The organism is Amycolatopsis japonica (genome assembly GCF_000732925.1).
Classification (GTDB): Bacteria; Actinomycetota; Actinomycetes; order Mycobacteriales; family Pseudonocardiaceae; genus Amycolatopsis; species Amycolatopsis japonica.
In genome coordinates this window covers 902,779-1,128,663 of sequence record NZ_CP008953.1, presented here as the reverse complement: position 1 = coordinate 1,128,663, position 225,885 = coordinate 902,779, and the positions used below count along the sequence as shown (strand labels likewise).

The 225,885-nt window shown below is 68.8% G+C and carries 214 protein-coding genes and 1 pseudogene (2 of these 215 cut by a window edge); 95 read left to right on the top strand and 120 right to left on the bottom strand.

Going from position 1 to position 225,885, the window contains the following annotated elements; all coding sequences use genetic code 11:
• The 4 genes in view from pqqC to pqqB are tightly spaced (at most 2 nt apart) and all read left to right on the top strand, a layout consistent with a single transcriptional unit that may run on beyond the window.
• Positions 1-471, top strand: partial view of a pyrroloquinoline-quinone synthase PqqC gene (gene pqqC, locus AJAP_RS05590; RefSeq protein WP_038508790.1) — the 3' portion only. Its footprint begins 219 nt before the window's first position; only the last 471 of its 690 coding nucleotides appear in the window; its start codon lies beyond the left edge, outside the window; the stop codon is at positions 469-471.
• A 2-nt stretch (positions 472-473) separates the two neighbouring features.
• On the top strand, positions 474-746 hold the full coding sequence (pqqD, locus tag AJAP_RS05585; RefSeq protein ID WP_038508788.1) for a pyrroloquinoline quinone biosynthesis peptide chaperone PqqD: 273 nt from the start codon (positions 474-476) through the stop codon (positions 744-746).
• Positions 737-1,816 carry a pyrroloquinoline quinone biosynthesis protein PqqE gene (pqqE, locus tag AJAP_RS05580; protein WP_174491997.1) on the top strand — a complete coding sequence of 360 codons (1,080 nt, stop codon included), beginning with the start codon at positions 737-739 and terminating at the stop codon, positions 1,814-1,816. The genes pqqD and pqqE overlap by 10 nt, the downstream gene beginning before the upstream one ends.
• Positions 1,813-2,676 (top strand): pyrroloquinoline quinone biosynthesis protein PqqB, encoded by an 864-nt coding sequence (gene pqqB, locus AJAP_RS05575; RefSeq protein WP_038508786.1) that lies wholly within the window; start codon positions 1,813-1,815, stop codon positions 2,674-2,676. The genes pqqE and pqqB overlap by 4 nt, the downstream gene beginning before the upstream one ends.
• Here the strand turns inward: pqqB and AJAP_RS05570 are convergent.
• Positions 2,673-3,647, bottom strand: coding sequence for an aldo/keto reductase (locus tag AJAP_RS05570; RefSeq protein WP_051972350.1), 975 nt, complete (start codon positions 3,645-3,647; stop codon positions 2,673-2,675). The genes pqqB and AJAP_RS05570 overlap by 4 nt on opposite strands.
• A 107-nt stretch (positions 3,648-3,754) precedes the next feature.
• Here AJAP_RS05570 and AJAP_RS05565 point away from each other — a divergent pair, with 107 nt between their 5' ends.
• Positions 3,755-4,273 (top strand): winged helix-turn-helix domain-containing protein, encoded by a 519-nt coding sequence (locus tag AJAP_RS05565; RefSeq protein ID WP_038508782.1) that lies wholly within the window; start codon positions 3,755-3,757, stop codon positions 4,271-4,273.
• Entirely contained in the window at positions 4,270-5,490 is a 1,221-nt protein-coding gene (locus tag AJAP_RS05560) for an MFS transporter (RefSeq protein WP_038508781.1), read from the top strand. The genes AJAP_RS05565 and AJAP_RS05560 overlap by 4 nt, the downstream gene beginning before the upstream one ends.
• Before the next feature lie 52 nt (positions 5,491-5,542).
• On the opposite strand, the gene AJAP_RS05555 is transcribed toward AJAP_RS05560, so the two are convergent.
• Both AJAP_RS05555 and AJAP_RS05550 read right to left on the bottom strand, forming a co-directional pair.
• Entirely contained in the window at positions 5,543-6,919 is a 1,377-nt protein-coding gene (locus AJAP_RS05555; RefSeq protein ID WP_038508779.1) for an amidase, read from the bottom strand.
• Positions 6,920-6,927: 8 nt separating this feature from the next.
• Positions 6,928-7,917: a D-2-hydroxyacid dehydrogenase gene (locus AJAP_RS05550; protein ID WP_038508777.1), complete on the bottom strand. Its 990-nt coding sequence runs from the start codon at positions 7,915-7,917 to the stop codon at positions 6,928-6,930.
• Positions 7,918-8,017: 100 nt separating this feature from the next.
• Between AJAP_RS05550 and AJAP_RS05545 the strand changes: the two genes are divergently transcribed.
• Genes AJAP_RS05545 through AJAP_RS05535 form a run of 3 tightly spaced genes read left to right on the top strand, consistent with a single transcriptional unit; the run spans position 8,018 to position 10,269 of the window.
• On the top strand, positions 8,018-8,758 hold the full coding sequence (locus AJAP_RS05545) for a maleate cis-trans isomerase family protein (RefSeq protein ID WP_016336992.1): 741 nt from the start codon (positions 8,018-8,020) through the stop codon (positions 8,756-8,758).
• Positions 8,759-8,802: 44 nt separating this feature from the next.
• A complete protein-coding gene (locus tag AJAP_RS05540; protein WP_051972349.1) occupies positions 8,803-9,573 on the top strand; it encodes a maleate cis-trans isomerase family protein in 771 nt (256 codons plus the stop codon).
• Between the two features lie 3 nt (positions 9,574-9,576).
• On the top strand, positions 9,577-10,269 hold the full coding sequence (locus AJAP_RS05535; RefSeq protein WP_038508774.1) for a GntR family transcriptional regulator: 693 nt from the start codon (positions 9,577-9,579) through the stop codon (positions 10,267-10,269).
• Positions 10,270-10,273: 4 nt separating this feature from the next.
• Here the strand turns inward: AJAP_RS05535 and AJAP_RS05530 are convergent, their stop codons facing one another.
• The 3 genes from AJAP_RS05530 to AJAP_RS05520 form a co-directional block, all read right to left on the bottom strand.
• A complete protein-coding gene (locus tag AJAP_RS05530; protein ID WP_038508772.1) occupies positions 10,274-10,750 on the bottom strand; it encodes a DUF4262 domain-containing protein in 477 nt (158 codons plus the stop codon).
• 378 nt (positions 10,751-11,128) lie between these two features.
• On the bottom strand, positions 11,129-12,190 hold the full coding sequence (locus AJAP_RS05525; protein ID WP_038508770.1) for a tartrate dehydrogenase: 1,062 nt from the start codon (positions 12,188-12,190) through the stop codon (positions 11,129-11,131).
• Positions 12,187-13,650, bottom strand: a complete 1,464-nt coding sequence (locus tag AJAP_RS05520; protein ID WP_038508768.1) for an NAD-dependent succinate-semialdehyde dehydrogenase — start codon at positions 13,648-13,650, stop codon at positions 12,187-12,189. The genes AJAP_RS05525 and AJAP_RS05520 overlap by 4 nt, the downstream gene beginning before the upstream one ends.
• Positions 13,651-13,738: 88 nt before the next feature.
• On the opposite strand from AJAP_RS05520, the gene AJAP_RS05515 reads away from it, so the two are divergent.
• Together AJAP_RS05515 and AJAP_RS05510 are read left to right on the top strand one after the other, a co-directional pair.
• Positions 13,739-14,989, top strand: coding sequence for an aspartate aminotransferase family protein (locus AJAP_RS05515; protein ID WP_038508766.1), 1,251 nt, complete (start codon positions 13,739-13,741; stop codon positions 14,987-14,989).
• Complete coding sequence (locus tag AJAP_RS05510) at positions 14,989-15,486, top strand: DUF3830 family protein (protein WP_038508763.1); 498 nt, start codon at positions 14,989-14,991, stop codon at positions 15,484-15,486. Before AJAP_RS05515 ends, AJAP_RS05510 begins: the two co-directional genes overlap by 1 nt.
• A gap of 60 nt (positions 15,487-15,546) precedes the next feature.
• Here the strand turns inward: AJAP_RS05510 and AJAP_RS05505 are convergent, their stop codons facing one another.
• Positions 15,547-16,530 carry a hypothetical protein gene (locus AJAP_RS05505; RefSeq protein ID WP_038508761.1) on the bottom strand — a complete coding sequence of 328 codons (984 nt, stop codon included), beginning with the start codon at positions 16,528-16,530 and terminating at the stop codon, positions 15,547-15,549.
• 149 nt (positions 16,531-16,679) lie between these two features.
• Between AJAP_RS05505 and AJAP_RS05500 the strand changes: the two genes are divergently transcribed.
• Positions 16,680-19,667 carry an AfsR/SARP family transcriptional regulator gene (locus AJAP_RS05500; protein ID WP_228694863.1) on the top strand — a complete coding sequence of 996 codons (2,988 nt, stop codon included), beginning with the start codon at positions 16,680-16,682 and terminating at the stop codon, positions 19,665-19,667.
• Here AJAP_RS05500 and AJAP_RS05495 read toward each other — a convergent pair.
• Positions 19,651-20,442 (bottom strand): Calx-beta domain-containing protein, encoded by a 792-nt coding sequence (locus tag AJAP_RS05495; protein WP_038508757.1) that lies wholly within the window; start codon positions 20,440-20,442, stop codon positions 19,651-19,653. The genes AJAP_RS05500 and AJAP_RS05495 overlap by 17 nt on opposite strands.
• Positions 20,443-20,630: 188 nt before the next feature.
• Here AJAP_RS05495 and AJAP_RS05490 point away from each other — a divergent pair, with 188 nt between their 5' ends.
• The gene (locus AJAP_RS05490) at positions 20,631-22,013 is read left to right on the top strand and encodes an FAD-binding oxidoreductase (RefSeq protein WP_038508755.1); all 1,383 of its coding nucleotides are present in this window, start codon (positions 20,631-20,633) and stop codon (positions 22,011-22,013) included.
• Positions 22,014-22,025: 12 nt separating this feature from the next.
• Positions 22,026-23,579, top strand: coding sequence for an acetolactate synthase large subunit (locus tag AJAP_RS05485; RefSeq protein WP_038508753.1), 1,554 nt, complete (start codon positions 22,026-22,028; stop codon positions 23,577-23,579).
• A gap of 52 nt (positions 23,580-23,631) precedes the next feature.
• Here the strand turns inward: AJAP_RS05485 and AJAP_RS05480 are convergent, their stop codons facing one another.
• From AJAP_RS05480 to AJAP_RS05460, 5 genes are all read right to left on the bottom strand, one after another.
• The gene (locus AJAP_RS05480) at positions 23,632-25,059 is read right to left on the bottom strand and encodes an MFS transporter (protein WP_038508752.1); all 1,428 of its coding nucleotides are present in this window, start codon (positions 25,057-25,059) and stop codon (positions 23,632-23,634) included.
• Positions 25,060-25,116: 57 nt separating this feature from the next.
• Positions 25,117-25,593: a DUF3761 domain-containing protein gene (locus tag AJAP_RS05475; protein WP_228694862.1), complete on the bottom strand. Its 477-nt coding sequence runs from the start codon at positions 25,591-25,593 to the stop codon at positions 25,117-25,119.
• 72 nt (positions 25,594-25,665) lie between these two features.
• Positions 25,666-26,418 (bottom strand): SDR family NAD(P)-dependent oxidoreductase, encoded by a 753-nt coding sequence (locus AJAP_RS05470; RefSeq protein ID WP_038508748.1) that lies wholly within the window; start codon positions 26,416-26,418, stop codon positions 25,666-25,668.
• Positions 26,419-26,427: 9 nt separating this feature from the next.
• The gene (locus tag AJAP_RS05465; protein ID WP_148311451.1) at positions 26,428-27,321 is read right to left on the bottom strand and encodes an SRPBCC family protein; all 894 of its coding nucleotides are present in this window, start codon (positions 27,319-27,321) and stop codon (positions 26,428-26,430) included.
• Positions 27,308-27,865 carry an ArsR/SmtB family transcription factor gene (locus tag AJAP_RS05460; protein WP_037341182.1) on the bottom strand — a complete coding sequence of 186 codons (558 nt, stop codon included), beginning with the start codon at positions 27,863-27,865 and terminating at the stop codon, positions 27,308-27,310. Before AJAP_RS05460 ends, AJAP_RS05465 begins: the two co-directional genes overlap by 14 nt.
• A gap of 84 nt (positions 27,866-27,949) precedes the next feature.
• Here AJAP_RS05460 and AJAP_RS05455 point away from each other — a divergent pair, with 84 nt between their 5' ends.
• The 3 genes from AJAP_RS05455 to AJAP_RS05445 all read left to right on the top strand — a co-directional run bounded on the left by AJAP_RS05455 (position 27,950) and on the right by AJAP_RS05445 (position 31,900).
• Entirely contained in the window at positions 27,950-29,026 is a 1,077-nt protein-coding gene (locus AJAP_RS05455) for a sensor histidine kinase (RefSeq protein WP_038508746.1), read from the top strand.
• Positions 29,023-29,691 carry a response regulator gene (locus AJAP_RS05450; protein ID WP_038508744.1) on the top strand — a complete coding sequence of 223 codons (669 nt, stop codon included), beginning with the start codon at positions 29,023-29,025 and terminating at the stop codon, positions 29,689-29,691. The genes AJAP_RS05455 and AJAP_RS05450 overlap by 4 nt, the downstream gene beginning before the upstream one ends.
• 109 nt (positions 29,692-29,800) lie before the next feature.
• Positions 29,801-31,900, top strand: coding sequence for an MMPL family transporter (locus AJAP_RS05445; protein WP_038522421.1), 2,100 nt, complete (start codon positions 29,801-29,803; stop codon positions 31,898-31,900).
• Positions 31,901-31,985: 85 nt separating this feature from the next.
• On the opposite strand, the gene AJAP_RS05440 is transcribed toward AJAP_RS05445, so the two are convergent.
• Positions 31,986-34,157: a 3-hydroxyacyl-CoA dehydrogenase NAD-binding domain-containing protein gene (locus AJAP_RS05440; protein WP_038508742.1), complete on the bottom strand. Its 2,172-nt coding sequence runs from the start codon at positions 34,155-34,157 to the stop codon at positions 31,986-31,988.
• Positions 34,158-34,167: 10 nt separating this feature from the next.
• Positions 34,168-35,379 carry an acetyl-CoA C-acetyltransferase gene (locus AJAP_RS05435; protein ID WP_038508740.1) on the bottom strand — a complete coding sequence of 404 codons (1,212 nt, stop codon included), beginning with the start codon at positions 35,377-35,379 and terminating at the stop codon, positions 34,168-34,170.
• Positions 35,380-35,524: 145 nt separating this feature from the next.
• Between AJAP_RS05435 and AJAP_RS05430 the strand changes: the two genes are divergently transcribed.
• The 5 genes from AJAP_RS05430 (at position 35,525) to AJAP_RS05410 (ending at position 41,969) form a co-directional block, all read left to right on the top strand.
• Entirely contained in the window at positions 35,525-36,712 is a 1,188-nt protein-coding gene (locus tag AJAP_RS05430) for a TetR/AcrR family transcriptional regulator (RefSeq protein WP_038508738.1), read from the top strand.
• A 45-nt stretch (positions 36,713-36,757) separates the two neighbouring features.
• Positions 36,758-37,975: a low temperature requirement protein A gene (locus tag AJAP_RS05425; protein WP_038508736.1), complete on the top strand. Its 1,218-nt coding sequence runs from the start codon at positions 36,758-36,760 to the stop codon at positions 37,973-37,975.
• A 110-nt stretch (positions 37,976-38,085) separates the two neighbouring features.
• A complete protein-coding gene (locus AJAP_RS05420; RefSeq protein WP_038508734.1) occupies positions 38,086-39,381 on the top strand; it encodes an acyl-CoA dehydrogenase family protein in 1,296 nt (431 codons plus the stop codon).
• Positions 39,382-39,398: 17 nt separating this feature from the next.
• A complete protein-coding gene (locus tag AJAP_RS05415; protein WP_007033833.1) occupies positions 39,399-40,607 on the top strand; it encodes an acyl-CoA dehydrogenase family protein in 1,209 nt (402 codons plus the stop codon).
• A gap of 354 nt (positions 40,608-40,961) precedes the next feature.
• A complete protein-coding gene (locus AJAP_RS05410; RefSeq protein WP_038522418.1) occupies positions 40,962-41,969 on the top strand; it encodes an MASE1 domain-containing protein in 1,008 nt (335 codons plus the stop codon).
• Here AJAP_RS05410 and AJAP_RS05405 read toward each other — a convergent pair.
• The 8 genes from AJAP_RS05405 to AJAP_RS05370 all read right to left on the bottom strand — a co-directional run bounded on the left by AJAP_RS05405 (position 41,933) and on the right by AJAP_RS05370 (position 51,091).
• Entirely contained in the window at positions 41,933-42,988 is a 1,056-nt protein-coding gene (locus tag AJAP_RS05405; protein WP_038508731.1) for an alpha/beta fold hydrolase, read from the bottom strand. The genes AJAP_RS05410 and AJAP_RS05405 overlap by 37 nt on opposite strands.
• A 117-nt stretch (positions 42,989-43,105) precedes the next feature.
• Entirely contained in the window at positions 43,106-43,969 is an 864-nt protein-coding gene (locus AJAP_RS05400) for an SDR family oxidoreductase (protein WP_038508730.1), read from the bottom strand.
• Between the two features lie 86 nt (positions 43,970-44,055).
• Positions 44,056-44,562, bottom strand: coding sequence for a GNAT family N-acetyltransferase (locus AJAP_RS05395; protein ID WP_038508728.1), 507 nt, complete (start codon positions 44,560-44,562; stop codon positions 44,056-44,058).
• 9 nt (positions 44,563-44,571) lie between these two features.
• The gene (gene map, locus AJAP_RS05390) at positions 44,572-45,339 is read right to left on the bottom strand and encodes a type I methionyl aminopeptidase (protein ID WP_038508726.1); all 768 of its coding nucleotides are present in this window, start codon (positions 45,337-45,339) and stop codon (positions 44,572-44,574) included.
• A gap of 43 nt (positions 45,340-45,382) precedes the next feature.
• Positions 45,383-46,537, bottom strand: coding sequence for an acyl-CoA dehydrogenase family protein (locus AJAP_RS05385; RefSeq protein WP_037306689.1), 1,155 nt, complete (start codon positions 46,535-46,537; stop codon positions 45,383-45,385).
• The gene (locus tag AJAP_RS05380; RefSeq protein WP_038508724.1) at positions 46,534-48,519 is read right to left on the bottom strand and encodes an acetyl/propionyl/methylcrotonyl-CoA carboxylase subunit alpha; all 1,986 of its coding nucleotides are present in this window, start codon (positions 48,517-48,519) and stop codon (positions 46,534-46,536) included. Before AJAP_RS05380 ends, AJAP_RS05385 begins: the two co-directional genes overlap by 4 nt.
• Before the next feature lie 2 nt (positions 48,520-48,521).
• Entirely contained in the window at positions 48,522-50,135 is a 1,614-nt protein-coding gene (locus AJAP_RS05375; RefSeq protein ID WP_038508722.1) for a carboxyl transferase domain-containing protein, read from the bottom strand.
• 146 nt (positions 50,136-50,281) lie between these two features.
• Positions 50,282-51,091: an SGNH/GDSL hydrolase family protein gene (locus AJAP_RS05370; protein ID WP_051972348.1), complete on the bottom strand. Its 810-nt coding sequence runs from the start codon at positions 51,089-51,091 to the stop codon at positions 50,282-50,284.
• 151 nt (positions 51,092-51,242) lie between these two features.
• On the opposite strand from AJAP_RS05370, the gene AJAP_RS05365 reads away from it, so the two are divergent.
• On the top strand, positions 51,243-51,833 hold the full coding sequence (locus AJAP_RS05365; RefSeq protein WP_016337026.1) for an SACE_7040 family transcriptional regulator: 591 nt from the start codon (positions 51,243-51,245) through the stop codon (positions 51,831-51,833).
• A gap of 57 nt (positions 51,834-51,890) precedes the next feature.
• Positions 51,891-52,388: a hypothetical protein gene (locus AJAP_RS05360; RefSeq protein ID WP_016337027.1), complete on the top strand. Its 498-nt coding sequence runs from the start codon at positions 51,891-51,893 to the stop codon at positions 52,386-52,388.
• Between the two features lie 137 nt (positions 52,389-52,525).
• On the opposite strand, the gene metX is transcribed toward AJAP_RS05360, so the two are convergent.
• The 3 genes from metX to AJAP_RS05345 all read right to left on the bottom strand — a co-directional run bounded on the left by metX (position 52,526) and on the right by AJAP_RS05345 (position 55,396).
• A complete protein-coding gene (gene metX / locus AJAP_RS05355) occupies positions 52,526-53,620 on the bottom strand; it encodes a homoserine O-acetyltransferase MetX (RefSeq protein WP_038508719.1) in 1,095 nt (364 codons plus the stop codon).
• Positions 53,617-54,918 carry a bifunctional o-acetylhomoserine/o-acetylserine sulfhydrylase gene (locus tag AJAP_RS05350; protein WP_037341140.1) on the bottom strand — a complete coding sequence of 434 codons (1,302 nt, stop codon included), beginning with the start codon at positions 54,916-54,918 and terminating at the stop codon, positions 53,617-53,619. Before AJAP_RS05350 ends, metX begins: the two co-directional genes overlap by 4 nt.
• Before the next feature lie 79 nt (positions 54,919-54,997).
• Positions 54,998-55,396 carry a VOC family protein gene (locus AJAP_RS05345; RefSeq protein WP_038508717.1) on the bottom strand — a complete coding sequence of 133 codons (399 nt, stop codon included), beginning with the start codon at positions 55,394-55,396 and terminating at the stop codon, positions 54,998-55,000.
• A gap of 57 nt (positions 55,397-55,453) precedes the next feature.
• On the opposite strand from AJAP_RS05345, the gene AJAP_RS05340 reads away from it, so the two are divergent.
• Positions 55,454-55,804, top strand: coding sequence for a PadR family transcriptional regulator (locus AJAP_RS05340; RefSeq protein ID WP_038508714.1), 351 nt, complete (start codon positions 55,454-55,456; stop codon positions 55,802-55,804).
• Positions 55,805-56,013: 209 nt separating this feature from the next.
• On the top strand, positions 56,014-57,567 hold the full coding sequence (locus AJAP_RS05335) for a PucR family transcriptional regulator (protein WP_038508713.1): 1,554 nt from the start codon (positions 56,014-56,016) through the stop codon (positions 57,565-57,567).
• Between the two features lie 121 nt (positions 57,568-57,688).
• Here the strand turns inward: AJAP_RS05335 and AJAP_RS05330 are convergent, their stop codons facing one another.
• From AJAP_RS05330 to AJAP_RS05320, 3 genes are all read right to left on the bottom strand, one after another.
• A complete protein-coding gene (locus AJAP_RS05330; RefSeq protein WP_007033850.1) occupies positions 57,689-57,916 on the bottom strand; it encodes a hypothetical protein in 228 nt (75 codons plus the stop codon).
• Between the two features lie 117 nt (positions 57,917-58,033).
• Entirely contained in the window at positions 58,034-58,453 is a 420-nt protein-coding gene (locus AJAP_RS05325; RefSeq protein ID WP_038508711.1) for a pyridoxamine 5'-phosphate oxidase family protein, read from the bottom strand.
• A complete protein-coding gene (locus AJAP_RS05320; RefSeq protein ID WP_038508709.1) occupies positions 58,453-59,394 on the bottom strand; it encodes a zinc-binding dehydrogenase in 942 nt (313 codons plus the stop codon). Before AJAP_RS05320 ends, AJAP_RS05325 begins: the two co-directional genes overlap by 1 nt.
• Positions 59,395-59,559: 165 nt before the next feature.
• Between AJAP_RS05320 and ald the strand changes: the two genes are divergently transcribed.
• Both ald and AJAP_RS05310 read left to right on the top strand, forming a co-directional pair.
• Complete coding sequence (gene ald / locus AJAP_RS05315; RefSeq protein WP_016337037.1) at positions 59,560-60,675, top strand: alanine dehydrogenase; 1,116 nt, start codon at positions 59,560-59,562, stop codon at positions 60,673-60,675.
• Positions 60,676-60,799: 124 nt separating this feature from the next.
• Positions 60,800-63,523: an AfsR/SARP family transcriptional regulator gene (locus tag AJAP_RS05310; protein WP_051972347.1), complete on the top strand. Its 2,724-nt coding sequence runs from the start codon at positions 60,800-60,802 to the stop codon at positions 63,521-63,523.
• A gap of 35 nt (positions 63,524-63,558) precedes the next feature.
• On the opposite strand, the gene AJAP_RS05305 is transcribed toward AJAP_RS05310, so the two are convergent.
• The 4 genes from AJAP_RS05305 to AJAP_RS05290 are packed head-to-tail and all read right to left on the bottom strand — an operon-like array spanning position 63,559 to position 65,192.
• Positions 63,559-64,302 carry a WXG100 family type VII secretion target gene (locus AJAP_RS05305; RefSeq protein WP_148311450.1) on the bottom strand — a complete coding sequence of 248 codons (744 nt, stop codon included), beginning with the start codon at positions 64,300-64,302 and terminating at the stop codon, positions 63,559-63,561.
• On the bottom strand, positions 64,295-64,624 hold the full coding sequence (locus AJAP_RS05300; RefSeq protein ID WP_038508704.1) for a hypothetical protein: 330 nt from the start codon (positions 64,622-64,624) through the stop codon (positions 64,295-64,297). Before AJAP_RS05300 ends, AJAP_RS05305 begins: the two co-directional genes overlap by 8 nt.
• Complete coding sequence (locus AJAP_RS05295; RefSeq protein ID WP_038508702.1) at positions 64,624-64,893, bottom strand: hypothetical protein; 270 nt, start codon at positions 64,891-64,893, stop codon at positions 64,624-64,626. Before AJAP_RS05295 ends, AJAP_RS05300 begins: the two co-directional genes overlap by 1 nt.
• Positions 64,890-65,192 carry a YbaB/EbfC family nucleoid-associated protein gene (locus tag AJAP_RS05290; RefSeq protein ID WP_038508700.1) on the bottom strand — a complete coding sequence of 101 codons (303 nt, stop codon included), beginning with the start codon at positions 65,190-65,192 and terminating at the stop codon, positions 64,890-64,892. The genes AJAP_RS05295 and AJAP_RS05290 overlap by 4 nt, the downstream gene beginning before the upstream one ends.
• Before the next feature lie 582 nt (positions 65,193-65,774).
• On the opposite strand from AJAP_RS05290, the gene AJAP_RS05285 reads away from it, so the two are divergent.
• The 3 genes from AJAP_RS05285 (at position 65,775) to AJAP_RS05275 (ending at position 71,670) form a co-directional block, all read left to right on the top strand.
• Entirely contained in the window at positions 65,775-66,938 is a 1,164-nt protein-coding gene (locus tag AJAP_RS05285; protein ID WP_038508698.1) for an ABC transporter ATP-binding protein, read from the top strand.
• Complete coding sequence (locus AJAP_RS05280) at positions 66,938-67,822, top strand: ABC-2 transporter permease (protein ID WP_005150670.1); 885 nt, start codon at positions 66,938-66,940, stop codon at positions 67,820-67,822. Before AJAP_RS05285 ends, AJAP_RS05280 begins: the two co-directional genes overlap by 1 nt.
• A 125-nt stretch (positions 67,823-67,947) precedes the next feature.
• Positions 67,948-71,670, top strand: a complete 3,723-nt coding sequence (locus AJAP_RS05275) for an ABC transporter ATP-binding protein (RefSeq protein ID WP_407639397.1) — start codon at positions 67,948-67,950, stop codon at positions 71,668-71,670.
• A gap of 127 nt (positions 71,671-71,797) precedes the next feature.
• Here AJAP_RS05275 and AJAP_RS05270 read toward each other — a convergent pair whose 3' ends face one another.
• Positions 71,798-72,109 (bottom strand): hypothetical protein, encoded by a 312-nt coding sequence (locus AJAP_RS05270; RefSeq protein WP_038508694.1) that lies wholly within the window; start codon positions 72,107-72,109, stop codon positions 71,798-71,800.
• 74 nt (positions 72,110-72,183) lie between these two features.
• Here AJAP_RS05270 and AJAP_RS05265 point away from each other — a divergent pair, with 74 nt between their 5' ends.
• Positions 72,184-72,753 (top strand): DUF4291 domain-containing protein, encoded by a 570-nt coding sequence (locus tag AJAP_RS05265; RefSeq protein ID WP_038508692.1) that lies wholly within the window; start codon positions 72,184-72,186, stop codon positions 72,751-72,753.
• Here the strand turns inward: AJAP_RS05265 and AJAP_RS05260 are convergent.
• On the bottom strand, positions 72,750-73,016 hold the full coding sequence (locus AJAP_RS05260) for a hypothetical protein (protein ID WP_037341106.1): 267 nt from the start codon (positions 73,014-73,016) through the stop codon (positions 72,750-72,752). The genes AJAP_RS05265 and AJAP_RS05260 overlap by 4 nt on opposite strands.
• Before the next feature lie 372 nt (positions 73,017-73,388).
• On the opposite strand from AJAP_RS05260, the gene AJAP_RS05255 reads away from it, so the two are divergent.
• Positions 73,389-77,111: a multifunctional oxoglutarate decarboxylase/oxoglutarate dehydrogenase thiamine pyrophosphate-binding subunit/dihydrolipoyllysine-residue succinyltransferase subunit gene (locus tag AJAP_RS05255; protein ID WP_084098032.1), complete on the top strand. Its 3,723-nt coding sequence runs from the start codon at positions 73,389-73,391 to the stop codon at positions 77,109-77,111.
• Positions 77,112-77,237: 126 nt separating this feature from the next.
• Positions 77,238-78,026: an SMP-30/gluconolactonase/LRE family protein gene (locus AJAP_RS05250; protein WP_038508688.1), complete on the top strand. Its 789-nt coding sequence runs from the start codon at positions 77,238-77,240 to the stop codon at positions 78,024-78,026.
• Here the strand turns inward: AJAP_RS05250 and AJAP_RS05245 are convergent.
• Both AJAP_RS05245 and AJAP_RS05240 read right to left on the bottom strand, forming a co-directional pair.
• Complete coding sequence (locus tag AJAP_RS05245) at positions 78,023-78,739, bottom strand: hypothetical protein (RefSeq protein WP_038508686.1); 717 nt, start codon at positions 78,737-78,739, stop codon at positions 78,023-78,025. The genes AJAP_RS05250 and AJAP_RS05245 overlap by 4 nt on opposite strands.
• 132 nt (positions 78,740-78,871) lie before the next feature.
• Positions 78,872-80,437: a S8 family peptidase gene (locus tag AJAP_RS05240; RefSeq protein WP_051972346.1), complete on the bottom strand. Its 1,566-nt coding sequence runs from the start codon at positions 80,435-80,437 to the stop codon at positions 78,872-78,874.
• 393 nt (positions 80,438-80,830) lie between these two features.
• Between AJAP_RS05240 and AJAP_RS05235 the strand changes: the two genes are divergently transcribed.
• The gene (locus AJAP_RS05235) at positions 80,831-81,346 is read left to right on the top strand and encodes a GNAT family N-acetyltransferase (RefSeq protein WP_038508684.1); all 516 of its coding nucleotides are present in this window, start codon (positions 80,831-80,833) and stop codon (positions 81,344-81,346) included.
• Between the two features lie 76 nt (positions 81,347-81,422).
• Here the strand turns inward: AJAP_RS05235 and AJAP_RS05230 are convergent, their stop codons facing one another.
• Genes AJAP_RS05230 through AJAP_RS05215 form a run of 4 tightly spaced genes read right to left on the bottom strand, consistent with a single transcriptional unit; the run spans position 81,423 to position 84,776 of the window.
• Positions 81,423-82,322, bottom strand: coding sequence for an ABC transporter substrate-binding protein (locus tag AJAP_RS05230; protein ID WP_038508682.1), 900 nt, complete (start codon positions 82,320-82,322; stop codon positions 81,423-81,425).
• On the bottom strand, positions 82,319-83,008 hold the full coding sequence (locus tag AJAP_RS05225) for an ABC transporter permease (protein WP_038508680.1): 690 nt from the start codon (positions 83,006-83,008) through the stop codon (positions 82,319-82,321). The genes AJAP_RS05230 and AJAP_RS05225 overlap by 4 nt, the downstream gene beginning before the upstream one ends.
• Complete coding sequence (locus AJAP_RS05220; RefSeq protein ID WP_038508677.1) at positions 83,005-83,688, bottom strand: ABC transporter permease; 684 nt, start codon at positions 83,686-83,688, stop codon at positions 83,005-83,007. Before AJAP_RS05220 ends, AJAP_RS05225 begins: the two co-directional genes overlap by 4 nt.
• On the bottom strand, positions 83,688-84,776 hold the full coding sequence (locus AJAP_RS05215) for an ABC transporter ATP-binding protein (RefSeq protein WP_038508676.1): 1,089 nt from the start codon (positions 84,774-84,776) through the stop codon (positions 83,688-83,690). Before AJAP_RS05215 ends, AJAP_RS05220 begins: the two co-directional genes overlap by 1 nt.
• Before the next feature lie 91 nt (positions 84,777-84,867).
• On the opposite strand from AJAP_RS05215, the gene AJAP_RS05210 reads away from it, so the two are divergent.
• Positions 84,868-86,271: a bis-aminopropyl spermidine synthase family protein gene (locus AJAP_RS05210; protein ID WP_038508674.1), complete on the top strand. Its 1,404-nt coding sequence runs from the start codon at positions 84,868-84,870 to the stop codon at positions 86,269-86,271.
• Between the two features lie 96 nt (positions 86,272-86,367).
• Here AJAP_RS05210 and AJAP_RS05205 read toward each other — a convergent pair whose 3' ends face one another.
• Complete coding sequence (locus AJAP_RS05205) at positions 86,368-87,528, bottom strand: NAD(P)-dependent malic enzyme (RefSeq protein WP_228694861.1); 1,161 nt, start codon at positions 87,526-87,528, stop codon at positions 86,368-86,370.
• Positions 87,529-87,921: 393 nt separating this feature from the next.
• Between AJAP_RS05205 and AJAP_RS05200 the strand changes: the two genes are divergently transcribed.
• Positions 87,922-88,527, top strand: a complete 606-nt coding sequence (locus tag AJAP_RS05200) for a dTDP-4-dehydrorhamnose 3,5-epimerase family protein (RefSeq protein ID WP_038508670.1) — start codon at positions 87,922-87,924, stop codon at positions 88,525-88,527.
• A 1-nt stretch (position 88,528) separates the two neighbouring features.
• Here the strand turns inward: AJAP_RS05200 and AJAP_RS05195 are convergent, their stop codons facing one another.
• A complete protein-coding gene (locus AJAP_RS05195) occupies positions 88,529-90,136 on the bottom strand; it encodes a GMC oxidoreductase (RefSeq protein WP_038508668.1) in 1,608 nt (535 codons plus the stop codon).
• 167 nt (positions 90,137-90,303) lie between these two features.
• Between AJAP_RS05195 and AJAP_RS05190 the strand changes: the two genes are divergently transcribed.
• Positions 90,304-90,975 carry a hypothetical protein gene (locus AJAP_RS05190; protein ID WP_038508666.1) on the top strand — a complete coding sequence of 224 codons (672 nt, stop codon included), beginning with the start codon at positions 90,304-90,306 and terminating at the stop codon, positions 90,973-90,975.
• A 75-nt stretch (positions 90,976-91,050) separates the two neighbouring features.
• Here AJAP_RS05190 and AJAP_RS05185 read toward each other — a convergent pair whose 3' ends face one another.
• The gene (locus tag AJAP_RS05185; protein ID WP_037341070.1) at positions 91,051-91,521 is read right to left on the bottom strand and encodes a hotdog fold domain-containing protein; all 471 of its coding nucleotides are present in this window, start codon (positions 91,519-91,521) and stop codon (positions 91,051-91,053) included.
• Between the two features lie 62 nt (positions 91,522-91,583).
• Here AJAP_RS05185 and AJAP_RS05180 point away from each other — a divergent pair, with 62 nt between their 5' ends.
• Positions 91,584-92,177, top strand: coding sequence for an acid phosphatase (locus AJAP_RS05180; RefSeq protein ID WP_038508664.1), 594 nt, complete (start codon positions 91,584-91,586; stop codon positions 92,175-92,177).
• 1 nt (position 92,178) lies between these two features.
• The gene (locus tag AJAP_RS05175) at positions 92,179-92,658 is read left to right on the top strand and encodes a GNAT family N-acetyltransferase (protein ID WP_037341065.1); all 480 of its coding nucleotides are present in this window, start codon (positions 92,179-92,181) and stop codon (positions 92,656-92,658) included.
• A gap of 130 nt (positions 92,659-92,788) precedes the next feature.
• Here the strand turns inward: AJAP_RS05175 and AJAP_RS05170 are convergent, their stop codons facing one another.
• Positions 92,789-93,328 (bottom strand): hypothetical protein, encoded by a 540-nt coding sequence (locus AJAP_RS05170; protein ID WP_038508662.1) that lies wholly within the window; start codon positions 93,326-93,328, stop codon positions 92,789-92,791.
• A gap of 244 nt (positions 93,329-93,572) precedes the next feature.
• Here AJAP_RS05170 and AJAP_RS05165 point away from each other — a divergent pair, with 244 nt between their 5' ends.
• Positions 93,573-94,499, top strand: coding sequence for a diacylglycerol/lipid kinase family protein (locus AJAP_RS05165; protein ID WP_038508660.1), 927 nt, complete (start codon positions 93,573-93,575; stop codon positions 94,497-94,499).
• Between the two features lie 273 nt (positions 94,500-94,772).
• Entirely contained in the window at positions 94,773-95,027 is a 255-nt protein-coding gene (locus AJAP_RS05160) for a WhiB family transcriptional regulator (RefSeq protein ID WP_007028999.1), read from the top strand.
• 294 nt (positions 95,028-95,321) lie between these two features.
• Here the strand turns inward: AJAP_RS05160 and AJAP_RS05155 are convergent, their stop codons facing one another.
• Positions 95,322-96,845, bottom strand: coding sequence for a sensor histidine kinase (locus tag AJAP_RS05155; protein WP_038508658.1), 1,524 nt, complete (start codon positions 96,843-96,845; stop codon positions 95,322-95,324).
• Between the two features lie 106 nt (positions 96,846-96,951).
• On the opposite strand from AJAP_RS05155, the gene AJAP_RS45305 reads away from it, so the two are divergent.
• Complete coding sequence (locus AJAP_RS45305) at positions 96,952-97,026, top strand: 50S ribosomal protein bL37 (protein WP_369299112.1); 75 nt, start codon at positions 96,952-96,954, stop codon at positions 97,024-97,026.
• Between the two features lie 69 nt (positions 97,027-97,095).
• Here AJAP_RS45305 and rsrA read toward each other — a convergent pair whose 3' ends face one another.
• Both rsrA and AJAP_RS05145 read right to left on the bottom strand, forming a co-directional pair.
• Positions 97,096-97,419 carry a mycothiol system anti-sigma-R factor gene (gene rsrA, locus AJAP_RS05150; RefSeq protein WP_037341057.1) on the bottom strand — a complete coding sequence of 108 codons (324 nt, stop codon included), beginning with the start codon at positions 97,417-97,419 and terminating at the stop codon, positions 97,096-97,098.
• The gene (locus AJAP_RS05145; RefSeq protein ID WP_026466946.1) at positions 97,416-98,054 is read right to left on the bottom strand and encodes a sigma-70 family RNA polymerase sigma factor; all 639 of its coding nucleotides are present in this window, start codon (positions 98,052-98,054) and stop codon (positions 97,416-97,418) included. The genes rsrA and AJAP_RS05145 overlap by 4 nt, the downstream gene beginning before the upstream one ends.
• 190 nt (positions 98,055-98,244) lie before the next feature.
• Here AJAP_RS05145 and ybaK point away from each other — a divergent pair, with 190 nt between their 5' ends.
• Positions 98,245-98,721, top strand: coding sequence for a Cys-tRNA(Pro) deacylase (gene ybaK / locus AJAP_RS05140; RefSeq protein WP_038508656.1), 477 nt, complete (start codon positions 98,245-98,247; stop codon positions 98,719-98,721).
• Positions 98,722-98,906: 185 nt separating this feature from the next.
• Positions 98,907-99,470, top strand: coding sequence for a hypothetical protein (locus AJAP_RS05135; RefSeq protein WP_038522409.1), 564 nt, complete (start codon positions 98,907-98,909; stop codon positions 99,468-99,470).
• Here the strand turns inward: AJAP_RS05135 and AJAP_RS05130 are convergent.
• Together AJAP_RS05130 and AJAP_RS05125 are read right to left on the bottom strand one after the other, a co-directional pair.
• Entirely contained in the window at positions 99,420-100,028 is a 609-nt protein-coding gene (locus AJAP_RS05130) for an alpha/beta hydrolase family protein (protein WP_038508654.1), read from the bottom strand. The genes AJAP_RS05135 and AJAP_RS05130 overlap by 51 nt on opposite strands.
• Positions 100,025-100,783 (bottom strand): SOS response-associated peptidase, encoded by a 759-nt coding sequence (locus tag AJAP_RS05125; protein WP_038508650.1) that lies wholly within the window; start codon positions 100,781-100,783, stop codon positions 100,025-100,027. Before AJAP_RS05125 ends, AJAP_RS05130 begins: the two co-directional genes overlap by 4 nt.
• Before the next feature lie 101 nt (positions 100,784-100,884).
• Between AJAP_RS05125 and rsgA the strand changes: the two genes are divergently transcribed.
• The 6 genes from rsgA to AJAP_RS05095 all read left to right on the top strand — a co-directional run bounded on the left by rsgA (position 100,885) and on the right by AJAP_RS05095 (position 106,370).
• Positions 100,885-101,895 (top strand): ribosome small subunit-dependent GTPase A, encoded by a 1,011-nt coding sequence (gene rsgA / locus AJAP_RS05120; RefSeq protein WP_038508649.1) that lies wholly within the window; start codon positions 100,885-100,887, stop codon positions 101,893-101,895.
• Between the two features lie 60 nt (positions 101,896-101,955).
• The gene (locus AJAP_RS05115; RefSeq protein ID WP_051972345.1) at positions 101,956-102,858 is read left to right on the top strand and encodes a type 2 periplasmic-binding domain-containing protein; all 903 of its coding nucleotides are present in this window, start codon (positions 101,956-101,958) and stop codon (positions 102,856-102,858) included.
• Entirely contained in the window at positions 102,859-103,734 is an 876-nt protein-coding gene (locus tag AJAP_RS05110) for a hypothetical protein (RefSeq protein ID WP_038508643.1), read from the top strand.
• 142 nt (positions 103,735-103,876) lie between these two features.
• Positions 103,877-104,557 carry a hypothetical protein gene (locus AJAP_RS05105; protein WP_038508640.1) on the top strand — a complete coding sequence of 227 codons (681 nt, stop codon included), beginning with the start codon at positions 103,877-103,879 and terminating at the stop codon, positions 104,555-104,557.
• 72 nt (positions 104,558-104,629) lie between these two features.
• Entirely contained in the window at positions 104,630-105,424 is a 795-nt protein-coding gene (locus AJAP_RS05100) for a hypothetical protein (RefSeq protein WP_038508637.1), read from the top strand.
• Between the two features lie 61 nt (positions 105,425-105,485).
• Positions 105,486-106,370 carry an NAD-dependent epimerase/dehydratase family protein gene (locus tag AJAP_RS05095; protein ID WP_038508635.1) on the top strand — a complete coding sequence of 295 codons (885 nt, stop codon included), beginning with the start codon at positions 105,486-105,488 and terminating at the stop codon, positions 106,368-106,370.
• Between the two features lie 71 nt (positions 106,371-106,441).
• On the opposite strand, the gene AJAP_RS05090 is transcribed toward AJAP_RS05095, so the two are convergent.
• Both AJAP_RS05090 and AJAP_RS05085 read right to left on the bottom strand, forming a co-directional pair.
• On the bottom strand, positions 106,442-106,933 hold the full coding sequence (locus tag AJAP_RS05090) for a DUF6912 family protein (RefSeq protein ID WP_125733624.1): 492 nt from the start codon (positions 106,931-106,933) through the stop codon (positions 106,442-106,444).
• On the bottom strand, positions 106,930-108,336 hold the full coding sequence (locus AJAP_RS05085) for a WS/DGAT/MGAT family O-acyltransferase (protein WP_038508632.1): 1,407 nt from the start codon (positions 108,334-108,336) through the stop codon (positions 106,930-106,932). The genes AJAP_RS05090 and AJAP_RS05085 overlap by 4 nt, the downstream gene beginning before the upstream one ends.
• 34 nt (positions 108,337-108,370) lie before the next feature.
• On the opposite strand from AJAP_RS05085, the gene AJAP_RS05080 reads away from it, so the two are divergent.
• The gene (locus AJAP_RS05080) at positions 108,371-109,156 is read left to right on the top strand and encodes a TrmH family RNA methyltransferase (protein ID WP_038508629.1); all 786 of its coding nucleotides are present in this window, start codon (positions 108,371-108,373) and stop codon (positions 109,154-109,156) included.
• Here AJAP_RS05080 and AJAP_RS05075 read toward each other — a convergent pair.
• Complete coding sequence (locus AJAP_RS05075; protein ID WP_038508626.1) at positions 109,131-109,535, bottom strand: HAD-IA family hydrolase; 405 nt, start codon at positions 109,533-109,535, stop codon at positions 109,131-109,133. The two genes, AJAP_RS05080 and AJAP_RS05075, sit on opposite strands and share 26 nt — an antisense overlap.
• A 112-nt stretch (positions 109,536-109,647) precedes the next feature.
• On the opposite strand from AJAP_RS05075, the gene AJAP_RS05070 reads away from it, so the two are divergent.
• Positions 109,648-110,151: an Rv3235 family protein gene (locus AJAP_RS05070; protein ID WP_038508623.1), complete on the top strand. Its 504-nt coding sequence runs from the start codon at positions 109,648-109,650 to the stop codon at positions 110,149-110,151.
• Positions 110,152-110,216: 65 nt separating this feature from the next.
• Here the strand turns inward: AJAP_RS05070 and secA are convergent, their stop codons facing one another.
• The 8 genes from secA to AJAP_RS05030 form a co-directional block, all read right to left on the bottom strand.
• Entirely contained in the window at positions 110,217-113,048 is a 2,832-nt protein-coding gene (gene secA / locus AJAP_RS05065) for a preprotein translocase subunit SecA (RefSeq protein ID WP_038508620.1), read from the bottom strand.
• A 235-nt stretch (positions 113,049-113,283) separates the two neighbouring features.
• Positions 113,284-113,973 (bottom strand): ribosome hibernation-promoting factor, HPF/YfiA family, encoded by a 690-nt coding sequence (gene hpf / locus AJAP_RS05060; RefSeq protein WP_007028981.1) that lies wholly within the window; start codon positions 113,971-113,973, stop codon positions 113,284-113,286.
• Positions 113,974-114,525: 552 nt separating this feature from the next.
• Positions 114,526-115,164: a ComF family protein gene (locus AJAP_RS05055; RefSeq protein WP_038508616.1), complete on the bottom strand. Its 639-nt coding sequence runs from the start codon at positions 115,162-115,164 to the stop codon at positions 114,526-114,528.
• A gap of 365 nt (positions 115,165-115,529) precedes the next feature.
• Entirely contained in the window at positions 115,530-117,260 is a 1,731-nt protein-coding gene (locus AJAP_RS05050) for an LpqB family beta-propeller domain-containing protein (protein WP_038508613.1), read from the bottom strand.
• Positions 117,257-118,936: an MtrAB system histidine kinase MtrB gene (gene mtrB, locus AJAP_RS05045; protein WP_435826540.1), complete on the bottom strand. Its 1,680-nt coding sequence runs from the start codon at positions 118,934-118,936 to the stop codon at positions 117,257-117,259. The genes AJAP_RS05050 and mtrB overlap by 4 nt, the downstream gene beginning before the upstream one ends.
• 43 nt (positions 118,937-118,979) lie before the next feature.
• Positions 118,980-119,657, bottom strand: a complete 678-nt coding sequence (mtrA, locus tag AJAP_RS05040) for an MtrAB system response regulator MtrA (protein ID WP_005150760.1) — start codon at positions 119,655-119,657, stop codon at positions 118,980-118,982.
• 111 nt (positions 119,658-119,768) lie between these two features.
• On the bottom strand, positions 119,769-120,905 hold the full coding sequence (locus tag AJAP_RS05035; protein ID WP_038508607.1) for an NAD(P)/FAD-dependent oxidoreductase: 1,137 nt from the start codon (positions 120,903-120,905) through the stop codon (positions 119,769-119,771).
• The gene (locus tag AJAP_RS05030; RefSeq protein ID WP_037341010.1) at positions 120,902-121,219 is read right to left on the bottom strand and encodes a bifunctional 3-phenylpropionate/cinnamic acid dioxygenase ferredoxin subunit; all 318 of its coding nucleotides are present in this window, start codon (positions 121,217-121,219) and stop codon (positions 120,902-120,904) included. Before AJAP_RS05030 ends, AJAP_RS05035 begins: the two co-directional genes overlap by 4 nt.
• A 152-nt stretch (positions 121,220-121,371) precedes the next feature.
• On the opposite strand from AJAP_RS05030, the gene AJAP_RS05025 reads away from it, so the two are divergent.
• The 4 genes from AJAP_RS05025 to AJAP_RS05010 all read left to right on the top strand — a co-directional run bounded on the left by AJAP_RS05025 (position 121,372) and on the right by AJAP_RS05010 (position 126,992).
• Positions 121,372-122,157, top strand: a complete 786-nt coding sequence (locus AJAP_RS05025; protein ID WP_038508605.1) for an IclR family transcriptional regulator — start codon at positions 121,372-121,374, stop codon at positions 122,155-122,157.
• Positions 122,158-122,314: 157 nt separating this feature from the next.
• Positions 122,315-124,753 carry a GcvT family protein gene (locus AJAP_RS05020; protein ID WP_038508602.1) on the top strand — a complete coding sequence of 813 codons (2,439 nt, stop codon included), beginning with the start codon at positions 122,315-122,317 and terminating at the stop codon, positions 124,751-124,753.
• A complete protein-coding gene (gene solA, locus AJAP_RS05015) occupies positions 124,750-125,895 on the top strand; it encodes an N-methyl-L-tryptophan oxidase (RefSeq protein WP_038508599.1) in 1,146 nt (381 codons plus the stop codon). Before AJAP_RS05020 ends, solA begins: the two co-directional genes overlap by 4 nt.
• Positions 125,892-126,992, top strand: a complete 1,101-nt coding sequence (locus AJAP_RS05010) for an aromatic ring-hydroxylating oxygenase subunit alpha (protein ID WP_038508597.1) — start codon at positions 125,892-125,894, stop codon at positions 126,990-126,992. The genes solA and AJAP_RS05010 overlap by 4 nt, the downstream gene beginning before the upstream one ends.
• A 3-nt stretch (positions 126,993-126,995) precedes the next feature.
• Here the strand turns inward: AJAP_RS05010 and AJAP_RS43520 are convergent, their stop codons facing one another.
• A complete protein-coding gene (locus AJAP_RS43520; RefSeq protein ID WP_148311449.1) occupies positions 126,996-128,192 on the bottom strand; it encodes a nucleoside triphosphate pyrophosphohydrolase family protein in 1,197 nt (398 codons plus the stop codon).
• Between the two features lie 190 nt (positions 128,193-128,382).
• On the opposite strand from AJAP_RS43520, the gene AJAP_RS43515 reads away from it, so the two are divergent.
• A complete protein-coding gene (locus tag AJAP_RS43515) occupies positions 128,383-128,964 on the top strand; it encodes a hypothetical protein (RefSeq protein WP_148311448.1) in 582 nt (193 codons plus the stop codon).
• Here AJAP_RS43515 and AJAP_RS05000 read toward each other — a convergent pair.
• The 3 genes from AJAP_RS05000 to AJAP_RS04990 all read right to left on the bottom strand — a co-directional run bounded on the left by AJAP_RS05000 (position 128,961) and on the right by AJAP_RS04990 (position 131,051).
• Positions 128,961-129,611, bottom strand: coding sequence for a dTMP kinase (locus tag AJAP_RS05000; protein WP_038508591.1), 651 nt, complete (start codon positions 129,609-129,611; stop codon positions 128,961-128,963). The genes AJAP_RS43515 and AJAP_RS05000 overlap by 4 nt on opposite strands.
• Before the next feature lie 106 nt (positions 129,612-129,717).
• Positions 129,718-130,485, bottom strand: a complete 768-nt coding sequence (locus AJAP_RS04995) for a hypothetical protein (RefSeq protein ID WP_038508588.1) — start codon at positions 130,483-130,485, stop codon at positions 129,718-129,720.
• Complete coding sequence (locus tag AJAP_RS04990) at positions 130,482-131,051, bottom strand: papain-like cysteine protease family protein (RefSeq protein ID WP_038508585.1); 570 nt, start codon at positions 131,049-131,051, stop codon at positions 130,482-130,484. The genes AJAP_RS04995 and AJAP_RS04990 overlap by 4 nt, the downstream gene beginning before the upstream one ends.
• A gap of 250 nt (positions 131,052-131,301) precedes the next feature.
• Here AJAP_RS04990 and AJAP_RS04985 point away from each other — a divergent pair, with 250 nt between their 5' ends.
• Positions 131,302-132,297, top strand: a complete 996-nt coding sequence (locus AJAP_RS04985) for a hypothetical protein (protein ID WP_038508582.1) — start codon at positions 131,302-131,304, stop codon at positions 132,295-132,297.
• Between the two features lie 67 nt (positions 132,298-132,364).
• Here AJAP_RS04985 and ahcY read toward each other — a convergent pair whose 3' ends face one another.
• The gene (gene ahcY / locus AJAP_RS04980; RefSeq protein WP_038508580.1) at positions 132,365-133,837 is read right to left on the bottom strand and encodes an adenosylhomocysteinase; all 1,473 of its coding nucleotides are present in this window, start codon (positions 133,835-133,837) and stop codon (positions 132,365-132,367) included.
• Positions 133,838-133,928: 91 nt separating this feature from the next.
• On the opposite strand from ahcY, the gene AJAP_RS04975 reads away from it, so the two are divergent.
• Positions 133,929-136,223, top strand: a complete 2,295-nt coding sequence (locus AJAP_RS04975) for a hypothetical protein (protein WP_051972767.1) — start codon at positions 133,929-133,931, stop codon at positions 136,221-136,223.
• A gap of 44 nt (positions 136,224-136,267) precedes the next feature.
• Here the strand turns inward: AJAP_RS04975 and AJAP_RS04970 are convergent, their stop codons facing one another.
• From AJAP_RS04970 to AJAP_RS04960, 3 genes are all read right to left on the bottom strand, one after another.
• Positions 136,268-136,972: an LPXTG cell wall anchor domain-containing protein gene (locus AJAP_RS04970; protein ID WP_051972344.1), complete on the bottom strand. Its 705-nt coding sequence runs from the start codon at positions 136,970-136,972 to the stop codon at positions 136,268-136,270.
• Positions 136,973-137,195: 223 nt separating this feature from the next.
• Positions 137,196-138,716 carry an amino acid permease gene (locus AJAP_RS04965; protein WP_038508575.1) on the bottom strand — a complete coding sequence of 507 codons (1,521 nt, stop codon included), beginning with the start codon at positions 138,714-138,716 and terminating at the stop codon, positions 137,196-137,198.
• Positions 138,717-138,947: 231 nt separating this feature from the next.
• The gene (locus tag AJAP_RS04960; RefSeq protein ID WP_038508572.1) at positions 138,948-139,862 is read right to left on the bottom strand and encodes a cation diffusion facilitator family transporter; all 915 of its coding nucleotides are present in this window, start codon (positions 139,860-139,862) and stop codon (positions 138,948-138,950) included.
• Positions 139,863-140,006: 144 nt separating this feature from the next.
• Here AJAP_RS04960 and AJAP_RS04955 point away from each other — a divergent pair, with 144 nt between their 5' ends.
• Positions 140,007-143,006, top strand: coding sequence for an AfsR/SARP family transcriptional regulator (locus AJAP_RS04955; protein ID WP_038508569.1), 3,000 nt, complete (start codon positions 140,007-140,009; stop codon positions 143,004-143,006).
• Between the two features lie 52 nt (positions 143,007-143,058).
• On the opposite strand, the gene AJAP_RS04950 is transcribed toward AJAP_RS04955, so the two are convergent.
• The 6 genes from AJAP_RS04950 to AJAP_RS04925 form a co-directional block, all read right to left on the bottom strand.
• A complete protein-coding gene (locus tag AJAP_RS04950; RefSeq protein WP_038508566.1) occupies positions 143,059-143,568 on the bottom strand; it encodes a hypothetical protein in 510 nt (169 codons plus the stop codon).
• A gap of 189 nt (positions 143,569-143,757) precedes the next feature.
• On the bottom strand, positions 143,758-144,981 hold the full coding sequence (gene manA / locus AJAP_RS04945) for a mannose-6-phosphate isomerase, class I (RefSeq protein WP_038508563.1): 1,224 nt from the start codon (positions 144,979-144,981) through the stop codon (positions 143,758-143,760).
• Between the two features lie 66 nt (positions 144,982-145,047).
• A complete protein-coding gene (locus AJAP_RS04940) occupies positions 145,048-146,139 on the bottom strand; it encodes a hypothetical protein (protein ID WP_038508560.1) in 1,092 nt (363 codons plus the stop codon).
• On the bottom strand, positions 146,123-146,344 hold the full coding sequence (locus AJAP_RS04935; RefSeq protein ID WP_038508557.1) for a Trm112 family protein: 222 nt from the start codon (positions 146,342-146,344) through the stop codon (positions 146,123-146,125). Before AJAP_RS04935 ends, AJAP_RS04940 begins: the two co-directional genes overlap by 17 nt.
• A 52-nt stretch (positions 146,345-146,396) precedes the next feature.
• Positions 146,397-147,752 carry a phosphomannomutase/phosphoglucomutase gene (locus AJAP_RS04930; RefSeq protein ID WP_038508554.1) on the bottom strand — a complete coding sequence of 452 codons (1,356 nt, stop codon included), beginning with the start codon at positions 147,750-147,752 and terminating at the stop codon, positions 146,397-146,399.
• 72 nt (positions 147,753-147,824) lie between these two features.
• Positions 147,825-148,178 carry a DUF3499 domain-containing protein gene (locus tag AJAP_RS04925; RefSeq protein WP_073848429.1) on the bottom strand — a complete coding sequence of 118 codons (354 nt, stop codon included), beginning with the start codon at positions 148,176-148,178 and terminating at the stop codon, positions 147,825-147,827.
• A gap of 116 nt (positions 148,179-148,294) precedes the next feature.
• Between AJAP_RS04925 and AJAP_RS04920 the strand changes: the two genes are divergently transcribed.
• Together AJAP_RS04920 and AJAP_RS04915 are read left to right on the top strand one after the other, a co-directional pair.
• Entirely contained in the window at positions 148,295-148,726 is a 432-nt protein-coding gene (locus AJAP_RS04920; protein ID WP_005150818.1) for a metallopeptidase family protein, read from the top strand.
• 516 nt (positions 148,727-149,242) lie between these two features.
• Positions 149,243-150,316 (top strand): IS110 family RNA-guided transposase, encoded by a 1,074-nt coding sequence (locus AJAP_RS04915; protein WP_038508549.1) that lies wholly within the window; start codon positions 149,243-149,245, stop codon positions 150,314-150,316.
• 266 nt (positions 150,317-150,582) lie between these two features.
• Here AJAP_RS04915 and AJAP_RS04910 read toward each other — a convergent pair whose 3' ends face one another.
• Complete coding sequence (locus AJAP_RS04910; RefSeq protein ID WP_038508547.1) at positions 150,583-153,849, bottom strand: glycosyltransferase family 2 protein; 3,267 nt, start codon at positions 153,847-153,849, stop codon at positions 150,583-150,585.
• A gap of 132 nt (positions 153,850-153,981) precedes the next feature.
• Positions 153,982-154,365 carry a WhiB family transcriptional regulator gene (locus AJAP_RS04905; RefSeq protein ID WP_007028952.1) on the bottom strand — a complete coding sequence of 128 codons (384 nt, stop codon included), beginning with the start codon at positions 154,363-154,365 and terminating at the stop codon, positions 153,982-153,984.
• Positions 154,366-154,536: 171 nt separating this feature from the next.
• On the opposite strand from AJAP_RS04905, the gene AJAP_RS04900 reads away from it, so the two are divergent.
• Positions 154,537-155,298 (top strand): site-2 protease family protein, encoded by a 762-nt coding sequence (locus AJAP_RS04900; protein WP_038508544.1) that lies wholly within the window; start codon positions 154,537-154,539, stop codon positions 155,296-155,298.
• Here AJAP_RS04900 and AJAP_RS04895 read toward each other — a convergent pair.
• The 3 genes from AJAP_RS04895 to mshB are packed head-to-tail and all read right to left on the bottom strand — an operon-like array spanning position 155,282 to position 157,336.
• Entirely contained in the window at positions 155,282-156,088 is an 807-nt protein-coding gene (locus AJAP_RS04895) for a hypothetical protein (protein ID WP_038508541.1), read from the bottom strand. The genes AJAP_RS04900 and AJAP_RS04895 overlap by 17 nt on opposite strands.
• Positions 156,081-156,497, bottom strand: coding sequence for a hypothetical protein (locus AJAP_RS04890; RefSeq protein ID WP_038508539.1), 417 nt, complete (start codon positions 156,495-156,497; stop codon positions 156,081-156,083). Before AJAP_RS04890 ends, AJAP_RS04895 begins: the two co-directional genes overlap by 8 nt.
• Positions 156,494-157,336, bottom strand: a complete 843-nt coding sequence (gene mshB / locus AJAP_RS04885; RefSeq protein ID WP_038508536.1) for an N-acetyl-1-D-myo-inositol-2-amino-2-deoxy-alpha-D-glucopyranoside deacetylase — start codon at positions 157,334-157,336, stop codon at positions 156,494-156,496. Before mshB ends, AJAP_RS04890 begins: the two co-directional genes overlap by 4 nt.
• A gap of 158 nt (positions 157,337-157,494) precedes the next feature.
• On the opposite strand from mshB, the gene AJAP_RS04880 reads away from it, so the two are divergent.
• Complete coding sequence (locus AJAP_RS04880) at positions 157,495-159,276, top strand: ABC transporter ATP-binding protein (protein ID WP_051972342.1); 1,782 nt, start codon at positions 157,495-157,497, stop codon at positions 159,274-159,276.
• A 263-nt stretch (positions 159,277-159,539) separates the two neighbouring features.
• Here AJAP_RS04880 and AJAP_RS04875 read toward each other — a convergent pair whose 3' ends face one another.
• From AJAP_RS04875 to typA, 5 genes are all read right to left on the bottom strand, one after another.
• Positions 159,540-160,472, bottom strand: a complete 933-nt coding sequence (locus AJAP_RS04875; RefSeq protein WP_143202720.1) for an ABC transporter permease — start codon at positions 160,470-160,472, stop codon at positions 159,540-159,542.
• Positions 160,465-161,481, bottom strand: a complete 1,017-nt coding sequence (locus AJAP_RS04870) for an ABC transporter permease (RefSeq protein ID WP_037342474.1) — start codon at positions 161,479-161,481, stop codon at positions 160,465-160,467. Before AJAP_RS04870 ends, AJAP_RS04875 begins: the two co-directional genes overlap by 8 nt.
• Before the next feature lie 183 nt (positions 161,482-161,664).
• Positions 161,665-163,470: an ABC transporter family substrate-binding protein gene (locus tag AJAP_RS04865; protein ID WP_038508528.1), complete on the bottom strand. Its 1,806-nt coding sequence runs from the start codon at positions 163,468-163,470 to the stop codon at positions 161,665-161,667.
• A 287-nt stretch (positions 163,471-163,757) separates the two neighbouring features.
• Entirely contained in the window at positions 163,758-165,467 is a 1,710-nt protein-coding gene (locus AJAP_RS04860) for an ABC transporter family substrate-binding protein (RefSeq protein ID WP_038508525.1), read from the bottom strand.
• 1,031 nt (positions 165,468-166,498) lie between these two features.
• Positions 166,499-168,421 carry a translational GTPase TypA gene (typA, locus tag AJAP_RS04855; RefSeq protein WP_038508522.1) on the bottom strand — a complete coding sequence of 641 codons (1,923 nt, stop codon included), beginning with the start codon at positions 168,419-168,421 and terminating at the stop codon, positions 166,499-166,501.
• 195 nt (positions 168,422-168,616) lie between these two features.
• Here typA and AJAP_RS44330 point away from each other — a divergent pair, with 195 nt between their 5' ends.
• A complete protein-coding gene (locus AJAP_RS44330; protein ID WP_007028942.1) occupies positions 168,617-168,775 on the top strand; it encodes a hypothetical protein in 159 nt (52 codons plus the stop codon).
• 7 nt (positions 168,776-168,782) lie between these two features.
• Here AJAP_RS44330 and AJAP_RS04850 read toward each other — a convergent pair whose 3' ends face one another.
• The gene (locus AJAP_RS04850) at positions 168,783-169,082 is read right to left on the bottom strand and encodes a YciI family protein (protein WP_037340953.1); all 300 of its coding nucleotides are present in this window, start codon (positions 169,080-169,082) and stop codon (positions 168,783-168,785) included.
• Positions 169,083-169,360: 278 nt separating this feature from the next.
• On the opposite strand from AJAP_RS04850, the gene trpS reads away from it, so the two are divergent.
• Positions 169,361-170,326, top strand: coding sequence for a tryptophan--tRNA ligase (gene trpS, locus AJAP_RS04845; protein WP_038508518.1), 966 nt, complete (start codon positions 169,361-169,363; stop codon positions 170,324-170,326).
• Between the two features lie 49 nt (positions 170,327-170,375).
• Here the strand turns inward: trpS and AJAP_RS04840 are convergent, their stop codons facing one another.
• The 3 genes from AJAP_RS04840 to AJAP_RS04830 are packed head-to-tail and all read right to left on the bottom strand — an operon-like array spanning position 170,376 to position 172,829.
• Positions 170,376-170,765 carry a (deoxy)nucleoside triphosphate pyrophosphohydrolase gene (locus tag AJAP_RS04840; RefSeq protein WP_038508515.1) on the bottom strand — a complete coding sequence of 130 codons (390 nt, stop codon included), beginning with the start codon at positions 170,763-170,765 and terminating at the stop codon, positions 170,376-170,378.
• 10 nt (positions 170,766-170,775) lie between these two features.
• Positions 170,776-172,104, bottom strand: a complete 1,329-nt coding sequence (locus tag AJAP_RS04835) for an ATP-binding protein (RefSeq protein ID WP_038508514.1) — start codon at positions 172,102-172,104, stop codon at positions 170,776-170,778.
• Positions 172,101-172,829, bottom strand: coding sequence for a response regulator transcription factor (locus AJAP_RS04830; RefSeq protein WP_037340943.1), 729 nt, complete (start codon positions 172,827-172,829; stop codon positions 172,101-172,103). The genes AJAP_RS04835 and AJAP_RS04830 overlap by 4 nt, the downstream gene beginning before the upstream one ends.
• Before the next feature lie 144 nt (positions 172,830-172,973).
• Here AJAP_RS04830 and AJAP_RS04825 point away from each other — a divergent pair, with 144 nt between their 5' ends.
• Genes AJAP_RS04825 through AJAP_RS04815 form a run of 3 tightly spaced genes read left to right on the top strand, consistent with a single transcriptional unit; the run spans position 172,974 to position 175,917 of the window.
• On the top strand, positions 172,974-174,059 hold the full coding sequence (locus tag AJAP_RS04825; protein WP_038508511.1) for a LolA family protein: 1,086 nt from the start codon (positions 172,974-172,976) through the stop codon (positions 174,057-174,059).
• The gene (locus tag AJAP_RS04820) at positions 174,056-175,051 is read left to right on the top strand and encodes an ABC transporter ATP-binding protein (RefSeq protein WP_037340939.1); all 996 of its coding nucleotides are present in this window, start codon (positions 174,056-174,058) and stop codon (positions 175,049-175,051) included. The genes AJAP_RS04825 and AJAP_RS04820 overlap by 4 nt, the downstream gene beginning before the upstream one ends.
• A complete protein-coding gene (locus tag AJAP_RS04815) occupies positions 175,048-175,917 on the top strand; it encodes an ABC transporter permease (protein WP_038508509.1) in 870 nt (289 codons plus the stop codon). Before AJAP_RS04820 ends, AJAP_RS04815 begins: the two co-directional genes overlap by 4 nt.
• Positions 175,918-175,981: 64 nt before the next feature.
• Here AJAP_RS04815 and AJAP_RS04810 read toward each other — a convergent pair whose 3' ends face one another.
• From AJAP_RS04810 to AJAP_RS04790, 5 genes are all read right to left on the bottom strand, one after another.
• Positions 175,982-177,085: a serine hydrolase domain-containing protein gene (locus tag AJAP_RS04810; protein ID WP_038522400.1), complete on the bottom strand. Its 1,104-nt coding sequence runs from the start codon at positions 177,083-177,085 to the stop codon at positions 175,982-175,984.
• 134 nt (positions 177,086-177,219) lie between these two features.
• Positions 177,220-177,576, bottom strand: a complete 357-nt coding sequence (locus tag AJAP_RS42400) for a hypothetical protein (RefSeq protein WP_051972341.1) — start codon at positions 177,574-177,576, stop codon at positions 177,220-177,222.
• 225 nt (positions 177,577-177,801) lie between these two features.
• Positions 177,802-178,818, bottom strand: a complete 1,017-nt coding sequence (locus tag AJAP_RS04800; protein ID WP_038508507.1) for an ABC transporter ATP-binding protein — start codon at positions 178,816-178,818, stop codon at positions 177,802-177,804.
• Positions 178,818-180,464, bottom strand: a complete 1,647-nt coding sequence (locus AJAP_RS04795; protein WP_407639396.1) for an ABC transporter permease — start codon at positions 180,462-180,464, stop codon at positions 178,818-178,820. Before AJAP_RS04795 ends, AJAP_RS04800 begins: the two co-directional genes overlap by 1 nt.
• Entirely contained in the window at positions 180,440-181,492 is a 1,053-nt protein-coding gene (locus AJAP_RS04790) for a thiamine ABC transporter substrate-binding protein (protein WP_038508501.1), read from the bottom strand. Before AJAP_RS04790 ends, AJAP_RS04795 begins: the two co-directional genes overlap by 25 nt.
• A 75-nt stretch (positions 181,493-181,567) precedes the next feature.
• Here AJAP_RS04790 and AJAP_RS04785 point away from each other — a divergent pair, with 75 nt between their 5' ends.
• The gene (locus AJAP_RS04785; protein ID WP_038508499.1) at positions 181,568-181,858 is read left to right on the top strand and encodes a 4a-hydroxytetrahydrobiopterin dehydratase; all 291 of its coding nucleotides are present in this window, start codon (positions 181,568-181,570) and stop codon (positions 181,856-181,858) included.
• Between the two features lie 377 nt (positions 181,859-182,235).
• Here the strand turns inward: AJAP_RS04785 and AJAP_RS04780 are convergent, their stop codons facing one another.
• Positions 182,236-182,574, bottom strand: coding sequence for a winged helix-turn-helix transcriptional regulator (locus AJAP_RS04780; RefSeq protein ID WP_038522394.1), 339 nt, complete (start codon positions 182,572-182,574; stop codon positions 182,236-182,238).
• 17 nt (positions 182,575-182,591) lie between these two features.
• A complete protein-coding gene (locus AJAP_RS04775; protein ID WP_038508497.1) occupies positions 182,592-182,783 on the bottom strand; it encodes a hypothetical protein in 192 nt (63 codons plus the stop codon).
• A gap of 215 nt (positions 182,784-182,998) precedes the next feature.
• On the opposite strand from AJAP_RS04775, the gene AJAP_RS04770 reads away from it, so the two are divergent.
• Both AJAP_RS04770 and AJAP_RS04765 read left to right on the top strand, forming a co-directional pair.
• On the top strand, positions 182,999-183,373 hold the full coding sequence (locus tag AJAP_RS04770; protein ID WP_038508495.1) for a hypothetical protein: 375 nt from the start codon (positions 182,999-183,001) through the stop codon (positions 183,371-183,373).
• A 91-nt stretch (positions 183,374-183,464) separates the two neighbouring features.
• Positions 183,465-184,826 carry a M20/M25/M40 family metallo-hydrolase gene (locus AJAP_RS04765; protein ID WP_037340924.1) on the top strand — a complete coding sequence of 454 codons (1,362 nt, stop codon included), beginning with the start codon at positions 183,465-183,467 and terminating at the stop codon, positions 184,824-184,826.
• A 39-nt stretch (positions 184,827-184,865) separates the two neighbouring features.
• On the opposite strand, the gene AJAP_RS04760 is transcribed toward AJAP_RS04765, so the two are convergent.
• Complete coding sequence (locus tag AJAP_RS04760) at positions 184,866-185,927, bottom strand: ankyrin repeat domain-containing protein (RefSeq protein WP_038508492.1); 1,062 nt, start codon at positions 185,925-185,927, stop codon at positions 184,866-184,868.
• A gap of 12 nt (positions 185,928-185,939) precedes the next feature.
• Positions 185,940-186,314, bottom strand: coding sequence for a hypothetical protein (locus AJAP_RS04755; RefSeq protein ID WP_038508489.1), 375 nt, complete (start codon positions 186,312-186,314; stop codon positions 185,940-185,942).
• 54 nt (positions 186,315-186,368) lie between these two features.
• Between AJAP_RS04755 and AJAP_RS04750 the strand changes: the two genes are divergently transcribed.
• Entirely contained in the window at positions 186,369-186,845 is a 477-nt protein-coding gene (locus tag AJAP_RS04750) for a hypothetical protein (RefSeq protein ID WP_038508486.1), read from the top strand.
• A gap of 5 nt (positions 186,846-186,850) precedes the next feature.
• Here the strand turns inward: AJAP_RS04750 and AJAP_RS04745 are convergent, their stop codons facing one another.
• Genes AJAP_RS04745 through AJAP_RS04735 form a run of 3 tightly spaced genes read right to left on the bottom strand, consistent with a single transcriptional unit; the run spans position 186,851 to position 188,897 of the window.
• Entirely contained in the window at positions 186,851-188,026 is a 1,176-nt protein-coding gene (locus AJAP_RS04745) for a DUF6357 family protein (protein WP_038508484.1), read from the bottom strand.
• A complete protein-coding gene (locus AJAP_RS04740; RefSeq protein ID WP_038522391.1) occupies positions 188,023-188,490 on the bottom strand; it encodes a DUF6357 family protein in 468 nt (155 codons plus the stop codon). The genes AJAP_RS04745 and AJAP_RS04740 overlap by 4 nt, the downstream gene beginning before the upstream one ends.
• Positions 188,487-188,897: a hypothetical protein gene (locus tag AJAP_RS04735; protein WP_038508481.1), complete on the bottom strand. Its 411-nt coding sequence runs from the start codon at positions 188,895-188,897 to the stop codon at positions 188,487-188,489. The genes AJAP_RS04740 and AJAP_RS04735 overlap by 4 nt, the downstream gene beginning before the upstream one ends.
• Before the next feature lie 42 nt (positions 188,898-188,939).
• Here AJAP_RS04735 and AJAP_RS04730 point away from each other — a divergent pair, with 42 nt between their 5' ends.
• Positions 188,940-189,308: a hypothetical protein gene (locus tag AJAP_RS04730; RefSeq protein WP_038508477.1), complete on the top strand. Its 369-nt coding sequence runs from the start codon at positions 188,940-188,942 to the stop codon at positions 189,306-189,308.
• Between the two features lies 1 nt (position 189,309).
• On the opposite strand, the gene AJAP_RS04725 is transcribed toward AJAP_RS04730, so the two are convergent.
• From AJAP_RS04725 to ychF, 4 genes are all read right to left on the bottom strand, one after another.
• Entirely contained in the window at positions 189,310-189,636 is a 327-nt protein-coding gene (locus AJAP_RS04725; protein ID WP_038508474.1) for a hypothetical protein, read from the bottom strand.
• A 96-nt stretch (positions 189,637-189,732) separates the two neighbouring features.
• A complete protein-coding gene (locus AJAP_RS04720; protein WP_063777839.1) occupies positions 189,733-190,443 on the bottom strand; it encodes a hypothetical protein in 711 nt (236 codons plus the stop codon).
• A 31-nt stretch (positions 190,444-190,474) separates the two neighbouring features.
• Positions 190,475-191,518 carry a transcriptional regulator gene (locus AJAP_RS44030; RefSeq protein ID WP_158509783.1) on the bottom strand — a complete coding sequence of 348 codons (1,044 nt, stop codon included), beginning with the start codon at positions 191,516-191,518 and terminating at the stop codon, positions 190,475-190,477.
• A 226-nt stretch (positions 191,519-191,744) separates the two neighbouring features.
• Positions 191,745-192,827, bottom strand: a complete 1,083-nt coding sequence (ychF, locus tag AJAP_RS04710) for a redox-regulated ATPase YchF (protein WP_038508468.1) — start codon at positions 192,825-192,827, stop codon at positions 191,745-191,747.
• A 105-nt stretch (positions 192,828-192,932) separates the two neighbouring features.
• Between ychF and AJAP_RS04705 the strand changes: the two genes are divergently transcribed.
• Both AJAP_RS04705 and AJAP_RS04700 read left to right on the top strand, forming a co-directional pair.
• Positions 192,933-194,378, top strand: a complete 1,446-nt coding sequence (locus AJAP_RS04705) for a DNA-3-methyladenine glycosylase 2 family protein (RefSeq protein ID WP_038522385.1) — start codon at positions 192,933-192,935, stop codon at positions 194,376-194,378.
• A gap of 10 nt (positions 194,379-194,388) precedes the next feature.
• Positions 194,389-194,889: a methylated-DNA--[protein]-cysteine S-methyltransferase gene (locus tag AJAP_RS04700; RefSeq protein WP_038508466.1), complete on the top strand. Its 501-nt coding sequence runs from the start codon at positions 194,389-194,391 to the stop codon at positions 194,887-194,889.
• A gap of 84 nt (positions 194,890-194,973) precedes the next feature.
• On the opposite strand, the gene AJAP_RS04695 is transcribed toward AJAP_RS04700, so the two are convergent.
• Positions 194,974-197,925 carry an AAA family ATPase gene (locus AJAP_RS04695; protein ID WP_038508463.1) on the bottom strand — a complete coding sequence of 984 codons (2,952 nt, stop codon included), beginning with the start codon at positions 197,923-197,925 and terminating at the stop codon, positions 194,974-194,976.
• Entirely contained in the window at positions 197,922-199,073 is a 1,152-nt protein-coding gene (locus AJAP_RS04690; protein WP_038508460.1) for an exonuclease SbcCD subunit D, read from the bottom strand. Before AJAP_RS04690 ends, AJAP_RS04695 begins: the two co-directional genes overlap by 4 nt.
• A gap of 179 nt (positions 199,074-199,252) precedes the next feature.
• On the opposite strand from AJAP_RS04690, the gene rmuC reads away from it, so the two are divergent.
• Both rmuC and AJAP_RS04680 read left to right on the top strand, forming a co-directional pair.
• Complete coding sequence (rmuC, locus tag AJAP_RS04685) at positions 199,253-200,167, top strand: DNA recombination protein RmuC (protein ID WP_016337155.1); 915 nt, start codon at positions 199,253-199,255, stop codon at positions 200,165-200,167.
• A 538-nt stretch (positions 200,168-200,705) separates the two neighbouring features.
• Positions 200,706-201,593, top strand: coding sequence for a DUF6542 domain-containing protein (locus AJAP_RS04680; RefSeq protein WP_016337156.1), 888 nt, complete (start codon positions 200,706-200,708; stop codon positions 201,591-201,593).
• A 90-nt stretch (positions 201,594-201,683) separates the two neighbouring features.
• On the opposite strand, the gene AJAP_RS04675 is transcribed toward AJAP_RS04680, so the two are convergent.
• Positions 201,684-202,697 (bottom strand): 4-hydroxy-3-methylbut-2-enyl diphosphate reductase, encoded by a 1,014-nt coding sequence (locus tag AJAP_RS04675; RefSeq protein ID WP_037340897.1) that lies wholly within the window; start codon positions 202,695-202,697, stop codon positions 201,684-201,686.
• A 151-nt stretch (positions 202,698-202,848) separates the two neighbouring features.
• On the opposite strand from AJAP_RS04675, the gene AJAP_RS04670 reads away from it, so the two are divergent.
• The 6 genes from AJAP_RS04670 to AJAP_RS04645 all read left to right on the top strand — a co-directional run bounded on the left by AJAP_RS04670 (position 202,849) and on the right by AJAP_RS04645 (position 207,324).
• Positions 202,849-203,505, top strand: coding sequence for a lipid droplet-associated protein (locus AJAP_RS04670; RefSeq protein WP_038508455.1), 657 nt, complete (start codon positions 202,849-202,851; stop codon positions 203,503-203,505).
• Positions 203,502-204,764, top strand: a complete 1,263-nt coding sequence (gene xseA / locus AJAP_RS04665; RefSeq protein ID WP_038508452.1) for an exodeoxyribonuclease VII large subunit — start codon at positions 203,502-203,504, stop codon at positions 204,762-204,764. The genes AJAP_RS04670 and xseA overlap by 4 nt, the downstream gene beginning before the upstream one ends.
• Positions 204,761-205,162: a hypothetical protein gene (locus tag AJAP_RS04660; protein ID WP_038508451.1), complete on the top strand. Its 402-nt coding sequence runs from the start codon at positions 204,761-204,763 to the stop codon at positions 205,160-205,162. Before xseA ends, AJAP_RS04660 begins: the two co-directional genes overlap by 4 nt.
• On the top strand, positions 205,159-205,380 hold the full coding sequence (locus tag AJAP_RS04655) for an exodeoxyribonuclease VII small subunit (protein ID WP_037340891.1): 222 nt from the start codon (positions 205,159-205,161) through the stop codon (positions 205,378-205,380). The genes AJAP_RS04660 and AJAP_RS04655 overlap by 4 nt, the downstream gene beginning before the upstream one ends.
• 84 nt (positions 205,381-205,464) lie before the next feature.
• Positions 205,465-206,535 carry a class II fructose-bisphosphatase gene (gene glpX, locus AJAP_RS04650; RefSeq protein ID WP_037340889.1) on the top strand — a complete coding sequence of 357 codons (1,071 nt, stop codon included), beginning with the start codon at positions 205,465-205,467 and terminating at the stop codon, positions 206,533-206,535.
• A gap of 9 nt (positions 206,536-206,544) precedes the next feature.
• Positions 206,545-207,324 (top strand): S1 family peptidase, encoded by a 780-nt coding sequence (locus tag AJAP_RS04645; protein ID WP_038508449.1) that lies wholly within the window; start codon positions 206,545-206,547, stop codon positions 207,322-207,324.
• Positions 207,325-207,385: 61 nt separating this feature from the next.
• On the opposite strand, the gene AJAP_RS04640 is transcribed toward AJAP_RS04645, so the two are convergent.
• Positions 207,386-208,375 (bottom strand): NAD(P)/FAD-dependent oxidoreductase, encoded by a 990-nt coding sequence (locus AJAP_RS04640; protein WP_038508447.1) that lies wholly within the window; start codon positions 208,373-208,375, stop codon positions 207,386-207,388.
• 114 nt (positions 208,376-208,489) lie between these two features.
• On the opposite strand from AJAP_RS04640, the gene AJAP_RS04635 reads away from it, so the two are divergent.
• Positions 208,490-209,887, top strand: a complete 1,398-nt coding sequence (locus AJAP_RS04635; protein ID WP_038508444.1) for a class II fumarate hydratase — start codon at positions 208,490-208,492, stop codon at positions 209,885-209,887.
• Here the strand turns inward: AJAP_RS04635 and AJAP_RS04630 are convergent.
• The gene (locus AJAP_RS04630; protein WP_038508441.1) at positions 209,884-210,465 is read right to left on the bottom strand and encodes a TetR/AcrR family transcriptional regulator; all 582 of its coding nucleotides are present in this window, start codon (positions 210,463-210,465) and stop codon (positions 209,884-209,886) included. The two genes, AJAP_RS04635 and AJAP_RS04630, sit on opposite strands and share 4 nt — an antisense overlap.
• Here AJAP_RS04630 and AJAP_RS45300 point away from each other — a divergent pair.
• Positions 210,464-210,964 carry an SRPBCC family protein gene (locus tag AJAP_RS45300; protein WP_407639395.1) on the top strand — a complete coding sequence of 167 codons (501 nt, stop codon included), beginning with the start codon at positions 210,464-210,466 and terminating at the stop codon, positions 210,962-210,964. The two genes, AJAP_RS04630 and AJAP_RS45300, sit on opposite strands and share 2 nt — an antisense overlap.
• On the opposite strand, the pseudogene AJAP_RS04625 reads toward AJAP_RS45300, so the two are convergent.
• Positions 210,962-211,792: pseudogene (locus tag AJAP_RS04625) on the bottom strand (DMT family transporter); the annotation flags it as partial. The gene AJAP_RS45300 and the pseudogene AJAP_RS04625 sit on opposite strands and share 3 nt — an antisense overlap.
• Positions 211,793-211,926: 134 nt before the next feature.
• Here AJAP_RS04625 and AJAP_RS04620 point away from each other — a divergent pair.
• Entirely contained in the window at positions 211,927-212,769 is an 843-nt protein-coding gene (locus AJAP_RS04620) for a helix-turn-helix domain-containing protein (RefSeq protein ID WP_038508438.1), read from the top strand.
• A 37-nt stretch (positions 212,770-212,806) separates the two neighbouring features.
• Positions 212,807-214,318: an ATP-dependent DNA ligase gene (locus AJAP_RS04615; RefSeq protein WP_038508435.1), complete on the top strand. Its 1,512-nt coding sequence runs from the start codon at positions 212,807-212,809 to the stop codon at positions 214,316-214,318.
• A 65-nt stretch (positions 214,319-214,383) separates the two neighbouring features.
• Here the strand turns inward: AJAP_RS04615 and AJAP_RS04610 are convergent, their stop codons facing one another.
• From AJAP_RS04610 to AJAP_RS04600, 3 genes are all read right to left on the bottom strand, one after another.
• Positions 214,384-214,761 (bottom strand): hypothetical protein, encoded by a 378-nt coding sequence (locus AJAP_RS04610; RefSeq protein ID WP_038508432.1) that lies wholly within the window; start codon positions 214,759-214,761, stop codon positions 214,384-214,386.
• The gene (locus AJAP_RS04605; RefSeq protein WP_038508430.1) at positions 214,758-215,099 is read right to left on the bottom strand and encodes a hypothetical protein; all 342 of its coding nucleotides are present in this window, start codon (positions 215,097-215,099) and stop codon (positions 214,758-214,760) included. The genes AJAP_RS04610 and AJAP_RS04605 overlap by 4 nt, the downstream gene beginning before the upstream one ends.
• Positions 215,100-215,279: 180 nt before the next feature.
• Positions 215,280-216,107: an NBR1-Ig-like domain-containing protein gene (locus AJAP_RS04600; protein WP_038508427.1), complete on the bottom strand. Its 828-nt coding sequence runs from the start codon at positions 216,105-216,107 to the stop codon at positions 215,280-215,282.
• 117 nt (positions 216,108-216,224) lie between these two features.
• On the opposite strand from AJAP_RS04600, the gene AJAP_RS04595 reads away from it, so the two are divergent.
• The gene (locus tag AJAP_RS04595) at positions 216,225-216,926 is read left to right on the top strand and encodes a Pr6Pr family membrane protein (RefSeq protein ID WP_038508425.1); all 702 of its coding nucleotides are present in this window, start codon (positions 216,225-216,227) and stop codon (positions 216,924-216,926) included.
• Here AJAP_RS04595 and AJAP_RS04590 read toward each other — a convergent pair.
• Positions 216,870-218,099 carry an NADH:flavin oxidoreductase/NADH oxidase family protein gene (locus tag AJAP_RS04590; protein WP_038508421.1) on the bottom strand — a complete coding sequence of 410 codons (1,230 nt, stop codon included), beginning with the start codon at positions 218,097-218,099 and terminating at the stop codon, positions 216,870-216,872. The two genes, AJAP_RS04595 and AJAP_RS04590, sit on opposite strands and share 57 nt — an antisense overlap.
• Positions 218,100-218,434: 335 nt before the next feature.
• Between AJAP_RS04590 and AJAP_RS04585 the strand changes: the two genes are divergently transcribed.
• Positions 218,435-218,620, top strand: a complete 186-nt coding sequence (locus tag AJAP_RS04585) for a winged helix-turn-helix transcriptional regulator (RefSeq protein ID WP_228694860.1) — start codon at positions 218,435-218,437, stop codon at positions 218,618-218,620.
• Here the strand turns inward: AJAP_RS04585 and AJAP_RS04580 are convergent.
• Positions 218,606-219,076 (bottom strand): DUF309 domain-containing protein, encoded by a 471-nt coding sequence (locus tag AJAP_RS04580; RefSeq protein ID WP_038508415.1) that lies wholly within the window; start codon positions 219,074-219,076, stop codon positions 218,606-218,608. The two genes, AJAP_RS04585 and AJAP_RS04580, sit on opposite strands and share 15 nt — an antisense overlap.
• A gap of 35 nt (positions 219,077-219,111) precedes the next feature.
• Here AJAP_RS04580 and guaB1 point away from each other — a divergent pair, with 35 nt between their 5' ends.
• Positions 219,112-220,551, top strand: a complete 1,440-nt coding sequence (gene guaB1, locus AJAP_RS04575; protein WP_038508412.1) for a GMP reductase — start codon at positions 219,112-219,114, stop codon at positions 220,549-220,551.
• A 52-nt stretch (positions 220,552-220,603) separates the two neighbouring features.
• Here guaB1 and AJAP_RS04570 read toward each other — a convergent pair whose 3' ends face one another.
• Positions 220,604-221,890 carry a PhoH family protein gene (locus AJAP_RS04570; RefSeq protein ID WP_148311662.1) on the bottom strand — a complete coding sequence of 429 codons (1,287 nt, stop codon included), beginning with the start codon at positions 221,888-221,890 and terminating at the stop codon, positions 220,604-220,606.
• A gap of 730 nt (positions 221,891-222,620) precedes the next feature.
• Here AJAP_RS04570 and AJAP_RS04565 point away from each other — a divergent pair.
• A complete protein-coding gene (locus tag AJAP_RS04565; protein ID WP_038508407.1) occupies positions 222,621-222,869 on the top strand; it encodes a hypothetical protein in 249 nt (82 codons plus the stop codon).
• 60 nt (positions 222,870-222,929) lie between these two features.
• Here the strand turns inward: AJAP_RS04565 and AJAP_RS04560 are convergent, their stop codons facing one another.
• Positions 222,930-223,706: an isoprenyl transferase gene (locus AJAP_RS04560; protein ID WP_037306485.1), complete on the bottom strand. Its 777-nt coding sequence runs from the start codon at positions 223,704-223,706 to the stop codon at positions 222,930-222,932.
• 131 nt (positions 223,707-223,837) lie between these two features.
• Between AJAP_RS04560 and trhA the strand changes: the two genes are divergently transcribed.
• Positions 223,838-224,479: a PAQR family membrane homeostasis protein TrhA gene (trhA, locus tag AJAP_RS04555; RefSeq protein WP_037342457.1), complete on the top strand. Its 642-nt coding sequence runs from the start codon at positions 223,838-223,840 to the stop codon at positions 224,477-224,479.
• A 7-nt stretch (positions 224,480-224,486) separates the two neighbouring features.
• On the opposite strand, the gene AJAP_RS04550 is transcribed toward trhA, so the two are convergent.
• Both AJAP_RS04550 and AJAP_RS04545 read right to left on the bottom strand, forming a co-directional pair.
• Complete coding sequence (locus AJAP_RS04550; protein WP_038508404.1) at positions 224,487-224,912, bottom strand: hypothetical protein; 426 nt, start codon at positions 224,910-224,912, stop codon at positions 224,487-224,489.
• On the bottom strand, positions 224,909-225,325 hold the full coding sequence (locus AJAP_RS04545; RefSeq protein ID WP_038508402.1) for a prevent-host-death protein: 417 nt from the start codon (positions 225,323-225,325) through the stop codon (positions 224,909-224,911). Before AJAP_RS04545 ends, AJAP_RS04550 begins: the two co-directional genes overlap by 4 nt.
• 164 nt (positions 225,326-225,489) lie before the next feature.
• Here AJAP_RS04545 and AJAP_RS04540 point away from each other — a divergent pair, with 164 nt between their 5' ends.
• Positions 225,490-225,885, top strand: partial view of a pyridoxamine 5'-phosphate oxidase family protein gene (locus AJAP_RS04540; protein WP_038508399.1) — the 5' portion only. Its footprint extends 54 nt past the window's final position; 396 of the gene's 450 nt are visible here — the first part of the coding sequence; its start codon is at positions 225,490-225,492; its stop codon lies beyond the right edge, outside the window.

Genomic DNA, 225,885 nt, shown 5'->3' with positions numbered 1-225,885 from the left:
TGGCTCGACCGCATCGTCTACCACGACGGGGCGCGGGCCGGGGACGGCGGAATCGAGCGATGGCTCCGTTTGTGCACCGCGGTCGGGCTCGACCGCGAAGAGGTTCTCGATCAGCGGCACGTCGCGCCCGGCGTACGGTTCGCCGTCGACGCCTACGTGACTTTCGCCCGCACGAAACCTTGGCTCGAAGCGGTCGCTTCGGGGCTGACCGAAATGTTCGCCGGCCATCTCATGCAGCGGCGGGTCGCCGACATGCTGGCGAACTATTCGTGGATCGCCCCGGAAGACCTCGCCTACTTCACCAATCGCATCGACAAGGTCTCCGGCGAGGGCAAGGGAACGCTCGACATCGTGGTGCGGCACGCCGTCACCCGTGAGCAGCAGGAGAAGGCGATCGCCGCGCTGTCGTTCAAGACCGACGTGCTGTGGTCGATGCTCGACGCCATCGAGCGCGCGGCGGCCAAGGAGTAGCCATGACCATCCTCGAAAGGGGCTCCGTGCCGCGGCTGCGGCGCGGGGTCCGGCTGAGCTACGACCAGACCAGGGAAACGCACGTCCTCCTGTTCCCCGAAGGCGTGCTCGTCCCGAATGCCACGGCGGCGGCCGTACTTTCCCTCTGCGACGGCGTCGAGGACGTCGCGGGGATCGCATCGGCGTTGAGCAAGCGCTACGCCGGTGTCCGCGAGGAAGAAATCCTGGACGTCCTGTCCCGGCTCGGAGATCGGCGGATCGTCGAATGGACCTGAACACCGCGGCACCGCTGGGCATGCTGGCCGAGCTGACCCATCGCTGCCCGCTGCATTGCCCCTATTGCTCGAATCCGGTGGAGCTGATCGCCCGTGACGGCGAACTGTCCACAGAGGAATGGCTTTCCGTACTCTCGCAGGCGCGGGAACTCGGCGTGCTCCAGGTGCACATGTCCGGCGGCGAGCCGCTCGCCAGGCCGGATCTGCCCATCCTGGTCGAGCACGCCACGAAACTGGGCTGCTATGTCAATCTGGTGACGTCCGGGCTGGGCCTGACGGAGTCCAGATTGGACGATCTCGTCGAACGCGGCATCGCGCATATCCAGCTCTCCGTCCAGGGCGCGACCGCCGACCGCGCGGACCGGCTCGCCGGCGCTCGGGCCCATGACCGGAAACTGGTCGCCGCCGAACTGATCAAGAAGGCGGGGCTGCCGCTTTCGGTCAACGTCGTGCTGCACCGGCAGAACCACGACCAGCTCGCCGGGATCATCGACCTCGCCGAGGAAATGGGCGCGGACCGGCTCGAACTGGCCAATACGCAGTACTACGGCTGGGCCCTGCGCAACCGCGACGCCCTGATGCCGACCCGGCGGCAACTCGACGAGGCCGAACCGATCGTGCGCGCGGCCACCGAACGGCTGCGCGGCCGGATGGAGATCATCTACGTCGTCGCCGACTACTACGAGCAGTACCCGAAGCCGTGCATGTACGGCTGGGGGGCGCGGCAATTGACGGTGGCGCCCGACGGCAACGTGCTGCCGTGTCCCGCGTCGACGGCGATCGAGACCCTGGAATTCGACAACGTGCGGGACAAGCCGCTGGCCTGGATCTGGTACGAATCCGCTTCCTTCAACGCTTATCGCGGCGAGGACTGGATGCCGGACACCTGCGGCACCTGCGATCGGCGCGCGATCGACTTCGGCGGCTGCCGGTGCCAGGCGTTCCAGCTCACCGGTGACGCCGCGGCGACGGACCCGGTGTGCTCGCGCTCGCCGCATCGCGGCGTCGTCGACCTCATTCTCGCCACGCCGCCGAAAACGGACGAACTCGTGATGCGGGCGCCGCGATGAGGGTGATCCTGCTCGGCACCGCGGCGGGCGGCGGTTTCCCGCAATGGAACTGCGCCTGCGCGCTGTGCGTCTCGGACGCGCCGCCGCGGACCCAGGACTGTGTCGCGGTGAGCGCGGACGGCGAGGGCTGGTACCTGCTCAACGTGTCACCGGACATCCGCGCGCAGATCCTCGCCACGCCGCCCTTGCGCGCTGGGCCGGGGCCGCGGGAAATCCCGCTGCGCGGGGTGTTGCTGACCGACGCCGAACTCGACCATTCCCTCGGCCTGCTCCTGTTGCGGGAAGCGGGCGGCCTTCCCGTGTGGGCACCGGACGCCGTTCTGGGTGCCTTGTCCGAACAGTTTCCCGCGCGGTCGATCATCGACGGTTACGGTGGCTGGCAGTGGCTGCCGTCGTCGGATGTCTCCATCGACGGTCTCCGCGTGAGCATGCTTCCCGTGAGCGACAAGCGACCGAAGTACGCCCGTTCGTCCACTGAGGACGGACCGTGGGTGGTGGCGTACCGGATCGAAGACGTCCAGACCGGCGGCGTCTTCGTATACGCACCATGCCTGAAGAGCTGGCCGGACGGGTTCGACGACTTCACCCGCGACGCCGGTCTGGTGCTGCTGGACGGAACCTTCTACGCGCCGGACGAGATGTCGGGCGCCACCGCGGCAGAGGTCGGCGACGGCGCCCAGCTGGCGATGGGGCATCTGCCGATCACCGGCAGTCTCGCGAAGCTGCGGCCCGGCCCGCGGTGGGCGTACACGCATCTGAACAACACGAACCCGGTGATCGACCCGGCCTCGCCGGAGCACGCCGCCGTACTGGCCGGCGGCGCCTCCCTTCCCTTGGACGGTAAGGAATTCAAGCTCTAGGCGACACCTTCGGGGCTAGCGCCCGAAACGGGAACGGCGTCGGCGGTGAGACGATCGATCTCCGCGAGCTCGTCCGCGGACAGGTCGATGTCGGCGGCGGCGAGGCTGGCCTCGATGTTGGCCGCCTTGCGCGCGCCCACGATCGCGACGTGTACGCCCGGTTGGGCGAGCGTCCACGCGATCGCGAGCTGGCTGACCGAGATCCCCTTGCCCGCGGCGAATTCCTTGAGCCTGTCGACCACGGCGAGGTTGCGCTGGAAGGTCTCCCCGGTGAACGCCGACGACCGGGACCGCCAGTCGGTCTTCTCGAACGTCGTCTCGGGGGTGAAGGCTCCGGTCAGCAGGCCGCTGCCGAGCGGGCTGTACACGAGCACACCGATGTCGTTCTCCCGAGCGTACGGCAGAGGATCGGTCTCGATGTCGCGGCGGAACAGGTGATACGGCGGCTGCAGGGTTTCCACCGGCCGGGTCTTGTCGAAGGCGGCCAGCCCGGCGGCGTCGTAGTTCGAGACGCCGACATGCCGGATCTTCCCGGCGTCGACGAACTCCTGCAGGATTCCCGCCGTCTCCTCGGCCGGGGCGTCGGAGTCGGGCCAGTGGATCTGGTAGAGGTCGATGTGGTCGACGTCGAGGAAGCGAAGACTGTCCTCGATGCCTTGCGTCAGCCACTCGCGCCGGGAGTCGCGTGGCCGTTCGGAGCGCGGTTTGATGCCGCCTTTCGTCGCGATGACGAGGTTGTCGCGGTCGCGCTTGAGTTCCTCGCGCAGCGCCTTCCCCAGCATGGCTTCGGATTTCCCGAAACCGTAGGCCTGCGCGGTGTCGAAGAGGTTGACGCCGAGTTCGCGGGCGTGGCGGATCGCGGCGATCGCCGTGTCCTCGTCGAACGAACCCCAGTCCCCACCGAGCTGCCAGGTGCCGAAGGCGATCCTCGACACCTCGAGACCGCTCCTGCCCAATGTCGTCGTACGCATGACTCCAGCAGAGCACAGACATCGGATCACCGCACCGGTTCTCCCGGCCAACGAAACCCCCAAATAACTGTTTGACGGTTGACGTCCCAGCAGTCGATACTCGTGGCATGTCCGACTCCCCCAGCCTCGATGGGCTTCGCGTCCTCGCCCATCCCGTGCGGCTGCGCATTCTGTCGCTTTTGACCGGTGTCGCGATGAGCGCGGCCGAAGCCGCGCGCGAACTCGGTGAGACACAAGCGAATGTCAGCTATCACCTGCGGCGACTGCACGAGGCCGGGCTGCTCGACGTCGCCGAGGAGGTCCGGATCCGGGGCGGGCTGGCGAAACGCTACCGCCACGATCCGGAGTCCGGGATGCGGTTCACCTCGAAGAACCCGGACGAAGAACAGCTGCTCATCGCGGCGATGGTCGAAGAACTCAAGCGCCGCAGCGAATTCCGCCTTCCGGACGAACGCGGGTCGATCAGCGACGCGGAAATGTGGGTCGACCGCGAGACCTGGGAGAAGGCGCTCGAACACGCCCGCGAACTGAGCGATCTGCTGCACTCGGCCGCGAAACCGCCCCGCACCCGGGGCACGATCCCGGTCAGCGCGACGGTCGCGATGTTCGAGATGAGGCGTCCGTGACGTCCCTGCGCGAACCTCTGCGCCAGCACAACTTCCGCTGGCTGATCGGTGGCCGCACGTTCGGGGAGTTCGGCAACGCCGTCGCCCCGCTCGCGCTCGCGTTCGCCGTGATCGACCTGACCGGTTCCGCCGTCGACATCGGCATCGTCGTCGGCGCCCGCTCGGTGGCGAGCGTGGTTCTGCTGCTGTTCGGCGGCGTGCTCGCGGACCGGCTGCCGCGCTCGGTGATCCTGCAAGGTACCGAGGTCGCCGCCACCCTGACCCAGGCCGCCATCGCCGCGAGTGTCCTTTGTGGATTCGCGTCGATCCCGCTCTTGGTCGGTCTGAGCGTGGTCAACGGCGCGGTGGCCGCGATCTCGGCACCCGCTTCGGCGTCGCTCACCCCGCTGACGGTGCCCGCCACGCAGCTCGCGCAGGCGAACGCGCTGGCCAGGCTGCTGTCGAACTCCGGCCGGATCGCCGGTGCCGGACTCGGCGGCATCCTGGTCACCGCGGTCGGCCCCGGCTGGGCGCTCGGCGGCAACGCGCTCCTGTTCCTGGGCTCCGCCCTGTCCTACCGGCGCATCCGCCTCGACCGCCGGGAACGGGTCCCCGGCAGCCGCCCGCTGGCGGAACTCGCCGAAGGCTGGCGCGAATTCCGGTCACGGACGTGGGTGTGGGTCGTGGTCGTGCAGTTCATGGTGGTGAACGCCGTCATCGCCGGCGGGATCGCGGTGCTCGGTCCCGTCGTCGCCGACAGCAGCTTCGGGCGCTCCGGCTGGGGTTTCGCCCTCGCCGCGCAGACGATCGGCTCGCTCGTCGGCGGGATCCTCGTGGCCCGATGGCAGCCGCGGCGCGCGCTGTTCGTCGGGGTCGCGGTGATCCTCTTCGAAGCGCCGCCGCTGATCCTCCTGGGCCAGGCGCCCTTGCTCCCGTTGCTGCTCGCGGCCATGTTCGTCTCCGGACTGGCGATCGAGCAGTTCGTGGTCGCGTGGGACGTCTCGCTGCAGGAGAACGTGCCCGAGGACAAGCTCGCGCGCGTCTACTCCTACGACATGCTCGGTTCCTTCATCGCCCTGCCGCTCGGCCAGATGGCGGCCGGACCGGCCGCACAGCACTTCGGGGTCAGCACGACCCTGCTCGCGTGCGCCGCCCTGGTCGTGGCCGCCACCTGTCTCGCCCTGTGCAGCGGTCAGGTGCGCGGACTGGTCCGGAAGACCTACGCCGCCCAGCCCTGACCGCCCGCCCCGCGAAAGTGGTAGCAAAGGTCCCTTGCTCCCTTTCCGCAGGTCACGGCCAGGGGCGGACCTCCTCGAGGAGCTTCGCGACCGCGAGCACCAGGTCGTCGGAGTGCCGCGGGCCGACGATCTGCAGACCGACCGGGAGGCCGCTGGAGGTGCGGCCGGCCGGCACACTGATGGCGGGCTGCTGGGTCATGTTGAACGGGTAGGTGAACGGCGTCCAGTCCGGCCAGCCGCTCAGCCCGCTGCCCGGCGGCACCTCGTGCCCGGCTTCGAAGGCGGGGATCGGCAGGGTCGGCGTGATCAGCACGTCGTAGCGCGTGTGGAACTCGCCCATCAGGATGCCCAGCGCGGCCCGCTCGGCGTTGGCGCCGAGGTAGTCGCTCGCCGAGAAGGTCTTGCCGAATTCCCAGACTTTCCGCAGCCCGGGATCGACCTTGTTCTCCGAACCGGCGGGGAAGGTGTCCAGCCACTTGGCCGCCCCCGTCGACCACAGGATGTCGAAGGCGGGCTTGGGATCCGTGAAACCGGGATCGGCCTCTTCGATGTGCAGGCCCGCGTCCCCGAGCGACTGGACCGCCGATTTGACGATCTCCGCGACCTCCGGATCGACGTCGACATAGCCGAGCGTCGGCGAGTACGCGGCGATCAGCCCGCGCACGTCCCGGCGGACGGCCTCGCGGTAGGTCGAGACGGGCGGGGCGAGCGCGGCCGGGTCGCGGTAATCGGGCATCGCGAGAACGTCGAGGAGCAGCGCCGTGTCGTCCACCGACCGCGCCATCGGGCCGGCGTGTGAGAGCGGCCCGAACGGGCTCGCCGGGAACAGCGGGATCCGGCCGTGTGTCGGTTTGAGACCGACGATTCCGCAGAACGAAGCCGGAATCCGGATCGAGCCGCCACCGTCGGTGCCGACGGAAAGCTCGCCCATCCCCGCCGCGACGGCCGCGGCACTGCCCCCGCTGGAGCCGCCCGCCGTCGTCGACGGGTCGACCGGGTTGCGGGTGATCCCGGTCAGCGTGTTGTCGGTGACGCCCTTCCACGCCAGTTCCGGCGTCGTGGTCTTTCCCAGCAGTACCAAGCCGTTCTCGCGCAGTCGCGCGGTGACCGGGCTGTCGACGTCCCACGGCTGATCTGGGTCGATGCACCGCGAACCGCGCAGCGTCGGCCAGCCCTGCGTCAGGAACATGTCCTTGATCGACGCCGGGACACCGTCGAGCCAGCCGATCGGGTTACCGTCCCGCCACCGAATCTCGGACGCTTTCGCCTGTTCGAGCGCGCCGTCGGCGTCGACCAGACAGAAGGCGTTGGTCTCACCGTCGCGTTCCTCGATGACACGCAACGCGTTCTGGGTGGCCTCGACCGGCGACAGCTCTCCGGTGGCATACGCGGCGACGAGCTCGCTCGCGGTCAACTTGGTGTCGTTCAATCCGGCCCCTAACCTTGGCGAAGCGTCTCCGACGGCACGTATCCGAGCTGCTTGTCCACGACGTTGCGCAGCGGCTCCCCCGCGCGCCAGCGACGGAAGTTGTCCGCGAACACCTCTACCAGAGTATTACGCCAGCCGACGAAGTCGCCCGACATATGCGGCGAGATCAGCACGTTCTCCATAGTCCACAAAGGACTTTCAGCGGGCAGTGGCTCGGTGTCGAAGACGTCGAGCGCCGCACCGGCGAGCGACCCGTCCCGCAGCGCGCCGATCAGATCCGAGGTGACGACCAGTTCACCGCGGCCCACGTTGACGAACCGGGAGCCGGGTTTCATCGCGGCGAAGGCCTCCGCGTCGAACATGCCCTTGGTCTGCTCGGTCAACGGCGCGACCGCGACGACGTAGTCCGCTCCGGGAAGATGACGAGACAGCTCCGAAGACGCGTACACGTCGCCGAAGTCGGGATCGCCCTCACGAGCACGGCGTCCGACACCCGCCACCGACATCCCGGCCGCCCGCAGCATCCGAGCGATCGACCGGCCGATCGGTCCGGTGCCGACCACCAGTACCCGGCGGCCGGAGATCCGTTCACTCTCCCGGTGCTTCCACCGCCGCTGCTTCTGCAGGTCCCACGACCGGGCGAAATCCTTGGCGAACGCGAGGACGACCCCGAGCACGTACTCGGCTATCGCCCCGTCGAACACCCCCCGCGAATTGGTGAGTACGACGTCGCTCTCCTGCAGCCCCGGGAAGAGCACCGGGTCGACGCCCGCGCTGGCGATGTGCAGCCAGCGCAGCCGGTCGGCCGCGTGCCAGGCGCCCGGGACGGCGGTGGACAGGAAGTCGTAGACGAAGAACGCGTCGGCGCCGGATAACGCATCGGCCAACCCGGCCGCGTCGGTGTAACGAACCACCGCTTCGGCTTCGATAGCGCGCATGTCCGGTGGGCGCGTGTCTCCGCAGAGCACCGCCAGCACAGGGGTCTCCGAGGCGATCACGTTGACACCGTAAAAGTGGCTCGTATGATTGTCAACAATCCGAGGAACGACCCCCGGAGCACCGGACCTGTGGCAGCAGAAGCTTTCCGGAGGCTGAGACTTGGATTTCGACTTACTGGAGTTCGAAGGCCCGTTGGCGCAGCGCGGTATCGGCGTGATCGCCCCCTTCGACCTCGCCCTGGAACGCGAGCTGTGGCGCTGGGTTCCCATGGAGGTCTCCCTCCATCTGGCGCGCACACCGTACGAGCCGGTGCCCGTCAGCATGGAGATGGCCCAGCTCGTCAGCGACAGCAGGCATCTCGCCGCCGCCACGAGGGACGTGCTCCACGTGGAGCCCGAAGTCGTCGCCTATCTGTGCACCTCCGGCAGTTTCGTCAACGGTGTGGACTACGAACGTTCTCTGACCAAGGCGATCTGCGATGCGGGCGCGACGGACGCCGTCACCACGTCCGGAGCACTGGCGGAGGTCCTGCATCAGCTCGACCTCCACCGGGTCTCGGTGCTGACGCCCTACGACGGCGACCTGACCGGGAAGCTGCACGACTTCCTGGCCGAACTCGGCGTCCGCACCGTTTCGAGCGACCATCTCGGCCTGGGCGGCGGCATCTGGAAGGTCAGCTACCGGACCATCGCCGAACGCATCCTCGCCGCCGACCACGCCGACGCCGAAGCCATTTTCGTCAGTTGCACCAACCTCCCCACCTACGATCTGATCGAGCCACTCGAAAGCGCGCTCGGCAAACCCGTCCTCACCGCGAATCAGCTCACGATGTGGGCCTGCCTCCGGCGGATGAACCTGCCGATCGTCGGGCCCGGCAAGTGGCTCCGGGAGGTCGACTGACCTCTTCCCTTACGATTGTCGACAATCTGCCCTCCGGAGGTTCCGTGCCCATCACGCCGTTCGCCCCACCCGAGCCGCCGTCCGAGACGACCACCATCGGGTTCATCTACCCCGATCACGCGGCCGAAGACGACTACCCGCTCGCGGAACAGCTCCTCGGCGGGGACATGGCCGGGATCAAACTGCCGGTCGAGCACATCTACGGGACCGACCTGCACGCCGTGCCCGAGCTCCTGGACCTCGGCAGCGAAAGCCGGCTCGCCGACGGCGCCGCACTGCTGGCCAAACACGAACCGGACGCGGTGGTCTGGGCGTGCACCAGCGGCAGTTTCGTCTACGGCTGGGAAGGTGCCCGCGATCAGGCCGACCGGCTGGCCGCCGTCGCCGGCGTCCCGGCGTCGAGCACCTCCTTCGCCTTCGTCAACGCCGCACAGGCCCTCGGCGTCCGGCGGGTCGCGGTCGCCGCCAGCTACCCCGACGACGTCGCCCGCCTGTTCGTCGAATTCCTCGGCGCGGGCGGGATCGAAGTGGTCTCGATGGGCAGCGCGGACATCGACACCGCCGCCGAGGTCGGCGAACTCGCCCCGGAAGCCGTCGTCGAACTCGCGGTGAGCCGCGACCACCCGGCCGCCGACGCCCTGCTCGTCCCCGACACCGCCATGCGGACGCTCGGCGAGATCAACACGCTCGAAACCAGGCTCCGCAAGCCGGTGCTGACCGCCAACCAGGTCACCGTCTGGGAGGGCCTGCGGCTCACCGGCAAGGCCCCGCTCGTCCGCACCTTAGGCGCCCTGTTCGGACTGAGGAGCAGCTGAACCATGTCCTTGCCGGAAATCGAGCCGGTCAGCCGGGAGTCGACCGCCGGGATCATCGCGCGCCAGCTGCGGGACGCGATCATGACCGGCGCCCTCCCTCCCGGCACCCAGCTCGGTGAAACGGACCTGGCCTCCCGGTTCCAGGTTTCGCGGGGACCGCTGCGCGAGGCGATGCAGCACCTCGTCTCCGAAGGGCTCCTGCGCAGTGAACGCCACCGCGGGCTGTTCGTGATCGACCTCGAACCCGGCGACGTCTACGACATCTACTCGGCGCGCTCGGCCATCGAACGCGCCGCGATGCTGCGCGCCTTGCGCGGGGACCGGGAACGGGTCGCCACCGAACTCGAAGAGGCCGTGCGCGCCATGGCCGCCGCCGCGGACGACGACGACCCGACCGCGCTCTCCTGGGCGGATCTCCGGTTCCACGAGGCGCTGATCGCCGCCTCCGGTAGCAAACGGCTCGTGCGCATGGCACGGACGCTGCTGATCGAGACGCGGATGTGCCTCACCGCTCTGCAGGGCACCTACCAGCAGGTCGAAGAACGGGTCACCGAGCACACCAGGATCATCGAGGCCCTGCGGGCGGGCGACGAAGAGACCGCGCTTTCGCTGCTGGAAGCCCATATGGAGGACGCCGTCCAGCGACTGGCACCGGGAACCAGCCTGCGGGAGGGCGAAGCTCCCGCGGTGCCCTAGGGATTCAGCCACGGCCCCGCGCCCCCAGCACCGGCTGCCCACCGGTCCCGCCACGGAACTCCCTGTCCCACGGCCAATTTCCGTGCTCGTCCTCGTAGACCAGTTGCAGGGCGCGGAAGTTCTCGCCGTACAGCAGGACGGCGGTGAGCAGATGCGCCGACGGCGAACTGAGCGGGACGACCTCCAATGACGGCCATCCCACCTCCGCGGGCAGCACCTCGCCCGGCTCCGGCGGCCCCGACCGGACCACCTGCTGGGCGAAATAGTTCAGCAGCTGACCGGATCTTCGTTCTCTCAGGCCGGTGACGACCAGTTCCGGAAGCCCGGCGTCGGTGAGCCCGACCGTGTACGCGAAACCTGGTTGCACGATTCCGCGCTCGACCGTCTGCACCATCCAGCCGTACTTCCGGATCAGCGGACGGACCTCCTCGGTGAGGTAGTCGGCGCGGGTCTTCCCGGGGTTGTCGCAATGCCAGCACATCGGCACTCCTCCAGTCGTCGAATCCGATGATCGACACTGTGCACCGGGGCACCGACAAAAACTCGCGCCCCGGATCGGCGCACGTGCGACGAACGGACTTTCATACCGGACTTCGCGCCGAGATTCCCTTTCGTGGCAACGTTTTTTCGTCGTGAGAAAATCTGCAGGTTTGCCGAGAAGGAAGGTGACGTGTTGCGAAAGCCACTTTCGCAACGCTGAAGGTTGGGAAAGTGGCTTTCGCAACCTCCCGCGCGAACCGGACCGTGAAGGCCCCCTTCATTGCGCCTAACGCAGTGAAGGGGGCCTTCACGTACTACCTGAAACCATGAATGGACCATTCATGACATCCAGGACTTGACACGTCACCGGGCGGATGGTTCAAGATAGAGCGGCGACCACCGCGGATCCGAGTTCGGCGGTGGTGGACTTCCCGCCGAGGTCGGGCGTCTGCACGGTCCCCTCCTCGAGAACCTTTTCCACCGCGGCGCGTACATCTTGTGCCGCAACGGTTTCCCCGAGATGTTCGAGCAGCATCGCCCCCGCCAGGATCTGCGCCACCGGATTCGCGATGCCCTGTCCGGCGATGTCGGGAGCGCTGCCGTGTACCGCCTCGAACATGGAAGGGAGCTCACCGGTCGGATTGATATTGCCCGAAGGCGCCATCCCGAGCCCGCCCGTCACGGCCGCCGCCAGGTCGCTCAGGATGTCGCCGAACAGATTGGAAGCGACCACGACGTCGAGCCGGTCCGGCGCCTGCACCATCCGCGCGGCGAGCGCGTCGACATGACATTGTTCGGCGTGCACGTCCGGATACTCCGAAGAGATCTCGGCGAAGATCTCGTCCCAGAACGGCATCGAGTGAATGAGCCCGTTGGACTTGGTCGCCGAGCAGACCCGGCCCGTCCGCGTCTTCGCCAACTCGAAGGCGTAGCGGATGATCCGCTCCACCCCCACCCGCGTGAACACGGATTCCTGTAAGACGAACTCGTTGCCGAGACCGCGGTTGTGCCTGCCCCCGATCTCCGAGTACTCGCCCTCGGAGTTCTCCCGGACGATCACCATCTCCAGTTCGTCGGCGCTCCGGCCGGCCAGTGCCGACGTCGTCCCCGGCAGCAGCCGGACCGGCCGGAGATTGACGTACTGACCGAACGCGCGCCGAACCGGAATGAGGAGGCCCCACAGGGAAACATGATCCGGGACGCCGGGAAAGCCGACGGCACCGAGAAAGATCCCGTCGAACCGGGAGAGTCGCTCGATACCGTCGTCCGGCATCATCGAGCCGGTCTTGGTGTACCGCTCACAACTCCAGTCGAACTCCTGCCACGACAAGGAGAAACCGTGCGACGCCGCCGCGCGGTCGAGGACCTTGCGGGCCTCGACCGTCACGTCGACACCGATCCCGTCGCCGGGGATGCTCGCGATCCGATACGAAGAAGTCACAGAGCCACCGCGATGTACTTGGTCTCGAGGAACTCGTCGATGCCGACGGTGCCGCCCTCGCGGCCGAGGCCGGATTGCTTGATCCCGCCGAACGGCGCCGCCGGATTCGAAACCAGCCCTTGGTTGAGGCCGATCATGCCGGCCTCCAGCCGTTCCGAAACCCGCAATGCCCGCTTGAGATCGGAGGTGTACACATAGGACACGAGACCGAATTCGGTGTCGTTCGCCGCCGCGATGGCCTCGTCCTCGCTGTCGAACGGGGTGATCGGGGCGACCGGCCCGAAGATCTCTTCCGACGCGAGCCTGGCGTCCTTGGGCACGTCGGTGAGCACCGTGGCCTGATAGAAGTTGCCCGGACCGTCCACAGTGGATCCACCGGTGAGGACGCGCGCGCCTCGCTCGGTGGCGTCGGCGACCAGGCCGCTGACCTTCTCGACGGCGGCTTCGTCGATGAGGGGGCCGACCACGACACCCTCCTCGGTGCCGCGCCCCATGGGCAAGGCCTCCATGCGCTCGGTGAGGCGCCGGGAGAACTCGTCGACGATGCCCCGCTGGACGTAGAAGCGGTTCGCGGCCGTGCAGGCTTCACCGATGTTGCGCATCTTCGCGGTCATCGCACCTTCGACCGCCGCGTCGAGGTCGGCGTCTTCGAAGACGAGGAAGGGGGCGTTGCCGCCGAGTTCCATCGAGGTGCGGAGCACCTTGTCCGCGCACTGTTCCAGCAGCTTCCGGCCGACGCCGGTCGAGCCGGTGAAGGACAGCTTGCGGGCGCGACCGTCCCGGATCAACGGCTCCATCACGCCGCCGGAGTCCGACGTCGTCAGCACGTTCAGCACGCCTTCCGGCAATCCCGCTTCGGCGAGGATGGCCGCGAGGGCCAACATCGAAAGGGGGGTCTGAGCAGCGGGTTTGATGACCATCGTGCAGCCTGCCGCCACCGCGGGCCCGATCTTGCGGGTGCCCATCGCCATGGGGAAGTTCCACGGCGTGATCAGCAGACACGGGCCGACCGGCTGTTTGGTCACGAGGAACCGGCCTGTCCCGTTGGGAGCGACGGCGTAGCCACCGTCGATCCGGACGGCTTCCTCCGCGAACCAGCGGAAGAACTCGGCCGCGTAGGTGATCTCGCCCTTCGACTCCGCGAGCGGCTTGCCCATCTCGAGGGTCATCAGCAGCGCGAGTTCGTCGGCGCGCTTGATCAGCAGTTCGTAGGCGCGGCGCAGGATCTCACCGCGTTCACGCGGGGCGACGTTCGCCCAGTCGGCCTGCGCGGCCACGGCCGCGTCGAGTGCGCTGACACCGTCCGCCGGTGACGCGTCGGCCACCTCGCACAGGGCTTCGCCTGTCGAGGGGTCGAGAACGGGGAAGGTCTTCCCGTCGGCGGCGGGCACCCACTTGCCGCCGATGAACAGTTCCTTGTCGACCGACGTGACCACGCCGGCCTCACTGATCGAGCTCATCCCAACGCTCCTCCATGTTGTCCCGAACGCCATGCTATGGATATTGTCAACAATCGACAACAGCTCAGCCGACCTAGGAGCGCAGCCCATGGCCCAGCTATCACCGCTGCTCAAGCAGGCAACGCCGGTCGTGGTCGACCACGGTGAAGGGGTTTACCTCTACGACACCGATGGCAAACGTCACCTGGATTTCACCGCCGGTATCGGCGTGACCAGCACCGGCCACTGCCACCCGCACGTGGTGAGCGCGGCGCAGGAGCAGATCGGCAAACTCATCCACGGGCAGTACACGACGGTCATGCACAAGCCGATGCTGGAGCTGACCGAGAAGCTGGGCGGCGTCCTGCCGGAGGGCCTGGATTCACTCTTCTACGCGAACTCGGGCAGCGAGGCGGTCGAAGCGGCGCTCCGGCTGTCGCGGCAGGCGACCAAGCGGCCCAACGTCATCGTCTTCCAGGGCGGGTTCCACGGCCGGACGGTCGCGGCGGCGACGATGACGACGTCGGGTACCCGGTTCAGCGCCGGGATCTCGCCGCTCATGTCCGGGGTGCACGTCGCACCCTTCCCGTACGCCTTCCACTACGGCTGGGACGAGGAGACGGCGACGAAGTTCGCCCTGCGCGAGCTCGACTACCTGTTCGCGACGGTCTGCGCGCCGAACGAAACGGCCGCGTTCTTCATCGAGCCGGTGCTCGGCGAGGGCGGGTACGTCCCGGCGAACCCCGCGTTCCTCGCCGGACTACGGGAGCGCGCCGACAAGCACGGGATCCTGCTGGTGATGGACGAGATCCAGACCGGTTTCGGCCGGACGGGCCGGTTCTGGGGACACGAGCACTTCGGGGTACGCCCGGACATCGTGCTCATCGCGAAGGGGCTCGCGAGCGGCTTCCCGATCTCGGGCATCGCCGCGTCGGAGGAGCTGATGGCGAAGGCGCTCCCCGGTTCCCAGGGCGGCACTTACGGCGGTAACGCGGTGGCCTGCGCCGCGGCGATCGCCACGCTCGAAGTGATCCAGCGCGAAGGTCTGGTCGAGAACGCCGCCGAACGAGGACGCCAGCTCCTGGAAGGTGTGCGGGTGATCGCGGACAAGTCGCCGTCGATCGGTGACGTGCGCGGGCTGGGGCTGCTGGTCGGTTCCGAATTCACCACACCGGACGGCGAGCCGGACACGGCGAAGGCTCAGGCGGCCCAGAAGGCAGCGTCCTCCAACGGGTTGCTCCTGCTGACCTGCGGGGCGTACATGAACGTCGTGCGGATGGTGCCGCCGCTGATCGTCGACTCGGAACAGGTCGACGAGGCGCTGCGGATCTGGGGCGACGTTGTGGCGGGGGTCGAGTGATGGCCCGCTACATCACGATCACCCTGGACAAGCGCGGGGTTTCCTGCCGCGCCCGGCTGCTCGACGCCGAAGCCCCGCGGACCTGCCGCGCGGTGTGGGACGCGTTGCCGCAGAGCGGTTCGGCCTACCACGCGAAGTACGCGCGCAACGAGGTCTACACCCTCGTGCCGCCCTTCGCCGAACCGAAGCCGGGCCGCGAAAACCCCACGGTGACCCCGATTCCGGGGGATGTCGTGTACTTCGGGTTCGAGGCTTGGGAGATCGGCAACCCGGCGTACGGCTACGACGAGGACAGTGAGGCGCACAGCGATCAGGGTGCGACGGATCTCGCGATCTTCTACGGCCGCAACAACCTGCTGATCAACGGCGACGCGGGCTGGGTGCCCGGCAACGTGTTCGCGACGATCGAAGAGGGTCTGGCCGAGATGGCGGAAGCCGCGCAGGATCTGTGGCTGCGCGGTGTCGAGGGCGAGACGCTTTCGTTCGCCCGCGCGTGAAACCCGTGGGCGGTGCGGGTTTCCACCCTCACCGCCCACGGGCCGGCACCCCACCCTGGCTTACTGCTTCAATTCGGAGAGCCGGTACTCGACGCCACCGACCTCTTCGCCGCGCTGGTCGACCTGAGTCACGTTGACGGTGTATTGCCCGCCGGCCGCTTCGGCTCCCGCGGTGAAACTCAGTCTGGCGCCCACCTGCTCCCCCGACTTGAACGTCAGGCCACTGATCCGGGCTCGCTGCGGATCGACGATGGCCAGCTCGGTCTCGCCGATCCGTTCGACACCCTCACCCTTCGCGCCGGCTGCCCGCCAGCGTGCGGCGAGGTCGGGTCCGAGGTCGATGGTGATCCGTCCCGGGCCGGTGAACGGCCTACCCGGCTGCGTGAAGACGATGTCGCCGACCGCGGTGGGATCGGGGCCGTCCCAGCCGAACACGATCGGCCGGTACTCGGGGATCTTGATCTTGAACGGCAGGACGTTCACGTTGTGCCAGCCGATGTTGTTGTTCTTGCGTGCGTTGGTGGACGTGCTCAAACCTTCGGTCGGCAGATCGGTCGGCGAAAGCCACCGAGCCAGCAGGCAGAAGTGCGAGCCGAACGGGACCGTCCACGGGATGACGACCGTCTTGGTGCCATACGGTACGGACACGCCGGTCTTCGAACCGATGTAGGTCCACTGGCTCGCCCATTGGGCCACGGTGCCCTGTTTCGTGTAGTAGACCTGCAGCGTTCCCTTCTCGAGCCCGTCCCCGTACGGGCCGGGATTGTTCAACGTGACATGGATGTAGACCTGTTCCCCCTGGTGGACCGGCTGGTCGGTGAGGCAGGGGGTTATTCCCTTGCACACCCGGATGTCGGGGCTGGAGTAGAGCGAACCGGTCGAGGGTTCGAACCCGACATCGGACGTGTTGTCGCGGATGAAGACGTCGCTCCGGTCCCCCGGTGCGGCCTGCACCGCCGGCGCGACCCCCGCGAACAGCGTCGCGGCGGCCAAGATGGCCGAAGCGAGCAGTGCTCGCCTGCGCCGCGGATTCCTGCTGATCATGTTCCCCTCCTAGGGCGAAACGTTCGACCCGTTGACCGTCGGTCAGACCGGTTGTGGCGGGGTTGTCGAGATCGTGTGCCCTAATTGGCCGATTTCGGTGAGTCTTCGCCCGGATACGCTCACCGAGGTCACATGCCGGAGGGAGCAGGGTGCCCGGGCCAGGGGAACTACGGGTGCTGGGCCCGGTCGAAGCGATCGGCCCCACCGGGCGGGCGGAGTTGCACGGCGCCCGCCAGCGAGCCGTGCTCGGCGTTCTCGCCCTGCACGCGGGTTCGGTCGTCCCGATCCCCCGGTTGGTCGACGTGCTCTGGGGCGAAGATCCGCCGCGCACCGCGGTGAAAACCCTGCACAGCCATGTCGCACGGATCCGGCAGGCACTGGAGGACTGCGGGTTCCCGCTGGTCCTGCAGACGCGCAAACCCGGGTACGTCCTGACGGTCGCACCGTCCTCTGTCGACGCTCTTCGCTTCGAAGAAGAACTTCGTGCCGCCAAGCGGAGTAATCCCGGTCAGGCGGTGACGGCGTTGCGCGAGGCGTTGCGGCTCTGGCGCGGTGAGGCTTTCGCGGACGCCGAACTCGACGGCTGGGGCCTGCGCGAGGTCGAACGGCTCCAGGAACTACGGCTGTCCGCCTGGGAAGAACTTTGGGACGCCGAGCTCAGGCTCGGCGAACACGAAGAGGTCCTCCGGGAACTTCCACGGCTCCGCGCCGAACACCCGTACCGCGAACGGCTCGCCGCGCTGCACATGCTCGCCCTGCATCGCTGCGGCAGACATGCCGAGGCGTTGGAGACGTTCCAGGCCGTGCGCAGAGGGCTGGCGGACGAGTTCGGTGTCGATCCCGGACCGGAACTCGTCGAACTGCACACGTCGATCCTGCGCCGCGCGCCCGAACTCGACGCACCCGCACGGGGTACCGCGCCCGCCCAACTCCCCGCCCGTGTCGGACATTTCACCGGGCGGCAGCAGGAGCTCGCTTCACTCGACGAACTGCTCGACGAAGCCGAGCCGCCGGTCGTGGTGATCTCCGGGGCGGCGGGAATGGGGAAGTCCGCGCTCGCCGTGCAGTGGGCGCATCGCATCGCGGATCGCTTCCCCGATGGCCAGCTCTTCCTCGATCTCGCGGGGCACGACCCGAACGAGGCGCTGTCGCCGGGCGACGCGCTCGCGCATCTGTCGCGGGGTCTCGGCCTCCCCGACGACCGGCTGCCCGACGCGACGGCCGAACGCGCGGCGCTCTACCGCTCGCTGCTGCACGGCAGGCGTTGCGTGATCGTCGCCGACAACGCGGGCGGCGTCGACCAGATCCTTCCCCTCGTCCCCGGTACGGCGAAGGCGATGCTGATCGTCACCAGCAGGCAGACACTGGCGGCGCTCGGCAGCAGGCACGCCGTCCGGGTGTTCGCGCTCGACGCGCTGGCCGATCCGGAATCGATGACGCTGCTCACCCGGGTGCTGGGCGCGGACCGGGTCGCCCGCGAGCCCGCGCAGGCCGCGCGGCTGGCCAGGCTGTGTGACGGGATGCCGTTGGCGTTGCGGATCGCCGCCGCGCGCCTGACCGGTGAGCCGAGCCGTCCGATCGCGGAACTCACCCATGAGCTGACCGGTGTCGGACGATTGGAAACCCTTGCGGTGCAAGGGGATTCCCGGACGGTCAAAACCGTCCTCGCGAGTGCGTACCTGCCGCTGGAGCATGCTCCGGCCCGCCTGTTCCGGCTGTCCGGGCTGATCCCGGGGACGTCTTTCAGCGCTGCACTCGGCGGCGCGCTGTGCGGGGTGCCCGCCGAAGCGGGCCGGGCCGCGGCCGCCGAACTCTCCGCAGCGCACCTGATCACCCCGGCGGGCCCGGATCGCTATCGCCTCCACGACCTGATCCGTGAGTTCGCCGTCGCGTGCGTCCGCACCGACGAAACGACGTCGAGCCGCGCCGAGGCCGCGGATCGGCTGATCGACTGGTATCTGCACGTCGCCGCCGAGGCGAACCGGATCATCGACCCGAACCGCGATCTGGTCGTCCCGGCCTTGCGACACCCGGCACCCGGAAGGCCGTTTCCGGCGGAAAGACGTGCGGCGCTGGCGTTCCTGGGGGCCGAGCGCCCGAACCTGCTGCCTGTGGTGCGGTTCGCACGCGAACACGGCCGCAACACCGCCGCTTGGCAGCTCACCTACCTGCTCACCAGTTTCTACGACACCACGGGCGGCTGGAACGAGCGGATCGGGCTCTGCCGCGAGGGAGCCGCGGCGGCCGCCGAGCTCGACGATCCGTTGGCGGAAGCGGAAATGCTGCGTGCGCTCGGCGCTGCCTACTTCATGACCCGCAGGCTGACGGACGCGCTCGAAACCAACGCCCGCGCGTTGAAGGCCGCCCGTGCGGCCGGCGATCTCGAAGGCGAAGGACACATCTACAACAACACCGCGAACGCCTACGCCGCGCTTCGCCGGTTCGACGAGGCGATCACCGCGTACCGGCTCGCGGTCGAGCGGTGCACCTCGGCGGGCAACCGGCTCGGCCGCGCCCTGTCCCAGCGCAACCTCGGCCACGCCTACATTCGCCGCGGCCAGCCGATGGACGGTCTCAGCCCGCTGACGGCCGCGCTGGAGACGTTCCGCGAACTCGGCAACGCCCGGCTGGAAGCGGCCACCCTGGACACCCTCGGCGAGGCCTACGAAGAACTCGGCGATCACGATGTCGCGCTCGACCACCTCGGCAAGGCGCTGGCCGCGTCCAGGGCGATCGGCGACCGCTGGCAGGAGTGGGAGTCGCTGCTGCACGCCGGCCAGGTCCACCTCGCCCGCAAGGATTTCCGGGCCGCCCGGGACGACTTCGACCAGGCGCTGCTGATCAGCCGGGACGTCGGGAACCGGCACAGCGAGGCAGCCGCCCTCGACCGGCTCGGCCGCGCCCACCTGGGGCTCGGCGATCTGGCGTCGGCGAGGGAAAGCCTCGAGCGCGGAGTCGCGGTCCGGGCGGGTGTCCCGGATCCGTACGAGGAGGCTCACCTGCACCGCGACCTCGGCGACCTGGAGACACGGTGCGGCGACACGGCCGCCGCGGCCGCCCACTGGGCTCGAGCGATCGAGCTGTACCGGCGGGCGAACGCGACGGCCGACGCCGACCTCGTCACCCGGCGGGGCTGATCACCACGGTGGAGGTCGCGTACACGAGCCTGCCCTGCGACGGCTCGAAGAACTCGACCCGCGCCTTCCCCGTTTGCCCGGGCAGGACCGTGAGTTCGGCGTATCCCCTGGTCTCACCGCGCTCGAAGGTGACGACACCGTCCTTCACCGGCTCGTGAGCGGAGCCTTCGGTGCGGTAGCGGATCGTGAGCGGTCCCGCGAGCCACGGCCGGGAGAGCACGAGCGGCACCTTGCAGCTGGTGGCCTGCGCGAAGTTCGGCGGGAGCGACCAGCAGATCTCGCCTTCCTGCGTGGTGGCCAGCGGCACGGTCTTGGCCTTGTCGTCGTCGGCCACCCAAGCCACGCCGACGCTGTGCCCGATCCGCACGCCTTTCTCGCCGTACAGGCGCAGTGAGAACAACTCGTCGTTCTCGACGAAGGAATCGGCGCGGACCTTGACCGCGACCGTCTGCGTGTCCGCCCGCCCGGCCCAGGTCAGCGTGCCCGCACGCGGCAGATAATCGACGCTCTCCTTCGCGACGAACGCCGGGTCGACCGGCGAACCGTTGCCCTCGATCGTCCGGTATTCGACCGAGCCCTGCGGTGCGCAACCGCCGTCGGCGAGTGAAACGGTGAAGAGAAGGGTGGTGTACCCGGCGCTTGTCCCCTCGGCCTGGCTGACGCCGCTGACGTTCACCACGGGCGTGGTGCAGCCCGTTCCCGCGCCTTCGGCCGCCGGTACCGCGAGCCCGAACGCGATCGCGAACGACGCCCCCAGCGCCGCGATCCGCCTCATCCTTGATCCCATCGAGCGTCCACCCCTTCCGGCGGGCCGCCGCGGCCCGCTGCGACATGGGTATCCGAGTGAGGTTGTCGTGAGGTTGTGACCGGCGGAAGCAAACATGAAAATGATTCATGGCCATCCCCGCCCACGACGTACTACGCTTCGGTAACCAGGCAAAGAAGCGTGAGGAAGGGCAGTCGATGGGCGATGTTGCGGCACGGTTCGCCGAGATCGTCGGGGACGCGAACTTGCTGTCAGGCGAGGCGATCCCCGAGGACTACGCACACGACGAGGCTTTGACCACCTCGGCGCAGAGGCCCGCCCACCTGGCGAAACCGGGAAGCGCCGAAGAGGTCGCGGAGCTGCTGAAGGCGGCCAGTGAACACGGCGTGCCGGTCACCGCGCGCGGGTCGGGCACCGGCCTGTCGGGTGGTGCGCGGCCTCGCGAGGACGGCCTGGTGATCTCCTTCGAACGCATGAACGCCGTGTTGGAGATCGACACCGAAAACCACGTCGCCGTCGTCCAGCCCGGCGTCACACTGTCCGATTTGGACGAAAAGACCACGGAGGCCGGACTCGGCTACACCGTCTATCCCGGGGAACTGAGCGCGAGTGTCGGTGGCAACGTCGGCACGAACGCGGGCGGCATGCGCGCGGTCAAATACGGCGTCACCCGCCACAACGTCGTGGGCCTACAGGCCGTGCTGCCGACCGGCGAGATCATCCGGACCGGCGGCAAGACCTCGAAGGTGTCGACGGGTTACGACCTGACCCAGCTGATCATCGGCTCCGAAGGCACCCTCGCGATCGCCACCGAGGTCATCGTGAAGCTGTACCCGCGCCTGCCGCACGGTGCCACGGTGTTCGCCCCGTTCGAGACCTTCGACGAGGTGATGACCGTCGTCCCGAAGATCATCTCCAGCGGGCTCGCGCCGCACATCCTCGAGTACATCGACAATCTGACGCTCGCCGCGATCAGCTACAACGAGAAACTCAGCCTCGGCGTGCCCGACTCCATCCGGGACACCGCGCAGGCCTATCTGGTGGTGGCGCTGGAAAACCGCGACAGCGACCGGCTGCACTCGGACGTCGAGGAGCTCGGCGGGCTGCTGGGAGACCTCGGCGCGATGGACGTGTACGTGCTCGAAGGCCCTTCGGCACGCAAGCTCATCGAGGCACGCGAAAAGGCGTTCTGGACGGCCAAGGCGGCCGGTGCCGACGACGTCATCGACGTGGTGGTCCCGAGGTCCGCCATGCCCGAATTCCTGCGCAAGGCGAGGGAAATGGCGATGTCGCGCGAGGCGGGCGCGCTCGGCTGCGGACACGCCGGCGACGGCAACGTCCACCTCGCCATCTTCTGCAAAGACACGGACAAGCGGAAGCAGCTGCTGACCGACATCTTCGCGCTGGGCATGGAACTCGGCGGCGCGATCTCCGGCGAACACGGCCTCGGGAGGGCCAAGGCCGGCTACTTCCTCGACCTGGAGGACCCGGCGAAGATCGCGCTGATGCGCCGGATCAAGGAAAGCTTCGACCCGGCCGGGATCCTCAACCCCGGCGTTCTTTTCGCTGAGAGGGCATGAAAAGTGAGTGAGATGAACGGCGCCCAGTCCCTGATCCGCACCCTCGTCGACGCGGGCGTCGACGTGTGCTTCTCGAATCCGGGCACCTCGGAGATGCACTTCGTGGCCGCGCTCGACTCCGTGCCCGAGATGCGCGGCGTGCTCGGCCTGTTCGAAGGCGTCGTCACCGGCGCCGCTGACGGGTACGCGCGCATCGCCGACAAGCCGGCCGCGACGCTGCTGCACCTCGGCCCCGGACTCGGGAACGGGCTGGCGAACCTGCACAACGCGCGTCGGGCCCACACCCCGATCGTCAACGTGATCGGCGATCACGCGACCTACCACAAGCAGTACGACGCCCCGCTCGAATCGGATATCGAGGCCGTCGCCGGTTCGCTCGACGGCTGGGTCCGCCGTTCGGAGCACACGAAGGACGTCGGTGCCGACGCCGCGGCGGCGGTCGCGGCGTCGCAGGACGCCCCCGGGCAGGTGGCGACGCTGATCCTCCCCGCCGACGCGTCCTGGGGCGAGGGCGGCGAAGCGTGCGCGCCCATCCCGCCTCGGATTCCGCAGGTCGTCGACGCGACGACGGTGAAGAACATCGCCGAAGTGCTGACCAGTGGCGAACCGGTCGCCCTGCTCGTCGGCGGCAGCGGCTGCCGCGAGGCCGGGCTGCGCGCGACCAGCCGGATCGCGGCCGCGACCGGCGTCAAGACGTTCGTCGAGACCTTCCCCGCCCGGCTCGAACGCGGCGAGGGCCTGCCGACGATCGAGCGGCTGGGCTACCTCGCCGAGCAGGTCGCGTACCAGCTCGACGGGATCAAACACGTGATCGTCGCCGGCACGAAGGCTCCTGTCTCGTTCTTCGCCTATCCCGGCAAGGCGAGCAACCTGGTGCCCGAAGGCGCGCAGGTCCACGTGCTGGCCGAAGTAGCGCAGGACGTGCCGCGAGCTCTGGCCGACGTGGCGGAACTGGTCGCGGCCGAGACCGAGCCGGTACTGCAGGAGGCCGCCCGGCCCGCGTTGCCGTCCGGGCCGCTGACCCCGCAGAACTGGGTCGAGGTGATCGGCGCGCTGCTGCCGGAACGCGCGATCATCGCCGACGAAGCGAACACGTCCGGGCTGTTGCTGCCCGCCGCGACCGCGGGTGCGCCCCGGCACGATGTGCTGACCTTGACCGGCGGCGCGATCGGCTACGGCATGCCCGTCGCGACCGGGGCCGCCGTCGCCGCACCGGACCGGCCGGTGATCAACCTGCAGTCCGACGGCAGCGCGCTGTACACGATTTCGGCGCTGTGGACGCAAGCACGAGAGAACCTCAACGTCACCACGGTCCTGCTGAACAACCGCGCGTACGCGATCCTGCGGCTGGAGCTGCAGCGTGTCGGCGCGGACGCCAACGGCCCCAAGGCGAACGAACTGCTCGACCTTTCCCGGCCGGACATGGACTTCGTCAAGATCGCCGAAGGCATGGGTGTCCCGGCGACCAGGGCGACGACCGCCGAGGAGCTGGCCGAGCAGTTCCAGCGCGCGCTCGCCGAGCCGGGCCCGCACCTGATCGACGCGATCGTCCCGACGCTGTTCTGAGCGGAGTGCCCTTGCGTTGCGGTGAAGGGACTTCATCGCAACGCAAGGCGCGCTAGTGGACCGAAGCGACCAGCGGCTCGGGCTGACGTTGCTTCGGGACGAAAGCGGTCAAGACGAGCCCCAGGAGCGCCGCACCGGCGGCGACCACGAAGCTCAGCCGGAATCCGGCCGCGGACGGGACGGAGACCCCGCCGACGGTGATCGCCAGCGACGCGAGCATGGACGCCATCACCGCGCTGGACGTCGATGTGCCGACGGAGCGCATCAGCGAGTTCAGCCCGTTCGCGGACGCGGTTTCGGTGACCGGCACCGAGCCCATGATCAGCGCGGGCATGGCCGCGTAAGCGATGCCCACACCACCGCCGATGATGATCGACGCCGTGATCAGCTCGACGGCGTTGTCCATCAACACGGTCGCGAAGACATACCCGGTCGCGATGGTGGTGGCACCGACCATCAGTGTCGTACGCGGTCCGTAGCGCTCGATGAGCCGGGCCGAAACCGGCGACAGCATGAACATGACCAGGCCGTTCGGCGCGAGGCAGAGACCGGCCTGCACCATCGTCAGGCCGAGGCCGTAGCCGGTCGACGCGGGCGCCTGCAGCAGCTGCGGGAACGACAACGCCATCGAGTACAGGGCGAAACCGATCATGATCGACGCGAGGTTGGTGAACAACACCGGACGCCGCGCGGAGACCCGCAGATCCACGAGCGGATCCCGGCGTCGCAGCTGGTAGGCACCCCAGACCAGCAGGATCACCAGCGCGCTCCCGCCGAAGGCCAGCGTGCGGCCACTTCCCCAGCCCCATTCGCTGCCCTTGACGATCGGCAACAACAGGCAGACCAGGCCGACCGTCAGCCCCAAGGCACCGAGGTAGTCGAACGGCGCCGGTGTCTTCACCGGCGATTCCGGCACCACGAAGAGGATCAGCAGGCCGCAAATGAGCCCAAGCCCCGCCGACGCCCAGAAGAGGACGTGCCAGTCGGCGTTCTGCGCGACCAGCGCCGACACCGGGAGCCCGATGGCACCGCCGACACCGAGTGTCGAACTCATCACCGAGATCGCGGCACCGACCCGTTCCGGTGCGAGCTCGTCGCGCATGATGCTGATGCCCAGCGGGATCGCGCCCATCGCGCAGCCTTGGAGCCCCCTGCCGACGACCATCAGCGCGAGCGAACTCGTCAGCGCCGACACCACCGAACCGGCGACCAGGAACCCCAGGCTGATCAGCAGCAACCGGCGTTTGCCGTAGAGGTCGCCGAGCCTGCCGCTCACCGGCATCACCACGGCTCCGGCGATCAGGGTCGCCGTCACCACCCACGACGCGTCCGACGGAGTCGTGTCGAGCAGCCGCGGAAATGCCGGGATGAGCGGGACGACCAGCGTCTGCATGAACGAGGCCACCAGCCCGCAAGTGGCGAGCACGACCACGAAGATCCGGGGCGAAGGTGCCCGTCCGACCGGTTTCACCATGCGCATCCCATGATCCGACCTTACACAGCACCACCCTTCCCAGTGAATGAACAACGGACGGGATCACAGCCAGGTGCGGACCCCGCCGTGCCCGGAGCAGGTGCCGCGGCGATTCTGGCTGTAGCTGTACGAACCGTCCTTGCAGAGGGCGGTCGCACCGTCGGCCGCGCCGGGGCCGCTCGCCGGCCGATGGACGCACACGCCGTCGGTGTTGCGGTAGTAGTCACTTCCGCATTCCGCCGGATTCGGTGCCTTCGGCGTCGCCTGCGTGGTCTTCGGACGCGCCTTCGTCGGCTTCGGCTCGACCTGTTTCGGCACCTCGACCGCGCTCGTGGCCGGTGGAACGAACTGCTGAGGTGTCGGCGTAGGCGTCGCCGTGCTCGTGGTCGTCGGCGGCGTCCACGCGGTGGTCGTCGGCGTCGACATCTGACTGCTCGCCGGCGTGACCCGCCCCGTGGGCACGGTCTCCACTCCGCAGGCTCCGGCGACCAGAAGTCCGATCGCCAGTGCCATGCCCAGCTTCGTTGCGCTCTTCGGCATAACAACCTCCCCAGCACCTGGTAGTGCCGCGTAGTCGGGAGATCGTTCGCCGGTGTTAACGGCGGCTGTGGGTCAGTCGACCATCGTGCCGCAACTGATATTCAGCGCCGTCGCCGTCATGCTGCGCGCGTGATCCGACGCGGCGAAGGCGGCCACCCGGGCGACGTCTTCGAGTGAAGCCGTCCGCTTGAGCATCGTCGCGTCGACCATGTCACGGACGGCGTCTTCGAGCCCGGCCTCCGCCGGGATCGTCTCCGGGATCCCGCCGGTGCGCAGGGTCACGACACGGATGCCCTGCGGTCCGAGCTCGCAGGCCAGTCCTCGCCGCAGCGCTTCCATCGCGCTGAACGCGACCTGGAGCCCACCGAGGTGATATCCCGGCAGCGGGTCACCGTCGCCACCGAACATCAGGATCACCCCGGACCTCTGCTCGATCATGTGCCGAGCGGCCGCCCGTGCGGTCAGGAAGTTCGTCCGTACCGCCGTCCGGACCGGGCTTTCCAAGTCCTCCAACGACATCTCGACGAGCGGAGTGCCTTGGACGTCGTTGTGCGTGATCACGTTCATCGAGATGTCGACACTGCCCGCCGTGGAAACCACCGACGCGGCATGCTCGTCGACGGCGGCTTCTTCGAGTGCGTCGAACTCCGCTGTTTCGGCTTTCCCGCCGGCCTCCCGGATTTCGTCGGCCAACGCGTCGAGCTTCTTCAGCGTGCGGCCGGTGAGATGGACGGTCGCGCCTTCTCTCGCGAAGCCGCGGGCCACCGCGCTCCCGATTCCGCCCGCCGCCCCGTAGATGATCGCGTTCCTGCCTTCGAGCAACATCGCTTCCTCCTACTTTCCATCCAGTGTGATGAGACCTTCGGGCATTCCTTCCAGCCGGACGTCGGCCCACAGCGGGAGCCACGGGTCGATCTCGTGGAACCGGCGCAATTCCGCCAAACCGCTGAGCCAGCCCATCCACGAGCCGTAGGGCGGCTTCTCGTCGGAAAATCCACTTTGGACGAACGTCAGCTTGGTGCCGCCGTCGGAATCCTCAAGCTCCCACGTGGCGACGACGCCGTCCTGATACGCGAGCGACATTTTGGTGTCGGGCACCAGGTCGACGATCTTCGCCGGATCCGGGTCGTTCTCCAGTGACCCCATCGCCCAGCGGCCGCCGACCTCGGTCTCCGCCTCGATCCGGGCGCCGAACCAGCGCGTGAACACGGCGGGATCGGCGATCGAGGAGTAGACCTCGCCGCGCGGCGCGTCGATCCGCACCTCTTCGCTCATCAGCGGGGAGGTGAGGTCGCAGCGGGCGGTGAGCGGCCGTCCTTCGACGTGGTCGACGAGGTTCGCGATGGACAGTGCCCAGAACGTGTACATCATGCCGAGTGACGAATCCGGGTCGGCGAGCATCGCGGTGTAGTCCGGCAGCCCGCTCTGACTGAACGACAAGGACGTGCCGTCCCCGTCTTCCGTCAGCACGATCTCGACGACGGTCTCCTTGCCGTCGACGGTCCACGCGAACCGCAGGACGTTATCCTCGGCCAGCAACAGTCGCTGGCGCGGACGATCGCCGTCCGGTGTGTAGCGGCCCCAGAACTCGTACCGGGACGGCAGGTCGACTTCCGCGTACTCGGAAAGCCACTCGCGCAGCGCCCCGGGATCGGTCAGCGCGTGCCAGACCTCGGCGATCGGCGCGCGCAGGCGCACCTGAAACCTCGTCGGTTCAGTCACGGGCATCTCCCTTCGGGTAACAGGCCACGGCGAGCTTGAAGGCGTCGCCTTCCGCTCCGCCGTAGCGGGTGAACAGGTCCTGCAAAGTCGTCTTCAGTTCGTCGAGGAATTCCTGGCGCCGCTCGGGCTCCACCCGGATCTCGCCGGAAACGCCGATCGACGGCAGCTCCGGCGCGGCCCGGTCGAGCGCGGCGACGTCCGCCTGGACCTCCTCCATGAGGTCCACCAGGTAGCCCAGGCTCAGCTCGTCCCGCGCCACCCGCGGGCCGAGCCGTCCGACCAGTCCGGGTGACAGCCAGTACGAACGGGCGGTCGCCTGGTACACGCCCTCACTGACGGCGCGCACCTTCCGCTCCGACACCTGCTTCACGAGACCGGCTTCCACCAGTCGCTTCACGTGGTAATAGACCCGCTGGGGAGTCTGATCCAGCACCGTCGCCACCTCGGTGCACGACCGCGGCTCCGCCAGCTGCCGCAGGACGTCCACCCGCTGCGGTTTCAGCAACGCCTCCGCCTGCTCCAGCCGATCGAGGTACTCCACATCCTTCACGGCGTCACACCCTTGATCACAAAAATCAGTTTGAACGTAAAAATCCATTTTGTCAATCGGCCCGGATCGCGCTACTCTCGTCGTGTGGCGATCCTGCGGCGGTACGCGGCGGAAATCGCGGTCACCGTGGCGGTGATCGCGGGCTCCGTCGCGGCCTCGCTCGGGGACGGCGCGGAGACACCGCGCAACGCGGCCGTCGGCTGGGTCTGCGTGGCGCTCGCCTGCGCGGCGTTGTTCCTGCGCCGCCGGTTCCCGCTCCCTGTCACCATCTTCACCGCGGTGTGCTGCGCGATCTACTACCCGCAGACCGATCCGGACGGGTTCGTCCTGCTCGCGTTCGCCTTCGCGCTGTACAACAATGCCTCGACCGGACGGATCCGGAGCGCGGCGGTCGTCGCGGCGGCCTCGATGGGCGGCGTCGCGATCGGCGAGCTGGGGGCCGGCGCCTCACGGCAGGTGGACAACTTCGCCTTCCTGCTGATGGCGGGCTGGTTCATCGCGCTGGTCGCGGTCGGCGCCGTGACGTACTACCGCCGAGAGGCCGAGCGCACCAAGGAGGCCGAGGCCCAGCGAAGGGCCACCGACGAACGCCTCCGGATCGCGCGCGAACTGCACGACGTCCTCGGCCACAACCTTGCGCTCATCAACGTCCAGGCCGGTGCGGCCCTGCACGGCAAGGATCCGGCGAAGGCCGAGGAGGCACTGACCACGATCAAAAAGACCAGTAAGGAGGCGTTACGAGAACTTCGCGCCACCCTGGGCATGTTGCGGCAGGCGGACACACCGAGCCTGGCCAGGGTCGCCGAACTGGCCGAGTCGGCGGGCGCGCACGGGCTGACCGTCCGGACCGAGATCGACGGCACGGCGACGGAACTGCCACCCGACGTCGAGCACGCCGCGTTCCGCGTCGTCCAGGAGGCGCTGACCAACGTCGCGCGCCACGCCGCCGCGAACACCGTCGTGGTGCGGATCGGCTACACGCCCCATGATGTGTCCGTGCAGATCGACGACGACGGCCGGGGAGGCACGGCGGAGCCCGGCAACGGGATCCGCGGCATGACCGAACGGGCCGAGGCACTCGGTGGCGAACTCACCGCGGCCGCGCGCGAGGACGGCGGCTTCCGCGTGCGCGCCCGGCTTCCCCTGCGGGTGAGGAAATGATCCGGGTCCTGCTGGTCGACGATCAGCGGCTGGTCCGGGCCGGGTTCAAGTCCATTTTGGACGGTGAAGACGACATCAGCGTGGTCGCCGAAGCGGCCGACGGGCGTGAATCCCTCGAAGCCGCGCGCGAACACGAACCCGACGTCGTCCTGATGGACATCCGGATGCCGGTGATGGACGGGCTCACCGCGACCCGGCATCTGCTCGGAGATCCGGCGCGGGCCGGGACCAAGGTCGTCATCCTCACCACCTTCGACCTCGACGAGGACGTCTACGGCGCCTTGCGCGCGGGTGCCAGCGGGTTCCTGGTCAAGGACACCGAACCGGAGGAGCTGATCCACGGTGTCCGCGTGGTCGCCAGGGGCGACGCGTTGCTCGCGCCGTCGATCACCCGCCGCCTGATCTCCGAATTCGCCGGCCGGGTGGACCGGCCAGCCCCCTCGCCCACCCTGAACCGGCTCACCGAGCGGGAACGCGAAGTGATGAGCCTGGTCGCGGCCGGTCTGTCCAACGACGAGATCGCGAAGGAACTCGTGCTCAGCCCGGCGACGGCGAAGACGCACGTCAGCCGGATCATGACCAAAGTGGACGTCCGTGATCGCGCGCAGCTCGTCGTGCTGGCCTACGAATCGGGCATGGTCACCCCCCGCTGGTTGACCCCGTGACCACAACCCCGGTAGTACGGGAAGCGCCTTAGGGGTACCCAAAAGTTGTGGCCCGAGTGCCCGCCCGAGCCCGACGATATGCGGCCGGGAAAAGCCGATGCTTTCCGCCATGGACACCATCACTCTTTCCGAGAGGCGGCCTGGGGGCGGTCTCTCGAAGCTGGCGGGCTGGTCTCAGCGCCACCGCTGGCTCGCCGTTTCGCTCTGGCTGCTCACCCTCGTCGGTGTCACGCTGGGCTCGCAACTGGCGGGCAGCGCCTACCACGACGACCATTCCCTGCCGGGTACCGAATCCCAGCAGATCTTGGACCTGTTCAAAGCGCAGGCCCCCGCCCAGACCGGCGCGACGGCCGAAATCGTCTTCAAGACCGAGAGCGGACTCGCGACCGCACGCGGGCCGATCGACACGATGCTCGCCGAAGTCCGGAACCAGCCGCACGTGAAATCGGTGACGAGCCCGTTCGACACCCCTTCGGCCATCTCACGTGAAGGCACGATCGGTTACGCGGCAGTCGCTTTCGACCTGGAGTCGAAAGATCTGCCGTACGACGACATCGTGCGCGTCGTCGACACCGCGAAGAAGGCGGAGACCGCCGCGCTCCAGGTCGAACTCGGTGGCGAGCCCATCAAGCGGACCAGCGGGGGCGGCGGCCCGTCGGAGGGTGTCGGGCTGCTCGCCGCGCTGGTGATCCTCGTCTTCCTGTTCCGCTCGATCCTCGCCGCCGGGCTCCCGGTGATCACGGCGATCTTCGCCGTCGGCAGCACGCTCGGCGTGATCGTGCTCGTCAGCAGGTTCGTCGACATCGCGAGCTACACCGCTCCGCTGATGATGCTGGTCGGCTTCGGCGTCGGCGTGGACTACGCGCTGCTCATCTTTTCCCGCTATCGCGGCGAAATCCTCGGCGGTCTCGACCGCGAACTGGCGGCGCGGCGGGCGCTGGACACCGCGGGCCGGTCGGTGCTGTTCGCCGGTGGCACGGTGATCATCGCGTTGCTCGGCCTGCTCGCGCTCGGCCTCGGTTCGCTGCGCGGGGTAGCTCTCGCGGTCGCGCTCACGGTGCTCGTGACGATGCTCGCCTCGATCACCCTGCTGCCCGCGCTGCTCTCGCTTTTCGGGCGTCGCCTGGAAAAGGGCATCCGCAAGCACGCCGCGAACCGCGAACACGGCAAGGCGTGGGGCAAGCTCGGGGACGCGGTGCAACGACGGCCGATGGTGCCGCTCGCGATCGGGCTCCTCGTCCTCGTCGGGCTTTCCTTGCCCGCGCTGGGAATGCGCCTCGGATTCGCCGACGCGGGCACAGACCCGGAGACGTCGACCACCCGGCAGGCTTACGACCTGATGGCGGAGGGTTTCGGCCCCGGGTTCAGCGAGCCGTTGATCGTGGTCACCGAGAACGGCGATGGCGTCGCATTGCAACGGAAACTCGAAGCCACACCGGGAATCGCCGAAGTGACGCCGCCGATGGGCCAGGGTGTCACGACGGTCCTCGCCTTCCCCACGTCTTCGCCGCAGGACGCCGCGACCGCCGATCTGGTCGAACGGCTGCGGACCGAGGTTCTGCCGGGCCTGCCGGGCAAGTACCTGGTCGGCGGAAGTGTGGCGGCCGCGGTCGACTTCGCGGACGCCGTCGGCGACCGGTTGCCGCTGTTCGTGCTGGTGGTCGTCGGTTTGTCGGCGTTGCTGCTGATGGTCGTCTTCCGCTCGATCCTGATCCCGCTCAAAGCGGCCGTGCTGAATCTGCTGAGCATCGGCGCCGCGCTCGGCGTGATGACGGCGGTGTTCGGCGACGGCCTGTTCGGGGCACAGGCGGGACCGATCGAAGCGTTCGTGCCGGTGCTGATCTTCGCGATCGTGTTCGGGCTTTCCATGGACTACGAGGTGTTCCTGGTGTCCCGGATGCACGAGGAGTGGCGGCGTACCGGCGACGCGCGGCATGCCGTCCGCGAAGGGCTCGCCTCGACCGGTGGGGTGATCACTGCCGCGGCGGCGATCATGATCGTGGTGTTCGGCGCGTTCCTGCTCAATCCCGACCGGATGCTGGCGCAGTTCGGTCTCGGGCTGGCGGTGGCGGTGCTGGTGGACGCGTTCGTGATCCGCTGTCTCGTGGTGCCCGCGGTGATGCGGCTGCTCGGGGAACGCGCCTGGTGGCTGCCGCGGTGGCTGGACCGGCGGTTGCCTCACGTGGCGCTGGAACCGTCGTCGCGCTAGTCCCCCGGATGCAATGAACGGTCCTTTCCTTGCGAAATTCGCAAGGAAAGGACCGTTCCTAGCACGTTAAGCGGGCGAAGCGGCCTTATTCGTAGATCTCGCCCTTCGCGGCCTTCTCGACCAGCGAAGCGGGCGGGGTGAAGTGGTCGCCGTAGCGCTCCGCGAGCTCACGCGCGCGGTCGACGAAGCCCTGCAGTCCACCCTCGTACTGGTTGATGTACTGGATGACACCACCGGTCCACGCCGGGAAGCCGATACCGAAGATCGAGCCGATGTTGGCGTCGGCGACGGTGGTGAGCACGCCTTCGTCGAAGCACTTCACGGTCTCGAGCGCCTCGGCGAACAGCATGCGCTCCTTGAGGTCCTCGAAGGGAACCTCGGCGCTGCCCGACTTGAACGCGTCGCGCAGGCCCGGCCAGAGACCGGTCCGCTTGCCCGACTCGTCGTAGTCGTAGAAGCCCGAACCGGTGGAACGACCCTTGCGGTCGAACTCCTCCACCATCCGGTCGATGACGCCCTCGGACGCGTGCGCGTTCCAGGTGCCGCCGGCGGCCTCGATCGCTTCGCGGGTCTCCTTGCGGATCTTGCGCGGCAGCGTCAGGGTCAGCTCGTCCATCAGCTGCAGCGGCGGGGCCGGGTACCCGGCCTGCGAACCGGCCTGCTCGATCGACGCCGGCTCGACACCCTCGCCCAGCGCGGCCACGGCCTCGTTGAGGAACGTGCCGATGACGCGCGAGGTGAAGAAGCCGCGGCTGTCGTTGACGACGATCGGGGTCTTCTTGATCTGCAGGGTGTAGTCGAAGACCTTCGCCAGCGTGGCGGGCGAGGTCTTCTCACCGCAGATGATCTCGACCAGCGGCATCTTGTCCACCGGCGAGAAGAAGTGGATCCCGATGAAGTCCTCGGTCCGCTGGACGCCCTCGGCGAGCGCGGTGATCGGCAGCGTGGAGGTGTTGGAACCGAGCACGGCGTCGGGGTTGACGATGCCCTCGATCTCCTGGAACACCTTGTGCTTCAGCTCGACGCTCTCGAAGACGGCCTCGATCACGAAGTCGACGCCGGCGAAGTCCTCCGCCTTGTCGGTCGGCTTGATCTTGGCGAGCAGCGCGTCGGACTTCTCCTGCGTGGTCTTACCGCGGGAGAGCGCCTTCTCCTCCAGCTTGACCGCGTAGCCCTTGCCCTTTTCGGCGCCTTCGAGGGTGACGTCCTTGAGCACGACGTCGATGCCGGCCTTCGCCGAGACGTACGCGATCGCGGCGCCCATCATGCCCGCGCCGACGACGCCGACCTTCTTGGCGGTGTACTTCTCGAAGCCGTCCGGACGGGAGCCACCGGAGTTGATGCTCTGCAGGTCGAAGAAGAACGCCTTCGTCATGTTCTTCGAGACCTGGCCGGTGGCGAGACTGATGAAGTAGCGGGTCTCGACGGTGATCGCGGTGTCGAAGTCGACCTGCGAGCCCTCGATGGCCGCGGCCAGGATCGCCCGCGGGGCCGGCATGTTGGCGCCCTTGATCTGCTTGCGCAGGTTCGCCGGGAACGCGGGCAGGTTCGCCGCGAAGCTCGGGTTCGACGGGGTGCCGCCCGGGATCTTGTAGCCCTTGACGTCCCACGGCTGCACGCCGCCCTCGGGGTTGGCCTTGATCCACGCCTTCGCGGCCGGGACCAGTTCCTCGACGGTGCCGACGAGCTCGTGCACGAGGCCGAGCTCCTTGGCCTTGGCCGGGCGGTGACGCTGGCCCTGCAGCAGCACGTTCAGCAGCGCGCTCTGGATGCCCAGCAGGCGCACGGTGCGGACCACGCCACCGCCGCCGGGAAGCAGGCCGAGGGTGACCTCGGGGAGGCCGATCTGGCTGCCCTTGACGTCGGCCGCGATGCGGTGGTGCGTCGCGAGCGCGAGTTCGAGGCCGCCACCGAGCGCGGCGCCGTTGATGGCGGCCACGACCGGCTTGCCCAGCTGCTCGAGCCGGCGCATCTGGCCCTTCATCAGGGAGCTGCTCTGGGTGATCTCGGCGGCGTGCTCCGGCTTGGCCTGGATCAGGTCGTTGAGGTCGCCACCGGCGAAGAAGGTCTTCTTGGCCGAGGTGAGGACGACACCGGTGATGTTGTCCTTCTCCGCCTCCAGGCGGTCCACGACGACGCCGAGCGACTCGCGGAAGTCGGCGTTCATCGTGTTGGCGGACTGCTTCGGGTCGTCCAGGGTGAGCACGACGATGCCGTCGGCGTCCTGCTCCCAGCGGATGGTCTTCGCTTCAGTCATTGTCTCTTCCTCAGACCCGCTCGATGATGGTCGCGACGCCCATGCCGCCGCCGATGCACAGGGTGACCAGGGCGCGGCGCGCCTGACGACGCTCCAGCTCGTCGACGACGGTGCCGACCAGCATCGCGCCGGTGGCGCCCAGCGGGTGCCCCATCGCGATGGCGCCGCCGTTGACGTTGACCTTCTCCTCGTCGAGGTGCAGGTCCTTGATCCACTTGAGGACGACCGAGGCGAAGGCCTCGTTCAGCTCCCACAGGTCGATGTCGTCCGGGGTGAGGCCGGCGATCTTGAGGACCTTCTCGGTGGCCGGGGTCGGGCCGGTGAGCATGATCGTGGGCTCGGAGCCGACGGTCGCGGTGGCCACGATGCGGGCGCGCGGGGTCAGGCCGAAGTCCTTGCCGATCTGCTCGTTGCCGACCAGGACGACGGCGGCGCCGTCGACGATGCCGGACGAGTTGCCGCCGGTGTGGACGTGGTCGATCTTCTCCACCGAGTGGTACTTCTGCAGCGCGACGGCGTCGAAGCCGCCCAGCTCGCCGATACCGGCGAAGGCGGGCTTGAGCTTGCCGAGGCCCTCGACGGTGCTACCGGGGCGACGGTGCTCGTCGTGGTCGAGGATCGTGACGCCGTTGATGTCCTTCACCGGGACGACGGACTTCGCGAAGTAGCCGCCGGACCAGGCCGCTTCGGCCTTCTCCTGCGAACGCACGGCCCACGCGTCGACGTCCTCGCGGGAGAAGCCCTCGATGGTCGCGATCAGGTCGGCGCCGGTGCCCTGCGGGACGATGTAGTTGTCGTAGGCGGTGGCGGGGTCCATGAACAGCGCGCCGCCGTCGGAGCCCATCGGCACGCGCGACATCGACTCGACGCCACCGGCGATGATCAGCTGGTCCCAGCCGGAGCGCACCTTCTGCGCGGCGGTGTTGGTGGCTTCGAGGCCGGAGGCGCAGAAGCGGTTCAGCTGCACACCGGCTACCGACTCGGGAAGACCCGCGTTCAGCGCGGCGGTGCGCGCGATCACGGCGCCCTGCTCGCCGACCGGGGAGACGACGCCGAGGACGATGTCGTCGATCACGGCGGGGTCGAGGTTCGGGTGCCGGACCTTCAGTTCTTCGATGAGGCCGACCACGAGATCGACCGGCTTGGTGCCGTGGAGGGCACCGCCCTTGTTCTTGCCGCGAGGCGTACGGATCGCCTCGTAGATGTAGGCCTCGCTACTCACAGAAAAACTCCTCCGCGTACGGCGCTGTATCAGGATCAAACGTACCGGCCAGTAGCCATGCTAATGCCGATTAACATAAACCGCGATAACCCCATGGTGTCAATGGGTTGCGATGCACGCAACCGGCGCTATCGTGGGTTCACCTATGGATCACCCGACCGAGCGTTCACCCCGACCGCGCGACCGCAAGGCCCAGCTGGCAGGCCTCGCCGCGGAGCTCTTTCGCGCCCGCGGGTTCCACGGCGTCGGCATCAACGACATCGCCGCCGCGGCCGGGATCACCGGGCCCGCGCTGTACCGGCATTTCGCGGACAAGCAGGCGGTGCTGTCCTACGTCGTGCTGTCCGGCATCGACGACATGGAGGCGGCCACCACCGAGACGCTCGCCGACGGTCTTCCCGTTCCCGCCCAGGTCAACGCCCTGTTGGGCACCCTCGCCGCACAGGCGGTGGAGCGACGTGAGGTCGCCGCGCTGTGGCGCTGGGAGGGCAGGCATCTGCCCCGGGAGGAACGGCGCGAGATCCGCCGCCGGTCCGGCGCGGTGCTCGAAGCGTGGTCCAAGGCGCTGCGCGCGTTGCGTCCGGAACTGACCGCCGACGACGCCGAGCTGCTGTGCTGGGCGGGGCTGAGCGTGTTCGGCAGTGTCTCCGTGCATCACACGTCCGTGGCGAAGAAACGCTTCGCGCAGATCCTCGTGCAGCTGGCGGAGTCGGTGCTGCATGTCACACTCCCCGAACCCGAGGAGACGCCGGAGGAGACGCCGTCGATGGCGCTCGGTGAGCCGTCCCGCCGCGAGCAGATCCTCGCCGCCGCGACCGAGCTGTTCGGGCAACGCGGTTTCCGCTCGGTGAGCATGGAGGAGATCGGCGCGGCCGCCGGGATCGCCGGTCCCAGCGTGTACCGGCACTTCCCCAGCAAGGCCGCGCTGATGGTGGCGATCGGGCATCGAGCGGCCGACCGGCTGGCACTCGCCGCGGAACGCGCGCTGCGCACCGACGACGAACGCGACGCGCTCCGCAGGCTGGCGGCGTCCTATGTGCACACCCTGCTGCGCACGCCCGAGCTGCTGGTGTCCTTCTCCGGCAGCCCCATGGAGCTGCCGGAACGCGACAAGGCGGACCTGATCCGGGTCCAGCGTGACTACGTCGCGCGCTGGATCGCGCTGACGTCGGAAGTCCACCCGGAACTGAGCCTGCGCGAAGTGAAGATCACCGTGCACGCGGCGCTGACCATCGCGAACGACCTCGCGCGCACCCGGCGGGTCAACGGCCGCCCGAACATCGAGGCCGAGCTGACCGCGCTGACGCACGCCGTCCTGAAAGTCAGCTCTTAGCAAACTCACGTGTCCCGCAAAGGCAGGCGGTGCACGATATGCGGCGTGCCCACGAAACGCGGCCTGCATCTGGTGACCCGGGACGAAGACCACAAGGTCACCACGCTGGAGCTCTTCTTCGACCTGGTCTTCGTCTACGCCATCACCCAGACCACGCAGCTGATGGCCGATCACCTCAGCCCGCTCGGCATCGGACAGGGCGTGGCGATGATCGCCGTGCTCTGGTGGTGCTGGTGCGCCTACGCCTGGCTGGCCAACACCCTGCACGTCGACCGCGGTATCGCCCAGCTCGCGATGTTCGCCGCGATGGGGACGATGTTCCTGGTCTCGCTGACCATCCCGGAGGCGTTCACCGACCTGCCCGGCGGCCTGTACGCGCCGCTGATGTTCGTCGGCTGCTACTTCCTCGTGCGGCTGCTGCATCTCACCGCGTACTTCGGCGCCGCCCGGACCGATCCGGAGCTGCGCAAGGTCGTCCTGAAGATGTTCGTCGGACTGCTGCCGAGCGTCACGCTGCTGACCGTCGCGGCGTTCTTCTCGGGCTGGGTGCAGCTCGGTATCTGGGCGGTCGCGCTGCTCGCCGACTACGTCAACGTCTTCCGGACCCGCTCCTCGGACTGGCGGCTGCACCAGCCCGGCCATTTCGCCGAGCGATTCGGGCTGATCGTGATCATCGCGCTCGGCGAGTCGATCGTGGCGATCGGCATCGGGATCAGCTCGTACCCCATGTCCTGGCCGATCACGCTGGCCGCCGTCTTCGGGCTCACGCTCGCCTCGGCGATGTGGTGGATGTACTTCGCCGTCGTCGCCCACGTTTCCGAACACAACCTGAAACGCGCCGACGGCGTCGAGCGGGTGCGGATCGGGACGGACACGTACACGTTCCTGCACCTCCCGCTCATCGCCGGGATCGTGCTCGTGGCGCTGGGGCTGAAGAAGTCGCTGCTGTACGTGTCCGACACCGAGCACCACAGCCTTTCCGACGGTCTGCACGGGACACCGATCTGGGCGCTGACCGGCGGGCTCGCGCTCTATCTGATCGCGTTGAGCGGGCTGCGGAAGCGGAACTTGGGCTCATGGAACGGGCAACGGCTGGTGCTCGCGGTGGTCCTGCTGGCAGCGACGCCGGTGCTGGAACTGGTGCCGGCGATCGTGCTGGTCGGCGTCGTGGCGGTGGCCGCGGTCGCACTGGTGCTGTTCGAGAGGCGCAAGCTCGTGAGTAATCCGGGACTCCTCCACCCCCGGAATCACTCATCGGCGTGACGTTCGCCTCCCCCGTGGTAGCGCATCCGCCCGAGGGGAGTTAACCTACTCACGAGTAGGTAAGCGAGGCAGGGAGACTCACCGTGGGTGCGCCTAGGAAACGAGACGCGATGGGCCTTGGCCTGTCCGCGCTCACCCGGCTGGCCGGGAGCAAGGTCATTGAACGGGCCGGACTTCGGAAGCCCGTGCAGAACCTGGTCAGTGCCGGGACGCGCAACGGCTTCCGGGTCGCGGGCGCGGCGGGACGGACCTTCAAATCCGCCCAGAAGCTCGGCAAGCCCGCGCGGCTCGCGTCGGCCGAGGACACGGGACTGTTCGACCTCACCCCGAGTGAGGATCAGCAGCTCATCGTCGAGACCGTGACGGAGTTCGCGGCCGAGCAGCTGCGGCCCGCCGCGGCCGACGCCGACGCGAAGCTCCAGGCCCCCGAGGGTCTGCTGAGCCGCGCCGCCGAACTCGGCATCACGCTCGTCGGCATCCCCGAGGAGCTGGGCGGCGTCGGCACCGAGCGGTCGGTGGTCACTAACGCGCTGGTCGCCGAGGCCCTCGCGCACGGCGATCTGGGGCTCGCGGTCGCGGTGCTCGCGCCGTCCGCGGTCAGCACCGCGCTGGTGTCCTACGGCGACGAGCAGCAGCAGGCGGATTACCTACCCGCGTTCGTCGGCGAGAACGTCCCGGCCGCGGCGCTCGCGCTGCAGGAGCGCACCGCGCTGTTCGACCCGTTCAAGCCCGCCACGAAGGCCCGCCGCACGCCGAAGGGCTACCAGCTCGACGGCGTGAAGTCGCTGGTCCCGCGGGCCGCGGACGCCGAGCTGTTCATCGTGTCGGCCGATCTCGAAGGCCGTGGCCCGGCGCTGTTCCTCGTCGAGTCTTCGAACTCCGGCGTCACCATCGAGTCCGAACCGGCGATGGGCCTGCGCGGCGCGGCGACCGGGAAACTGCACCTGGAGAAGGTCGCCCTGCCCGCCGGAGCACTGCTCGGCGGCGGCAAGGCCGAGGTCTTCACCGAGGTCGTCCGGCTCTCGCGCCTCGGCTGGGCCGCGCTGGCCGCCGGGACCGCGAAGGCCGTCCTCGACTACGTGGTGCCGTATGTCAACGAGCGCAAGGCGTTCGGCGAACCGGTGAGCCACCGGCAGGCCGTCGCGTTCTCGGTGGCCGACATCGCCATCGAGCTGGAAGGACTGCGGCTGGTCGCGCTCCGCGCCGCCGCCCGCGCCGAACAGGGCAAGCCGTACGCCCGCGAGGTCGCGCTGGCCCGGAAACTGGCCACCGACAAGGGAATGCAGATCGGCAGCGCCGGGGTGCAGCTGCTCGGCGGACACGGGTTCGTCAAGGAGCACCCGGTCGAGCGCTGGTACCGCGACCTCCGTGCGATCGGCGTGATGGAAGGCGCCGTCCTCCTCTAGGACTTTGAAAGGCAATCATGATCAACCTTGAGGTTCCGAAGAAGGCCGGCACCCTGATCAACCAGGCGTACCAGGCCGCGGCCGAAGTGTTCCGGCCGATCTCGCGCAAGTACGACCGCGCCGAGCACACCTACCCGGCCGAACTCGACATGTTCGCCGCGCTGCTGGACGGGCTGAACTCCTCCGGCGAGGGCGGCGCGGGCGCGGCGGGGGTCCGCCGGTCCGAGAAGAACGAGAAACCGGGCAACCGCAACGGTTCCAACCTCAACATCGTGCTCGGCACGATCGAGATGTGCTGGGGCGACGTCGGTCTGCTGCTGTCCATGCCGCGCCAAGGGCTCGGCAACGCCGCCATCGGCTCGGTCGCCACCGACGAGCAGCTCAAGAAGTTCTCCGGGCTGTGGGCCGCGATGGCGATCACCGAACCGGACTGCGGCTCGGACTCCGCCGCGATCACCGCGACCGCGCGTCTCGACGGCGACGAGTACGTGATCAACGGCGAGAAGATCTTCGTGACCGCGGGCGAGCGCGCCGACGCCGTCGTCGTCTGGGCCACCCTGGACAAGACGAAGGGCCGCGCGGCGATCAAATCGTTCGTCGTCGAGAAGGGCACGCCCGGCTTCGAGGTGGTGCGCGTCGAGCACAAACTCGGCATCCGCGCCTCCGACACCGCCGTGCTGCGCTTCGAGAACGTCCGCGTGCCGAAGGAGAATCTCCTCGGTACGCCGGAGATCGACACCGCCAAGGGTTTCGCGGGGGTCATGCAGACCTTCGACAACACCCGCCCGCTGGTCGCCGCGATGGCCATCGGTGTCGCCCGCGCGGCGCTGGAGGAGACCCGGAAGATCCTCACCGACGCCGGGGTGACCATCGACTACGACAAGCCCGTCCACAGCCAGCACGCGGCGGCCGCCACGTTCCTGCAGCTGGAGGCGGACTACGAAGCGGCGTACCTGCTGACCATGGAGTCGGCGTGGATGGCCGACAACCGCAAGCCGAACTCGCTGCAGGCCTCGATGGCCAAGGCGAAGGCCGGCCGGTCGGTCGTCGAGATCACGCTGAAATGCGTCGAGCTGGCCGGAACCTTGGGCTACACCGAGGAATCGCTGCTGGAGAAGTGGAGCCGGGACGCGAAGATCCTGGACATCTTCGAAGGCACGCAACAGATCCAGCAGCTGATCGTGGCGCGCCGGATCCTGGGCAAGACGAGCGCGGAGCTGAAGTAAGGCGCGAGGCTCGCATGACCGGGTGCCTACCGCGACCAGGGGTTGCGAAAGCCACTTTCGCAACGTTGAAGGTTGCGAAAGTGGCTTTCGCAACGTCGGCCGTGGCCGGGCGCGGGAACGCCGTGGCGATCATGTCGCGAAAGCCACTTTCGGGACATCAGACGTCGCGAAAGTGGCTTTCGCGACACACCGCCACAAACCGTGAGCCTGAGACCGGCAGCACCCGGTAGCCATGGCGGCAACCGTCCTTGCCACCCACGAGCCCGTTTATTTCCACCATTTCGACAACACCTTCGTGGTGACCTGGCAGAGGTACTCTCGAACTTTCCTTTGCCCGCGAAGGCCGGAGTCGCGATGAGACCGCTTCCCCCTGCGGCACGCTGGTGTCTCATCGTCCTCGGTGTCACGGTCTGCTACTTCGCCACCGCCCGGATCGGGATCCAGTGGGCGATCGTGCGGGAACAGATCTCGCCACTGTGGCCCGCCGCGGGGGTCGCGTTGGCCACGCCGATGCTGCTGGGCCCGCGGTTCTGGCCGGGGATCTTCCTCGGCGCGCTCCTGACGAACATCGCCCTCGGGCCTTCGCTGGGCACGGTCCTGGTGATCTCCGCAGGCAACACGGCCGGCCCGATGGTGGCGTACGCGGTGATGCGGCGGCTGGGTTTCCGCAACGAACTCGACCGGCTTCCCGACGCCGTCCTCCTGGTGGTGGTCGGGGCGATCGGGGGCACGGCCGTCAGCGCCGTCATGGGCACCGGCGTGCTGGTCTTCGGTGGCGCGCTGAGCCCAGGCGATTTCTGGGCGACCGCGCTCGTGTGGTGGACCGGCGACGCGATGGGTGTCCTGACGATCACGCCGCTCCTGCTTCTCGCGCCGAGGTTCCACATGCCCAAGCGGGTTCCGCTCATCCGCTGGGGCGAGGCGGCGGCGCTCGCGCTCTTCGGTCTCGGCACGGCCGTCCTCGCGTCCACGACGACGCCGAAGCTGTTCGTGGTCTTCCCCGTGCTCATCTGGGCGGCGCTGCGCTTCCGGCAAGCCGGAGCGTTGCTGTGTTCCTTGTGCGTCTGCACGGTCACGATCTTCGCCGCGATCCGGGGGCTCGGCCCGTACGGTTCTTACGAGCTGGCGACCAGGATGCTGCACGTCCAGGCCTACGACGCCACCGTCGGGCTCACCGCGCTGACGTTGTCCACGATCGTCCTGCAACGCGACCGCGCGACGGCCGAGATCACCGACGCCTGGCGCCAGATCACCGAAATGGTGGACATGATCGCGCCTCGCCAGTCATTGCGCAGCGCCATCACCCAGCACAACGAGGACGAGGCTCAGGCGGCCTGTGCGTCGAGGAAATGGTCGAGGTAGCGCCACGTCGTCCCGCGGGCCTTCCGGCCGGTGAGGACGCCCAGGTGCCCGCCGGGCGCGGTCTCGAAGGTCACCGACGGCGAGTTGTCCAGCAGTTCGGTGAGCCGTTCGACGGCGGCGCGCGGGGCGATCGTGTCGTTCTGTCCGGCGATGACCAGCGTCGGCACCTTGACCCCGGACAGCGCGATGATGCGGCCGTTGAGGTCGACCGTGCCCTCGGCGAGATCGTTGGCGCGGAAGAACCGGTGGTAGATCTGGCCGAATGTCCGCCCGGGGTAGGCGATCATGTTGTCCATGAAATGGTCGACGGCCTCGATCTGCGCCAGATAGTCCCGGTCGTCGAGATTCTTCAGGATGGCAAGCGGTTTGGTGATCTCCTTGCTGATCCCGGTCGCCCGGAAGACGCGGCTGACCAAATAGGACGGTGCGCCGCCGAGCGCCCGGTAGAACGGGGTCAGCAGGTGGCCGCCGGTGAGATCCACCAGCGGGCGGAACGGGGCGATCAGCGGGATCGCGGTGAAGTCGAACGGCGACGCGATGGTCGCGATCGACTCGATCGGCAGATCGGGCTGGTCGGCGGTGGTCAGCAGGGAGAAGATCCCGCCGAGGCACCAGGCGACGACGTGCACGCCCTGGCCGCCGGAGTCCTCGCTGACCTTGCGGATCGCGCGCGGGAGCACCTCCTCGATCCAGTGCTCGATACCGAGGCGCCGGTCGGAGAAGGCGACGTTCCCGTAGTCGACGAGGTAGGTGTTGCGGCCGCCCTCGACCAGATGCTCGGCGAGGCTGCAGCCGCGGCGCAGGTCGAAGCACAGCGCGGGCGCGGCCAGCGGCGGCACCAGCAGCACCGGCGGGCCTTCCTGGGGTCCCTTGCCGTTGGTCAGCCGGTAGAGGGAGCGATTCGGCCCCTGGTCGATCAGAACGCGCGGCACCGGGCGAAGATCCGCGACACCACCGTGCAGCACCTTCCCGACGACGTTCGACGCGGCGGCGGCGAGCCGTGCCGGGGGTGTGGCCATGGTGTGCCTCCTGGGGAATCAACGCGGTAAGACGTAATCTTGCCGCTTGGGGGCGCACGACTCAACACCGCCGCCGTCACAGGCCGTCCATTTCGGACGGTCGCTAGGCCGTCCGAGTTAAGAATCAGCGCCCTTTTCCGCCGCCGGGGCACTCCGCGCGGCCCGCGATTCGTACTCCGCGCGAGCGGAGGAATGCGTTGCGGAGGACAGAATCTTGTCTCCGCCGAGCGCACGGAGCAGCCCTTCGCCGAGACGACGCGGAAGCAGACGTGTGATCCTGCCCATGGCGTCCAACGATGCGGGAACGAAGACGTCGAACTTGGGGCGGCGCAACGCATCGACAATGGCCTGCGCCACATCTTCGGGTTGCACCGATTTGAAGAACTTCGCCTCGCCGAGCCCGCTGGCCAGTTCCGTGCGCACCACCGCCGGCATCACACAGGACACCAGCACGCCGGTTCCGTGCAATTCCAGATGCACCGATTCCGACAAACCGACGACGGCGTGTTTCGTCGCGCAGTAGGTCGCCGCGCCGGGGAAACCGGCCTTCCCCGCCATCGAGGCGATGTTGACGATGTGGCCGGTGCCACGCGGGCGCATTCGTTTCACGGCTTCCCTGGTGCCGTGGATGACCGCGTGCAGGTTGATTTCGAGCAGCCTGCGAGTGGCCGCGTCGTCCTCTTCGTCGAGCGGCGCGAGCGGCATGATGCCCGCGTTGTTGATCAGCACGTCGATCGGGCCGACGCGCCGCTCGACCTCGTCGAGGAATTCGGTGAAGCCCTTCGTGTCGGTGACGTCGAGCGGCAGCGCCTCGGCACCCAGTTCGGCCGCGGTCTTCTCGGCGAGGACCTGGTCCAGGTCGCCGATGACCACCTTGGCACCGAGCCGGGACAGCGCCGTCGCGGTACTGGCCCCGATGCCCTGCGCCGCTCCGGTGATCACGACGACCTTGCCCGCCAGGGAACGTTCACGCTTGGCCATGCCGGTCTCCTCTGCGACTTCACTGTCCGGGGCACTGTTGGCGATGTGTCAACTATGGTGCACCCGAAGCCGCGACGACGCCAGTCCTACGGACGTTGCTCGAAAACCTGCCCGATCCAGCCCTTGACGTCGAAACGTTCCGTCGGCTTGAAGCCCTGGCTCTCGTAGTAGCGCTGCAAGTCGCCGTCGCCACCGGCCCAGCAGTCGACCCGCACCAGCCCGATACCGCGTTCCCGCGCCTCGGCCAGCGCGAACTCGATGAGCCGCGAGCCGACCCGGTGCCCGGTGAACCGGCGCGAGGTCAGCAGCAGGCCGATGTAGATCTCCGGCTCGTCGACCGGCGAGACATGCGGGAACCGGTCCCCGAGGATGATCGCCCCGGCCACCTCGCCGTCGATCTCGGCGAGGTACAGCCCCGGCCCGTCGGCCATCCCGCGGACCCGTTCGACCCGTTTCGGGATCGTGGACCACGGCTCGGTCCCCCACTGCCCTTCACTGCCGCGCGAGGCGAGCCACGCGACGACCTCGTCGAACATGTCCAGCAACGTTTGGAAATCCCCAGAACCACCCTGGCGGATGATGAAGTCGCTCATCCTTCCGTTCTACAACATCGTCAGGACACGCGGACCTTCTGTGGTGATCGCGACCGTGTGCTCGACGTGCGCGGCCCTGGCGCCGCGGACGGTGCGCAACGTCCAGCCGTCGTCGTCGGTCCGGTAGGCGTCGCGGCCGTCGGCGATGAGCATCGGCTCGATCGCCAGCACCAGTCCCGGCTGGAGACGCATGCCGCGCCCCGGCCTGCCCTCGTTCGGCAGATGCGGGTCTTCGTGCATGCTGCGCCCGATCCCGTGGCCGCCGTGATGCGCGAGGAGGCCGTAGCCCGCTTCGCGACCGACGGTGCCGACAGCGTGGGAGATGTCGCCCATTTTGCCGCCGGCCTGCGCGGCGGCGATCCCCGCGGCCAGCGCGCGCTCGGTGGTCGCGATGAGTTCGAGGTCGGCGGGATCGGCCTCGCCGACGACGTAGCTGATCGCCGCGTCGCCGTGCCAGCCGTCGATGTAGGCGCCGGCGTCGATGCTGACCAGGTCGCCGTCACGCAGACGGTAGTCCGACGGGATGCCGTGGACCACGGCGTCGTTGACGCTCGCGCAGATCACCGCGGGGAACGGGGTCGGCGCGGAATGCGGGCGATAGTGGAGGAACGACGGTTTCGCACCGGCGTCCCTGATCACCTGCGCGGCGATCTCGTCCAGCTCTTTCAAGCTGACGCCGATCGCCGACGCCTCTTTCGCCGCTTGCAACGTCTGCGCCACGACACGGCCGGACTCACGCATGGCGTCCAGCTCGGCGGCGGATTTCAACTCGACCATGCCGATAACTATACCGGTATAGTTATCGGCATGGTCGAGGGCGTCAGGCCACGCCGAGGTGCCGCGCGATCAGCATCCGCTGCACCTCCGAGGTCCCCTCACCGATCTCCAGGATCTTCGCGTCGCGGTAGAAGCGGCTCACCGGGAACTCGTTCATGAAGCCGTACCCGCCGAAGATCTGCGTCGCGTCGCGCGAGTTGTCCATGGCGGCGTTCGACGCGACGAGCTTCGCGATCGACGCCTCCTTCTTGAACGGCTCACCGCGCAGCATCTTCGACGCCGCCGCGTAGTACGCGAGCCGCGCCGTGTGCGTGCGCACCTCCATGTCGGCGATCTTGAACTGGATCGCCTGGTACTCACCGATCTTGTGCCCGAACGCCTCGCGTTCCTTGACGTACCGCAGGCATTCGTCGACGCAGCCCTGCGCGAGCCCGACGCTCAGCGCGGCGATCGCGACCCGGCCTTCGTCCAAAATGGACAGGAACTGGGCGTAGCCGCGGCCGCGTTCGCCGACCAGGTTCTCGGCCGGGACACGGACGTCGTCGAACGAGAGCTCGTGCGTGTCCGAGCAGTTCCAGCCGACCTTGGAGTACTTCGGCGCGACGGCGAAGCCCGGCGTGCCGGACGGGACGATGATCGCCGAGATCTCCTTGCGCCCGTTCTCCTTCACGTCGGTGACGGCGGTGACCGTGACCAGCTTCGTGATGTCGGTGCCGGAGTTCGTGATGAACGACTTGCTGCCGTTGATCACCCAGGTGTCGCCGTCGAGTTTCGCCCGCGTGCGGGTGGCGCCCGCGTCCGAGCCGCCGCCGGGTTCGGTGAGCCCGAAGGCGCCGAGCGCGGTGCCGGCGCACAGCTCCGGAAGCCACTTCTCCTTCTGTTCCTCGGTGCCGAACCGGTAGATCGGCATTGCCCCCAGGGAAACACCCGCCTCGACGGTGATCGCGACCGAGGAATCGACGCGCGCCAATTCCTCCAGGGTCAGGCAGAGCGCGAAGTAGTCGCCGCCCATTCCGCCGTACTCCTCGGGGAACGGCAGGCCGAACAGCCCCATCTCGGCCATCTTCGCGACGATCTCGTACGGGAACTCCTCCCGTTCGTAGAGGTCGCCGATGACCGGGGCGACCTCGGAGCGCGCGAACTCCTCGACCGTCTTGCGCAGCGCCTCGTACTCGTCATCCAGCCGAAAGTCGATCATTGCTCATCCTTTTGGGGTGTCACCACGGCTACCGTCTCGTCCAGCGCGACCTGTTGGCCCGCGCGGACGGGGAGTTCGCTGACCACGCCGTCGATCGGCGCGGTGATCGTGTGCTCCATCTTCATCGCCTCGACTACCACGAGCGGGGTCCCGGCGGTCACCACGTCACCGGCGGCGGCCTTGACCACGAGCACGGTCCCGGGCATCGGGCTGGTGACCGGTCCGGCGCCGCCCGCGGAACCGGCGGCGGACCGCAGCCGTTCACGCTCGCCGATGGCGAAGCTGTGCCCGTCACGCGCGAGCCACACCGTCCGCCCGCTCCCGGCCGAGTGCCGGTAACGGTGGAAACCGGTGGGATGCCGGACTTCCAGGAGATCGCCGAGGCGTCGGGCGGACACCCTCACCGGCTCGGCGCCGTCCACGCTGACGAGCGCGTTCGCCGGAGTGCCCTGAACGCGCACCACGACTTCGGAGCTTCCCGACTTCAGCGCGAAGTCGATCCCGCCCGAACCGCCGAGCCGCCAGCCGTCCGGGACGTCCCACGGATCCACGACGTCTCCCTGCGGCTGCAGGGAAAGCAGCCGGTCGAGCGCCGCCGCCACGAAGAACTCCGGCGGCACCTCCTCGGAGACCAAAGTGGACAGTCGACGGTCGACGAGGCCGGTGTCGAGCTTGCCGTCACGGACGTCGCCGTCGGCGAGCAGCCCGCGCAGGAAGGCGACGTTGGTGCCGAGGCCGAGCAACGCGGTGTCCGCCAGCGCCAGATCGAGCCGGTGCAACGCGGCCGCGCGGTCCGGGCCCCAGGCGATGACCTTGGCCAGCATCGGGTCGTAGTTCGAACCGATGACCGCGCCCTCGCTCATCCACGAGTCGACGCGCACGCCCTCACCGGACGGCTCGTGGACCGCGAGCACGGTGCCACCCGTCGGGATGAAGCCGCGGGTGGGATCTTCGGCGTAGACCCGGGCTTCGACGGCGTGGCCGTCCAGCCGGACGTCGTCCTGCGCCACGGTGAGCACGTCACCGGCGGCGATCTTGACCTGCCACTCCACGAGATCGAGCCCGGTCACCAATTCGGTCACCGGATGCTCGACCTGCAGCCGGGTGTTCATCTCCATGAAGAAGAACTCGTCGGGCGCGGTGGCCGAAACGATGAACTCGACCGTCCCCGCGCCGACGTACCCGACCGAACGCGCGGCCTCGACGGCGGACGCGCCCATCTTCGCGCGCGTGGCTTCGTCGAGGAGCACGGACGGCGCCTCTTCGATGATCTTCTGGTGCCGCCGCTGCAGGCTGCACTCACGCTCGCCGAGGTGGATCACATTGCCGTGCGTGTCGGCGAGCACCTGGATCTCGATGTGGCGCGGTGTAGTGACGAACCGCTCCATGAGCAGGGTGTCGTCACCGAAGGAACCCTTGGCCTCACGGCGAGCGGACTCGACGGCGGCGTCCAATTCGGACAGTTCGGTGACGAGCCGCATCCCCTTGCCGCCACCGCCGGCGGACGGCTTGAGCAGCAGCGGGAACCCGACCTTCTCGGCGGCGGCCGCGAAACCACCCTCGGGAATGTCCACATCGGACGCACCGGGCACGACCGGGACACCGGCCTTGGAGACCGTGGCCTTGGCGCGGATCTTGTCGCCCATGGCGTCGATGGCCGCGACCGGCGGACCGATGAAGACCAGACCGGCCTCGGCGCACGCGCGGGCGAATTCCGCGTTCTCCGCGAGGAAGCCATAGCCGGGGTGGACCGCCTGCGCGCCGGTGTCGAGCGCCGCCTGGACGATCGCGGGAATGGACAGATAGCTCTTCGCCGCTTCGGCCGGGCCGATGCGGACAGCAGTGTGCGCCTCCCGGACGTGCCGGGCGTCGGCGTCCGCGTCGCTGTACACCGCGACCGAACGGATGCCGAGCCCCTGCAGCGAGCGGATCACGCGGACCGCGATCTCCCCGCGGTTGGCGACCAGAACCGTGTCGAACATGCTCACATCCTGAAGACGCCGTAGTTGACATCGGACAAAGGCGCGTTGGCCGTCGCCGACAGCGCGAGGCCGAGCACCGTGCGGGTGTCCGCCGGGTCGATCACACCGTCGTCCCACAGCCGCGCCGTCGAGTAGTACGGGCTCCCCTGCGCCTCGTACTGGTCGCGGATCGGCTCCTTGAAGGCCTCTTCGTCCTCAGCGGACCATTCGCCGCCGCGTGCCTCGATGGCGTCGCGGCGGACGGTGGACAGCACCGACGCCGCCTGCTCGCCGCCCATCACCGAGATCCGCGCGTTCGGCCACATCCACAGGAACCGCGGCGAGTACGCGCGGCCGCACATCGAATAGTTGCCGGCGCCGAACGAGCCGCCGATGACGACGGTCAGCTTCGGCACCCGCGCGCAGGCCACCGCGGTGACCATCTTCGCGCCGTGCTTGGCGATACCGCCCGCCTCGTAGGCGCGGCCGACCATGAAACCGGTGATGTTCTGCAGGAACAGCAGCGGGATCGAGCGTTTGTCGCACAGCTCGATGAAATGCGCGCCCTTCATCGCGGACTCGGCGAACAGCACGCCGTTGTTCGCGATGATGCCGACGGGATGGCCGTGGATCCGGGCGAACCCGGTGACCAGCGTCGAGCCGTACTCCTTCTTGAACTCGCCGAACCGGCTGCCGTCGACGATCCGCGCGATGACCTCGCGGACGTCGTAGGGGACGCGCGGGTCGGTCGGGACGACGCCGTACAGCTCGTTCGGGTCGGCGACCGGGGCCTCCGTCGGGAGGACGTCCCACGGGCGCGGCGTACGCGGGCCCAAGGTCGACACGATCGAGCGAACGATGCGCAAGGCGTCGGCGTCGTCTTCGGCCAGGTGGTCGGTGACGCCGGACTGACGCGAGTGGACGTCGCCGCCGCCGAGTTCCTCGGCCGTGACGACCTCGCCCGTCGCCGCCTTCACCAGCGGCGGGCCGCCGAGGAAGATGGTGCCCTGGTTCCGCACGATGACCGCTTCGTCGCTCATCGCCGGGACGTACGCGCCGCCCGCCGTGCAGGAGCCGAGCACCGCGGCGATCTGCGGGATACCGCGCGCGGACATCGTGGCCTGGTTGAAGAAGATCCGGCCGAAATGCTCACGATCCGGGAAGACCTCGTCCTGCCTCGGCAGGAACGCGCCGCCGGAGTCCACCAGGTAGACGCACGGCAGGTTGTTGTGCAGCGCGACCTCTTGCGCGCGCAGGTGCTTCTTGACCGTCATCGGGTAGTACGTGCCGCCCTTGACCGTCGCGTCGTTGGCGACGATCACGCATTCGCGGCCCGAGACCCGCCCGATCCCGGTGATGATCCCGGCCGACGGCGCCTCGTCGTCGTACAGTCCGGTGGCGGCCAGCGGGGACAGCTCCAGGAACGGCGAACCCGGGTCGAGGAGGGTGTCGACCCGGTCGCGTGGCAGGAGTTTGCCCCGCTCGACGTGGCGGGTGCGGGATTTCTCCGGGCCCCCGAGCCGGGCGGCGGCGAGCCGCTTGCGCAGGTCTTCGACCAGCTCGGCGTGGGAGGTGACGCTGCGGGCGTACTCGTCGCTGCCCGGATCGGCAGAAGTGCTCAGTACGGGTGTGTCCATGGCTCCTCGTCGCCAAGTTAGCCGTCGTTAACTCGCGTGCACAGGTTAACGCCCACTAACGTCGCTTGTCCACCGCACCCCGGAAGTACGTGAAGGCCCCCTTCACTGCGCTAGACGCAATGAAGGGGGCCTTCACGTACTGGAAATCAGCCGATGGCGGAGACCAGCGGGTTGTAGTAGCCGCCCCGCTGGCCGGTGGCCGTCGGGTGGTACGAGTTCACGATCGGCCAGGTGAGGCTGTGCAGGTAGTCGTCGGCCGACGAGCAGATGTTGTGCCCGGTGAACGCGCCCCGCACGTCGACGAACTTGGCACCGTTCGCCGAAGCACGAGCCGAGAGCACCGACGCCAGCGCGTCGGAACCCGAGTTGATCGCGGTGCGCTTCGTGTCGCTCAGCCCGACCGAGCACGAACCCGGCACCGTGTAGAAGCGCGGGTACCCGAGGACGACCAGCTTCGCACCGGGCGCCTTCGCCTTGATCTTGCTGTAGACGTTGTTCAGCAGCCCGGGAAGCGTGTTGTTCACGTAGGTCTTCGCGGTGTTGACCCGGTTGATGCAGGTCTGGTCGCTGCCGGTGGTGCAGGTGGTCATGACGTCGGCGAAACCGGCGTCGTTGCCGCCGACCGAGACCGTCACCAGCGTCGTGCTGGAGGTGACGTTCGCGATCTGGTTGAGCACGTCGCCGGTGCGCGCCCCCGAGCACGCGACGAACTTGAAGGTGGTCCCGGCGTGGGCGTTAGCCCACAGCTGGGGATAGGCGTTGGCACTGCGCATGCAATCGCCCGAGTTCCCGTAACTGCCGGCACCGACGCCGGACGAGTACGAGTCACCGAGCGCCACGTAGTTGGTCGCCGCTTGGGCGGTGCCCGCGAGACCGAGGGTGGCAAGGACAGCGACCCCCAGGGCCGCACCTAAACGAGTGAAGGAAAGAGCTTTGATCCGAGCAGGGACGGACATGGTCACTCCTTTGTGACAAGTTAACGAGAGACAGCATTACCAGGTGGTAGCCCCACACGACAGGGTCATTTCCCCAGGTAGCCCACTTGGCTCAGGCTGGAAGTACGGCCGCGTGTTAGCGCTCGCTAACACGCGGCCTTAATATGGCCAGATGCCGGCGAACCCCACCCCACTCGTGAACGGCGAGAAGGCGAACAGGCGTGAACAGATCATGGCCGCCGCCGCCGAGCTCTTCGCCCACCACGGTTTCCACGGCGTCGGCATCGACGACATCGGCGCGGCCGTCGGCATCTCCGGCCCGGCGCTGTACCGGCATTTCCGCAGCAAGGACGCCATCCTCGGCGAGATGCTGAACTCGATCAGCCGCTACCTCCTCGACGGCGGGACGGCCAGGGCGAGCCAGCGGGACGAGCCGGGTGAGGTCCTCGAAGCACTGGTGGATTTTCACGTCGACTTCGCGCTGACGCATCCCGCGTTGATCACCGTCCAGGAACGCAACCTCGCCAACCTCACCGACAGTGACCGCAAGCAGGTCCGCGCCCTGCAACGCCAGTACGTCGAGGTCTGGGTGCGGGCGATCAGCGACGCCGTCCCCGGGATCGGCGAGCGCCAGGCGCGTTCGGCGGCGCACGCGGTATTCGGGTTGATCAACTCGACGCCGTACAACCGCCATCTCGGTGACAGCGAACTGGCCGAGATGCTCTGCCGTCTCGCGCTGGGTGCACTGCACTCCGCCAAGTGACCACGACCGGGTTTCGGCCTATCCCCACTTTTCCGTCCTCTGGTGTTTGATAGGCACGTGGAGCCGGACAGGAGCGAGTACGAGCGGAGGCTCGTCGAAAAGGCGCAGCGTGCGCTCGTGGCGATCAGCCTCGGGGAGGACGCCGAGGCGCTCGACGAGCTCATGCCGACCGCCGCCGAGCCGCAGGCCCGCTCCGACGAGACCAAAGAGCTCGTGATGATGCTGTTCGGCGAATGCAGCGCCATGGTGTCGACGCTGGGTGATGGAGGAAGTGCGCCGGTCAAGGTGCAGGTGTTCGACGAGGACGGCGAAGAGGTCTCGATCGACCAGGCGGACCCGCCGGTGCGGACGGCCGTCCGCACGCTGCTGGCCGAGGTGCACGGCAACAGCGAGGCGGCGCAGGAACAGGTCGAGATCGCGCTCGCCAACGCCGCGCCGGACGAGGTCGACAGTCTTGTGCTGCAGGCGCTGCGGTGGACGATCCGGCTGTCGGCGGAATGCCTGGACCGGGACCTGCCGGTGGCGCCCTGGATCTCGGACGCCGTCGCGGACTAGCCGCTCGCGCTCGTGGCCGCCACGCGTGACTGGATGGACGACACGCGTGATCAGCCGGACGTCACGTGCGCCGTCCGGCTGATCACGCGAGTCGGCCGTCCAATCACGCGTGTCGTCCGTCTGATCACGCGTGGCGGCTATCCCAGCAGAAGCTTCACCAGCCGCCCGATCTGCTCGGTCTCGATCAGGAACGAGTCGTGCCCGTAAGGCGACGCGACGACGGCGAATTCCGCCCCGGCGACCCCGTCCGCGATGGCCCGCGACTGGTACAGCGGGTAGAGCCGGTCGCTGTCCACCCCGGCCGCGACGGTGCGCGCGGTGATCCGGCCGAGCGCGGTCGCGACGCCGCCCCGCCCGCGGCCGACGTCGTGGGTGTTCATCGATTCGGTGAGCACCACGTAGCTGCCCGCGTCGAACCGGCGTGACAGCTTCCCGGCATGATGGTCCAAATAGGACTCGACGGCGAACCGGCCGCCGCGCAGCGGGTCCTCACCGTCCTGATGGCGATGGCCGAACCGTTGCGCCAGTTCGGCTTCGCTGCGGTAAGTCGCGTGCGCGATGCGGCGCGCGATGCCGAGCCCGGCGTCCGGACCGCCGCCCGGGACGTCGTAGTAGTCGCCGCCGTGCCAGCCCGGATCGGACCGGATGGCGTGCAGTTGCGGTGCGGCCCAGGCGATCTGGTCGGCCGACGCCTGCGCGGTCGACGCGAGGACGAGCAGCGCCGCGACCCGCTCCGGTTCGCTCACCGCCCATTCCAGCGCACGCATCCCGCCCATGGAACCGCCGATCACCGCGGCCCACCGGCCGATGCCGAGCGCGTCGGCGAGGACGGTCTCGGCCGCTACCTGGTCCCGGACCGTCACGGCGGGAAACCTGCTGCCCCAAGGCTTTCCGTCCGGATGCGCCGACGACGGGCCGGTCGACCCCTGGCAGCCGCCGAGCACGTTCGGGACCACGACGAAGAACTCGTCCGTGTCGATCGCCTTGCCCGGCCCGATCAGGCCGTCCCACCAGCCGGGGCTGACGTGCCCCTCTTCCGCAGGGCCGACGGCGTGACTGTCCCCAGTGAGCGCGTGCTCGACGAGAATCGCGTTGGAGGCACTAGGGTTCAGTGTTCCCCAGGTCTCGTAGGCGAGCGTGAAGGGCAGCGTCCCACCGGTTTCGAGCGCCTGGACGCCGCTGACGAAGCGGCGACGTCCAGGCGGCTCTCCCTCTCGCCAAGCACCGGTCACAGAGCGGCCTTCGCCGCCCGGAATCCGGCCTCGAGGTCGGCCTTGAGGTCCTCGATCCCTTCCAGGCCGACGGCGAGCCGCACGAGGCCCGGCGTGACACCGCTCGACAGCTGCTCCTCCGGCGTGAGCTGGCTGTGCGTCGTCGACGCCGGGTGCACGATCAGGCTGCGCACGTCGCCGATGTTGACCAGCTGGCTGTGCAGTTCCGTACCGTCCACAAAGGCCCGTCCGGCTTCGACGCCGCCGCGGAGATCGAACGACAGCACCGCGCCGGCGCCCTTCGGCAGGTACTTCTTCGCGGCCTCGTGATACGGGCTCGACGGCAGCCCGGCGTAGTACACCTTCTCGACCTCGTCGCGCTGCTCCAGCCATTCGGCCAGCGCCTGCGCGTTGGACACGTGCCGCTCCAGCCGCAGCGAAAGTGTCTCGATCCCTTGCAGGATCAGGAAACTGTTGAGCGGCGCGATCGCGGCGCCGGTGTCGCGCAGGATCTGGACCCGGGCCTTGGCGGCGAACGCGCCCGGGCCGAGCGCCTCCCAGTACTTGAGACCGTGGTAGCTCGGGTCGGCCTCGTTGAACCCGGGGAACCGCGCCGGGTCCTTGCCGAAGTCGAAGGTGCCGCCGTCGACCAGCACCCCGGCGACCGTGGTGCCGTGCCCGCCGAGGTACTTGGTCGCCGAGTGGACCACGATGTCGGCGCCGTGCTCGATCGGGCGGACGAGGTACGGCGTCGGCACGGTGTTGTCCACGACCAGCGGGACACCGGACTCGTGCGCGGCGTCGGCGACCTTGCGGATGTCGAGGACGTTGCTGCCCGGGTTGGCCAGCGTCTCGGCGAAGAACAGCTTGGTGTTGGGCCGGACGGCGGCCTTCCACTGCTCGATGTCGTCCTGGTCTTCGACGAACGAGACCTCGATGCCGAGCTTCGGCAGCGTGTAGTGGAAGAGGTTGTACGTGCCGCCGTAGAGCGCCGGGCTGGAGACGAAATGGTCACCGGCGTTCGCGAGGTTGAGGATGGCCGCCGTCGTGGCCGCGGTCCCGGAGGCGAACGCCAGCGCCGCGACCCCGCCTTCGAGCGCGGCGAGCCGCTGCTCCAGCACGTCCTGCGTGGGGTTGTTGATCCGCGTGTAGATGTTCCCGGGCTCGGCGAGGCTGAACAGATCGGCGCCGTGCTGGCTGTCGCGGAACACGTACGAGGTGGTCTGGTAGATCGGGGTCGCCCGCGCGCCGGTGGCGGTGTCCGGCGCCGCACCCGCGTGGATCTGCTTGGTCTCGAACGACCATCCGTCCGCGCTCATCGCGATTCTCCTAGCGGCTCAAGGGGTTTCGGCTGTTGGCACCGAAGCTAGCTCCGCCGGACGGAGCACCCAACCGCTCTCAGGAGGTGGGATTCCTTTCCTGGAGAGCGAACCTGTTGCCCTCCGAATCGGTGAACATCGCCCACCAGCCCCACGGCTGCTTCTCCGGCTTGGCCGGGAACTCGACGCCCTTCGCCGAAAGCTCCTCGTACGTCTTTTCGATGTCGTCGGCGTAGAAGAAGAAATTGCCCGTCGGGAGTTCGTCCCGCACCTCGAAGCGCTTGAGGTCCTCCGGCGCGGTGCTCAGGACGAGCGACGTCACCCCATCGGCTGAAGTGACCTCGACCCACCGGTTCCCGTTGTCGTCGTACGGCACGTCGGTGGTGATCTCGAATCCGACGACTTCGGACCAGAACCGCTTCGCGCGCTCTTGATCCCGCACGCCGACCACGATCTTGTGCACGCCTCGAATCGCCACGTCCGCCTCCTTTGTATCCATAATGGATATAACGAGATCGGAGTGTATGCTTCGCGGATGGCCGACGGCAACCCGCAGCTCACCCCCGCGGCGTTCCAGACCCTGCTGGCGCTCGCGAAAGGGCGCGCGCACGGCTATGCGATCATGGGTTTCGTCGACGAGGTGAGCGGCGGCACCGACCGACTCGGCCCGGGCACGCTGTACCGGACCCTCGGCAGGCTCGTCGCCGACGGCCTGGTCGAAGAGGCCCCGGACGCGAGCGAGGACCAGCCGCACGACTCCCGCCGCCGCTACTACCGGCTGACCCGCGCCGGCCGCGAAGTCGCCGCCCGCGAGGCGGAGTTCCTGAGCAGGCTCGTCGCGGTCGCCGACCAGGCGGGGCTCCTGAAGCGCGCGGAGTCGGCGTGAGCCGGGCGCTCGGCTTGACGCCGCATCTGTTCGTCAAGGACGTCGACAGGTCGCTTTCCTTCTACGGCAAGGCGTGTGGCGCGCGGTGTTCGCGGGCGCGAGCGTGGAGGCGCCGGTCGAGGAGATGTTCTTCGGCGAACGCTACGGCCGGGAGGACTCCCCGCGAGGTCTGACGTGTGCGGTGGTCCCACCTGCTGGACAATCGCCCCATGGTTTCCGTGCGCACTGTCGTCGACCGGGTGGGGCCGACGCTGCTGCACGCCCTCCAGGTCCCCGAGGAGTCCCCCGCGGTCGGCGACGTCGTCATCGCCGAGCCCGGCCACACCCTGGCCGCGGGGGACCTTGTCCTCGGCGTCGCGATCACCGAGACCCCGGACGCCGCCGAACTCGTCAAGCTCAGCGCGGCCAAAGGCGCCGCCGCCGTCCTGCTGAAACCCCCGCTCGCGGCGAAACCCTCGGTGAAACGGGCGGCGAAATCGGCCGACATCGCGTTGATCGAGGTGCGCTCCGCGACGTCGTGGGCCCAGCTCGTCTGGCTGCTCAGGACGGTCCTCGACGCGCTGGCCGACGAGTCGGACGCGCTGGAGGACGGCGGCGGCCCCGGTTCCGGTGATCTCTTCCGGCTCGCGGACGCGGTCGCTTCGGTGGTCGACGCGCCCGTCACCATCGAGGACACCAACTCGCGGGTGCTCGCGTACTCGGCCCGGCAGGATCTGACCGACTCGGCGCGCGTGTCCACGATCATGGGCCGCCGCATCCCGGACGACGTGCTCGCGCGGTTCCGGTCGCGAGGCGTGTTCCGCGAACTTTCCCGTGGGCGGCAGACGATCTTCGTGCCCGCGCAACGCGACGGCACCCTGCCGCGGCTCATCGTGCCCATCAGGATGGGCGGCGAACTGCTGGGGTCGATGTGGGCGGTCGTCGCGGGCCCGGTCTCCGACGAACGCGCGGCCGCGTTCGCCGACGCGGCCCCCGTCGTCGCACTGCATCTGCTGCGCCGCCGCGCGCACACCGATTCGCAGCGCCGGGTCTCGGCCGAGCTCCTGCGCGCGCTCCTCGAAGGGAAGGCCAGTCCGCGCAAGGCGATCGCGGAACTCGACCTGTCCGAGGAGCCGCACCGCGTGGTCGTCATCGAGGTCTCCGGCGGCGACGGCCGCGACGACGAGGGCTTGCGGCTCGCGCTCCTCGAACGGATCTCGCAGGGTGTCGGCAGGCGGCCGGTGGCCACCGAACTCGGCGGCGTCCTCTACGCCGTCGTCCCGGACGGCGACGGCTGGGACGAACTCCGGGCGGCGCTCGAAGCCCTGCCGTCGTCGAGGAAGGGCGGGACACCGCGGGCGGCCGCCGGTTCGGCCTGCGAAATCGGCGAGCTCGCGACCTCACGGCTCCAGGCCGACGAGGCGCTGGGCCTGCTTCGCGCGAAGCTCGTCCCTGGCCGCGTCGTGGTCTTCGACGAGGCGTGGACAGCCCTTTCGCTGCATCGCGGCGCGACGGCGGCGAGCACCTCGAAGGTCGCCGAGCTCGGCCCGCTCGGCCTGCTGCGCGCGCACGACGAAGCTCACGAGAGCGGCTACGTCGACACGCTCTACCAGTGGCTGCGGCATCCGGGAGACCCGCGCGCGGCCGCGAAGGAACTCCGGATCCATCCCAACACCCTGCGGTACCGGATGCGGCGGCTGCTCGACCTCGTCCCGCTGGATCTCGACGATCCCGACGTCCGGCTGGCGTTGATCACGCAACTCGTTTCCCTGCGGTGGAGTTGATTCCACTACAAACTGCTCGATAACGAACACTTTGTAGCGCGACATTCCGCACCCGGACGTCAGGAAAGGGTCTTTCAGGACGGAAAACGTCTTGAAAGACCCTTTCATGACATTCGACGGTTCAGTGCGCGCTGGCGCGATATCCGTCCTCAATGGTCTGCCGTACCGCGGCGAGCAGATCGGCACCGGGGTAAAGCGGCAAAAGAACACCGGGGCCACCGTCGACCCGAAGCGCGGCTTCGTATCCGTGCCCGGGGGTTTCGACAAGGCCGACGATGACATCGGCCGGATTGCCTTCGGTGTCGACGGTGCGGACACGCCGCTCCCGCCGCCAGTCCTGATTTGTCATGCGGAACAGAATGGCAGCTTACCGGCCAGTAAGATCAACATCTTGACTCGATCGTGCTGCATTTACCGTTTCGCAGGTTGCACGACCGCGCCCACCCCCAGCGAACGCGGCCGTGCGTCATACCCGATAGCCGAGGTCTTCGGCGACGAATCTCTTCGGCACCATCCGGACCCAGACGGTCCCTTTCACCTCGGGATCATCGTGCAGGTAAGAACGAAAACGCGCATCCCATTTGCTCTCGTCGGGACCGAGATACCGGCTCAGCAGCCGCTGTCCACGAGGGACGTCGAACGGCAGCACCTCGGCCTCACCGCGCGCGAGCACCTGCCGCACCAGGCCGGTGCCGACGTCGCACACGTCGACGGTCACCGCGATCGACGGCGACTCGCGGACGAGACCGGCCAGCCGTGCCCATGGTCCGGTGAGGATCCAGAAGGCCTTCTTCTCCCAGAGGTACCAGGTGGGGCGTACAGATGGCCCGGCCGCGGCGACCCTGGCCGTCAGGGGACCGGCGAGGAATTCGTCGACGTCGAACATCAGACCTCGAGCAACGTCTTGCCGAGCGCGCCCCGCGACTGCATGACCGCGTGCGCGTCCGCCGCCCGCGCGAGCGGGAACCGTTGGCCGATCACGGGTTCCAGCCGTCCGGCGGCGGCTTCGGCGAGCGCGGACTCGGTGAACGCCCGCATCTGATCGGGCCCACCGAGGCCCCGGATCACCGTGACCCCGCGCGCGGCGGCGTCCTCTTCGGACACCTCCGTCCACGAACCACTCGACAGGCCGTAGATCAGCATCCGGCCGCCCGGCTTCAGCAAACCGAACGCCGCCGTCCCGATCTCACCGCCGACCCCGTCGAACACGACGTCGACCTCGCCCGCCTTCTCCGCCCAGCCCGGCTCGCGGTAGTCGACCGCCAGGTCGGCGCCCCGCTCCCGGACGTGCTCGGTCTTCGCGGCACCGCCCGCCGCGCCGACGACCTCGGCACCGGCGGCCTTGGCGAGCTGGACGACCAGTCCGCCGACCCCGCCGGCCGCCGCCTCGACGAGCACGCGCTCTCCCGGCCGGATCCGCGCGGCGGTCACCAGCGCGGTCGCCGTGCGGCCGTCGGCGAGGATCGCCACCGCGGCGTCGAGGGCCAGGCCGTCCGGCACCTCGAAGACGGCGTCGGCGTCGACCGCGACCCGTTCCGCGTAGCCCCCGGAACCGCCGGTGGAGGTCACGACGCGCTTGCCGACCAGACCGAGGTCCGTCCCTTCGCCGACCGCGCTGATCACGCCGCCGACGCCGTTGCCCGGGATCAGCGGCGGCTCGGCGCGGAACGGCCCGCCCCCGCCCGCCCGGAACTGCGTCTCGACGAACGTGATGTTGGCGAAGGCCACCTCGATCAGCACCTGGCCCGCTGCGGGCACGGGATCCGGGGCGTCGCCCGCGACGAGCACTTCGGGCCCGCCGAACTCTTTCAACCACACGGCTCTCATGTGACCCAAGGTGCAAGCTCCAGTTGACTGGAGGTCAAGCGATTGTGCCGCGAAAACCATGATCGGTTCTCAACACTGTCTCCAGCGAACGATGACACCGCCGTCCGGGTGGCTCACCGTGAGTGGCAGCACCTTGTTCGCAGAACCGTCGCCAGGAGGCTTTCCGTGCGTATCGCCGTCCCCCGTGAGATCAAGAAGCATGAATACCGGGTGGCGCTCACCCCGGCGGGCGTGCACGAACTGACCGGGCGCGGCCACGACGTCTTCGTCGAGACCGGCGCGGGCGTCGGCTCGTCCATCTCCGACGACGAGTACGTCGCCGCGGGCGCGAAGATCCTCGCCACCGCCGAGGAGACCTGGTCCGAGGGCGAACTCGTGCTCAAGGTCAAGGAGCCGATCGCCGAGGAGTACCCGCGGCTGCGCGCCGACCAGGTGCTGTTCACCTACCTGCACATCGCCGCGGACCGGCCGCTGACCGACGCGCTGCTGGCCGCGGGCACCACCGCGATCGCCTACGAGACGGTGCAGACCCCGAACCGCGCGCTGCCGCTGCTCGCGCCGATGTCCGAGGTCGCCGGACGGCTGGCGCCGCAGGTGGGCGCGTTCTCCCTGATGAAGCCGAGCGGTGGCCGCGGCGTGCTTCCCGGCGGCATCCCCGGCGTCCACCCGGCGCGCGTGGTCGTGATCGGCGGCGGTGTCGCCGGCCTCAACGCGGCGCGGGTCGCCCTCGGCCTCGGCTCGGACGTCGAGATCCTCGACACCAACGTCGACCGCCTCCGCCAGATCGACAACGACTTCGGCGGCCGCATCCGCACGGTGACCTCGAACGCGCTTTCGGTCGAGCAGTCCGTGCTGGAGGCCGACATGGTCATCGGCGCGGTGCTCGTGCCCGGCGCGAAGGCCCCGAAGCTGGTCTCGAACGACCTCGTGTCGCGGATGCGTCCCGGCAGCGTGCTGGTGGACATCGCGATCGACCAGGGCGGCTGCTTCGCCGACTCGCGGCCGACCACGCACGACGAGCCGACCTACAAGGTCCACGAGTCGGTCTTCTACTGCGTCGCGAACATGCCGGGCGCGGTGCCCCGCACCTCGACCTACGGCCTGACCAACGTGACGCTGCCGTACGCCGTCCAGCTGGCGGACCACGGCTGGCAGAAGGCGCTGCAGGCCGACGCTTCGCTCGCGAAGGGCCTCAACACGCACGCGGGCGCGCTGACCAACGCCCCGGTCGCGGCCGCGCACGACCTGCCCGCCACGGAGCTGGCCGCCGTCCTGGCCTGACCCCCACGCCACACTCCCACGCGAGGGACCTTTGCCCAAGAGCAAAGGTCCCTCGCTCCTTTTTGCGGCTTTCCGGCCCTCGGCTCCCCACGGTCGCGGCACACTGTCCGCGGGGAGGTACTCGATGGAATTCGAGGTACTGGGGCCGATCCGCATCCGATCCGTCACCGTCACCGGACGTCTGCAGAAGGTCCTTCTGGGGACGCTGCTGGCGAACGCCAACCGCGACGTCCCGGCGAGCACGCTCGTTGACGTCTTGTGGCCGGGGAAAACCGACGATTCCGCGTCGAAGCTGTATCTGCACGTCCACAAGCTGAGGCGGCTGCTCGGCGAACCGGATCGGCTGGCGAGCGGGGAGGGTGGCTACCACCTGCGGGTGCTGCCGGGGGAACTCGACGCCCAGCGGTTCGAGTCTCTCGTGGACGAAGCCGTCGCGAGCGATCCGCGGCGGTGCGCCGAACTTTCGCGTGAGGCGCTCGCCTTGTGGCGCGGTGAGCCGTACGACGGGCTCGACTCGCCGGAGCTGGCCGAGCGGGCGCGGCGGCTCACCGAGCGCCGGCTGGCCGCCATCGAAACGCTGTGCCAGGCCGAACTCGCCGACGGCGGGCCTTCGTCCCTGGTGGACGAGCTGACCGAACTGATCCGCCGTCACCCGTTCCGGGAACGCCTGCACGAACTGCTGATGATCGCGCTCTACCGCGCGGGGCGGCGCACGACGGCCTTGGGCGTCTACCGCGCGGCACGACGGCTGTTCGTCGAAGAACTCGGGATCGAGCCGGGTCCGGAGCTTCGCGAAGCCGAAAGGCGAATCCTCGCCGGGTTACCGATCGAGCCGGCGGGCTCGACGGCACCGGCGGTCGTGCCGTCGGAACTGCCCCGCACCGTACGGAACTTCGTCGGCAGGGCGGCGGAGCTGTCCGAATTGGACGATCAGCTCGCCCTGTCCGGCCGGGATTCGGCACCGGTGTGCGTCGTGGTGGGCACCGCTGGCGTCGGCAAGACCGCGACGGTGGTCCGCTGGGGCAACCGCGTCCGCCCCCGCTTCCCCGACGGCCAGCTGTACGTCGACCTCCGGGGTTACGGGCCGGAGCAGCCGCCCTCGGCCGCGAACGTGCTCGAAGGATTCCTCCAGGCACTCGGTGTAGAAGGACCGGCGATCCCCCGCGACCTCCCGGCGCGGGCGGCGCGGTTCCGGGCGCTGGCCGCCCGCCGCCGTCTGCTCGTCGTACTCGACAACGCGCGGACCTGTGAGCAGGTCCGGCCTCTGCTGCCGATGAGTTCCTCCTGCCACGTCGTCGTGACGAGCCGGGATTCACTCGCCGGGCTGGTGGCCCGTGACGGCGCGAACAGGATCGTCCTGCGACGGCTACCGTCTTCCGACGCGCGGGAATTGTTCCGTGGCCTCGCGGGCGAACGGACGGACGACGCCGACGCGATCGACAAGGTGGTGCGGCAGTGCGTCCGGCTGCCGCTCGCCCTGCGGGTCGCCGCGGAGATCTTCCGCGCCCGCGACAACATCAGCGTCGCCGACCTCGCCGCCGAACTGGCGGACGAGCACCGGCGCCTCGACCTGATGGACGCCGACGGCGACGCCCACACCGCGATCCGCTCGGTGTTCTCCCGGTCCTTCCATCACCTGCCACCGTCCTCCGCGCGGCTCTTCGTCCTGTGGGGCCTCCATCCCGGGCACGACCTCACGGCGTCTGCGTTCGCCGCGCTCTCCGGCGAAGACCTGCGTGCCACTCGAAAGGCTCTCGACGCGCTCACCCGATCGCACCTCGTCGAGGAGGGCTTCGCCGGGCGCTACCGGACACACGACCTGCTCCGCGCCTACGCACGGGAACTCGCGGACGAGGTCGAGCCCGCCTCCCGTGAGGCGGGCATGCGACGGCTGTTCGTGTGGTTCCTGCGCACGGTGATCGCGGCCCGCGCGTTCGTCGACCCGAAGGCCCGGGTGATCGACTTGAGCGGGGTGGAGGAGACGCGAACCGAAGCACCGTTCCACACCCGCGACGACGCGCTCGCCTGGTTCGCCTCCGAGCGCGCGAACCTGGTGACCCTGGTGCGGACCGCGGCGGAACAGGGCGCCGACCACATCTGCTGCCTGCTGGCCGCCGCGCTGATGCGGTTGTTCTACCTGACCAAACACTGGGACGACTGGCTGGTCACCCACGAGATCGCGGTGGCCGCGGCCCGGCGGTCGGGAAGACGCGTCGACGAGGCCTACCTGCTGCTCGGCCTCGGGAACGCACACGACGACGTCGGCGGCTTCGAGAAGGCGATCGAGTACTTCCGCACCACGGCGGAGGTGTTCCACGAGCTCGGCAACCGCCACGGGCAGGCGTGGACGTTGAACAACCTCGGCGTGACACAGGACAGCATGGGCCGCTTCGCCGAAGCGGCGAAAAGTTACACGGCCGCGCTGGAGATGTTCCAGGCGGACCGCGACCTCCACGGCGAGGGCATCGCGCTGAACAATCTCGGCGATCTTCGCCGTCAGCAGGGCCTCTTCGACGACTCCCTGCGTCACCTGCGGAACGCCGTCGCACTGCAGCGGAGCAGCGGCGATCGCACGTCGCTGCGGTTCACCCTGCGCACGCTCGGCGATCTGTACCGGGACAAGGGACTGCGGGAGCAGGCGAGCGAGGAGTACCGGGACGCGCTCGCGATCACGCGCGAACTGGACGACCGGTGGGGCTCCGCGCGGCTGCTCGTCCAGCTCGCCGACCTGTCGGTGGCGGACGGACGTGAAACCGAGGCTCGGGACCATCTCCACGAGGCACTCGGGCTGTGCACGGCCACCGGCGACCCGATCGCCGAGAAGATCCGGGCCCGCCTCGGCGCGTGAGGGCCCACGCGCCGAGGCGGCCGGGTTTCCCCGGATCAGGCGGGTTCCGCTTCCGCCGTGTCCGGTTCGTCGGGGGTGGTGACGCCGCCTGGCGATTCGGCCATCCCGGCTTCGGCAGGCAGCTTCTTGTCCTCCGGCGGGTGTTCCGGCGCCGGTTCGAGGACCCACTTGTCCGGGTTGCTCACTTCGGACGGCAGTGTTCCCGGCGCCGGGAAGCTGAGCGCGGAGATCTCGACGGCCTTGACGTTGGACGCGAACTCGCCCATCGTCGAGAGGGCGTTCTCGATGAGATCGGCGTAGCTGGTGGCCAGGTCGTTGATCGCGCCGAGCACCTCGGTCGGGTCGAAAAGACTGGCACAGCCTGCGGCCGCCTTCGTGATGAACCCGATGGCCATCCCCCACGTCTCATGCACGAAGGCGATCGTTTGGGCGAGCAGGGAGCCCACCTCCCCCAGTTTCGCGGCCGTCAGGTCGCACTCCTGGACGACCCGATCGGTGTGGGTCTTGAACGCGTCGAACGCGCCTCCCTGCCAATACGCGTCCAGCGAACCGAGTTTCGTGTTCAGCCCGTCGGCAACCGTGCTCGGTGTCTTCTGCGCTTCGCCCCATTGGGTGGCGCGCGACGAGGGGATCGTGCGGTCGCCGAGAAGCTTGCGGATCTCGTCGAGAATCACCCTCACCCCGGTGGCGACGGCGGGACCGCAGACAGTGCTCAAGAAATCCGCGGCGTCCTGCACTGTCGCCGCGTCTCCTTCCGGGTACGGCGCGGGTTCAGTCATCGTCGCTCCCCAGGTAGCCGAACTGCTCGTAGTACTCGGCGTCTTGCGCGGCGTAGGTGTTGGCGACGGTGACGAGCGCGGACTCGGTGTCCTCGAAACTCGTGATCGCCTCGCCGAGTTTCTCGACGATGAGCTTGCACGCGTCGTTGTACGCCTCGATGTATCCCGCGCCGGTGGCGAGCAGACCGAGGTCGCCCGGTTGCATCGTCAGCCCGCCGATCGTGTCCTTGAGCGTGGTCCACGATTCGGCCGCGGTCTGGAACTCCGTCGCCATGTCCGCGAGCGATTCCGGGACGACCTCGTAGCCGGTTCCCTCTGCCATCAGAGCCTTCTCCGTTCGATCCGCTCGGACCTGGCGGCCTGTTCGGCCCGCTCGATCGCCGAGAGGAGGTGGCCGCCGAGCGCGGCCGGGTTCATCGTGCGCAGTGCCCGCTCGTCGAGGTCGACGGCGACCAGGTCACCGGCCTCGTCGACGTGGACCCTGCCGAGACCGGCGTCGATGTCCGCGCCGGCGAAGTGTTCTTCTCGCCGGGAGGTCGCCCGCCTGTCGTCTTCGTCATCGAGGTCGTGGAGCCGCAGCAGGCCGTTCATCGGACGCCCACCCGGGCCAGCCGCCGATATTCGGCGCGGGCCTCTTCACGCGCCTGACCGACCGCCTCGACGATGTACGCGCCGAGTTCTCCACTGCGGCTGCGTGCCACCGCGGCCCGGTCGATGTGGATCCCGACGAGCCGCGCCCGATGATCCACCTCCGCCCGCACAAGTCCCCCACGTGCCGACGCGGTGTAGTGCCGCCCCGCCAGCTCCCCCTCGGCCTGCACAAGCGCGGCCTTGCTCCTCGCGAGCAGTTCCGCGAACTCTCTGATCTTCCGTACCGGATCTATGTCCACCGGTCGTCTCCCCTCGTCACCTAACAGACGACAGGATCACGCCCCGACCTTTCCCAGACCTTTCCCCGCGCTCCGTACCCTGCGCGCTCTCGCCCGGCCAGGGCGCTCCGCGCCCTAGGCCACCCCGTCGAGACCGGCGCCGACCGCACCGCGGGGGTCCGGGGGGCTCGGCCCCCCGGGTGATACGACGAAGCCCCACCTTCGGGAAGACGCGCCAGCGTCGACCGAAGTGGGGCAAAGGGGCTGAGGGCGGCCCGCTCGACCAGCCTGGGGGTCACTGGGAGCGGGCCGCCTCCTACATCGTAGGTAATAAGTGGCCGTCGCGCTGCATGGGGTTGCCATGTCTTCCGAATTATTTCTTCACGAACCGCTGGCCAGGTCGGTGATTTTCCGCGCTCTGCGTCGTATATCCGGTAGTCAGCGGCCATTCGGCGCAGCGACGGGTGCCCTGGAGGACGCATCCGTCACCCGGTCGAACGTGACGAAGGTCGCTTTCGGCGGATTGACCCCTTCCTCGGGTACGGACTCACCCCGTGAGGCAGGATGTCGCGTGATCGGCCTTCGTCAACAAAAGGGGACGGTATGCACGACGGCAGTGGCCGCATCGCGGTGCAGAACCTGAGCAAGCAGTTCGGTGCGGTCAACGCGGTCCAGAATCTGAGCTTCACGGTGGAGCCCGGTTCGGTGACCGGCTTCCTGGGGCCCAACGGGGCCGGGAAGACGACGACGCTGAGGATGCTGCTCGGGCTGGTGACGCCCACGAACGGCACGGCGACCATCAACGGGCGCCCGCACGACCAGCTGGGGAATCCGGCACGGGTCGTCGGTTCGGTGCTGGAGAACGAGGGTTTCCACCCGGGTCGCACGGCGCGGAATCACCTGCGCGTGTACTCGGCGGCGATCGGGATGCCGGATCAGCGGGTGGACGAGGTCCTGGGGCTGGTGGGTCTTTCGTCGGCGGCGGACCGCAAGGCGGGCGGGTTCTCGCTCGGTATGCGGCAGCGGCTGGCGCTGGCGACGGCGTTGCTGGGGAATCCGCAGGTGCTGGTGCTGGACGAGCCGACGAACGGGCTCGACCCCGAAGGCATCCTGTGGCTTCGGAACTTCCTGCGCGCGTACGCGCGTGAGGGGCGCACGGTGCTGGTCTCGAGCCACCTTCTGAACGAGGTGGAGCAGACGATCGACCAGGTCGTGATCATCAGCCAGGGCATGACGCGCTACAACGGCTCGCTGGACCAGTTGCGCAAGAGCAACCAGTCCCGGGTGCTGGTGCAGTCCGCCGACGCGAGCGGTCTCGTCTCCGCGTTGCAGGAGGCGGGGATCACGCAGGTCGCGCCGATGCCCGACGGCCGGGTCGCGGTCTCCGGCGCGACGGTGCAGCAGATCGGTGACGTCTCCGCGAAGGCGAGCATCGCGGTCTACGGCATGCAGGAGGAGACGGCGGATCTTGAGCGCATGTTCTTCCAGCTGACGCAGGGCCAGTACGCGGCGCCGCAGCCCGGTTTCCAGCAGGGCCCGCCGCCGGGCTACCAGGGTCCGCCTCCGGGCTATCAGGGCCCGCCGCCCGGTTATCAGGGGCCGCCGCCCGGCTACGCGCCGCAGAACACGCCGCCGCCCGGTTTCGCGCCGCCGCAGCAGTTCCAACAGCAGGGTCAGCCGCCGCAGCAACCGCAGTACCAGCAGGCGCCGCCTCAGCAGCAGGCGCAGCAGCAGGGCCAGAACGAGGGCTGGGGAGGCCAGGGCTGATGGGCAACCTGATCAAGGCGGAGTTCCGCAAGACGCTCACGCTCAAGGCGTGGTGGGCGCTGATGATCCCCGCGGTGGTCTTCGCTTTCGCGTTCGCCCTGTTCTGGGGCATGGTCACCAACGACTTCAGCGACTTCCTCGGCCGCTCGGACACCCGTGAGCTGACCGAGGCGCTCGGCATCTCGACCGGTGAGCTGCCGGTCGGTCTGCTCGCGCTCGGGCACGGCATCAACATCGGCACGATGATCCCGATCATCTTCGGCGTCTTCGCCCTCGCCGGCGAGTACACGAAGAAGACGATCACGACGACGTTCCTCACCGCCCCGAACCGGGTTTCGGCGTTGAGCGCGAAGATGATCACCTACATCGCCTGGGGCGCGATCTACGGCGTGATCATCGTGGGCGCGGCGAGCCTCGGCACCGTGATCACGGTCGACAGCCAGCGCCTGCCGACGGCGGGCCAGTGGCTGGGCGTGCTGGGCGCGGGTGTCCTCGCGACGATCCTGGCGACCCTGTTCGGTATCGGGGTCGGCGCGGTCTGGCGCAGCGTGGTCGGCAGCATCATCACGCTGACCATCTGGATGCTGGTGGTCGAGAACGTGCTGGTGTTCGTCATGTTCGGTGCCGCGGACATCACCTGGCTGGGCGGCGTCCTGCCGAACGGCACGGTCAACGGCATCGTGGGCGCCATCGGCGCGGAGGCGTTCGGCGCCGCCGGCGTGAAGGTGCCCGGCCTGCAGGACGAGACGGCGTGGGCGCTGCAGTACGCGGCCGGTGCCCCGGGCGCGTTCTCGTGGTGGGCCTCGGCGCTCATCTTCTTCGGCTGGACGATGATCTTCTTCCTCGCCGGCTGGGCCGTGAACCAGAAGAAGGACATCACGTAAGTCACAGTCCACAAGCGCCATGAAAGGTCCTTTCCTTGCAAATTTCGCAAGGAAAGGACCTTTCATGGCGTTCGGCCCTGCGCGAACCGGCCGGGACTGTCGGTGCGGACGCCTAGGCTTGCGGGGTGACTACTGCTCCACCTCGTCCGCGTCAAGCCAGTCCGGCTCGTGAGACCACCCCCGCACCCGCCGGAGGCTGGATCCGCCGTCTGGCCGCTTCGTGCTGGAAACATCCGTGGCTCGTCGTGCTCTCGCTGGGTGCGGCGATCATCGGCGTCGGGCTCCAGGCCGCCGGTCCGCTGCTGATCCGCGAGGCGCTGGACGACGCCGTCGCGGGCGACACCTCCCGCCTCGGCCTGCTCGCCACCGTGATGGCGGTGCTGCAGGTGCTGACCTTCGGCAACGCGTTCGCCCGCCGGTACGTCGGCGGGCGGCTGGCCCTCGACGTCCAGCACGACCTGCGCCGCCAGGTGTTCGGCGCGGTCTCGCGGCTCGACGGCGGCAAGCAGGACGCGTTGCGCACCGGGCAGGTCGCCTCGCGCGCGATCTCGGATCTGCAGCTGGTCACTTCGGTCCTGATGCAGGTGCCGCTTTCGGCGGGTTCGGTGATCTTCGCGTTGCTGTCACTCGGCGCGATGCTGTGGATGTCGCCGACACTGACCTTGATCGCGATGGTGGTCGCCCCGGCGATCGCGATCATCATGGCGGTGAGCCGGAAACGGCTCTTCCCCGCGACCTGGGCGGCCCAGCAGCGCGCGGCCGACGTCGCGCAGCAGGTCGAGGAGACCGTCACCGGCGTACGCGTCGTGAAGGGTTTCGGCCAGGAAGCGCGCGAAGTCGCGAAGCTGGAGAAGACGGCGAAGAAGCTCTTCGCGGAACGTATGCGCGCGGCCCGGCTGTCCTCGTTGCCCACGGCCACGACGGCGGCCCTTCCCGCCGCGGGACAGGTCGCGGTGCTGGCGGTCGGCGGCGTCCTGGCGTTGAAGGGCGAGGTCAGCCTCGGCACCTTCCTGGCGTTCGCGACCTATCTGTCCATCCTGATCGGCCCGGCGCGGATGATCTCCAGCCTGGTCGTGCAGGCCCAGCTGACCAGGGCGGGCGCGGAACGGGTCAACGAACTCATCGACGCGCAGCCCGACGTCGTCGACAGCCCGGACGCGCGGCCGCTGCCCGACGGCCCGCTCGGTGTCCGGCTGGAGGACGTCTCCTTCGGCTACACGCGGTCGGATCCCGTGCTCGACGGTCTCACCCTGGAGGCGCGGCCGGGCGAAACACTCGCGCTGGTCGGCACGGCCGGTTCGGGCAAATCGACGATCTCCTTGCTGCTGCCCCGGTTCTACGACGTGCACAGCGGCTCGGTCCAGGTCGGCGACCTCGACGTCCGCGACGTCCGGCAGCACGATCTGCGCGGTGCGATCGGCGTGGTCTTCGAAGAGGCGTTCCTCTTCTCGTCGTCGGTACGCGACAACATCGCCTACGGCAGGCCGGACGCGAGCGACGAAGAGATCCGCGCGGCCGCGCGGGCCGCGGAAGCGGACGAGTTCATCCAGCGTCTCCCCGACGGCTACGACACGCTCGTCGGCGAGCGCGGGCTCACGTTGTCCGGCGGTCAGCGGCAACGGCTCGGCCTCGCCAGGGCGCTGATGACCGATCCGCGCGTGCTGGTCCTCGACGACGCGACCTCCGCCATCGACACGGTCACCGAGGCGGCGATCCACGACACGCTGCGTTCGGTCACCGCGAGCCGGACGACCCTGCTGATCGCGCACCGCCGCTCCACCCTCGCCCTCGCCGACCGGATCGCCGTGCTCGACAAGGGCCGCGTCGTCGACGTCGGCACCGAGGAGGAACTGCTAGCCCGCTGCCCGCTGTTCCGCGAACTCGTCGCGGGTCCGGGTGACGACGTCGAGGAGCCGCATCGCTGCGAGGGTCTCGACTGCGGTCCCGCCGGGATCACCCCCGCGCTGTGGCCGGAGCAGGACAAGGCCGACGAGCTGGCCGGCGAGCGGAAGGGCTCGGGCGGCGAATGGGACGTCGACCTGCCGCCGAGCCAGGAACTCATCGAGGGTGTCCGGAAACTGCCGCCCGCCACGGATGTCCCGCGGTTGCCGGGCACGGATGTCACCGCGCCCGAACCGAAGTTCCGCCTCGGCCGCCTGCTGAAACCGGTGCGCGGCCCGCTCGCCCTGGTGATCGGGCTGGTCGCGGCGGACGCGCTGGCCACCATCGCGATGCCCGCGCTGTATCAGCACGGCATCGACAACGGGGTGCGCGCCGGCGCGGAGGCGGTGATCTGGCTGGCCGCCGGGATCGGCGCGCTGGTGATCCTCACCGACTGGCTGGTGGTGTACCTCCAGACGAAGATGACGGCGCGGGTCGGCGAGACGGTGCTGTATTCGCTGCGCGTGCGCAGTTACGCCCATCTGCAACGGCTCGGGCTCGACTTCTACGAACGCGAGCTGTCCGGGAAGATCATGACCCGGATGACCACCGACGTCGACGCGCTCTCGACCTTCCTGCAGACCGGTGTCGCGCAGGCGGTGGTGAGCGCGCTGACGCTGGTCGGGATCGCGGCGGCGTTGATGATCACCGACATCGGCTTGGCCGCGTACGCGCTCGCGGTGCTGCCGATCCTCGTCGTGGCGACCGTGATCTTCCGACGAGCGTCGTCCAAGGCGTACACCGAAGCCCGGGAACGGGTCAGTGTCGTCAACGCGGACATGCAGGAGAACGTGAACGGGCTGCGGGTCGCGCAGGCGTACACGCGCGAGGAGCGCACGGCTGAGAAGTTCGCGTCCCGAAGCGACGAATACCGGCGTTCGCGACTTCGCGCCCAGCGTCTCGTCGCGACGTACTTCCCTTTCGCGGCAATGCTTTCCGGACTGGCCGAGGTCGTCGTGCTGATCGTCGGCGCGAACCGGGTGGCGGCGGGTACGTTGTCGGCCGGTGTGCTGGTGGCGTTCCTGTTGTACCTGGGGCAGTTCTTCTCACCGATCCAGCAACTGTCCTCGGTGTTCGACGGCTACCAGCAGGCGCGGGTCGGCCTGACGCGGATCGGCGATCTCCTGCGCACACCGACTTCCGTTCCGCAGGCGGAAAACCCGGTCGCCATGCCGGAGCGCCTGCGCGGCGAGGTCTCCTTCAAGGACGTCGATTTCGCTTACACCGCAACGGACGAACCTGCCCTTTCACAGCTCTCACTCGAAGTCGCGCCCGGCGAGACCGTCGCACTGGTCGGCGCGACGGGCGCCGGGAAGTCGACGGCGGTGAAGCTCGTCGCGCGCTTCTACGACGCGACAGGCGGCGTGGTGCGAATCGACGGGACCGACATCCGCGAGTACGACCTCGCCGCCCTGCGCACGCGAATGGGCGTGGTACCGCAGGAAGCGCATCTGTTCTCGGGAACCGTCGCGGACAATGTGCGCTACGGCAGGCCTTCCGCGACGGACGCGGAGGTCGAGGAAGCGGTCCGGTCCGTCGGCGCGCTCGACGGTGTCGCCGCGCTCCCGGCCGGTTTCCACCAGCCCGTCGGTGAACGCGGACGGTCCCTTTCGGCCGGGCAACGGCAACTCGTCGCCCTCGCCCGCGCCGAACTCGTGGACCCGGACGTCCTCCTGCTCGACGAGGCGACCGCGGCACTCGACCCGTCCACCGAAGCCGCCGTCCTGCGCGCGACCGAACAACTCGCGCGCCGCCGCACGACGTTCGTGGTCGCGCACCGTCTCGCCACCGCCGCCAAGGCGGACCGGATCGTGGTGCTGGACCACGGCCGGATCATCGAACAGGGCACGCACGCGGAACTCGTCGCCGCGGGCGGCCATTACGCCCGCCTTTGGTCCCTCGGCTGACCGTGCCGTGGTCGTGTCGTCCGTCCAGTCGCGCGTGTCGTCCGTCCAATCACGCGTGTCGCGCCTTCAAGCACGCGAGTCGCGCCTTCAAGCACGTCGAACGCCGCTCACGACGCCGTAACCCCCCTCACCCAGCCGCGAGGTCGAGCTGGAACTGCGCCCCCGGCGTCTCCGGCTCCCACCCCCGCGCCAGCGCCTGCCGGATCGCGCGTTCGACGTCCGAAGGCAGCACCGCCTTCGATGGCACGCCCAGGTAATTCAACGGATGCGCGTGCTCGGTCCGGACCACCAGCACGGCACCCCGCGCGTCCTCGAGTTCCACTCCGTACGAAAGGAAGAATCCGCCTTCCTGTGCATAAGTGGGCTTACGCCGGACGATCCACCGGTAAGCGGTGTCATCGACCACGATTCGTCGCGATCCCTTGCGCAGCAATGCCATGCGTTCAGCATGACCCGATGAGCAAGGGAATTTCGGTCGCGCACGCCCACGGCACCTGTCACGCTGACCGGGAAATGAACGAAGAGATCCCGGCGCGGCAGATCCGCGCCCTGTACACCGAAACCACGATCCGCGTCTATCAGGCGTACGCCCCGGCCATCGCCGATGCCGCGCTGAAGGCCGGCACTTTCGTGCCGCCGTTCAAACGCGAACGCATGACCTGGATCAAGCCGTCCTTCCTCTGGATGGCGTACCGCTGCGGCTGGGCCGCGAAGCCCGGCCAAGAGCGCGTACTCGCCCTCGACATCACTCGCGAGGGTTTCGCCTGGGCGCTCGAACACGCGGCGCTCAGCCACTACGACGCGGACGTCCATCCCGACCGGAAGACGTGGCAGAACGAGGTCAAGACCAGTCCGGTCCGCATCCAGTGGGATCCGGAACGCAGCATCCGGCTCGGTCCTCTGAGGCACCGTTCGCTCCAGATGGGACTGAGCGGCGAGGCCGTCGATCGCTATGTCGACAAATGGATCACGGCGGTCACCGACGTCACCCCGGTCATGCGCGAAGTCGGCGCCCTGGTCGCGGCGAACCGCATCGAAGACGCCGAAGCGCTGCTACCCGCGGAGCGTCCGTACCCCGGCTAGGGCCGCCACTTGAGGCCGCCCATCCCGGCGACCTCCAGGTCCTGGACCGAAGCCCACCGGACGGTCCCCGGCCGGACGTGCACGCCTGCCGCGACCGTCCAGTCCGGCTCGTCGGGCTCGACGTGCTCCATCTCCTTGAAGTCGGCGAGCGTCGGCCAGACCGCCGAGCACGAGTCGCACATCAGCACGACCTTGCCGGACTCGGTGACCAGCGGGCGCACACGCCCCTCGTCCCAGAACGACGGGCACTCGTCCAGCCACATGGGCCGCCACCACCTCGCGGGGATCGGCGGCCGGCACGACACCGGCCGCATCCTCCACCCAGCGAAGCGCCCCGACGTGAACTCCAGGCTGTCCGGGCACGACGACCCAGCCAACCTTTACCGACCAAACAGTGACTTGACCTGCACGGACAGTGAAAGTGGCAGCAAGGGTCCCTTGCTCCCCCGGACAGCGGCGGGCGAGGGCGGCGGGTGGCCTATTTTCGGTCTCTTGATCGAGACAGTGACCCATCACCTAGTGCGCCACGCCTCACACAGGCCAGTTCCATCACACGGCTGCGACCGAGGGGGTTAGCCTGGTAGGCGCATCAGCGGTGTTCAAGATCTCGAGACGGATAGAGGCGAGTCCAAGCCGTGTCCAGCAGCAGCCCTGCGTCACAATTCGGCCCCAACGAGTGGGTCGTCGAGGAAATGTACGACCAGTTCCTTGCCGACCCCAGCTCAGTCGATGCCGCCTGGCACGACTTCTTCGCGGACTTCAAGCCAACGCAGGACGCGCAGACGAAGGCCGACGACGCACGTCAGAACTCCGGAGACCCCGGCAACGAGGGTCCCGGCGCCAACGGCCAGGCCGCCGCCACGCCGTCGGCGCAGACAGTCCGCAACGCCGAGTCCACCGCGAAGCAGACCGCGCCGAGGAGCGCCCCCGCGAAGGCCGCCGCACCCAAGGCGGCGGCCCCCGCGGCCGCGCCCAAGGCGGCGGAGAAGGCCCCCGCCAAGCCGGCCGAGAAGGACGCCGAGGCGGAGTCGAAGCAGCTCCGCGGCGCCGCGGCGGCGATCGCGAAGAACATGGACGCCTCGCTGTCCGTGCCGACGGCCACGAGTGTGCGCGCCGTCCCGGCGAAGCTGATGGCCGACAACCGCATCGTCATCAACAACCACCTCAAGCGCACGCGCGGCGGCAAGATCTCCTTCACGCACCTCATCGGCTACGCGATGGTCCGGGCGCTGAAGAACTTCCCGAACATGAACCGGCACTACCAGCTGATCGACGGGAAGCCGTTCGCGATCACACCGGAGCACGTGAACTTCGGTCTCGCGATCGACATGAAGGGCAAGGAAGGCTCCCGCACGCTCGTCGTGGCCTCCATCAAGGCCACCGAGAACATGACCTTCATGCAGTTCTGGCAGGCCTACGAGGAGATCGTCAAGAAGGCTCGCAACGGCAAGCTGACCGCCGACGACTTCGCCGGCACCACGATCTCGCTGACCAACCCCGGCGGCATCGGCACCAACCACTCGGTGCCGCGTCTGCAGGCGGGCCAGGGCGCGATCATCGGCGTCGGCGCCATGCAGTACCCGGCGCATTTCGAGGGCACCAGCGAGAAGGCGCTGGTCGACCTCGGCGTCTCGAAGATCATGACGCTGACCTCGACGTATGACCACCGCATCATCCAGGGCGCGGAGTCGGGCGAGTTCCTCAAGCGCATCCACGAGCTGCTGCTCGGCGAGGACGGCTTCTACGACGACGTCTTCACCAGCCTGCGCCTGCCGTACGAGCCGATCCGCTGGGTCGCCGACATCCCGGACGGCCCGGTCGACAAGACCGCGCGCGTCATCGAGCTGATCGACGCCTTCCGCATGCGCGGTCACCTGATGGCCGACACCGACCCGCTCAACTACCGGCAGCGCAGCCACGCCGACCTCGACGTCCTCTCCCATGGCCTGACCCTGTGGGACCTGGACCGCGAGTTCCCGGTCGGCGGCTTCGCCGGCCAGGAGCGGATGAAGCTGCGCGACATCCTCGGCGTGCTGCGCAACTCCTACTGCCGCACCGTCGGCATCGAGTACACGCACATCCTCGACCCCGAGGAGCGCCGCTGGATCCAGGACCGCGTCGAGATCCCGCACGAGAAGCCGGACCCCGCGGTCCAGAAGTACGTGCTCTCGAAGCTCAACGCCGCCGAGGCGTTCGAGACCTTCCTGCAGACCAAGTACGTCGGCCAGAAGCGATTCTCCCTCGAAGGCGGCGAGACGGCGATCCCGCTGCTGGACACGCTGCTGGACAAGGCCGCCGAGCACGAACTCGACGAGGTCGTCATCGGCATGCCGCACCGCGGCCGCCTGAACGTGCTCGCGAACATCGTCGGCAAGCCGATCGCGCAGATCTTCCAGGAGTTCGAGGGCAACCTCGACCCGGGTCAGGCGCACGGTTCCGGTGACGTGAAGTACCACCTCGGCGCCGAGGGCAAATACTTCCGCATGTTCGGCGACGGCGAGACCAAGGTGTCGCTGACCGCGAACCCGTCGCACCTGGAGACCGTCGACCCGGTCCTCGAGGGCATCGTCCGCGCGAAGCAGGACATCCTCGACAAGGGTGGCGAGGGCTTCACCGTCCTCCCGGTCCTGATGCACGGCGACGCGGCCTTCGCGGGCCAGGGTGTCGTGGCCGAGACCCTGAACCTGGCGCTGCTGCGCGGCTACCGCACCGGCGGCACCGTGCACGTCATCGTCAACAACCAGGTCGGCTTCACCACCGCGCCCGAGCACTCGCGTTCGAGCCAGTACGCCACCGACGTCGCGAAGATGATCGGCTCGCCGATCTTCCACGTGAACGGTGACGACCCCGAGGCCGCGCACTGGGTGGCCAAGCTGGCCGTCGACTACCGCCAGGCGTTCCACAAGGACGTCGTGATCGACCTGATCTGCTACCGCCGCCGCGGCCACAACGAGGGCGACGACCCCTCGATGACGCAGCCGGCGATGTACGACATCATCGACACGAAGCGTTCGGTCCGGAAGACCTACACCGAATCGCTCATCGGCCGCGGCGACATCTCCGTCGAAGAGGCCGAAGCCGCGTTACGCGACTTCTCCAGCCAGCTGGAGCACGTGTTCAACGAGGTCCGCGAGCTGGAGAAGCACCCGGCGAAGGCCAGCCCCTCGGTCGAGGAGGAGCAGCAGGTCCCGGCCAAGGTGCCCACCGCGACGACCACCGAGGTCATCGAGCACATCGGCGACGCGTTCCTCAACGTGCCCGAGGGCTTCACCCCGCACCCGCGGGTCAAGCCGGTCATGGAGCGCCGCCACAAGATGTCCCGCGAAGGTGGCATCGACTGGGCCTTCGGCGAGCTGCTCGCCTTCGGTTCGCTGGCCATGGAAGGCCGCCTCGTGCGGCTGTCCGGCCAGGACTCCCGCCGCGGCACCTTCACCCAGCGCCACTCGGTGCTGATCGACCGCAAGACCGGCCAGGAGTACTCGCCGCTGGCCAGCCTCGCCGAGAACCAGGGCCGCGTGATGATCTACGACTCGGCGCTGTCCGAGTACGCGGCGGTCGGCTTCGAATACGGCTACTCCGTGGCCAACTCCGAAGCGCTGGTCATGTGGGAAGCGCAGTTCGGTGACTTCGTCAACGGCGCGCAGACCGTCATCGACGAGTACATCTCCTCCGGCGAGGCCAAGTGGGGCCAGCTCTCCGACGTCGTGCTGCTGCTGCCGCACGGCCACGAAGGCCAGGGCCCGGACCACACCTCCGGCCGCATCGAGCGCTTCCTCTCGCTGTGCGCGGAGGGCTCGATGACCGTCGCGGTGCCGTCGACCCCGGCGAACTACTTCCACCTGCTCCGCCGCCACGCCCTCGACGGGGTGAACCGGCCGCTGATCACCTTCACCCCGAAGTCGATGCTGCGCAACAAGGCGGCGACCTCGGCGGTCGAGGACTTCACCGGGCAGACGAAGTTCATGTCGGTCATCGACGACGCCGTCGTCGACCCGTCGAAGGTCCGCAAGGTCCTGCTGACGTCGGGCAAGCTGTACTGGGAGCTGGTGGCCGAGCGCACGAAGCGCGAGGCGAACGACGTCGCGATCGTGCGCGTCGAGCAGTACTACCCGCTGCCGAAGAAGAAGCTGCTGGCGGCGCTGGAGCGCTACAACGGCGCTCCCGCGGTCTGGGTCCAGGAGGAGCCGGAGAACCAGGGCGCGTGGCCGTTCTTCGGCCTGAACCTGCCCCGGAAGCTCCCGGAGGTGTTCTCCAACCTGGATGTCGTGTCGCGTCGTCCGATGGCCGCCCCGTCGGCCGGTTCGTCCAAGGTGCACGAGGTCGAGCAGAAGGCGCTGATCGCGCGGGCGTTCGACTGATCGCCTGAACGTCCGTGAAGGCCTCCTTCCCTACTCTCAAGGTAGGGAAGGAGGCCTTCACGGCATCCGGGTGTCGAAAACGGCGGGTCCCGTTCGTGTAGGGGGCAAACGACCGAAGGAGACACCATGAACACCCTGCTCGACGGCCTCAAGCTCCCCGAATCCGCCCGCTGGCACGACGGCCGTCTCTGGCTGGCGAACTGGGGCGACGGCGAGATCCTCGCCGTCACGCCCGGCGGCGAAAGCGAAGTCGTCGCGAACGTGCCGTCCGCGATGCCGCTCACGTTCGACTGGCTGCCCGACGGCCGCCTCCTCATCGTCGACGGCCCGAACGCGCGCCTGCTGAACGCCGGCCTTAGCCGCTACGCCGATCTGAGCGGCATCGCCGCCCTGTGGAACGAGGTCGCCGTCGACGGCCGCGGAAACGCCTTCGTCAACGGCACGAACGACTTCCAGTCGCCCGGCGTCATCGCCGTCGTCACCCCGGACGGCGAGGTGCGCCAGGTCGCCGACGGGATCCTGTTCGGCAACGGCATGGTCGTCACACCCGACGGCGGGACGCTGATCGTCGCCGAGTCGTACGGCAACCGGCTCACCGCGTTCGACATCGCCGAGGACGGTTCGCTGTCCGGCAGGCGGGTGTGGGCCGAACTCGGCGGCGATCACCCGGACGGCATCTGCCTGGACGCCGAAGGAGCCGTTTGGTACGCGGACGTCGCGAGCAAGCATTGCGTCCGCGTCCGCGAAGGAGGCGAAGTGCTGCAGAAGGTCGAAGCCGACCGTGGCTGCTTCTCCTGCGTGCTCGGCGGCGAGGACGGGCGTTCGCTCTACGTCCTCGCCGCCGAGTGGCACGGCTGGGAGAACCCGTTCGGCGACGGGCCGAGCGGGCAGGTCCAGGTCACCGAGGTCGGTTAACCGATCGCCTCGGAGGTCGCCCTGGCCATCTTCAGGGCGTTCTCCTTGCACACCGTCTGGTTGACCGTCCCGGACGGGTTCGGGCCGGTCACGATGATCTCGCCCTCGACGTTGCCCTGGTAGAACTTGATCTGGCACTGGCTCGGCGAATCGAGCTTGGTGTGCACGGCTTTGGTGGACTTCGCCATGGTGGGGATGAGGACGCCGCCGTCGGTCACGGCGTTCTCGACCCCGGCCTTGGCCCACGCCTCCCCCGCGCCGGAACCCGGCTCCTTCGACTTCGACAGGTACATCGAGACGGTCGCCGACGGCGCGTTCGGTTCACGCCAGGAGCAGGACGAACGCGTGTAGGTGATCTCGTCGTTCGACGTGCTCGCCGGTTCCTCGCCCTTCGGCGTTTCGAGCGGCGGCAGGTTCCGCACCTTGCTGCCGATCTTCTCGCAGCCGGGCATCGAGGAGTACTTGTCCGGCGGGCCGCTCTTCTTGGACGAGGTCGGTGAAGCGGTCGACGACGAGCCGGAGTCGGACAGCAGCAGGAAGGCCGCGACCCCGCCACCGCCGAGCAGCACCACCGCGCCGAGGATGAGCCCGACGATCAGTCCGGTGTTCGACTTCTTGGGCGGCGGCCCGTATCCGGGCTGCGGGTAGCCGGGGTATCCCTGCGGTGGATACGGCTGCTGAGGTCCCTGCTGGTAGGGCGGTCCGGGCTGCATGCGGAGACGTTAAAGCCTCACGACGGTCCTTAGTGGACGAATGCCGCAACTGGGCGCCGAATCACCCTCCGGGTACGTGAAGGCCCCCTTCCCAGCAGGAGGAAGGGGGCCTTCACGTACTCCAGGGGTGGATCAGACGGTCAACGACCAGCTGTTGAGCGAGCCGGTGTCGATCCGGTACACGTCCTGAACCTTCAGCTTCCACGCGCCGTTCGCGGCCTCGGCCGAGGCGTTCACGGTGTAGGTGGTGTTGATGTTGTCGGACGAGTCGCCGCTCGAACCCTTCAGGCGGTACGAGGTGCCATCGGGCGCGACCAGGTCGATGACCAGGTCACCGACGTAGGTGTGCGTGATGTTCACCGCGACCTTGGTGGTGCCCGAAGCGTTGCGAGCGCAGTTGGCGACCGTGATCGTGCTGGTCACCGCGGCACCGGCGTCGGGGATGGCGACGACGCCGCTGTTGGTCTGCGTGCCACAGGGGGTCGGCTCGGGGCCGGGGCCACCGCCGCTGCCGGTGTTGAGCAGCACGTTCGGCGAACCGGTGCCCGGGTTGGTCACCTTGCCCTTGACGCCGGCGTTGACCAGCGCGTCGCGGACCTGAGCGGGCGTCGCCGACGGGTTGGCGGAGGCGTACAGGGCCGCCGCGCCCACGACGTGCGGGGTCGCCATCGAGGTGCCGCTGATGGTGTTGGTGCCGTTGTTCAGCCAGGTCGAAGTGATGCCGCTGCCCGGCGCGAAGATGTCGAGGCAGGTGCCGATGTTGGAGAAGTCGGACCGGGCGTCGGTGTTGGTGGTCGAACCGACGGTGATCGCCTCGGGCGTGCGGGCCGGGGAGCTGTTGCACGCGTTGGCGCCGTAGTCGTTACCGGCCGCGACACCGTAGGTGACACCCGACGCGATCGACCGCTGCACGGCCTGGTCGAGGGTCGTCGAAGCGCCGCCACCGAGGCTCATGTTCGCGACGGCGGGCTTGACGGCGTTGGCGGTCACCCAGTCGACACCGGCGATGACGCCGGCGGTCGTGCCGGAACCGGAGCAGTTCAGCACGCGGACGGCGACGAGCTTGACGCCCTTGGCCAGACCGTGCGCGGTACCACCGATGGTGCCGGCGACGTGGGTGCCGTGGCCCTGGCAGTCCGTGGCGTCGTTGTCGTTGTCGACGGTGTCACGGCCGTGGGTCGCGCGCCCGCCGAAGTCGGGGTGCGTGGTGAGGATCCCGGTGTCGACGACGTACGCGGTGACGTTCGACGCCGTGGTGCTGTAGCTGTACTTCTGGTCCAGCGGAAGGCTCTGCTGGTCGACCCGGTCCAGACCCCACGACGGCGGGTTCAGCTGGTCCGTCGAGATCGAGACGGTCTGGTTCTGCTCCACGTACGCGACGGCGGGGTCGGCGGCGACGCGCTTCGCCTGCTTTTCGGTCAGCGCACCGGAGAAACCGCGGGCGGAAGACGCGAAGGTCTTCTCGACCGTGCCGCCGTGGCGCTGGGTCACGCTCTTCGCGGTGGCTTCGACCGACGAGCCGTCCTTCAGCACGACGATGTAGCTGTCCTTGATCGCCTTGGCGCTGCCGGCGTTGACGATCGAACCTTCCGCCGCCGACGCGACGGTGGTGCCGCCGAGCGCGGTCAGCACCGCGACGGCCGCGGCCACACCGAAGGCGGGCAGTCGTCTCTTCAAGGTTCCCAGGGAATTGTTCAAGATATTCCTCCCAGGCAGGGTCGACCCACGGGCATGAAGAAGCCCGCCGGATCGTTGGGGTGAATCAGAGGTGAACCGCGTTCCACTTAGGAGCGCAGGCTGAGACTAAGTCGCGTTTTCACCCCAAGGAAGACCTTGCATTACGGACATCCCGGTAGTAATGGGCACCGCGTCGGCGCAGCTCGGGCACCGTTCAGCCCCCGCCTTTAGTCGCGTTTTGCGCCCGTACGGCCCACGAAGAATTGGGGATCCGCACATCTGGTGGTCGTTTTCCCGCCCTCCCGGCGTTTCATGCACGGGGAAGTACACACGGATGGCCGCCTACTAAAGTCGTGACGTCGGCGGGCGGAAAACGATTTCCATCCTACCTTCGGATGGAGCACACTCGGGCGCATGCTGCTCCGACAGGAAATCCCGGCCGACCGCGAGGCGATCCACGCCGTGCATCTGGCCGCGTTCGCGAAACTCAGTGTCCCGGTGGTCGAGGCGAAACTCGTCGACGAGCTACGGGAGGACGGCGACCTGATCGGCGCACTGTCCATCGTGGCCGAACGCGACGGGAAGGTCGTCGGGCACGTCTGTTGCAGCCCGTCGAAGCTCGGCGGCGACGAGAAGTCGACGGTCGGCCTCGGCCCGCTCGGCGTCCTGCCCGAGTACCACGCCTCCGGCGTCGGCTCCGCGCTCGTGCACGCCGTGCTCGGCGCGGCGGACGCGCTCGGCTACGGCGCGGTGGTGCTGCTGGGCGACCCGAACTACTACTCCCGCTTCGGTTTCGTGCTCGCCGCACAGCACGGGATCACGCCACCGGTCGCGGAATGGGCACCGCATTTCCAGGTCCGCACCCTTCGGGCGCACACGCCGGACCTCAAGGGCGAGTTCCGCTACTCACCCGCGTTCGACCGCCTCTAGCCCCTCCCGCGTTTCGTCCTCTGAATGCGGTAGTCGCGCACGCAAGGACCGCATTCAGAGGACGAAATGCCGGGGGTCAGGACGGCGCCAGGAGGTTGTTCCGGCGCAGGAACTCCTCGGCGACGTCGAGCGGGTTGCGCTTCTCCTCGCTGAACTGGACGTTCAGCTCGGTCAGCTGGTCGGTCGTGAGCGCCGCCGAAACCCGGTTCAGCGCGTCGACCTCCTTCGGTGACAACGTCCCCTTCGCCACGAACGGCACGATGTTCTGCGCGGGGAACATGTTCTTGTCGTCCACCAGCGGCACGAATCCGTTGGCGGCGATCGACGACGACGTGCTGAACAGGTCGGCGACCTGGATGTCGCCGGATTTCAGCGCGGCTACCGTGACCGGGCCGCCGGTGTCGGTCGTGCGGATCTCGGCGAACTCGCAGCCGTAGAGCGCCTTGATCTTGTCCTTCCAGCGGCTGCTCCACTGCCCCGGGCCGCCGAACACGAACTCCTTGCACCGCTTGCCGAGATCGGAGAAGGTCCGGATCCCGGAATCGGCGAGTTCCTTGCGCACCACCAGAAGATCCTTGTCCTCCGCCGGCGCCTGTTCGAGGACTTCGTATCCCGACGGCAACTTCTGCTTCAGCTGCGCGTAGACGTCCTGCGGCGTGGTCGCCTGCGTGTCCTTGTCGAAGTAGCGCAACAGGTTTCCGCTGTAGTCCGGTACTACCGAGAGCGATTTGTCCTGCAGCGCCTTGACGACGACCTCGCGGCTGCCGACCGGCGGGCGCACGGTCACGTTCTCCGCGCCCGCGTTGCGCAGCGCACCCGCGTAGATCTGGGCCAGCAGAAGACTTTCCCCGACGTCGGACGCGCCGATGATGATGTCGCCGGTCGCGCCGCCCTCGGCCCCGCCGGCGAGCGGGTTGCCGCAACTCGCCGTCAGCAAAGCGATCCCGGCGAACAATGCCGCCACCCGCCGCCTCATACCTTCGCCTTCTTCCCGCTCGCGGCCTGTGCCAGCCGGACTCCCTTGGGCACCAGCAGTCGCTGGACACCCGCCAGCGCGAGGTCCAGCACGACGGCGAGCAACGTCGTCAGCAGCGCGCCCGCGACCACTTGCGGATAGTCCAAAATGGCCAGTCCGTCGAGCAGGAACCGGCCGAGCCCGCCGAGCCCGACGTACGCCGCCACGGCGGCCGTCGCCACCAGTTGCAGTACCGAATTCCGCACCCCGCCGAGCACCAGCGGCAGCGAGATGGGCACCTCCACCTTCCACAACCGTTGCCAGCCGGTCATTCCGATGCCCTGCGCCGCGTCGACGACGCCGTGGTCGGTCGCCTGCAGGCCCGCGTACGTCCCGGCGAGGATCGGCGGGATGGCGAGCACCACGAGGCCGATGATCGTCGAGAGCTCGCTTTCGGTGAAGAGCAGGAACAGGAAGGTCACCAGACCCAGCGTCGGCAGCGCGCGGATCGCGTTGCCGCCGCTCACCAGCAGCACCGCGCCGCGACCGGTGTGCCCGACGTAGAGGCCGAGCGGGATCGCGATGATCAGCGCGAAGACCAGCGCCAGCGCCGTGTAGCCGAGATGCTGCAGCAGCCGGGCCGGGACACCGTCCGGGCCCTGCCAGTGGGCCGGGTCGCCGAACCAGTTCAGCACGTCGCCGATCATTTCGCCCCCGCCGTGGTCGCCACCCGGTCCCAGGGTGTGAGGAGATCGCGCAGCCGGACCAGGATCAGGTCGACGATCAGCGCGAGCAGCAGCGTCGCGACGATCCCGACGACGATCGGCGAGAAGTACTCGCGCTGGAAGCCGTCGGTGAACAGCACGCCGAGCCCGCCGGTGCCGATCAGCGCGCCGACGCTGACCAGGCTGATGTTGCTGACCGAGGCCACCCGGACGCCCGCCGCGAGCACCGGCACCGAAAGCGGCAGCTCCACGGTGAGGAACCGGCGCGCGGGTTTGTAGCCGATCGCCGTGGCCGCGGCGACGACGTGAGGCGGGACGGCGTCGAGCGCGTCCAGCACGGGGCGCACCAGGAGGGCGGCGGTGTAGACGGTGAGCGCCACGATGACGTTGACGCTGTCGAGGATCTTCGAACCGATGATGCCCGGGATCACCACGAACAAGGCGAGCGAAGGGATCGTGTACAGCAGGTTCGACAGGACGAGCAGGACGGAGCACACGGACCGGAACCGGTGCCCGAGCCAGCCCGCCAGCACCGCGATCACCAGGCCCAGCACCAGCGGGACCAGTGAAAGATAGATGTGGTCGAGCAGGTCGCCGAAGAACTGCGACCTGTTGTTGGCGCTGCCCAGGTAGCGGCCGAGCTCCGCGAAGAAGTCCCCCATCAGGAACTCAGCGACGGCGCTTCGATCACTTCGAGGACTTGCTGGGCTCTGACCACGCCGAGGACCTTCTGGTCGGCGTCCACCACGACACCGAGGCTCGCGGGCGACGAGAGAGCCGCGTCGAGCGCGCCCCGGATCGGCGAACCCTGGAGGTACAGCGAACCACCGGCGACGAGATCGGTCTCCGCGAGCTCTCCGTCCACAGTGGACCCCGGACGCAGCCAGCCGCGGGGCTGGCCTTCGGCGTTGACCGCGACCTGCCAGTCGTCGGACGGACCGGGGGCGGGCTTGCCGACCTCGACCCGCTTGACCTCTTCGACGACGATCCCTTCCGCGGAAAGGAAGGAAAGCCCGCGGTAGCCGCGATCCTTGCCTACGAACGACGCGACGAAATCGTCGACGGGATGCCGCAGCACCTCCGAAGGCGTGCCGTACTGCGCGAGCACCCCGCCGACGCGGAGCACCGCGATCTTGTCGCCGAGCCGCACGGCCTCGTCGATGTCGTGGGTGACGAACACGATCGTCTTGCCCAGCTGCGACTGCAGGCGCAGCAGTTCGTCCTGCAGTTCCTCGCGGACGATCGGGTCGACGGCGGAGAACGGCTCGTCCATCAGCAGCACCGGCGAATCCGCCGCGAGCGCCCGCGCGACCCCGACGCGCTGCTGCTGGCCGCCGGAAAGCTGGGCGGGGTACCGCTTGCCGAGTTCCGACGGCAGGCCGACGGTCTCGAGCAGTTCCGCCGCGCGCTTGCGCGCCTTGCCCTTGTCCCAGCCGGACAGCAGCGGCACGGTGGCGACGTTGTCCAGCACCGTCCTGTGTGGAAAGAGGCCGGCGTGCTGGATGACATAACCGATGCCGCGGCGCAGCAGTGCCGGGTCGCCGTCGCTGACGTCCTTGCCGTCGAGCAGCACCGTGCCCGAAGTCGGCTCGACCATCCGGTTGATCATCCGCAGCGACGTGGTCTTGCCGCAGCCGGACGGCCCGACGAAGACGGTGATGGTGCCGTCCTCCACGGTGAGGTTCAGGTCGTCGACCGCGACCGTCCCGTCCGGATACCGCTTCGTCACGCCACGGAACTCGATAGTCACGTGTCTCTCCCCATGTCTGGTCGAAAAACCGTAGCCCACATCGGCCCTGTTGGCACGGTGTCCCAGGGATCGGTTCACTAGGCTGCGGGCCGTGAGTCTTTCCGTCGATGACGTCCTCGCGGCGCACGGTGTCCACGTGCGACCGCTCCATCAGGTGATTTCCCTGCTCCGGACGGATTGGCGTGACCTCGGCGAACTGGTCCGCGTCAGCACCGCGCCACGCCGGAGTGTCGAAGACGTGCTGAACGCGCTCGGCGACGACTTGGAGCGGAACGAGTCCCGCTTGCGGCTGGCCCCCGCCGCCAGGGAGAAGTACGCGCGCTTCGCGGCGCGGGACCGGAAATCCGATCCCGACCTGCTGAAGACCATCACCAGCTACGTCGAGAACGTGCCCGCGCCGCTGGCCGCGCTCGATCACGTGCAGGCGACGCCGGAGACGGTGCTGAACCGGGCGCTGTGGCTCGACGAGCGCTACGACCTCGACACGGCGAAGCTGCTGTTCCTGGGCGACCACGACCTCACCTCGCTGGCCGTGCGCGCGTTGCGGCCGGACGCGGACCTCACCGTCGTCGATCTCGACGACCGCGTGCTCTCCTACATCGACGAACTCAGCGAGCGCTCCATCCGGACGCTGCACACGGATCTGCGCGTCGGCCTGCCGCCCTCGGTGACCGGGCGGATGGACCTTGTGTTCAGTGATCCGCCTTACACCCCCGAAGGAATGGGCCTGTTCGCGGCACGCGGGGTGCAGGCGCTCGCCGAACCCTCGGACGGACGGCTGCTGCTCGCCTACGGCTACAGCCCGCGCCACCCCGCGCTGGGCGCGCAGGTGCAGCGGGCGCTCGCGACGCTCGGGCTGACCTTCGAAGCGATCCTGCCGGACTTCAACCGGTACTTCGGCGCTCAGGCGATCGGGAGCGCGGCGGACCTCTACGTCTGCCAGCCGACCGCGAAGTCGAAGAAGAACCGCGGCGGCAAGGGAAAGGCCGCGATTTACACGCACGGTCCGCAGTCGGTGGAGTCCGCAGGCGCGGCCAAGCCGTCATTGCTGGACAAGCTGCACGAGATCGCCACCGAAGGCGGCCTGGCACTGGAGTCGCGGCCGGTCGACTGGTCCGTTTCCGGGCCGGAAGGCGACGCGGTCGCGATGGATCTCTCGGCCGACCCCGGCCCGTGGCTGCTGCGAACCCTGCTGGGCACCAACGCGCGACGGCTGGCGCTGCTGGTCCCGAACTCGCATCCCGATCTGACGAACGCCGAGGCGCAGGGCGCGCTCAACCGGCTGGTCGGGGCGAAGTACAAGCTGCGGTTGCTGCGGAGCACCCCGGACAACCGGCACGCCATCGTCGTCGCGGACGCCGTCGAGCACCAGGACGAACTGCTGACCAGGGCGCACGCGCGGCTGGCGAACGTCTCGCTGGACGTACCGCCGGAGCTGACGGACGCGCGGCTGATCGACCTGCCGCGGCACCGGCTGGCGGAACTGCTCGCCTGAGCGTGTCAACCCCCAGATGCTAGGAACGGTCCTTTCCTTGCGAATTTCGCAAGGAAAGGACCGTTCCTAGCACTCGAGCGAGTGTGAAAGGGACCGTCACACCACGCCGTCGGCCTCAGCGGCCTTCGCGACCGCGGCGGCCACCTCGGGCGCGACACGCGGGTCCAGCGGGCTCGGGACGATCCGGTCCGGGCCGAGGTCGTCCTGCGCGACGGCGAAGATCGCGTCGGCCGCCGCCAGCTTCATGTTCTCCGTGATCGCCCGCGCACCGGAGTCCAGCGCGCCGCGGAAGACGCCGGGGAACGCCAGCACGTTGTTGATCTGGTTCGGGAAGTCGCTGCGCCCGGTCGCCACGATCTTGGCGTACCGCGACGCCGCGACCGGGTGGACCTCCGGGTCGGGGTTGGACAGCGCGAACACGATCGCGTCGTCGGCCATCCCGGCCAGCAGGGTCTCGTCGATGGTCGCCCCGGACAGGCCGAGGAAGACGTCGGCGCCCTTCAGCGCCTCGCCGAGGCCGCCGCGCAGGCCGGCCGTGTTCGTGGTCTCGGCGAGCTTCCGCTTGATCGGGTTCAGGCCCTCACGACCCTCGTGGATGATGCCGCGCGAGTCGAGCACGGTGACGTCGGCGACGCCGGCGTTCTGCAGGATCCTGGCGCAGGCCACACCCGCCGCACCCGCTCCCGAGACGACCACGCGCTGGCCGGCGATGTCCTTGCCGAGGACCTGGTTCGCCCCGCGCAGCGCCGCCAGCGTGACGATCGCCGTCCCGTGCTGGTCGTCGTGCATGACCGGGCAGTCGAGGGCCTCCTTGAGGCGGTCCTCCAGCTCGAAGCAGCGCGGCGCCGAGATGTCCTCCAGGTTCACCGCGCCGAACGACGGGCGCAGCCGGACCAGGGTCTCGATGATCTCGTCGACGTCGGTGGTGTCGAGCACCAGCGGGATCGAGTCGAGCCCGCCGAAGGTCTTGAACAGGACCGACTTGCCCTCCATGACCGGCAGCGAAGCGCTCGCGCCGATGTCACCGAGGCCGAGCACCGCAGTACCGTCGCTGACCACCACGACCAGCCTGTCCGCCCACGTGTACCGCTTCGCCTTGGCCGCGTCCTCGGCGATCGCCCGGCTCACCTTCGCCACGCCAGGCGTGTACGCGACCGAAAGGTCACGCGGCGAGGAGATCGGTCGCGTGGCGGCCACGGAGAGCTTGCCGCCCTCGTGCCCCTCGAAGATCTCGGTGTCCGTCACTGGCGTGGTCATCGTGGTGGTTCCCGTCATTGCTTCCGCCGTGTCTAAGGACGGCGAAGTCTCGATTCGAGCGAAGGTCATTGGAATTCTCCTGGGACTGCGAGCGGGGGAACTGGCCGGTGAGCAGGCCAACTGGGCATGGCCCGGCCACCTGGGGTAACTCGTCCTCCGACACGGCAGCCCAGCGCGGTAGCGCCGGCCTGTCGGCGAAGCGTCCAATCGGCCATCGGTGCCGTGGGTGTGGCGACGGCCGCGGACGCAGCGGTCAGATCATTGTGACAGGCGTGCGGACCAGTGTGCCCCTCTGGTGCGGTTGATGTCACAAACGGCCCCGGGTTTCCGCAGCTCAAAAGAGGTTTCGCAAGACGTCCATCCGGTTTGGGAAGCGCTCGTTAGCATGGGGACATGCAAGCCAGGCGCCTCAGCATCCCCGACTGTTTCGAGTTCACCCCACGGGCTTTCCCCGATCACCGCGGCCTGTTCGTGGCGCCGTACCAGGAAGAAGCGTTCGTCGAAGCGGTCGGGCACCGGCTTCGTCTCGGGCAGACCAACGCCAGCGTCTCGCGCCGCGGCGCCATCCGCGGCGTGCATTTCGCCGACACCCCGCCCGGGCAGGCGAAATACGTGTTCTGCCCGAGCGGTTCGCTGCTGGACGTCATCGTCGACCTCCGGGTCGGCTCGCCCACTTTCGGGGAATGGACGTCCGTTCTGCTCGACGGCACCGACTACAAAGCGGTCTACATCGCCGAAGGCCTGGGCCACGCCTTCATGGCTCTCGAAGACGAAACGGTCATGGCGTACCTCTGCTCCGAGCCGTACGCCCCGGCAGGCGAGCACGGCGTCAACCCGCTGGACGCCGATCTCGCGCTGCCCTGGCCTCAGGACATCGAACCCGTCGTGTCCGAAAAGGACACCGTGGCGCCCCTGCTGAAAGAAGCCCTGGAGCAGGGACTGCTGCCGCGGTACGACGACTGTGTGGCGTACTACGAGAAGTTGCGGTCCGCGAACTGAGTCAGCGCGCCACGTCCTCGGCCAGCACCCGTTCCACGTTCCGTTCCGCCAGCGCGGTGATCGTGACGAAGGGGTTCACCCCGGTGCTGCCGGGGATCAGCGATCCGTCGGTCACGTAGAGGTTCGGGTAGCCCTTCACCCGGCCGTACAGGTCGGTGGCCTCACCCAGCACCAGACCGCCCAACGGGTGATAGGTGAACCGGTTCTCGAACGACCGCGTATCCCCGAACAGGTCACTGCGGTAGATCGTGCGATTCGCCCGGTTGACCTTGTCGAACAACGACTTCGCCGCGTCGATCGACGGTTTCCCCTGCGAAGCGCGCCAGTGGAGGCGCGCGGAGTCGCTCGCGGGGTCGTAGGTGAAGTGGCCGCGTTCGGGGTTCTTCGTGATCGCCAGGTACAGGCTCAACCAGGTCTCGACCCCGGCGGGCACCGGCGCGACCTCGGCGAAGACCGGGTTGACCGGGTCGTCCCACGCGTCGATGCCGAGCGCGGGCATTCCCGATTGCAGCGATCCGCCGAGATCCCACGCGTGGTTGGCACGGCCCAGCATCACGTTGCCGTTGGTGCCCCAGCCGCGACCGACCGCGTCGTTCAGTCCCGGCAGCGTCCCGGTTTCCCGTGCCCGCACGAGCAGTTCCGTCGAACCGAGGCTGCCGGCGCCGAGGAACAGGTATTTCGCGCCGAGTTGTTTCCTCGCCACGATCGCGCCGTCTTCGGAGGTCTCGTGCACGGTGAGGACATAGGTGCCGTCGGTCTGCCGGGTGATCCCGCGGACCTCGTGCAGCGTCTTGATGGTCACCTTCCCGGTGCCCAGCGCGGCCGCGAGGTAGGTCTTGTCGAGGGACCGTTTGCCGTGGTTGTTGCCGTAGATCACCTCGGAGGCGAGCGCCGACCTCGGCACCTTGCCCGCTTCTTCCCGTTTCATGTACTCGAAGTCGTAAACGCTGGGTACGAACACCGTCTTGAGTCCCGCGCGCGTCGCGGCCTTCCGGGACACCCTCGCGTAGCGATAGGAACGGCAGGTTTCGAACCAGCGCGGATCGATGTGGTTCACGCCGAGGGTCCGGTTGGCCCGGGGGAAGTACGTCCCGTACATCTCGTCCGCGTCGACGGCGGGCAGGATCTCCTCGAAGTACGACCGCCTCGGCGTCACGGCCATCGCGCCGTTGACGAGCGAACCGCCGCCGACGCCGCGTCCGACGTAGACGGACATGTCGCCGTGGCTCACCCTGTCGAGGACGCCGGGGTACCGCCCGATGTCCCGGTTCGCCAGGTCCATCCAGAGGAACGACGCGAGCGGGGCCTGTGTGCGGTTCTTGAACCACGCGGCGCGCCGGTCCGGCCGGAGCATGTCGCAGAAGACCTTGCCGTCCGGCCCGGGATCGGCCCACAGTTTGCCCATTTCGAGCATGACCGTGGGAATCCCGGCCTCGCCGAGGCGGAGGGCGGTGACCGCGGCGCCGTAGCCGGTGCCGATCACCACGGCCGTCGAGAAGCCCGGGGACACTTCTTCGGCCTGCGCGGTGGAAATCGTGGTCAGCCCGAGAGCGGCGGCGGAGTTGAGCGCGGTGTACCCGAGGAACTTGCGGCGCGACAGTGGGGACATGGGCCGATGATCGCCCGCTGTTCGAGCCGCCTTCAAGAGCGAATCCGAAGCAGATTCGCGTCAGCTGGGTAAACACCGTTTATTTTCACTCGAACGTGGCGATTCAGGGGTCCCTTGGGTGGCTTCCCCGATGTGGCTCGGACGGGCACAGACCACTCTTTCGAGTCATGAAGCGCCTTCTCGCCGCGACCGCGGCCGCACTGTCCGCAGCCGCCCTCTTCGCCTTCCCCGGCCACGCCTCCGCGGCGGAGCTACCGAACTTCGACTTCTCCGCCTGCCCCGCTCCGCCCGCCAACGCCGACCCCGGCACGTGGCGTTGCGAAGCCTTTGTCTCCCAAGGAGCCCTGACCATCGGCGACCGGGAGATCCCGCTCGGGGAGATGCGGCTGACGTTCTCCGAAGGCAAGGTCGACGGGAAGTTCGCGCAGGTGTTCGGCGAACTTCGGCACGCTCCGGCCCGGATCCACGGCGCTTTCGGCACGACCCTGCAGCTGAAGTACGGCGGTTACTCCGACTTCCTGTCGAACGACGAGCGCCGCGGCGAGCTGGACCTCTACGCCGCCCTGCGGCATCCGTTGCTGCCCAAGGAATGCACGATCGGCACCCTCGGCGCGCCGCTGCACTCGGTGGTCAAGGACGATCCCGCCGTCCCCTTCGAGGTGATCTCGCAGAACCCGAAGACGGTGAAGTTCGGCGTCGTCGACTCGCAGCTTGCCCTGCCGGGTACGACCGGCTGCGGCCCGCTGACACGAGCGGCCGACGAGGTGCTCGGCCTCCCGTCGGCGAGCGGGAAGAACACCTTCAAGCTGTCGACCTACGTGCAGTTCAAACCCCTCTGACCACCCGCGTTTCGTCCTCTGAATGCGGTAGTTGCACGCGCAAGGACCGCATTCAGAGGACGAAACGCCTGAGTCTTACTTCTTCTTGGTCACCCAGATGGTGATGGTCGCGGTCACGACGGGTTTCCCGTTCGTGTCCGTGATCGTCACCGGCACGGGGAGTTCGAAGCCCTCGTCGCCGAATTCCGGCAACTCCGGGAGCTCGGCGACGGCGCGCAGACTCGTCTCGGCCTTCGCGACGTACGCGACCGTCATGCCCTTCGGCAGCCAGCGATGTGTCGTGGGCACGGTCGCCTCGGCGAGCATGCCCATCGCGATTTCCGCGAGGTTGCAGGCCGCGATCGCGTGAAAGGTCTTGATGTGGTTGTAAACACCCCACCACTTCGGGGACGTCACCTCGCACCGGCCGGGACGCAGCTCGCGTACCGACGGGAGCACCGTCCGGAAGTACGGCACACGCAGGCACATCGCCGCCGAGAACAGCTGTTTGCCGACCGGCTTGCCCGCCAGCCGGTTCCACATCGCGTAGGTCGGATTCTGCGCCATCACGGCCTCCTCACCATGTTACTCGCCAGTAGCATAACCGGACGGCAGGCTATATTCGCAACGTGGCTCATCGGCTCTTCCTCCTCCGGCACGGTCAGACGGAGTGGTCCGTCAACGGACGGCACACCGGACGCACCGACATCCCGCTCACGCCCGCCGGCGAGGGGCAGGCCCGCGCGGCCGGCGGCACCCTGCGGGCGGTACTCGGCGGCAGCCCGGCGCTCGTCCTCTCCAGCCCCCGCACCCGGGCATTGCGCACGGCCGAGCTGGCCGGACTGCGCGTCGACGAGGTCACCGAAGAGCTGTCCGAATGGGACTACGGCGACTACGAGGGCGTCACGACCCCGGTGATCCGCGAGACCGTCCCCGGCTGGACGGTCTGGTCACACCCGATCCCCGGCGGCGAAAGCGCGGAAGACGTCAACGCCCGCGCGGACAAGCTGATCGACCGGATCCGCGAGCCGCTCGGCAGGGGTGACGTGATCCTGGTCGGCCACGGACATTTCAGCCGCGTCCTGGTCGCGCGCTGGATCGGTCTCCCGTCGACGGCGGGTGTCCACTTCGGACTCGACCCGGCCGGTGTCGCGGTGCTCGGCGACGAACGCGGCGAGCCGCAGATCGAACACCTCAACCTGCTCCCCACCACAGAGGACTGAAATGGACGACCGCATCCGGCGTATCCGCGAAGAAGACGTGGACGCCGTCGTCCAGCTCGTCTACGACCTCGCCGAGTTCGAACGCGCCCCGGACGAATGCCACCTCACGCCCGAGCAGCTGCGCGTCGCGCTGTTCGGCGAGGCGCCGGGCCTGTTCGGGCACGTCGCCGAGGTCGACGGCGAGATCGTCGGCTACGCGCTCTGGTTCCTCAACTTCTCCACCTGGCGCGGTGTGCACGGCATCTACCTGGAGGACCTCTACGTCCGCCCCGAACAGCGCGGCTCCGGCCTCGGCAAGGCGCTCCTGGCCACCCTCGCGGCGGTCTGCGTCGAGCGCGGCTACGCCCGTCTGGAGTGGTCGGTGCTCAACTGGAACCCGGCACAGGGGTTCTACAAGTCGCTCGGCGCGGTGCCGATGGACGAATGGACCGTCGACCGCCTCACCGACGAACCCCTGAAGGCACTCGCCGCCCAGGTCTAGCCAAGGCGTGACTCGCGTGATCAGACACGTAACTCGCGTGTCTGGAGGCCGCACTCGAAGGTACGGCCTCGATCACGCGAGTCACGTCCCCAATCACGCGAAATCCGCCTCTGATCACGCGAGTGCGGCGTCAGGAGTCGCGTTCCTCGCGTTCACGACGCGCCGCACGGCCCGCGGCACCGTCCCGCTCGGCGGCCTCTTCCTCGGTCTCGCCCTCCTGCATCCCGAGCGCCCACGCGCGCGAAGGGCGGCGGAACAGCAGCACGATGACGGCGACGCCGACCAGCCCCAGCGGCACACCCCACAACGGCTGCCCGGACGGCCCCGCGCCGTACCAGCCGACGCCCACCAGGATCAGCGCGACGACCACGCCGGGCGACCTCGCCCACGTCTTCCCCATCATCAGCCCGGCGGCGCAGGCCAGCGTCCCGGCGGCGAGGACGAGGTAGTAGGCGACTTCGGCCAGGAGGTTCTCGGGTCCGGCCCGGCCGTTGACCAGGAGCAGGATCGCGAACACGATCAGGGCGAGCCCCGGCAGCGCGGTGACGGCGCCGGCGAGGCGGACTTCACGGGGCGCGGGCGAGAGCTTGTCGGCGATGGACACGGCGAAACAGCCTTCCAGGCTTCCGGACACGGTGCTCCACCAGGGCGGGTCACCGTACGTGAGCACTTTCGATCGTATGCCACCCGGTCGGCCGGTTTCCCCTCGCCGCCGCAGGGGAAGAATTGGCGGTGTCGTCGATGAGCGGGCGGTCGGCCCGGGTGCACTTGTCACGACGCGCGAGAGCCGCCGGCGATGAGGAGGAACGCCCGCCACAGGGTCACAAGGTGCTGCTTCGAGGACGCACGGACCACTGAGCTTCGCGTCACCTGACGCTCCCCTCTTCGGGCCGAAGTCACTTACCCTGCGGTATGTGCGTGCCATCCTCGTCGTGAATCCCCAGGCCACCTCGACCACCGCCGGTGGCCGTGACGTTCTGGCGCACGCACTGGCCAGCCAGGTCAAACTCGACGTGGTGGAGACCGACTACCGCGGCCACGCGATGGCCGTGGCGCGGTCCGCCGCCCGCGACGGGATCGACCTGGTGGTCGCCCACGGCGGCGACGGCACGGTCAACGAGGTGGTCAACGGTCTCCTCGCGGACGCCGACGGCGACCCGGCGAAGGTCGGCGACGTCCCCATGCTCGGTGTCGTACCGGGTGGCTCGGCGAACGTCTTCGCCCGCGCGCTCGGGATCGCGCACGATCCCGTCGAAGCGACCCATCAGCTCCTCAACGCCATCGAGAACGACCGAAGCCGCAAAGTCGGCCTCGGGATCGCCGACGGCCACTGGTTCACCTTCAACGCCGGCCTGGGCTGGGACGCCGACGTCGTCGGCCGCGTGGCCAAGCGCCGGGGCAAGCAGACCACCGCGGGGCTCTATCTGAGGGCCGCGGTGGCGTCGCATCTGCGGCCTCCGCTCGGTCGTCCGCCCCTCACGGTCCGCATCCCGGGTGAAGAGCCCACCGAAGTGCTGACCGCTTTCGTGTCGAACACCGATCCGTGGAGCTACCTGGGCGACCGTCCCGTCCACCTGAACCCGGACAGCTCGTTCGACACCGGACTGGGCCTTTTCGCGTTGAGCGGTCTGGGATTGCCCACCGTGTTCAAGCATGTACGGCAGGCATTGCTCACGAAGAGCGACCAACGCGGGCGACGTCTCCTTCGTCACGATGACCTGCCGATGATCCGCATAGACGCTGCTGAACCGGTAAACTTCCAGGTGGACGGCGACCTCGTCGGCCAGCGGAAGAGGGTGGAGTTCTTCAGCGTCCCGGGAGCACTGACGGTAATCGTCTGACGACCGGACCGCTGATCGCCTGCGGCAAAGTACGAACTGCCGCTCATCGACGCAGAACCTCCGCTCACCGCATCGGCCTTCCCATCGGAAGGCCGTTTCGGAACGAAACCGCAGGTCAGAAGCGTCGCTCGGCCGGGTGAGCTGACTCACCGATCTTCAGAAAACCCTTGTCGAAACGGGTGCTTCGTGAAAGCATTCACAAGCACCCAAAAAAACGACCGCCATGACGACTATGGCGCGGAGTACCGCGCCGTTATGAAGGAGCTCAGAAACATGGACTGGCGCCACGACGCGGCCTGCCGAGACGAGGACCCCGAGCTGTTCTTCCCGGTGGGAACCAGCGGTCCTGCTCTGTCGCAGGTAGCGCAGGCGAAGGCCGTGTGCCACCGCTGCACCGTCGCTTCCGACTGCTTGGCCTGGGCATTGGCCAGCGGGCAGGACGCAGGCGTCTGGGGCGGGATGAGCGAGGACGAGCGACGGGCCCTGAAGCGCCGTCGTACGCACATCGGCACGCGTACCTCCGCCTGAGTTTTTCAACTCACGCACGCTTCATCGCATCACCAAAAACTGAGTAACAACCCCAAGCCTCGGGTAATCCCGCGGTGCAGTGGCGCTATGACCCTGCGTCGCGAGGTGACACCTACCCGACTTGAGCTTAACAAGCGAGGCCGACACGCCCCCGAGGGGGTGTGGCTTCAGCGGACTTTTCACAAGTCCTCCCGCGGAACCGTTACAGGGCCGGCGCCACTTCTCTTCGGGCGCCGGCCCTAAAACGTGTCCGGATGGGACTGTCCATTGAGGACGATCAAACGCGACAGTCCACTACAGACGTCGCGACAGCGGGATGCGCAAGGCGGCTTCGGTGCCCAGCCTGCGACCGGCCGTCTCTTCGGAATCCCCGCGCAATCCCCGGATCGACAGCGATCCGCGCAGTTCCGACTCAACCAGGGTCCGCACGATCTGGAGCCCGAGGCCGTCGCTGCGTTCCAGCGAGAACCCCGAAGGCAGCCCGCGCCCGTTGTCGCGGATGACGACGTCGAGCCAGCGCGCCGAGCGTTCCACCACGAGCTCGACCTTGCCCGGCCGTCCGTCGGGGAAGGCGTGCTCGATGGCGTTCTGGACCAGCTCGGCCAGCACCATCACCAACGGCGTCGCGATCTCGGCGACGACGACGCCGAACGAGCCCGTGCGCGAAAGCCCGACCTGCGATTCGGCCGTCGCGACCTCGCCGACCATCGGGAGGACGTTGTCGAGCAGCTTGTCGAGATCGACCCGTTCGTCCACCGAGATGGACAACGCCTCGTGCACCATCGCGATCGACGAGACCCGGCGCACGGATTCGCCGAGCGCGAGCCGCGCCTCCTCGCTGGAGGTCCGTCGTGACTGGAGCCGCAGCAGCGCGGCGACGGTCTGCAGGTTGTTCTTCACCCGGTGGTGGATCTCGCGGATCGTCGCGTCCTTCGAAAGGAGGGCGCGGTCACGGCGCTTCACTTCGGTGACGTCGCGCACCAGCACCAGCGCGCCCGCGGGCTGCCCGGCGGGCCGCAGCGGCAGCGCACGGAAGAGCACGACGGCGCCGCGCCGGGAATCCGCCTCCGTCCGGCTGCTGGGCTTGCCGTCGAGCGCCTCGATGATCCGATGCGACACCTCGGTCGCGTCGAACGGGTCACGGATGAGCGACCTGGTCAGCGGCGCGAGGCGCTGGCCGACGAGATCCGATTCGTGCCCCATCCGGTGGTAGGCCGACAACCCGTTCGGGCTGGCGAAGACCACGGTGCCGGTCGGGTCGAGGCGGATGAGGCCGTCGCCGACCCGCGGGCTGGTGTGGGTGTCCGTCTGGTTACCCGGGCTGGGGAAGGTGCCGTCGACGATCATCTGGCACAGGTCGCCCGCGCTGCCGAGATAGGCGATCTCGAGCGGGCTCGGCACCCGCGAGGCGGCCAGGTTGGTCTCCCGGGACAGGACGGCGATCACCGAGCCGCCGAACACCACCGGGATGGCCTCGCGCCGCATCGGCAGGTCGCGGTACCAATGCGGGTCCTCTTCGCGGCAGATCCGCACCTCGCGGCTCGCCTTGGCCAGCTGCGGATGCTCGTCCTCGGTGAACCGGGAGCCGACGACGTCCTCCGGATGGGCGGTCGGCGCCGTCGTCGGGCGCGCGTGCGCGACGCAGACGAAGTCGCCGCCATCGGGCTGTAGCTCCTCCGACACGGCGACCCAGAGCAGGAAGTCGGCGAAGGACAGGTCGGCCAGCAGCTGCCATTCGGCGACCACGGTCTGGAGATGGTCCGCGGCTTGACCGGACAGGCCGGTGTTCTCCGCGAGGAGATCGGAAAGGGTGGACACGTCCCCATCCAAGCAGGGTGAGGGCCGCATGACACACTGGAGAGGTTGACCCTGGCCCAGCGGTGTCGTATCACCCCGCGCGGGCCACTCGGACGAGGAGTGAAACATGTCGAAGCGCGCCCGCAAGCGTCGCGACCGTAAGAAGAACGGCGCGAACCACGGCAAGAAGCCCAACTCCTGATCATCGATCAGACGACGAAGGCCCCCGCACCGATCCGGTACGGGGGCCTTCGTGTGTCCTGGGCCGTGGTTACTCGAACGTCTGCTCGATCTTGACCTCGGTGCGCTCGATGGTGATCGAGCCCTTGGTCTGCACGGTCTGGCGGATGGAAGCCCGCAGCCGGGACTTCAGGTCGTCCGGCGCGTGGTCGCCACCGCACTTGCGGGCGAGCAACTGCTTGATGTGCTCGTCGATGCCGTATTCCTCGAGGCACGGCGGGCAGTCCTCGATGTGCTTGCGCAGGGCGGCGTCGCGCTCGGCGCTGCACTCCTTGTCCAGGAGCAGGTAGATGTCGGCGAGGGCCTCCTCGCACCTGACCTTGTCGTCCGCTCCGGCGCAGTAGTCCTCGCTCATCGCCCCGCCACCTCCTGCTGTTTGCCCGCGCGGATGAAGCCGCGCTCGCGCGCGACGTCGGCGAGCAGGTCACGGAGCTGGGCGCGGCCGCGGTGCAGCCGGGACATCACGGTGCCGATGGGCGTGTCCATGATCTCGGCGATCTCCTTGTACGCGAAACCTTCGACATCGGCGAGGTAGACCGCGAGGCGGAACTCCTCGGGCAGCTTCTGCAGCGCTTCCTTGACGTCGGCGTCGGGCAGGTTGTCCATCGCCTCGACCTCGGCCGAGCGCAACCCGCTGGAGGTGTGGCTCTCCGCCTTGGCGATCTGCCAGTCGGTGATCTCCTCGGTGGGCTGCTGCACCGGCTGGCGCTGACGCTTGCGATAGCCGTTGATGTAGGTGTTCGTGAGGATGCGGTACATCCACGCCTTGAGGTTCGTACCCGCCTTGAAAGACGCGAAGGCCGCGTACGCCTTCAGGTACGTCTCCTGGACGAGGTCCTCGGCGTCGGCGGGATTCCGGGTCATCCGCATGGCGGCCGAGTACAACTGGTCGAGCAGGGGCATCGCGTCCCGCTCGAAGCGCTCGGCCCGCGCGGCCGCCTCTTCGGCGTCCGTGCCCGTGTCCGGCGCGGGATTCTGCGTGCTCGGCAAACCGTTCCCTTCCCGATCGGCGTCGATGCGCTTGTGCGCATGAGACGTCGCCGAGTTTACGCGCGGACGGATCACCTGGCCGCCCGGCGTGCGCGGGATCAGGATTCGGGGGGCTTCGAGTGTGGTGGACACGTGCCTTTCAACAGTGACGCCCGGCCGGGCATTCCCGGGCCGCTCGTAGACTCCGCCCATGGCAGGCAAGGGAACCCCGGCGACGGCGCTGCTGGTGAAGCAGAAAGTGGCGCATGTTCTGCACGCCTACGACCACGACCCGCGGGCCGAGTCGTACGGCCTCGAAGCCGTCGAAGCGCTGGGGCTCGACCCCGCGCGCGTGTTCAAGACACTGGTCGCCGAGGTCGACGGGAAACTGACCGTCGGCGTGGTCCCGGTCACCGGCCAGCTGGATCTGAAGGCGCTGGCGGCCGCCGCGGGCGGGAAGAAGGCGAAGATGGCCGACCCCGCCGCCGCGCAGCGCGCGACGGGGTACGTGCTCGGCGGGATCTCGCCGCTCGGGCACCGGAGCAGGCTGCCGGTGGTGATCGACTCGTCGGCGGAGAAGTTCGAGACCGTGCACTGCTCGGCGGGACGGCGCGGGCTGGAGGTCGAACTCGCGCCCGGCGATCTGGCGCGGCTCACCGGCGCCGTGGTGGCCCCGATCGCCGGCTGACCACTCCCCGCGTTTCGTCCTCTGAATGCGGTAGTTGCGCGTGCAAGGACCGCATCCAGAGGACGAAACGCGGGGGTAGGGCTCACCCGTGAGAGGGAGTGCGGTCGGTCCCCAGCGGGAAGATCGCGCGGCCGCGCCAGGGAATCGTCGTCGGCGAACGAACGACGACTCCCGGGAGCGACGAAATGACCGAGACCTTGCCCGGCGTACCGAGATGGGCGAACCTCGCCGCCCACGCGGCGGCGCTGGTGACGGTGCCGTCCGGGCTGTGGCGGATCGCGATGGGCCTCGGCCTCCCGGTCGGGTTCACCGCGCGGGGACTGGCCGAGTTCGGGATCCCCGGCTGGGGCACGGCCTACGTCTTCGGCCTGAGCCTGCTCTCCGAAGCGCTCGCGTTCCTCACCCTCGGGCTGGTCCGGCCGTGGGGTGAGGTCTGGCCGCGCTGGATCCCGGGGCTGCGCGGCCGCCGGATCCCGCCGCTCGCGGCGATCCTCCCGGCCGCCGCGGGGGCGATCGTCCTGATCGGGCTGAGCGTCCAATGGCTGTTCCGCTGGACGCAGGCCGGATCTTCGGTGCCGCCGGGGACCCGGGAGGACTCGCCGGTCTACGACATCGTCATGGCCGCCTGTTACGCGCCGCTCCTGCTCTGGGGCCCGCTGCTGGCCGTGGTCACCGTGCACTACGCCCGGCGACGGTTCTCAGGTCAGCGGCCGCAGCACACGCTCCAGCCACTCGGCGGCCGCGCGTGACACTCCTTCGAGGTCGGCGCTGAGGTTGTGATCTCCCTGGAGCACCACGATCTCGTGATGTGGCCCGGCCTTGGGCAGGCCGAACGGGTCCCGTTCACCCTGCACCACCAGGGTCGGGACCTCGACGGCGTCCAATTCACCCTGCCGGCTCTTCTCCGGCTTTCCCGGCGGATGCTCGGGGAAGGCCAGGCAGAGCACCGCCACCGCCTGCCCCGCCGCGGCGGTCCGGCAGGCGACGCGGGCGCCGGACGACCGGCCGCCGAACACGATCGGGAGGTCGTCGAAGCGCTCGGAGATCTCGTCGGCCACGGTGAGCCAGGCGGTGTCGAGCTGAGTGGCGGGAGCGGGCGCCCGGCGGCCCGCCACGCGGTACGGCTGCTCGACGAGCGCGACGTGGACACCGGCGGCCTGCGCCGCGCGGGTGACCGCGACCAGGTCCTTCGCCCCGATCCCGCCGCCCGCGCCGTGGCCGAGCATCAGGACCGCGACCCCTTCTTCGGCACAGTGCAGCTCGGCCCGCGCGGGGCCGTAGGCGGTGTCGATCTCGAGTTTCGTCATGGGTTCGGCAGCTCGAAGAGCGCGCTGTCGGCGGCGGGTTCGACGCGGTCCAGCAGCTGCGGGCCGTTGTTGCGGACGTTGTTGACCAGGCTGGACACCGGCCGCAGCTCGATCGTGTCGACCAGGTCCACCGGGGGCGGGACGAGCAGGTCGGTGACGTCGGGCCGGTCCGGATCGAGCCAGGTGTCCCACTTCTCGCGCGGCATCAGCAGCGGCATGCGGTGGTGGATGTCGGTGAGCCTGCCGACCGAGTCCGTGGTGATCACGGAGAAGGTGATCAGCGGATCGGCGTCCTTGTCGTCCTTCGGCCGCCAGGTCTCCCAGATCCCGGCGAACGCGAGCGAGCCGTCACCCGGTCCGGTCATGAAGAAGGGCTGCTTCTCCTTGCCGTCACGCCGCCACTCGTACCAGCCGTCGGCGGGGACCAGGCAGCGCCTCGCCGAAACCGCCTTCTTGAAGGACGGCTTCTCCTTCGCCGTCTCGGCGCGCGTGTTGATCATCTTCGAGCCGACACCGGGGTCCTTCGCCCAGAACGGGACCAGGCCCCAGCGCATCATCCGCAGCGACCGGACGGCGGGTTCGTCTTCGAGCACCGCGCCGTCGGCGTCACGCGGATGCCGTTGCACGACGGTGGGCACGTCCTTGGTCGGCGCCACGTTGTGATCGGTCCGGATCCGGCCTTCGGTCAGGTCCACCGCGGCGAACTCGTCGATCAGCGCCGCCGGGTCCTTGGTGGCGGCATAACGCCCGCACATGCGAAAACCTCCCTAATCGACAGCCATCGTTACACGCCGGCCAGACGATGGCGAGCAGCATGGGATCATTGTTCCGCGGTGTTCGAAGAGCAGGAGGCGGTTTGGCGGGCAAGGACTGGCGCAGGCTGGACGAATCCGACGTGCGGATCCGTCCCGGCAAGGGCACCAGGCCGCGCAGCAAACGCCGTCCCGAGCACGCGGACGCCTCCACGGCGATGGTCATCGGCAAGGACCGCGGCCGCTGGACCTGCGCGATCGACTCCGATCCCGACCGCGTCGTCACCGCGATGCGGGCCCGTGAGCTGGGCCGGGTCCCGGTCGTCGTCGGCGACACCGTCGGCATCGTCGGCGACGTGAGCGGGAAACCGGACACCCTCGCCCGCATCATCCGGGTGGACGAGCGCTCCAGTGTGCTGCGCCGGACCGCGGACGACACCGACCCCTTCGAACGGGTGGTGGTCGCCAACGCCGAGCAGCTGCTGATCGTGACCGCGCTGGCCGATCCCCCGCCGCGCACCGGATTCATCGACCGGTGTCTCGTCGCCTGTTACGCGGGCGGTCTCGAACCGGTCCTCTGCCTGACGAAGGCCGACCTCGCGAGCCCGGACGAACTCCTCGCCGGCTACGCGGGCCTCGACATCCCGGCCGTGGTCACCCGGCACGACGAGCATCCGGAAGAACTGACCGGGCGGCTCAAGGGCAGGCTCACCGCGCTGGTCGGGCATTCCGGGGTCGGGAAGTCCACTTTGGTCAATCGCCTGGTTCCCGACGCCGGTCTGGCGACCGGCGTGGTCAGCGCGGTCGGCAAGGGCAGGCACACGTCCGTCGCGGCCGTCGCGCTCCCCCTGCCCGGCGGCGGCTGGGTGGTCGACACCCCCGGCGTCCGCTCGTTCGGGCTGGCGCATGTGACCGCCGACGACATCGTGCTCGCGTTCGAGGAATTCGCCGCGGCCGCCGAAGAATGTCCGTCCGGCTGCGGTCATCTCGGACCGCCTTCGGACCCGGACTGCGCGCTCGACGACGTGGTCACGGATGGTGACGCCAGTCACGAACGACTGGAGTCTTTGCGCCGCCTTCTGGGTTCCCGAGCCGGGCATGACGACGATCGGTAACTAAATCCGATCTTGCGCGATACCCCGTTCGGATTAGATCAACTTTCTGAGGGGTCCCACTTGAAGCGCGTAACCATGCTCGCCGCCATCACCACGGCCGCCGTCCTGGCGCTGTCCGCTTGCGGTGGCGAGACGCAGCCCGGCGCGGCTGCTCCCGCTCCTGCTCCTTCCGAGGGGAAGAGCCTGCTTTCGTCGCCGCTCGGCGACCCGATCCAGCTCGCGGCGCTGACCCGCGAGAGCACCAAGAAGGCCAAGTCGTCCAAGGTGACGATGGAGAGCGTCGCCGGCAGCCAGAAGCAGACGGCGACCGGACAGGGCATGTACGACGGAGAGAACACCAAGTTCTCGATGTCCATGGACAGCGACGGCAAGAAGCTGGAGATCCTCTTCGTCGACAGCGCGCTGTACTTCAAGCTCGACGCGTCCGACAAGGCCGAGATGCAGACGGACAAGTCGTACGTGAAGATCTCCGCCGACGGCCAGGACCCCATCTCGCAGATGCTCGGCAAGGTGATGTCGAAGGCCATCAAGGACAGTGACCCGTCGCGCACCCTCGAGCAGGTCTCGAAGGCCGGCAAGATCACGAAGTCGGACCAGGTCGAGCTGAACGGTGAGCTCACCAACCACTACGTCGTCGAAATCGAGGTCGAGAAGGCCATCGCCCTCATCGCGGGCGAAGTGGGCGTGCCGTTCCCGGCGGAGGTCCAAAAGCAGCTCGACGCGAAGCTGAAGGGCAAGAACGTCACCATCCCGACCGAGCTGTGGCTCAACGCCGACCAGCTGCCGGTGCAGGTCGTGTCGGACCAGACGGCGTTCATGAAGGCCATGGGCGTCGCCGGTGACGGCGTCGCCAAGACCACGGTCAAGTACTCCGACTGGGGCACCCCGGTGGAGGTCACCGCCCCGCCCGCCGACCAGGTCGGCGACCTGGCCGAGATCATGAAGAAGGCCGGCGGCCGGTAGATGCGCGCCACCCACAGGCTGATCGCGGTGGCCGCGGCCCTGACCCTCGTGGTCACGGGCTGCGGCACCCGCCCTGGCGCGACGGCCGAGAACAAGGGCGGCGAGCTCGCGCTGGCCAACCCGTTCACCGACGCGTTCGGCCTCGTCGAGGCCGCGAAGCAGGGGACGCGGAAGACGAAGTCGTCCAAGACGACCATCGACGCCATCACCAAAGACGCCAAGGTCACGGGCACTCTGCTGGCGTACTACGACGGTCCGGCCTCGAAGATCGAGGCGAACATGACCATCGCGGGCGAAGCAGGCGTCCTGCGTCTGGTCGACCAGACGCTGTACCTCAAGCTGCCCCCGTCGGAACAGGCCGAACTCAAGACGGACAAGGCCTGGGGGAAGATCGAGCTGAACAGCGCGGATCCCCGGGCGAAGGCCATGGGGAAGGCCTTGCTGCGGTCGTTCGAGATGGGCGACCCGGCGAAACAGCTGGAGTTGATCGAGAAGGCCGGGCGGATCATCCGGTCCGAGCAGACCCAGCTGGACGGCGTCCCGGTGAACCACTACTTCGTCGAGTACGACGTCAAGAAGCAGATCGAACTGTTCCTCGGCGGCGATGTCCCCGCCGACCAGCGGGCCGAGATCGAGAAGCGACTCGGGGACAAAGATCTGCGGGTTCCGGCCGAATTGTGGTTCAACGCCGAGCAGCTCCCGCTAAAACTGACCATGGATCTGACCTCGGTCATGAAGTCGGCCGGAGCATCTGAAGCCGGCGAGGTCAAGTCGACCTACACCTACAGCGACTGGGGCACGCCGGTGAACGTCACCGCACCGCCGGCCGCCGAGGTGGCCGACTACACCGAATTGCTGAAGAAGGCGGGCAACTAACCCCTGCCCGCGCGTGAAGGCCTCCTTCTCTCGGCTGAGCCGAGGGAAGGAGGCCTTCACGCGCTTCCGAACCATCGGACGGTGGAAATTCACGCGACAGGCACTACGGTGGTGGTACAGACCATTCACCCGAGGGAGTCCCATGCGTGCCACCGGATTCGCCGTCGTCTGTAGCGCTCTCCTGCTCGTGGGCGGCTGTTCCGGCGAAGAGAAACCGGCGGCGCGACCGGTGAACGACGCTGCGCAACTGGCCACGGTCGCCGCCGCGGGCACGCAGAAGGCCCGTTCGTCCAAGATCTCGCTCGAAACCACCGCGGAGGACGGCCGCAAGGTCGTGGTCACCAGTTCCGGGCTCTACGAGGGGCCGAACAGCAAGTTCTCCATGGTCGCCGAGGTCGCGGGCGAGAAACGGGACCTGATCTTCGCCGACGGCGTCCTCTACTACCACCTGTCGGACACGCAGGTCCAGGAGCTCAAGACCGACAAGGAATGGGTCAAGATCACCGCCGACGGCAAGGACTCGCTCTCCACCGCCAACGGCGCGCTGATGACGAACGTCGTCGAGACGATGGATCCGACCCGGACGATCGAGCGGATCTCGAAGTCGGGCAAGGTCACCAAATCCGAACAGGCCGACGTGAACGGCACGGCCGCCACGCGGTACGTCCTCGACCTCGGTGGCGCGCCCGCCGAGGTGTGGCTGGACGCCGAGCAGCGCCCGGTGCAGGTCAGCATGGGCAAGGCGACGGTCAAATACGACAGCTGGGCTTCGGACGTGGTGATCATCGCGCCGCCGCCCGAGGCGGTCGGCGACAGCCGCTGAGCCGTTCCCCCGATCGGGGCGTGGCCCGCGGCTGTGTTTCGCTTGGGTGCCCGCGATCGAAAGCAGGTCCTCATGCGGAGAACGGCCCTGTCCACCGTCGTGCTCGTACTCGGTGTGCTGCTCGCCGCCTGTGACGGCGACTCCGTCTCGTTCGCCGACGCCCGCGCGCTCGCCGACGGGGCCTCGTCCGCCATGAACGGCAAGGCCGCGAAGTTCACCACCGATGTCACGGCGGGGACGATGCGGTCGAAGAGCCAGGGGCAGGCCAAGGTCGCGGGGACGGGTACCGCGCTGGCCATGACCACGGACTTCCTCGGCGAGCCGATCGAACTCCGGTTGGTCGACAAGATCGTCTTCGCCAAGGTCCCCGAGACCGCCCGTGAGGAGGTGCCCGGCGGGAAACCGTGGGTCAAGGTCTCCCCCGATGGCGCCGACCCGTTCTCGCAGGTCGCCGGGGGCAGCATCGACCAGCTGGCGAAGCAGAACGACCCCGCCCGCGCGCTCGACCAGGTGCGGAAGGCGGGCACGGTCACCGGATCCGAGCACGGCGAACTCGACGGGATGTCCGCCGAGCGCTATCGGCTGGACGTCGACCTGGCCGCGCTGGGCGGTGACCTGCCCGCCGGTTTGTCGGCCGAGGCCGTCGCCGAACTGCGGGGCAAGGTCGGGAAGCTCCCCATGGAGGTCTGGCTCGACGACGCGCGCTTGCCGCTGCAGATCGTGCTCGACCTCGCCCCCGTCCTCGCCGCTTCGGGCGCCCCGGACAGCGCGACCGCCAAGATCGTCACGCGCTACAGCGAATGGGGAACGCAGGCCGACATCCAAGCGCCTCCGCCGGAGGAGATCGGGGAGATCCCGGCGGGCTGATCCGTCACGTTCCGCTCCCCCGTCTCGTCGGGTTCGTGAAGGCCGGATTCGAGGAGCGAACATGCGCGTGATGGTGATCGGGGCGACCGGGATGCTGGGGCGTCCGCTGGTGCGGCGTCTGCTGACGGAAGGCCACGAGGTGAGCGGCCTTGCCCGCGACGTGGACAGGGTCGCCGCGGTGCGCGCGACCGGCGCGGAACCGGTGCGGGGTTCGCTGTTCGACGTCGATTCGCTGGCGGGCGCGCTGCGGGGGCACGACGCGGTGGTGAACGTCGCGACCCGGATCCCGGACGCGCGCCGGGCGATGAAGCTGTCCGGCTGGGCCGAGAACGACCGCGTGCGGATCACCGGCAGCCGGACCCTGGCGGCGGCCGTGCGACGGGTCGGCGAGCTGGGAATCGTGGTGCAGGAAGGGATTTCGTTCGTCTACGCCGACGGCGGCGACGAGGAACTGGACGAGGACGCGCCGCTCGCGCTGCGCGGCAACATCGCGTCTTCGACGGTGGCGCACGCGAACATCGCGGAGCTGGCGGACGAGGGACGCACCGCGATCCGGCTGCGGATCGGGCTGCTGGTCGGCGACGACCCGATGACCAGGACGATGCTGGCGGCCGCGCGACGGGGCTCGCCGCTGATCTTCGGCCGCCGGACCGACTGGACCGCGGCGATCCATCCGGACGACGCGGCGGCGGGCGCGATCGCGGCGTTGCGGGCGCCGAGCGGCGTCTACAACCTGGCCGCGGATCCGATGCGGAAACAGGAACTCGGCGAGGCGATGGCCGCCGCGGCCGGGGTCCGGCGGCCGCGCGCGCTGCCGAAATGGCTGGCGAACCGGCTCGGCCTGATGTCGGTGCTGGCGCGCTCGCAGCGCGTCGTCTCGACCCGGCTCACCGAGGCGACCGGCTGGCGCCCCGAACGCCCGGTGCCCGGCCCGTCCTGGTTCTGACGCGTTTCGTCCTCTGAATGCGGTCGTTGCGCGTGCAAGGACCGCATTCAGAGGACGAAACGCGAGAGGGGCTAGAGGAGTTCCAGCAGGAAAGGGAGCTCTTGGGGCGCGTACCAGGCGAGTTCGTGGTCTTCGGCGTCGCCGAGGGTGAACTCGGCGTCCGGATCGCCGAGGTCGGCCTGGTCGATCACCGCGGCGGCGGCCTGGACGGACTCGGCGGCTTCGGCCGCGTCGACGTGAATCGCGGCGACGTCGGCGATCTTCACCGGCCCGGCCAGCCGGACGACGGCGGCGTCGAGATCCGGGCGCAGCGTGACCTCGTCGATGTCGGCCGAGATCACCACCCGCCGCGGCTCTGGCTTCTCCTCGGCCGCGATCAGCCGGAGCGACGCCCTGGCGGCGTCGAGCAGCGCGGCATACTCGAGTTCTTCGTCGGATCCGCTGGCGTAGGACTCCCGCAGCGCCGGGGTCAGCGCGAATCCCGTGCCGCTGCGCGCCCGGAGTTCTCCGGCGGTTTCGAGCTCACGGAGCATCGCGATCGTCCCGGGTAGATAGACCCTCACCAGTGCGCACCCTTCAGCTCTTCCAACGATTCCTCGATCATCCCGGCGAGCAGGTCCACATCGGACACGGCCTTGCGATCGCCGTTCAGTCCGAAGTAGACACCGCCGTGATACGAGGTGACCCCGATCGCCAGCGCCTGATTGCGCACCAGCGGCATGACCGGGAACATCTCCACCATCTTCGCCTGTCCCGCGTAGAGCGGCACCTGCGGGCCCGGCGAGTTCGTGATCAGCACGTTGAAAATACGTCCCGACATCGATCCGGCCACCCGCGCGCCGAGCGAATGCAGCGTCGGCGGGGCGAAACCGCCGACCGTCAGCAGCCCGCGCGCGGCGACCGAACGGCCAGAGTCGAGGTGATCCGCCATCGCGTGACCGATGTGCTGCAGCCGCAGGACCGCGTTCGGCTCCCCGACCGGGAGATCGACCAGGTAGGCGTCGACCTGGTTGCCGACCAGCGCCGGCGTCGAGTACTCGGCCGTCTCGGCGTCGCGGACGGCCATCGGCACCAGCGCGCGCACGGTGGTCGTCGCGGTCAGGTTCGAGCCGCGGGAGAGCAGCCATTCCCGTAGCGCGCCGGTGATCACCGCGACCACGACGTCGTTGACCGTGCCGCCGTGCGCGGCGCGGACCTTACGGAGATCCTCCAGCCGCGTGCGGACCCCGGCGAACATGCGGCCGCCGGAGGTGCGGACGTTGAGCGGCCCGGACGGCGCCGGATTCACCATGGTCTTCAGCGCAGAAGCGACGTCGCCGACCGTTTCGGTGACCTTGCCCGCCATCGCGGTGGCGTCGTGGGCGATGGAGCGGACGTTCTCCACCAGCTCCGTCGGCCGCTGCACGGTCTCGGCGACCGCGTCGAGGATCAGCTGCGTGCGGCTCGGTTCCCGGCGCGGATGCCAGGTGTCGTCGAACGGTTCCGGCTCCTGCGGCGTGGCGTCGAGGATCAGCTGCCCGATCTCGATGGTGCCGATCCCGTCCACGACCGACTGATGCGTCTTGGTCACCAGCGCGACGCGGTCGCCCGCGAGCCCCTCGACGAAGTACGCCTCCCAGAGCGGCCTTCCCGGGTCGAGCCGCCGCGACATCAGCCGCGCCACGAGGTCGAACAGCTGGCCGTCGGAGCCCGGCTGGGGCAGCGCGGACCGCCGGACGTGGTAGTTCAGGTCGAAGTCGACGTCGTCGACCCACACCGGCCGGGCGAGGTGACCGGGCACCTCCAGCACTCGCTGCCGGTAGCGCGGCAGGAACGCCAGGCGCTGCCCGATCAGGTCGAGCAGCCGCTCGTGGGTGAAGCCCTCGCGCGGTCGCTCGAAGATCGCCACGCCGCCGACGTGCATCGGGGTCGAGTGGTCTTCCACGTACAGGAACGAGGCGTCCAGCGCGGAGAGGCGGTCGGGCATGGGCCGATCCTTACATAGTGGGACACTCGCCGGTGTGGGTGATGAGTCGGTGATCTCGCCGAAGGACCGGTTCCTGACGGTGTACGGCCGCAAACCGGTGCTCGAGGCATTGGACGACGCGGCGCTCGAGGTGGACAAGGTGATCCTCGCCGACACCGTGCGCGGGCCGAACGCCGCCGAGATCCAGCGTGCCGCGAAAGCCGCCGGGGTGCCGGTGCAGCGGGCGAGCGCGCATCGCGTCAAGGTGCTGGCGGGCAACGGCAAGCAGGACCAGGGCGTGCTGGCCGACGTCGTCGCCCCGCGTATGCGTTCGTTGCACGCGGCGCTGTCCGACGGCAGGCCGCCGTCGCGGGTGCTGCTGCTCGACGGCATCACCACCCCGGCGAACGTCGGGATGATCCTGCGCACGGCGACCGCCGCCGGACTGGAGGGGGTCGTGGTGCCGCGGCGCGGGGTCGCCGCCCTCGACCCGATGGTGGTCAAGGCTTCGGCCGGGGTCGCGTTCCGCGCGCCGGTGCTGCGGTGCGGCAGCGCGCGCGAGGCGGCCGAGATGCTCACCGAAGCCGGCTACGGGATCTACGCGCTGGGCGCTTCGGCACGCAGCTCGGTGTTCGACGTCGAACTGCCGCAGCGCGCGGCGTTCGTACTGGGCGGGGAGACGAACGGCGTCGGCGCCGAGGTCGGCGAACTGGTGACGGAGTGGGTGTCGATCCCGATGCCCGGCGAAGTCGAGTCGCTGAACGTCTCGGCCGCCGCCGCGGTGCTGTCGTTCGAGCTGGTGCGCCGGGCGGCCACTAAGGCTTCGGGAACAACGCGCTGAGCTCGGTCAGCGTCTCCTCGACCGACGTGTGGTGCACTCCCGCCATCCCGGCCGCGATCGCCGCGCGGACGTTGTGCGCGGCGTCGTCGACGAACACGCACCGGTCGGCGGGCAGGTCGAGCAGACCCGCGGTGAGCAGGTAGACCTCGCGTTCGGGTTTGGCCACGCCGACCTCGCCGGAGAAGACGAGCGCGTCGAAGAACGGACCGAGTGACCGCTTGGCCTCGTCCGACGCGCCGGGGGCGTTCGAGAGCAAGGCCGTTTTGATGCCGCGCTCCCTGACCGAGCGCAGGAAGGCGTACAGCTCGTCCGCGCCCACGTCCGTGAGCACGCCGGCGTAGTCGACGACCAGCCCTTTCAGCACGCGCTCACCGTACACAAGCGATCACCGCCCGGTTCATCCTCTCGGGCGGTCCTTGTCGCGGCTTCGCCCGCCGCCTGCCCCTTAGTTGCTGGGCGTGGCCGAGGGGGCCGCGGAGGGGGACTGCTCGATGAAGTCGTACGTACTGAGACGGCTCGAACCGTACGAACCGCCGTACCGGGTCGCCGACCGGCCGGACGGCCTGGTGCACCGGGCGGCATCGCCGGACAACCAGCTCGTGCTGGATCTGCCGCTGGCCGGGGAAAGCGTCGTGGAGGAACCGCTGCCGTCACCGGACACCCCGGACGGCAGGCAGATCGGCAGGCTGCTGACCACCATCCTCGAAGCGTGTGACGGCCGCCGTCCGGCGGTCCAGGTGCGGCCGATCCTCGACCCGGCGCTCCACCACGCACTGCTCGAAAGCGGCCTTCGTCGTCCAGCGGGCGGCTACCGGCCGAAGTCGGTGCACCTGGGTCACCCAGCGGACGGCGTCGTCGAAGCCTGCGCGACCGTCGAACAGAACGGACGCTGCCTCGCCTTGGCCGCCCGCTTCGAACGGACGCCGTCGGGCTGGGTGTGCACCCGCTTCCATCTGCTGAAGCCTCCGCGACGGGTCTCCGCGCTCGCGGCCTGATGCGCGTGAAGGCCTCCGTCCCTCTGCTGAGCCGAGGGAAGGAGGCCTTCACACGCTTGGGGCCGTTAGCGGCGCGGGCCCTTCTTGCCCTTCTTCTGGGAGGCGCGCTGCGCGGCGCGGCGCTCCCGGCGGGTTCCGCTCTGGTCGCCACCGGCGCTGCCGGCACTGTCCGAATGCGACTCGACGCCGCCGTCTTCGGACGGGCCCGACATGGTCAGCCCGGTCTGCGAACCACCGCCGAGTCCCTTGCCCCGCAAGGCGGAAGGCACGGATTCGGTGTCGGTCGCCGGACCCTGCGGAGGCGTCGGGCGGGCGTGCCTGCCGTCGCCGTTCGCGGCCTGGCCGTTCCCGGAGCCGACACCGGCGGGCAGCGCGGACGCGGACTCGGGCGCCGGGGTGGTGGGCTCGGCCTGCTCGACCTGGAGGTTGAACAGGAAGCCGACGGCCTCCTCCTTCAGCGACTCCAGCATCGCGCGGAACATGTCGTAGCCCTCGCGCTGGTACTCGATGACCGGGTCGCGCTGCGCCAGGGCACGCATGCCGATGCCCTCCTTGAGATAGTCCATCTCGTAGAGGTGCTCACGCCACTTGCGGTCGAGCACGGTGAGCATCACCTGACGCTCCAGGCTCCGCATCGCGCCTTCGCCGACCTTGCCGTCGATCTCGGCCTCGCGCTCGTCGTACGCGCGATGGGCGTCTTCGAGCAGCGCCTCACGCAGCCTGTCGGCGTCGAGGTCGTCGTCCTCGGTGAGCTCTTCCCAGGTGACCTTGACCGGGTACAGCTGCTTCAGCGCCGTCCACAGCTTCTCGTGGTCCCAGTCCTCCGCGTAGCCCGAGGAGGTCTCCTCGGTGACGTACGCGTTGATGACGTCGACCAGCATGTGCTCGATCTGCTCGCGCAGATCCTCGCCTTCGAGGACGCGCAGACGCTCGGCGTAGATCACCTTGCGCTGCTCGTTCATGACCTCGTCGTACTTGAGGACGTTCTTGCGGATCTCCATGTTCTGCTGCTCGACCTGCGTCTGAGCGCTCTTGATCGCCTTGGAGACCATCTTGTGCTCGATCGGCACGTCGTCCGGCAGCCGCATGGTGGTCATGACCCGCTCGACCATCGTCGCGTTGAAGCGGCGCATGAGCTCGTCACCGAGCGACAGGTAGAACCGGGACTCGCCCGGGTCGCCCTGACGGCCGGAACGACCGCGGAGCTGGTTGTCGATCCGGCGCGACTCGTGCCGCTCGGTGCCGAGCACGTAGAGCCCGCCGGCCTCGCGGACCTCCTCGGCCTCGGCCTTCGTGTCGGCCTGGACCTCTTCGAGCACCTTCGGCCAGGCGGCCTCGTACTCCTCGGAGTGCTCCACCGGGTCGAGGCCGCGGTCGCGCAGCACCTCGTCGGCGATGATGTCCGGGTTGCCGCCGAGCACGATGTCGGTACCGCGGCCCGCCATGTTGGTGGCGACCGTGACCGCGCCCTTGCGCCCGGCGCGGGCGACGATCAGCGCCTCCCGGTCGTGGTGCTTGGCGTTGAGGACCTCGTGCGGGACACCCAGCTTGAGCAGCAGCTTCGACAGGTGCTCGGACTTCTCGACACTCGTGGTGCCGACCAGCACCGGCTGGCCCTTCTCGTGCCGCTCGGCGATGTCCTCGGCGACGGCCTCGAACTTGGCCTGCTCGGTCTTGTAGATCAGGTCGGCCTGGTCGGCGCGGACCATCGGCTTGTTCGTCGGGATCGGCACCACACCCAGCTTGTAGGTCTGGTGGAACTCGGCCGCCTCGGTCTCGGCGGTACCGGTCATCCCCGACAGCTTGTCGTAGAGCCGGAAGTAGTTCTGCAGCGTGATCGTGGCGAGCGTCTGGTTCTCGGCCTTGATCTCGACGCCTTCCTTGGCCTCGATCGCCTGGTGCATGCCCTCGTTGTAGCGGCGGCCGTGCAGGATGCGGCCGGTGAACTCGTCGACGATGAGGACCTCGCCGTCGCGGACGATGTAGTCCTTGTCGCGCTTGTAGAGCTCCTTGACCTTCAGCGCGTTGTTCAGGTAGCCGACCAGCGGCGTGTTCGCGGCTTCGTAGAGGTTGTCGATGCCGAGCTGGTCCTCGACGAAGGCGACACCCTTTTCGGTGACACCGACGGTGCGTTTGCGGATGTCCACCTCGTAGTGGATGTCCGCCTTCATCAGCGGGGTCATCCGGGCGAACTCGACGTACCAGCGCGAGGACTGGTCGGCCGGGCCGGAGATGATCAGCGGCGTCCGGGCCTCGTCGATGAGGATGGAGTCCACCTCGTCGACGATCGCGAAGTTGTGGCCGCGCTGCACGCAGTCCTCGAGGCTCCACGCCATGTTGTCGCGGAGGTAGTCGAAGCCGAACTCGTTGTTCGTGCCGTGCGTGATGTCGGCGGCGTACTGCTGGCGGCGGACCTCGGGCGTCTGGTCGGCCAGGATGACCCCGACCTCCAGGCCGAGGAAGCGGTGGATGCGGCCCATCCACTCGGCGTCACGTTTGGCGAGGTAGTCGTTCACCGTGATGACGTGCACGCCCTTGCCGGACACGGCGTTCAGGTACGCGGGGAGGACCTGGGTCAGGGTCTTGCCCTCACCGGTCTTCATCTCCGAGACCTGGCCGAGGTGCAGCGCTGCGCCGCCCATCAGCTGGACGTCGTAGGGACGCTGGCCGAGCACGCGCCAAGCCGCTTCCCTCGCCACCGCGAACGCCTCCGGCAGGAGGTCGTCGAGTGACTCGCCGTCCGCGTGCCGTTTACGGAACTCCTCGGTCTTGGCCCGCAGCGCGGTGTCCGAAAGTTCCTTGACGTCGTCTTCGAGGGTGTTGATGTGATCGGCGATGTGTCGCAGCCGCTTCACCATTTTGCCCTCGCCCGCGCGGAGCAGGCGGTTCAGCACCATCCGGTCGACCTCACTAGCTGATTGTGATCGCACCCGAGCCGGTCCCGGGCAATCTCGTCCGCGGCGGTGCCTGGTAACGCACCACCGTCCGCCCCCATCGTAGGGAACACCTCGGTGTTCGCGCACGCACCGTCTGTCGGTACCTGACGAGACGGGGGCGGGTCCTGCCTGATCCGGACATGACGGCGGCCCGCACGGGACGCGTGCGGGCCGCCGTCAGGGCAGTAGTGGCCGGCTAGCTGAGCCGGATGACGCCGTAGTCGAAGCCTCGCCTCCGGTAGACGACGCTCGGGCACCCGGCGTCGGAGTCGTTGAACAGGTAGAAGTCGTGACCGACCAGTTCCATCTCGTAGAGAGCTTGGTCGACCGTCATGGGCTCCGCGTCATGCTTCTTCTCGCGGACGACGCGACCGGGCTGGTGTTCGGTCACCCCGTCATCCCAGCGCTGCTGCTGGGGCATCTCGAAGTCACCGCTCTCGACAGCGAAACCGTTGGCCATGGGTTCGGCCTCCGGCGCTTCGAGCACAGCGGTACCCGCCAGATGTCGGGTGTCGGTGGTCATTCCACCGGCGGCCGCCATCGAAGTCGCCTCGGCGACGGATTCCGGGCGGCTGCGGCCGTAGTGCACGCGCCGGCGGTCGTGTGTCTTCCGCAACCTGTTTTCGAGCTTGTTCAGTGCGGAATCCAGCGCTGCGTAGAAGTCGCCGGCACACGCTTCGGCGCGTACGGCGGGGCCACGGCCCTTACCGGTGATTTCGACGCGCTGGCAGTTCTTCGACTGCCTGCGATTGGGCTCGTGGAAGAGCTCCACGTCGTAACGGATGACCTTCTTGTCGTAGCGCTCTAGCCGGGCCAGCTTTTCGCTGACGAGTGCCCGATAGTGGTCGGGCACCTCCACGTTGCGGCCCTTAACGACGATGTCCATACACGACCTCCCTCGCTGAAATGACTGCGAGCTGTAGATGTGTTCACTAGGGCGCCGGTAATGCGGGGACGAAGCCCGGATCGCGGGCGGTGAGGGAACTCGGCATACGGCCACGACGTCTCGTGTCGGATGTCCGAGCGCGGACTCAGCGCGGCTCCGGCGCCAGGGACATGGGCTGGTCACCTCCCTGCCTGCCGGGATTGCTGATAGCGCTGCACGTTAGCTGCATCACGCCGCGAGCAACAGCCCCCGAGCCGGGGGATATCAGGACGTGAGACCTCGTCACCGCACGCGACGACGACCCTGTGGCCAGCGGGACAATCCGGCTTGTCGGGCGTCGTCCCCGTGATTTGTTTTCACGCGGACGGCGCAAGCCTTCGGACAGGAAAATGCGGAGGGTGCCCAGTGGGCCGTGCCCGGAGGAATCCGCCGCCACCCCGGTGGAGTGGCGGGCCGTCGGAGTGTTCCCCAGAAGGTCCCTCATATCCCGTCAACGCCCATGTACCCATTCCCGTTCCCGATCATTCATCACTCTTGTAGGTGACGCCCCGATCACCCGGCGGCGGCCAGCGCTACCACCGCGGAAACGTGAATTCCGCTTATGTCCAAAAAGCGCGTACAAGCGGCGGCGGTCGCTCCGGTTGTGATCACGTCGTCAAGAAGAACGACCTTCTCCCGGCAGGCTCCCGAGACCAGGCGAATTCGGCCGTCGAGGTTCGCCGACCGCTGGGCGCGGTTGAGCCCCACCGCATCACGGACACCGGCCCCGAGCTTGAGGACGGGTGCCACCATCGCCGACTTTCCCTTGTCCGCCAGTGCTTTCACGCATTCCTCGGCGATGCGCCGGACGTGCGGTCCACCCCGGACACGCGAGGCGGACCGTCGCGAAGGGACCGGGACGAGGCACGGCTCCGGCCCTGACTCGGGCAGGTGGGCGAGGGCTTCGGCGACAGCGCGGCCGAAGGAGGGGGCGAGGTCGCGGCGGCCGCGTTCCTTGTAGGCGAGGATCAGGCGACGGGCGTCGTCGGCGTAGGGGGCCAGGGCGTAGACGGGGACGAGGCCGGCCGTCGGGCCTCGGATGATCTCGCTGAGCGAACCCCAAGCGGTCTGACAGGTCGCGCAACTGGGCGCGCCCGGTGCTCCGCAGGACGCGCAACGGGCGGGGATGAGGAGATCCAGGAGTTTGGACATGGGGCGAGTGTCGGCCGGGGCTCCGACAGTTCCGGACGCTGCCGGGGCGTGACCGGTCCGCTTTGGACACATCGCGTCGCGAGGGGGCCGGTCATGGCTGGGCGTCGTTGAAAAAGTCAATCGAGGAGAAGGGCGCTTCGGGGCTTCGCGGCTACTTCGCGCGGGTCCCGGTCCGTGAAGGACTCCTTGAGGGACTCAGGGTCCCTCAAGGAGGCCTTCACGGACTTTCCGCTTCGCTAGCAGCGCTAGGAAAGCTAGCGGTACTAAAGGTCCCTTGCTCCCCTCGGCGATGCCCCAAGTACATGAAGGCCCCCTTCCTGTACCTGAGCGCAAGGAAGGGGGCCTTCATGTACTTCGGCGAAACCTCAGCCCGGGTAGAACGGGTCCGCATCGGTGACGGTGTGCGCCTGCGGCCGCCAGACCTCGCCCAGTTCCGAGGCGACCCACAGCCCGCCCGCGTCCGCGACCAGGTTCTGCCTGCTCGGCGCCGCGGTGACGCCGTGCACCGGCGGGGTCAGGTTCGAGCCGCTGAAGGGGTCCATCCGCTGCCCGTCCAGCGGCACCTTGACCACCGGCAGCGAATTCGACGACGTCGCGGCGATCAGGTGGTCCTGGGTCGCCCAGTCGACGTCCACGACGTCCTTGAGGTCGCGTTCCTGCAGTTTCCGCGGCGCCCGCAGGGCCACCGAGTCCGCCGTCCGCACGATCGAGGCGACCACCAGCTGCCCGTTGACCACCGCGGCCAGCCGGGACCCGTCGCGCGAAAGGCGCAGTTCGGTGATCTGCCCCAGCCCGGTGAGCATGGTCGCGTCGACGCCGGCTTTCACCCAGCGGCCGTCCGCGGCCAGGGTGACCCTGGCGACGGTGTTGTGGTCGACCACCGTCCAGACCTCGCCGGAGACCCCGCCACCGCCACGGGCGACCGGACGCCAGGTGGGACGGCTCAGGCTGCCGCCGAACAGGTCCACCGACGCGAGGTCGTGTCCCAGGTCGCCGACCCGGAGCCATTGCCTGCCGTCGCGTTCTTCGACCACCGCGAGGCGTTTGCCGTCGACGGACTGCGCGGCGCTGACGACCTTGTACCCGCCGTTGCCCGCGGGCCCGCCGACCGGCTGCCCGTCGCCGAGCGACCGGACCCGCCCGTTCACGGTCATCAGCCCCAGCAGTTCCGAGTTGGGCGCGATGTCCACGTTGTAGTTGGGCAGTTCGCTGGAGCGCCAGTATTCGTGTTCCGGCACCAGCGCGGTGCCGTCGGCCAGCAGCCGGACCCGGCTCAGCGTCACCGTCTGCAGCGACAGGACGATCTGCGCGGCGATCAGGTTCCGGTCCACGAGGCTGGCCCCGCCGACACCGGTCAGGTTGATGTCCAGTGTCCCGTCGTCCGTGCTGCGCACGTTGCTTTCGATGGTGACCTGGTCGCCGAGCAGATCCTTGACCGCGCCCTTCAACCCCTCCGACGGACCCTGCAGCACCAGGTCCATCACCCGGCCGGGCAATCCGGCCTGCGGTTTCGCCGCGACGTACCGGAGGTCGGGGACGAAGGCGCCGGAGTCCGGCGAGTAGAAGCTGATCGGCACCCGGAAGTAGTTGAGCGCGAAGTCCTCGTCGGTGACGGCGAGTTCCTGCGGCGGGTCCACGATCCGCCACTGGCCGTTCTGCTGCTTCCGCAGCTTGAACTGCTGCGAGTACTCCGCCTTCACCGGGAGGAACGCGCTGTCGGGGCTGAGGGTCCCGAGTTTGAACCCGCGGACGTTCACGACCTGCTCGTCCGGGTTCCCCGACGACGACGAAGTGTCGTAGACGGTGCCGAAGGTGTCGTCGATGATCGTCAGCCCCGGCGACGGCTTCCAGTTACGCCGGGCGTCGTCGTCGAGGTAGACGCGCGCGGCGGCGCTCGCCGTGCCCGGCGCCGCCGAGTTGCGGATGAACTGGCGGGTGACGGTCAGCGGGTCGATCCCGGCCGCCGGTTCGGGGACGTCCGCCGGCGCCTGGCCGGGTTTGTCCCCGGAGACGACGACGGGCTGGGATTCGAGCGGGATGTTCGCGCAGCCTGCGACCAGCAGGAACACCGCGAGCAGGGCCAGCAGCCGTTTCACCGGCCGACCTCCTCGGGCTCGGCGAGGATCGCGTCGGGCGCGGGCCGGACTTCGAGCAGTCCGGACGACCCGTGCGTGTCGGTCGCCTTGTGATCGGGCGGGGGCAGGAGCAGCGGGCTCTCCCCCATCGGCGTGTCCTGCCGCCGCGGCAGCACGAGCCGGAAGCAGGCACCGTGGCCGGTCTCGCCCCAGGCGTCGAGCACGCCGCCGTGCAGCCGGGCGTCCTCCTGGCTGATCGCGAGGCCGAGGCCGGTGCCGCCGGTCCGGCGGTTACGGGACGGGTCGGCGCGCCAGAACCGGTTGAACACCAGTTCCGCCTCGCCGGGCCGGAGCCCGACGCCGCGGTCCCGCACGGTGATGGCGACCGCGGTCTCGTTGACCGCCAGCGTCAGCACCACCGGGTTCCCCTCGCTGTGGTCCACCGCGTTCGCCAGCAGGTTGCGCAGGATCCGCTCGACGCGGCGCGCGTCGACTTCGGCGGGTGCCTCCTCGTCCGGGAGGACCAGTTCGACCGAGCTTCCCGCGTTGCCCGCGATCACCCGGACCTGCTCGACGGCCCTGGTAGCGATCGGGCGGACGTCGATCAGCTCGGCCGAGAGCTCCTCGACACCGGCGTCCAGCCTGCTGATCTCCAGCAGGTCGCCGAGCAGTGCCTCGAACCGGTCGAGTTCGTCGACCAGCAGTTCGGTGGAGCGGGCGAGCCCGGCCGGGAACTGCTCGCGCGACGCGTGCAGCACGTCGGCAGCCATCCGGACGGTGGTCAGCGGGGTGCGCAGTTCGTGCGAGACGTCGGAGGTGAACCGGCGCTGCAGCCCGCCGAACTCCTCCAGCTGGCGGATCTGCCGCTGGATACTCGCGGCCATCTCGTTGTAGGACACGGCGAGTTTGGCCAGATCGTCCTCGCCGAGCACGGCGAGCCGCTGGTCGAGTTCCCCGCCCGCGAACTGTTCGGCCGCCGCGGCGGCCTGCCGGACCGGCCGGACCACCTGTCTGGTGACCAGGTTCGTGATCCCGGCGAGCAGGAGCAGCAGGACGAGCCCGCCGACGAGCAGCGTGTTCTGCACCGTCGAGACGGTGTTCTGCTCACTGGTCAGCGGGTACAGCAGGTAGAGCTGGAGCGGGTTGATCATCGTGCTCACCGGCGCGCCGACGATCAGGTACGTCGTCTTGCCGCCGTCGGCCTCGGTGACCGTGTGGGTCAGGTAGCTGAGCTGCTCGGTCTCGACGAACTGGCGCAGCCGCACCGGCACCCGGTCGTAGGGACCGGCGGCCACCGGTTTGCTGGACTGATCGCGGCCGCCCGCGGCCAGCACCGGTTCGAAGGTGCCCGCCGTCGATCCCGCGCCGTCCTGCGAGGACGTCGTGCTGGAGATCTTCTTCAGCGCGTTGCTCATCCGCGCGGTGAGCGCTTCCGGGCTTTCGGTGCCGACACCGACCAGCTCGGCGGCCGCGGTCTCGACGACCGCCCTGGTCTGGGCGATCGCCGCGTTCTGCTTGGTCTCGACCAGCCGATCGGTGATCTGGTTCTGCAGCACCATGCCCAGCACGAACACCACGGCCGACGACAGCGCCAGCGTGGACACGGTGACCCGGAACTGCAGCGAATACCGCCACAGTTCGTTGAACGACACGATCTTGCGGCGCACGAAAACCACGATGCGCCGGAACTGGCGCATCGTGGTCTGGGCGAGCCTTCGCAAGCGTCCGGTCATGGGGTGATCACGGCGGGCCGGCCTTGTACCCGACACCGCGAACGGTCAACACCACCTCGGGGTGCTCCGGGTCCTTCTCGACCTTCGACCGCAGCCGCTGGACGTGGACGTTCACCAGCCGGGTGTCGGCGGCGTGGCGGTAGCCCCACACCTGCTCGAGGAGCACCTCGCGGGTGAACACCTGCCGCGGCTTACGGGCGAGCGCGACCAGGAGGTCGAACTCGAGCGGGGTCAGCGGGATGGCCTTGCCCTCCCGCGTCACCTCGTGGCCGGGGACGTCGATCGCGAGATCGCCGATCGTCAGCGACTCGGCGGGCTCGGCCTCGGTGCGGCGCATCCGGGCGCGGACGCGGGCCACGAGCTCCTTCGGCTTGAAGGGCTTGACCACGTAGTCGTCGGCCCCCGACTCGAGCCCGAGGACGATGTCCACGGTGTCGCTCTTGGCGGTGAGCATCACGATCGGCACGCCGGATTCGGCCCGGATCGCCTTGCAGACGTCGATGCCGTTCATGCCGGGCAGCATGAGGTCGAGGAGGACCAGGTCCGGTTTCAGCTCACGAAGCGCGGGCAGCGCCCGTGAGCCGTCGGCCACGACGGCTGTGTCGAACCCCTCCCCACGCAGCACGATGGTGAGCATCTCCGCGAGAGCAGGGTCGTCGTCGACGACCAGAACACGTGCCTTCATAAACCTATGTTCGCACTAGTTTCCCCGTGCGGGCGCGCGACCCGGCGATGTGACCACCAGAAAGATCATCGAATCGGGCAAATTGCTCCATCCGAGTAGGGTCTTCTGCCCCTAGAGAGCACGTCGGAGCCTGGTGAACGGCCTCGGGGAGTCGATCGCGAAGACACCGGTCAGCACATCGCCGCGGTGATAGGTCGCGACGAAGCGCTTCGAAGCCGTGTCACCTTCGGCGATCCGCACGTCTTCCGTGGCCACTCCGGCGAATTGGAGCCGCCGTCCGTACTGATCGGACCAAAAGTAACCGTGTCGTGCGAAATGCGTGACGGTCGAGCCGGCGAGCAGGTTCGAGACCGCGACGCCCGGCTGTTCCCCGGCCGCCGTCCAATGCTCGGCGCGGACCCGTACGCCGCGCAGCGGGCAGCGGTACCGCGCGACGTCACCCACCGCGATCACTCGGGGATTCGCTGTGACACAGCCGGAATCGACCAGCACCCCGTCGTCGACGGCGAGCCCGGAGCCGGTCAGCCATTCGGTGGCGGGCCGCGCCCCCACTCCGGCGACGACGAGATCGGCGCGGATCTCCCGGCCGTCGGCGAGCCGTACACCGGTGACCCGGCCGGTTCCGGTGAACCCGGCGACGGGGACGCCCGCGATCAGACGGACGTCGTTCTCCGCGTGCAGTTCCCCGCACACCGCGCCCATCCGCGCGCCGAGGACGGGGGCGAGCGGCACGGGCATCGCCTCGATCACGCTCACTTCGTGGCCGAGCAGCCGGCACGCGGACGCGACCTCCGCGCCGATGAATCCCGCGCCGATGACGACGACCGCGGAAGGCCCGGCCGCGAGAGCCTGCTTCAGGGCGAGCGCGTCTTCGAGCGTCCGCAAGGTGTGCACGCCCGCCAGACTCCTTGCCGCGTCAAGGGTTCTGGCCACCGCTCCGGTCGCGATGACGTAACCGTCGGCGGCGATCGTGGTGCCGTCGCCGAGGGTCACGCCCTCGCGACCGAGCTTTTCGGCGCGGACGCCGAGGCGCCATTCGGCGGCCAGCGCGTCGAGGTCGTCCTGCCCGGCGAGCGCGATGTCGTCGGCGGAAACCTTGCCCAGCAAGAAATCCTTCGACAACGGCGGCCGGTCGTACGGCGGCTCGGCGCCGATCATCACCAGCCGCCCGTCGAAGCCTTGGGCGCGCAATTCCTGTGCCGCGCGGAGCCCCGCCAGGGAGGTGCCGACGACGGCGACGGTTCTCAAGCGACGTCCTGCCGCACCTCGGTGTCCACGTAGATCACCCCGTCGGCGACCACGACCGGGTACGTGCGCACGGCGTTCTTGGCAGGCAGGCAGTCCGGCGCGCCGGTCCGCAGATCGAACCGCGCGGCGTGCAGCGGGCATTCGACGTAGCAGCCTTCGATCCAGCCGTCGGCGAGCGACGCGTCCTGATGGCTGCAGGTGTCGTCGAGCGCGTAATAAGCGCCCTCGGAATGGAAGACCGAGACGGGCACGGGGCCCGCCAAGCGGACGGCTTCGCCTTCGGGCAGTTCGGAGACGGAGCAGGCACGGATCATCGGGGCCTCCGGGGAAAGGACCGACGGTTGTTGATGTTGCGCATTACGAGACGGGACGTGCTCTGCGCAACAATCACCCCCGAGGGGCCGGTGCGTCAAGGGATTCGCCCACTCAGCCGAGCGGATCCGGGCGAAACGGCTACTGTTGCGTCATGCGGAACCAGGACGCGGGGAACGCAACATCCAGCCAGGTGCAGTCCGTCGACCGCGCGATCAGCGTGCTGGAACTGCTGGCACGCAACGGGGAAACGGGGATCACCGAGATCGCGGGCGAGCTCGGTGTGCACAAGTCGACGGCCTCCCGTCTGCTGAGCGTCCTGGAGAACCGCGGCCTCGTCGAGCAGCTCGGCGAACGCGGCAAATACGCGATCGGCTTCGGCATCGTCCGGCTCGCCGGCGCCGCCACCGGCCGGATGGACCTGGCGAAACTGGGCAGGCAGACCTGCCAGGGCCTGGCGGAGACGCTCGGCGAGACGGTCAACATCGCGATCGCCGACGACGGTGTCGCGATCAACGTCAGCCAGGCCCGCGGCTCGGCCGCGATCACCACGCAGAACTGGACCGGGCAGCGCACGCCCCTGCACGCGACGTCCAGCGGGAAGGTGCTGCTCGCGTACATGGGCGACGTCGAGCGCAAACGCTTGCTCCGGCGGAAACTCGAACAGTTCACGCCGCGGACCACGGTCGATCCGGACGAGCTGACCGCGGAGCTGGAGCGGGTCGCCGAGGACGGGTACGCGTCCTGTTTCGAGGAGCTGGAGCTGGGGATGCACGCGGTCGCGGTGCCGGTGCACGGACCCGGCGGCGACGTCGTCGCGGCGATGAGCGCTTCGGGCCCGTCGTACCGGCTTTCGAAACAGCGGGTGCGGCAGATCGTCCGGCCGCTGACCGAGGCGTCGGCTGATCTTTCGGCACAGCTGGGGTACTTCGCCGAGTGAAGAGGCCGACCTCTTCGGGCTCTTGACAGCGCGCCCGCCGGTGCCGCACTTTGTTGCTGAAGACGGAACAACGTGCCTCATTCGCAACAGCGCCTGTCACCCCGATGCCCGATGGTCCTTTGTGGACTTTCCGGGCAGGCAGGAGGTACCCCTCACCATGCCCCCCGCACCCCGCGTCGTCGTGATCGGCGCCGGCATCGTCGGCTGCGCGCTCGCCGACGAACTCACCGAACGCGGCTGGACCGACGTCACCGTGCTGGAACAGGGCGACCTGTTCGCCACCGGCGGGTCGACGTCGCACGCGCCCGGTCTGGTCTTCCAGACCAACGCCTGCCGCACGATGACCGAGTTCGCCCGCTACACCGTCGCCAAATACGGCACGCTCGACCTCGACGGGAACCCTTGTTTCCGCCCGGTCGGCGGGCTGGAGGTGGCCACCACCCCGGAACGGCTCGCCGACCTGGCGCGGCGGCACGGCTGGGCCACCGCGTCGGGGGTCGAAAGCAGGCTGATCGATCCCGGCGAATGCGCGGCGCTGCATCCGTTGCTCGATCCGGCCAAGGTGCTCGGCGGATTCCACATCCCCTCCGACGGTCTGGCCCATCCCCTCCGGGCGGCCGAGGCACAGGCCCGCCGCGCGATCGGACGCGGCGCGAGGTTCATCGCGCGGCAGAAGGTCGTCGGCGTCGAGCGGTCGGCCGGCCGGGTCACCGGCGTGACCACCGAGACCGGGAGCTTCCGCGCGGACATCGTGCTCTCGTGCGCCGGGATGTGGGGGCCGGTGCTCGGCGAACTGGTGGACCTCACGATCCCGCTGGTCCCGATGGCGCATCAGTACGCGCGCACCAGTCCCCTGCCGTCACTCGCCGGCGTGACCGAGGAGGCCACGAGGCCGATCCTGCGCCATCAGGACGCCGACCTCTATTTCCGCGAACACGTCGACCGGATCGGCATCGGCGCGTACGGTCACCGGCCGATGCCGTTGCCCGCCAAGGAGATCGGCTCCGGCGAGGGAATGCCCTCGGAGCTGACGTTCACCCCCGCGGACTTCGAAGCGTCGTGGACCGCCGCCGTCGACCTGCTGCCCACACTCGGCGAGACCAAGGTCGAGGAGGGCATCAACGGCCTGTTCTCCTTCACCCCGGACGGCATGCCGCTGCTGGGCGAACACCCCGGCCTCGACGGGTTCTGGGTCGCCGAAGCGGTCTGGATCACGCATTCGGCCGGGGTCGCGCGCGCCATGGCGCAGTGGCTGGTCGACGGCAGGCCCGAAACGGATCTGCACGGTTGCGATCTCGCGCGGTTCGAGCGGGTGCAACTGGCGCCGGACCACGTCATGAAACGGAGCTGCCAGAGCTTCGTCGAGGTCTACGACATCGTCCATCCCTTGCAGCCCATGGAAGAACCACGGCCACTGCGGACGAGTCCTTTCTACGAACGGCAAGCCGAGCTCGGCGCCTTCTTCCTCGAAGCGGGCGGCTGGGAACGTCCGCACTGGTACGAGGCGAACGCGAACCTTCCCGAGGTCGACCGCGTCCCCGCGCGCAACGACTGGGCCGCCCGGTACTGGTCGCCGATCGGCGGCGCCGAGGCACTGGTCGCGCGGCAGCGGGTCGCGATGTTCGACATGACGTCGTTGAAACGGGTGGAGGTCACCGGTCCCGGCGCGCTGCCGTTCCTGCAGACGATGACCACGAACCAGCTCGGCAAGAAACCCGGCTCGGTCACCTACACCCTGCTGCTCGACGAGGACGGCGGCGTGCGCAGCGACCTGACCGTCGCCCGGCTCGGCGCCGAACGGTTCCAGGTCGGCGTCAACAGCGCCATCGACATCGACTGGCTCCGGCGGCATCTCCCCGGCGACGGCGCCGCGCAGATCCACGAGACCACCCCGGGCACCTGCTGTATCGGGCTCTGGGGCCCGCTCGCGAGAGCTGTACTGCAGACACTGTCCACAACGGACTTCTCGCATCAGGCCATGGGCTACTTCAAGACGAAACAGGCGTACATCGGCCATGTTCCGGTGATCGCGATGCGACTGTCCTATGTGGGCGAACTCGGCTGGGAGCTGTACACGAGCGCCGACCTCGGCCACGAACTCTGGGACACGATCTGGGAAGCGGGGCAGGCGCACGGGATCATCGCCGCCGGACGGGACGCCTTCTCCAGTATGCGGCTGGAGAAGGGATATCGGCTGTGGGGCACGGACGTCACCACCGAGCACGATCCGTACGAGGCCGGTCTCGGGTTCGCCGTGCGGATGGACAAGGGCTACTTCGTCGGCCGGGACGCGCTGGCCGGTCGCTCGGAGGAAACGGTGACCAGGAAACTGACCTGTCTCACCGTCGACGATCCGTACACCGTCGTGCTCGGCAAGGAACCGGTGTACGCCGACGGCCGTCCCGCCGGGTACGTCACGAGTGCCGCGTACGGCTACACCGTCGGCAAGAACATCGCCTACGCCTGGCTTCCGGTCGAGTTCAGCCGGCCGGGAAGGCCGCTGGAGATCGAGTACTTCGGCGAGCGGATCCCCGCCGTCGTCGCGAACGAGCCGTTGTTCGACCCCGCCATGGCCCGGATCAGGAGCGCCGCATGAGTCATTACGACGTCATCGTCATCGGCCTCGGCGGGATGGGCAGTGCCGCGGCGTACCGGCTCGCCCGGCGAGGACGCCGCGTGCTGGGCATCGACCGCTTCGCGCCCGTGCACAACCTCGGGTCCAGCCACGGCGGCTCGCGGATCACCCGCCAGGCGTACTTCGAGGACCCCGCGTACGTCCCGCTCCTGCTGCGGGCGCACGAACTGTGGGAGGGCGTCGAACGCGATTCCGGGCGGAAGATCTTCACCCGCTGCGGTGGGATCATGCTCGGCGGTCCCGATTCGCGGACGGTGTCGGGCAGCCTGGCGAGCGCGCGGACCTGGGATCTGCCGCACGAACTCCTCGACGCGGCCGAGATCCGCCGCCGGTTCCCGACGATGAACCCGGCGGACCACGAAATCGCGCTGTACGAGGAGAACGCCGGCTTCGTGGTGCCGGAAGGCAGTGTGGCGGCGCATCTCCAGCTCGCCGCGCGGGCCGGGGCGGAGCTGCACCACGAGGAGGAGGTCCTTTCCTGGCGGGAGACGTCCACCGGGGTCCGGGTGGGCACGGCGCAGAACTTCTACACCGCCGAACAGCTGGTGATCTGCCCCGGCGCCTGGGCTCCCGGCCTGCTCACCGAACTCGGGATCGAGTTCACCATCGAACGGCAGGTCCAGTACTGGTTCGCACCATCGGGTGAGGTGACGCCGTTCCGTGCCGAACGGCATCCGATCTACGTCTGGGAAGGCGAGGGCGGCCGCCAGTTCTACGGTTTCCCCTCCCACGACGACGCCGGAAGCGTGAAGGTCGCGTTCTTCCGCGGCGGCAGGCCCTGCACGCCCGAGACCATCGACCGGACGGTGCACGCCGAAGAGGTCGCCGAGATCTCGAAGTTCGTCGGACGGAAGATGCCGGCGCTGCCCGGCACGTTCCTGCGCGGGGCGACCTGCATGTACACGAACACGCCCGACGAGCATTTCGTCATCTCCCGCCATCCCGAGCACGAGCGGGTGGTGGTCGCCTGCGGTTTCTCCGGGCACGGCTTCAAATTCGTCCCGGTGGTCGGCGAGATACTCGCCGACCTGGTCGTGGACGGCACCACCGCGCATCCGATCGGCCTGTTCGACCCCGCCCGGTTCGCCGGAGTCGCGAGATGACGAGTCTCATCCCCACGCTGGGTGGCGGCTACTACACCGACGCCGCCATCTTCGCGGCCGAGCAGGAGAAGATCTTCGAGCGCCGGTGGTTCTGCGCGGTCCGGTCGGCGGACCTGCCGTCGGCCGGCGACTTCCGCACTGTCCGAATAGGACGGGAGAGCGTGCTCGTCAGCCGGGGCCGGGACGGCGGGCTGCGGGCGTTCCTCAACGTCTGCCGCCATCGCGGCGCCCGGCTGTGCACGGAGGAATCGGGCACGGTGAAACGCGCGTTCCAGTGTCCGTACCACGCGTGGACGTACGGGCTCGACGGCAAGCTGATCGCGGCGCCGAACCTGGCGAACCTGCCCGACATCGACCGGGCCGAGTACGGGCTGCACACCGTGCACCTGCGGGAGTGGCTGGGTTACGCGTGGGTCTGCCTCGCCGCGGACCCACCGTCGTTCGAGGCCGACGTCGAAGGCGCGGTGCGCGAACGGCTGGGCGATCTGGAGTCGATCGAGCGGTACCGCCTCGACAAACTGTCGGTCGGGCGCCGGATCACCTACGACGTCAAGGCGAACTGGAAGCTCATCGTCGAGAACTTCATGGAGTGCTACCACTGCGCGACCATCCATCCGGAGCTGACCGAGGTGCTGCCGGAGTTCGCCGACGGGTACGCGGCGCAGTACTACGTCGGGCACGGCGCCGAATTCGGCGAGGACGTGGAGGGGTTCACCATCGACGGCCGTTCGGGTTTCGACCGGCTCGACGGCGTCGCGAACGACCAGGACAGGCGGTACTACGCGATCACCATCCGGCCGCAGGTGTTCGTGAACCTGGTGCCGGACCACGTGATCTTCCACCGGATGTACCCGCTCGCGCCGGACCGGACGGTCGTCGAATGCGACTGGCTCTATTCGGAGGAGGTCGTGGCGTCGGGACGGGACGTGTCACGGTCGGTGGAGTTGTTCCACCGCGTCAACGAGCAGGACTTCGACGCCTGCGAACGCTGCCAGCCCGCGATGGCGTCCCGTGCCTACCGCGGGGGCGGCGTGCTCATGCCCTCGGAACACCACATCGGCGAGTTCCACACCTGGCTGCTCAATCGCCTCAGGTAGAGATCAACCAGAGGCTAGATCTTCAACCGCCTCAACCAGTCTCTCTTCAATTATACCGATGCCCGCCTGACGAAGAAGCCCAATAACAGTCTCACGGTCGCTCGCTTCAAGAGCGGCGACCTCATGAGCAACATCCGAAACTTCATGATTCGACAACCGTTGAGTTCGAACAGTTTCACCCATTAGATGGAGAGAATTTACCAGCGAAGCAGCTGACGATCCAAAACTTTCTTGACTTTCTATAACCCTTTGAATCAACTGGGATATTCCGCCATTTAACGCATTTAGCTGTTCTTTCGAGAAAGTGAAATCATGGCCAGTCGATCCAGTCAATCCAACAGGCTCATCAAATCGTGTGTAAATATCTTGCACCGACACAAAGGAACTGCTGTAATGCCCGACATCTTGCACTCGCCGACCCACAGGAAGTTCATGCGCAATGCGCCCCAGCGTGCTTTGCAAGATTGCTGGACAAGCACAAACGCCCGCACCACAATCGCGACACCGTCCAGGATAGGAATCTGAAAATGCCTCATCCAGTCGCTCACCTCGGCGCGCCAATGTGACTTTCCTTTTACTCTCCAGCGTATTCTGCAAATTCATCAACCATGCAAACAAGTCTGCGGCCTCGCTCAAAAAATAACCTGGAGCTACACGGAACGCACGTAACGCCTCTCCAAGTTCACCTAACTCCTCTGTGAACCTAGCGAATATAACTGCATATGACGCCGTCGCATCGACCACGTATATCTCACCAAACATTCGCTGCCAAGCACCTATCGAACTTGGCCTGCGCGCTTCATTTTGCACCCCCAGACGCTCAAGACGCCCCCAGTTTGGACCGCGATTTTCTTCCTTCAATTCCCAGCAAATATCATTGTTATGAACCGACCTCTCACAATAAGGACAATGGTAAGGAAATTTCCACCAAAGCATTTGCTCAACACTTTTTATTCCAACCTTGCCACATAATGCAAGCCACCAAGCTACCGCACGCGGAACATGCCGGTTTACATCAACGCCATCCTTTTTCTTCTCACTGGCGAGCAGACTTAATCCACCGACAACTTCGACAAGATGGGCAAAGATTGAGAACTCGTCCCGATAGAAGTTTTTGTCCAGGTAGATCCTGTTAACCTCCCGATACCAGTCATCCAGACCACGGTATCGAGCACCGGCAGCGTTCACTCCTTCACTCATGCAGACATCCTGCCAGGCTGATCACCAATACTCCAGCGAGTCACCTCACGAGACGGGAGCAGCGCCAGCGCAGCTACAGAAAACTCTCAACCAAAGGACGTCAGATGCAGGGAAATCTCCACAAAATGTACACTAGCGACTCAACGAGTCGACTATGTAGAATCACGCCAACAAACTAAGGAGGTTCTATATGGCATGGGAATGGGTTGCTCCAACTGCAACCGCAATAAGCGGCGCCATCGGAATCTACTTCACTCACAAGACAGGAACAAAACAACAGGATTCACAAATAAAGCTGCTTCGAGAGGGGATTACCCTTGAAAGACGTCGCGAATACTCGCAGCTGAAGCGCGCGACCTACAAAAATGCACTCAGTACACTATCCGAAGCCCACATGCGCGCAAGCCTTTTCGTAGCAGGAAATAAGATGCAAGCCGGACATCAAGAAGAAGGGGATGAGAATCTCGCTAAAGTAGAACCTGGCGAGCCTCAGAGCAGTGACACTGCCAGGAAAAACTACCTTGAACGCCTAGGAATAAAAACTGATCACTTCTTTGCCGTGATATCAGTGCCAGCCTTGCAAGGAATCCTAGCCGAAGTTCAACTAATCGCACCTGCGGCGATCACCAGTCAAGCAAAAGACTGCATCGATGCGATCGTCAGCATTGGTGTCAACCTCAATGTCGAAACAGTGGCCAAATCAACTAAGAATCTCGACAGGCTTCGCGAATCAATGCTGAAGGATCTCGACCCAGAACCAAACTTGACTTAAGGTAGTCCTGCCAACAGTCGACCACTTAGCTCGGCTTCATCGATGGCAGCCATACCATCAACTATCAACCACGGCGAGATCCAGGAGTTTTCGGCTAGCTCATCATAGACCGCCGCACATCTCTCCTGGAGGCTGTGGTCAGACTCGAAGTCATCGCGCTTCTTCCCGTGGTCAAGCATCTCTCGCTCACGAGCCCTGCTAGCCGCAATATGCACAGGAGCATGGAGTAAGACTTGCAGGAAGGGCGTCGGCAAGTCATGTTGCTCGAACTCCACGTCTTGCACCCAGTGAACGAATTCGCCTTCGGCGTCTTGCTTCAGCCTGGCGGCACCATATGCCGCATTGGATGCGACGTACCGGTCAACGAGCACGACATCGTACTCATCGAGATCCCTGCTAAGAGCGTCCCGTGCCGCGTACCGATCCAAAGCAAACAATGCCGCCATGCCGTATACAGACTCACCAAGGTCCCCTGCAGCACCATGCAAGCCCGCGTACGCAAGGTCTGCTGCAGGGTTCGTTCCGTATAGAGGAAAAGACCAGTCGGCTACCTTTGCACCCCGCTCACTGAGCATCGTAGCAAGCTTGCGCACAAGCGTGCTCTTCCCTACACCGTCTAAGCCTTCGATCACCAGTAGCCGACCCACGCACCTAGACTACGTTGTTAAGTGGCAGGTGGCTGTCACAGGCCAGCGGTTAGGTTGGTCGACCGGCGGGCCAGACGGGTCAGCTCACGTCCGGCCCACCGGTCCGCTAGGGGACGCGCCTCTTCGAGTGCAGGAAGAAGCCGGCGACACCGATGAGGAGCAAGCCGCCGAAGATCAGCAGCGGGACGAAGCCGGTGTCCTGCGCGTCGGGTGCGGGGCCGCCGTCGCCGCGGGGCATCACTTGGGCGTTGTAGCCGCCGGCCTTGCCCTCCTGGGCGTACGGCGAGCTCGCGAGCATGTCGCCGTAGCGGCCGGAGACGGTCTTCTGATACTCCGCGAGGGTGGCCGAAGCACCGGTCGCCGAGCCACTGGCGCCCGAGTCGAGCATCGTCACCTGACCGTCGCGCAGCGCGTACCAGGCGTCGACCTGGGGTTCGTGGAGCAGCGTCGCACCGGCGGGCAACCGCCGCGCCAGCGCGCTTTCCCGGTCGCCCGACGCGATGTTGCCGACGCGCCAGGCACCGTCGTCACCGCGGACCGACCACACGGTCGCGGTCTGCCCGTCGGACGCCGTCACCGGCACCGCGACGTAGGCGAGCCGTCCGGCGATCGCACCGTCACCGGCTACGAAATCCCTCGAAAGCTCGTAAACCGGGAAGGATTCGTCGATGACGCTCACCGACGGCGCGTGGCTCGAACCACCCATCTGTGTGAAGAAGCGGCCGAGCTCCGCACGGAGCGTGGGGTCGTCGGCAGCCGCCTTCGCGGCCGCGAGATCTTCACCCGACAGCTGATCCGCGCGCGCTCCGGGCGCCGAGATCAGCAGCGCGACCGCGACCAGCCCGGCCAGCCCGAGGAACCGCCGGGCGCTCATCGCCGGATCCCGGTGAGGGTGTGGGTCCAGGTGAAGGACTTGTTGGCCGAGTAGAAGTCGTAGGTCGACCAGTTGTACCGGTTGCCGGTGGGCAGTGGATCCCCCCACGAGACCCACTTCCGGCCGGCGTCCGCCCCGTAGAGGACGTGCATGTGGCCGCCGCCCGAGGCCCAGCCGACCCGCGTCTGGACGGGCTTGCCGTCGCCGGTCTGCGCCTGGACGGCGGCGAAGGGGATGCGGCCCTTGAGGTAGTTCCCCGGGGCCGAGAAGCCGAGCTTGCCGAACGCGCGCCGGACGTCGCCCAGCGTTCCGGGCTTGTCGGCGCACTCCCGGCGTCGCTCGTCGTGGGCGATCCGGCAGAATTCGTTCTGGGTGACGGCCACGCCGTGGTGTGCCGCGATGGTGTTGCCGGAAGCCACCCAGCACCACTGGGACTTCTCCTGCGCCTGCATGGCGATGGGGTGCTGGCGGGCAGGCGCCGACGGCAGCGCGCTCGCCGGGGTCTGGATCGCCAGCCACGCCACGAGACTCGCGGCGCCGGCGGCGCAAACCCTCCTCGAGAACACAGGCACGACGGGCCTCCTGGTCACCATGGCGAACCAATGTGGTCACAACGGTGAACAGCAGGCTCACACAGAGCAAGATGGGCACTCGGCGGAACGGACCGTTCCGGGGCGTTTCCACACCCCGGAACGGTCACTCTTCCGGGGTCAACAACCCCGAACGGGGGACGTAGTGTTCACAGTGCGCTGCTAACGTGAACGTTCCGCGGTGTTCACGCTCAGCGCACACACTGGTCTGGTGAAGGGACGAGCGGTGACACGAGACGGGGACACCCCGACGATCATCGACGGCACGCGCCGTCAACCGCTCGAAGCCTTGCCCAAGGAGCTCGTCGAGGCACTCCGCAGCGGCGAATTCCACCACGCGCTCCGCCAGGCGATCGCCTATCGCGGCCTGTCCCTCGCCCGGCTCCGCGCCCACCTCGGGCTCCGCGGTGTCCAAATCGGACAGTCGACGTTGAGCTACTGGCAGCGCGGATTGCGCCAGCCGGAGGTACCCAAGGCGCTCCCGGCCGTGCGTGCGCTGGAATCGGTGCTGCAGCTGCCCGCGGACGCGCTCGTCGTGCTGATCGGGCCGCGGACGGCGCGGGCGCGCGGGCACCAGATGGCCGCGTCGTTCCACGACATCCGGTCCGGCGACATGGGCTCGATCGTCGACCAGCTGCTGGCCGAGCTGGGCGCTTACCCGTCTTCCAACCGGTACAACGCCGACCTCGAGATGCTCGCGGTGCACGACACGATCACCTTCGACGCCGCGCACCGGCAGGTCGGCCTCCAGACGCGGCTGGTGTGCCGGGCCCGGCGGCACGGCCCGGACAGGTACGTCACCGTCTACAACGGCGACCCCGGCTGCAACATCGGCGACGTCGAGCTGATCACCGCGGAGGGCTGCCGCGTCGGCCGGATCCGGCGCAACGCCGAGGCCGAGACGATGGCCACCGAGCTGCTCTTCGACCGGAAGCTCGCCGAGGGCGAGATCCACGTGTTCTGCTTCGAGGTCCGCGACGACTCCGGCACCGCTTCGCCCGGCTACTTCCGGATGCTGCGGGACCAGTGCGCCAGCTACCTGGTGCAGCTGAAGTTCGCGCTCGGCGCGCTGCCCGCCCGCTGCACCCGGCAGTTCCGCACCCGCGACGACGCCGTGCCCGTCGAGTCCGAGGAGCTGCCGCTCGACATGGGCGGTGTGACCAGCGGTTTCTTCAGCGACGCCGGTCCGGGTCTGGCCGGCATCGAGGTGGAGTGGCAGTAGCGTCCCCATGCAATGAAAGGTCCTTTCCTCGCAAAATTTGCCAGGAAAGGACCTTTCATTGCAGCGGTCAGTACCGGTAGTGGTCGGTCTTGAACGGACCTTCGACGTCCACGTCGATGTACTCCGCCTGCTCCTTGGTCAGCTTCGTGAGCTCACCGCCGAGCGCGTCGAGGTGGATCTTCGCGACCTTCTCGTCGAGCTTCTTCGGGAGGCGGAAGACCTCCTTGTCGTACTCCTCGTGCTTGGTGAACAGCTCGATCTGCGCGATCACCTGGTTGGAGAAGCTGTTCGACATCACGAACGACGGGTGCCCGGTCGCGTTGCCCAGGTTCAGCAGGCGGCCCTCGGACAGCACGATGATGCTCTTGCCGTCGGGGAACACCCACTCGTCGACCTGCGGCTTGATGGTGATGCGCCGGATGCCCGGGTAACGCTGCAGACCGGCCATGTCGAGCTCGTTGTCGAAGTGGCCGATGTTGCCGAGGATCGCCTGGTGCTTCATGCGCGCCATGTGCTCGACGAGCACGACGTCCTTGTTCCCGGTGGTCGTGATGATGATGTCGGCCTCGCCGAGGACGTTCTCCAGCTTCTTGACCTGGTAACCGTCCATCGCCGCCTGCAGCGCGCAGATCGGGTCGATCTCGGTGACGATCACCCGCGCGCCCTGGCCGCGCAGCGATTCCGCGGCGCCCTTGCCGACGTCGCCGTAACCGCAGACGACCGCGACCTTGCCGCCGATGAGGACGTCGGTGCCGCGGTTGATGCCGTCGATCAGCGAATGCCGGATGCCGTAGCGGTTGTCGAACTTCGACTTGGTCACCGCGTCGTTCACGTTGATCGCCGGGAACAGCAGCTCACCGGCGGCGGCGAGCTGGTAGAGCCGCAGCACGCCGGTGGTGGTCTCTTCGGTGACCCCGCGGACGCCTTCGCCGATCTTGGTCCATTTGCCGGTGTCCGCCGCGACCGAGGCCCGAAGCAGTTCGAGGAACACGCGGAACTCGTCGGAAGTGTCCTCGTCCGGCGAGGGGACGACGCCCGCCTTCTCGAACTCGGTTCCCTTGTGCACCAGCATGGTGGCGTCGCCGCCGTCGTCGAGGATCATGTTGGGACCTTCGCCGTCCCAGGTCAGCATCCGCTCGGTGCACCACCAGTACTCCTCCAGCGACTCGCCCTTCCAGGCGAACACCGGGACACCCTTGGGTTCCTCGGGGGTGCCGTGCGGGCCGACGACGATCGCCGCGGCCGCGTGGTCCTGGGTGGAGAAGATGTTGCAGGAGGCCCAGCGCACCTCGGCACCCAGCGCGACGAGGGTTTCGATCAGCACCGCGGTCTGTACGGTCATGTGCAGCGAGCCCGAAACGCGGGCTCCCCGCAAGGGATACACCTCGGCGTATTCGCGGCGCAGCGCCATCAGGCCCGGCATCTCGTGCTCGGCGAGGCGGATCTCCTTGCGGCCGAACTCGGCGGCCTCGAGATCGGCGACGGCGAACTCGATGCCGTTGCGGGTGTCGTGCCGCTTGGCAACGCTTTCGGGGGTCATATGCGCGCTTCCTCCAAGGTTGGATGACATCTGAACAGTACCGTTGTCGGTTCAGTCCCCACTGGAACGGTTTGGAGGCTTCACCGTGGTCATGCCGGGTCCCGATACCCGCGTCGTCGAAATACGCGTACCCGGGCTAGTGGGCACGAGCGGTGAAAGCCTGCTGGATTCGACGTCGGTGGTCGACGTCGCGGGCGACGGCGTCGGCAGGTTGATCCGGCCGTCGGACCGGCTGCGCCGTCCCGCTCCCGGTCCGGTGCTGCCCGCGCTCGGCCGTTCGATCCCGCGCATCCTCGAAGGCTACCTGTGGAGCGGCATGACCTCCGGTGGCGCGGCGAAGGCGACCTGGGCGCTGCTGTTCCCGTTCTCCCTGGCGAACGTCGCGCACTGGATGCTGCCGCCGGTCCCGGAAGGCAGGCGGTCCGCGGCGCTGCTCGGCGGCGCCTGCCGGGGGCTGCTGCGGGTGGCCTCGCTGCTGCTGACGATGTTGCTGATCAGCCAGCTCGCGGTGGTCTCGCTCGACCTGTTCGCCGCGCAGTGCCTCGCGCCGGGTTCGACCTGTCTCGAAGGAGCGCCGTCGTTCCTGCGCGACTTCGCGCCACTGCGGACGGCGATCGGCGTGGTGCCGTTGCTGGCGCTGATCTTCGTGCTCGACCGGATCCCCTCGTCGGACTGGCGCTCGCGGAACCGGGTCCACCGCGAGCACAGTTCGAGCCCCCTGCAGCCACAGGACCTGCCGCGGACGCCGGGACTGCGCACGCTGCACACCGTCGCCGCCTTGACCTGTGTCGCGCTTCCGTTGCTCGGCGGGCCGTTCCGGCTGCCGTCCGCGACCTTCGACCTGGTCGTCTGGATCTGCGCGCTGGCACTCGTCCTCGCCGCGCTGGTGGCCTCGACGGTCGGTTTCTCGGCCGGGCCGGTGATCCGGGGCGGGCTGATCGCGTTCGCCGTCGTGCTGGTCGGGATCGCCGTCGTGCGCCGGACACCGCTGCCCGCGGGACTTCCGGGCGGCGGGCTCGGCGGAGCGGACGGGACGGTCGAAGCACTGGGCGCCGCGATGGTCACGGTGACCGTGCTGTTCGCGCTGATGCTCGTCCCGGCGGCCCTGCTCGGCCGATCGACGTGGAAACACCTGCCGCACCGGCTGCGGCCGTGGCTCGGCGGCTGGGCCGCGGCGCCGGTCGTCGCGCTGGCCGGCCTGCTCGGCGGCGGGTTCGGCGCGGGACTCGCGGTCGCGCTGCGGCAACTGGTCGGCGCGAGCGAACTCCGGCTGCCCGACACCTACTCCCTGGTGACCGTGCTGTGGGGTGCCGGTCTCGCGCTCGCCGTCGTGCTCGGCGTGCTGGGCTTCGCGGTCGCCGTCCCGTTGCGACGGCTGCGCCGGGGCATCCCGAAGATCGTCGCGCTCATGGAGATCAGCAAGGCGCAGGAAGAGGAGGCCGCCCGGGTGTGGGCCCGCGCCTCGTGGGAACGCAAACATCTGCACCATCTCGCGCTCACGGTGGCGCTCGCGATGGCGGCGGGTGGGGGTGTGCTCTTGGTACTGCGCTTCGGTTTCGGCCCGCTGGGCGCCTGGTCCAAGCCGATCTCCGCGATCGGCGTATTCGCGCTCGGCGCGATGGCGGCGGGGTTGCTGCGCGTCGTGTTCGCCGCCGCGACGACCCCCAAACGCAGCCGTCACCTCGGCGCGCTGGCGGATCTCGTGTGCTTCTGGCCGCGTGCCGCCCATCCGACCGTGCCGCCGAGTTACGCGCTCAGGGTCGTCCCGGAACTCGCGGACCGTGTCAAGGAACATCTGGCCGACCCCGGCACGCGGGTCGTGTTGTCCGGCTACAACCTCGGCAGCCTGCTGACCGTGCTCGCCGCCGCGCGCGTCATCGCGGACCTCCCACCGGAGGACCGTGACCGCGTCGGGCTGCTGACCGCGGGCTCACCACTGCAATGGGGCTATCAGCGCGCGTTCCCCGCGATGCTGCCGCAGACGCAGCTGGCCGGGCTCTACGAAGGTCTCGACGGCCGCTGGCGCGCGCTGTGCCGCGGCACGGACATCTTCGGCGGCGGCGTCACGACGTGGCGGCATCGCGTGGTGGCAGGGAAGCTGCTGGGCGACGGCTACCTGCCCGGCGGCGGCACCGGACCGCTGGCCGCCGAACCCGACGAGCAGGGTGTCCTCGTGCTCGGCGGCGATCACTGGCTGCCCGACCCGATGCGCGGGCCCACCGGACGGCACCGCTGGGCACCCGGCGTCCTCAAGCACACGGACTACGTCGTCGACGCCGAATGGGACAACGCCGTCGCGATGGCCGCCGGTCTCGGCCGCCCCCGCCCGAAGAATCCTTGGGGCGAGCAGGGTTCGCTGTTCGGGGACTTCCCGCAGATGCGCTGAAGGCCCCCTTCGCGAGGAAGAGGGCCTTCAGGCGTCAACTAGTTTCAGTCGGTCTTTCCGCGGCGCACGCGCAGCAGGACCAGGACGCCGGCACCGGCCAGGACCAGCAGGCCACCGGCCCACAGCAGCCAGGCGTTGTCGAAACCGGTGTCCGCGAGGCCGCCACCGTTGCCGCCGTTACCGCCGACGTTCGGGGCGGGAACCGCGGTGCTCGACGGCGCGGAGGTCTCGGACGGCTTGTCCGTGGTGGTCGGCGCGCTCGTCGGCGGCTTGGCCGTCGTCGTCTTCGTCGGCTCGCTCGGCTTCGTCGGCTCGGTCGGCTTGGTCTTCTTCTCGCCACAGGCGAACCAGTGGCTGATGTCGGCCTGCTTGCCGCCGCCGTTCATCGGCGAACGCAGCTTCTCCCACGGCGGGGTTTCCGCGAGGCCGCGCTTGCCGGGCTCGTAGATGTTGTAGCCGTCGCCGCCCTTCACCACGATCGCGGTGACGGTGACGCCTTCACCGACCGCGGTGATGTTGAGGTACTTGTCGTTCTCCGTGCCACCGGTGAAGGTCAGGTCCTTCGTCGAGATCTCGGTGCCCGGCAGCTTCGCCTTCTCACAGGTGCTGACGTTCTTCGGGGTCGGGATGGCGCGGGGGTCGTCGGTGTGGCACGCGAGCGCGGTGCCCGTGACGCCGAGCAGGGCGGCCGTCGCCAGCGCGACGACGGTGGCGGCGGAGCGGACACGCCGCGCGGAAATGATCTGCATTCAGAGCTCTCCTGTACCGATCGGGGGACAACGAGCAAAGCGCGGTTGCCTCTTCTGAGGGACGAAGGTCAACTCGCGGTGCTTCTACACGAGTCCCGTTCACCCGACGGGGTGAGGCAAGAGCCCGGACGTTAGCGCACACCGATTTCACACCGGAATCGGGGCCCCCGACAAAACGGCCCACCATCCACAAAGGAATGGTGGGCCGTCGAAACGAGAATGATCAGTCCGAAACGGACGTCGGGACCTCGTCCTTCTTCTGCTTGCCGAGCAGCGAATGACGGCGGCTGTAGACGAAGTAGATGAGGACGCCCAGCACCATCCACGCGATGAACCGCAACCAGGTCAAAACGGTCAGGTTCAGCATCAGCCACAGGCAGGCGAGGATCGCCAGGATCGGGATCACCGGCACCCACGGCACCCGGAAGGCGCGGGGCAGATCCGGTCGCGTCTTGCGCAGCACCATGACACCCGCGGAAACGAGGATGAAGGCGAACAGCGTGCCGACGTTGACCATCTCTTCCAGCTTGTCGGCCGGGAAGAAGGTCGCGGCGACGGCGACCAGGCCGCCGACGACGATGGTCGCCCGCTTCGGCGTACCGTTCGCGCCGGTCTTCGCCAGCGAACGCGGCATGAGGCCGTCGCGCGACATCGCGAAGATGATCCGGATCTGGCCCAGCATCAGCACCATGACGACGGTCGTCAGACCGGCGAGGGCGCCGACCGAGATGATGTTGGCCGCCCAGTCGACGCCGTTGGCCGCGAACGCGGACGCGAGCGTCTTCTTGCCGCCGTCACCCGCCGAGGTGGCGAGTTCCTTGTAGTTCACCATGCCGACGACCACGAGCGACACGGCGACGTAGAGCACCGTGACGATGGCGAGCGAGCCGAAGATGCCGCGGGGCACGGCCTTCTGCGGGTTGCGGGTCTCCTCGGCGGTGGTCGCGACGATGTCGAAACCGATGAACGCGAAGAACACCAGCGACGCCGCGGCCAGCAGACCGAAGACGCCGAACGAGCTACTGCTGCTGCCCGCGAACACCGAGAACAGCGACTGGTCGACCCCGGTGGCCGACGATTCGGCGCCGGACTGGGCCTCCGGGATGAACGGGCTGTAGTTGGAGCCCTTGATGTAGAAGATGCCGAGCACGATCACGAACAGCACCACCGCGACCTTGATCCCGGTGATCACCATCGAGAACCGCGAAGACAGCTTCGTGCCGAGGGCGAGCAAGGTCGCCAGCACCAGCACCACGATCAGGGCGCCCCAGTCGACGGGGACACCGCCGATCTCGAACGTCGTCTTCGTGCCCTTGCCGAAGATGTAGGAGAGCACGGTTTCGAGGTAGGCGGACCAGCCCTTCGACACCGCGGCCGCGCCGACCGCGAGTTCCAGGATGAGGTCCCAGCCGATGATCCACGCCATGAACTCGCCGAAGGTGGCGTAGGAGAACGTGTACGCACTCCCGGCCACCGGGACGGTCGACGCGAATTCCGCGTAACAGAGAGCCGCCAGCGCGCAGGCGATGGCGGCGAAGACGAACGAAAGCGACACCGACGGGCCCGCGTAGTCGCCGGCCGTGCGCGCGGTGAGCGTGAAGATACCGGCACCGATGACGACGGCGACGCCGAAGACGGTCAGGTCCCACGCGCTCAGGTTCCGCCTGAGCTTCGTCCCCGGTTCGTCGGTGTCAGCGATGGACTGCTCGATGGATTTCGTACGCCACAGACCGTTTCCGGGCACCCTTGACCTCCTACACCTGACTGCGGTTCAACGGACCCTATCGCCCGGTCGTGACGGCAGCGCGGTGGGAGAGCAACGAAGTACCCGGAGGTCGCGGCGGTAATCGGCGGAGCACGGAGAGTTGCTCCGGATGGCGGTCGCGCCCCCACCGACGCCATGAAAGGTCCTTTCCTCGCAAATTTCGCAAGGAAAGGACCTTTCATGGCATCCGTGAAGCGAGCGGAGACCGGCTCACGCCAGCGCGCGGTCCAGGTCCGGCTCCAGGTAGATCAGCTTCGCCGTCGGCACCTTCGCCCGCACACGCGCTTCGGCGTCGTCGATGGCCTGCGCGATATCAGCGGTCTCCAGCCCCGGCACCAGCGCGAGCTTCGCGGCCACCAGCATCTCGTCCGGCCCGATGTACAGCGTCCGGATGTGGATGACCCGCTCGACCTTGCCCGCGGCGAGTTCGTCGACGATCACGTCGAGGTCGGCCTCGGAGGCGCCCTCGCCGATCAGCAGGCTCTTCATCTCGATGATCAGGATGATCGCGATGATGCCGAGCAGCAGGCCGATCGTCACGGTGCCGATGCCGTCCCACACCGGGTTCCCGGTGATGACGGAGAGCCCGACGCCCGCGAGCGCGAACACGAGACCGAGCAGCGCACCCGCGTCTTCGAGCAGCACCACCGGGAGTTCGGGGGTCTTGGCCTGGCGGATGAAGGCCCACCAGCCCGCGTCGCCCTTGATCTTCTTCGACTCCTGGATCGCGGTGTAGAAGGAGTACGACTCCAGCCCGATCGCGACCACGAGGATGCCGACCGCCACCAGCGGCGAGGTCAGGTCCTCGGGATGCGAGATCTTGTGGATGCCCTCGTACAGCGCGAACACCGAGCCGAGGCTGAAGAGCATCAGCGCGACGATGAACGAGTAGAAGTACCGGTCCCGTCCGAAGCCGAACGGGTGGGCGCGGGTCGCCTTCCGCTGCGAGGTCTTCTGGCCGAGCAGCAGGAGGCCCTGGTTCGAGGTGTCCGCGAGCGAGTGCACGGACTCGGCCAGCATCGAGGACGACCCCGTGATGAGGAAGCCGGTGAACTTCGCGGCCGCGATTCCGGCGTTCGCCACGAGCGCGGCGATGATCGCCTTGGTTCCGCCACCTGCAGACACTTGCAACTCCCCAAATGGTGTCCCGATATGCCGGGTTCGAAGGCTAGCAGTGCAGATGAGCCGGTACGCGCCGGGCGGGACAGGTCACAGAATTGTCGGGGCCCCTCGCTAGTCTCGCCCCTCTCATGACCTGGGGAGGTGCCCGTGCCGCGATTCGGCGTGCTCGGACCGTTGACGATCGAGGACCCGCCCGGGCGGCGCACGACGCCGCGCGGCGATCATCAGCGTGCCCTTCTCGCCGTCCTGCTGCTGAACGCGAACTCGTCCGTCCCGGTCGACGCCCTGGTCGAGACGCTCTGGCCGGATACGCCGCCGAAGTCGTACTCCTCGAATCTGCACACGTACGTCTCCCGTCTGCGGGCCAGGTTCGAGGGGCTGGAGATCGAGCGGGATCCGCACGGCTACCGGCTGGTCGTCGCGCCCGCCGACCTCGATCTGCTGTCCTTCCGCGAAGCCGCCGCGGCGGGGAAGGCCGCGGCGCGGGCGGGCGATCCGGCGTCGGCCGCGGGGCATTACCGCCGGGCCCTGGCGGAATGGCGCGGGCCGGTCCTGTCCGGGCTGCACATCCCCCGGCTCGACGCCGACGTCGCCCGGCTCGAGTCGGAGCGCCTGGCCGCCTTCGAAGACTGTGTCGACGCCGAGCTGTCCGACGGCAGGCACGGCGAGCTCACCGGTGAACTCCAGGCGATGATCACCGAACATCCGTTGCGCGAGCGGCTGGCCGCGCAGCTGATGATCGCGTTGCACCGCGCCGGACGGCAGGCCGATTCGCTGGCCGTCCACCGCGAGCTGCGCGCCACGCTCGTCGAGGAGCTCGGTGTGGAGCCCGGCGCCGAGGTCCGCCGGGTGCACGCCGCCGTGCTGCGCGGCGAGGATCCGGTGCCCTCGGCGAAGGCCACGCCGATCTTCCCGATCTGCCAGCTGCCGCCGGACATTTCGGATCTCGCGGGCCGCGAGAGCGAGATCGCGAAGCTCTCCGGGCTGCTCGGCGACGGCACGGGCGTCCCGGTCGCGGTGATCACCGGCGAGCCGGGCGCGGGCAAGTCCACGCTCGCGGTCGCCACCGCGCACAGGCTCCGCCGGTCCTTTCCGGACGGACAGCTGTTCGTCCCGCTGGCCGGCGCTTCCGACCCTCGCGACCTCTCCGACGTCCTCGGCGACCTGTTGCGCGCGCTGGGCGTCACCGGGCCCGCCATCCCGGACGACGTCGAAGCCAGGGCGGCGGTCTATCGAGGCCGTCTCGCCGATCGCCGGGTCCTCGTCGTGCTCGACGACGCGGCGAGCCCCGAGCAGGTCCGCGCGCTGCTGCCGGGCACACCGGGCACCGCCGTCCTGATCACCAGCAGGCGACGGCTTTCCGGGCTCGCCGGGGCGGATCGTCTCCCCCTCGCGCCGCTGTCGGGCGCCGAGGCGATGACCCTGCTCGCCCGCCTCGCCGGACCGGATCGCGTGGGCGCCGAACGCGCGGACGCGGAACGGATCGCCAAGGCCTGCGGCAATCTCCCGCTGGCGTTGCGGATCGCGGGCAGCAGGCTCGCGATGCGGCCGGGTCTTCCGCTGGGGAAGCTCGCCGGACGGCTGGAGGACGAGGTCTCGCGCCTCGACGAGCTCCAGGTCAGCGATCTCCAGGTCCGCGGCAGCATCGCGTTGAGCTATCAGGCGCTGAGCCCGGCGGCTCGGCGCGCGTTCCGGCTGATCGGCCGCTGCCGCACGCTCGACCTGCCCGCGTGGGCGGTGACGACGCTGATCGATGACGAAGACGCGGACGAGGCCATCGACGAACTCGTCGAAGCCAGCCTGCTCGAAGCCACCGGTCTCGACGCGACGGGCGAGCAGCGGTTCCGCGTGCACGACCTCGTCCGCGTGTACGCCACGGAGCTCGGCCGGGAGCTGGAAACCCGCGCCGAGCGGGTGGCCACCGTCGCGAAGGTGTCGGACGCGGCGCTCTGCCTCGCCGACACGGCGGCCCGCCGCCTGCCGAGGACGGTGCCGATGCCGTTGTCGGATCACGACGTCCCCGCGCAGCCGCTGGAGGCCGAGCTGGTCGAGCGGCTGCTGAGTGATCCCGGCACCTGGTTCTCCGTGGAGCGGGCGAACCTGGTCTCCGCCGTCTCGTCGCTGTGCGCCGTGGGCTGGCGGCGGAAAGCGTTGCGGATACTGGAAAGACTGAGCGCGTACCTGTACTTGCACAGTCATTACACCGACATGCGGACGTCGTACGAGACGTTGCGCGACGCCGCCCGCGAGGCGGAAGACCGGCACATCGCCGTCATCGCGGACGCGAATTTGGCCGTACTGCTGCATGTTCGCGGCGAGTACGAACGCGCCGCCGAGGGTTATCGCGCGTGCTCGAAGGAATTGGCGGAGCTGGGCGACCTCGCCACCCGGGCGTGGGTGGAGACCAATCTGGCGCATTGCCTGGTCGGGCTCGGCCGGGCCGGGGAATCGCTGCACGCCGCCACCCAGGCCCGCGAAATGTCCACTGTGGAGGATTCCGGGACACACGCGAGACGGGCGGAATCCGCCGCCCTGCACCGGCTGGGCAAGATCTCCGAAGCGCTGGAAATCGATCGCCGGATCCTCGCCCAGGCGCGGGAATCCGCCGACGATCGGCAGCTCGGCGTTGCCCTGCAAGGGCTTTCGTGGTCGCTGATGCTCGACGGCCGCCAGGAGGAGGCCTTGGCGACGATCGAGGAATCGGTCCGCGTCCTTCGCCGGACGACGGCGAAATCGGCGCTGGCGAAGTCGCTGCGCACCCAGGGCGCGATCCTCGCGGGCGCCGGGCGACGCGAAGGTGCGGTGAAGGCCTACGAGAACGCGCGGCGCCTGGCCGGAGCACTCGAAGAACGACCGCGAGAGCTTTCCTGCACCCGCGCGATCGCGGCGAGCTGGATCGGCGACGGCCGGGCCGACCGCGCGATCCCCGTACTGCGCCGATGTCTCGACGAATTCCGCGCCATGGGTGGGAAACCGGCGACAGGCCTCACCCTGCACGTACTGCGCAGGGCGTACGAGGCCGTCGGGGAAACAGAAGCGGCCGAGGCGGCGGGTGAAGAGGCGAAGCGATTGGAAGTCCCCCACGACGCCAACGCTTCGACCCTCGTCCGGTTGCTGTTGTCGCTCACCGAACCCGCCCCGGCCTGACCGAGTGGTGCCCGACCCCTCAGACGGGCACCACCCGGAAGTCACCCGCACTTCACGGGGCGGCGTGCCGTGGTTCCCGCCGTCCGGCGGAGAACCAGGCCAGCGTGATCGCCAGCACGCCGTTGGCCACGGCGTCCCACACCGGCGGCGAAGCGGCCCCGAGCCGCGAGACCGCGAACATGTTGATCAATCCCGCGACGGTCAGCATCACGCGGACGGGCTGGGTGCCCGTCACCACCAGTGCGGCGGTGAGCAGCACCTGCGCGCCGAGCGAGACGAGCACGACCAGCGGGAGGTTCAGCCTGCTCTCCGCGCCCGCCGCGAGCTCCTGCAGGCCGCTCCCCGCGGCCTTGACCGACTCGATCGCGTCACCGGCGAGCCCCGCCATCGCCTGCGCCGAGCCGACCAGCTCCTGGCCGCTCGGTACCGGGAGGACCAGGTCGACGACCGGGACGAGCGCGGTGACGACGGCGAATCCGAGCGCGGCGAGCAGGACGGTGGGACGCACGGGAACCGGCACCCGGAAGGCACGTCCGCTCGCCGCGCCGGGATGGGAAGTCACTGCTGTCGCTCCTTGGCCGTCGATGTCCGGGACGAGCCGACGCCAAGCGCCGGGTCACCCCTTCGGTCGATGGTCGCGGAAGCCGCCACACGGAACGCACACACTTCGGCCAAGCCCGCGTTTCGTCCTCTGAATGCGGTCCTTGCGCGCGCAAGGACCGCATTCAGAGGACGAAACGCGGGAGGAGGATCAGCAGGTGCCAGCGGTGGCGCGGAACACCTGGGTGCGTTCACCGGACAACGGCCGCACGCGGACCGCCGGGTCGGCGGCCGGGAGCCACACCGACTGGCCGCGGCGGAGTTCGACCTGCTCGCCGTCGTCGGCCGTCACCAGCAGGCCACCGGCGGTGCACAACAGGATCTGCGGGCCGACGTCGTGGACGGCGACCTCGCCGTCGTCCCCGGCCTCCCATTCGATCCGCGAGAGCTCGAACTCCGGCGCGTCGGTGCGGTACACCGACAGCCGCTCTTCGCGCTCTCCGCTCTGGACCGGCATCTCCCCGCACGCGAAGTCGACGACGCGCAGCAGCTCCGGCACGTCGACGTGCTTCGGAGTCAGCCCGCAGCGCAGGATGTTGTCCGAGTTCGCCAGGATCTCGACGGCGGTGCCGTGCAGGTACAGGTGCAGGTTGCCGGCGGGCAGGTAGATCGCCTCGCCCGCGCTGAGGGTGAGCCGGTTGAGCAGCAGCGCCGCGAGCACCCCCGCGTCGCGCGGATGCGCTTCGCCGAGTTCGAGGATGGTCCGGCATTCGACGTCGAACTCACCGCGTTCCTGGACGTGCTTCACGCACGAATCGAGGACCTCGGGCAGCAGTTCGTCGAGCGCGGCCTGCGGCAGCGTGATCCACGTGGTGAACAGCGCGCGCAGCCCGGCCGGATCCGGCTGGGCCTCCAGCAGCACCGCGTACTTCGCCAGCCCGGGCGTCTCGATCGCCTTCAGCAGCGCGATCGTGCGTTCCGGGTCGCGGAAGCCCGCCAGCGCGTGGAACTCCGTCAGCGCGCAGACCAGTTCCGGTTTGGCCGTCGGGTCCGGGTAGTTGCGGTTCGAGGCGTCGCGCGGGATACCCGCCGACTCCTCGCGCGCGTACCCTTCCGCCGCCTGCGCGGCCGACGGGTGCGCCTGCATCGAAAGCGGCTCTTCGGCGGCGAGGATCTTCAGCAGGAACGGCAGCCTGCCGCCCCAGCGGCCGGCGCAGGTCGTGCCGAGCTGACCGACGGGATCGGCTTCGACGAGCTCCAGCAGGCTCCGCTCGGCGCCGTCCGGGCCGATGACGTGGGACGGGTCACCGGGGTGGGCGCCCATCCACAGTTCCGCCTCCGGATGCGGCGCCGGCACCGGACGCCCCAGCAGCTCGGGGATCGTCGTTCTGGACCCCCACGCGTAGGGCCGCACGGCATTGCGCAGCAGCTCCACTGTCACCTCAACTCCTCGCCGGGCACGGGTGGTGCCGGCCCTCATTGCTTACGTCGCGCTCGGGACTCACGCCGTTGCAGGCGTGTACCTCCCGGCGCCGCCGATGCTGCCGACGGCCAGCCCCAGGTACACCGCGGCCAGCTCGAAACGCAGGGCGAGAACGGCCGCACGCACGATCTCGTCCGTTTCGATCTCTTCGGCCGGGGCGATCACGTCGCCGCCGGGCAGCAGGTCTTCCACCTGATAGCGGGCCGCCTCCGCGGCGGGCCCGGTCCGGACCGAGAGGAGCAGCACCCTCGGCGTCGCGCCTGCCCCCTCCTCAGGGTCCGCGAAGATATCGCGATCCACGCCGCCGGACAACGCCGCCCGCCGCAAAGCGGGCCTGGCCAGTGCCTGGCGGTAGTCCTCCACGTCACAGACGACGGCGGCGTGCGCGGCGAACGCGTGGGCCGCGTGCTCGCCGACGGCGACCGCGACCGGGTCCAGCCCCCACAGCAGCGGCTGGCGCTCGGCCAGCTTCAGCGCCATCGCCTTGGCCGGGTTCGCGAACGAGTCCCTGGCCAGGTAATCCTTCTCGGCTTCCGCGTCGAGGTGGTCCGCGAGCTGCTCGAGGTCGGCCACCAGCAGACCGAGCGCGTTCGCGGTGAGCAGGGCGGCGGCGAGGCCACGCGGGAAGGCCATCTCCGGCGGAACCGGCAGCCTGGGCGCGAGCAACAGCCCCTTGCCCGCGATGGAGGCCGCGACGGGGCCTTCGTCGGGCGCCGACAGGACGACGCGCGCCCCGAACCGGGCGGCGCGTTCCAAGGAGGCGGCCAGCTCGCGGTCACCGGCGTCGTCGGTGTGCGCGAAGACCACGTCGAGCGCGCCGATCCAGCTCGGCACCACCTCGGCGACGACCACCGGCACCGGGCACGACGGGGTCAGGAGCGCGGCGACCAGCCGGGTCAGCGTCCGGCTGACCCCCGGCCGGTCGATCAGCACGAGCGAGCGCGGGCGCCCGACGTCCAGGCGATCGCTCAGCTCGAGTTCGGCCGCGGCTTCGGCGGTCGCCCGGACCTGGGCGCCCGCCATCGCGGCGGCACGGAGGAGCCCCGCGGTGTCGGCCTCGGCCAGCCTCGCGGGGTCGTCGAGCAGGGAATCGTCAGGGACCGTCGGCATGGGCGCCATCCGGGGTCGTCGGCTCGGTGGCTTCGTCCAGCAACAGTACCGGGATTCCATCACGGACCGGATACACGCGACCGCATTCCGTGCAGGTCAGCGAATCGGCCTCCGGATCGGCCGGCGTCCCCGGCCGCAGCGGCGCGTGATCGGGGGACGGGCAGGCCAGGATCTCCAGCAACTGTGCGTCGAACGTGACGGCCATGGTTACTCCCTACCTGTGGGACATCTCTATGTGTGTTTTCACGACACATTCGTTACCCACGGACTATCGCCAATACGTCTTCGGTCAGCGCCCGGACGGCCTCGGCGTCGGCGGCCTCGACGTTCAGGCGGAGCAGCGGCTCGGTGTTGGACGGGCGCAGGTTGAACCAGCCACCGCCGGGGAGCTGCACGGTGAGCCCGTCCAGTTCGTCGATCTCGACGCCGTCACGCGCGCCGAAGGCGTCCTTGACCGCGATCATGCGGGCGACCTGGTCGTCGACGGTCGAGTTGATCTCGCCGGAGGCCGCGTAGCGCGAATACTCCGCCGTCAGCTCGGACAGCGGGCCCGCCTGCTCACCGAGGGCGGCGAGGACGTGCAGCGCGGCCAGCATGCCGGTGTCGGCGCGCCAGAAGTCGCGGAAGTAGTAGTGCGCGGAGTGCTCGCCGCCGAAGATCGCGCCGGTCTTGGCCATCTCGGCCTTGATGAACGAGTGCCCGACCCGGGTGCGCACCGGCTTGCCGCCGTGCTCGGCGACGATCTCCGGGACCCCCTTCGACGTGATCAGGTTGTGGATGATGGTGCCGCCCGGCTCCTTCTCCAGCTCACGGATGGCGACCAGGGCGGTGATGGCGCTCGGCGAGACGGGCTCGCCACGCTCGTCGACGACGAAGCAGCGGTCGGCGTCGCCGTCGAAGGCGAGACCCGCGTCGGCGCCTTCCTCGCGCACCTTCGCCTGGAGGTCGACGATGTTCTTCGGGTCGAGCGGGTTGGCCTCGTGGTTCGGGAAGTTGCCGTCGAGTTCGAAGTACATCGGGACGATTTCGAGGGGCAAGCCCGCGAAGACCGTGGGGACGGTGTAGCCGCCCATGCCGTTGCCCGCGTCGACGACGACCTTCAGCGGACGGCTGCCCGACAGGTCGACGAGCTTGCGCAGGTACGCCGCGTAGTCCGCGAGGACGTCCTGCTCGGTCACCGAACCGCGCTGGCCCGCGAAGGCGGGTACGCCCTGCTCGACGGTGTCGCGGATCTCCGCGAGACCGGAGTCCTGGCCGACGGGGGCGGCGCCGGAGCGGCACAGCTTGATGCCGTTGTACTTCGCCGGGTTGTGGCTGGCGGTGAACATGGCGCCCGGCAGGTTGAGCGAGCCGGACGCGAAGTACAGCTGGTCGGTGCTGGCGAGGCCGATCGACACGACGTCGAGGCCCTGCGAGGTCACGCCGTCGGCGAAGGCGGCGGCGAGCTCGGGCGAGGAGTCGCGCATGTCGTGGCCGATCACCACGGAGTCGGACTCCGGCTTGATCAACAGGGCGAACGCCGATCCGAGGTCGCGGACGAGTGCCGCGTCCAGCTGCTCACCGACCACGCCGCGAATGTCGTAGGCCTTCACGATGCCCGAAAGGTCTGGCACGCCTGCTCCCCGCCAATAGTCTCGTTACAACGCCCTCTGGCGCGCTCGAAAGCCTACCGGCGAGCCCTCGCGTCAGGCGCGGCCGGGCAGGACGCGCAGGTGGCCGCGCCTGCCCGAGGGTCCCTCGGGTTCGGGCTCGGGTGCGGGCTTGTCGGAGCGGCCTGCTTCGCGCACGGCCTCGGCCAGCGCGGTCAGCTCGTCGGCGGAGGGATCCGGGGCGGCGAAGGCGCCTTCGTGCCGGACGACTTCCCAGCCCTTGGGCACGGTGAGCCGGAGGGCGTGGGCCTCGCAGAGGTCATAGGAGTGCGGCTCGCTCGCGGTGGCCAACGGGCCCACCACGGCCGTCGAATCGCTGTAGGCATACGTGAGCGTGGCGACAGCGGGTTCGAGACAACCCGTTCGCGAACACTTTCGTACGCTCCGCACGATCGAGAACGATAGCGCGTCGCGAGCCCGGCGTACCGGCGACACGCGCTTTGAATCGCCGAGCGCGTACCCTTCGGTTCGTGGCGACGGCTCGTGATTCCCGACAGCGACGGCGGATGCGACGGGACCGGCACGGCCGGGGCCTGCGCGGAGCGCTGTATCCGTCGACCCTTCCCGCCGCCGCTAGCAGGGCGGAAAGGTTCGACGCGCTGGTTTTGGACGCGCTCGAACCGATCGAAGCGCGGTGGCGGCACGAGCTGACGAAGCTCGACGTCGCCGTCGACGACGTTCCCGAAGTTCGCTCGGATGGCGCACCGGCCGGAGTCGACGGCGTGCTGCACGACGGCGCCGTCCCGCTCTCGCGGCTCGTGCCCGCCGGCGTCGACCGCGCCGGCCTCCCGACGCGGGCCCGTATCGTCCTCTACCGGCGCCCCCTCGAAGCCCGCGCGAAGGACCCCGGCGAACTCGCGGAACTCGTCCACGACGTCCTCGTGGAACAGGTTGCGGGCTACCTGGGCGTCGAACCCGACGTCATCGAAGGCGACTAACCCCTCTCCGCACCCCCTCCACCCCGTACCCAGCCCCCGCCCTTCCCCGGGGGGCGTCCCCAGCCCAGCGTACCGCGAGGCACCGACGGGACCTGCGGAAACGACGTCGGAGGGCGAAGTTGTCCACAAAGGGAAGGGGCTGTGGATAACTCGCGGGGCTGGGCGAGCGGGTGGCTCAAGGGTTCCCAATGTCGCATTTGGGTCGCTCAGCGTCTCAAATGCGACATTGGGAACCCTTGCCCTCTCAGATCGTGTGCGAAAGCCACAGTGATGATGATGTGTGTGGATGGAGTTCTGGCGGGGTCTGGCTCGGAAAGCCACTGACGCCCTGGTTGGGGTTGTCTTGCGAAAGATCTGCCGGCTCGTGCTGGGTCTCTGTTCATGCACGTGACCAGGCCGGGGATGTGACTTGATAGGAGCCTGTGCCACCAGGACACCCATCACTGTGTTGTCCATCCCGGCCCGGTACGTGCCATCCGTTCAACCCGATCGAGACACGGAATGGCAGTGACCAGGATGACCGATCAGCAGCATGCCGTCGACACGACCCTGGTGACCGGCGGGGTCGATACCCATAAGGACACCCACACCGCCGCCGCGCTGGATCACCTCGGGCGGTGTCTGGGGACCCGCACGTTCCCGGCCACCACGGCCGGATACACGGCTCTGCTGGCCTGGTTGGGCGGGTTTGGCGTGGTCACCGGGGTGGGTGTCGAGGGCACCGGTTCCTACGGCGCCGGGCTGGCCCGCCACCTGGCCGCCGAGGACGTCACGGTGGTGGAGGTCAACCAGCCCGACCGGCACACCCGCCGCCGCGCAGGGAAAACCGATGCCCAGGACGCGATCAACGCCGCCCGCGCCGTGCTGTCCGGTCAGGCCGGCACGACCCCGAAAGCAGGCACTGGCCCCGCCGCGGCGATCTCCGCACTGCGCACAGCACTCAACGGAGCGGTCAAGTCCCGCACCGCCGCGCTCAACCAGCTCGACGCCCTGATCGTCACCGCCCCCGCGGCGCTGCGCGAAACCCTCACCCCGCTCACCGGCACCACCTTGATCACCACCTGCGCCCGGCTCCGCCCCGGCACCGACCTCACCGACCCGCGCACCGCCGTCAAAACCGCGCTACGCCGCCTCGCCCGCCGCATCCAGCACCTCACCGACGAAATCACCGACACCAAAACAGAACTGGCCACCCTGACCCGGCAGGCACTGCCCGCCACCACCGCCCTGTTCGGCGTCGGCCCCGACACCGCCGCGCAACTCCTGACCACCGCCGGCGACAACCCCGACCGCATCACCACTGAAGCCCGCTTCGCGCACCTCTGCGGCGCCGCACCCATCCACGCCAGCAGCGGCCGCACCACCCGCCACCGCCTCAACCGCGGCGGCGACCGCCACGCCAACGCCGCCCTCTACCGCATCGCCATCGTCCGCATGCGCCACTGCCCCAGCACCCGCGCCTACGTCGAACGACGCACCACCGAAGGACTCCCCAAACGCCACATCATCCGCTGCCTCAAACGCTACATAGCCCGCGAAATCCACCAAGCCCTCATCGCAGACCTCGCCACCCTCACCCACACCCCTTGACATCAATAGGAGCATCTTTCAGGACATCTGACGTCCCGAAAGTGGCTTTCGCGACACCTCTCGATGCGGCACAGATCCCATGAGGGCTGAAGGGGCCCTTCACCGCATGCCATGCAGCGAAGGGAGCTTTCACCACGTCACATGCGACGAAAGGCCCCCAAAGCGAACCCCGGAGTCGCCCCTAATGTGGCATTGGGGTCACCGAGCGTCCCCAATGCCACATTGGGGGCACCCAGCCGCAGGGAAGGGGGCCTTCACGACCAAGCTCAAGAAGCCGAGGGGCGCCGACGCGTGGGAACAGCCGTCAGCAGCGTGAACAGCACCGCCGCCACCTGCGCCAGCAGCAGCAGATTCCGCGTCGTCCCCTGATGCTCCACCACGACCTCCGAAGGCGTGGCCGGCACCGAGACCGCCACCTGGTGCCCCCAAGCCCGCACGATCGGCACGGCCTTCCCGTCCACGCTCGCCTGCCAGCCCGCCTCGAACTCCGCGGCCAGCACGAGCAGCCGCCCGGTCGGGCCTTCCGAGACGCGCACCCGCACGTCCGGCAGCCCGGCCTGCACCGGCGCGACGCCGGGTGAAGCCCCCGGCGCGCCCTTCCCGGTCACGGCAGCCTGCGCCAGTTCCGGCGAGATCAGCGCCACCTGCCCACCGGCGGGCAGCAACCGCAGCACCGGGCGCCCGTCCGAGGTCGGCGCAGCCAAAACCACCAGGTCTCGCGCGAGTTCGACGAAAGCGCCGCCGTCGGCACCGCTCGGCAACACCACATACGAGACACCCGACGCCAGAGCCGCCGCGAAGGCCTGCTTCACCGCATCCGGTGAGCCTTGCAGGAGGTCCCGGCGCCACGAAGCCAGCCGGTCGGCGCTGCCCGGCGTCGGCGCGAACTCGTCGTCGCCGAAAGTCGGCAACCGACCGCCGGTCTGCCGGGCGACGTCACCGATCACCAGCACCGAGCGGCCGCTCGCAGCCAGTTCCGCCGAGATCTCCGGCGCCAGCGAGGGACGCTCGCCCGCCCGCAGCGGCCCTTCCCGTCCGGCGACGACCGCGCCGGTCGCCAGCGCCAGCAGCACGAGCACCCCGGCCACGGCCGTGACCTTCGCCAGCCACGGCGCGGGCTCGACCCCGGATCCGCCCCGCTGCCAGGTCGCCAGCACCGTCCACAACAGACCCGCGCCGATCACCAGCAGCGGCACGCCGGCGTACCCGGTCGCGTGCGCGCCGCCCGACATCGGCGTCACCGCCACGAACCGCACCGCGACGAGCCCGAGCGCGCCCAGCACGACGACCGCCACACCGGCGCCCGCGCTCTTCGTCGGCCGCACCACCAGCGCGACGATCGCGGCGGCGACCAGCGCCACGCCGATCGGCCAAGCGCCGGGGCCGCCCGGGTCCAGCCCGGCGAGATCGGCGCCGGACGCGGCCGTGGCGCCACCGCCGAGCCCGTGCAGCAGCAGTTCCGGATGCCGCAGCAGCACACTCGGCCACGGCAGCAACAACGCCAGCGGCAGGAAGACCACGATGCCGACCGACGCGATCCGCCGCGCGAGCCCGGTCGGCGAAGGCAGCACCACGAACCCGATCACCAGCCCGACCAGCGCCAGCGCGTGCGCCAGCGGGGAGAAGGCGCCGATCAGCGCCAGCCCGATCGCGCTCAGCGCGGAAACGTGCAGCCAGCGCGAGTCCGCGCGGACCAGCAGCCCCACGATCCCCGCGATCACCAAAGGCAGCAGCAGATGCACGACGACGACGTCGAGCCGTCCCTGCGCGACCGAAGCCGTGGCCGCGGGAAGCACGCCGTACGCAGCCGCCGCGACGGCGCGCACCCAGCGACGCACGCGAAGGTGCCGAGTGGCCACGTACGCGCTCAGGGCGGCGAGCGGGATGTCGCCGATCAGCAGGATCGCGACGAGCGCCGCGGGACCGCCGATCGGTGTGAAGATCGCGCCGATCGTGCCCAGCACCGGCAGCGTCGCGGGTGCGGGGCTCGCCGTCCCGCCGGCGATCGCGTGCCACGGCGCGAGATACGACGACCAGATCTCGCCGAGCCCGCCGACCGGCAGCAGTTTCCCGCCGAAGAGATCGAGCCCGAGCCGGGATCCGTTGACCACGAACGCGAGCGCCGTCAGGACGACGAGCACGATCACCGGCGGGGCGAACACGGTCGCGCCGAGTACCCGCTTCCGGTCGACCTCGACGAAGACGAGTTCCGGTTCCTGCCCGCCGTCCCGCGGCACCGGCGACGGCTTCGGCCCCTCGGTCGCGGGCTTTTCGGGAACCGCGACCGCGACGACCGCGCTGGGCCGCCGAAGGCCCGTGCCGCGCGAGCCGACACCGCGCATCGCCCCCGCGGGCAGCGCGCCGGGACCGACCGGACGGTCTTGCCCGGCCTTCAACGCCTCCGGCGGGATCCAGGCACCTTCCTGATCCACCCCCTCCGGCACCGTCCCGAGGGCGAAATCCCGTTCCACACCACGCCGTACGAGGCCGACGACACCGGCGCGCACGGCGTTGCGCACCCGCGTCATCCGTCCGGTGAACAGACCGCCGACCTTGCCGGGCCGACCGGTCTTCCGGCGTTCCGCGCGGGCGGCGCGCAGTCCGGCGCGGCCGCGCAGCAGGTGCCAGGCGGCCGCGAGTTCCGCGCTCGCCTCGCCGGTGCGCCGCAGCAGCAGGAACGCGAGCGCCCGCAGCACCGCGAAGACCGGAATTCGAAAAAGGCCGAACCAAAAGGACAGTGGCGGGCAATTGACGAGGAACACCCGGAGCCCGTGCGCGCGGTTCGCCGTCGCGAGGGAAAGGCCGAGTGCGTCCGGTTCGCGCTGCCCGGTGCTGAGCGCGCGGGCGTGTCGCAGCCGGGCCGACGGCACCGAAAGCACGCGGCCGCCCGCGGCGTTGGCCCGCCAGCCGAAGTCGAGATCCTCGCGCAGCAACGGAAAGCCGGGGTCGTAGCCACCGAGCTCGTGCCAGACTTCCCGGCGCACCAGTGATCCCGCGCTCGGCACGGCGAGTACGGCGGTGTCGTTCTCATCCGGTGAGATCTGCTGCCGATGGCCGATGGCGTCGGTCGACAGGCCGGCTTCGACGATCAGGCGCGGGTCGCTCCAGTCGACCGCGAGCGGGCCGAGCACGGTCGCCGCGGGCTCGTTTTCGGCCGCTGCCAACAGGTTCTCGAGACAGCCGGGTTCCGGCGCGCAGTCGTCGTGCAGCAGCCAGAGCCAACCGCCGGGGTCTCCCCAGCGTTCGACGGCGTGCTCGACGGCCTCGCCGACGGCGGCACCGAAGCCGACTTCACCGGAAAGTGTGAGAATCCCGTCCAAGACCGGCGCATCGCCGTCGGCCGCCGCGTCGGCGAGGATCTTCGCGGTCCCGTCGGTGGATCCGGTGTCGACGGCGAGCACGTGCCGCGGCCGGACACCGCTGCGCCGCAGCGCGGAAAGCGCCAGTGGCAACCAGTTCTCGCCGTTATGACAGACCACAATGGCCAGAACGGGGGCCGTGCGCGGCACAGATGACGCGGCAGTGCGAGACAACGGGCACTCCAGATGTGGCGGCGAAGTCGAGTGCCGCCACCCTACGACGCGACCCTGTCACCCGTTGGTGGCCCCACTATATGGAAGCGAACGGAAGCGATCTCCGGCGCACGAGGCCGCCGGAGATCGCCGTCACACAGCTCGCTTTTTCAGTTTCCTACGCTCACGTTCGGAGAGCCCGCCCCAAATACCGAACCGCTCGTCATGCGCGAGGGCGTACTCGAGGCACTCGTCCTTGACCTCGCAACCGAGGCAGATCCGCTTGGCTTCACGGGTGGAGCCGCCCTTCTCGGGGAAGAACGCCTCCGGGTCCGTCTGCGCGCAGAGGGCCCGTTCCTGCCAGTCCTGCTCTTCCGCGGAGGCATCGTCGAAAAGCTCGGTGAGATCGCCCAGTTGCTGCTCCGGGACCTCACCCCAACCCACGACTTGCCCCCATTCCCTTCCATCTGCTTCCAACCGCACGTCCGCCTCCTCGCTGTCCACGCACTCCCCAGGCTGGCGGTGTTGAAACACCATCCGCCGCCCCCTTCCAGCGACGAATGACATCACTGTGATTACACCCGTGTAGTGCGGTCAGGTCAAGCGGAGTAGCGAGTTCGGGGGATACTCACGCCTCATCGCGCAAGGGGACACGCCGACAACTTCACATCGGGCATACGGAAGACTGGAGGGGTGCAGAGATCAGCAGTGCGGCCAAGCCCGATCTTCCTCGGCATCCTCGCGGTCACCGTCCTGGGCGGTGTGCTGGCGGCTTTCGGTGACACGACGACGATTTCCAGCCAGAAGTACGACCCGCTCATCATCATCGGCGTCGTCCTGCTCGTCGCGGGCGGCTGGGTCGCGTCACTGACGTTGCACGAGTTCGGTCACGCGATCGTGGCGTTCCGCGGCGGCGACCACAGCGTCGCCCACAAGGGTTACCTGTCCATGGACGTCCGGAAATACACGGATCCGGCACTGTCCATCATCCTGCCGTTGGTATTCCTCTTCATCGGCGGCATCCCGCTGCCGGGTGGCGCGGTGTGGATCGAGCACGGGCGCCTGCGGTCGCGCGGGGTCCAGTCGTGGGTGTCGCTCGCCGGCCCGCTGAGCAACCTCGGCGTCGGCGTCCTGCTGACCCTCGTCGTCGCGCTCGTGCCGATGTCGTCCGGTCTCGTGATCGGGCTTTCGTTCCTGGCGCTGCTTCAGATCGTCACGTTCATCCTGAACATCCTGCCGATCCCCGGCCTCGACGGCTGGGGCGCGATCGAGCCGTATCTCTCGCCCGGCGCGCGGGAATTCGGCGCGAAGGCCCGGCCGTGGGCGCCGATCGCGTTGTTCGCCGTGCTGTTCCTCGTGGACGGTGCGAGCAGGCTCCTGTGGCAGGGGTCCTTCGCGATCTTCGACGCCGTCGGCGGGTTCAAGCTCGCGGCCATGTACGGCCAGGACGCGTTCATGTTCTGGAAGTGAGCTCGCCGTCCGGGTGTGCGGTGAACCATTCGTGCGCCCGCTTCCAGACACGTTTGAGGCCGGACCGCTCGCCGAGGTAGTCGCCCGCCATGCCGACCACCGGCAGCTTCCCGAGCGCACGGTGGAAAAGGCGGCCGCGGGGCCGCTTCTCCAGTTCTTCGACGATGCCCAGCAGGCCCCGGCCGAGCCGCCAGAGCGTGCCCGCGGCGGCCTTCAAGGTGATCTTGCCGTGCTTCTTCTTCGCGTCGTCGAGTTCTTCGGTGAGCTTCGCCGCTTCGTCGTCTTCGGCGGCCTTGTCGTGTTCGGCGTGTTTGCCCGCCGCGATCACCGGATCGATGTCGCGTTCGAAAAGGACCCACGCGATCAGCCGGACGCGGGCGCCGACGTCGGTCACGCCGTACTCCCCCGCGATCGCGCACAGCAGCACCCCCTGTGCCGCCGAGCCGAGCGCGTCCTGCACGGGCAGCCGGTCGGCGAGCGCGCCGCCGAGGCCGGGGATCGCGGTGATCAGCGCGGTGAACCGGCCGACCCGGTTCACCCACCAGTCGGTCCGCTGGTAGTTCGACATCTCGGCCCACGCCGCGGTGCCGGGCACCTTGACCGAGGTGATCCCGTTGAGCAGCTTGTCCTTCAGCCCGGGTTCGACGCCGTCCAGATCCTCGTGACGACGGCCCCTGGCCTGCAGCCCGAACGGATCCGCGTCCCGCAGCGCGTCGACCATCGGCCCGCAGGCGCGGACGAACGGCCGCAGCACCGCCACGACCTGGCGGTCCGAAATCGCTTCACCCACCGCTGACTCCCTTCGCGACCTTCGACGCGGTGCCCAGGCCTCCGCCCAGCGCCAGCGCTCCCGGCAGCGCCCCGCCGCCGATCAGCAGCAGCGCCCGCCAGTCCTGTATCAGCACCAGATCACCGCCGGGGCCCGCCATGCCCATCCCGAGTACGACGAGTACCCAGACGAGCAGCGGAATCACCGAAAAGGTGGGCCGGACCACTTTGGCGGTCGTCCGCACCAGCAGCGGGGTCGTGATCACCGCGAGCACCGCGGTCACCGGGACGGGCGCGTCCCCGAGCTTCGGCAGCACGATCCCGTCGAGGCGGAGCGGCAGGAAGAACAGTTCGAGCAGGCCGAGCAGGAACGCGTCGAAGGTCAGCAGGGCGAGCAGCAGCCGCTGCCGTGACGTGAGCGGCGTGCTCACTTCGCGAGTCCTCCGAACAGATCGGCCGCGGCGCCTTCGGCGGGCCCGTGGGCGAGCACGAAGTACTCGTCCGGGGTGATCGGCTGCGCGACGTCGTTGCTCAGCGCGAAGTGGTCGGCGAGATGCGGCGGGGCGGGCACGCTGACCTGGGTCTCGTGGGCCCGCAATGCGGCCGCCTTCGCCGGGATGTGCGCGGCGACGTCCAGGACGGTCGTGATGGTCTCGTCCGGTGTCACCGGCAGCTCGCCGTCTTCGGGCACCCGGAACGACGAGCGCCCGCGCAGCGCGGCGAGCCCGGCCGTGACGGCGTCGCGGGAGGAAACGGTGTGGAACACCCTCTCGACCGACGCGGCTTTCGGCGCCGCGGCCATGGTGACCTCGTGCGCGCGGATGTGGTCGGGATGCCCGTAACCTCCGAAGGCGTCGTAGGTGACGACGACCTGGGGCCGGACCTCGTCGAGGATCTCGGCGAGCTGAGCGGCCTGCTCGTCGAGGTCGCCGCCGGAGAACGCGCGCGGATGGGCCGCGGACGGCGTCCCGGCCATCCCGGAATCACGCCAGCGGCCGATGCCGCCGAGATACCGGTGCCGGGTGACGCCCAGCGCCGCGCAGGCCGACGCCAGCTCGCCCGCGCGGTAGCCGCCGAGCTGATCGGAAGCCCACGAACCGAGCCCGTCGAGGGACGGCGGGATGATCTCGCCTTCCTCACCGAGAGTGCACGTGACGACGGTCACTTCGGCACCTTCGGCCGCGTAACGCGCGATGGTGCCGCCGGTGGTGATGCTTTCGTCGTCCGGATGGGCGTGCACCAGGAGCAATTTGGGCCGGTCGGAGATCACGGCTTGAAGACTAATTCGAACACGGCGCGCTTTCCTTTATAGGGTGTCGGGAACGGAAGCCGGAGAGGACCGACCTTAGTCGGGCGACTCTCGGTTATCCTCGCGCGAGTCACGGGCACTGCGCCGTGACCATATGTACCCCCACGAAGGGCATCTTGGTGAGCACTGAAGCAGCATCGTCGGACCTCGGCGGCGTGTCGGGTTCGGTTCTGTCCATCTCCGACCTGAGCGTCTCGTTCCCGACCGACGACGGCGTGGTCGACGCCGTCAAGGGCATCGGTTTCGACGTCAAGCCGGGTGAGATCGTCGCCGTCGTCGGCGAGTCCGGTTCCGGCAAGTCGGTGACCTCGATGTCGGTGCTCGGGCTGCTCCCGAAGACGAGCCGGATCGCCGGCGAGCTCCGCCTCGGCGAGCGCAACCTGGCCGATCTCAAGGAGAAGGACCTCCAGAAGATCCGCGGCAACCAGGTCGCGATGATCTTCCAGGAGCCGATGACCGCGCTGAACCCGGTCTACACCGTCGGCTGGCAGCTGCGCGAAGCCCTCCGCTCGCACCAGGACATCTCGAAGGAAGCCGCCGACAAGCGCGCCATCGAGCTGCTCGAGATGGTCGGCATCCCGAACCCGCCGCTGCGCTTCAAGCAGTACCCGCACCAGCTCTCGGGCGGTCTGCGCCAGCGCGTCGTCATCGCGATGGCGATCTCGTGCGACCCGAAGGTCATCATCGCCGACGAGCCGACCACCGCGCTCGACGTGACCGTGCAGGCGGAGATCCTCGGCCTGCTGCGCAAGCTGCGCGACACCCTGAACACCGCGATCGTGCTGATCACGCACGACATGGGCGTCGTCGCCGACCTCGCCGACCGCGTGGTCGTGATGTACCAGGGCAACATCGTCGAGCAGGCGCCGGTGCGCGAGCTGTTCGCGTCGCCGTCGCAGGAGTACACCCGCAAGCTGCTCGCCGCGGTGCCCGTGCTCGGCCAGCGTCCCGAGGGCCGCCGCCTGCTCGACGACGAGGGCATCTCCGCCGACAGCGACGAGGCGACGAAGATCGCCGAGGAGATCCGGCTGGAGGACTCCGAGCTCGCCGCGGTGATCGAGGAGAACGCGCCCGCGCTCGAGATCAAGAACCTCGTGCTGGAGTACCCCGGCCGCCGCGGCCAGGCGAAGAACCGCGCGGTGGACGACGTCTCGCTGAGCATCGCCAAGGGCGAGATCGTCGGCCTGGTCGGCGAATCCGGTTCCGGCAAGTCGACCGTCGGCCGCTGCGCGATCCGCCTGCTGACCCCGACCGCGGGCAGCGTGTCGATCGCGGGCAAGGACATCACGAACATGTCGAACAAGGAGCTGCGCCCGCTGCGCCGCTACTTCTCGATCGTGTTCCAGGACCCGGCGTCCACACTGGACCCGAAGATGACCATCGGCGAATCGATCGCCGAGCCGATGGTGCTGCACAAGTTCCTGCAGGGCAAGGCCCTGAACGAGCGTGTGGCGTCCCTTTTGGACAAGGTCGAGCTCGGTGGCCACTACCGCAACCGGTACCCGCACGAGCTGTCCGGTGGCCAGCGCCAGCGCGTCGCCATCGCGCGGGCGCTCTCGCTCGACCCGGCGCTGCTGATCGCGGACGAGCCGACGTCGGCGCTCGACGTGTCGGTGCAGGCCCGCGTGCTGGACCTGTTCCTGGACCTGCAGCGCTCGCTGCAGTTCGCCTGCCTGTTCATCAGCCACGACCTCGCCGTCGTCGACCTGCTGGCCGACCGCGTCGCGGTGATGCAGCACGGCAAGCTGGTCGAGGTCGGCACGCGTGACCAGGTGCTGCACTCGCCGCGCGAGGACTACACCCGTCGTCTGCTGTCGGCCGCCCCGGTCGCGGACCCGGTGCTGCAGGCCGAGCGGCGTGCGGCCTGGGAGGCGGGCAAGCTGGCCCCGGTGGCCGACTGACGCTTTCAGTACCCGAAGGCCCCCTTCACCGCGCCAGCCGCGGTGAAGGGGGCCTTCGCTGTACGTGGGAGTGAGGCGCCGCCGGACAGCACCCCGGCGTCTCCGGGAAGGGCGCGTCAGCGCCCGACCGGAGACTTCACCCCGCGCGCCCTCTTTTGGGCCGGAGGCCCACGGAAACGCGATGAAGGGGCGCCTCCCGCCCAACCTGAGGTTGAAACGGATCGGCGCCCCTTCGGCGCGTTTGCGTCAGCGCGCGGAGAAGATCACGCCTTCATCTTGCGCTGGCGCGGGTCGAAAGCGTCCCGCAGGCCGTCACCGATGAAGTTGATCGTCAGCGAGATCAGCACCAGCACGATGAACGGGCCGAAGAACAGCGCCGGCCGCGCCTGCAGCTGTGCGTAGTTCTCGAGGATGACGCGGCCGAGCGAAGTGTCCGGCAGCTGCACCCCGAGCCCGATGAAGGACAGGGCCGCCTCGATCAGCACGGCCTGCGCGATCGCGAGGGTCGCGTTGACCGTGATGAGGCCGACCATGTTCGGCACCAGGTGCTTGAACACGATGTGGAACGTCCCGGCACCGGACGCGCGGGCGGCGTCCACGAACTCGCGCTGGGACAGCGACATCGACTCCGCCCTGGCGATACGGGCGATCGGCATCCAGCCGAAGGCCGCCAGCACCATCGCGACGATGTACCAGGTACCGCCACCGAACACCTTCGCCAGGATGGCGGCGGCGGCGATCTGCGGGACGATCAGGAACAGGTCCGTCACGCGGGAGATCGCCGAGTCGGTGAAGCCGCGCAGGTACCCCGCCATGGCACCGAAAACGGTGCCGATGGTGGTGGCGACGAGCGACACGATGAGCGCGATCAGCAGCGAGTACTGGGTGCCGCGCAGGATCTGCGACACCATTTCCTTGCCGACCTGCGTCGTCCCGAGCGGATACTCCGCGCTGGGCTTGGCGAAGGACGGGAAGGAGCTGTCCTCGTAGCTGTGCGGCCAGAAGATCGGCATGATGATGACGGTCAGCACGAGCAACAGCAGGACGCCGGTGCAGATCATGGCCAGCTTGTGCCGCAGGAACTTGCGCAGGACCAGCTTGCCCTGACTCTGGGGCTCGGGCAGCGCCTCTTCCGGGAGCGTGCCGTCGGCGGACTTGGAGCCTTCCGCCGCGATAAGGGAGTTCAAGTCAGCCAACGCGAATCCTCGGGTCCAGGATGCCGTACATCAGGTCGGCGATCAGGTTGGCGATGATGATGCTGCTGGCGATGAGTACCAGCCACCCCATCATCACCTGCGTATCGCTCTTGGTCACGGCTTCGACGAGCAGCTTGCCCATGCCATTCCAGTTGAACACCGTCTCGGTGATGATCGCGCCCGAAAGCACGGCACCGAAGTTGACGGAGAACAGCGTGGTCACCGGGATGAGCGCGTTACGGAAGGCGTGGCGGAAGATGACCCGGCCGTTGGCGAGTCCCTTCGCACGCGCGGTCCGCACGTAGTCCGCGTTCAGCGTCTCCAGCATCGAAGCGCGCTGGAACCGGCTGTAGGCGGCGAAGCTGATGGCCATGATGGACAGTGTCGGCAACAGATAGGCGCCGACGTAACTGGCCAGGAATCCGCCTGGACCGTCGAAATTCAGCGATTCCGGACTCGTGGTGCGGATCCAGGGATTGCCGAGCACGTCGGACAGTCCCAGGTCGCGCACCCAGCCGTTGAACTCGATCGCGTACCGCTTGAGCACGATGGCGACACAGAAGATCGGCATCGAGAACAGCAGGAAGGCCAGCGTGGTGGCGATGTAGTCGATGATCGAGTACTGCTTGACCGCCGCGACCACACCGACGAGGACGCCGAGGATGAGCGCGAGGATCTCGGCTCCGACCACGAGCTTCAAGGTGACCTCGAACGCGGCCATGACCTTCGGGAACACCGGGGCCTGCGCGTTGCCCTGTGCGATGGACACGCCCCAGTCGCCGGTGACGAAGTTGCCGAGCCATGTGAAGTACCGGGGCACGATGCTCTGGTCCAGCCCGAGCTGCGAGGCCATCTGCGCGATGGCCTCCTTGCTCATCGCCGGGTTGCTCTTCATCTCGGCGAGCGGGTCACCGGTGCCGGCGACCATGACGAAACACAGGAAAGTCCCGACCAACAGGACGGGAATCGATATCGCCAGACGGCGAAGAATGTAGATCACCAGGTTCAACGAACTGCTCCTCATCCGGGCCTGGTCGCCGAAGTGCTGGACCGCTGCCCGGTTGTCCACCGTAGTGGCGGTAACCCTACGGTCAACAGCTACTTCCGGCGGGTACGGGGGCCCGGCTTGTGGCCGGACCCCCGTACCACCAGGATCGCGTAAGCGAGTGGTGAAAAAGCGGGGCGGAAGGCCCTACTTCTTCTGCTCCCACTCACCGACGTTCCACAGGACACCGTTGTACGACTGCATGTAGGTGCGGTCGATGCCCTTGAACGCCCACATGGACGGGGTCTGGAACAGCGGCAGCGTCGCGTACTCGTCCGCGATCGCCTGGTCGGCCTTCTGGTAGTTCTCCAGCTGCACGGCCTCGTCGGTGGCCTTCACGGCCGCCTCGAAGGACGAGTCGATCGTCGGGTTCGACAGGCCCTGGTAGTTCTGGCTGCTGTCGTCGACACGGGTGATGTAGATCGACTTCTGCTCGGCCTTGAACGGAGCGGCGGACCAGCCGAAGAGCGCGGCGTCGTAGTCGCTGGCCGCGAGACGGCCACCCTTCAGGAAGTTGGCGTCCTGGTCGTCCGTGATCTCGATACCGGCGGCCTTGGCCTGCGAGATGATGATCTCGACGGTCTGCTGACGGCGGGTGTTCTGGTTGTGCGAGATCTTGAACGACGCGCGCTGGCCGCCCTTGGCGAAGATACCGTCGCCACCCTTGACCCAGCCGGCGTCGGTCAGCGTCTTGGCCGCGGCCTCGGCGCCCAGACCGGCCTTGCTGCTGTACAGGTCCTTGAAGCCCTGCTCGCCCGGCATGAACACGATGCTGTTCAGCGGGGTCGCGTCGGCCTGGACCTCCTTGAGGAGCTTGTCGGTGATCTCCTGGCGGTTGACGACCTCGAAGAACGCCTTGCGCAGGGCCTTGTCCTTGAACATACGACCGTAGTTGAGGTCGATGTGCTCGAAGGTCAGCTGCGAGGCCGAACCGTAGGTCACACCCTGGGCGGAAAGGCCCTTCATGGTGTTGGCCGCGGTGGCGTCGGGCTGGGTCGAAGCGGCGACGTCGATCTCACCGTTCTGCAGCGCGGTCGCCATGGCCTTGGTGTCCTCCATCGCCTTCACGACGATCTTGGAGGGGCCACCCTTGCCACCGATCCAGTTCGGGTTCTTCTCGAGCGTGACGGCCTTCTGGTTGGCGTCGAACGCGGTGATCTTGTACGGGCCCGAAGCCGGCATGACGTCGGCCTTGAAGCCCTTGAAGCCGTTGGTCCAGAAGTCACCGGCCTTCGCCAGCTGAGCGGCGTCGCTGGTCGGGGTCAGCTTGGTGATGTCCGCGACGCCCGAGTTCTTCTCGACGATGTGCGCGGGCATGATCGCGGTCGAGTTGAACAGACCCTTGTAGTCCAGGTACGGCTCGGTGTACTTGGTCTCGAAGGTCAGGTCGTCCTTACAGGTCGCCTCGTTGATCAGCTGGTAGCCGGTCGTCGAAGCGGCGAGGAAGGCCTGCTTGCCGTCGGAGGTCTTCGCCTTGCCGGAGTGCGCCAGCCACGACAGGTACATGTCGTCGCAGTCGAACGCCTCGTTGTCCGACCACTTGACGTTCGGCTTGATCTTGTAGACGACGGTCTGCGGCGCCTTGGAGGTGACCTCCCAGGAGTCGAACACGTCGTTGTTCAGCAGCACCTTGTTGTTGCCGTCGAGCACGTCGGCACCGGCGAGCACGGCGGTCAGGATGTAGGTGTTGTACGACGTGTTGGTGTCGGGCGTGTCGTTGTTGTAGCCCGAGTACCCGTCGTCGATGCCCACCGTGACGGTGCCTTCGTAGCCCTTGGTGTCCGCGAGCTTGAAGTTCTCACCGTTCTGCGCCTTGCCGGTCGCCATGCTCTTGATATCGGTCGACGACCCGTTCGGGTCGGTACTGCCGCTGTCGCCACCGCTGCATGCGCTCAGCACAAGCGCGGAGGCCGCGACGAGCGACCAGGCGGAGACTGCCTTGGACTTCCTCATGAAGTGTGCCCTCCTAGCACTGGGCTCCTGAGATCGGAACAGGACCCCACACCGCTCCGGTGAGATGGCCCGGAGCCTATGACACGCCAAGCGACACTCATTTGGCGCACTGCGGGTGCACGCTAGAAAGGAAATGCACGAACAGTCACCAGTTCCGGGGCGATCGTGACCAAAGGGTAACTTGCGGCCGACATCGAGAAATACATCGGTTACCTTGAGGAATCAGTCCGCCACTCGAACGTGCCGGGAAAGGTCACCCTCCAGGGTCGGACTCGGACTCGAAACGGCTACTTCGGACCCCTCGTCCAGTTCACCGCCGACCCGAAAGGGCCCACCATAGGAGGACCTGCGGTTACTCCGGAAATACCAGAGCCGATGGCGAGGGTATCGGCCAGCTGGAACAACGGAATGGCAACATTCCGACGCCACAATTCCGGTTCGAGGGCCGAAAGCGCGTCCGCGGCCGGGGTGGTGCCGGTCAGCGCGGCGTCGATCGACGGCTGCAGGGCCGGATCGCAGAAGCCCAGCGGGTTCGCCGGGACGACGGCCTTGGTCTTGTCGGCGAGCTGATCGGGGCGGCAGCCGAAGCTCGACGCCAGCGCCGAAGCGACGTCCGCACCACCGGTGACCTGGCCGATCACCGCGATGTCGATGCCGACGTTGCCCGCACCCTCCGGCGTCGTCTGCTGGATCCCGTTGAGCACCGGCATGGCGAGCAGAGTCGAGAACAGCTCCCTCGGCTGCGGCGCGATCGCGTTGACCTCGATCCCCGCCGCCACCAACTGGGCCGTCAGTTCCTTGGCGATCGTCGCGTACGGCTCCTTCTTGGCGGGCGACGCGACGACCAGCGAAAGGTTCTTCCCGTTCTTCCGCCAGGTTCCGGCTTCCTTGGTGTATCCGGCGGATTTGAGCAGTTCCTCGCCCTTGACCGGGTCGGCGGCCGACGGCGGGCCAGGGGCCGGGATCGTCGGCTGGAAACCGGGGGCCGACGGGACGCGGACCTGGGCGTCGGCGCGGAGCTTGTCCGACGGGCCGCCGTCGGCCGCCTCGGTGATCAGCTTTCCGCGGTCGATCAGCGCGGTGACCCCTTCGCGCACCTTGGGATCCGACAGCGTCGGACTCACCGGCCGCAGGAGGATCTGCGCGACCGTGGGGCGCGCGACCGTGTGCAGCTGGACGGCGGAGCCGAGTTCGCCGAGCCGTTTGAGGCCGACGCCGTCGGTCATGGTCATCGCGAACTGGTCGTTGCCGCTGCGCAGGGCGGCCAGTGTGCCCTCCTGATCGGCCGCACGGAGCACGATCCGGTCGAGGGCGGAGGGTTTCTCCCAATAGCGCTCGTTGCGCTCCAGGGTGACCTCTCCGCGCGCGGTGTCGAGCCCCTTGATCGAGTACGGGCCGCCGACGGCCGGGAACGCCGTCGCCAGCGCGCCTTGCCACCCGTTCGGGGCGTCCTTGAGCAGATGGGCGGGCAGGAGATTGTCGAAGAGCGTCTGCCAGCCCGGGTACGGCTTGGAGAAGGTGACCTCGACCCGCTTGCCGCCTTCGCGCGACTGGATGTCCGAGATCAGCCGGTAGCCGGCGGCGCCGATGACACCGGGCTGATCGCGCATCGCCTCGCGGAGGTACGCGAAGTCCTCGGCGGCGATCGGCGCGCTGTCGGACCAGGAGGCGTCCGGGCGGATCGTGTACGCGACCGTGAACGGCTGCTGCGAGACGACCTCGGCGGACTTCATCAGGTTCTTGTCCAGTTCGAAGCTGCCGTCGTCCTTGGGGCGGAACACCGACGGGAGCAGCAGCTGCGAGAGCGCCGACGTCACCTGGGACGCGTCGGCGAGGTTGTGGGGGTTGTAGCCGCCGAGGACGTCGTCGACACCCACGACGACCTGCGAAGGCGTCTTCGTGGTCGACGTGCTCACCGGAGAGGCTGAAGAGCTGACCACGGGCGGGGGCGGGGTGTTGCTGCAGGCGGCGAGGAGCACCGCCGCGCACGCCAGCATGGGTGCCGCTGTGGTCCGTGACCGCACGCCTGGATCCTCCTGGTTTGTCCCTCGCCCCGTCGCCATAGAGCTATCACGCCGGACATGGCCTCGGCAGCGAGATTCCCATATCGGCCCGGCCGTCGCCCGACCGGATGCCGTCCTCCCCCGGTGGACGTCCGGGAGCCCCTCGGGGTTCCTGCCGCGCCGAGGCTTTTCGGCGGCACCGGAACGCGATACTCCGGCAATCGGTTCCGCAAACCCGGAACATTCCGGAACGGCCGCCGGAATGTTCGCCACCGCACGATTCATGGCCGCAACGATCGCGATCGCGAGTCCTATCCGGACGCGTTTAGGAACTTTTGTTTCACGGCGGTCCGGATCCGCATTCGCCGAACCGGCGCGAGCGGCCGCCCCGCCGTCGTTGCGCCGCGTCCGTTCCGGTGTTGTGAACACCGTCCGAAAAGGAGGATCGGCTTTCCCCGAAATTGTACGGAAAGGACCTTTCTTTAACGAAGAACGCTCGATCGAATACGGTGCGTGACCACATTCCGCGCCGGAAACGGCGAAGGGCGCCTACTCACGGTGAGTGAGCAGGCGCCCTTCGGCGTTGGGACGACACGCGTGATCAGACGGACGACACGGGTGATCGAATGGACGACACGCGTGTCCAGCCGGACGCCTCACGGCCCAGGCGGTCGCGTCAGGGTGTCGTCCACCCAGTCACACGTGTCGTCCGTCCAATCACACGTGTCGTCCACCCAGTCACGCAACCGACCCGGTCCGGGCGATCGTAAGTGACGATTCGGGCTAAGACCTTACGTATCTGCTGGCCCGAAGTCCGTGAAGGCCTCCTTGAGGGACTCTGGGTCCCTCAAGGAGGCCTTCACGGACTAGGAACACGGGCGCGGCGTGAGCGGAGGCGTGACTCGCGTGATCAGGGACGTGACTCGCGTGATTGGAGGCCGCACTCGGGTGTTCCGCCTCTGATCACGCGAGTTCCGGCTTCGATCACGTGAGTGCGGTCTCGCCACCCACCTGGCCGGTCGGGCTCAGCCGCGGTTCTTCATCTTGTTGCGCTCCTTGGCGCGCTGGTTGACGTCCAGCGTGACCTTGCGGATCCGGACGACGTCGGGGGCGACCTCGACGCACTCGTCGACGGAGCAGAACTCCAGCGCCTCTTCCAGCCCCATCTTGCGCGGGCGGGCCAGCGTCTCCATCACGTCGGCGGAGGACTGACGCATGTTCGTCAGCTTCTTCTCCTTGGTGATGTTGATGTCGAGGTCCTCGGCGCGCGGGTTCTCCCCGACGACCATGCCCTCGTACACCTCGGCGCCGGGCTCGACGAAGAAGGTGCCGCGGTCGGCCAGCTGGATCATCGCGTACGCGGTGATCGGGCCGGAGCGGTCGGCGACCAGCGAACCGGAGTGACGGGTGCGGATCTCCCCCGCCCACGGGAAGTAGCCCTCGAACACGTGGTTCGCGATACCGGTGCCGCGGGTCTCGGTGAGGAAGTCGGTGCGGAAGCCGATCAGGCCACGCGCCGGGAGGACGTAGTCGAGCTTGATGCGGCCGGTGCCGTGCCCGCCCATGTGCTCCATCCGGCCCTTGCGGGCGGCGAGGAGCTGGGTGATGCCGCCGAGGTGCTCCTCCGGGGCGTCGATCGACAGGCGCTCGAACGGTTCGTGCAGCTTGCCGTCGATCGTCTTGGTGACCACCTGCGGCTTGCCGACGGTCAGCTCGAAGCCCTCACGGCGCATCTGCTCGACGAGGATGGCCAGCGCCAGCTCGCCACGGCCCTGGACCTCCCAGGTGTCGGGGCGCTCGGTCGGCAGCACCTTGATGCTGACGTTACCGATGAGCTCCTGGTCCAGCCGGGCCTTCACCAGCCGCGCGGTGACCTTGTCGCCGCCGCTGCGGCCGGCCAGCGGCGAGGTGTTGACGCCGATGGTCATCGAGATGGCCGGCTCGTCGACGGCGATCCGGGGCAGTGCCTCGGGGTTCTCGACGTCGGCCAGCGTGTCGCCGATGGTGATGTCCGGGATACCGGCGATCGCGACCAGTTCGCCCGCGCTGGCCTCGGTCGCCGGGACGCGGGTGAGCGCCTCGGTGACGAGCAGTTCGGAGATCCGGACGTTCTGGATGCTGCCGTCCTCGCGCATCCAGGCCACGGTCTGGCCCTTGCGCAGGTTGCCGGAGTGGATGCGGATCAGCGCGATACGGCCGAGGAAGTTCGACGCGTCGAGGTTGGTGACCAGCGCGCGCAGCGGGCCTTCCTTGTCCGCGAAGGGCGGCGGCACGTGGCGCAGCAGGGTCTCGAACAGCGGGTCGAGGTTCTCGCTCTCGGGCACGGCGCCGTCGGCGGGCTGCTCGAGGCTCGCCTTGCCGGACCGGGCGGAGGCGAAGACGACCGGGAGGTCGAGGATCGCGTCGAGATCGGCGTCCTCGATGTCACCGGCCAGGTCGAGCAGGAGGTCGTGGGTCTCCTCGACGACCTCGGAGATCCGCGCGTCGGGCCGGTCGGTCTTGTTGACGACCAGGATCACCGGCAGGCCGGCCTCGAGGGTCTTGCGGAGCACGAACCGGGTCTGCGGGAGCGGGCCCTCGCTGGCGTCGACCAGGAGGACGACACCGTCCACCATGGCCAGTCCGCGCTCGACCTCGCCGCCGAAGTCCGCGTGGCCGGGGGTGTCGATGACGTTGATGGTCACCGGGCCGTTCTCGGTCTCGCGGTGGATGGAGGTGTTCTTCGCGAGGATGGTGATGCCCTTTTCCCGCTCGAGCTCCCCGGAGTCCATCACGCGGTCGACGAGTTCGGCGCGTTCCTCGAAGGCGCCGGACTGCCGGAGCATGGCGTCGACGAGGGTCGTCTTGCCGTGGTCGACGTGTGCGACGATGGCGACGTTGCGCAGGTCGGGCCGGGTCTTGCCGGACGAGCGGCCGGCATCGACTGCGGTGGCGCTGGCTGCGGGCACGCGAAGGCTCCAAAGGTTTCAAGTTCGGGTGTGGTGCCCGCGCTCGCGCGTTCGAGACACGCCTGGCCGACTTTGGCCATACGCGGACCACACCAGGATACCTGTAGCCCGACTGTGAGCAGCCCCACGCCCCCAGATCGGTTAGGCTCACCTAACGTGTAGAGGTCGCCGACACCGGTCGGAGAAGGAGCGCGCGTGGGCAAGAAACTACCCGACGACCCGCACAAGCTCGTGCGCAAATGGATGAAGTCCGGCAAGGTCAAGAAGAAATGCTGCCGGTCGAAGTCGCGGTGCGGCAAATGCCCCGTTCTCGCACTGAAAAAGGCGAAAACGAAGATCGCGAAGGCCGCTTAGAAGATCGTCAGTGCACCACCGCCTCGTTGATGGCCCGCAGTTCCGGCGCGGTGCGGGTCGGCGAGAACTCGATCACCTCGTAGGTGGCCATGTGCTTGATCGAGAAGGGGTCGGTCGCGAGGATCGCGTCCAGCTTTCCCCTGGCCATGGGCTTGGTGATGATGACGCCGCCGATGCGCGGGTTGCGCCTGCCGGAGGCGAGGAAATTGCCGTGTTCGTACTGTTTGGTCAGCCAGTCGGCGTGATCAGGGAGCACGTAGTCGATTTCTTCGATGGGCGCGGTGTAGGTCAGCAGGACGACAAACATGAGTTGAAGGTAGACCCGGATCTCCAATATGACGGACGTACTGGCCGGGCTGATATGAAGTGTTGACGCGCAATGCCCGGAATGAGTGATCTGCCCTTCCTTTTCGGGCTGCGGTACCATCGTCGGCATGCGCGCGCAGAACGCCCAGTGGTGGCCGCCCTCCGGCGGCCCCGCAGTCCTGCGCTGAACCAGACGAGCGCACCACCAGGCCGCCCCACCGGGCGGCCTTTTTCGTGCCCGGACCCTGGGGCGGCCCGAATCCGGAAGGAAGAAGGCAGATGATCAGGTTGTCCGGGATCACCCCGTCCGGCCACGTCCACGTCGGGAACCACCTGGGGGCCATCCGGCGCTGGGCCGACGAGGGCGGGCCGGACGACCTGTACTTCGTCTCCGACCTGCACGCCATGACGAACGCGCACAATCCGGCGAAACTGCGCTCGATGGCGTCGGAGCAGCTGGCCGTGCTGATCGCGGCCGGGATCGAACCGGACCGCGTGTTCGTGCAGTCCGACATAGCCCGCGAGCTGGGCGCCCTCAACTGGGTCCTCGAGTGCACCTGCAACTACGGCGAGGCCGCCAGGATGATCCAGTTCAAGGAGAAGTCGAAGGGCCGCGCCGGGGTCCGGCTCTCCCTGCTGACCTATCCGGTGCTGATGGCGGCCGACATCCTGCTGCAGGGCGCGGACGAGGTCCCGGTCGGCGAGGACCAGCGGCAGCACGTCGAGCTGGCGAGAACGCTGGCGAAGCGGTTCAACACCACCTACGGCGACGTGTTCACCATGCCGAAGGCCGTGCTGCCGCCCGCCGGCGCGCGGGTCATGGATCTGGCCGAGCCGACGCGGAAGATGTCGAAGTCGACGAAGGAAGAAGCCGGGGTGATCTTCGTCCTCGACGAGCCCGACCAGGTCCGTCGGAAGGTCAAGCGCGCGAAGACCGACGGCGGGTCGAAGCCCGCCTACGCGCCGGATACGCGTCCGGGGATGGCGAACCTGCTGGACATCCTCGCGGCGTGTACCCGCGAGAAGCCCGAGGTCCTCGCGGACCGCTTCGACTCCTACGGCCAGGTGAAGGAGGCCGTCGCCGAGGCGCTCATCGAGGAGCTGCGGCCGGTCCGGGAACGCGCGTTGGCGCTGCTGACCGACCCCGGCGAACTGGAGCGGGTGCGCAAGGCGGGTGCCGTCCGGGCGGCGGAACGGGGTGAGCACCGGCTGCAGTCGGCGCTGCGGCTCATCGGCGCCGGCTGAAGTTCCGTGAAGGCCTCCTTGAGGGACTCTGGGTCCCTCAAGGAGGCCTTCACGGACTTGTGAGCAGGGCGTGCAGGGCGGGCAGGAGGATCCGGTCGGCGGGCAGCCAGTCGAGGTCGTCGAGTTCGCGCGCGGAGATCCACCGGACGTCCTTGTGCTCCACGGCCCGAGGCTCGTCCCCTGCGCTGACCAGCGAAGCGGCGTAGATCCGCAGTACCTTCCCCTTCGGCAGCGGCACGTCTTCGCCGACCCGGCCCGCGACCGTCACGGCGACGTCCAGTTCTTCCAGGCATTCCCGCGCCAGGGCGGCCTCGTCGCTTTCGCCGTCCTCGACCCGCCCGCCCGGCAGCTCCCATTGCCCGGCGTGGTCGGCGGGCCAAGCCCGCTGCTGCGCCAGCAACTGTCCGTCCCGCACGATGGCGGCGCCCACGATCACCACGGGGCACACCTTAACCAGGCCGGGCCGCCTGCCAGACGATCTGGAAGCGCGCCCCGCCGTCGGGGGATTCGCCGACGCGCACCCGGCCTCCTCGGCGACGGACGGCCTCCGCGACCATCGCCAGCCCCAGGCCGGTGCCGCCGGAGGACCGCGCCCGCGAGTCGGACACGCGGTAGAAGCGGTCGAAGACCCGGTCCCGGTGTTCAGGGGCGATACCCGGGCCGTCGTCGTCGACCACCACCCGCACGGTGGACCGCGCCGCCAGCACCGACACCACGATCTCGCTCCGCGCGTACCGGCAGGCGTTGCGCAGCAGGTTGCTCAGCACCAGCTCGACCTCGGAATGCGTGGCCAGCGCCCACGCCGTCCCGACCGTGCCGCTCACCCGGATCTCGGGTGCGCCGGCGGGCATCCGCGCGACCGCGGCCCGCACCTCGCTCACCAGCTCGACCGGTTCCGCGGGCGGGACCTCCCCCGCGTCCGACCTCGCCAGCGCGAGCAGCCCGTCGAGCAGCGCGGAGAGCCGTTCCGATTCCTCCAGGATGTCGGAAAGCGTCTCCTGCGAGAGGTCGGGATCAGGGTTGGCGACGGCGACCTCGGCCTGCACGCGGATCGACGCGACCGGTGAGCGGAGCTCGTGCGCGGCGTCCCCGGTGAACCGGCGGAGCCGGTCGGCGCCCTCTTCCTGCCGCGCCAGCAACGCGTTGAACTCCTCGGCCAGCGCGCGGAGTTCGTCGTGCGAATCCGGGAGCGGCAGCCGCGCGCCCGGCGGAAGCGCCCGGACCGATCCGCGCATCCGCGCGACCGGCCGCAGGGCGAACCGCACCAGCAGCCACGTCGCGATCCCCGCGCCCACCGCGCCGACCGACGCGACCACGAACAGCCACAACCCGCCGGAGTGCACGGCCGTCGCGAAGCCGACCAGGCCCGCACCCGCGACGACGAGCCGTTGCTGACCGTCGGGTGCGGTGACGACGGTGCCCGCCCAGCGCCAGCTGTGCTCGCCCCCGGTCGTGATCGATTCGCCCGCCTTCAGCGCGCGGACGTCCGTGGCGCCGAGGTTCGGCGGCGGCAGGCCGTCCACCGGGCCGCCCGCGGTGTCGAGGACGCGGACGGTGACCGCCGACCCCGACGGTGTCCGCCCGGCCGAAACGTCGGCCTTCGCGGTCTCCAGTTGAGCGCTCAGCTCGTCGTCGACCGAACCGATGAGCAGCGGCTGCAGGTTGTCCCCGGCGACCGCCGCCAGCCCGAGCAGGAAGCCGAGCGTGACCGTGGCCGCGAGCAGCGTGATCCGGACCTGGAGCGAACGGCGGCGCCACCAAGACGGCGAGCCGATCACCCCTGTCCCGCCGGGGCGATCACTTCGTCGAGCTGCGGATCCGAGGCCAGGTATCCGTGCCCCCGCACGGTCCTGACCAGGGCGCCCGCGCCGACCGCGTCGAGTTTGCGGCGCACGTAGCCGACGTAAACCTCGACGACGTTGCGGGTCGCGGCCTGCTCGTCGCCCCAGACCGCGCGCAGCAGTTCGTCCTTGGTGACGACCGTTCCGGCCCGGCCGGCCAGCACCTCCAGCAGAGCGAACTCACGGGGGCTGAACGCGACATCGACGCCGTCGTAGCGGACCTGCCGCAGGCTCCGGTCGACTTCGAGCGCGCCGATGCGCAGCGGTCCGCGGGTCCCGTCCGGCGACGCCCGCCGCAGCACCGCGCGCACCTGCGCGACCAGCACGACGAACGAGAACGGCTTCACGAGGTAGCCGTCGGCGCCGAGGTCGAGCCCGTCGGCCTGATCGACCTCGCCGTCCTTCGCCGAGATCATCAGCACCGGCGTGGTGACACCGAGCGCGCGCAGCCGTTCGAGCACGCGGTAGCCGGAAAGCCCCGGAAGCATGATGTCGAGCAGGACGACGTCGAAGGAGCCCGTCTGCGCGAGCCGCAGACCGCTGGGCCCGTCGGCCGCGGTGACCACGTCCATGTCCTCGGCGCGCAGCCCCCGCTGCAACGCCTTGCGCACGCCGGGTTCGTCGTCGACCACCAGTACTCGAGGTTTCACGCTCTTCATCATTCACGCTTTCACCAGCTCACGCGCGACCTCTCAGCGCCATCTCAGCCGGGAAGGCGGAGTCTGAGTGGTATCTCAGCGTTTCCGGGGAAGCGTTGTCGCCAAGACCCGAGCACACTGGGGTTCGGGGAAACAGGGAGAGACAGCATGGATCCGAAGAGGAAGGCCATCACCGCGGCGGTGGTGGGCACGGCGCTCGGCGTCGGCGGCCTCGCCGTCGTCGCGATGCCGGCCACCGCGGGCGACGCGCCCGTCCTGCCGCAGATCAGCGCCGAAGAGCTGGTGCAGTCGACGCTCAACGCGAAGCCGTCGGCGTTCGACGGGAAGGTCAAGGTCAGCAACGACCTCGGCCTGCCGCAGGTCGGCAGCACCCTGCCCGGCGTCTCGGCGCTCGACGTCGACTCGGCACAGATTTCGACCGACGGGGCGGGCAAGAGCAAGGTTTCGCTCACCGAGGGCTCCAGCCAGCAGACCATCGTCCGGAACGGCCAGACGGTCTGGGAGTACAGCTCCAAGGACAACTCGGCCACCAAGGTGACCATCCCGGACGGGCTGGCCAAGGAGCACCAGGAGAAGAGCAAGAACGTCGACCCGGCGACGGTGGCGTCGGAACTGCTCGGCAAGGTGCGCGAGAGCAGCACGATCGCCGTCAGCGGGACGGCCTCGGTGGCGAACCGGTCCGCGTACGAACTGGTGCTGACCCCGAAGCCGACCGAGCGGACGCTCCTGCGCGAGATCCGCGTCGCGATCGACGACCAGACCCGGCTGCCGCTGCGGGTCACGGTGCTGGCGAACGGCACTTCGTCCCCGGCGCTGGAGGTCTCGTTCAGCGAGATCAACTTCGCGGCCCAGCCGGCGTCGAACTTCGAGTTCACCCCGCCGAAGGGCGCGAAGGTGACCGAGAAGACCGCCGAGGTCGACCCGAAGAACCGTGAGCTGGCCGAGCAGGCGAAGTCCGACATCAAGGTCGTCGGCGACGGCTGGGACACCGCGATCACGGGCAAGATCCCGGCCGACGCGCTGTCGAAGGCCGGTCAGGCCAAGGACGAGGAAGGCCGTCAGGTCGACCCGAAGGCGCTGCTTTCGCGGTTCGCCAAGCCGGTCAGCGGTGCCTGGGGCAGCGGCTGGCTGGTGACCACCAAGGTCGGCAGCGGCGTGCTGACCGACGACGGCCGCTACGCCGTCGGCGCGGTGCCGGAGCAGGTCCTCTTCGAGGCTTTGGCCGCGAAGTGACCACCACTTTCGAAGCCGGGACGGACGCCTCCCAGGAGGCGTCCGCTCCGGCGGTACCCATGGCGGCCCGCACCAGGGGCCTGCGCAAGGTCTACGGCCGCACGGTGGCCGTGGACCACGTCGATCTCGACGTTCCCGAAGGCGCCGTGCTGGGGATGCTCGGCCCCAACGGTTCGGGCAAGACGACGACCATCCGGATGTTGCTCGGTCTCGTGCGGCCCACGGAGGGCGAGGTCGAACTCTTCGGCAGGAAGATGCCCGACGAGGCGGCGCACGCGCTGCCCGACGTCGGCGCGCTCGTCGAGGGACCGGGTTTCCACCCTTTTCTCTCCGGGCGCGAGAACCTGCTGCGCGTGGCCGCGGCCGAACCGAGGCTGGCCTCGGCCGGGATCCCCGGAGCGGTCGACGCGGCGCTTGAGCGCGTCGGCCTGACCGACGCCGCCACCCGGCGATACAAGGGGTATTCGCTGGGGATGAAGCAGCGGATGGGGCTGGCGAGCGCGCTGCTCGTGCCGCGGCGGATGGTCGTGCTCGACGAGCCGACCAACGGCCTCGACCCGGCGGGCACCAGGGAGATCCGCCGGATCATCGCCGAACTGCACGCCGACGGCGTCACCGTGCTGGTGTCGTCGCATCTGCTGGCCGAGGTCGAGGCGACCTGTACGCACGTCGCGGTGCTCCAGTCCGGGAACGTGATCGCCCAAGGCGAGCTCTCGGAACTGCTGGAGTCGGGGAACGCGGCGCTGCTGGTGCGGACGCCGGACGCCGAACTCGCGGTGGAGACGTTGCGGGAGAACAGGATCGGCAGCAGGCTCACCCCGGACGGCGTCCGCGTGGACCTCACCGCCGCCGAGGCGCCCGACGTACTGCGTCATCTGGTGACGGCCGGGGTGGCCGTGCACGAGGCGGCGCGGGCCCGGACCGGCCTGGAGGACCTGTTCGCCCGGCTGACCCAGCCGGAGTCCACTGTAGACGGTGAGGGGGAGTCGTGACCCACGCTCTGGCCGCGGCACCCGCGGCGAGGACCGGCCGGGACAGCATCGGCCTGCTCCGGCTGTATCGCGCCGAACTGCGCTGGATCTTCCGGCGGCCCCGCACGCTGGCCGTACTGGGCCTGCTCGCGCTGATCCCGATCGTGATCGGGGTCGCGCTGACGCTGGTCGACGCGTCCGAAGCGGAAGGCGGCCGGGACGGCGCACTGCTGGCCTCCGCGATGAACAACGGGTTCGTCCTGCCGGTCGCGGCGCTGACCATGACACTGGCGCTGCTCCTGCCGCTCGCTTCGGCGATGGCCGGGGCGGACGCGATCGCCGGCGAGGCCGCGCACGGCACCTTGCGGGGCTGGCTGATCGCGCCGGTCGGCCGGGGCAAGCTGCTCGCGATCAAGGCGTTCGGCGTCGCCACCGTCTCGCTGATCGCGGTGCTGGCCATGACCTTCACCGGATTCGCCACAGGGCTGATCGTCAGTGGCGCCGATTCGATGTTCACGCTCACCGGCTCGACGCTGAGCGTGTGGGACGCGCTGGGCAGGCTTCTGGTAGTGGCGCTGTGGATCACCCTGCAGCTGTGGGCGGTCGGCGCGGTCGCGCTCGCGATCTCGTCGTTCACCGAACACCCGATGCTGGTGGTCGCCTCGGTGCTGGCGGGCACGATCGTGTTCACCATCCTCGGTTTCCTGGACGCGGTCTCGTGGCTGCATCCGTTCCTGCTCAACAAGGATTGGGCGCAGGCTCCGGCCGCGGTGCTGATGGACCCGCTGGACATGTCGATGCTCGGCGAGGGTGCCCTGCGGGCCGCCTGCTACGTCGTCATCGGGCTCTCGATCGCCTACTCGCGTCTGACCACCCGGGACGGCTGACCCGCGTTTCGTCCTCTGAATGCGGTCCTTGCACGCGCAACGACCGCATTCAGAGGACTGATTGCTAGCAGAAGACGGCCGTCGCCATGGAGACCACGGCTTCGGTGGACGGGTCCCGCTCGTGCGGGTTGAGGGACAGGGTCAGCGACTTGCCCTTCCCGTCGGTGAAGGCGACGGTGAGGTAGCCGATCAGCTGTCCCGTGTGCCCCAACACCGGCTTCGGGCCGGTCGCGCAAGGGATCGCGAACTCCTGCAAGCCCAGGCCGTACCGGAACAGCGGGACCGCTTCCCTCATCCGCCGCATCTCCGTGAGGCTCGCCTGGCTCGTCAGCCTGCCCTCGATCAGAGCGGTGACGAAGGTGGTCAGGTCGCGGGTGGTGGAGACCATCTCCCCGGCCGCCCAGTCCAGTGAGGGATCCATGTCGGTGGCGTCCACGATCGACGGCGGGGTCGTGGGCAGCGGTTCGTAGCCGCGGGCGTGCGGAACGGGCAAAGACGAGCGGTGGCCCGGGACGCTGGTGTGCGTGAGGTGGAGCGGGCGCAGGATCCGCCGCGTCACCTCGTCGCCATACGGGCGGCCGGTCAGCTTCTCGATCAGCAGACCGGCGACGACGTAGTTGGTGTTCGAGTAATGCCAGGACTCGCCTGGGGTCTCGAAGTCCGGGCCTTTCGCGAACGCCACCTTCAGCAGTTGCGAAGGCGTGTAGTCGTCGAAGCGGGCACTGGCTCGCCAGCGATTGGTCGAGTAGCCGGGTTCACTCATGTAGTCGTGCAGGCCGCTGGTGTGCTGGAGGAGGTGCCGGACGGTGACGCGACCGCCGTCGGGCACGACACCGGGCAGATGGCGCTCGATCGGATCGTCGAGCGCCAGCCGTCCCTCGTCGGTCAGCTGCAGGAGGACGGTGGCCGCGAAGGTCTTGGTGACGCTGCCGATCCGGAAATGACCGCCGGCGACGGCGGGCGCGCCGGAGGCCAGATCGCGCACGCCCACCGCGTCCGACCACTGGCGGGTGCCGTTCCGGACGTGGATCAGCCCGGCGGTGATGTCCCGGCCGTCGGCGAGGGCGATGAGCCTGCCGTGCAACTCGGCGACCGGGATGTCCGGCGTGGCCGGTGCGGCGGCCGGAACGACCGCGAGAACGAAGGACAAGATCGTCTTCAGGAGCATGGAGACGACGGTATGGCGGGCGAGCCCGGCGGACACTGCGGAAAACCGCAGGTTTCGGCCCGGACCACCGCATTCGGCCGGCCTACCGCATTCAGAGGACTAAATGCGGAATTGACAGATGCCGTAAAGATCGGTCAGGATTCATCATCCCGAGAGGACGGCAACGACGCATCCAGAATAGCTCGAACATGCCGGGCTTGCTCCTCAAGAGTGCCGACCTGGTCCGGATCCGCGGGAGCGAGGGTGTCCGCCGCCGGGTAAGGGCCGCGGTTGCCGGTCATCAGGTAGACGCGCTTACCATCAGCCATGTCCCGCATCATCCCGCTCGCGTGGGCGTTAAGCCTAGCGCCTTGCACGGCGAGCAACCAGCCGTCCTTCTCAAGAGAAGCACGCAACTTTACGAGCGCATCCAGAACATCGTAACCGGGAAACTCGAGGTACCCGGCAGGGCCGTCGAACTCCAAAATGACCTCGTCACGCGTGCCGCTCACACCGAGCCGACACACGTGACGGTCAGTTCCGCGCGTAACAAGAACCTCACTCGCCCGACTTGACACCATTACTCGACCCTCGCCACGGAAAATAATTGTACCAGCATCGACGCGCGAGCAGGCGCGAACGATGAATTGCTTAGCGAGCCCGCCAGGAAACGCCACTTCCCTTTCGTAGCCAGCGCCCACCCCACACGACCAGTAGAGCAACCCGCATTCAGAGGACTAAACGCGGAGTTGGGCGACGCCGTCCGGGTCCAGAGCGAGCCGGACGGTGTCCCCGGGACGCAGGTCGGCGGTGACCGGCGCGACCGCGTCCACTGTGGACAGATCGCCGTCGGGCGCGACCACGAGCCGGACGTGCTCCCGCCGGTGCACCACGGCGACGACCTCGCCTTCGACGCCGTCCGGAGCCACACGGAGCCCATGCGGCCGCAGTCCCAGCCGCACCGCGCCGTCCTCGACGTCGGGCAGCGCGACCTCACCGAGCGGCGTCCGCACCACACCGCCGGAAGCCTCCCCGTCGACGAACGTGGTCACGCCGAGGAATCGCGCCACGCCCTCGTCCACCGGCTGCCGCCAGACACGGCGCACCGCGCCCTCCTGCCGGATCTCGCCGTCTTCGAGCACGGCGACGCGGTCGGCGAGCGTGAACGCCTCTTCCTGATCGTGCGTGACCAGCAGCGCGGTGATCTTGCTGCGCCGCAACAGGGCGGCGAGGTCGATCGCCAGCTGTTCCCGCAGTCCGGCGTCCAAACCGGACAGTGGCTCGTCCAGCAGCAGCAACCGCGGCTCCGGCGCCAGCGCGCGGGCGAGCGCCACGCGCTGCGCCTGCCCGCCGGACAGCTCGGTCACCCTCCGCCGCTCGTAGCCGACGAGCCCGACCAGCTCCAGCAGCGCACGGACGCGGTCCGCGTGCTCGGCGCGCGGCACGTCGTGCATTCGCAGGCCGAACGCGATGTTCGAGGCGACGTCCTTGTGCGGGAACAGTTGCCCGTCCTGGAAGACCAGACCGAACTCCCGCCGGTGCACCGGGACACCGGCGAGATCCTCGCCGTCCCACCGCACGGTGCCCGACGTCAGCGGCTCCAGCCCGGTGATCGCCCGCAGCAGCGTCGACTTCCCCGAACCGGACGGGCCGAGCAGCGCCAGCACCTCGCCGTCGGCGATGTCCAGCCGGGCGTCCTTCACCGCCGCGAAGGATCCATAGTGGACGGTCAGATCCCGTACCGACAGCGACACTAGAACTCCCCTACCGAATTCTGCCCGCGGACCGCGCCGAACCGGTCGATCAGCACCACCGCCACCACGGTCACGATCATGAGCAGCGCGCAGGCCGCGTAGGCCATCTGGTTGTTCAGCTCCCCCGGCCGCGAGATCAGCGTCGCGACGGCGACCGGCAGCGTCGGCGCGTCCGGCCTGGCCAGGAAGCTCGTCGCGCCGAACTCGCCGAGCGCGACCACGTAGCCGAACCCTGCCGCCGCGACCAGGGAACGCGCCGTCAGCGGGAGATCGATCTCGCGCCACACCCGGCCGGGGCTCGCGCCGAGTGTCGACGCGGCCTGCCGCAGCCGGACGTCGACCGACCGCAGTACCGGCAGCACCATCCGCACGATCAGCGGGATGATCACCAGCGCCTGCGCGAGCGGCACCAGCAGCGGCGACGTCCGCAGATCGCCCGGCAGCGCGTCGAGCGTGACGAGATAGCCGAAACCGACGGTCACCGCGGACACACCCAGCGGCAGCATCAGCGCGGCGTCCATCGTCTCGCCCATGCCCCGCGCCAGCCTGCCGGGCGTGCGGCGCAGCGCCACCAGCACGACCGAGGCCAGCACGCCGACGATCATCGCGAGCGTCGTCGCGTCGAACGCCGTCCGCAGGGACATCGACGCCGCGTCCCAGCCCGAAACCTGGAGCGCGTTGCGGGAGCCTTGCCCGGCCAGCGCTTCGTACCCCGCGAGACTCCAACCGTCCGAAGTGGACACGGATTCGATCAGCAACGCCACGATCGGCGTCATCAGGAGCGCGATCACCGCGAGCCCGGCGGTCACCGCCCACCACTCGCCGCCCCTCGGCCTCCGCGCGGTCTCGCTCCGCGAACGCAACCGCACCGCGTTCTCCCGGCGCCGCCTCGCGAGCGCGCCCACGACGAGCGCGGCGACGACGGCGGCGAACTGCACCAACGACAACGCGGCCGCGCCGGAGAGGTCGAGTAGCTGGACGGTGCGCAGGTAGATCTCGGTCTCCAGCGTGCGGTACTTCGCCCCGCCGAGGATGAGCACGACCCCGAAACTGGTGGCGCAGAACAGAAAGACCACCGCGGCCGAGGATGCGATGGCCGGTGCGAGCGCGGGCAGCGTCACCGAACGGAAGGCACGCCACGGCGATGCGCCGAGCGCACGGGCCGCGTCCACGGTGCGCGGGTCGAGATGGCTCCACAGCCCGGAAACCGTGCGCGCGACGACGGCGACGTTGAAGAAGGCGTTGGCCAGCACCAACGGAAGCAGCCCGCCATCGGGCCAGAGCGCGCGGAACGCCAGGCCGACCACGACGGTCGGCAGCACGAACGGCACCAGCACGAGTGTCCGGACCAGCGAAACCCCCGGCAGCCGCACCCGCGCGAGCAGGAACGCGACCGGCAGTCCCGCGAGCACCGCGACGATCGTCGAAACCCCGGCGCTGGCGACGGTGAATCCCGCGAGTTTCCAGGTCAGCGGGTTCCCGATGGCCGTGCCGACGCCGCCGGAGCCGAAGCCCCGCCCGATGATCGCCGCGACCGGCCAGGCGAAGAACACCACGAGGAAACCGAGCGGCAGCACGGCGAGTGCGGCCAGCCCGGCTCCACGGAAAGTCGGCTTGGAAGTCAGCCTTCGAGTAGCGTGCGCCACTGGGCGATCCACTGCTCGCGCCCGGCCTGGATCTTGGCCGGTTCGAGCGTCTTCGGCTGCTGCGGCAGGGGCGCGGCCTGCGCCCAGCCCTGCGGGAGCTCGACACCCTGACGGGCCGGGTACACGTACATGTTGCTCGCCACGGTGACCTGGAACTGCTGCGACAGCAGGAAGTCCACGACCTTGCGGGCCTTCTCGACCTGTTTGCCGCCCGCCAGCACACCCGTGTACTCGACCTGGCGGTAGCAGGTGTCCAGCAGCGCCTTCGTGCGCGGCTTGCCGTCGTCGCCGATCTCGGCGGCGGGCGAGGAGGCGTAGGAGACGACGATCGGGCGCGGGCCCTTGCCCGAGGAGCCGGAGAACTCCTTGCTGTATGCCTCTTCCCAGCCGCTGACCGTCTTGAGCCCGTTGGCCTTCAGCTGCGTCCAGTACCCCTGCCAGCCCTGCTCGCCGAACTGGGCGATGGTGCCGAGCAGGAACGCCAGCCCTGGCGACGACGTCGCGGGGCTCTCGGCGACCATCAGGTCCTTGTACTTGGCGTCGGTCAGATCCGCGAACGACTTCGGCTCCGGGATCCCCTTGTCCACGAAGTACCGGGTGTCGATGTTGACGCAGACGTCGCCGAGGTCGACCGCGGAGAGCCGGTGGCCGGGGTCGACGGAGTAGCGCTGCGGGCCGCGATCGGCCTCCGGGCTGGTGTACTGCTCGAAAACGCCCTCGGTGAGCGCACGCGAGGCGAACGTCGAGTCGATGCCGTACGCGACGTCACCGATCGGATTCGCCTTGGTGAGCACCAGTTTGTTGGTCAGCGCGCCCGCGTCACCCTGCTTGAGCACGGAGATCTTGATCCCGGACTGCCGCTCGAACGCGTCGAGGACGTCCTGGGGCGCGAGCCACGAGTCGTGTGTCACGAGCGTGACCGTCGCCGGCGCCTGCGGGTCGTTCCCCGTGTTCCCGGAGAGCGAGCAGCCCGCGACGAGGGCGGCCACCGTGCCAGCCGCAACGACCGTGCGGAGGGCGCGTTTCATCTAGCCTCCTGCGTTCTTCAAGGGGGGACCCGTGGCAAACGTGCAGCGTAGCCGACGGCGTACCACCATGGAGTCATGGCGGAAATCTTGAACGACCAGCAGGCCGACGAAGCCGTGACCAAGCTCTCCGGCTGGACCCGTGACGGCGTGACGATCGAGCGGACGGCGAAGCTGCCGAGCTTCCCGAAGGCCATCGAAGCGGTGGACAAGGTGGCCGAATTGGCGGAGGCGGCCGACCACCATCCCGACATCGACATCCGCTGGCGGACGGTGACGTTCCGGCTCAGCACGCACTCCGCCGGCGGGCTGACGGAGAAGGACTTCTCGCTTGCGTCGCAGATCGACGGGGTACTCGCCGACATGTGACGTCCGCTACGACCGCGCCACAACTCCGCTTCTCGGACGTCACCCCGATAGGGACACAACGAGAAAGGACGAGTGATGACGCAGGCGATCGTGGTGGGGTTCTCGGCGTTCGGCGCGATGGTGGCGGCCGCCGCGGGAGTGCTCTGGTACACCGCGCGCGAACGGCATCACCAGCACGATCAGTGATCTTGATCACACTGGCGTTTCGAAGGTAACGCGGAGCCTGATCAACGCGCTGTTCCCGGCGGACCTGTCGCTTCTCTCCCCCGGGGAACCGCCGTGAACAACGCCTCCATCACCGCCGCCCAGCGCGCCTGGGTGACCACCTTCGCCGCCGCCATCACGCTGCTGACGATCGTCGTACTGGGCCTCCTCGGTTAACCCGGGTAAGCCTCACGGGCGGCGACGAGCTCCGGAAGGTGCTCCGCCGCCCATTTACGGCACGCCTCCATCGGCTCGAACAACGTCCGGCCGAGCGAGGTGAGCTCGTACTCCACCCGCGGCGGCGTCTCGTCGTACGCCGTCCGCGTGATCATTCCGTCGCGCTCCAGAGCCCTGAGGGTCTCCGTGAGCACCTTCGACGTGACTCCCCTCAAGGGCACCCGCAGCTCGGAGAACCGGCGCGGCCCTTCTTCCAGGCACTGCACGACCAGGCCCGCCCATTTGTCGCCGATCCGGAACGGGGTCAGGTTCGACGGGCAGCCGGGCGCGAACATGTCGGGACTCAACGGCTTCACCCGTTCGAAGTTACCCTCGCCCACGCCGCCAGTTCGACCGCTGCTTCCCGGTAGGTGCGTGAGCCGGTGGACATCGCGATGACCAGGTCGTACGCATCGTCCTCCGGCGCGTCGAGGTCGTACCCGTTGGGCACCCGGAGGTCTTCCGCGAGTGCCAGGAGGTCTTCGACGGTGAGGTACTCGATCACTGGGCGAGGCGGTCGAGCAGGGCGGCGTAGCGCTCACGGCCGTCCTTCGACAGCGCCCGGACACGATCGTCGCGGACGCGGCGCGCGGCGGCCTCTTTGGTATCAAGAGGTCGTACGCAAAACCGCGTAGGCCTGATTGCCGCTTCCGGGCCGACGCCCTGGGCCGCCGCGAGCGGGACTCTTCAGTGGTCTTGAAACCCAGTGAGGAGCTCGCCATGAACCGTTCCACCGCCGCCGTCGCCAACGCCTTCTTCCTCTTCGTCGGCGTCGCCGGCCTGATCATCCAGATCGCTTCGGGCGTCCCGGGGTTCCCGGACATCCCGCCCGGGCCGTTCATCCTCGGCGTGACCGGGATCCTCGTGCTGACGCTGGCCGCCAAGTACCGGTGGATCCTCTTCCTCGGCGTCGCCGCGCCGGTGTTCATCCTCGTCGGCGCGTTGCTCGAAGGGTCGTTCTGGGGACGTCTCGCCGACGTCGGCGACTTCGGCCCCTTCGTCGGGACCGTGCTGCTGATCGGCGGGGTGATTGCCGCGGCGGTCTCCGGCGCCGTCGCCATCTCGGGGGCCTACCGCCGGGTCGCCGTGCGCTGAACCGGAAAAAGGGGACGATCGGAGGTTGCTCCGGTGACCGGCGCGCTATTGGCTACTCGGACGAGTTTCTTCGAGAAGTGAGGGGTGTTCCATGGCAGGTCTGCGCAGACGTGAGGTGCTCGCGGGCGCGGTGGCACTGGCGGGCGCGGCGACGATCGGGCTGAACCCCGGCACCGCCGCCGCGGCCACGCAACAACGTCCGGGCGCGCAGTTCCCGCCGTCGCTGGACTTCGGGGACTACCCCGTGATCGCGCGCGTGCGGTCGCGGCGGGCGCTGGAGCACCTGCGGGTGCTCAGCGACAAGATCGGCCCCCGGATCGCCGGCACCGAAGGCGAACTGCGGGCCAGGGACTACATCGCGAAGGTGCTTCGCGACCTGCGCTACCAGGTGACGTTGCAGCCGTTCCCGATCGCCGACAAGTTCCTCGGCGGCCTGACGATCGGACGCGACAGCTGGCAGACCGGCTCGTCGCCGCAGGGCGCGCAGGACGTCACCCGTGAGGCCGTCGTCGTCGACGCCGGTGACGGCAGCACCCTGCCCGACGACCTGACCGGCAAGATCGTGCTGATCGCCGCCGTGGCGAACAAGGCCGACGCGTACCTGACGGCGGCGCAGCGCGGAGCGGACGCCGTGCTGCTCGGCCGGATCGGCGCCGACCCGGCCCGCAAGCTGTCCGCCTTCTCCCCGACGCTCGCCACCCCGGTCACCATCCCGGTGCTGGGCCTGGCCCAGGTGCAGGTGGAGCGCCTGCGCGAACGGCTCGCCAAGGGCTCGGTCACGGTCAAGGCGACGGCCACGCACCACAAGAACCTGACGTCGTACAACGTCATCGCCGAGCGGCCCGCCACGTTCCCCGGCAAGGACGAAGGCGTGGTCATGGTGACCGCGCACTACGACAGCGTCCCCGGTTCCCCCGGCGCCAACGACGACGGCAGCGGCACCGTGCTGTGCCTGGAGCTGGCGCGCGTCCTGCGATACCTGCCGACGAACAAGACGCTGCGGTTCGCGCTGTGGGGTTCGGAGGAGTACGGGCTGATCGGCTCGCGGCACTACGTCAAGAACCTGTCCGACCCGGAGGCGCAGCGGATCGCGGGCTGCTTCCAGAACGACATGGTCGCCACCAGCTGGGACCCGGCCGTCACCTACTGGCTGCTTTCGGTCGACGGTGCGGACAACGCCACGACCGCGGCCGTCAACGCCGCCGCCAAGCGGCTCGGCTACGACCCGCGGGTGAAGGGTCCGGTGGCGCGCGGTTCGAGCGACCACGTGCCGTTCTTCGAACGCGGGATCGCTTCGGGCAACTTCAGCTGGCGTGGCGAAACCGGCCCGGCGCTGCTGGAGCCGACCTACCACACGCCGGAAGACACCATCAAGGACAACGTTTCCCTTGAGCGGCTTCAGGTTTCGCTGGAGCTGATCGGTTCCGCCGCGTACAGCCTGCTGCGGAAGTGAGGCTCGCCGGGTGTCCTCATCGGGGGCACCCGGCACTCCTCAGCGTGTGTAGTCCACCGCTCCCAAGGCGATCGGGGCCGGGTTCTTCGCGACCCAGGCGACGGCGAGTTCGCTCAAGCGATCGAGGTGGTCGTCCGCCCCGCGGCCCGACCGGATCTGCTTGGCGATCTCCTTGGCCTCACGGAGTTCTTCCTCGCCGAGAGGTTCGCCCTGCGCGAGGAAACCCGGGAACGCGTCGACCATCGCGCGATAGGCACGGTCCCAGTTCGCCCCGCCGTTGCGGAACATCTCGTCGGAGATCCGGCCGGTGACGCGGATGGCCTCGCACTGCACCGTCGCGCCCGCGCCGCGCGACGGGACGAGAAGCTCCCACAGCGCTTTGTGCCGCTCCTGCCAGGATCCGTCGGGCACGACGATCGGCGAAACCCCGTCGTGCTTCGACCGCCGCGCGACCGGCTCGACGTCGAAGATCCGGTACAGCTCGCTGAGCGCGGCGTCGGTCTCTTCGAGGAGATCCCGGTTGAAGGTCTCGCGGTGGAACTCGAAGCCACTACCGATCCGTTCGACCTTCTGGCGCATCTCGGCCGTGATGCTCGCTCCGTGGTCGAGCAGCAGCTTCGCTATCTCGGCGGACTCGCGGAGGTAGGCGTTTTCCGTACTGATCAGGCATCGCATCAGCAACGAGTCACCGCGCCTGTCGTGAATCGCGGTCGACGCCCCGTGCTCGATCAGCACTCGCACGGACTCGGTCCTCAGCCTCTCGACCGCCGCCTGAAGCGGCGTTTTCCCGGAGGTATCGACCGCATCGATGTCCGCGCCGAGCGAGAGCAGCAAAGGAATCTGCTTCGTGGCACCGCGGGAAGCCCGCGCGTGAAGCGGTGTCCTGCCGTAGCTGTCCGGGGTGTCGACGGCGAGCCCCTGCCCGGTCAGCCAGACGATGAGCTCGTCCGGGCACTCCGGAAAGCCGATCGCGGTCCCTTTGCTGTAGCCGCCCCGCGCGTCGATCTCGCATTTGCCGAAGACGGCTTTGAGTTCGTCCACCGATGCCGAGGTCAGCATCTCCTGGAAGTCCTTGGGAAGGGTCTTTCGCTTTCGTGCCATCGTCTTCGCCTTTCAGCCGAACTTCGGGCGCAGCTGTTCGCGCATCGTCCGGAAGTTCTTCGGCTTCACGGCCCAGCGGTCCTCGTCGGTGTCCTCGAACGTCACTTCGTACTTTCCGGCCGTCCGGTCGAACTGCACGAGGATCTTCACCGGCAGCTTGTCGCCGGGTCGGTAGTAGCCGCCCAGGTACGCGTCCACCGCGGCTTCGATCCTCGGCCACTCGCAGGCCACGGGCGTGATGACGTCTCCGGGCGAGTACGCGTACCCATACGCACTGCGGAACCCTTCCCCGAATTCCAGGATCATCGCCAGCGATTCCCAGCCGTCGGCCGGTCCCATGGCATCGACCAGCGATCTGATGAGATCGACGGTGGCGTCGTTCGACACTGTTCTCCTCGGATTCGGTTACCGCGCGGCTGCCGAGATCCTACGATCCCGACCATGAACGGCGTGCTGACCAGCGTGGTCGCGATCTCCGGCACCTTGGCCGGTTCGACCCTCACGTACCTGCTCGGATTGCTGAACACGCGGCGAACGGAGCGGACCGCTCGTGACGAGCGGCTTCGGCAGGAACGGATCGCCGCGTACGTGGCCTTCGCCGAAGCCATGACCGAACTGCGGCAAGGCGTGATCGCGAAATGGTTCCTCAAACAGCGCTCGGCGCCGGACGAGGAGATGCGGGCCGCGCACACGGAATCCGACAAGCGCGGGGCGACGGCCGATCACGCGCGGCTCAGGATCCAGATGCTCACCGACGATTCCGAGATCCTCCGGCTCGTCGACGCCACCTTCGAACCGATCGAGGCCCTGCACCGAGCTCCGGATCTCGCCGCCGTGAAACAGCATGAAGAACGCAGCCAGGAAACCCTGTCCGTGTTCATCCGAACCGCCGGGCGGCAAGTCCGCGACCTTCCCTGACGGGGTCACGACCAATGCTCGAGCTCGGCGTCGATACGGGGGTCGGTGCGGACCCACACTTCACCGGTGGGGGCTCCGGGCGGGGCGTCGACGCGCTCGAGTCCGAGTGTCCGAACCAAGGCCAGGAGCTCGTCCCGCGCCTCGCCCGCGTCCTCGACCGTGTCGCCGTCGAAGAGGACGTAGTGCACGTCCCAGCGATCGTTGTACCCGGAATCGGCCCAGATCTTGCAGAAGCGATCCACCGTCTCCTGGTCGAACGGCGCGGGCTGCTCCCGAGGGGCCGCGGCGAACCCCTTCTCGATGTCCTCGTCGCTCCACCACGCCACTTCCTCCGCGACCGCGGCGGGGGTGAAGTCCTCCAACGAGAGGAGACCTTCGAGCAGCCAGCCGACCCCGGTCTCCCTGACGTCCAGTTGCGCCTCCTGCAGCCGGGACACCAGTCCTTCCGACATGGCGCAGGGTCCCGAGAAGGTGAAGACGCCGCCGGCGACCACCAGGCCGCCGACCTCGAGCGTCGTTTCCGTCTCGGGCGCGTCCTTCACCATGGCGAGGAGGTCCGCCGGCACGCCGTCGTACAGGGCGGCCTGTGCCTGCGGGTCTTCGTAGAAATTGAGTGCGCTGGCGTGATCGAAGGTCGTCACCAGGCCGCGCCCGTCGGCGGTGAACCAGGCGTTGACCGTGTCACCGCCGCCGTTACCGAAGCCGAAGTGCGTGACCCCGTCGACCGTCGTCGGCTCGTGTCCGTCGATGACGGTCAGGATCTCGAGACGACGGCGCAGCTCGCGCGGATGGGTCCGTCGCAGCACGGACCCGTCGAATTCGAAGCGGAGCCTCGCCCGGCTGAGGGCAGCGACGTCCGGCAACCACGGCCCACTGCGGTCGAGCGCGGCCGAACCGCCGCGGACGAAGTTCGCCACCTGGCTCCGGTAGTCGCCGCCATTGGTGACGAGGCGATACTCGACCCGCGAATCCTGCGCGCCCTTGATCCGGCAGATAGTGCCGGCGTCGTACATGAGCAGCAGCGCCTCTTCGTTCTCCTCGTCCTCGATGCAGAACGTGGCGTTGTCGTCGGCACGGTGCCGGTCGACGAACTCCCGGAACGCGTCGGGCGCGGATCGCGCATCGCCCGGCACCCACTTCTGCTCGTTTTCCTTGTCGTCGCTGAAGGTCAGTGGCCTCATCGGGCGCGCCCACGGTTCGCGTCGTACTCGCGGACGAGCGACCAATCGGCCCGCTCCGTCGCGGAACCCAACGCGGCGAAGAGCCGTCCGCGCCCGAGCAGTTCGACGTCCGCGCCCTGGGCGACGAGCCGTCGTACGTCCCAGCGGATGTCCTGGAAGAACGACTCCACTTCGGCGGGCGCCCCGAGAAGGATCGGGTCCAGCAAGGCGACCGCCGCGCGTTCGTCGAGCGGCCCCCGGATCCCGGCGGCCGCGCAGAGCGGCAGGATCGCGCTCCACAGCAGCAGATGCCGGACCAGATCGCTGCGGATCACCGCCAAATGGGCTTCCGAGATCGGGAGGGTGAACCTGCGGGGATCACGGTTGGCGTCGGCTCCGGCGCCGAGTTCGAGGACGAGCTCGCCGTTCTCGCGGATCACTCGCGGGATCCAACCGTTCTCACGGGAGAAGAGAACCTCGGTCATGACGCCCAGCATCGGGCGACCTGGCCGAGAACGTCGACGATCTCGCGCGACACGACCTCCAGCTGACCGCGGCTGCCGATGATCGGCCGAGGGTAGGGCGGGTCCGGTTCCGGCTCGCCCCGGGAGAGGCGGATGGCGCGCGCCATCGAGTGCAGCATCTCGGGCTCCCCCTGCCGCTCGCCGCTAGCGAGCACCGCCAGGCGGCACTCCTGGGAGTTGAGTCCGCGCCCGAGCTGGACCGTCTGGCTGCACACGACACCGCTGGCGGTCAGCAGGGAGTCTTCGTCGTAGACACCCGTCGCCTCGGCCGCCCAGTCACGCCGGGCGTCGCACCAGCGGTACCAGTTCTCCGCGAGGTCCGTGCGCGCCAGAGCGCGGGCAAGCGGGGAGAGGGCGGGGCTCGTCATGCGGTTCATCCTCGGTCCGTGGCGGCGTGCTCGAATGGCCGCATGAAGAAGACGAAACGGCGGCCGTTGCGGTTCCTCGTGATCGCGCGCACGGCGCCCGGCCACCACCCGCACCCCATGGAAATGGCCGTGCACCCGGCGGGCGCCGCTTCCCGCTTCTCGATCTCAGTGGGCCCGCATCCGGTGAACGCGGGCGGGCAGGTCCCGCTCTCCGCTGTGCTCGACGAGTCGCGGACCGGGCTCAACCCACTGTGGGAGAAAGACTTCGACGCCGCGGAGCTGCACTGGGCGGTTCCGTACCTCGTCCGGCTTCAGGCCGGTGAGGACGTGACGGACGAGATCGTGGCGGCCTACACGGCGAGGCACGGCGAGGCGCCCGCGAGGATGTTTCAGGACCGCTACGGCGTGTGATTCACCCGTCGGACTTCCAGGAGCGTGCGCGAAGAGCCTCGAAGTCGCCGTCGATGAACTCCTTGGCGATCGCGAGCGCCTCGTCGCGGTCGGCGTAGTCGAGGGTGCCGACGACTTCCCCGCCGCGTTCCGCCTGCTGGAAACAGACGGAGCGGCGGGTGAACTCGACGAACCAGTCGTCGCTGTCGTTGATGTCGACGACGACGTGCTCGGCATCGTCGTCGTCATTGAGCGCGTCGAGCAGGGCGCCGAAGGCCTCGACGGAGATGTCGTCTTCGATCTGGACGCCCCAGCGATCGATGAACGAGACGTCGCGATCGGCACTCATGCCCTTGACTCCTTGGAGAATCAGACGTTGAAGCGGAACTCCACCAGATTAACCACTGGAATAACGTCGACAGGCTAAGCACTGACCAAAGCGGGCTCATCGACGGTCGAGCGCCCCGGCGAATAGGTCACTGACCAATCTCAAGTCGTCGATCTCCACATCTCGCCCCTCAGGCAGGGCTCGGATCTTTCGCAACGATTGAGCTTCAAAACGATCGAACCATTGTCGAGCATGAAGGAGTGCGTCGGCGCGTAACTGCGCTTCAGCAGACTCAAGCTGATCTCGCGACACTGGACCGCAAGTACGATCAAGCGTGATGCGTACGACGTCCAGGAGATCCGTTCCTTCTTTGGCGGCGCCGCGGTTCATTATCGACTGCAGCTTCATCGCGATAATGGGACCCGGCTCGGCAACTCGCACTGTGAGAGGCGGGATCCCCTCCGCGCTGAGCAAGAGCGCAGATGCAGTGGACGCCGCCCACGCATGAGATTGGACGTGAAGGCGGTCGGTCGGGTCGTCCGGAAGATCATCGATGTCCGCGTCGGTGACCTCAAGGACGTCGACCTGCACCTCGCCCCACGGGGTACGGACCAAGGCACCGGCCGGCCCGCTCGGCTTCGCGCCGGCCGCCACGAGGAGTTGCAGCTGAGAGTCCTCGTTCACGGCCCGGCGATCAACCGTGTCGAGGTCGGTTGTCACCCGGTACGGCGTCGTCAGGCGGCACATGACGGCAAGACCGCCCACAAGCACTACCGCACGTCCCGTCTGCTCGGCGACAACCGGTATCGCACTGACGATCTGGGTCATCGACCTTCCCGCGAGAACCACGGCCGCCGGGTCACCAGACACGGGTCCCGACCCTCCTGGGGGTCCAGCCGTCGAGGATTTCCTTGCCCCGCCCAGGATCCTGCGCCAGGTCCAGCGCGACGAACAGAGGATTCGCCAAAGGCCGCTCTTCCGCCGCCCACCCTGTGGCGTCTATGCGGCGAGCGCACACCAACGACACCGGGGCGACACGGACACGGCCTGCGCGCGTGACGGCCGTCGCCGCCGCCCCCAGCAGTTGTACAGATCGGCGCAGGGTGGCCTGATCGGGGACGTAGAAGTCGGGCGGATGATCGGCACGGATCGACACAGGTGCGCCGTAGACCGCGGCCGCGACCGTGTCGGCCAGGGCCCAGCCAACGGTCGATTCGATGTCGTCCATGCCCAGCCGGAGCGCAGCGTTGTCCCGTCCCCCCGGCATCGGGATGCTCGCCACGTCGCGGCCGACCGGCTTCCAGTGTTCAGCGAGCTCCCAGAAAAGGGCGGGTACGGCCGGCTTGTTGCCGCCATCCACGAGTTCCGCGCCGCGCAATGCTGCGAAAGCTTCTGAAATCGAGCTCGGCGCACGAGACAACTCGGCAGCGGCCGCACGGACCCCGATCCGCCGAGCGGGGTCGAGGAGCAGCAGTACGGCGAGCTCGATGCCGACCCGGCCGATGATCCCGTGCCGGTCCCCGTCCGGCTTTTCCAGAGTGGGAACGTCCGAGTCCACGAACAGCCCGGGACCGGTCAGCCTCAGGTGGCCACGCAAGTCCAACCAGCCCAAGCCGGCCTGGTTGAGGATGGTTCGCGCGTCCGCCGTGATCCTGTCCGCCACGACGACCTTGCTCCCCTCCGCCTCTTTCATCGACCAACCGCGGAGCAGACCGGGCAAGCTATCGGCCGTGATCAAGGCGACCGTCTTGACCCGAAGTCCGACTTCCCGACCGTCAGGAAGTACGACGACGAGATCCCGACCGTGCACGTCGACATCTTCCAAGCGCACGGTGAGGCCTAGCGAGCCGATCGCATCCGTCAGGGCGTCCAGAGCATTCCGCGCTCGCTGAAGGGGGTCCACGAGCATATGCTCCACTCGGTTCGGCGTTCGGTCAATACCGAACACCGAACAGTCACTCTATGCAGCGACCTCACGCCACATGTTGCGCTGGAGGACAGGCCAGACATTGAAGCGGAATCACATGCTCGGTGGCAGCCGGTCTGTCGTCGATCTCGACCGACCGCGAGAGCACCTCAGCACTCGACTCGAAGAGGTAATCCGATCGCTTGAGAACTGACGTGCCGCCTCAGACGTTGAAGCGGAACTCCACCACGTCGCCGTCCGCCATGACGTAGTCCTTGCCCTCCATGCGCACCTTGCCGGCGGACCGGGCCGCGGCCATCGAGCCGTTCTCGATCAGGTCGTCGAACGAGACGACCTCGGCCTTGATGAAGCCGCGCTCGAAGTCGGTGTGGATGACGCCCGCGGCCTGCGGGGCGGTCGCGCCCTGCGGGATCGTCCAGGCGCGCGACTCCTTGGGGCCGGCGGTCAGGTACGTCTGCAGGCCCAGGGTGTGGAACCCTGCACGCGCGAGCGAGTAGAGACCCGGCTCCTGCTGACCGACGGACTCCAGCAGCTCGCGCACGGACTCCTCGTCGTCCAGTTCGAGCAGCTCGAATTCGACCTTCGCGTCGAGGAAGACCGCGTCCGCGGGGGCGACCATCTTGGCCAGCTCTTCGCGACGGGACTCGTCGGTGAGGATGCCTTCGTCGGCGTTGAAGACGTAGAGGAACGGCTTCGTGGTGAGCAGGCTCAGCTCGCGCAGCGCCTCGAAGTCGACCTCTTTCTGCGCCTGGAACAGGGTCCGGCCACCGTCGAGGATCTCCTTGGCCTTGACCGCGTTGTCGAGGGCGGGCTTGGCTTCCTTCTTGGTCCGCGCCTCCTTCTCGAGCCGGTGCAGCGCCTTGTCGAGCGTCTGCAGGTCGGCGAGGATCAGCTCGGTGTTGATCGTCTCGATGTCGCTCACCGGGTCGATCCGGTCGTCGACGTGGATCACGTCCGGATCGTCGAAAACGCGGACGACCTGGCAGATCGCGTTGGCCTCGCGGATGTTCGCGAGGAACTTGTTGCCGAGGCCTGCCCCCTCGGAGGCACCCTTCACGATGCCCGCGATGTCCACAAAGGACACGACGGCGGGCACGGTCCGCTCGGAGCCGAAGACCTCGGCGAGCTGGTCCAGCCGCGGGTCCGGCAGCGGGACGACGCCGACGTTGGGCTCGATCGTCGCGAACGGGTAGTTCGCCGCGAGCACGTCGTTGCGGGTCAGCGCGTTGAACAGGGTGGACTTGCCGACGTTGGGCAGGCCGACGATGCCGAGGGTGAGACTCACGGGCCAGAAGTCTACGTGCCGCCCGCCGCCCCATCCGCCGAGGCCTTGATCGCCGTGTCGGATTTCCGCCAGCCGCGCCTCCGACCTGGTGGCACGATCGAGGTCATGACCGAGCAGACCCTGGCCGAACGGGCCGTGTGGCGCGACACCGAACGGTGTTACCGCGCCGTCGCCGCCCGTGATTCCCGGTTCGACGGCCAGTTCATCATGGCCGTCGCCACCACCGGGATCTACTGCCGTCCGTCCTGCCCCGCGTCGACGCCGAAGCAGCAGAACGTCCGCTTCTACCCGACGTCGGCGGCCGCGCAGTCGCACGGCTTCCGCGCCTGCCGCCGCTGCCTGCCCGACGCGGTCCCCGGCTCGCCCGACTGGGACATCCGGGCCGACCTCGCCGCACGGGCGATGCGGCTCATCTCGGACGGCACCGTCGAACGCGACGGCGTCCCGGGGCTCGCGCGGCGGCTCGGCTATTCGGAACGCCAGCTCGGACGCGTCCTCACCGCGGAACTCGGCGCCGGTCCGCTGGCGCTGGCCAGGGCGCATCGGGCGCATTCGGCGCGGCTGCTGATCGAGATGTCCGGGCTCCCGCTGACCGACGTCGCGTTCGCGGCCGGGTTCTCCAGCGTCCGCCAGTTCAACGAGACGATCCGAGAGGTCTTCGCGACGACGCCTTCGCAGCTTCGGGCGGCGAGCCTGCGCCGTCGTAAGGCCGAGGAGCTGCCGACCGGCACCCGGCTGAGCCTGCGGCTGCCGTTCCGGAAGCCGTTCGACGCGGCCGGGGTGCTGGACTTCCTGGCCGGTCGGGCCGTCCCCGGCGTCGAGCACGTGACGCGCGACGATTCCGGGGTGACCGGATACGGCCGCACGCTGCGGCTCGCGCACGGCACGGGCGTGGTGTGGCTGACGGCGAAGGACGACCACGTCCGCTGCGACCTGCGGCTCACCGACCTGCGCGACCTGAGCAGCGCGGTGGCCAGGGTGCGGCGGCTGCTCGACCTCGACGCCGATCCCGAGGCGGTCGCGCGGGTGCTCGGCGCCGACCCGGCTCTCGCGCCCCTGGTCGAGGCGATCCCCGGCATCCGGGTGCCCGGCGCAGTCGACGGCGACGAGCTCGTGCTGCGCGCGATGCTCTCCCCCGCCGAGACGGCCGCGCTCGCCGAGAGCCTCGGCGAACGCGTGCCCAGCTGCGACGAGTCACTCGAAGGGCTGACCACGGTGTTCCCGACGGCAGCCCAGGTCGCCGAACACGGCCCGGAACGGGTGGCCGCGGTGGCCCGCGCGCTGGCGGACGAGGTGTCGGTCCACGTCGGCCGCGATCCAGCCGAGTTGCGGGCGGAGCTGCTGGAGCTCCCGGGAATCGGGCCGCAGATCGCGGACTACGTCCTGATGCGCGTGCTCGGCGCGCCGGACGTCCTGCTGACCGGTGACCCGGCGCTGCGCCGTGGAGCGGCGGCGCTGGGCATCCCCGACGACGAAAAGACGCTGGCCGAACGCGGACGGGCCTGGCAGCCCTGGTCCTCGTACGCCGGCATGTACCTACTGCGCGCTTGAAAGGAAAACGATGAGCATCGCGTATTGGTCCACAATGGACACGAAGATCGGCCCGTTCACCGCCGTCGTGGCGGGTGACGGGGCCGTGCTCGCCTCGGGCTGGACCGGCGACGTCGCCGAACTGACACCGCTGATCTCGCCGTCGCTCGCCCCCGGCGAGGTGAAACAGCGACGGGATCTGGGGCCGGTGAGCACCGCGATCCGCCGGTACCACGACGGTGACCTGGACGCCGTCGCCGATATCGAGGTGCGGCAACGGTCCGGCGCTTTCCGGGAGCACGCTTGGGAAATCCTGCGGAAAGTGCCCGCCGGAGAGCCGGTGAGCTACGCGGAATACGCGGCGCTGGCGGGGAATCCGGCGGCGGTGCGGGCGGCCGCGTCGGCGTGCGCGAAGAACGCGGCGGCGTTGTTCGTGCCGTACCACCGGGTGGTGCGGACCGGCGGCGGCGTGGGGAACTTCCGGTGGGGTGTTCCGGCGAAGCAGTGGCTACTGACCCACGAAGCCGCCTGAGCTCGCGTCCCGATGCCATGAAAGGTCCTTTCCTTGCAAATTTTGCAAGGAAAGAGCCTTTCATAGCGCGCGGGAGGGCGGGGGTCAGGCGGCGTGGATCTCCACCGAAGAGCCCGTACGCGCCTTCCGGACGCGTAGCCGCGTCGGGATCCGCTGCCGCAGTTCCTCCACGTGCGACACCAACCCGACCACTCGCCCGCCGGCGCGAAGCTCGTCGAGGATGTTCATGACGATGTCGAGCGTCTCGGCGTCCAGCGTGCCGAAGCCCTCGTCGATGAACAGCGTGTCCAGCAGCGCTCCGCCGGTTTCGGCGGCGACGACGTCGGCGAGCCCCAGGGCCAGCGAGAGCGACGCGAGGAAGGACTCGCCGCCTGACAGCGTCTTCGCGGGCCGGATGGTGCCGGAGTAGTCGTCGAGCACGTCGAGTCCGAGGCCGCCGCGGGTGCCCCGTGCCCCGGCCGCGTCGGAGTGCACGAAGGAGTAGCGGCCCTGGCTCATCGTCCGCAGACGCGCGGTCGCCGCGACCGCGACCTCCTCCAGCCGCGCGGCCAGTACATACGAGCGCAACGACATCTTCCGCGCGTTCTGGCCGCGCCCGTTGACCACCTCGGCCAGTGCCTTCAGTTCCAGGTACCGCTCTTCGACCGGCGCCAGATCCGCCATCAAGGACGTCATCCGCTCGGCCAGTTTCGTCAGGTCGGCGTGCCGCGAGGTGGCCGCGCGCAGTGCCACGAGCGCCTGTTCGGCCTCGCCTCGTGTGTCCTGCGCCGCGTCCGCCGAAGCACCGACGTCGATCTCGTCCTCCGGCGAGATGCCGAACAGGTCGGGTTGCGCGAGTTCCTCGCGGGCGGCCCGCTCCATCACCTTCGCGTCGGCGAGGCTGGCCTCCAGTTTCGTGATCTGCTCGTCCGGCCGCGCGGCGGCGCGCATCTCGTCGAGATCGGCGAATCCCTTGGCCCGCAACGCTTCCTTGACCAGTTTCGCTTGCTCGTCACGCCGCTCACAGGCACCCGCGACACTTAGCCGCGCTTCGGCGAGCGCGTCGAGGCGGGTCGCGAAGCCGAGCAGATGCCGTCGCCGGGCTGCGACGTCGGCGAACTCGCCGCGTGCGCTCTCCAACCGCCGCTCGCGTTCGGTCAGCCGCTCCGTCAGACCGCGTACCTCGGTCGCGATCTCGACCGCACGACGCTCGGCCGCGCCGCGCTGTTCGGTCAGCTGCTCGATCTTCCGTTCCAGGGCAACGACCTGTGTCTCGAGCGCAGGCCGTCGGCGAGCGGCTTCCGACAGCGCGGCGACCAGAGCGCGCGCCTCGCCGAGCTCGGCCCGCAAGGTCTCCGCGGTGTGCGCACCCAACCGCCCGATCAGGACGGTCAGGCGGTTTTCGGCCTCCTGCAACGCGGCTTTCGCCTTCTCGCGCCGCATATGCGCCTGCTGTTCCGCGGTTTCGGCGTGCCGTTCGTCCTCGGGATCGACCAGGCCACCGGTATGCGTCGCGGGCGACGGGTGGTCCGTCGCCCCGCAGACCGGGCAGTCCTCTCCGGCGTGGAGACCGGCGGCGAGTTCGGCCGCCATCCCTTCGAGCCGCCGCTCCCGCAGGTCCAGCCGGTGCTGCCGGGCCTGCTGATGGCCGTCCACGGCCTCGCTGACCGCCACCCGCGCCCGCTCGACGACCTGCCGTGTCTTCGGCACCTCGTCGGCGTCGCGGGCTAGCGCGGTCAGCTCGTCGACACGAGCGCGAGCGCCGTCGAGCTTCGCTTCGGCTTCGGCGGCAGCGGCCAGTTCGGCACGCAAAGCCGTGACCTTCTCCGGCGCGGCACCCAGTTCGGCGGCGAACTCCTCGGCCTGCTTCTCCGCCTTGTCCGCGACCGCGGTCAGCTGCTCGCGCCGAGCCAGATCCCGTTGCTGCTGCTCGCTTTCCGCCACGAGTTCGGCGAGCGCGCCCGCCTCTTCCCGTAAACCGCCCGCCCGAGCGCGCAGCTCCGCTGCGGAACTGTCCGCCGCGTCAGGAACCTCCTGGGCACGGAGAGCCTCGGCGGCTTCGGCCTCCGCGAGCTGGTCCAGCCTGCGTTCGAGGAGATCGGCCTCGGCGACCACCCCGGCCGCGCGATGGGCCGCCTCGACCTCTTCCGCCCACTCCGCCCGCTGGTCAGCCTGCTCGGCGATCACCGACAACCGCGTGTACGCGGTGCGCACGCGGCGGATCCGTTCGGCGGTCGACCGGTTCTCCTGCCAAACGGCCTCTGCCTTCTTGGCCGCCGCCCGGGCCTTCGTGTCACGTTCCTGGGCCTCGCCGACGCGGCGCGCCGATTCGGCCAGCACTTCGCCGACCCACTCGGCCTGCCCCTCTTCGGGCGCTTCCTGCCCCGCGACCTGCGCGAACCGGGCGCCCCATTCCCGCAGCGACTGCTGCCGGGCCTGCAACTCGCGGCCGCGTTCGGCACGCAGGTTCGCGAACCAGTCCTCGACGTCGGAGAAGCGCTCGGTGCCGAACAGGCGCTCCAGCAGCTCCTCGCGCTCGGCGGTGTTCGCGCGCAGGAACCGCGCGAATTCGCCCTGCGGCAGCAGGACCACCTGGAAGAACTGCTCGTGCGTCATGCCGATGAGGCGTTCGACCGTGCGCGCGACCTCGTCGATCCGCGTGATGCCCTCGGCGACGTGGCCGGCGGGCACCGTGCCGACCCAGCTGAGCACCGCCTTCGCCTGCTGGACGGTCATCCCCTCGCCCCGGCGCTTGGGCCGCTGGTACTCGGGGTTGCGCGCGATCCGCATCCGCTGGCCCTGCACGGTCAGTTCGAGGACGACCTCGGTGACCTGATCCGGCTCGGCGAGGTCGCAGCGCAGCCGTTTGACCTCGCCGCGAGCGCCGGGAACGGTGCCGAACAAGGCGAACGCGATCGCGTCGAGCAGCGTCGTCTTCCCCGCGCCGGTGTCACCGTGCAGCAGGAACAGCCCGTCCGCGCCGAGCGCGTCGAAGTCCACCACCTCGCGGCCCGCGTACGGACCGAAAGCCGCGACCTCCAACCGGTGCAGTCTCATACTTCGCGCTCCCTGCCCGCCGCGCCCAGCGCCGCCAGCACCAGCCGCTCCTCGCTCTCCGACGGCGCGGAGCCACGGCAGTCCTCCAGGAAACTGCGGGTGATCTCGACGTCGGACCGCCCGCGGACGGCTTCGGCGTACTTCAGCGCGGCCCCGTCGTGCCCGCCCTCCGGCTGCCAGTCCATGTGCACCGCGTACGGGAACCGCTCACGCAGTTTGCGCATCGCGTCGATCGGGCGGACCCGATCCGTGACCGTGAAAGAGAGGAAATGTTCGGTGAGGCCGTCGTGCTCCGGATCCGAAAGCAGCTCCGCCAGCTCGCCGCGCAGCATCGCGAGATGCCTCGGCACCGGCAGTTCGTGGCGCCGGACCTCGGCCAGCCCGTCGGCGCCGAGTTCCACCAGCCAGACCGATTTCCGTTGGCGTGTCTCGGAAAACGAGTACGCCAGCGGGCTGCCGGAATAGCGCAGGTGCTCGGCGAGGGTCTGCGGGCCGTGCAGGTGGCCGAGTGCGACGTAATCGACGCCGTCGAACACCGAACCCGGCACCTGCTCGACGCCGCCGACCGCGATGGTCCGCTCGGATTCGGTCGGCTCGCCGCCGGTGACGAAGGCGTGCGCGAGCACCACCGACCGCGTCCCGGACGGCCGCCCGGCGAGATCCTCCCGGATCCGCCGCATCGCTTCGGTGAGAACGCCGGTGTGGCCGCGGGCCTCGGGGACACCGAGGGCGTGCCGCGCGGGCTCCGGTTCCAGATACGGGATGCCGTAGAGGGCGACCTCGCCGTGTTCGTCGGGCAGCAGCACCGGCTCGGCGAGCCCGTCGATCGTGGCGCGCAGATGCAGCCCGCCCGCCGCGGCGAATTCGGCGAACGCGCCCAGCCGCGGCGCGGAGTCGTGATTGCCCGGGGTCATCACCAGTTTCGCCCCGGCCTGCCGGATCCGGCCCAGCGCCGTGGTGGCCACGCGGACGGCCTCCGCCGAAGGCACCGCACGGTCGTAGATGTCGCCGGACACGAGCACGACGTCGACCGACTCGGCGACCACGAGATCGGCGAGATGACCCAGCACGGCTTCCTGTTCGGCGAGCAGATCGGCGCCGTGGAAGGTGCGGCCGATATGCCAGTCGGAGGTGTGCAGGAGCTTCACGCAGCCCAAGGTAGGGCCGCGCACCGGCCGAGCAGCGGAGGCGCGCCCTTGGCGGCACCGCGCTTTCCGACACGCCGGGGACGACGCAGGTCAGATACGGAGCGCGACCGCGCCGCTCCGGTTTTGTCGGTGGGTTCCGCCATGATGTCCTCCGACTCGGATCCGGAGGGGAGGTACCGGTGGCGACGGTGATCACCACCGCGGCCGTCGTGCTCGCGTTGCTGCTGCTCGCGGCCGTCGCGCTGCTGTGGCGGCTGTACAACGACGGCATGCGGCGGGCGGACGCGGCGGCGAAACAGGTCGCGGCCGAGCGAGCGAAGGCGGATCAGCAGCAGCTCGCGCTGCGCCGGTACGAGGTCGCGTTCGCCTCGATCAGCGGCCGGGGCGAGTTGGGCGAGCAAGTGCTCCTGGAGACCGCACGCGCGCTCGGGCTCCGCGAGGAGCTGCACTTCACCTTGCAGACGGATCTGGCGGGCGGCGGCGCCGCGAAACCGGACATGGTGCTGCGGGTCGGCGGCGGCCGGACGGTCCCCGTCGACGCGAAGGCGAGCATGGCCTGCTGGGCCGAGGCCGTCGAGACCGACGACCCCGAAGAACGGCTGGACGCGCTGCGCGTCCACGTCCGGCAGCTGCGGTCACGGGCGGCCGAGCTCGCGGGCAAGGGCTACCAGCGCTGGGCCGACGCGATCTACGGGACGATCATGTTCGTCCCGTCCGACGCGGCCGTCGTGGCCGCACTGGACACCGACCCGGAACTGCTGCGCTGGATGCTGGACCGGCGGGTCTTCCTGTGCGGGCCGACGGGATTCGCCGTGCTGGCCTCCGCCGCGCTGTTCGCCGCCACCGAACGGGCACTGGTCGAGGACGTCGAGCAGGTACGAGCGGGCGCCGCGGCCGCGCACCGGGCAGCCGGCAACGCGGTCGACGCGCTGAACCTGTCGAGCACCCACCTGCAGCGTTTCATCTCGGCGCGGCGTCGGGAGCTGGAGGCGCTCGAGAGCTTCCGGAGCACGGTCTCGCCGCTGACGGACGCCGCGGGCAGCCCGGCGCCGGTGCCGCTGATCAGGAAAGCGGACGAACTCCCCGCGTCGTGAGTGGCGGAGTGGAGGTCGGTCCAGGTCCGGTCCGTGAGGGGCTCCTGAGGGGCTCGGGACGTTGAACGTCCTGGCTCCTCCACGTTTGGATTCGTTGATGAAGGATTTGGGACAGTGAACGTCCCAAATCCTTCACCGACAACGCTCGACCCGCTCTTGCATGGCGCCACACAGGCCCCATGAAGACCAGCAGTCACAGCGGCTGCGAGTGAAGGGCCCCTTCCCTCGGCTCAGCCGAGGAACTCGACCTTCACACCTTCCCCAAGTACATGAAGGCCCCCTTCCCTGCGCCTAGGTACATGAAGGGGGCCTTCATGTACCGCAGCGCTCGGCGCACCGACCGCACCCGCCTCACCAGCGGTTTCCGGAATCGCAAGCTCCGTTTCACCCCGGTGGACAACCTTGCCGCCCGCTTACTCGTAGTACTTCCGGTAAGTGCCCGGACGGTCCGTCCGGGTGGTCCGGAATGACCACTACCAGGCGATAGACACACCGCCTGTTGGCGGTATGCCCGCAGCTTGGATATACGGTGGAGCCTGTGACCGCGATTCGCGATCGCCAGAGCGATCCTGATGCCGACGACGTCCCCGTTGCCTGGGACGAGCGTCCGCTCGTCGGCGCCAGGCGCGGGCTGCCCTGGTGGGCGGCCGTCCTGGTGGGCTTCGGGCTCGCCATCCTTGGCGCCTTCGTCGACATGATGATGCAGAAGGACCTGGGGCTGCTGTTCAAGGCCTGCTACGCGCTCGGCGCGGTGGCCGCGGTGGTGGCCGTCCAGCGCCGCGGGCTGTTCGGCCCGATGGTGCAGCCGCCCCTGGTCCTCGCCGTGACCGTCCCGGGAGTGATCCTCCTGACCTCGGACGGCAGCAAGGGCACGGACCTTCTTTCGAGAGCCTTCGACGTCGGCACGCCGCTGATCAACGGCTTCCCGACGATGGCCATCACCACCGGCGTCACCTTGGCGATCGGCATCTTCCGGATCTACCGCGAACGCGATCCCGAGGCACCGGTGAAGGTCAAGCCGGGCACCAAACCGGAACGTCGCGACGAGGCCAAGCCCGCCGCCCGTCCCGCCGCGGCCGCCGCGCCGGGCCGTGGCCGTCCGGCGTCCCGGACCGGTCAGACCCCGCCCCCGCCTTCCCGCCGCGGTGCTCCCCGGGACGCCGCGCCGCGAGACGGTGCCCCGCCCCGTCGCCGTCCGGTCGACGACGAGCGCCGCCCCCGCCGCGACGCCGAACCCGGCGCCCGCAAACCACCGCCGCCGGGACGGCAGCCCCGGCGGCCGCGCCCGGAAGACGGCGAACCTCGTCGCCGCGATCCCCGTGGCGAAAGCGCCCCCGGTGCCCCGCGCCGACGCCCGCCGCGTGCGGACGACCCGCGCCGTGGAGGGCAGCCGCCCCGCCGCCGGCCGTGGGACGACGAGCGGTGAAGCAAGGGACCTTTGCTACCACTTGAGCCGCTGACCAGCAGAAAGGGCCGTCCGAGGACTTCCTCGGACGGCCCTTTCTCGTAGGGAACGTCAGGCCTTCGCGGCCTTGCGCAGCTCGTGCGGAAGCGCGAACGCGATCTTCTCGTTCGCGGTGGTGACCTCGTCGACGCTGTCCCAGCCACGCTCGGCCAGCCACGCCAGCAGGTCCATCACCAGCACGTCCGGCACGGAAGCGCCGCTGGTGACACCGACGGTCTCGACGCCTTCGAGCCAGGCTTCATCGACCTCGTGCGCGAAGTCGACCAGGTGCGACGCGCGCGCCCCCGCCTTCAGCGCGACCTCGACCAGCCGCTTCGAGTTGGAAGAGTTCGTCGAGCCGACCACCAGCACCAGGTCACACTCGGCGGCCATGGCCTTGACCGCGACCTGGCGGTTCGTGGTGGCGTAGCAGATGTCGTCGCTGGGCGGGTCGGCCAAGCCGGGGAACTTGTCCCGCAGCTGATCCACGCGCTCCATGGTCTCGTCCACCGAAAGGGTGGTCTGCGACAGCCAGATGACCTTCGACGGGTCGCGGACCTGGACCTTGTCGACGTCCTCGGCGGTGTCGACGAGCTGCACCTTGTCGGGGGCCTCGCCGGCGGTGCCTTCGACCTCTTCGTGGCCTTCGTGGCCGATCAGCAGGATGTCGTAGTCGTCCTTCGCGAACCGGTTGACTTCCTTGTGCACCTTGGTCACGAGCGGGCAGGTCGCGTCGATGGTCCGCAGGTTGCGCTCGGCCGCCTCGGCGTGCACCGCGGGCGAGACGCCGTGCGCGGAGAACACCACCAGTTCGCCCTCGGGCACCTCGGAGGTCTCGTCGACGAAGATCACCCCGCGTTCGCGCAGGGTCTCCACGACGTGCCGGTTGTGCACGATCTCCTTGCGCACGTACACGGGTGCGCCGTAGAGCTCGAGTGCCTTTTCGACGGCGATGACCGCGCGGTCGACACCCGCGCAGTAGCCGCGAGGCTTGGCGAGCAGGACACGTTTGCCACCTGCCGGCACACCGGACTCGGTGATCGTCGGACTGCCGGCGGGCGTGATTCCGGGACTCGCAGAACTCATGCCCCCAGGGTACGGGCTGCCCCGGGGGCTCCTCGCACTCACGTTCAGGTGACCAGCGAACCCCTCCAAAGTATGTGCGGGGAGTCACGTCCTGTGAGCCGACACACCCGTTCGGTTGGGCAGGATGGGCCGAATACGGCAGGCTAGACGCATGAAGCCTCTCCCGCTCCCCCTCCGGGTCGCCGCGGGCCTCGCCGTCACCACCGCCGAGCGGGTTCGCGAACTTCCCAAGCAGCTCACCGGGCTCCCCGTCACGGTGGTCAGCCAGGTGCTCCAGTTCTCCATGCGCGTCCAGCAGCACGTCACCGAGCTCGCCATCAAGGGCGACGACGCGCTGTCGGGCCTTCGCCCGGTCGAGGACACGCCCAGCTGGGCGACCTTCGACGAAGACCTCCCGCCGGACCTGGGTGAACGCCGGTACGAACGCGACTCGTGCGTCATCCCGCTGAGGGAGGACGCCGAGGTTCCCGAGCCGCGTGCCGAGACCAACGGCCACCTCCACGACCTCGAAGCGCTCACCGAAGACCCGTGGGCCGAGGAGGAGCGCGCGCTCGCCGAGGAGCACCCCGACGGCGAGTTCGACAGCGCGAGCGCGCCCGTGACCTCCGGTCCGGCCGGGCTCGACGACTACGACACGCTCACCTTGCCGCAGCTGCGCGCCCGTCTGCGCCGGTTCGACCTCGCTCAGCTGGAAGAGCTGCTGACCTACGAGAAGGCGAACGCCGACAGGGCGTCGTTCGTCGGCATGCTCGCGCGGCGCATCGGGAACGTGAAGAAGGCCGACGGCGACGGCGCGGAAGGCCAGTGAGCGCCGAACCCACCTCAGCGGCCGGTCCGTCCACCACCGCCGAAAACCCGTGGCCGGTCCGCACGGTCGCCCGCAAGGTCGGCGAGTGGATCAACCGCCTCGGCGCGGTCTGGGTCGAGGGCCAGGTCACGCAGATCTCGGCCCGCCAGGGCACCAACACCGCGTTCCTGACCCTGCGCGACCCGTCCGCCGACGTCTCGATGTCGGTGACCTGCCCGATGGGTCTGCTGCGCACGATCGAACCGCCGCTGCGCGAGGGCGCGAGCGTCGTGGTGCACGCGAAACCGACGTTCTTCATGAACCGCGGTTCACTGAGCCTGCGCGCCAACGAGATCCGCGCCGTCGGCATCGGCGAGCTACTCGCGCGGATCGAGCGGCTGCGACGGCTGCTGGCCGCCGAGGGCCTGTTCGCGCCGGAGCGCAAACGCAAGATCCCGTTCCTGCCCAAGGGAATCGGCCTGATCACCGGACGCGCCTCCGCCGCCGAACGCGACGTGCTGGTGAACGCGCAGGCCCGCTGGCCGCATGTCGCGTTCAAGGTGATCAACACCGCCGTCCAGGGTTCGCTCGCCGTCCCGCAGATCCTCCAGGCACTGTCCAAATTGGACCGTGACCCGGACGTCGACGTCATCGTGATCGCGCGCGGCGGCGGCAGCGTGGAAGACCTGTTGCCGTTCTCCGACGAAGCGCTGTGCCGCGCCGTGTCCGCGGCCGGGACCCCGGTGGTCAGCGCCATCGGGCACGAGCCGGACACCCCCCTGCTCGACCACGTCGCCGACCTCCGCTGCTCGACGCCGACCGACGCCAGCAAGCGGATCGTGCCCGACGTGCGCGAGGAGACCCAGCGCGTCCACCAGATGCGCGATCGCGGCCGCCGCGCCCTGCACGGCTGGGTGGACACCCAGGTCAGGCTGCTGAACCAGATGCGCAGCCGCCCCGTGCTCGCCGATCCGCTCGGCCCGATCCAGCGGCGCTCCGACGACGTGGAGATCCACCGCGAACGCGGTCGCCGCGCGATGCTCACGCTGCTCGCGAAGGACCAGGCCGAGATCGCCAGCGCCCGCGCGCGGCTGACCGCGCTCGGCCCGGCGGCGACCCTCGAACGCGGCTACGCCGTGGTGCAGTACACCGATTCCGAAGGCAACCTCCAGGTACTCCGGTCCGTCTCCGAGGTCGTGGACGGCGCGAAACTGCGCGTCCGCGTGGTCGACGGCGCGCTCGGCGCCGTCGTCTCAGGAGAGCCGGAGGAGGGGCGTTGACGGCTAGTTTCCTGCCTTTGACCATCGACGCCGCGAGACGGGCCGACGCCCCCGAGGTCCTGCGCAACGCGCTGCTGACCGACCGCGCGGCCGCCGAGTGCTGGACCGTACTGCTGGCCGGATGCGACTTCGCCATCAAACGGGGTCTCGACGCCCAGCTGCGCAAACTCTCCGAAGCGACGGCCGAGCACGTCGGCACCCGATGGTGGTTCGCGGACGGTTCCGTGCACCGCAAACGGGTCGCGCGGGCGCAGGAGAACCTCGTCGCCGCGATCGCGGAGGGTGACGGCCAGGAGTTCGCTCTCGCCTTCGTGGGTTACGACAACGCCATGGCCGGCGCGGTAGTGTGCGCGGGTATCGGCAAGCACCGACGTCCGGTAGAAGGAAGCACAGCGTGAGCGAGACCGCCGAACTCGGCTACGAGCAGGCCCGCGACAAGCTGGTCGAGGTCGTCCGCGAACTCGAAGCGGGCGGGCTGTCCCTGGAACAGTCGCTCGCCCTGTGGGAGAAGGGCGAGCAGCTGGCGAAGGTCTGCGAGCACCACCTCGAGGGCGCGCGCGAGCGGATCGAGGCCGCGCTGTCGTCCGTCGAGGACGAGGCCGGCGACGGTCAGTGACGTTCACCATGCTCCTGCGCCACCGAACCACCGTGGGTATCTGAGAGACTGGGACCCCGCCGAGTTCCTGACCCGGGAGGCCGCATGCCCACCCCCACCTCGTCCGCCAGCTCTTCGCGACGTCCTGAAGCCCCCGATCGCAACCTCGCGATGGAACTGGTCCGCGTGACCGAAGCCGCCGCGATGGCCGCGGGCCGCTGGGTGGGCCGCGGGGACAAGATCGGCGGGGACGGTGCCGCCGTGGACGCGATGCGCCAGCTGGTCTCGACCGTGTCGATGCGCGGTGTCGTCGTCATCGGCGAGGGTGAGAAGGACGAAGCCCCGATGCTGTTCAACGGGGAAGAGGTCGGCAACGGCGACGGGCCGGACTGCGACGTCGCGGTCGACCCGGTCGACGGGACGACCCTGATGGCCAAGGGCATGCCGAACGCGCTGGCCGTGCTCGCGGTCGCCGAACGCGGCGCGATGTTCGACCCGTCCGCGGTGTTCTACATGGAGAAGCTCGCCGTCGGCCCGGACGCCGCGGGCAAGGTCGACCTGGCCGCCCCGATCGCGGAGAACATCCGCCGGGTCGCGAAGGCCAAGAACTCCAGCGTCTCCGACGTCACCGTGTGCATCCTCGACCGGCCGCGCCACGAGCAGCTGATCAAGGAGGTCCGTGAGGCGGGCGCCCGGATCCGGTTCATCTCCGACGGCGACGTCGCGGGCGCGATCGCCGCGGCCCGGCCGAGCACCGGTGTCGACATGCTGCTCGGCATCGGCGGCACCCCCGAAGGCATCATCGCGGCCTGCGCGATGAAGTGCCTCGGCGGCGAACTGCAGGGCCGGCTGTGGCCGAAGGACGACGCGGAGCGCGAGAAGGCGCTGGCCGCGGGCCACGACCTCGACCGCGTGCTCGGCAACGACGACCTCGTCCGCGGCGACAACGTGTTCTTCTGCGCCACCGGCGTCACCGACGGCGACCTGCTGCGCGGCGTGCACTACCGCGCGGGCGGCGCCACGACCCAGTCGATCGTGATGCGGTCGAAGTCCGGCACGGTCCGGATGATCGACGGCTACCACCGGCTGACCAAGCTCCGCTCGTACTCGTCCGTCAACTTCGACGGCCACCTCGACGACACTCTGGAAGACGACGTCGTTCCCCCGCTCCCCTAAGGAGAAACCGTGCTCAAGCGCGTGCTCGTGGTCCTGCTCGCGGCGATGGTCCTCACGCCGGTCGGGCAGGCCACGGGCGCGGGCGACCTCGTCGGCGGCAGAGAGGCCGACGAGCCCTACCCGTTCATCGTTTCGCTGCATTCGGCCTCCGGCAAGGCTTTCTGCGCCGGGACGCTGATCGCGGCGGACTGGCTCGTGACCGCGGGACACTGCGTCGAGGGCAAGAACGCGGCGAATCTGGGCGCGCGGATCGGCAGCAACGACAACACCCAAGGCGGCGAGATCGCGAAACTCGCCGAGATCGTGGTGAATCCGTCCTACAACCCCGAACCCGAGCACGCGGGCGGCGATCTCGCGCTGGTGCGGCTGGCCGCCCCGGTGAAGACGGCGCCGATCGCGATCGGGGCCGTCGTGGCGCCCGGGACGGCGACACGGCTGCTCGGCTGGGGCCAGACGTGCCCGACTTCGGGCTGCGGCAAGGGTCCGGCGAAGCTGCAGCAACTGGACACGAAGATCGTCGAAGGCACGCGATGCACCGCCAAGTTCGACGGCGCCGTCGAACTGTGCACCGACAACCCCGGCGGGAACACGGGTTCGTGCTACGGCGATTCCGGTGGACCGGAGATCGCCAAGGTCGACGAGAAGTGGGTGCTGCTGGGCACGATCAGCCGCCCGGGCAACGCGGATCCGGTGTGCGCGACCTCGCCGTCGATCGCGACTTCGGTGGTGGCGTACGCGCAGTGGATCGCGGAGAAGATCACGCCGCCTACGCCCGCTCCGCCCGCTTGACGTGCAATGAAAGGACCTTTCCTTGCAAATTTCGCAAGGAAAGGTCCTTTCATTGCACGCGCTACTCGGCGTTGCTGGAGTGACCGGGGAACAGATGCGCCTCCGGATTCAAAGCGACCGCGATGTTGTTCACCGCCGTCGCCGCTTCCCCGAACCCGGTCGCGATCAGCTTCACCTTCCCCGGATACGCCGCGACGTCGCCCGCCGCGTAGACCCGCTCCCGCGAGGTCGCCATGGTCGAGTCGACGGCGATCGCGCGGTGGTCGATCTGGAGTCCCCAGCTTTCGATCGGCCCGAGATCCGCGGTGAAACCGAGCGCGGCGACCACCGTGTCCGCGCGCAGCACCTCGGGCTCGGCGCCCTTGAGCCGGATCTCGACCTCGGCCAGCGTGCCGTCGCGATCGAGGAACCTGGTGACTTCGGCGTCGGTGACGATCCGCACGCCGAGTTCGCGCGCCTGCCGCACGATCGACTCGGCCGCGCGGAACTTCGCGCGGCGGTGCACGAGAGTGACACTCGCGGCGACAGGATGCAGCGCGAGCACCCAGTCGAACGCCGAGTCCCCGCCGCCGACGACGACCACGTGCTGCCCTTCGTGCGCCTTCAACGACGGCACGAAATGGACCATGCCGCGGCCGAGCCAGCCGTCGCCCGCGGGCAGCGGCCTCGGCGTGAACTCGCCGATCCCGGCGGTGATCAGCACCGCGCCGGCGCGCAGGACCTGCCCGCCGTCGAGGGTGATGGTGACGCCGCCTTCGACGCTTTCGAGTTTTTCTGCCTTGCGTCCGAGCAGATACACGGGTTTGAACGGCGCCGCCTGGTCGAGCAGGCCCCGGACCAGATCGCGGCCGCGGACCTCGGCGAACCCGCCGACGTCGTAGATCATCTTTTCGGGGTACATCGCGGTGACCTGACCGCCCGCTTCCGGCAGTGAATCCACGACGGCCATCGAAAGGCCGCGGAATCCCGCGTAGTAGGCGGCGAAAAGACCTGTCGGACCCGCCCCGATGATGACGAGGTCGTACGACGTTTCCCCAGCGGACTCGCTCATTCGGCACTCTCCCGGCCGGTGGTGGGCGGCGTGATCGAGAACACAATTCGATCCTAGCCCTCGCGTGCCGAAAGACACGGAGCGCGCCGGGAGACGCTGCGCGAGACTTGGGGTATGGCTGAACAGGAATACCGGATCGAACACGACACCATGGGCGAGGTGCGCGTCCCCGTCGACGCCCTCTACCGCGCGCAGACGCAGCGCGCCGTCGAGAACTTCCCGATCTCCGGCCGTGGCCTGGAGCGCGCCCAGATCCGCGCGCTCGGCCTGCTGAAGGCCGCCGCGGCGCGGGTCAACGCGCGGCTCGGCGTGCTGGACGCCGAGGTCGCCGAGGCCATCGCGAAGGCCGCGGACGAGGTCGCCGAGGGCGAGCACGACGCGCACTTCCCGATCGACGTGTTCCAGACCGGTTCCGGGACCTCGTCGAACATGAACGCCAACGAGGTCATCGCGACGCTCGCGTCGAAGGCGTTGGGCCGCGACGTGCACCCGAACGACCACGTCAACGCTTCGCAGTCGTCGAACGACACCTTCCCGACGACGATCCACGTCGCCGCGACGGAAGCAGTGCTCTCCGATGTGATCCCCGCTCTGGAGTACCTCGCGGCCGCCATCGAGACGCGGGCAACGGAATGGGCGGACATCGTGAAGTCCGGCCGCACGCACCTGATGGACGCCGTGCCGATCACCTTCGGCCAGGAAGCGGGCGCCTGGGCGTCGCAGGTCCGGTTCGGGGTCGAACGGCTGAAGTCGGGCCTGCCACGGCTCGGCGAACTGCCGATCGGCGGGACCGCGGTCGGCTCCGGGCTGAACGCGCCCGAGGGCTTCGGCTCGGCGGTCTCGCAGGAGCTGGCATCGGTGACCGGCCTTCCGCTGACCGAGGCGCGCGACCACTTCGAGGCGCAGGCGACGCAGGACAGCGTCGTCGAGACGTCCGGGCATCTGCGCACGGTCGCGGTGTCGCTGAACAAGATCGCGAACGACCTCCGTTGGCTGGGGTCCGGCCCGCGCACCGGGCTCGCCGAACTGGCGCTGCCGGATCTGCAGCCGGGTTCGTCGATCATGCCGGGCAAGGTGAACCCGGTGATCCCGGAGGCGACGCTGCAGGTGGTCGCCCAGGTGATCGGGAACGACGCGGCGGTCGCGTTCGCGGGCGCGGCGGGCAACTTCCAGCTCAACGTCAACCTGCCGGTGATCGCGCGCAACGTGCTCGAATCGGCGCGGCTGCTCGCCGCGGTCTCGCGGCTGCTGGCGGACAAGGTGTTCGCGGGCGTGACCGTGAACACCGACCGCGCGCGCGAGTACGCCGAGGGTTCGCCGTCGATCGTGACGCCGCTGAACAAGTACATCGGCTACGAAGAGGCCGCCGCCATCGCGAAGCAGGCGCTCAAGGAGCTGAAGACGATCCGCGAGGTCGTGATCGAACGCGGTCACGTCGCGAACGGCAAGCTCACCGAAGCGCAGCTGGACGAGGCTCTCGACGTCCTCCGTATGGCGCGCGGAGGACGCTAAGCGCCGAGAGCGACCACAGCCGCGTGAAGCGGTGAGGCGAGCGAAGCCGCCAGCCCACCCGAAGGCGGTGTCTCGGTGAACAGGTGCAGCCAGGTCAGCACCGGACCGAGCAGGATCGCGTGCACGAGAGCCGGATCGGGCCGTCGTGGGAGTTCCCCTCTCGCGACGGCCCGATCCAGCGTCTGGACCAGATAGCCGCGTTCGCGGCCGAGGAAGACCTCGCCGAACCGGGCCTCCAGCACCGGATCCGCCCGGACGTCGGCGAGCAACGACGGCAACGCCTGCCGTAGTTCCACACCGTCCAAAGAGGACTGGATCACTTCGAGGACCGCCGCCACGTCGCCCCGCAGCGAGCCGGTGTCCGACGGCGGTTCGAGCTCGACCGGATGGATCACCGCGACGAACACGAGCTCCGCCTTCGACCGCCATCGCCGGTACACCGCGGCCTTGCCGACGCCCGCGCGCGCCGCGACCGCGTCGATCGTGCAGCGCTGGTAACCGGTTTCGATCAGCAACGCCCGCACGGCCTCGCGGACCGCGTCGTCGATTCCTTCTTCCCTCGGCCTGCCTCTCGCCATGACCGCAGTTTACGAGACTGACAGTTCCATATATCGTCCGGGTATGACCTGGACGAGAATCTCGCGCGAAATCCTTCCCTGTCCGCCGTCGGCGCTCTGGCCCTCGCTGGCCGACTTCGGCCGTTGGCCCGATTGGGATCCCGACCTCAGCGCCGCCGAACTGCACGGCCCGGCCGCGACGGGGACGACCGGTTTCCTCGTCCCGAACGGCTTTCGCGGCCGCGTGCACTCACGCGTCGCCGAGCCGTTCACGATCACGTCCCTGATCCAGGACCGCGAGATCGCCCTTCGCCAGCCGATTCCCTTCGGTGCCATGGATCTCGTGCTGCGGCTGACCGCCGTCGACGGCGGGACGGAGTTCGTCCAGGAGATCACCCTCGGCGGGCCGATGCGCGCGGTCATGGTCGCGGTCATCGGCGGCGACGTCGTGAAGCATTTCGACGTCAAGTGCGCCAGGCTCGTCGAGCTTGCGACGGCGCAGGCCGATCACGACGCCTGAGGACACCAGCGCCACCCCGATCACCTGCGAGAAGCGGAAATCCTGCATTCCCAGCAGGAGCGAAACGGCGAGCCCGGAGACCGGCATCAACCCGACCAGCACCCCGGCCCGGTCCGCACCGAGCACGGAAACCGCCGAGTACCAAAGAAGAAACGCGATCGCGGTGACGACGACCGTCAGGTAGCCGAGCGCGATCAGTTCACGCCCGTCCGGCCACGCCCAGGCGCCGGACGGGTCGATGATCGTCCCGACGACCGCGCCGCCGGCTCCCGCGGCGAAGCACCCCCAGGTCGCGGTCGCCAACGGCCCGAGCCTTTCGAGCACGCCGACGGCAAGCAGCGTGAAGAGTGCTTCGCACACCATGGCCAGCGCGGCGAGCACCAGCCCTTGCCAGCGCGCCGCACCGCCGCCGGAGAGCACGGCGATCCCGAGCCCGGCGAGTACCGCCCCGGTCACCGGCGCCCACGACGGTCGCTTCCCCTTCGCCAGCGGACCGGCGAGCGCGAGCACGAGCGGTGTGCCGCCGAGGAAGGCGGCGACGAGGCCGGGTTCGGCGTAGCGCTGCGCGAACAGCAGGCACGCCTGGAACCCGATCATCCCGGTCGCCGCGAGGGCGATCAGCGATGGCAGGTCGCGCGCGCCCGGCAACGGCAACGGGCGTCCGCTCAGCCGTGCCCACGCCAGCAGGAGCACTCCCGCCAGCGCGTAGCGCAGCGCCTGTCCGGTGATGACGGGATAGCCGTCGAGCATTCCCGTCACCGGCACGGACGCGCCGACGATCAGCACCCCCAGTACGCCGATCGTCACGGCTCTTCTGTCGTTGTCCATGGCTTTCACGATGGCGGCTTTTTGGCCCAAACCGAAGGTCCAAATCAACGCCATCGCACTGGACCAAAAGTCGGGCCCAGCCTGGGTCTGCCAGGGCCAGGCACCCACCCCACGAGACCGGGATACTCGAAGACATGACCGAGACGGCCGGACTGGGCGAATTCCTCAAGGCACGCAGGGCCGCGCTGGACCCGGCGGAACTCGGCCTGCCGACGGGGTTCAACCAGCGGCGGGTGGCGGGGCTGCGGCGCGAGGAGCTGGCGCAGCTGGCCGGGATCAGCGTCGACTACTACACGCGCCTGGAGCAGGGCCGGGCGCGCAACGTGTCCGATTCCGTCCTCGATTCGCTGAGCCGCGCGCTGCGGCTGCACCGCGACGAAGACACCTACCTGCGCAATCTGGCCACCCCGAAACGCAAACGCATCGCGCGGCCGCGGGCACAGCGGCTCCGGCCGGAACTGCAGACGATGCTGAACGCCCTCCAATCCCCCGCGCTCGTCTACGGCCGCTACGGCGACGTGCTGGCCTGGAACCCGCTCGGCGCCGCTCTGTCCTTCGATTTCGCTTCGCGGCCGGCGGGCGAGCGCAACATCGCGAAGATGTTCTTCCTCGACGAGTACGCCCGCGAGCTGCATCCCGAGTGGGAAACCGTGGCGAAGGAGATCGTCGCGAACCTGCGCTCCGAGAGCGGGCGGTATCCGGACGACCCGTATCTCGCCCAGCTGGTCGGTGAGCTCTCCCTCGGCAGCGAGGACTTCCGGAAGCTGTGGGCGAAGCAGACCGTGCGCGAGAAGGCGCACGCGTGGAAAGTGATGATCAACCCGATCGTGGGTGAGCTGCGGCTGCGTTACGAGACGCTGCGCCTGCCCGACGATCCCGACCAGGCCCTGGTGATCTACACCGCCGAGCCCGGCTCCGACAGCGAACGCGCGCTGCGCCTGCTCGCCAGCTGGGTCGCCGATCCCGCGCACGCTTGAAGGCGAAACTGTCGGTGTCCGGGTCCATGATGGATCCATGTTGCTCACCGAGGTGGTCACCGCGTCGGCCGAAATCGCCGCCACGAGGTCCAGGAAGGCGAAGATCGCCACCCTGTCCGCGGTGCTGCGCGCCGCGGGCGAGCTGGAGCTTCCCGCGGTCATCGCGTTCCTCACCGGGCAGCTGCCCCAGGGCCGCATCGGCACCGGTTGGCGGACGCTGGCCGCCGTGGACGCGGACCCGGCCGCCGAGCCGTCGTTGACCGTGTCCGAGGTCGACACGGCCTTCGACACGGTGGGAGCGGTGTCGGGTTCGGGGTCGGTGAAGCTGCGCGCGGAGACATTGCGGGCCTTGCTCGTCAAGATGACCAAGGAGGAGCAGGAGTTCCTGTTCCGGCTGATCAGCGGCGAGCTCCGGCAGGGCGCGCTCGAAGGGATCATGGTGGACGCCATCGCGGCGGCGTCCGAGATCCCGGTCGAGGATGTCCGGCGGGCGTTCATGCTGTCCGGGCAGCTCCCGGTGACGGGCCTGGCCGCGATGACGGGCGGCCGCGAGCGGCTGGCGGAGTTCAAACTGGCGCTGGGCAGGCCGATCCGGCCGATGCTGGCCTCCCCGGCGGAGTCGCTCGACGAGGCGATCACCGAACACGCCGAGGCGCTCGTCGAGTACAAGATGGACGGCGCGCGGATCCAGGTCCACCGCGAAGGCGACGAGGTGCACATCTACACGCGGACGCTGCGCGAGATCACCGGCACCGTCGAAGAGCTGGTGGATCTGGTGCGTTCCCTGCCGTGCACGTCGGTGGTGCTCGACGGCGAGACCCTGGCCCTGACCGACGACGGCAGGCCCAGGCCGTTCCAGCAGACGCTGAGCCGGTTCGGCAGCAGCCGCGAGGAGCAGGTCAAGGCGCTGTTGCTGCGGCCGTACTTCTTCGACTGCCTGCACCTCGACGGCGTCGACCTGCTGGACGCGCCGCTCTCCGAACGGAACGCCGCCCTGCGCCGCGTCGCGGGCGAGCACGTCATCCCGGGCGAGGTCAGCCCCGCCTCGGCGGAGGGAGTGCTGGAAGCGGCGATGGCCGCCGGGCACGAAGGCGTGATGGTCAAGGACCTCACTTCGCCGTACGCGGCGGGGCGCCGGGGCCGCGCTTGGCTCAAGGTGAAACCGGTGCACACGATCGATCTGATCGTGCTCGCCGCCGAATGGGGGCACGGCAGGCGCACCGGCACGCTGTCGAATCTGCATCTCGGCGCCCGCGACCCCGACGGCGGCCCGCCGATCATGGTCGGCAAGACGTTCAAGGGCATGACCGACGAGCTGCTGGCCTGGCAGACGAAGACGTTCCAGGAGATCGAGACCCACCGCACGGACTGGGCGGTCCACGTGCGGCCGGAGCTCGTCGTCGAAATCGAACTCGACGCGGCTCAGGTGAGCACGCGGTATCCGGGCGGGCTGGCGCTGCGCTTCGCGCGCGTCGTGCGCTACCGACCGGACAAGGAGGCCGCGGACGCCGACACCATCGACACCGTGCGCGGCCTCCTCAAGCCCTGACCGCATTTAGTCCTCTGAATGCGATCCTTGCGCGTGCAACGACCGCATCCAGAGGACGAAACGCGTCAGTAGCAGCGGTCCGACGAGATCTTGTACGTGTAGTTGTTCGAAAGGTTGGAGGTCACCTCGAAGCGGATCTTGTGATACACCGGCGGCTCCCCGAGCACGCCGTGCTTGACGGTGCGCTCCTTGCCCGGCGCGATGGCCCCGCTCCAGAGGCCCTTGTCGAAGGTGTCGTCGATGATCTGGACGAGCATTCCCCGGTAGTCGTGGTTGTGCACGGTGATGTCGATGCTCTGCCCCGCGCTCACCTCGACGACCTTCGTCTTCCCGCCCATCAGCGGTCCGCCCTCACAGACCTTCGACGCCGCCGAAGCGGACGGTGCCATCAGCAGAGTGCCGGCCAGCGCGACCGGGACGACGGCGAGCAGTTTCTTCTTCATCGGTTCCCCACAACGGTCTTGACGACATTGGACTGGACGGCCAGGTCGAGGCCGATCTTCATGTTTCCCCCGCAGTAAGCCTTCTCGCCGTTCTTGAAATGCACCGTCAGATCCCCGGCGCATTCGAACACCTTGACGTCCCAAGTGCGCGTGCCCGGCTTGAGGCAGATCGCGTCCTTCCCGGCCCGGCGCATCCAGCCGTGATAGCCGGATTCGCAGGTGATGATCGGATCACTGCCCGAAGCGGGCGCCGGAGCCGCTTGTGCGGCGGTGACCGGCAGGAGCGCCATGGTGAGCGCGGTCCCGGCCAGTGCGGCGACCTTGACGTACGGACGCATGGATTCCCTTTCCGCAAATAATGTGAGAGTGTTTCGGAAAATCCCCGTCCGGAATTCCCGGACGCCGACGACGTTAAAGGCCGCCGAAGCCACTCCGGAAGCGATTCACGACCGCGGAATGGCCATGGCCGAACGAACAATGTCCGCGCAGGTCAGCGCTTTGGCCATCGGCCCGGAAAGTCAAATGACGCGGACCGAGAAGAACACGGCACGGGTGTTCGGCAGCAGGATGTGGCCCTGTTCGTCGGCCATCTTCCAGTACACCTGGCAATGCCCGGGACGGTCGGGCGCGCGCACTTCGACGGAGACGCGCACATGCTCGCCGGGGGCGGTCTGCGGGACGGGGACGCGTTCGGGCGTGGCGCATTCGCCCGGATTCCCGAACGATCCGGCGCGGACCAGATAGCGGCCGATCCATCCGACCGTTCCCGCGTTGCGGAACTCCCAGGTCTTCACGAAGACCGAGCCGGCCGCGACTTCGCTGCCGTCGGGCACGGTCACGTCGGCGACGAATTCGGACGCGTCACCGGCCGGCGCGGCGGGCTCGGAGCCGAACGGGACCGCGAAGACGAACACCAGCGCCGCGACGAGCACGAGCGCCACGGCACCGGCGAGGACGAACGCCGTCCGGCGGGACCGCTCCGGCGCGGGTCCGGGCGCGGGTTCCGGCACGGCACCGGCGGTCAGCGCGTCCCGCGCGCGTTCCCACTCGCCGCGCCATTCGTGGCGGACCTCGTCCTCGTCGCCGCCGAGCACGCCGACGGCCAGCACGCGAACGAACTCCCAGGACGTTTCCCAGCTGGGCAGCCGCTCCCCGCGGGCCGCGGCCGAAAGCGCCGATTTCGACGCGAGCGCGCCGTACTGGTCACGCATCCGGTCGTAGGAAGGGTCACCGGCGGCCCGTTTCAGTTCCCACAGCCGTCGCGCGAACCCGGCGACGGGTCCGCTGTCCTCCGCCGGACCCCGCGCGACCCGGCCGCGGCGTCCGGGCCTCCGCTCGACGTCCATCGATTCCCACGATATGACCCGGTGGGCGGGAAGACCCGGCGGCGTCCCGCCCCCGATCGAGTGGCGGCGTGCGGTGGTGACGGGACGTCGCCACCCGATCACCCATAAAGTGGGCGAATGCAGGCTTCCAAGATCGCGCGTGCCTGGTTCGGCCTGACGGCGCTGGTGGTGATCGCCGGTCTCGCCGCGCAGATCCCGGTCTCCGCGGGCACCACCGGCGGCACCTTCCACACCCCGGCCGGCCGGGTGGCCAACCTGCTCGCGTTCTTCACCATCGACTCGAACATCCTGGTCGGCGTCGGCAGCCTGCTGCTCGCGGTCGGTGTCGCGGGCCGGTCGACGTTGTTCGGGGTACTGCGGCTCACCGGGTTGGTCGGCATCACCGTGACCGGTGTCGTCTTCCAGGTCGCGCTCGCCGATCTCTACGAACTGCACGGCTGGGCGGTGTTCGCCGACACGATGCTGCACAAGGTGTCGCCGTTGATGTGCGTCGCGGGCTGGCTGCTGTTCGGGCCGCGCGGCCAGCTCTCGTGGCGGGTGCTGTGGTGGTCGCTGCTGTACCCGCTGGCCTGGCTCGCCGTCACGCTGGTGCGCGGCGCGATCATCGGGTTCTACCCGTACCCGTTCGTCGACCCGGGCATCAACGGCTACGGCGGTGTCGCGTTCAACTGCGTGCTGATCGGTGTGCTGTTCATCGGTCTCGCGGCGGCCGCGGTCGGCTTCGACCGCACCTTCAGCCGTCGAGACGAAGTTGACGACTACTTAGCCCCGGACCCGGCGGAAAGCGTTGAGCGGATCCGCGACGCCGGCTCGTACTAGCGTCCGCACCGCCCCGAGCCGCCGGTCCACCGGTTTCCCGGCGGCCACCCGGTGCATCTGCTGGGTGTGCCACTGGATCTCGAGCAGGCTGTCGGCCAGCCGGATGCCGGTCTTCGGCGCCGTGCGCTGGGCACGGACCTCCTCGCCACCGAGCAGCCGTCCGGGCAGCGCCGGGTCGACGATCAGCGGCCTGCCGAGGCCGATGACGTCCAGCGCCCCGGAACGCAGCGCCTCCGCCATGCCCTCCGGACTGGTGAAGCCGCCGGTGACCATCAGCGCCACGTCGGTGACCTGCCGCGCCTTCGCGGCGTAGTCGAGGAAGTAGGCCTCGCGGCTGAGGGTGCTCGCCTTGGCCGAGCCCATCATGGCGGCCTTCTCGTAGGTCCCGCCGGAAACTTCCAGCAGGTCGATGCCCGCTTCACCCAGTTCGCGGACGACTTCGAGCGAGTCCTCCTCGCTGAAACCGCCGCGCTGGAAGTCCGCGCTGTTGAGCTTGACCGCGATCGGCACGGCGTCGCCGACTTCGGCACGCACCCGGGCGACGACTTCGAGCAGGAAGCGGCGCCGCCGGAGCGCGTCGCCGCCCCAGCCGTCGGTGCGCTGGTTGGTCAGCGGGGAAAGGAACTGCGACACGAGGTAGCCGTGCGCGCCGTGGATCTGAACACCGGCGAACCCGGCGTCGACGACGGTCCGCGCGGCCACCCCGAACCGATCGATGATCGCCTCGATCTCGGCGACGGTGAGCGCGCGCGGCGTCGCGAAGACCGAGCGGATGCCGCGGTCGCCGAACGGCACCGCCGACGGCGCGACCGGCTGACGGGACAGGAAACGCGGGCTCTGCCTGCCAGGGTGGTTGAGCTGGGCCCACAGCCGGGTCTCGGTCCCGTCGACCGACCGCGCCCACGGCTTGAACTCGGTCGCGTCCGGCTCCCGCGGCACCGCGACGTTGCGCGGTTCGCCGAGCGCGGTCGGATCGACCATGACGTTGCCGGTGATCAGCGTCCCGGCGCCGCCACGGGACCACGTCCGGTACAGCTCGGCCAGTTCGGCCGTCGGCCGGTTGCGGCGGTCGCCGAGCTGCTCGCTGAGCGCGGCCTTGGCCAGCCGGTTCGGCAGGGTCGCGCCGCATCGCAGTTTCAGCGGTTCGGCCAGCAGTTCCTTGGGCTCGCTCATCGCGCTTTCTCCCGCCGTTACCTACTGATCAGTATCCCTACTCGAAGTAACATACTCGCGGTATGTCGAGTACTCAAGGCGCGGCGATGCCGAAGGGGTTGTCGATCACGTAGCGCCAGAGCCCGTCCTCGCCACGCTTCGCGACGTCGGTCGCCGTCGCGGCGAACGAACACGGCGTCCGGTTCGTAGACGGTGTCGAGGATTTCGGCGGATCCGGTGTTGAAGGCGGCCTCGAAGAAGGCGTCCCGGACGCCCGCGGCCGCACCCGACGGCCGGAGCCGGATTGCCCCGTCGAGGTCGCGCTCGCCGCGATCTCGGGCCGCTGGACGACGCTGGTGCTGCGAGAGCTGATAGGCGGAGCCAGGTCCTTCAGCGACCTGACCGCGCGACGCCTCGCCGTGCGCGAAGAGCTGCCGGGCTTCCCGAGCCGGACCAGCTACCGGCTCACTCCCGCGGGACAGGAACTGCGGCCGCTGCTGCTCGAGCTGTACCGCTCGGGTTCGGCCCTACTGGCCCAGTAGACGAGGCGCGACCGGCTCCACCCGAGCCCGCACCTTCACTTCTTCGGCCATCGACCGCGCCCAACCCTGCAGCCCCGGGATGTCGATCCCGTGCGGCCCGGCCTCACGGAACGGCTCGATGTTGTCCGCGCCACGCTCCAGCAGCGAAGCCGCGCCGTTGCCGTTCCCCCTGGCCACGTGGGTCAGGCCGACGGCGAGCTGCGCCAGGCCGCGCCACAGCTCCCGCTCCGGGCCGTCGGTGGATTTCCACGCGTCCTCGAACACCTCGTGCGCGTGGAACGGGCGGCCCGCGTCGAGCAGGCGCTGAGCCTCGGAGATGGTGTCCTCGGGGCTGCGTTCGATGCCCTCGGGCTGCCGTTCGACACCATCGGCGCCGTACGGGAGCGGCCTGCCGAGACCGTCTCGCGGGCGCGCGTTGCGGGCTCGTCCGGCTTCGTCACGGTCCCGGTCCGTCATGCCGCCATTGTCCCACGCGGGTATCCTGGGGCCTCGTGCGCTTTCTCGACGGGCATCGGCCCGCTCACGACCTGACCTACGACGACGTGTTCCTCCTGCCGAACCGGTCGGACGTGGAGTCCCGCTTCGACGTCGACCTGTCCACTGTGGACGGCACCGGCGCGACGATCCCGATCGTGGTCGCCAACATGACCGCCGTCGCGGGCCGCCGGATGGCCGAAACGGTCGCCAGGCGCGGCGGGCTCGTTGTCCTCCCGCAGGACGTCGACGTGGCCGCGGTCGCCGACATCGTCACCTGGGTCAAGAGCCGTCACACCGTGTGGGACACCCCGCTCGTGCTGACCGGCGGCGACGCGGTGGCCGACGCGCTGAACCTGGTCGGCAAACGGGCCCACGGCGCCGTCGTCGTGGTGGACGAGGACGGCAAGCCCGTCGGCGTCGTCGACGAAGCGGCTTGCGCCGGCGTAGACCGCTTCGCGCGGCTGGCCGACGTCGCGGAGCCCGCGGTCGTCACGGTCCCGCTGGACACTCCGCCGCGCGAGGTGTTCGAGCGGCTGCACGACCACGGCGGCCGCCTCGCGCTCGGCATCGACGAGAACGGCAGGCTCGCGGGCGTCCTCACCGAGATCGCGGCACTGCGCGCGGAGATCTACACCCCGGCCGTCGACGACGGCGGCAACCTGCGTGTCGCCGCCGCGATCGGCGTGAACGGCGACGTCGCGGCGAAGGCCGAAGCCGTCCTCGCGGCGGGCGTCGACGTGCTCGTGGTCGACACCGCGCACGGACACCAGGAGAAGATGATCTCCGCGCTCAAGGCCGTCCGGTCGGTGAACCCGCGGGTCCCGGTGGTCGCCGGGAACGTGGTCACCGCGGAGGGCACGCGCGACCTGATCCACGCGGGAGCGGACGTCGTCAAGGTCGGCGTCGGCCCCGGCGCCATGTGCACGACCCGGATGATGACCGGCGTCGGGCGCCCGCAGTTCTCCGCCGTCGCCGAATGCGCGGCCGCGGCTCGTGAACTGGGCAAGCACGTCTGGGCGGACGGCGGCGTGCGGCATCCGCGCGACGTCGCGCTCGCGCTGGCCGCCGGCGCGTCGGCGGCGATGGTCGGCTCGTGGTTCGCCGGCACCCACGAATCCCCGGGCGACCTGCGCTACGACGAGCAGGGCAAGCCGTACAAGGAATCGTTCGGCATGGCGTCGAAGCGCGCCGTCGGTGCCCGCACGCGTACGGACAACGTCTTCGAACGCGCCAAGAAGGGCCTGTTCGAAGAGGGCATCTCGGCGTCGCGGATGGCCTTGGACCCGGCTCGCCCCGGCGTCGAGGACCTGCTCGACTCGATCGGCTCCGGTGTCCGTTCGGCCTGCACGTACGCGGGCGCCCGGACGCTGGAGGAGTTCCACGAGCGCGCGCTGCTCGGGATCCAGTCCGCCGCGGGCTTCGCGGAAGGACGCCCGCTGCCGTCAGGCTGGTGACACCCGGAGGAGTCCTCTTAGGACTGTCCTGAGAGGACTCCCCCGGATCCGGTCAGCCGTGGTCCTCCAGCATCTCGGTGACGAGCGCCGCGATCGGCGAACGCTCGGAACGGGTCAGCGTGACATGCGCGAACAGCGGGTGACCCTTGAGTTTCTCGATCACCGCCGACACGCCGTCGTGCCGCCCGACCCGCAGGTTGTCGCGCTGCGCGACGTCATGCGTGAGCACGACCCGCGAGGCCGTGCCCAGCCGCGAAAGCACGGTCAGGAGCACGTTGCGCTCCAAGGACTGCGCCTCGTCGACGATGACGAACGTGTCGTGCAGCGACCGGCCGCGGATATGGGTCAGCGGAAGCACCTCGAGCATGCCTCGGTCGAAGACCTCGTCGAGGACGTCCTGGCTGACCAGCCCGCCGAGGGTGTCGAACACCGCCTGCGCCCACGGCTGCATCTTCTCGCTCTCGGAACCGGGCAGGTAGCCCAGTTCCTGGCCGCCGACCGCGTAAACCGGCCGGAACACGACCACCTTGCGGTGCTGGCGGCGTTCCATCACCGATTCCAGCCCCGCGCAGAGCGCGAGCGCCGACTTACCCGTCCCGGCCCGTCCGCCCAGCGAGACGATGCCGACGTCGGAGTCCAGCAGGAGATCCAGCGCGACCCGCTGTTCGGCCGAGCGGCCGTGCAGCCCGAACGCCTCCTTGTCACCGCGCACGAGCCGGATCCGCTTGTCCGCGGTGACCCGGCCCAACGCGCTCGAACTGCCCGCGAGCAGCCTCAACCCGGTGTGGCAGGGCAGTTCACCGACCTCGGGCATCCCGAATTCCGCCGGTTCCACCGAAGAGCCGCTGAACAGCCCGTCGATGAGGGTCTGCGGGACGTCCACGTCCGCCATCCCCGTCCAGCCCGAGGGCGTCACCTCCTGCGCGCGGTACTCGTCGGCTTCGAGGCCGACGGCTCCCGCCTTGACGCGCAGGGGGATGTCCTTGGTCACCAGCGTGACCGACGCGCGTTCCGCCGCCAGATTGAGCGCACAGGCGAGGATGCGGTGGTCGTTGGAGTCGGTGCGGAAGCCGACCGGGAGCACCGTGGGATCGGAGTGGTTCAACTCCACCTGCAGGGTGCCGCCGTGCTCTCCGATCGGGATCGGCGCGTCGAGCCTGCCGTGCTGACGACGCAGGTCGTCGAGCATGCGGAGCGCTTCGCGCGCGAACCACCCCAGTTCGGGATGGTGACGTTTCGCCTCCAGTTCACTGATGACGACCAGCGGGAGCACGACCGCGTGTTCGGCGAAACGGGTCACCGACCAGGGGTCAGAGAGCAGGACCGACGTGTCGAGCACGTAAGTGGACCGCTGGGATTCGGGCGAGATCGAGGCTTTCTCCGGGCCAGAGGCACCGGTCGAAGAACGGCCAGAGGCCTTGCGGGGTGAACGCTGCGCAGTCACGACGGCATCTCCCTCGTGGGCGTGGCACCACGCCCGCACTCGCTGGGCCGGGCACCTCCCTGGCTAACCGCTCCTTCCGACGTCTTCCGACGTCAGTCGGCACGGCCGCGAGGGCCGGGTGCCGGCCCCCTCGTGCATCCACTGGGCGGCTGTGCCGCCCTGTCGACAACCGCCACGACCAGGGCCTCCCGCGAGAGTCCGCATGGGACGCGAACCCTCACTTCCGGAAGGTACCTGCGTCCGGCCGATCGCGCAGGCAGCCACCACGGTGATTCGCCAAACCGTCATCTCACTGTCGGTCGCGTGACATCAACGCCTGGTCACCATCACGTTCCGTAGTGATGATCTCCATTCAGGGACGCTCGTCGATGCGACCCGGATGGATTAACGCGACGCAGGGCGTTCACCTGATGGGATCGAGGGTTCTACCACGCTTGGTAGCCGGTCGCATTTTGTGCCCGAGACAGAGAACCGGACCGAGTGAAACGCGCCTTTTCGGGCTCACACAATGGGCTTACGCGACGGTCACAACTCCTGAATAGCGAGTAATTTTCTCACTGCGGGACACCCCCACCGGATTTCGGTGCCCCCGATCCCTGAATATCTCTACCAAGGAGTGTGCGAAGTGCTGAAGAAGGCTGGTTTCGTTTCCGCCGTCGCCGCGGGCATCATGATGGTCGGCGGGACCGCGTTCGCCGCCACTGGTGACACCTCCGGCACCCCGGACCCCACGTTCGGCGACGCCTACAACACGTTCATCGAGGGCGGCGGCGCGCTGGGCTACGGCGCCGCTTCGCTGGTCGCCGGTGCCTACACGGGCATCGCCACCACCCCGGCCCTGGTCCTCCACTCGCTGGAGCACCACCACCACTGATCTTCAGTGACGACGTCGAAGGCCCCGGAGTGCACGCCGGGGCCTTCGTCATGTCACCGGTCAGGAACCGAAGCGCCGGTGCCGCCACGCGTAATCGCGCATCGCGCGGAGAAAATCGACGCGCCGGAATGCGGGCCAATACGCTTCGGTGAACCAGAATTCCGAATGCGCCGATTGCCAGAGCAGGAATCCGGAAAGCCGCTGCTCACCCGAGGTGCGGATAATCAGATCCGGATCGGGCTGACCTGAGGTGTACATGTGTTCGGAAATATGGTCGACGTCCAGGATCTTGGCGAGCTCGCGGATCGAGGTGCCCTCGTCGGCGTGCTGGAGCAGGAGTTTGCGGACCGCGTCGGCGATCTCCTGACGTCCTCCGTAACCGACCGCGACGTTGACCTCCATCCCGGAGCGCCCTTCGGTGCGCTCCGCGGCCGCGCTGAGGGCCTTCGCGACCTCTGGCGGCAGCAAGTCGAGGGCTCCCACGATGCGGAGCCGCCAGGGCGTGTGCGGCGCGGCGAGTTCGTCGGTGACGTCGGTGATGATCTTCAGCAGCGGACTGAGCTCCTCGGCCGCGCGCCCGAGATTGTCGGTCGAAAGCAGCCACATCGTGACGACCTCGACGTCGGCCTCGTTGCACCAGCTCAGGAAATCGGCGATCTTCTTGGCGCCGGCCCGGTGGCCGTCGGCGACGTCCGTGAAGCCCGCTTCGCGCGCCCAGCGGCGGTTGCCGTCCAGCATGATGGCGATGTGGCGTGGATGGCGCCCCTTGGCCTGCTGGATCAGGCGCCTGCCGTAGGCGCTGTACACGACGTCTGACAAGAAGGACCGAAGACTCACGCCAGTGGAGACTAGTCACCCCGAGGGCCCCAGTGGGACGCGCCACGGAGACTGGCGAAAAACCTACGGTGCCGTAACCTGAGTGAGTGAGCGTAGCGACCGAACCCCAGCCGTCCGGCCCCGCGCCCGTGGTGGACACGCGTCCTCGATTGCGTGGGCACATCCACTTCTGGTCCTTCTTCGGCGCCGTCGCCGGAGCCGCGACCCTCATCAGCCTCGCGGCGTCCACTGTGTCTGGTATCGCCGCTTTGTCCACTTCGGTCTACGGCCTGACCGTACTCGGCGTCTTCGGCGTCAGCGCGCTGTACCACCGTCGCTTGTGGAGCCCACGAGCATACGAATGGATGAAGCGCGCCGACCATTCGATGATCTTCCTGTTCATCGCCGGCACCTACACGCCGTTCACCCTTCTGGCCATGTCCCAGCCGACCGGGTACATCGTGCTCGCGATCGTGTGGGGCGGCGCGATCGGCGGCGTCACCCTGAAGATGCTGTGGCCGAACGCGCCACGCTGGCTGGGCGTGCCGATCTACATCGCACTGGGCTGGGTCGCCGTCTTCGTCCTGCCCGAACTGGCCACGCACGCCGGCGTCGCGGCGCTCGTGCTGCTCTGCGTCGGCGGGCTGTTCTACACGCTGGGCGCGGTGTTCTACGCGGTGAAGTGGCCGAACCACTTCCCGGACACCTTCGGGTACCACGAGTACTTCCACGCCTGCACGGTTCTGGCCGCGGTTTCGCACTACATCGCGATCTGGCTGGCGATGTACGCCTAACCGCAAGTCAGCTGTTCTCGGTCCAGAACTGCTGAAGCCTCGAAATGGCCTCGGCCTTGGTCATGGCCGCCACATCGGCCTCAGCGAGGCCGACCCGGGAAAGCAACAGGTGCACGAGGTCGGCTGGGAGGGCTTCAGCCTGCGGCACGGGAAGCCCGCGGTCGGGTTTGACGCCGTCCTGCACGCACGACCAGAAGCACGGCTCGTCGACGTCGAGCTGGTCGCGAAGGATGTGCTTCCAGATGCTCTTGCCGTACCCGGTCCGGTCCACCGGATGCGAGATCCGGGTCCGCAGGATACGGCCGTCCACGAGGCCGAGTTCGTAGGTGACGTGATGCGTGCCCGTCCGGCCGCGGGCGTCGCGAACCCGGCGCCACTCCTCGATCTGACAGAACGATTCGTGGTCTTTGCGCGTGGGTAGTGGCCAGTTCACCGCGCGGTACCTGCCAGCCAATCACGAAGCTGATCGTCGTCGCTCAGGCTGATCAACTGGACCAGACCCCAGTTGTCACGGTGGTTCGGAGCGTCCAGCAGCCGCGACTGCCAGTCTTCCGCGTACTCCCGCAAAGCGTCGACCATCTCGATCAGCGCCTCGTCGAAAGTGGCGCCGTCCGCCGCAACCGGCAAGCCCGGGATGAACACGGACCAGCCGCCATCCTCGGCTACGACCTGGGCGGACGCGGGCAGAAGCGACGCGAGGAAGTAGCGCAGACGCTCGACGTCCACGACGGCAGCCTGGACCGAGTCACGCCGAACCGTGGCGACACGGCCTTTTTCCGCGGCATCCAACAGATCCTTCAGGTGCGCGCGAGCTTCGGTGTAGCTGTCGTAGTGCAGAGCGGACACAGGGGCCTCCCGATAAGTCGTAACCAGTCTGCCCAAGTACGTCACGTACGTCAAGTACGTGCATGTTCACGCGATCCCGTGACCAGGACGGACACAAGCGTGTTCCCTCTGGCACAAGAAAGTGCCTTCTTCCGCGCCCTCGCCGTGCCAGCCATGATCACCGCATGGCCAAGAACGCACCGCCCCGCCGCCTCGACGACGCGGCCCTCAGCGACTTCCTCGCCGGACACACCTTCGGCGCCCTCGCGACCGTCAAGCGTGATGGCCGCCCGCATCTCTCCACCGTCGTCTACACGTGGGACCCGGAGACGCGCGAGGTCCGGATCAGCACGACCGAAGACCGCCTGAAGGTCAAGCAGCTCCGCAACAACCCGACCGCCTCCCTGTACGTCTCCAGCGCCGATCACTGGAGTTTCGCCGTCGTGGAAGGGAAAGCGGAACTCTCCGAAGTCACCCGGACACCCGGCGACACGGCAGGCCTCGAATACCTGGCGGCGCAGCGGCAGAAGCCCGACGACGAGGCGGAGTTCCTCGAGACCATCGCGGCCGAGCGAAGGCTC

Coding starts and splice junctions, on each gene's coding strand:
- AJAP_RS04720 (WP_063777839.1), bottom strand. CDS start 190,443: ATGACCCAGATCGTCAGTGCGATACCGGTTGTCGCCGAGCAGACGGGA.
- AJAP_RS05055 (WP_038508616.1), bottom strand. CDS start 115,164: ATGTCCAAACTCCTGGATCTCCTCATCCCCGCCCGTTGCGCGTCCTGC.
- pqqB (WP_038508786.1), top strand. CDS start 1,813: ATGAGGGTGATCCTGCTCGGCACCGCGGCGGGCGGCGGTTTCCCGCAA.
- AJAP_RS04760 (WP_038508492.1), bottom strand. CDS start 185,927: ATGGCACGAAAGCGAAAGACCCTTCCCAAGGACTTCCAGGAGATGCTG.
- glpX (WP_037340889.1), top strand. CDS start 205,465: ATGCCCACCCCCACCTCGTCCGCCAGCTCTTCGCGACGTCCTGAAGCC.
- AJAP_RS05510 (WP_038508763.1), top strand. CDS start 14,989: ATGGCCCGCTACATCACGATCACCCTGGACAAGCGCGGGGTTTCCTGC.
- AJAP_RS05245 (WP_038508686.1), bottom strand. CDS start 78,739: ATGCAGCCCGGACCGCCCTACCAGCAGGGACCTCAGCAGCCGTATCCA.
- AJAP_RS05105 (WP_038508640.1), top strand. CDS start 103,877: ATGCGTGCCACCGGATTCGCCGTCGTCTGTAGCGCTCTCCTGCTCGTG.
- AJAP_RS05260 (WP_037341106.1), bottom strand. CDS start 73,016: ATGTGGCTGGACGAGTGCCCGTCGTTCTGGGACGAGGGGCGTGTGCGC.
- AJAP_RS04790 (WP_038508501.1), bottom strand. CDS start 181,492: ATGAAACGCGCCCTCCGCACGGTCGTTGCGGCTGGCACGGTGGCCGCC.
- AJAP_RS05070 (WP_038508623.1), top strand. CDS start 109,648: ATGAAGTCGTACGTACTGAGACGGCTCGAACCGTACGAACCGCCGTAC.
- AJAP_RS04735 (WP_038508481.1), bottom strand. CDS start 188,897: ATGACGAGCCCCGCCCTCTCCCCGCTTGCCCGCGCTCTGGCGCGCACG.
- AJAP_RS05335 (WP_038508713.1), top strand. CDS start 56,014: ATGGTTTCCGTGCGCACTGTCGTCGACCGGGTGGGGCCGACGCTGCTG.
- AJAP_RS05330 (WP_007033850.1), bottom strand. CDS start 57,916: ATGACAAATCAGGACTGGCGGCGGGAGCGGCGTGTCCGCACCGTCGAC.
- AJAP_RS43515 (WP_148311448.1), top strand. CDS start 128,383: ATGGCATGGGAATGGGTTGCTCCAACTGCAACCGCAATAAGCGGCGCC.
- AJAP_RS05515 (WP_038508766.1), top strand. CDS start 13,739: ATGGCCCAGCTATCACCGCTGCTCAAGCAGGCAACGCCGGTCGTGGTC.
- AJAP_RS04850 (WP_037340953.1), bottom strand. CDS start 169,082: ATGTTTGTCGTCCTGCTGACCTACACCGCGCCCATCGAAGAAATCGAC.
- AJAP_RS04785 (WP_038508499.1), top strand. CDS start 181,568: ATGGCGGAAATCTTGAACGACCAGCAGGCCGACGAAGCCGTGACCAAG.
- secA (WP_038508620.1), bottom strand. CDS start 113,048: ATGGTGCTGAACCGCCTGCTCCGCGCGGGCGAGGGCAAAATGGTGAAG.
- AJAP_RS04860 (WP_038508525.1), bottom strand. CDS start 165,467: ATGCTGGCGTGCGCGGCGGTGCTCCTCGCCGCCTGCAGCAACACCCCG.
- ahcY (WP_038508580.1), bottom strand. CDS start 133,837: ATGACCCCCGAAAGCGTTGCCAAGCGGCACGACACCCGCAACGGCATC.
- AJAP_RS05405 (WP_038508731.1), bottom strand. CDS start 42,988: ATGGCCACACCCCCGGCACGGCTCGCCGCCGCCGCGTCGAACGTCGTC.
- AJAP_RS05250 (WP_038508688.1), top strand. CDS start 77,238: ATGAACACCCTGCTCGACGGCCTCAAGCTCCCCGAATCCGCCCGCTGG.
- AJAP_RS05295 (WP_038508702.1), bottom strand. CDS start 64,893: ATGAACGGCCTGCTGCGGCTCCACGACCTCGATGACGAAGACGACAGG.
- AJAP_RS05235 (WP_038508684.1), top strand. CDS start 80,831: ATGCTGCTCCGACAGGAAATCCCGGCCGACCGCGAGGCGATCCACGCC.
- AJAP_RS05100 (WP_038508637.1), top strand. CDS start 104,630: ATGCGGAGAACGGCCCTGTCCACCGTCGTGCTCGTACTCGGTGTGCTG.
- AJAP_RS05010 (WP_038508597.1), top strand. CDS start 125,892: ATGACGAGTCTCATCCCCACGCTGGGTGGCGGCTACTACACCGACGCC.
- AJAP_RS05365 (WP_016337026.1), top strand. CDS start 51,243: ATGCCGGCGAACCCCACCCCACTCGTGAACGGCGAGAAGGCGAACAGG.
- AJAP_RS05430 (WP_038508738.1), top strand. CDS start 35,525: ATGGATCACCCGACCGAGCGTTCACCCCGACCGCGCGACCGCAAGGCC.
- AJAP_RS04810 (WP_038522400.1), bottom strand. CDS start 177,085: ATGCTCCTGAAGACGATCTTGTCCTTCGTTCTCGCGGTCGTTCCGGCC.
- AJAP_RS05395 (WP_038508728.1), bottom strand. CDS start 44,562: ATGAGCGACTTCATCATCCGCCAGGGTGGTTCTGGGGATTTCCAAACG.
- map (WP_038508726.1), bottom strand. CDS start 45,339: ATGGTCGAGTTGAAATCCGCCGCCGAGCTGGACGCCATGCGTGAGTCC.
- AJAP_RS04740 (WP_038522391.1), bottom strand. CDS start 188,490: ATGACCGAGGTTCTCTTCTCCCGTGAGAACGGTTGGATCCCGCGAGTG.
- AJAP_RS05385 (WP_037306689.1), bottom strand. CDS start 46,537: ATGATCGACTTTCGGCTGGATGACGAGTACGAGGCGCTGCGCAAGACG.
- AJAP_RS05470 (WP_038508748.1), bottom strand. CDS start 26,418: ATGTTGCTCGAAGGCAGGAACGCGATCATCTACGGGGCGGCGGGCGGA.
- AJAP_RS05125 (WP_038508650.1), bottom strand. CDS start 100,783: ATGTGCGGGCGTTATGCCGCCACCAAGGACCCGGCGGCGCTGATCGAC.
- AJAP_RS05445 (WP_038522421.1), top strand. CDS start 29,801: ATGGACACCATCACTCTTTCCGAGAGGCGGCCTGGGGGCGGTCTCTCG.
- AJAP_RS04580 (WP_038508415.1), bottom strand. CDS start 219,076: ATGACGGACCGGGACCGTGACGAAGCCGGACGAGCCCGCAACGCGCGC.
- AJAP_RS04590 (WP_038508421.1), bottom strand. CDS start 218,099: ATGAGCGAGCCCAAGGAACTGCTGGCCGAACCGCTGAAACTGCGATGC.
- AJAP_RS45300 (WP_407639395.1), top strand. CDS start 210,464: ATGACCGCAGTTTACGAGACTGACAGTTCCATATATCGTCCGGGTATG.
- AJAP_RS05190 (WP_038508666.1), top strand. CDS start 90,304: ATGAAGCGCCTTCTCGCCGCGACCGCGGCCGCACTGTCCGCAGCCGCC.
- AJAP_RS04725 (WP_038508474.1), bottom strand. CDS start 189,636: ATGAGTGCCGATCGCGACGTCTCGTTCATCGATCGCTGGGGCGTCCAG.
- AJAP_RS05495 (WP_038508757.1), bottom strand. CDS start 20,442: ATGAGGCGGATCGCGGCGCTGGGGGCGTCGTTCGCGATCGCGTTCGGG.
- AJAP_RS04670 (WP_038508455.1), top strand. CDS start 202,849: ATGAAGCCTCTCCCGCTCCCCCTCCGGGTCGCCGCGGGCCTCGCCGTC.
- AJAP_RS05225 (WP_038508680.1), bottom strand. CDS start 83,008: ATGATCGGCGACGTGCTGAACTGGTTCGGCGACCCGGCCCACTGGCAG.
- AJAP_RS05485 (WP_038508753.1), top strand. CDS start 22,026: ATGAACGGCGCCCAGTCCCTGATCCGCACCCTCGTCGACGCGGGCGTC.
- ybaK (WP_038508656.1), top strand. CDS start 98,245: ATGGCAGGCAAGGGAACCCCGGCGACGGCGCTGCTGGTGAAGCAGAAA.
- AJAP_RS04915 (WP_038508549.1), top strand. CDS start 149,243: ATGACCGATCAGCAGCATGCCGTCGACACGACCCTGGTGACCGGCGGG.
- AJAP_RS05465 (WP_148311451.1), bottom strand. CDS start 27,321: ATGCCCGTGACTGAACCGACGAGGTTTCAGGTGCGCCTGCGCGCGCCG.
- AJAP_RS05505 (WP_038508761.1), bottom strand. CDS start 16,530: ATGATCAGCAGGAATCCGCGGCGCAGGCGAGCACTGCTCGCTTCGGCC.
- AJAP_RS05375 (WP_038508722.1), bottom strand. CDS start 50,135: ATGGACACACCCGTACTGAGCACTTCTGCCGATCCGGGCAGCGACGAG.
- AJAP_RS05265 (WP_038508692.1), top strand. CDS start 72,184: ATGAACGAAGAGATCCCGGCGCGGCAGATCCGCGCCCTGTACACCGAA.
- AJAP_RS05400 (WP_038508730.1), bottom strand. CDS start 43,969: ATGGCCAAGCGTGAACGTTCCCTGGCGGGCAAGGTCGTCGTGATCACC.
- solA (WP_038508599.1), top strand. CDS start 124,750: ATGAGTCATTACGACGTCATCGTCATCGGCCTCGGCGGGATGGGCAGT.
- AJAP_RS05370 (WP_051972348.1), bottom strand. CDS start 51,091: ATGTCCGTCCCTGCTCGGATCAAAGCTCTTTCCTTCACTCGTTTAGGT.
- mtrB (WP_435826540.1), bottom strand. CDS start 118,936: ATGCGCCAGTTCCGGCGCATCGTGGTTTTCGTGCGCCGCAAGATCGTG.
- AJAP_RS05220 (WP_038508677.1), bottom strand. CDS start 83,688: ATGGGGGACTTCTTCGCGGAGCTCGGCCGCTACCTGGGCAGCGCCAAC.
- AJAP_RS05535 (WP_038508774.1), top strand. CDS start 9,577: ATGTCCTTGCCGGAAATCGAGCCGGTCAGCCGGGAGTCGACCGCCGGG.
- AJAP_RS05200 (WP_038508670.1), top strand. CDS start 87,922: ATGCAAGCCAGGCGCCTCAGCATCCCCGACTGTTTCGAGTTCACCCCA.
- AJAP_RS04865 (WP_038508528.1), bottom strand. CDS start 163,470: ATGAGGAAGTCCAAGGCAGTCTCCGCCTGGTCGCTCGTCGCGGCCTCC.
- AJAP_RS04605 (WP_038508430.1), bottom strand. CDS start 215,099: ATGCGTCCGTACGTCAAGGTCGCCGCACTGGCCGGGACCGCGCTCACC.
- AJAP_RS05565 (WP_038508782.1), top strand. CDS start 3,755: ATGTCCGACTCCCCCAGCCTCGATGGGCTTCGCGTCCTCGCCCATCCC.
- AJAP_RS05520 (WP_038508768.1), bottom strand. CDS start 13,650: ATGAGCTCGATCAGTGAGGCCGGCGTGGTCACGTCGGTCGACAAGGAA.
- AJAP_RS05175 (WP_037341065.1), top strand. CDS start 92,179: ATGGACGACCGCATCCGGCGTATCCGCGAAGAAGACGTGGACGCCGTC.
- AJAP_RS04705 (WP_038522385.1), top strand. CDS start 192,933: ATGACCGAGCAGACCCTGGCCGAACGGGCCGTGTGGCGCGACACCGAA.
- AJAP_RS04640 (WP_038508447.1), bottom strand. CDS start 208,375: ATGAGCGAGTCCGCTGGGGAAACGTCGTACGACCTCGTCATCATCGGG.
- AJAP_RS05325 (WP_038508711.1), bottom strand. CDS start 58,453: ATGTTCGACGTCGACGAATTCCTCGCCGGTCCCCTGACGGCCAGGGTC.
- AJAP_RS04770 (WP_038508495.1), top strand. CDS start 182,999: ATGAACCGTTCCACCGCCGCCGTCGCCAACGCCTTCTTCCTCTTCGTC.
- AJAP_RS05195 (WP_038508668.1), bottom strand. CDS start 90,136: ATGTCCCCACTGTCGCGCCGCAAGTTCCTCGGGTACACCGCGCTCAAC.
- AJAP_RS04940 (WP_038508560.1), bottom strand. CDS start 146,139: ATGCCGACGGTCCCTGACGATTCCCTGCTCGACGACCCCGCGAGGCTG.
- AJAP_RS04695 (WP_038508463.1), bottom strand. CDS start 197,925: ATGAGACTGCACCGGTTGGAGGTCGCGGCTTTCGGTCCGTACGCGGGC.
- AJAP_RS04970 (WP_051972344.1), bottom strand. CDS start 136,972: ATGCAGATCATTTCCGCGCGGCGTGTCCGCTCCGCCGCCACCGTCGTC.
- AJAP_RS05320 (WP_038508709.1), bottom strand. CDS start 59,394: ATGAGAGCCGTGTGGTTGAAAGAGTTCGGCGGGCCCGAAGTGCTCGTC.
- AJAP_RS05490 (WP_038508755.1), top strand. CDS start 20,631: ATGGGCGATGTTGCGGCACGGTTCGCCGAGATCGTCGGGGACGCGAAC.
- AJAP_RS04600 (WP_038508427.1), bottom strand. CDS start 216,107: ATGGACGTCGAGCGGAGGCCCGGACGCCGCGGCCGGGTCGCGCGGGGT.
- AJAP_RS04615 (WP_038508435.1), top strand. CDS start 212,807: ATGTTGCTCACCGAGGTGGTCACCGCGTCGGCCGAAATCGCCGCCACG.
- AJAP_RS05285 (WP_038508698.1), top strand. CDS start 65,775: ATGCACGACGGCAGTGGCCGCATCGCGGTGCAGAACCTGAGCAAGCAG.
- AJAP_RS05380 (WP_038508724.1), bottom strand. CDS start 48,519: ATGTTCGACACGGTTCTGGTCGCCAACCGCGGGGAGATCGCGGTCCGC.
- AJAP_RS05160 (WP_007028999.1), top strand. CDS start 94,773: ATGGACTGGCGCCACGACGCGGCCTGCCGAGACGAGGACCCCGAGCTG.
- AJAP_RS04745 (WP_038508484.1), bottom strand. CDS start 188,026: ATGAGGCCACTGACCTTCAGCGACGACAAGGAAAACGAGCAGAAGTGG.
- AJAP_RS05020 (WP_038508602.1), top strand. CDS start 122,315: ATGCCCCCCGCACCCCGCGTCGTCGTGATCGGCGCCGGCATCGTCGGC.
- AJAP_RS04730 (WP_038508477.1), top strand. CDS start 188,940: ATGAAGAAGACGAAACGGCGGCCGTTGCGGTTCCTCGTGATCGCGCGC.
- AJAP_RS04700 (WP_038508466.1), top strand. CDS start 194,389: ATGAGCATCGCGTATTGGTCCACAATGGACACGAAGATCGGCCCGTTC.
- hpf (WP_007028981.1), bottom strand. CDS start 113,973: ATGGACATCGTCGTTAAGGGCCGCAACGTGGAGGTGCCCGACCACTAT.
- AJAP_RS04765 (WP_037340924.1), top strand. CDS start 183,465: ATGGCAGGTCTGCGCAGACGTGAGGTGCTCGCGGGCGCGGTGGCACTG.
- AJAP_RS04920 (WP_005150818.1), top strand. CDS start 148,295: ATGCGACGGGACCGGCACGGCCGGGGCCTGCGCGGAGCGCTGTATCCG.
- pqqD (WP_038508788.1), top strand. CDS start 474: ATGACCATCCTCGAAAGGGGCTCCGTGCCGCGGCTGCGGCGCGGGGTC.
- AJAP_RS05340 (WP_038508714.1), top strand. CDS start 55,454: ATGGCCGACGGCAACCCGCAGCTCACCCCCGCGGCGTTCCAGACCCTG.
- AJAP_RS05410 (WP_038522418.1), top strand. CDS start 40,962: ATGAGACCGCTTCCCCCTGCGGCACGCTGGTGTCTCATCGTCCTCGGT.
- AJAP_RS05475 (WP_228694862.1), bottom strand. CDS start 25,593: ATGCCGAAGAGCGCAACGAAGCTGGGCATGGCACTGGCGATCGGACTT.
- AJAP_RS05350 (WP_037341140.1), bottom strand. CDS start 54,918: ATGAGCGCGGACGGATGGTCGTTCGAGACCAAGCAGATCCACGCGGGT.
- AJAP_RS04830 (WP_037340943.1), bottom strand. CDS start 172,829: ATGATGAAGAGCGTGAAACCTCGAGTACTGGTGGTCGACGACGAACCC.
- AJAP_RS05415 (WP_007033833.1), top strand. CDS start 39,399: ATGATCAACCTTGAGGTTCCGAAGAAGGCCGGCACCCTGATCAACCAG.
- AJAP_RS04825 (WP_038508511.1), top strand. CDS start 172,974: ATGGATCCGAAGAGGAAGGCCATCACCGCGGCGGTGGTGGGCACGGCG.
- AJAP_RS05185 (WP_037341070.1), bottom strand. CDS start 91,521: ATGGCGCAGAATCCGACCTACGCGATGTGGAACCGGCTGGCGGGCAAG.
- trpS (WP_038508518.1), top strand. CDS start 169,361: ATGATCAGGTTGTCCGGGATCACCCCGTCCGGCCACGTCCACGTCGGG.
- AJAP_RS05230 (WP_038508682.1), bottom strand. CDS start 82,322: ATGAGGCGGCGGGTGGCGGCATTGTTCGCCGGGATCGCTTTGCTGACG.
- AJAP_RS04995 (WP_038508588.1), bottom strand. CDS start 130,485: ATGAGCGCCCGGCGGTTCCTCGGGCTGGCCGGGCTGGTCGCGGTCGCG.
- AJAP_RS05450 (WP_038508744.1), top strand. CDS start 29,023: ATGATCCGGGTCCTGCTGGTCGACGATCAGCGGCTGGTCCGGGCCGGG.
- AJAP_RS05085 (WP_038508632.1), bottom strand. CDS start 108,336: ATGCCCGACCGCCTCTCCGCGCTGGACGCCTCGTTCCTGTACGTGGAA.
- AJAP_RS43520 (WP_148311449.1), bottom strand. CDS start 128,192: ATGAGTGAAGGAGTGAACGCTGCCGGTGCTCGATACCGTGGTCTGGAT.
- AJAP_RS05110 (WP_038508643.1), top strand. CDS start 102,859: ATGCGCGCCACCCACAGGCTGATCGCGGTGGCCGCGGCCCTGACCCTC.
- mtrA (WP_005150760.1), bottom strand. CDS start 119,657: ATGAAGGCACGTGTTCTGGTCGTCGACGACGACCCTGCTCTCGCGGAG.
- AJAP_RS05420 (WP_038508734.1), top strand. CDS start 38,086: ATGGGCCTTGGCCTGTCCGCGCTCACCCGGCTGGCCGGGAGCAAGGTC.
- AJAP_RS04675 (WP_037340897.1), bottom strand. CDS start 202,697: ATGAGTTCTGCGAGTCCCGGAATCACGCCCGCCGGCAGTCCGACGATC.
- AJAP_RS04635 (WP_038508444.1), top strand. CDS start 208,490: ATGGCTGAACAGGAATACCGGATCGAACACGACACCATGGGCGAGGTG.
- AJAP_RS05030 (WP_037341010.1), bottom strand. CDS start 121,219: ATGATCCGTGCCTGCTCCGTCTCCGAACTGCCCGAAGGCGAAGCCGTC.
- AJAP_RS04610 (WP_038508432.1), bottom strand. CDS start 214,761: ATGAAGAAGAAACTGCTCGCCGTCGTCCCGGTCGCGCTGGCCGGCACT.
- AJAP_RS05440 (WP_038508742.1), bottom strand. CDS start 34,157: ATGACTGAAGCGAAGACCATCCGCTGGGAGCAGGACGCCGACGGCATC.
- pqqE (WP_174491997.1), top strand. CDS start 737: ATGGACCTGAACACCGCGGCACCGCTGGGCATGCTGGCCGAGCTGACC.
- AJAP_RS05095 (WP_038508635.1), top strand. CDS start 105,486: ATGCGCGTGATGGTGATCGGGGCGACCGGGATGCTGGGGCGTCCGCTG.
- AJAP_RS04620 (WP_038508438.1), top strand. CDS start 211,927: ATGACCGAGACGGCCGGACTGGGCGAATTCCTCAAGGCACGCAGGGCC.
- AJAP_RS04935 (WP_038508557.1), bottom strand. CDS start 146,344: ATGGCCGTCACGTTCGACGCACAGTTGCTGGAGATCCTGGCCTGCCCG.
- AJAP_RS04975 (WP_051972767.1), top strand. CDS start 133,929: ATGCCGGGTCCCGATACCCGCGTCGTCGAAATACGCGTACCCGGGCTA.
- AJAP_RS05130 (WP_038508654.1), bottom strand. CDS start 100,028: ATGACGAAACTCGAGATCGACACCGCCTACGGCCCCGCGCGGGCCGAG.
- AJAP_RS05305 (WP_148311450.1), bottom strand. CDS start 64,302: ATGACTGAACCCGCGCCGTACCCGGAAGGAGACGCGGCGACAGTGCAG.
- AJAP_RS05280 (WP_005150670.1), top strand. CDS start 66,938: ATGGGCAACCTGATCAAGGCGGAGTTCCGCAAGACGCTCACGCTCAAG.
- AJAP_RS05205 (WP_228694861.1), bottom strand. CDS start 87,528: ATGACCACGCCAGTGACGGACACCGAGATCTTCGAGGGGCACGAGGGC.
- AJAP_RS04750 (WP_038508486.1), top strand. CDS start 186,369: ATGAACGGCGTGCTGACCAGCGTGGTCGCGATCTCCGGCACCTTGGCC.
- AJAP_RS05025 (WP_038508605.1), top strand. CDS start 121,372: ATGCGGAACCAGGACGCGGGGAACGCAACATCCAGCCAGGTGCAGTCC.
- AJAP_RS04595 (WP_038508425.1), top strand. CDS start 216,225: ATGCAGGCTTCCAAGATCGCGCGTGCCTGGTTCGGCCTGACGGCGCTG.
- AJAP_RS04630 (WP_038508441.1), bottom strand. CDS start 210,465: ATGGCGAGAGGCAGGCCGAGGGAAGAAGGAATCGACGACGCGGTCCGC.
- AJAP_RS05135 (WP_038522409.1), top strand. CDS start 98,907: ATGACCGAGACCTTGCCCGGCGTACCGAGATGGGCGAACCTCGCCGCC.
- AJAP_RS04780 (WP_038522394.1), bottom strand. CDS start 182,574: ATGTTCGCGCCCGGCTGCCCGTCGAACCTGACCCCGTTCCGGATCGGC.
- AJAP_RS05300 (WP_038508704.1), bottom strand. CDS start 64,624: ATGGCAGAGGGAACCGGCTACGAGGTCGTCCCGGAATCGCTCGCGGAC.
- rsrA (WP_037341057.1), bottom strand. CDS start 97,419: ATGAGCGAGGACTACTGCGCCGGAGCGGACGACAAGGTCAGGTGCGAG.
- AJAP_RS05310 (WP_051972347.1), top strand. CDS start 60,800: ATGGAATTCGAGGTACTGGGGCCGATCCGCATCCGATCCGTCACCGTC.
- AJAP_RS05480 (WP_038508752.1), bottom strand. CDS start 25,059: ATGCGCATGGTGAAACCGGTCGGACGGGCACCTTCGCCCCGGATCTTC.
- AJAP_RS05570 (WP_051972350.1), bottom strand. CDS start 3,647: ATGCGTACGACGACATTGGGCAGGAGCGGTCTCGAGGTGTCGAGGATC.
- AJAP_RS04905 (WP_007028952.1), bottom strand. CDS start 154,365: ATGGTGTTTCAACACCGCCAGCCTGGGGAGTGCGTGGACAGCGAGGAG.
- AJAP_RS05270 (WP_038508694.1), bottom strand. CDS start 72,109: ATGGCATTGCTGCGCAAGGGATCGCGACGAATCGTGGTCGATGACACC.
- AJAP_RS05530 (WP_038508772.1), bottom strand. CDS start 10,750: ATGTGCTGGCATTGCGACAACCCCGGGAAGACCCGCGCCGACTACCTC.